At 69.7% G+C, this 230,686-nt stretch carries 200 protein-coding genes, 1 tRNA gene, 1 other RNA gene and 1 riboswitch (1 of these 203 only partly in view); of the genes, 122 read left to right on the top strand and 80 right to left on the bottom strand.

Annotation, left to right across the window (positions count from 1 at the left end; all coding sequences use genetic code 11):
* The first annotated feature begins 155 nt into the window (after nt 1-155).
* Nucleotides 156-656: a TlpA family protein disulfide reductase gene (locus FHW12_RS14030; RefSeq protein WP_182531651.1), complete on the top strand. Its 501-nt coding sequence runs from the start codon at nt 156-158 to the stop codon at nt 654-656.
* A gap of 85 nt (nt 657-741) precedes the next feature.
* On the opposite strand, the gene FHW12_RS14025 is transcribed toward FHW12_RS14030, so the two are convergent.
* Both FHW12_RS14025 and FHW12_RS14020 read right to left on the bottom strand, forming a co-directional pair.
* The gene (locus tag FHW12_RS14025; RefSeq protein WP_182531650.1) at nt 742-1,086 is read right to left on the bottom strand and encodes a cupin domain-containing protein; all 345 of its coding nucleotides are present in this window, start codon (nt 1,084-1,086) and stop codon (nt 742-744) included.
* A complete protein-coding gene (locus FHW12_RS14020; protein ID WP_182531649.1) occupies nt 1,083-1,544 on the bottom strand; it encodes an OsmC family protein in 462 nt (153 codons plus the stop codon). The genes FHW12_RS14025 and FHW12_RS14020 overlap by 4 nt, the downstream gene beginning before the upstream one ends.
* 181 nt (nt 1,545-1,725) lie before the next feature.
* Here FHW12_RS14020 and FHW12_RS14015 point away from each other — a divergent pair, with 181 nt between their 5' ends.
* The 14 genes from FHW12_RS14015 to FHW12_RS13950 all read left to right on the top strand — a co-directional run bounded on the left by FHW12_RS14015 (nt 1,726) and on the right by FHW12_RS13950 (nt 18,333).
* Nucleotides 1,726-1,968 carry a DUF1272 domain-containing protein gene (locus tag FHW12_RS14015; protein WP_182531648.1) on the top strand — a complete coding sequence of 81 codons (243 nt, stop codon included), beginning with the start codon at nt 1,726-1,728 and terminating at the stop codon, nt 1,966-1,968.
* Nucleotides 1,969-2,120: 152 nt separating this feature from the next.
* Nucleotides 2,121-3,293, top strand: a complete 1,173-nt coding sequence (locus FHW12_RS14010) for a phosphoglycerate kinase (protein ID WP_182531647.1) — start codon at nt 2,121-2,123, stop codon at nt 3,291-3,293.
* Nucleotides 3,294-3,372: 79 nt separating this feature from the next.
* On the top strand, nt 3,373-4,764 hold the full coding sequence (locus tag FHW12_RS14005) for a hypothetical protein (protein WP_182531646.1): 1,392 nt from the start codon (nt 3,373-3,375) through the stop codon (nt 4,762-4,764).
* Entirely contained in the window at nt 4,761-5,408 is a 648-nt protein-coding gene (locus FHW12_RS14000) for an HAD hydrolase-like protein (RefSeq protein WP_182531645.1), read from the top strand. Before FHW12_RS14005 ends, FHW12_RS14000 begins: the two co-directional genes overlap by 4 nt.
* Before the next feature lie 98 nt (nt 5,409-5,506).
* Entirely contained in the window at nt 5,507-6,973 is a 1,467-nt protein-coding gene (pyk, locus tag FHW12_RS13995; RefSeq protein WP_182531644.1) for a pyruvate kinase, read from the top strand.
* 95 nt (nt 6,974-7,068) lie between these two features.
* On the top strand, nt 7,069-7,617 hold the full coding sequence (locus tag FHW12_RS13990; RefSeq protein WP_182531643.1) for a hypothetical protein: 549 nt from the start codon (nt 7,069-7,071) through the stop codon (nt 7,615-7,617).
* Between the two features lie 41 nt (nt 7,618-7,658).
* Complete coding sequence (locus FHW12_RS13985) at nt 7,659-8,099, top strand: energy transducer TonB (protein ID WP_182531642.1); 441 nt, start codon at nt 7,659-7,661, stop codon at nt 8,097-8,099.
* Nucleotides 8,100-8,182: 83 nt separating this feature from the next.
* A complete protein-coding gene (locus tag FHW12_RS13980) occupies nt 8,183-11,173 on the top strand; it encodes a WD40 repeat domain-containing serine/threonine protein kinase (protein WP_182531641.1) in 2,991 nt (996 codons plus the stop codon).
* A 16-nt stretch (nt 11,174-11,189) separates the two neighbouring features.
* Nucleotides 11,190-12,221 carry an SMI1/KNR4 family protein gene (locus FHW12_RS13975; protein ID WP_182531640.1) on the top strand — a complete coding sequence of 344 codons (1,032 nt, stop codon included), beginning with the start codon at nt 11,190-11,192 and terminating at the stop codon, nt 12,219-12,221.
* A gap of 154 nt (nt 12,222-12,375) precedes the next feature.
* On the top strand, nt 12,376-13,386 hold the full coding sequence (locus FHW12_RS13970) for a class I fructose-bisphosphate aldolase (RefSeq protein ID WP_182531639.1): 1,011 nt from the start codon (nt 12,376-12,378) through the stop codon (nt 13,384-13,386).
* Between the two features lie 110 nt (nt 13,387-13,496).
* Nucleotides 13,497-14,390, top strand: a complete 894-nt coding sequence (locus FHW12_RS13965) for an alpha/beta hydrolase (RefSeq protein ID WP_310735242.1) — start codon at nt 13,497-13,499, stop codon at nt 14,388-14,390.
* Nucleotides 14,391-14,449: 59 nt separating this feature from the next.
* The gene (locus FHW12_RS13960) at nt 14,450-14,779 is read left to right on the top strand and encodes a DHCW motif cupin fold protein (protein ID WP_182531637.1); all 330 of its coding nucleotides are present in this window, start codon (nt 14,450-14,452) and stop codon (nt 14,777-14,779) included.
* Between the two features lie 8 nt (nt 14,780-14,787).
* Nucleotides 14,788-15,477, top strand: coding sequence for an aspartate/glutamate racemase family protein (locus FHW12_RS13955; RefSeq protein ID WP_182531636.1), 690 nt, complete (start codon nt 14,788-14,790; stop codon nt 15,475-15,477).
* A gap of 123 nt (nt 15,478-15,600) precedes the next feature.
* Nucleotides 15,601-18,333, top strand: a complete 2,733-nt coding sequence (locus tag FHW12_RS13950) for a serine/threonine-protein kinase (RefSeq protein WP_182531635.1) — start codon at nt 15,601-15,603, stop codon at nt 18,331-18,333.
* Nucleotides 18,334-18,393: 60 nt separating this feature from the next.
* Here FHW12_RS13950 and cysK read toward each other — a convergent pair whose 3' ends face one another.
* The gene (cysK, locus tag FHW12_RS13945; RefSeq protein WP_182531634.1) at nt 18,394-19,350 is read right to left on the bottom strand and encodes a cysteine synthase A; all 957 of its coding nucleotides are present in this window, start codon (nt 19,348-19,350) and stop codon (nt 18,394-18,396) included.
* A 65-nt stretch (nt 19,351-19,415) separates the two neighbouring features.
* Entirely contained in the window at nt 19,416-20,876 is a 1,461-nt protein-coding gene (cysG, locus tag FHW12_RS13940; protein ID WP_182531633.1) for a siroheme synthase CysG, read from the bottom strand.
* Between the two features lie 327 nt (nt 20,877-21,203).
* Between cysG and FHW12_RS13935 the strand changes: the two genes are divergently transcribed.
* Both FHW12_RS13935 and FHW12_RS13930 read left to right on the top strand, forming a co-directional pair.
* Nucleotides 21,204-22,193 carry a LysR substrate-binding domain-containing protein gene (locus FHW12_RS13935; protein WP_182531632.1) on the top strand — a complete coding sequence of 330 codons (990 nt, stop codon included), beginning with the start codon at nt 21,204-21,206 and terminating at the stop codon, nt 22,191-22,193.
* Between the two features lie 91 nt (nt 22,194-22,284).
* Nucleotides 22,285-23,226, top strand: coding sequence for a right-handed parallel beta-helix repeat-containing protein (locus tag FHW12_RS13930; protein WP_182531631.1), 942 nt, complete (start codon nt 22,285-22,287; stop codon nt 23,224-23,226).
* Nucleotides 23,227-23,247: 21 nt separating this feature from the next.
* On the opposite strand, the gene FHW12_RS13925 is transcribed toward FHW12_RS13930, so the two are convergent.
* From FHW12_RS13925 to FHW12_RS13900, 6 genes are all read right to left on the bottom strand, one after another.
* On the bottom strand, nt 23,248-23,970 hold the full coding sequence (locus FHW12_RS13925; protein ID WP_182531630.1) for a phosphoadenylyl-sulfate reductase: 723 nt from the start codon (nt 23,968-23,970) through the stop codon (nt 23,248-23,250).
* On the bottom strand, nt 23,967-25,703 hold the full coding sequence (gene cysI / locus FHW12_RS13920) for an assimilatory sulfite reductase (NADPH) hemoprotein subunit (RefSeq protein WP_182531629.1): 1,737 nt from the start codon (nt 25,701-25,703) through the stop codon (nt 23,967-23,969). Before cysI ends, FHW12_RS13925 begins: the two co-directional genes overlap by 4 nt.
* A gap of 188 nt (nt 25,704-25,891) precedes the next feature.
* A complete protein-coding gene (locus tag FHW12_RS13915) occupies nt 25,892-27,718 on the bottom strand; it encodes an assimilatory sulfite reductase (NADPH) flavoprotein subunit (protein ID WP_182531628.1) in 1,827 nt (608 codons plus the stop codon).
* Between the two features lie 129 nt (nt 27,719-27,847).
* Nucleotides 27,848-29,248 (bottom strand): FAD/NAD(P)-binding protein, encoded by a 1,401-nt coding sequence (locus FHW12_RS13910; RefSeq protein ID WP_182531627.1) that lies wholly within the window; start codon nt 29,246-29,248, stop codon nt 27,848-27,850.
* A gap of 17 nt (nt 29,249-29,265) precedes the next feature.
* On the bottom strand, nt 29,266-29,859 hold the full coding sequence (locus FHW12_RS13905; protein ID WP_182531626.1) for a cysteine dioxygenase: 594 nt from the start codon (nt 29,857-29,859) through the stop codon (nt 29,266-29,268).
* Nucleotides 29,860-29,978: 119 nt separating this feature from the next.
* Nucleotides 29,979-30,512: an O-acetyl-ADP-ribose deacetylase gene (locus FHW12_RS13900; protein ID WP_182531625.1), complete on the bottom strand. Its 534-nt coding sequence runs from the start codon at nt 30,510-30,512 to the stop codon at nt 29,979-29,981.
* Nucleotides 30,513-30,778: 266 nt separating this feature from the next.
* On the opposite strand from FHW12_RS13900, the gene FHW12_RS13895 reads away from it, so the two are divergent.
* The 7 genes from FHW12_RS13895 to FHW12_RS13865 all read left to right on the top strand — a co-directional run bounded on the left by FHW12_RS13895 (nt 30,779) and on the right by FHW12_RS13865 (nt 37,133).
* Nucleotides 30,779-31,246 (top strand): MarR family winged helix-turn-helix transcriptional regulator, encoded by a 468-nt coding sequence (locus FHW12_RS13895; protein ID WP_182531624.1) that lies wholly within the window; start codon nt 30,779-30,781, stop codon nt 31,244-31,246.
* Nucleotides 31,243-32,358: an HlyD family secretion protein gene (locus FHW12_RS13890; protein WP_182531623.1), complete on the top strand. Its 1,116-nt coding sequence runs from the start codon at nt 31,243-31,245 to the stop codon at nt 32,356-32,358. Before FHW12_RS13895 ends, FHW12_RS13890 begins: the two co-directional genes overlap by 4 nt.
* Nucleotides 32,359-32,430: 72 nt before the next feature.
* Entirely contained in the window at nt 32,431-32,640 is a 210-nt protein-coding gene (locus FHW12_RS13885; protein ID WP_182531622.1) for a hypothetical protein, read from the top strand.
* A 7-nt stretch (nt 32,641-32,647) separates the two neighbouring features.
* Nucleotides 32,648-34,177 (top strand): MDR family MFS transporter, encoded by a 1,530-nt coding sequence (locus FHW12_RS13880; RefSeq protein ID WP_220484456.1) that lies wholly within the window; start codon nt 32,648-32,650, stop codon nt 34,175-34,177.
* Between the two features lie 93 nt (nt 34,178-34,270).
* Nucleotides 34,271-34,876, top strand: coding sequence for a GNAT family N-acetyltransferase (locus tag FHW12_RS13875; protein ID WP_182531621.1), 606 nt, complete (start codon nt 34,271-34,273; stop codon nt 34,874-34,876).
* Nucleotides 34,877-34,886: 10 nt separating this feature from the next.
* The gene (locus FHW12_RS13870) at nt 34,887-35,867 is read left to right on the top strand and encodes a TrmH family RNA methyltransferase (RefSeq protein ID WP_220484455.1); all 981 of its coding nucleotides are present in this window, start codon (nt 34,887-34,889) and stop codon (nt 35,865-35,867) included.
* 66 nt (nt 35,868-35,933) lie between these two features.
* Complete coding sequence (locus tag FHW12_RS13865) at nt 35,934-37,133, top strand: mannosyltransferase family protein (protein WP_182531620.1); 1,200 nt, start codon at nt 35,934-35,936, stop codon at nt 37,131-37,133.
* A gap of 15 nt (nt 37,134-37,148) precedes the next feature.
* On the opposite strand, the gene FHW12_RS13860 is transcribed toward FHW12_RS13865, so the two are convergent.
* The 5 genes from FHW12_RS13860 to FHW12_RS13840 form a co-directional block, all read right to left on the bottom strand.
* Nucleotides 37,149-38,573, bottom strand: a complete 1,425-nt coding sequence (locus tag FHW12_RS13860; protein ID WP_182531619.1) for a M28 family peptidase — start codon at nt 38,571-38,573, stop codon at nt 37,149-37,151.
* A gap of 129 nt (nt 38,574-38,702) precedes the next feature.
* A complete protein-coding gene (mscL, locus tag FHW12_RS13855; protein WP_182531618.1) occupies nt 38,703-39,098 on the bottom strand; it encodes a large-conductance mechanosensitive channel protein MscL in 396 nt (131 codons plus the stop codon).
* A gap of 128 nt (nt 39,099-39,226) precedes the next feature.
* Nucleotides 39,227-40,468, bottom strand: coding sequence for a hypothetical protein (locus tag FHW12_RS13850; protein ID WP_182531617.1), 1,242 nt, complete (start codon nt 40,466-40,468; stop codon nt 39,227-39,229).
* Nucleotides 40,468-41,154, bottom strand: a complete 687-nt coding sequence (locus FHW12_RS13845) for a fumarylacetoacetate hydrolase family protein (protein WP_182531616.1) — start codon at nt 41,152-41,154, stop codon at nt 40,468-40,470. The genes FHW12_RS13850 and FHW12_RS13845 overlap by 1 nt, the downstream gene beginning before the upstream one ends.
* Nucleotides 41,155-41,179: 25 nt before the next feature.
* Nucleotides 41,180-41,617 carry a DUF3052 family protein gene (locus FHW12_RS13840; protein WP_182531615.1) on the bottom strand — a complete coding sequence of 146 codons (438 nt, stop codon included), beginning with the start codon at nt 41,615-41,617 and terminating at the stop codon, nt 41,180-41,182.
* A 103-nt stretch (nt 41,618-41,720) separates the two neighbouring features.
* On the opposite strand from FHW12_RS13840, the gene FHW12_RS13835 reads away from it, so the two are divergent.
* The 4 genes from FHW12_RS13835 (at nt 41,721) to FHW12_RS13820 (ending at nt 46,304) form a co-directional block, all read left to right on the top strand.
* Nucleotides 41,721-42,956 (top strand): efflux RND transporter periplasmic adaptor subunit, encoded by a 1,236-nt coding sequence (locus FHW12_RS13835; RefSeq protein WP_182531614.1) that lies wholly within the window; start codon nt 41,721-41,723, stop codon nt 42,954-42,956.
* A 149-nt stretch (nt 42,957-43,105) separates the two neighbouring features.
* Nucleotides 43,106-43,795, top strand: a complete 690-nt coding sequence (locus FHW12_RS13830) for an ABC transporter ATP-binding protein (RefSeq protein WP_182531613.1) — start codon at nt 43,106-43,108, stop codon at nt 43,793-43,795.
* Between the two features lie 11 nt (nt 43,796-43,806).
* Nucleotides 43,807-44,967 carry an ABC transporter permease gene (locus FHW12_RS13825; protein ID WP_182531612.1) on the top strand — a complete coding sequence of 387 codons (1,161 nt, stop codon included), beginning with the start codon at nt 43,807-43,809 and terminating at the stop codon, nt 44,965-44,967.
* An 11-nt stretch (nt 44,968-44,978) separates the two neighbouring features.
* On the top strand, nt 44,979-46,304 hold the full coding sequence (locus tag FHW12_RS13820) for an ABC transporter permease (protein WP_182531611.1): 1,326 nt from the start codon (nt 44,979-44,981) through the stop codon (nt 46,302-46,304).
* 209 nt (nt 46,305-46,513) lie between these two features.
* Here FHW12_RS13820 and yedA read toward each other — a convergent pair whose 3' ends face one another.
* Together yedA and FHW12_RS13810 are read right to left on the bottom strand one after the other, a co-directional pair.
* Nucleotides 46,514-47,431, bottom strand: coding sequence for a drug/metabolite exporter YedA (gene yedA / locus FHW12_RS13815; protein WP_182531610.1), 918 nt, complete (start codon nt 47,429-47,431; stop codon nt 46,514-46,516).
* A gap of 201 nt (nt 47,432-47,632) precedes the next feature.
* On the bottom strand, nt 47,633-47,920 hold the full coding sequence (locus FHW12_RS13810; protein ID WP_182531609.1) for a hypothetical protein: 288 nt from the start codon (nt 47,918-47,920) through the stop codon (nt 47,633-47,635).
* A 230-nt stretch (nt 47,921-48,150) separates the two neighbouring features.
* Between FHW12_RS13810 and FHW12_RS13805 the strand changes: the two genes are divergently transcribed.
* Nucleotides 48,151-48,480 carry a Rieske (2Fe-2S) protein gene (locus FHW12_RS13805; RefSeq protein ID WP_182531608.1) on the top strand — a complete coding sequence of 110 codons (330 nt, stop codon included), beginning with the start codon at nt 48,151-48,153 and terminating at the stop codon, nt 48,478-48,480.
* Between the two features lie 4 nt (nt 48,481-48,484).
* Here FHW12_RS13805 and FHW12_RS13800 read toward each other — a convergent pair whose 3' ends face one another.
* The 6 genes from FHW12_RS13800 to FHW12_RS13775 form a co-directional block, all read right to left on the bottom strand.
* The gene (locus FHW12_RS13800) at nt 48,485-48,853 is read right to left on the bottom strand and encodes a carboxypeptidase-like regulatory domain-containing protein (protein WP_182531607.1); all 369 of its coding nucleotides are present in this window, start codon (nt 48,851-48,853) and stop codon (nt 48,485-48,487) included.
* 101 nt (nt 48,854-48,954) lie between these two features.
* Nucleotides 48,955-50,805: an SLC13 family permease gene (locus FHW12_RS13795; protein ID WP_182531606.1), complete on the bottom strand. Its 1,851-nt coding sequence runs from the start codon at nt 50,803-50,805 to the stop codon at nt 48,955-48,957.
* 159 nt (nt 50,806-50,964) lie between these two features.
* The gene (gene trmB / locus FHW12_RS13790) at nt 50,965-51,666 is read right to left on the bottom strand and encodes a tRNA (guanosine(46)-N7)-methyltransferase TrmB (protein WP_182531605.1); all 702 of its coding nucleotides are present in this window, start codon (nt 51,664-51,666) and stop codon (nt 50,965-50,967) included.
* A gap of 5 nt (nt 51,667-51,671) precedes the next feature.
* Nucleotides 51,672-52,475 carry a thiazole synthase gene (locus FHW12_RS13785; RefSeq protein WP_182531604.1) on the bottom strand — a complete coding sequence of 268 codons (804 nt, stop codon included), beginning with the start codon at nt 52,473-52,475 and terminating at the stop codon, nt 51,672-51,674.
* A gap of 87 nt (nt 52,476-52,562) precedes the next feature.
* Nucleotides 52,563-52,763 carry a sulfur carrier protein ThiS gene (gene thiS, locus FHW12_RS13780; protein ID WP_182531603.1) on the bottom strand — a complete coding sequence of 67 codons (201 nt, stop codon included), beginning with the start codon at nt 52,761-52,763 and terminating at the stop codon, nt 52,563-52,565.
* A gap of 93 nt (nt 52,764-52,856) precedes the next feature.
* Nucleotides 52,857-55,211, bottom strand: coding sequence for a DUF6600 domain-containing protein (locus FHW12_RS13775; protein WP_182531602.1), 2,355 nt, complete (start codon nt 55,209-55,211; stop codon nt 52,857-52,859).
* Nucleotides 55,212-55,485: 274 nt separating this feature from the next.
* On the opposite strand from FHW12_RS13775, the gene FHW12_RS13770 reads away from it, so the two are divergent.
* The 10 genes from FHW12_RS13770 (at nt 55,486) to FHW12_RS13725 (ending at nt 64,650) form a co-directional block, all read left to right on the top strand.
* Nucleotides 55,486-55,559, top strand: a tRNA-Gly gene (locus tag FHW12_RS13770).
* Nucleotides 55,560-55,655: 96 nt separating this feature from the next.
* Entirely contained in the window at nt 55,656-56,159 is a 504-nt protein-coding gene (locus FHW12_RS13765; protein WP_310735241.1) for an ATP-dependent zinc protease family protein, read from the top strand.
* Nucleotides 56,156-57,070, top strand: a complete 915-nt coding sequence (gene rimK, locus FHW12_RS13760; protein ID WP_182531601.1) for a 30S ribosomal protein S6--L-glutamate ligase — start codon at nt 56,156-56,158, stop codon at nt 57,068-57,070. Before FHW12_RS13765 ends, rimK begins: the two co-directional genes overlap by 4 nt.
* A gap of 111 nt (nt 57,071-57,181) precedes the next feature.
* Nucleotides 57,182-57,811: a hypothetical protein gene (locus tag FHW12_RS13755; protein ID WP_182531600.1), complete on the top strand. Its 630-nt coding sequence runs from the start codon at nt 57,182-57,184 to the stop codon at nt 57,809-57,811.
* Nucleotides 57,812-57,927: 116 nt separating this feature from the next.
* A complete protein-coding gene (locus FHW12_RS13750) occupies nt 57,928-58,407 on the top strand; it encodes a hypothetical protein (RefSeq protein ID WP_182531599.1) in 480 nt (159 codons plus the stop codon).
* Nucleotides 58,408-58,513: 106 nt separating this feature from the next.
* Nucleotides 58,514-58,909, top strand: a complete 396-nt coding sequence (locus FHW12_RS13745) for a BlaI/MecI/CopY family transcriptional regulator (protein ID WP_182531598.1) — start codon at nt 58,514-58,516, stop codon at nt 58,907-58,909.
* A complete protein-coding gene (locus tag FHW12_RS13740) occupies nt 58,906-60,684 on the top strand; it encodes a M56 family metallopeptidase (protein ID WP_182531597.1) in 1,779 nt (592 codons plus the stop codon). The genes FHW12_RS13745 and FHW12_RS13740 overlap by 4 nt, the downstream gene beginning before the upstream one ends.
* A gap of 423 nt (nt 60,685-61,107) precedes the next feature.
* On the top strand, nt 61,108-61,794 hold the full coding sequence (locus FHW12_RS13735; RefSeq protein WP_182531596.1) for a response regulator transcription factor: 687 nt from the start codon (nt 61,108-61,110) through the stop codon (nt 61,792-61,794).
* Nucleotides 61,778-63,070 carry a sensor histidine kinase gene (locus tag FHW12_RS13730; protein ID WP_182531595.1) on the top strand — a complete coding sequence of 431 codons (1,293 nt, stop codon included), beginning with the start codon at nt 61,778-61,780 and terminating at the stop codon, nt 63,068-63,070. Before FHW12_RS13735 ends, FHW12_RS13730 begins: the two co-directional genes overlap by 17 nt.
* Complete coding sequence (locus tag FHW12_RS13725) at nt 62,998-64,650, top strand: choice-of-anchor Q domain-containing protein (protein WP_182531594.1); 1,653 nt, start codon at nt 62,998-63,000, stop codon at nt 64,648-64,650. The genes FHW12_RS13730 and FHW12_RS13725 overlap by 73 nt, the downstream gene beginning before the upstream one ends.
* A 102-nt stretch (nt 64,651-64,752) precedes the next feature.
* On the opposite strand, the gene FHW12_RS13720 is transcribed toward FHW12_RS13725, so the two are convergent.
* On the bottom strand, nt 64,753-65,670 hold the full coding sequence (locus FHW12_RS13720) for a branched-chain amino acid transaminase (protein WP_182531593.1): 918 nt from the start codon (nt 65,668-65,670) through the stop codon (nt 64,753-64,755).
* A gap of 56 nt (nt 65,671-65,726) precedes the next feature.
* On the bottom strand, nt 65,727-66,224 hold the full coding sequence (locus FHW12_RS13715) for a hypothetical protein (protein ID WP_182531592.1): 498 nt from the start codon (nt 66,222-66,224) through the stop codon (nt 65,727-65,729).
* Nucleotides 66,225-66,586: 362 nt separating this feature from the next.
* Between FHW12_RS13715 and asnB the strand changes: the two genes are divergently transcribed.
* On the top strand, nt 66,587-68,284 hold the full coding sequence (asnB, locus tag FHW12_RS13710) for an asparagine synthase B (protein WP_182531591.1): 1,698 nt from the start codon (nt 66,587-66,589) through the stop codon (nt 68,282-68,284).
* 110 nt (nt 68,285-68,394) lie between these two features.
* Here the strand turns inward: asnB and metF are convergent, their stop codons facing one another.
* Entirely contained in the window at nt 68,395-69,231 is an 837-nt protein-coding gene (metF, locus tag FHW12_RS13705; protein WP_182531590.1) for a methylenetetrahydrofolate reductase [NAD(P)H], read from the bottom strand.
* Nucleotides 69,232-69,422: 191 nt separating this feature from the next.
* On the opposite strand from metF, the gene FHW12_RS13700 reads away from it, so the two are divergent.
* The 3 genes from FHW12_RS13700 (at nt 69,423) to FHW12_RS13690 (ending at nt 73,436) form a co-directional block, all read left to right on the top strand.
* Nucleotides 69,423-71,855, top strand: coding sequence for a zinc-dependent metalloprotease (locus tag FHW12_RS13700; RefSeq protein WP_310735240.1), 2,433 nt, complete (start codon nt 69,423-69,425; stop codon nt 71,853-71,855).
* 8 nt (nt 71,856-71,863) lie between these two features.
* On the top strand, nt 71,864-72,421 hold the full coding sequence (locus FHW12_RS13695; RefSeq protein ID WP_182531588.1) for a DUF3228 family protein: 558 nt from the start codon (nt 71,864-71,866) through the stop codon (nt 72,419-72,421).
* A gap of 100 nt (nt 72,422-72,521) precedes the next feature.
* On the top strand, nt 72,522-73,436 hold the full coding sequence (locus FHW12_RS13690) for an alpha/beta hydrolase (RefSeq protein ID WP_182531756.1): 915 nt from the start codon (nt 72,522-72,524) through the stop codon (nt 73,434-73,436).
* 81 nt (nt 73,437-73,517) lie between these two features.
* Here the strand turns inward: FHW12_RS13690 and ahcY are convergent, their stop codons facing one another.
* The 4 genes from ahcY to FHW12_RS13670 form a co-directional block, all read right to left on the bottom strand.
* Nucleotides 73,518-74,948, bottom strand: a complete 1,431-nt coding sequence (gene ahcY / locus FHW12_RS13685) for an adenosylhomocysteinase (RefSeq protein ID WP_182531587.1) — start codon at nt 74,946-74,948, stop codon at nt 73,518-73,520.
* 67 nt (nt 74,949-75,015) lie between these two features.
* Nucleotides 75,016-75,092: riboswitch (S-adenosyl-L-homocysteine riboswitch) on the bottom strand.
* 76 nt (nt 75,093-75,168) lie between these two features.
* Nucleotides 75,169-75,387, bottom strand: a complete 219-nt coding sequence (locus FHW12_RS13680; RefSeq protein ID WP_182531586.1) for a hypothetical protein — start codon at nt 75,385-75,387, stop codon at nt 75,169-75,171.
* A gap of 342 nt (nt 75,388-75,729) precedes the next feature.
* Nucleotides 75,730-78,666 carry a hypothetical protein gene (locus FHW12_RS13675; protein ID WP_182531585.1) on the bottom strand — a complete coding sequence of 979 codons (2,937 nt, stop codon included), beginning with the start codon at nt 78,664-78,666 and terminating at the stop codon, nt 75,730-75,732.
* Between the two features lie 79 nt (nt 78,667-78,745).
* Nucleotides 78,746-79,783 (bottom strand): hypothetical protein, encoded by a 1,038-nt coding sequence (locus FHW12_RS13670; RefSeq protein WP_182531584.1) that lies wholly within the window; start codon nt 79,781-79,783, stop codon nt 78,746-78,748.
* Nucleotides 79,784-79,951: 168 nt separating this feature from the next.
* Here FHW12_RS13670 and FHW12_RS13665 point away from each other — a divergent pair, with 168 nt between their 5' ends.
* Nucleotides 79,952-81,304 (top strand): TolB family protein, encoded by a 1,353-nt coding sequence (locus FHW12_RS13665; protein WP_182531583.1) that lies wholly within the window; start codon nt 79,952-79,954, stop codon nt 81,302-81,304.
* Nucleotides 81,305-81,346: 42 nt separating this feature from the next.
* Here the strand turns inward: FHW12_RS13665 and FHW12_RS13660 are convergent, their stop codons facing one another.
* The 9 genes from FHW12_RS13660 to pdhA form a co-directional block, all read right to left on the bottom strand.
* Nucleotides 81,347-82,765, bottom strand: coding sequence for a hypothetical protein (locus tag FHW12_RS13660; protein WP_182531582.1), 1,419 nt, complete (start codon nt 82,763-82,765; stop codon nt 81,347-81,349).
* 219 nt (nt 82,766-82,984) lie between these two features.
* Complete coding sequence (metK, locus tag FHW12_RS13655) at nt 82,985-84,184, bottom strand: methionine adenosyltransferase (RefSeq protein WP_182531581.1); 1,200 nt, start codon at nt 84,182-84,184, stop codon at nt 82,985-82,987.
* Between the two features lie 108 nt (nt 84,185-84,292).
* Nucleotides 84,293-84,673 carry a VOC family protein gene (locus FHW12_RS13650; protein WP_182531580.1) on the bottom strand — a complete coding sequence of 127 codons (381 nt, stop codon included), beginning with the start codon at nt 84,671-84,673 and terminating at the stop codon, nt 84,293-84,295.
* 39 nt (nt 84,674-84,712) lie between these two features.
* Nucleotides 84,713-85,180, bottom strand: coding sequence for a cytidine deaminase (locus FHW12_RS13645; protein ID WP_182531579.1), 468 nt, complete (start codon nt 85,178-85,180; stop codon nt 84,713-84,715).
* Between the two features lie 4 nt (nt 85,181-85,184).
* Nucleotides 85,185-86,597 (bottom strand): dihydrolipoamide acetyltransferase family protein, encoded by a 1,413-nt coding sequence (locus FHW12_RS13640; protein ID WP_182531578.1) that lies wholly within the window; start codon nt 86,595-86,597, stop codon nt 85,185-85,187.
* A gap of 35 nt (nt 86,598-86,632) precedes the next feature.
* On the bottom strand, nt 86,633-86,989 hold the full coding sequence (locus FHW12_RS13635) for a DUF1304 domain-containing protein (RefSeq protein ID WP_182531577.1): 357 nt from the start codon (nt 86,987-86,989) through the stop codon (nt 86,633-86,635).
* Between the two features lie 19 nt (nt 86,990-87,008).
* The gene (locus tag FHW12_RS13630) at nt 87,009-87,989 is read right to left on the bottom strand and encodes an alpha-ketoacid dehydrogenase subunit beta (RefSeq protein ID WP_182531576.1); all 981 of its coding nucleotides are present in this window, start codon (nt 87,987-87,989) and stop codon (nt 87,009-87,011) included.
* Entirely contained in the window at nt 87,977-88,657 is a 681-nt protein-coding gene (locus FHW12_RS13625; protein WP_182531575.1) for a hypothetical protein, read from the bottom strand. The genes FHW12_RS13630 and FHW12_RS13625 overlap by 13 nt, the downstream gene beginning before the upstream one ends.
* Complete coding sequence (gene pdhA, locus FHW12_RS13620; RefSeq protein ID WP_182531574.1) at nt 88,650-89,729, bottom strand: pyruvate dehydrogenase (acetyl-transferring) E1 component subunit alpha; 1,080 nt, start codon at nt 89,727-89,729, stop codon at nt 88,650-88,652. The genes FHW12_RS13625 and pdhA overlap by 8 nt, the downstream gene beginning before the upstream one ends.
* Nucleotides 89,730-89,912: 183 nt before the next feature.
* Here pdhA and FHW12_RS13615 point away from each other — a divergent pair, with 183 nt between their 5' ends.
* Nucleotides 89,913-90,770 (top strand): tryptophan 2,3-dioxygenase, encoded by an 858-nt coding sequence (locus FHW12_RS13615; RefSeq protein ID WP_182531573.1) that lies wholly within the window; start codon nt 89,913-89,915, stop codon nt 90,768-90,770.
* Nucleotides 90,771-90,934: 164 nt separating this feature from the next.
* On the top strand, nt 90,935-92,440 hold the full coding sequence (locus FHW12_RS13610; protein WP_182531572.1) for a peptide MFS transporter: 1,506 nt from the start codon (nt 90,935-90,937) through the stop codon (nt 92,438-92,440).
* A gap of 54 nt (nt 92,441-92,494) precedes the next feature.
* Here FHW12_RS13610 and FHW12_RS13605 read toward each other — a convergent pair whose 3' ends face one another.
* On the bottom strand, nt 92,495-92,935 hold the full coding sequence (locus tag FHW12_RS13605) for a MarR family winged helix-turn-helix transcriptional regulator (RefSeq protein ID WP_182531571.1): 441 nt from the start codon (nt 92,933-92,935) through the stop codon (nt 92,495-92,497).
* Between the two features lie 69 nt (nt 92,936-93,004).
* On the opposite strand from FHW12_RS13605, the gene hppD reads away from it, so the two are divergent.
* From hppD to maiA, 5 genes are all read left to right on the top strand, one after another.
* Entirely contained in the window at nt 93,005-94,090 is a 1,086-nt protein-coding gene (hppD, locus tag FHW12_RS13600; RefSeq protein ID WP_182531570.1) for a 4-hydroxyphenylpyruvate dioxygenase, read from the top strand.
* A 168-nt stretch (nt 94,091-94,258) separates the two neighbouring features.
* Nucleotides 94,259-95,557, top strand: a complete 1,299-nt coding sequence (gene hmgA, locus FHW12_RS13595) for a homogentisate 1,2-dioxygenase (RefSeq protein ID WP_182531569.1) — start codon at nt 94,259-94,261, stop codon at nt 95,555-95,557.
* The gene (locus FHW12_RS13590; protein ID WP_182531568.1) at nt 95,554-96,114 is read left to right on the top strand and encodes a hypothetical protein; all 561 of its coding nucleotides are present in this window, start codon (nt 95,554-95,556) and stop codon (nt 96,112-96,114) included. Before hmgA ends, FHW12_RS13590 begins: the two co-directional genes overlap by 4 nt.
* Nucleotides 96,111-97,103, top strand: coding sequence for a fumarylacetoacetate hydrolase family protein (locus tag FHW12_RS13585; RefSeq protein WP_182531567.1), 993 nt, complete (start codon nt 96,111-96,113; stop codon nt 97,101-97,103). The genes FHW12_RS13590 and FHW12_RS13585 overlap by 4 nt, the downstream gene beginning before the upstream one ends.
* Nucleotides 97,104-97,136: 33 nt before the next feature.
* Nucleotides 97,137-97,799: a maleylacetoacetate isomerase gene (gene maiA / locus FHW12_RS13580; RefSeq protein WP_182531566.1), complete on the top strand. Its 663-nt coding sequence runs from the start codon at nt 97,137-97,139 to the stop codon at nt 97,797-97,799.
* Between the two features lie 25 nt (nt 97,800-97,824).
* Here maiA and FHW12_RS13575 read toward each other — a convergent pair whose 3' ends face one another.
* The 6 genes from FHW12_RS13575 to FHW12_RS13550 all read right to left on the bottom strand — a co-directional run bounded on the left by FHW12_RS13575 (nt 97,825) and on the right by FHW12_RS13550 (nt 107,788).
* Nucleotides 97,825-98,253 (bottom strand): CBS domain-containing protein, encoded by a 429-nt coding sequence (locus FHW12_RS13575; RefSeq protein ID WP_182531565.1) that lies wholly within the window; start codon nt 98,251-98,253, stop codon nt 97,825-97,827.
* A gap of 122 nt (nt 98,254-98,375) precedes the next feature.
* Nucleotides 98,376-101,384: a DUF11 domain-containing protein gene (locus FHW12_RS13570; RefSeq protein ID WP_182531564.1), complete on the bottom strand. Its 3,009-nt coding sequence runs from the start codon at nt 101,382-101,384 to the stop codon at nt 98,376-98,378.
* 31 nt (nt 101,385-101,415) lie between these two features.
* The gene (locus FHW12_RS13565) at nt 101,416-102,348 is read right to left on the bottom strand and encodes a glycosyltransferase family 2 protein (protein WP_182531563.1); all 933 of its coding nucleotides are present in this window, start codon (nt 102,346-102,348) and stop codon (nt 101,416-101,418) included.
* Nucleotides 102,349-102,432: 84 nt separating this feature from the next.
* Complete coding sequence (gene mtgA, locus FHW12_RS13560; RefSeq protein ID WP_182531562.1) at nt 102,433-103,152, bottom strand: monofunctional biosynthetic peptidoglycan transglycosylase; 720 nt, start codon at nt 103,150-103,152, stop codon at nt 102,433-102,435.
* A 90-nt stretch (nt 103,153-103,242) separates the two neighbouring features.
* Nucleotides 103,243-106,812 (bottom strand): S8 family serine peptidase, encoded by a 3,570-nt coding sequence (locus tag FHW12_RS13555; protein WP_220484454.1) that lies wholly within the window; start codon nt 106,810-106,812, stop codon nt 103,243-103,245.
* 145 nt (nt 106,813-106,957) lie between these two features.
* Nucleotides 106,958-107,788, bottom strand: a complete 831-nt coding sequence (locus FHW12_RS13550) for a hypothetical protein (protein WP_182531560.1) — start codon at nt 107,786-107,788, stop codon at nt 106,958-106,960.
* A 323-nt stretch (nt 107,789-108,111) separates the two neighbouring features.
* Between FHW12_RS13550 and FHW12_RS13545 the strand changes: the two genes are divergently transcribed.
* From FHW12_RS13545 to FHW12_RS13535, 3 genes are all read left to right on the top strand, one after another.
* Nucleotides 108,112-109,110: a hypothetical protein gene (locus FHW12_RS13545; RefSeq protein ID WP_182531559.1), complete on the top strand. Its 999-nt coding sequence runs from the start codon at nt 108,112-108,114 to the stop codon at nt 109,108-109,110.
* Nucleotides 109,111-109,475: 365 nt separating this feature from the next.
* Nucleotides 109,476-112,433 carry a TonB-dependent receptor plug domain-containing protein gene (locus tag FHW12_RS13540; RefSeq protein ID WP_182531558.1) on the top strand — a complete coding sequence of 986 codons (2,958 nt, stop codon included), beginning with the start codon at nt 109,476-109,478 and terminating at the stop codon, nt 112,431-112,433.
* A gap of 70 nt (nt 112,434-112,503) precedes the next feature.
* Entirely contained in the window at nt 112,504-114,351 is a 1,848-nt protein-coding gene (locus FHW12_RS13535; protein WP_182531557.1) for a tetratricopeptide repeat-containing sulfotransferase family protein, read from the top strand.
* 4 nt (nt 114,352-114,355) lie between these two features.
* On the opposite strand, the gene FHW12_RS13530 is transcribed toward FHW12_RS13535, so the two are convergent.
* Both FHW12_RS13530 and FHW12_RS13525 read right to left on the bottom strand, forming a co-directional pair.
* Nucleotides 114,356-115,951, bottom strand: a complete 1,596-nt coding sequence (locus FHW12_RS13530) for a tetratricopeptide repeat-containing sulfotransferase family protein (RefSeq protein ID WP_182531556.1) — start codon at nt 115,949-115,951, stop codon at nt 114,356-114,358.
* Between the two features lie 114 nt (nt 115,952-116,065).
* Complete coding sequence (locus FHW12_RS13525; RefSeq protein ID WP_182531555.1) at nt 116,066-117,169, bottom strand: PilT/PilU family type 4a pilus ATPase; 1,104 nt, start codon at nt 117,167-117,169, stop codon at nt 116,066-116,068.
* Nucleotides 117,170-117,285: 116 nt separating this feature from the next.
* On the opposite strand from FHW12_RS13525, the gene FHW12_RS13520 reads away from it, so the two are divergent.
* From FHW12_RS13520 to FHW12_RS13495, 6 genes are all read left to right on the top strand, one after another.
* On the top strand, nt 117,286-117,681 hold the full coding sequence (locus tag FHW12_RS13520) for a DUF4398 domain-containing protein (protein WP_182531554.1): 396 nt from the start codon (nt 117,286-117,288) through the stop codon (nt 117,679-117,681).
* The gene (locus FHW12_RS13515; RefSeq protein WP_182531553.1) at nt 117,678-118,352 is read left to right on the top strand and encodes a hypothetical protein; all 675 of its coding nucleotides are present in this window, start codon (nt 117,678-117,680) and stop codon (nt 118,350-118,352) included. Before FHW12_RS13520 ends, FHW12_RS13515 begins: the two co-directional genes overlap by 4 nt.
* A 457-nt stretch (nt 118,353-118,809) precedes the next feature.
* Entirely contained in the window at nt 118,810-119,022 is a 213-nt protein-coding gene (locus FHW12_RS13510; protein ID WP_131992071.1) for a YdcH family protein, read from the top strand.
* A gap of 140 nt (nt 119,023-119,162) precedes the next feature.
* The gene (locus FHW12_RS13505; protein WP_182531552.1) at nt 119,163-120,533 is read left to right on the top strand and encodes a pyridoxal-phosphate dependent enzyme; all 1,371 of its coding nucleotides are present in this window, start codon (nt 119,163-119,165) and stop codon (nt 120,531-120,533) included.
* Between the two features lie 16 nt (nt 120,534-120,549).
* The gene (locus FHW12_RS13500; protein ID WP_182531551.1) at nt 120,550-121,515 is read left to right on the top strand and encodes a DUF4214 domain-containing protein; all 966 of its coding nucleotides are present in this window, start codon (nt 120,550-120,552) and stop codon (nt 121,513-121,515) included.
* A complete protein-coding gene (locus FHW12_RS13495) occupies nt 121,512-122,669 on the top strand; it encodes a trans-sulfuration enzyme family protein (RefSeq protein ID WP_182531550.1) in 1,158 nt (385 codons plus the stop codon). The genes FHW12_RS13500 and FHW12_RS13495 overlap by 4 nt, the downstream gene beginning before the upstream one ends.
* 54 nt (nt 122,670-122,723) lie before the next feature.
* Here FHW12_RS13495 and FHW12_RS13490 read toward each other — a convergent pair whose 3' ends face one another.
* The 9 genes from FHW12_RS13490 to FHW12_RS13450 all read right to left on the bottom strand — a co-directional run bounded on the left by FHW12_RS13490 (nt 122,724) and on the right by FHW12_RS13450 (nt 135,326).
* Nucleotides 122,724-124,760, bottom strand: a complete 2,037-nt coding sequence (locus FHW12_RS13490) for a hypothetical protein (RefSeq protein WP_182531549.1) — start codon at nt 124,758-124,760, stop codon at nt 122,724-122,726.
* A 56-nt stretch (nt 124,761-124,816) separates the two neighbouring features.
* Nucleotides 124,817-126,793: an acetoacetate--CoA ligase gene (locus FHW12_RS13485; RefSeq protein ID WP_259393051.1), complete on the bottom strand. Its 1,977-nt coding sequence runs from the start codon at nt 126,791-126,793 to the stop codon at nt 124,817-124,819.
* Between the two features lie 150 nt (nt 126,794-126,943).
* Nucleotides 126,944-129,460: a GtrA family protein gene (locus FHW12_RS21085; RefSeq protein ID WP_220484453.1), complete on the bottom strand. Its 2,517-nt coding sequence runs from the start codon at nt 129,458-129,460 to the stop codon at nt 126,944-126,946.
* A complete protein-coding gene (locus FHW12_RS13475) occupies nt 129,457-130,401 on the bottom strand; it encodes a WxcM-like domain-containing protein (RefSeq protein ID WP_182531548.1) in 945 nt (314 codons plus the stop codon). The genes FHW12_RS21085 and FHW12_RS13475 overlap by 4 nt, the downstream gene beginning before the upstream one ends.
* Nucleotides 130,398-131,339 (bottom strand): glycosyltransferase family 2 protein, encoded by a 942-nt coding sequence (locus tag FHW12_RS13470; RefSeq protein WP_182531547.1) that lies wholly within the window; start codon nt 131,337-131,339, stop codon nt 130,398-130,400. The genes FHW12_RS13475 and FHW12_RS13470 overlap by 4 nt, the downstream gene beginning before the upstream one ends.
* Nucleotides 131,339-132,454 (bottom strand): DegT/DnrJ/EryC1/StrS family aminotransferase, encoded by a 1,116-nt coding sequence (locus FHW12_RS13465; RefSeq protein ID WP_182531546.1) that lies wholly within the window; start codon nt 132,452-132,454, stop codon nt 131,339-131,341. Before FHW12_RS13465 ends, FHW12_RS13470 begins: the two co-directional genes overlap by 1 nt.
* Nucleotides 132,455-132,626: 172 nt before the next feature.
* The gene (locus FHW12_RS13460) at nt 132,627-132,947 is read right to left on the bottom strand and encodes an H-NS family nucleoid-associated regulatory protein (RefSeq protein ID WP_182531545.1); all 321 of its coding nucleotides are present in this window, start codon (nt 132,945-132,947) and stop codon (nt 132,627-132,629) included.
* Between the two features lie 150 nt (nt 132,948-133,097).
* Nucleotides 133,098-134,795 (bottom strand): proline--tRNA ligase, encoded by a 1,698-nt coding sequence (locus FHW12_RS13455; protein WP_182531544.1) that lies wholly within the window; start codon nt 134,793-134,795, stop codon nt 133,098-133,100.
* 105 nt (nt 134,796-134,900) lie between these two features.
* Nucleotides 134,901-135,326: a DUF4124 domain-containing protein gene (locus FHW12_RS13450; RefSeq protein ID WP_182531543.1), complete on the bottom strand. Its 426-nt coding sequence runs from the start codon at nt 135,324-135,326 to the stop codon at nt 134,901-134,903.
* 148 nt (nt 135,327-135,474) lie between these two features.
* On the opposite strand from FHW12_RS13450, the gene pssA reads away from it, so the two are divergent.
* The 9 genes from pssA to rimI all read left to right on the top strand — a co-directional run bounded on the left by pssA (nt 135,475) and on the right by rimI (nt 142,705).
* Nucleotides 135,475-136,272: a CDP-diacylglycerol--serine O-phosphatidyltransferase gene (pssA, locus tag FHW12_RS13445; RefSeq protein WP_182531542.1), complete on the top strand. Its 798-nt coding sequence runs from the start codon at nt 135,475-135,477 to the stop codon at nt 136,270-136,272.
* On the top strand, nt 136,269-138,017 hold the full coding sequence (locus tag FHW12_RS13440; protein ID WP_182531541.1) for an ATP-binding SpoIIE family protein phosphatase: 1,749 nt from the start codon (nt 136,269-136,271) through the stop codon (nt 138,015-138,017). The genes pssA and FHW12_RS13440 overlap by 4 nt, the downstream gene beginning before the upstream one ends.
* Nucleotides 138,014-138,355: an STAS domain-containing protein gene (locus FHW12_RS13435; RefSeq protein ID WP_182531540.1), complete on the top strand. Its 342-nt coding sequence runs from the start codon at nt 138,014-138,016 to the stop codon at nt 138,353-138,355. Before FHW12_RS13440 ends, FHW12_RS13435 begins: the two co-directional genes overlap by 4 nt.
* A complete protein-coding gene (locus FHW12_RS13430) occupies nt 138,352-139,149 on the top strand; it encodes an MlaE family ABC transporter permease (protein WP_182531539.1) in 798 nt (265 codons plus the stop codon). The genes FHW12_RS13435 and FHW12_RS13430 overlap by 4 nt, the downstream gene beginning before the upstream one ends.
* 1 nt (nt 139,150) lies before the next feature.
* Nucleotides 139,151-139,951 carry an ABC transporter ATP-binding protein gene (locus FHW12_RS13425; protein WP_182531538.1) on the top strand — a complete coding sequence of 267 codons (801 nt, stop codon included), beginning with the start codon at nt 139,151-139,153 and terminating at the stop codon, nt 139,949-139,951.
* A 132-nt stretch (nt 139,952-140,083) separates the two neighbouring features.
* Complete coding sequence (locus FHW12_RS13420; RefSeq protein WP_182531537.1) at nt 140,084-141,010, top strand: MlaD family protein; 927 nt, start codon at nt 140,084-140,086, stop codon at nt 141,008-141,010.
* Nucleotides 141,007-141,630 carry an ABC-type transport auxiliary lipoprotein family protein gene (locus FHW12_RS13415; RefSeq protein ID WP_182531536.1) on the top strand — a complete coding sequence of 208 codons (624 nt, stop codon included), beginning with the start codon at nt 141,007-141,009 and terminating at the stop codon, nt 141,628-141,630. Before FHW12_RS13420 ends, FHW12_RS13415 begins: the two co-directional genes overlap by 4 nt.
* Nucleotides 141,623-142,120 carry a hypothetical protein gene (locus tag FHW12_RS13410; protein WP_182531535.1) on the top strand — a complete coding sequence of 166 codons (498 nt, stop codon included), beginning with the start codon at nt 141,623-141,625 and terminating at the stop codon, nt 142,118-142,120. Before FHW12_RS13415 ends, FHW12_RS13410 begins: the two co-directional genes overlap by 8 nt.
* Nucleotides 142,121-142,270: 150 nt before the next feature.
* Nucleotides 142,271-142,705, top strand: a complete 435-nt coding sequence (rimI, locus tag FHW12_RS13405; RefSeq protein ID WP_220484475.1) for a ribosomal protein S18-alanine N-acetyltransferase — start codon at nt 142,271-142,273, stop codon at nt 142,703-142,705.
* A gap of 97 nt (nt 142,706-142,802) precedes the next feature.
* Here rimI and FHW12_RS13400 read toward each other — a convergent pair whose 3' ends face one another.
* Nucleotides 142,803-145,637 carry a valine--tRNA ligase gene (locus tag FHW12_RS13400; RefSeq protein WP_182531533.1) on the bottom strand — a complete coding sequence of 945 codons (2,835 nt, stop codon included), beginning with the start codon at nt 145,635-145,637 and terminating at the stop codon, nt 142,803-142,805.
* Nucleotides 145,638-145,751: 114 nt separating this feature from the next.
* Between FHW12_RS13400 and upp the strand changes: the two genes are divergently transcribed.
* The gene (gene upp / locus FHW12_RS13395) at nt 145,752-146,387 is read left to right on the top strand and encodes a uracil phosphoribosyltransferase (protein WP_182531532.1); all 636 of its coding nucleotides are present in this window, start codon (nt 145,752-145,754) and stop codon (nt 146,385-146,387) included.
* Nucleotides 146,388-146,595: 208 nt separating this feature from the next.
* Here upp and FHW12_RS13390 read toward each other — a convergent pair whose 3' ends face one another.
* Genes FHW12_RS13390 through FHW12_RS13380 form a run of 3 tightly spaced genes read right to left on the bottom strand, consistent with a single transcriptional unit; the run spans nt 146,596 to nt 148,965 of the window.
* Entirely contained in the window at nt 146,596-147,018 is a 423-nt protein-coding gene (locus FHW12_RS13390; protein WP_182531531.1) for a DNA polymerase III subunit chi, read from the bottom strand.
* A 4-nt stretch (nt 147,019-147,022) separates the two neighbouring features.
* Complete coding sequence (locus FHW12_RS13385; protein WP_182531530.1) at nt 147,023-147,478, bottom strand: hypothetical protein; 456 nt, start codon at nt 147,476-147,478, stop codon at nt 147,023-147,025.
* Entirely contained in the window at nt 147,475-148,965 is a 1,491-nt protein-coding gene (locus FHW12_RS13380) for a leucyl aminopeptidase (protein WP_182531529.1), read from the bottom strand. Before FHW12_RS13380 ends, FHW12_RS13385 begins: the two co-directional genes overlap by 4 nt.
* 146 nt (nt 148,966-149,111) lie before the next feature.
* Here FHW12_RS13380 and lptF point away from each other — a divergent pair, with 146 nt between their 5' ends.
* The 5 genes from lptF (at nt 149,112) to FHW12_RS13355 (ending at nt 154,070) form a co-directional block, all read left to right on the top strand.
* The gene (lptF, locus tag FHW12_RS13375) at nt 149,112-150,263 is read left to right on the top strand and encodes an LPS export ABC transporter permease LptF (protein ID WP_182531528.1); all 1,152 of its coding nucleotides are present in this window, start codon (nt 149,112-149,114) and stop codon (nt 150,261-150,263) included.
* On the top strand, nt 150,260-151,354 hold the full coding sequence (gene lptG, locus FHW12_RS13370) for an LPS export ABC transporter permease LptG (RefSeq protein ID WP_182531527.1): 1,095 nt from the start codon (nt 150,260-150,262) through the stop codon (nt 151,352-151,354). The genes lptF and lptG overlap by 4 nt, the downstream gene beginning before the upstream one ends.
* Before the next feature lie 139 nt (nt 151,355-151,493).
* On the top strand, nt 151,494-152,624 hold the full coding sequence (locus FHW12_RS13365) for a PilT/PilU family type 4a pilus ATPase (RefSeq protein ID WP_182531526.1): 1,131 nt from the start codon (nt 151,494-151,496) through the stop codon (nt 152,622-152,624).
* Nucleotides 152,614-153,429 (top strand): class I SAM-dependent methyltransferase, encoded by an 816-nt coding sequence (locus FHW12_RS13360; RefSeq protein WP_182531525.1) that lies wholly within the window; start codon nt 152,614-152,616, stop codon nt 153,427-153,429. Before FHW12_RS13365 ends, FHW12_RS13360 begins: the two co-directional genes overlap by 11 nt.
* On the top strand, nt 153,423-154,070 hold the full coding sequence (locus FHW12_RS13355) for a hypothetical protein (protein ID WP_182531524.1): 648 nt from the start codon (nt 153,423-153,425) through the stop codon (nt 154,068-154,070). The genes FHW12_RS13360 and FHW12_RS13355 overlap by 7 nt, the downstream gene beginning before the upstream one ends.
* Before the next feature lie 15 nt (nt 154,071-154,085).
* On the opposite strand, the gene FHW12_RS13350 is transcribed toward FHW12_RS13355, so the two are convergent.
* The 6 genes from FHW12_RS13350 to gshB form a co-directional block, all read right to left on the bottom strand.
* Nucleotides 154,086-155,756 (bottom strand): hypothetical protein, encoded by a 1,671-nt coding sequence (locus FHW12_RS13350; RefSeq protein WP_182531523.1) that lies wholly within the window; start codon nt 155,754-155,756, stop codon nt 154,086-154,088.
* An 83-nt stretch (nt 155,757-155,839) separates the two neighbouring features.
* Nucleotides 155,840-156,787 carry an aspartate carbamoyltransferase catalytic subunit gene (locus FHW12_RS13345; RefSeq protein WP_182531522.1) on the bottom strand — a complete coding sequence of 316 codons (948 nt, stop codon included), beginning with the start codon at nt 156,785-156,787 and terminating at the stop codon, nt 155,840-155,842.
* Nucleotides 156,788-156,807: 20 nt separating this feature from the next.
* Complete coding sequence (gene ruvX / locus FHW12_RS13340) at nt 156,808-157,257, bottom strand: Holliday junction resolvase RuvX (protein WP_182531521.1); 450 nt, start codon at nt 157,255-157,257, stop codon at nt 156,808-156,810.
* Complete coding sequence (locus FHW12_RS13335; protein ID WP_182531520.1) at nt 157,241-157,804, bottom strand: YqgE/AlgH family protein; 564 nt, start codon at nt 157,802-157,804, stop codon at nt 157,241-157,243. Before FHW12_RS13335 ends, ruvX begins: the two co-directional genes overlap by 17 nt.
* 149 nt (nt 157,805-157,953) lie before the next feature.
* Complete coding sequence (locus FHW12_RS13330) at nt 157,954-158,814, bottom strand: energy transducer TonB (RefSeq protein ID WP_182531519.1); 861 nt, start codon at nt 158,812-158,814, stop codon at nt 157,954-157,956.
* On the bottom strand, nt 158,814-159,764 hold the full coding sequence (gene gshB / locus FHW12_RS13325; protein ID WP_182531518.1) for a glutathione synthase: 951 nt from the start codon (nt 159,762-159,764) through the stop codon (nt 158,814-158,816). Before gshB ends, FHW12_RS13330 begins: the two co-directional genes overlap by 1 nt.
* 446 nt (nt 159,765-160,210) lie before the next feature.
* Here gshB and FHW12_RS13320 point away from each other — a divergent pair, with 446 nt between their 5' ends.
* From FHW12_RS13320 to FHW12_RS13295, 6 genes are all read left to right on the top strand, one after another.
* Nucleotides 160,211-160,567, top strand: coding sequence for a response regulator (locus tag FHW12_RS13320; protein WP_182531754.1), 357 nt, complete (start codon nt 160,211-160,213; stop codon nt 160,565-160,567).
* 108 nt (nt 160,568-160,675) lie between these two features.
* Nucleotides 160,676-161,224: a chemotaxis protein CheW gene (locus FHW12_RS13315; protein ID WP_182531517.1), complete on the top strand. Its 549-nt coding sequence runs from the start codon at nt 160,676-160,678 to the stop codon at nt 161,222-161,224.
* A gap of 62 nt (nt 161,225-161,286) precedes the next feature.
* On the top strand, nt 161,287-163,323 hold the full coding sequence (locus FHW12_RS13310) for a methyl-accepting chemotaxis protein (RefSeq protein ID WP_182531516.1): 2,037 nt from the start codon (nt 161,287-161,289) through the stop codon (nt 163,321-163,323).
* A 107-nt stretch (nt 163,324-163,430) separates the two neighbouring features.
* Nucleotides 163,431-169,604, top strand: coding sequence for a hybrid sensor histidine kinase/response regulator (locus FHW12_RS13305; RefSeq protein WP_182531515.1), 6,174 nt, complete (start codon nt 163,431-163,433; stop codon nt 169,602-169,604).
* Nucleotides 169,597-171,339 carry a chemotaxis protein CheB gene (locus FHW12_RS21620; RefSeq protein WP_182531514.1) on the top strand — a complete coding sequence of 581 codons (1,743 nt, stop codon included), beginning with the start codon at nt 169,597-169,599 and terminating at the stop codon, nt 171,337-171,339. The genes FHW12_RS13305 and FHW12_RS21620 overlap by 8 nt, the downstream gene beginning before the upstream one ends.
* 116 nt (nt 171,340-171,455) lie before the next feature.
* Complete coding sequence (locus tag FHW12_RS13295) at nt 171,456-171,887, top strand: chemotaxis protein CheW (RefSeq protein WP_310735238.1); 432 nt, start codon at nt 171,456-171,458, stop codon at nt 171,885-171,887.
* 9 nt (nt 171,888-171,896) lie between these two features.
* Here FHW12_RS13295 and FHW12_RS13290 read toward each other — a convergent pair whose 3' ends face one another.
* Entirely contained in the window at nt 171,897-172,331 is a 435-nt protein-coding gene (locus FHW12_RS13290) for an RDD family protein (RefSeq protein ID WP_182531512.1), read from the bottom strand.
* Between the two features lie 80 nt (nt 172,332-172,411).
* On the opposite strand from FHW12_RS13290, the gene xerD reads away from it, so the two are divergent.
* From xerD to FHW12_RS13170, 25 genes are all read left to right on the top strand, one after another.
* Nucleotides 172,412-173,410, top strand: coding sequence for a site-specific tyrosine recombinase XerD (gene xerD, locus FHW12_RS13285; protein WP_182531511.1), 999 nt, complete (start codon nt 172,412-172,414; stop codon nt 173,408-173,410).
* A gap of 186 nt (nt 173,411-173,596) precedes the next feature.
* Nucleotides 173,597-174,340, top strand: coding sequence for a DsbC family protein (locus tag FHW12_RS13280; RefSeq protein ID WP_182531510.1), 744 nt, complete (start codon nt 173,597-173,599; stop codon nt 174,338-174,340).
* Nucleotides 174,341-174,347: 7 nt separating this feature from the next.
* Complete coding sequence (locus FHW12_RS13275) at nt 174,348-175,106, top strand: DsbC family protein (RefSeq protein ID WP_182531509.1); 759 nt, start codon at nt 174,348-174,350, stop codon at nt 175,104-175,106.
* Between the two features lie 138 nt (nt 175,107-175,244).
* Nucleotides 175,245-179,102, top strand: coding sequence for a phosphoribosylformylglycinamidine synthase (purL, locus tag FHW12_RS13270; protein WP_182531508.1), 3,858 nt, complete (start codon nt 175,245-175,247; stop codon nt 179,100-179,102).
* 3 nt (nt 179,103-179,105) lie between these two features.
* Nucleotides 179,106-179,753: an exosortase H-associated membrane protein gene (locus FHW12_RS13265; protein WP_182531507.1), complete on the top strand. Its 648-nt coding sequence runs from the start codon at nt 179,106-179,108 to the stop codon at nt 179,751-179,753.
* 102 nt (nt 179,754-179,855) lie between these two features.
* Nucleotides 179,856-181,598 carry a type II secretion system ATPase GspE gene (gene gspE, locus FHW12_RS13260; protein ID WP_182531506.1) on the top strand — a complete coding sequence of 581 codons (1,743 nt, stop codon included), beginning with the start codon at nt 179,856-179,858 and terminating at the stop codon, nt 181,596-181,598.
* A 115-nt stretch (nt 181,599-181,713) separates the two neighbouring features.
* Nucleotides 181,714-182,931, top strand: a complete 1,218-nt coding sequence (gene gspF / locus FHW12_RS13255) for a type II secretion system inner membrane protein GspF (protein ID WP_182531505.1) — start codon at nt 181,714-181,716, stop codon at nt 182,929-182,931.
* 45 nt (nt 182,932-182,976) lie between these two features.
* Nucleotides 182,977-183,405, top strand: coding sequence for a type II secretion system major pseudopilin GspG (gspG, locus tag FHW12_RS13250; protein ID WP_259393049.1), 429 nt, complete (start codon nt 182,977-182,979; stop codon nt 183,403-183,405).
* Between the two features lie 80 nt (nt 183,406-183,485).
* Nucleotides 183,486-183,947: a GspH/FimT family pseudopilin gene (locus FHW12_RS13245; RefSeq protein WP_182531752.1), complete on the top strand. Its 462-nt coding sequence runs from the start codon at nt 183,486-183,488 to the stop codon at nt 183,945-183,947.
* Between the two features lie 95 nt (nt 183,948-184,042).
* Nucleotides 184,043-184,585: a type IV pilus modification PilV family protein gene (locus FHW12_RS13240; RefSeq protein WP_182531504.1), complete on the top strand. Its 543-nt coding sequence runs from the start codon at nt 184,043-184,045 to the stop codon at nt 184,583-184,585.
* The gene (locus FHW12_RS13235; RefSeq protein WP_182531503.1) at nt 184,582-185,274 is read left to right on the top strand and encodes a prepilin-type N-terminal cleavage/methylation domain-containing protein; all 693 of its coding nucleotides are present in this window, start codon (nt 184,582-184,584) and stop codon (nt 185,272-185,274) included. The genes FHW12_RS13240 and FHW12_RS13235 overlap by 4 nt, the downstream gene beginning before the upstream one ends.
* The gene (locus FHW12_RS13230) at nt 185,271-186,206 is read left to right on the top strand and encodes a general secretion pathway protein GspK (protein WP_182531502.1); all 936 of its coding nucleotides are present in this window, start codon (nt 185,271-185,273) and stop codon (nt 186,204-186,206) included. Before FHW12_RS13235 ends, FHW12_RS13230 begins: the two co-directional genes overlap by 4 nt.
* A gap of 4 nt (nt 186,207-186,210) precedes the next feature.
* The gene (locus tag FHW12_RS21615) at nt 186,211-187,602 is read left to right on the top strand and encodes a PilN domain-containing protein (RefSeq protein ID WP_182531501.1); all 1,392 of its coding nucleotides are present in this window, start codon (nt 186,211-186,213) and stop codon (nt 187,600-187,602) included.
* The gene (gene gspM / locus FHW12_RS13220) at nt 187,599-188,210 is read left to right on the top strand and encodes a type II secretion system protein GspM (RefSeq protein ID WP_182531500.1); all 612 of its coding nucleotides are present in this window, start codon (nt 187,599-187,601) and stop codon (nt 188,208-188,210) included. Before FHW12_RS21615 ends, gspM begins: the two co-directional genes overlap by 4 nt.
* A complete protein-coding gene (locus tag FHW12_RS13215; protein ID WP_182531499.1) occupies nt 188,207-188,950 on the top strand; it encodes a hypothetical protein in 744 nt (247 codons plus the stop codon). Before gspM ends, FHW12_RS13215 begins: the two co-directional genes overlap by 4 nt.
* 13 nt (nt 188,951-188,963) lie before the next feature.
* Nucleotides 188,964-191,318 (top strand): type II secretion system secretin GspD, encoded by a 2,355-nt coding sequence (gspD, locus tag FHW12_RS13210; protein WP_310735237.1) that lies wholly within the window; start codon nt 188,964-188,966, stop codon nt 191,316-191,318.
* Nucleotides 191,308-191,718 carry a hypothetical protein gene (locus tag FHW12_RS13205; protein WP_182531497.1) on the top strand — a complete coding sequence of 137 codons (411 nt, stop codon included), beginning with the start codon at nt 191,308-191,310 and terminating at the stop codon, nt 191,716-191,718. The genes gspD and FHW12_RS13205 overlap by 11 nt, the downstream gene beginning before the upstream one ends.
* 174 nt (nt 191,719-191,892) lie before the next feature.
* A complete protein-coding gene (locus FHW12_RS13200) occupies nt 191,893-193,398 on the top strand; it encodes a hypothetical protein (RefSeq protein ID WP_182531496.1) in 1,506 nt (501 codons plus the stop codon).
* Nucleotides 193,399-193,596: 198 nt separating this feature from the next.
* On the top strand, nt 193,597-195,036 hold the full coding sequence (locus FHW12_RS13195) for a hypothetical protein (RefSeq protein WP_182531495.1): 1,440 nt from the start codon (nt 193,597-193,599) through the stop codon (nt 195,034-195,036).
* A gap of 92 nt (nt 195,037-195,128) precedes the next feature.
* A complete protein-coding gene (locus FHW12_RS13190) occupies nt 195,129-196,091 on the top strand; it encodes a peptidylprolyl isomerase (protein ID WP_182531494.1) in 963 nt (320 codons plus the stop codon).
* A 91-nt stretch (nt 196,092-196,182) separates the two neighbouring features.
* On the top strand, nt 196,183-196,962 hold the full coding sequence (locus tag FHW12_RS13185) for an ABC transporter permease (RefSeq protein WP_182531493.1): 780 nt from the start codon (nt 196,183-196,185) through the stop codon (nt 196,960-196,962).
* Entirely contained in the window at nt 196,959-198,167 is a 1,209-nt protein-coding gene (locus tag FHW12_RS13180) for an ABC transporter ATP-binding protein (RefSeq protein WP_310735236.1), read from the top strand. Before FHW12_RS13185 ends, FHW12_RS13180 begins: the two co-directional genes overlap by 4 nt.
* On the top strand, nt 198,160-199,050 hold the full coding sequence (locus FHW12_RS13175) for a class I SAM-dependent methyltransferase (protein WP_182531491.1): 891 nt from the start codon (nt 198,160-198,162) through the stop codon (nt 199,048-199,050). The genes FHW12_RS13180 and FHW12_RS13175 overlap by 8 nt, the downstream gene beginning before the upstream one ends.
* 3 nt (nt 199,051-199,053) lie before the next feature.
* Nucleotides 199,054-200,919, top strand: coding sequence for a hypothetical protein (locus FHW12_RS21315; RefSeq protein WP_259393046.1), 1,866 nt, complete (start codon nt 199,054-199,056; stop codon nt 200,917-200,919).
* Between the two features lie 7 nt (nt 200,920-200,926).
* Nucleotides 200,927-201,826: a glycosyltransferase family 2 protein gene (locus tag FHW12_RS13170; protein WP_310735235.1), complete on the top strand. Its 900-nt coding sequence runs from the start codon at nt 200,927-200,929 to the stop codon at nt 201,824-201,826.
* A 3-nt stretch (nt 201,827-201,829) separates the two neighbouring features.
* Here FHW12_RS13170 and FHW12_RS13165 read toward each other — a convergent pair whose 3' ends face one another.
* A complete protein-coding gene (locus FHW12_RS13165) occupies nt 201,830-203,776 on the bottom strand; it encodes an OPT family oligopeptide transporter (protein WP_182531489.1) in 1,947 nt (648 codons plus the stop codon).
* A 285-nt stretch (nt 203,777-204,061) separates the two neighbouring features.
* Between FHW12_RS13165 and def the strand changes: the two genes are divergently transcribed.
* Nucleotides 204,062-204,598, top strand: coding sequence for a peptide deformylase (gene def / locus FHW12_RS13160; RefSeq protein ID WP_182531488.1), 537 nt, complete (start codon nt 204,062-204,064; stop codon nt 204,596-204,598).
* 39 nt (nt 204,599-204,637) lie between these two features.
* On the opposite strand, the gene pyrF is transcribed toward def, so the two are convergent.
* Both pyrF and ettA read right to left on the bottom strand, forming a co-directional pair.
* Nucleotides 204,638-205,459: an orotidine-5'-phosphate decarboxylase gene (gene pyrF, locus FHW12_RS13155; RefSeq protein ID WP_182531487.1), complete on the bottom strand. Its 822-nt coding sequence runs from the start codon at nt 205,457-205,459 to the stop codon at nt 204,638-204,640.
* A 144-nt stretch (nt 205,460-205,603) separates the two neighbouring features.
* Nucleotides 205,604-207,265 (bottom strand): energy-dependent translational throttle protein EttA, encoded by a 1,662-nt coding sequence (ettA, locus tag FHW12_RS13150; RefSeq protein ID WP_182531486.1) that lies wholly within the window; start codon nt 207,263-207,265, stop codon nt 205,604-205,606.
* 207 nt (nt 207,266-207,472) lie between these two features.
* On the opposite strand from ettA, the gene glyA reads away from it, so the two are divergent.
* The 10 genes from glyA to FHW12_RS13100 all read left to right on the top strand — a co-directional run bounded on the left by glyA (nt 207,473) and on the right by FHW12_RS13100 (nt 215,324).
* A complete protein-coding gene (gene glyA / locus FHW12_RS13145; RefSeq protein ID WP_182531485.1) occupies nt 207,473-208,729 on the top strand; it encodes a serine hydroxymethyltransferase in 1,257 nt (418 codons plus the stop codon).
* A 10-nt stretch (nt 208,730-208,739) separates the two neighbouring features.
* On the top strand, nt 208,740-209,456 hold the full coding sequence (locus tag FHW12_RS13140) for a CTP synthase C-terminal region-related (seleno)protein (RefSeq protein WP_182531484.1): 717 nt from the start codon (nt 208,740-208,742) through the stop codon (nt 209,454-209,456).
* Complete coding sequence (nrdR, locus tag FHW12_RS13135; RefSeq protein ID WP_182531483.1) at nt 209,456-209,974, top strand: transcriptional regulator NrdR; 519 nt, start codon at nt 209,456-209,458, stop codon at nt 209,972-209,974. Before FHW12_RS13140 ends, nrdR begins: the two co-directional genes overlap by 1 nt.
* A 28-nt stretch (nt 209,975-210,002) precedes the next feature.
* Nucleotides 210,003-211,064: a bifunctional diaminohydroxyphosphoribosylaminopyrimidine deaminase/5-amino-6-(5-phosphoribosylamino)uracil reductase RibD gene (ribD, locus tag FHW12_RS13130; RefSeq protein WP_182531751.1), complete on the top strand. Its 1,062-nt coding sequence runs from the start codon at nt 210,003-210,005 to the stop codon at nt 211,062-211,064.
* 9 nt (nt 211,065-211,073) lie between these two features.
* Nucleotides 211,074-211,679, top strand: coding sequence for a riboflavin synthase (locus tag FHW12_RS13125; RefSeq protein WP_182531482.1), 606 nt, complete (start codon nt 211,074-211,076; stop codon nt 211,677-211,679).
* A 90-nt stretch (nt 211,680-211,769) separates the two neighbouring features.
* Entirely contained in the window at nt 211,770-212,870 is a 1,101-nt protein-coding gene (gene ribB, locus FHW12_RS13120; protein WP_182531481.1) for a 3,4-dihydroxy-2-butanone-4-phosphate synthase, read from the top strand.
* A gap of 56 nt (nt 212,871-212,926) precedes the next feature.
* Nucleotides 212,927-213,385: a 6,7-dimethyl-8-ribityllumazine synthase gene (gene ribH / locus FHW12_RS13115; protein ID WP_182531480.1), complete on the top strand. Its 459-nt coding sequence runs from the start codon at nt 212,927-212,929 to the stop codon at nt 213,383-213,385.
* Nucleotides 213,382-213,840 (top strand): transcription antitermination factor NusB, encoded by a 459-nt coding sequence (gene nusB, locus FHW12_RS13110; protein ID WP_182531479.1) that lies wholly within the window; start codon nt 213,382-213,384, stop codon nt 213,838-213,840. Before ribH ends, nusB begins: the two co-directional genes overlap by 4 nt.
* Before the next feature lie 15 nt (nt 213,841-213,855).
* Complete coding sequence (thiL, locus tag FHW12_RS13105) at nt 213,856-214,836, top strand: thiamine-phosphate kinase (RefSeq protein ID WP_182531478.1); 981 nt, start codon at nt 213,856-213,858, stop codon at nt 214,834-214,836.
* Nucleotides 214,833-215,324, top strand: coding sequence for a phosphatidylglycerophosphatase A family protein (locus FHW12_RS13100; protein ID WP_182531477.1), 492 nt, complete (start codon nt 214,833-214,835; stop codon nt 215,322-215,324). Before thiL ends, FHW12_RS13100 begins: the two co-directional genes overlap by 4 nt.
* A 46-nt stretch (nt 215,325-215,370) precedes the next feature.
* On the opposite strand, the gene FHW12_RS13095 is transcribed toward FHW12_RS13100, so the two are convergent.
* The 5 genes from FHW12_RS13095 to FHW12_RS21080 are packed head-to-tail and all read right to left on the bottom strand — an operon-like array spanning nt 215,371 to nt 221,110.
* Nucleotides 215,371-216,867: a hypothetical protein gene (locus tag FHW12_RS13095; RefSeq protein ID WP_182531476.1), complete on the bottom strand. Its 1,497-nt coding sequence runs from the start codon at nt 216,865-216,867 to the stop codon at nt 215,371-215,373.
* A gap of 57 nt (nt 216,868-216,924) precedes the next feature.
* Nucleotides 216,925-218,289 carry an FAD-linked oxidase C-terminal domain-containing protein gene (locus FHW12_RS13090; protein WP_182531475.1) on the bottom strand — a complete coding sequence of 455 codons (1,365 nt, stop codon included), beginning with the start codon at nt 218,287-218,289 and terminating at the stop codon, nt 216,925-216,927.
* 13 nt (nt 218,290-218,302) lie between these two features.
* Nucleotides 218,303-218,893 carry a BON domain-containing protein gene (locus FHW12_RS13085; protein WP_182531474.1) on the bottom strand — a complete coding sequence of 197 codons (591 nt, stop codon included), beginning with the start codon at nt 218,891-218,893 and terminating at the stop codon, nt 218,303-218,305.
* Nucleotides 218,894-218,903: 10 nt separating this feature from the next.
* Nucleotides 218,904-219,290 (bottom strand): YraN family protein, encoded by a 387-nt coding sequence (locus FHW12_RS13080; protein WP_310735234.1) that lies wholly within the window; start codon nt 219,288-219,290, stop codon nt 218,904-218,906.
* Nucleotides 219,287-221,110: a penicillin-binding protein activator gene (locus tag FHW12_RS21080; protein ID WP_220484450.1), complete on the bottom strand. Its 1,824-nt coding sequence runs from the start codon at nt 221,108-221,110 to the stop codon at nt 219,287-219,289. Before FHW12_RS21080 ends, FHW12_RS13080 begins: the two co-directional genes overlap by 4 nt.
* A 94-nt stretch (nt 221,111-221,204) precedes the next feature.
* Here FHW12_RS21080 and rsmI point away from each other — a divergent pair, with 94 nt between their 5' ends.
* The 3 genes from rsmI to rnpB all read left to right on the top strand — a co-directional run bounded on the left by rsmI (nt 221,205) and on the right by rnpB (nt 223,798).
* Nucleotides 221,205-222,029 (top strand): 16S rRNA (cytidine(1402)-2'-O)-methyltransferase, encoded by an 825-nt coding sequence (gene rsmI, locus FHW12_RS13075; RefSeq protein WP_182531472.1) that lies wholly within the window; start codon nt 221,205-221,207, stop codon nt 222,027-222,029.
* 34 nt (nt 222,030-222,063) lie between these two features.
* Nucleotides 222,064-223,413 (top strand): pyridoxal phosphate-dependent decarboxylase family protein, encoded by a 1,350-nt coding sequence (locus tag FHW12_RS13070; protein WP_182531471.1) that lies wholly within the window; start codon nt 222,064-222,066, stop codon nt 223,411-223,413.
* A gap of 35 nt (nt 223,414-223,448) precedes the next feature.
* Nucleotides 223,449-223,798, top strand: an RNA gene (gene rnpB, locus FHW12_RS13065) — RNase P RNA component class A.
* Between the two features lie 51 nt (nt 223,799-223,849).
* Here rnpB and FHW12_RS13060 read toward each other — a convergent pair.
* The 4 genes from FHW12_RS13060 to FHW12_RS13045 form a co-directional block, all read right to left on the bottom strand.
* Complete coding sequence (locus FHW12_RS13060; protein WP_182531470.1) at nt 223,850-225,565, bottom strand: class I SAM-dependent methyltransferase; 1,716 nt, start codon at nt 225,563-225,565, stop codon at nt 223,850-223,852.
* A 36-nt stretch (nt 225,566-225,601) separates the two neighbouring features.
* A complete protein-coding gene (gene galE / locus FHW12_RS13055) occupies nt 225,602-226,579 on the bottom strand; it encodes a UDP-glucose 4-epimerase GalE (protein ID WP_182531469.1) in 978 nt (325 codons plus the stop codon).
* A gap of 114 nt (nt 226,580-226,693) precedes the next feature.
* Complete coding sequence (locus FHW12_RS13050; protein ID WP_182531468.1) at nt 226,694-228,607, bottom strand: collagen-like triple helix repeat-containing protein; 1,914 nt, start codon at nt 228,605-228,607, stop codon at nt 226,694-226,696.
* Complete coding sequence (locus FHW12_RS13045; RefSeq protein ID WP_182531467.1) at nt 228,604-228,912, bottom strand: hypothetical protein; 309 nt, start codon at nt 228,910-228,912, stop codon at nt 228,604-228,606. Before FHW12_RS13045 ends, FHW12_RS13050 begins: the two co-directional genes overlap by 4 nt.
* A 582-nt stretch (nt 228,913-229,494) precedes the next feature.
* On the opposite strand from FHW12_RS13045, the gene mraZ reads away from it, so the two are divergent.
* Nucleotides 229,495-229,938 (top strand): division/cell wall cluster transcriptional repressor MraZ, encoded by a 444-nt coding sequence (gene mraZ / locus FHW12_RS13040; RefSeq protein WP_182531466.1) that lies wholly within the window; start codon nt 229,495-229,497, stop codon nt 229,936-229,938.
* 13 nt (nt 229,939-229,951) lie between these two features.
* On the top strand, nt 229,952-230,686 hold the 5' portion of the coding sequence (gene rsmH / locus FHW12_RS13035) for a 16S rRNA (cytosine(1402)-N(4))-methyltransferase RsmH (RefSeq protein ID WP_182531465.1). The gene runs 207 nt beyond the window's last position; 735 of the gene's 942 nt are visible here — the first part of the coding sequence; its start codon is at nt 229,952-229,954; the stop codon falls past the right edge of the window.

Here is a 230,686-nt window from a genome sequence, read left to right as displayed (position 1 = left end):
CCGTGTACTCCGTGTCCTCCGTGTTTCAGGCTTTTGCTTTTCCGGAGTCGCGCCTGCGCTTCGGCAGTCGCCACCGCCGACCCGAGTCGCGACCCGCCTGTGCAAGGAATCCGCCGCGGTGCCGGTCTGCAGGGAGACCCGTCACGGAGATCGCCATGCGTGCGCTGCTGTTCTGCCTGTCGCTGTTGTTCGCATCGAGTGCCGTCGCCGCGGATGCCACCCGCGCGTCGCCGTGGGAAGGCAAGGGCGCCGACGGCCGTCCGATCCGCTTCGACCCCGGTCACCTGCAGCGCCCGGCCGTGCTGTTGTTCTGGGCGACCTGGTGCCCGTACTGCAAGGCGCTCATGCCGCACGTGCAGGCGGTCTACGATGCGGCGGGCAAGGCGAAGCTCGACGTCTACGCGATCGACATCAAGGACGACGGCGATCCCGTCGCCGAACTGCGCGAGCGCGGCCAGACGTTCACGCTCGTGCGCGACGGCGATGCGATCGCCGAGCAATACGGCATCAAGGGCACGCCCGGCCTGCTGCTCGTCGATCGCAGCGGCGCGATCGTCTATCGCCGCGTCGGCGGCGACGCGCCCGAAGCGGTCGAGGCCGCGTTGCGCGAGCGGCTCGGGTTGCCGATGGCGCCGCCGGTTTCATCGGTGCCGTGAACACGCTTTCGTAGGCCGGACGACCGCAGGTCGGCCGGCGCCGTTCGCTCTAGCGCGCTCGCCGGCCGCGCGTCGCGCGTCCGGCCTACCGGGTGGCTGTCTCGCCGCCCTCGGGGCCGTAGAACATCACCCACACCACGAGGTCGTCGCTGAAGTCCTCGAAGCGGTGCGCGCGCCCCGCAGGCGCGAACAGCGCGTCGCCGCGCTCGAAGCGCGTGCGTTCGTCGCCGCAGACGAAACTGCCGTCGCCTTCGACGACGACGTACAGCTCGTCCCGCGCATGCGGCTGTTGCGAGTCGTGCCCGCGCGGCGCGTACAGCTCGAGCGACAGCGTGCCGTGGCGGAACACCTCGACGAAGCGCACGCCGCCGGGGCCGGGCAGGCGTGCAAGCGCATCCACGCAAGCGATCGACGCGCCGTGCTCCGTCATGCGGGCGACTCGACGCGGATCGCGGTCTTCACCGAGTTCGCGATGAAGCAGCGTTCGTGCGCGGCCTCGTGCAGGGCATGCACGACGCCCGCGTCCGGCTGCGCGCCCGCGAACGCGATGCGCGGGCGCAGCACGACGTCGGTGATCGCCTGTCGCCCCGGCGCGATGCGCGCCATCGTGCCGACCGCGTCGTCCGCATAGGTGTCGACGACGAGCCCGCGCTCGGCGCTGAGCGAGAGGAACCAGAGCATGTGGCAGCTCGCGATCGCCGCGACGTAGGCCTCCTCGGGATCGACCGCGCCCGCGTCGGACCATGGCGCGGGCACGACGTGCGGCGACGGCGAGGCGGCGACGACGCTGCCGCCGTCGAAGCGCCACTCGTGCCGGCGCGAATAGCGGCCGTCGGCGAAACTCGCGTCGCCGCGTTGCCAGGCGATCGTTGCGGTATGCGTGCTCATGCGGGCTCCGTCGTGGCCGGGAGTGCATGCTAGCGCCGCGCGCGGTGGACGGTGCGGGCCATTCCGCGCGGGGCCGGCAGGGCCACGCCGCAATGGCCCCGTCCGCACGTCGCGCGGCGGCCGTCGCCGCGACGTGGATCGGCGCGCACAATGGCGGTACGTCCGGTCCACGAGGTGCGCCATGCTCGAACTGCGTCCCCACTGCGAATGCTGCGGCAAGGATCTCGCGGCCGATGCCGACGACGCGATGATCTGCTCGTTCGAATGCACGTTCTGCGCGGCGTGCGTCGCGCAGCGGCTCGACCACGCCTGCCCGAACTGCGGCGGCGGCCTCGAGCGACGGCCGCAGCGGCCCGCGGCGATGCTCGCGAAGTACCCTGCCTCGACGGCGCGTCGCGCGCTCGCCTGCGGCACGTCGCACTGAAGCAGGCAACGCGGGCAGGTCGGGCCGTTGCGCGGTCGCGCCCGCGGCGGTAGTGGCCGGCCCGTCCGGGGCACCGCGTGCGCGCATTTGCGCCGGGCGCCATTCGCCGCTGTAATGACCGGTTTCCCCGATCCGAATCCGAGGAGTTCCCGATGTCCGTCGTGCGCATGAGCGATCTCGACCTTGCCGGCAAGCGCGTGCTGATCCGCGAGGATCTCAACGTGCCGATCGACGCGGGGCGCATCACCTCGGAGACGCGCATCCTCGCCGCGCTGCCGACCCTGAAGCTCGCGCTCGACAAAGGCGCCGCGGTGATGGTCATGTCGCACCTCGGCCGGCCGAAGGAGGGGCAGTGGAGCGCCGAGGATTCGCTCGCGCCGGTCGCGCGGCGCCTCGGCGAACTGCTCGGTCGCGACGTGCCGCTGGTGCGCGACTGGCTCGACGGCGTCGACGTCGCCCCCGGCCAGCTCGTGCTGCTCGAGAACTGCCGCATGAACGTCGGCGAAGGCAAGGACGACGAAGCGCTGTCGAAGAAGTACGCCGCGCTCTGCGACGTCTACGTGATGGACGCGTTCGGCACCGCGCATCGCGCGCAGGCGTCGACGCACGGCGCGATCCGCTTCGCCAAGGTCGCCGCCGGCGGCCCGCTGCTGATGGCCGAGCTCGACGCGCTCGCCAAGGCGCTCGAACATCCCGCGCGCCCGCTGCTCGCGATCGTCGCGGGCTCGAAGGTGTCGACCAAGCTCACCCTGCTCGAGACGCTCGTCGGCAAGGTCGACCAGCTCATCGTCGGCGGCGGCATCGCCAACACGTTCATCGCGGCGGCGGGCCATCCGGTCGGCAAGTCGCTGGTCGAGCTCGACCTGCTCGACACGGCGAAGAAGATCATCGCCGCGGCGAAGGCGCGCGGCGCCGACGTGCCGGTGCCGACCGACGTCGTCGTCGCGCCCGAATTCAAGGCCGACGCGCCGGCGACGGTGAAGAAGGTCGAGGACGTCGCCGCCGGCGACATGATCCTCGACATCGGCCCGCAGACGGCCAGGCGCTATGCGGAACTCATCGCGAAGGCCGGCTCGGTGGTCTGGAACGGCCCGGTCGGCGTGTTCGAGTTCGACGCGTTCGGCAAGGGCACCGAGACGCTCGCGCATGCGATCGCCGCGTCGGACGCGTTCTCGATCGCCGGCGGCGGCGACACGCTGGCCGCGATCGAGAAATACGGCGTGGCCGGGCGCGTGTCCTACATCTCGACCGGCGGTGGCGCATTCCTCGAGTTCCTCGAAGGCCAGGAACTGCCCGCGGTGGCGGCGCTGAAGGCGCGCGGCTGACGAGGATGTGCGCGCGGTCGCAAGCGGCGCGCGCGTGGCCTGCTAGGCTGCGCGTCCGCCCGTTCGCGAACCCTACCGAATGAAACGATTCCTCATCGCGGGCGTCGCGCTCGCATGCGCGGCGCCACTCGCCGCGCAGGACCTGCTGCAGGGCACGCTCGAGCTGCGCTGGGGTGACCCCGCGCCGGGTTCGACGCCGCCGAGCCGCTTCGAGGCCGAGCTCGTCGAGCGCGATGGTGCGCGCCACCCGCTCGATACCGCGAGCGCGCTGCGTGCGGCAGGCGATCTCTACGCGCTCGCCGGGCGCGAGGTCGCGCTGGACGCGCAACCGGCGCCGTGGCCGGGCGGCCGCGTGCTCGCCGGCGCGATCGTCGCCGCCGACGCCTCGGTCGAAGCCGCCGCCGCGCCACGCGTGAGCGGCAGCCAGCCGTGGGTCACGCTCGCGTGCAAGTTCAGTGACGTCGCCGCGCAGCCGCACGACCTGCCGTACTTCGGCACGATGCTGTCGAACCAGACCGGCCGCCTCGACCACTACTGGCGCGAAGTGTCGTACGACAAGGTCAACGTCGCCGGCAGCACCGCATACGGGTGGTTCACCTTGCCGCATCCGCGTTCGTACTACGTGCCCGCGAACGGCTCGGCGAACCTCGGCCAGCTGTTCACCGATTGCACCGGCGTCGCCGACGCGACCGTCAACTTCGCCAACTTCGTCGGCGTCAACACGTTCTACAACGACGACCTCGACGGCTACGCCTGGGGCGGCAGCCGCTACGCGACGCTCGATGGCGTCAGCAAGGTCTGGTACGTGACGTGGGAGCCGCCGTGGGGCTACGCGAACGAGGCGCCGCTCGCGCACGAGATGGGGCACGGCTTCGGCCTGCCGCACGCGAACAATTCCGACGGCGACGACGATCCGTACGACAACCCGTGGGACGTCATGAGCGACGCGTGGGACAACGCCGGCGACGACGCGACCTACGGCACGCAGCCCAAGCACATCGGCATCTGGTCGCGCGACCATCTCGGCTGGATCGACGCCGCGCGCAAGCTCACCGTGTCGGCCAACGGAACCTACAACAACATCACGCTCGATCGCGCGAGCCTGCGCGGCTCGACCCACGTGCAGATGATCGTGGTCACCCTGCCGGCGCCGGCCCCGGCGAGCCACTACTACGTGATCGAGGCGCGCAAGCGCAGCGGCTACTACGAGGCGAACCTCGCCGGCGACGCGGTCATCATCCACGAGGTCGACACGACGCGCGACGAACCCGCGTGGAGCGTCGACGCGACCGTGCCGCCCGCGGACACGGCGAACGACGAGGGTTCGATGTTCAAGGTCGGCGAGAGCTGGACCGCGCCCGGCAACGCGTTCACGGTCGGCGTGACGGCGGCGAGCGCCGAAGGCTTCGTGCTCAACCTGCAACGCGGCGCGCTCGTCGACCAGATCTTCAAGAACGGCTTCGACGGATGAGGCTCGCGCTGTTCGATCTCGACGGTACCCTCATCGATTCCGAGGCGGGCATCGTCAACTCGATCGAATACGCGCTCGGCCGCCTCGGCGCGCCGAGCCCGCCGCGCGACATCCTGCGTGGCTGGATCGGGCCGCCGCTGCGCGCGACGTTCCCGCTCGCGCTCGGCGACGATCCCGTCGCGGTCGAACGCGCGGTCGACCATTACCGCGAGCGCTTCAGTGCGGTCGGCTGGCAGGAGCACCGCGTCTACGATGGCGTCGGCGACGCGGTCGACGCGCTCGCCGCGTGCGGCATCCAGCTCGCGGTCGTGACGAGCAAGGTCGACCTGTACGCCGAGAAGATCGTGCGCAGCCTGCCATTCGGCGACCGCTTCGCGCGCGTGTACGCGGCTGCGCCGGGCAGCCGCGACAGCGAGAAGGCGTCGATGATCGCGCGCGCGCTGGCCGACTTCGACGTCGCGCCCGGCGCCGCCGCGATGGTCGGTGACCGCCATTTCGACATCGATGGCGCGAAGGCGAACGCGGTCCGCGCGATCGGCGTCGCCTGGGGCTTCGGCAGCGTCGACGAGTTGCGCGACGCCGGCGCGGACGCGATCGCCGACCAACCCGCGCACCTGCCCGACCTGCTCGCGCATCGCGCCTGAAGGACGCATCGGCTCCATTCATCGATTGCGCGCCGCGATGGACGCCGCTGCGGCGACGCTGCTAGCGTAGCGGGCTCGTCTGGAAGGGAGCGACGCGGATGGCAGAGCAGCTTCGCCGTACCAAGATCATCGCCACGCTCGGGCCGGCGACCGACGCGCCCGGTGCGCTGAAGAAGCTGATCGCCGAAGGCGTCAACGTCGTGCGCCTCAACCTGTCGCACGGCAGCGCGGCCGACCACCGCCAGCGCGCCGACGCGGTACGTGCGGCGGCCGCCGAACTCGGCGTGGAAGTCGGCGTGCTGGCCGACCTGCAGGGACCGAAGATCCGCATCGAGCGCTTTGCCGCGGGCCCGATCGAACTCGCGCCGGGGCAGGCGTTCACGCTCGACTGCCGCGCCGACGCGCCGTCCGGCGACGCGACGCGCGTCGGCGTGAGCTACCACGACCTCTGGCGCGACGTGAAGCCGGCCGACGTGCTGCTGCTCGACGACGGCCTGGTCTCGCTCGAAGTGGTCGAGGTCGGCGACCGCACGATCGGCTGCAGCGTGCTCGTCGGCGGCCGCCTGTCCGACCGCAAGGGCATCAACCGCCTCGGCGGCGGTCTCACGGTCGCCGCGCTGTCGGACAAGGACCGCGCCGACATCCGCCTCGCTGCCGAACTCGGCGCCGATTTCCTCGCGGTCTCGTTCGTGAAGGTCGCCGACGACATCGAGCAGGCACGCCGGCTGCTGCACGAGGCGGGCGGCAGCGCCGCGCTCGTCGCGAAGATCGAGCGCGCCGAGGCGATCGACAACCTCGCCGAGATCGTCGACGCGTCCGACGCGGTGATGGTCGCGCGCGGCGACCTCGGCGTGGAGATCGGCGACGCCGAACTGCCGGGCCTGCAGAAGAAGATCATCCGCGAGGCGCTCACGCGCTCGCGCGTCGTCATCACCGCGACGCAGATGATGCAGTCGATGGTCGAGTCGCCGATCCCGACGCGCGCCGAAGTGCTCGACGTCGCCAACGCGGTCATCGACGGCACCGATGCGGTCATGCTGTCGCAGGAAACCGCGGCCGGCAAGCATCCCGACAAGGCGGTCGCGGCGATGCGCCGCGTCTGCCTCGGCGCGGAACGCCAGTTCGAGCCGACCGAGGATCTCAGCCCCGGCGCGCACCGGCTCGACCGCACCGACCAGGCGATCGCGCTCGGCGCGATGTTCCTCGCCAGCCAGGTGCGCGTGCGCGCGATCATCGCGCTGACCGAGAGTGGCGCGACCGCGCAATGGCTGTCGCGCTACCGCTCGACCGTGCCGATCTACGCGCTGTCGCGCAATGGCGCCGCACGCCGGCGCATGCTGCTCTACCGCGACGTCAACCCGGTCGAGTTCGACGCGCACGGCGTCGGTCCGACGCAGGCGTCGCGCGACGCGATCCAGCACCTCTACCGCCTCGGCCACCTCGCGGTCGGCGATCGCGTGCTCATCACCAACGGCGACCACACGGGGCAGGGTGGCGGCACCAATACGCTCAAACTGCTCATGGTCGGTGCGGACGGCGTCGCCGAAGGACTGAACGACTTGTAAGTTCTCATGGGGCGGAGGTGCGCCGAGCCTGGTCCGTCCCGGCCGGAATCCGATGCCGCCCACCGACGCCGGTTTCCGCGGCATGGAGCATCCCTGTGCGCACATCCTTGTACTCCATCCTTTGCATTGCCATCCGCCTCGGTGCGGTCTTCATGGCGGTGCAGGTGCTCGTCGGCGTACCGACGGCGCTTGGCGAGCTTCTCGCCGCCCAGGTCACCGTCTCGACGAAGGCGGCGATCACCTTCGGCGTCGCCGAACTGGCGTTGGCCGGATTGCTCTGGCTCTATCCGGGGATCCTGGCGCGCATCGCGGCGGCCACGTCGAGCCAGCAGGTGTTCGAGAGTCCGATCACCGCGACCGAACTGCAGCAGCTCGCATTCGCCGTGCTCGGCATCTGCTTCGTCGTGCAGGGGCTGGTCGACCTTGTCGACATCGGCACGTCTCTTTCGATGGGCGTGCTGACCGGCGACGCGCTCGACCGGTACATGCGCCAGTACGGCTGGCCGTGGATCGGCCGCGACGCGATCCGGATCGCGTTCGGCATCGGACTTGCCCTCGGTGCGCGTGGATTGGCCACGGCCTTGTTCCGGTGGCGCGAGTACGGTCTGGTGGCGCCGCAGCGCGACGAAACACCGGGAGGCTGAGATCGTCGTAGACTGTGGGCACGTCCCGCACGGAGCCCGCCATGTTGCGCCGAATGATCGCCGTCCTGGCCATGGCCACCAGTACCGTTGCCGTCGCGCAATCCGACGCGCCGCCACGCGTCGTCGTGCCGGACAAGCTCGCCGGTTACTGGGCGCTCGTCGCGGCGTCGGTCGAAGCCGACGTGCCGATCATGGCGCGCAACATCAGCTCGCCCGGCTGCGCGGCGGTGTCGTTCGTCGTCGAGAAGGACGGTCGAACGAGCACGATCAAGGTGCAGCGCGTGGTGCCCGCGGGCGATCTCGCCAAGGTCGCGACGAGCATGGCGAGCAACATGCGTTTCGAGCCGACCGTGACGAATTCCGGTCGCGACCGCGTGTTCAGCTGGCTCATCTTCCCGTTCAACGCACCGACCGACCCGGCCGCGCGCACCGCGGTCATGCAGCAGTGCCAGATCGACAAGCTCGGCTGGAACGACCGCTGACGGACGCAGCCATCGCGCGCGCATTGACGCGCGCATCGCGCTGCCGACACCATGGGCCCTCGCTGAGGGGGGCGGTCCCGTCGATGGACTTCCGGATCTGCACGGCCTGCGGCCTCGCCATGGGCGCAGGCGCACTCCGTTGCGCACGCTGCGGCGGTGCCGCCGCGCGCGCCGACGGGCGCGCGTTCATCGGTCAGACGTTCGGCAAGTACGCGCTGCTCGGGCTGATCGGCGAGGGTGGCATGGGCGTCGTGCTGCAGGGGCGGCACGTCGCGCTCGGACACGCGGTCGCGGTGAAGCTGCTGCAACCCGGCCTCGGCGACGCCGCGTTCCGCGAACGCTTCCTGCGCGAGGCGCGCCTGCTCGCGGGATTGCGTCATCCGAACATCGTCGACGTGCACGACTTCGACGTGTCGCCCGGCGACGTGCCGTACTACGTGATGGAGCATCTCGAAGGCGAGAGCCTCGCCGCCGAGATCGCGCGCTCGCCGCAAGGGCTGCCGGTCGCGCGCCTGATGACGGTCCTGCGCGGCATCGTCGACGCGCTCGCCCACGCGCACGCGCAGGGCATCGTGCATCGCGACCTCAAGCCCGACAACGTGTTCCTCGCACGAGTCGCGGGGCGCGAGCAGGTCAAGCTGCTGGATTTCGGCATCGCGCGCGTGCTCGAGGACGATGCCTCCGAAGGCGCGCGGCTGACCCAGGCCGGGCACGTGATCGGCACGCCGCAATACTTCGCGCCCGAGCAGTTCTACGGCTATCCGGTGACGCTCGCGACGGACCAGTACGCACTCGCGCTGATCGTCGCCGAGATGCTGCGCGGAAAGCCGTTGCGCAGCGGCCGCAGCTTCAGCGAGATCAGCCTCGAGGGCCTCACGCGCACGCCCGCGACAATGACCGCGGAACTGCCGCGCGACACGTCGCCGCGCATCGCCGCGGCGCTCGCGCGCGCACTCGCGGTCGACCCGGCGCAACGGCACGCCGACGTCGTCGCGTTCCTGCGCGCACTCGAGGACGACGGCCGCGCCGACGTCGCGACGCGGCCCGCGCCGGTGCACGCGCCGCCGGCGACGGTCGAACGCGCGATGCCGCGGCGTCCGCGGGGGCGGTTGATGGCCGGCGCGATCGCCGCGGCCGTGGCCGCGCTGCTCGGTGCGTTCGCACTGTGGCGCCTGCATGCACCGGCGCCGTCCGCGACGGCTGCCGTCGCGGTGCCGCCGGCGACGGCGTGGCTGCGCGAGCGTGAGCGCTACGGCGTGCCGGTCGACGCGCGCAACGTGCTCGCGCGCCGCAACGACGTCGCCGTGCTCGCGTCGGCCGACGGCTGGTACCTGCGCCCGCTGCAGGCCGGCGTCGAAGCGAGCCGTGTCGTGCTGCCGCACGGGCAGCGCCTGCTCGGCGCACTCGAGGAGGGGCGGCTCGCCGTCGCCGCGGGCGACCTGCTGCAGGCGACCGATCCGGTCACGGCGGAAGCGACGCCCCTCGCGCGCCTGCCGAAGGAACTCGCGCCCGACGCGATCGTGCGCGTCGCGCCGGATGCGCGCACGCTCGTCGCCGCCTCGGCCCGCGCACTCGTGCTGTGGCGCCGCGGCGAGGACGATCGCCTGCAGCGCGGCGCGAGCATCGCCGACGCCGCCGATGCACAGGCGATCGCCCTGTCGCGCCGCTGGCTCGCCGTCGTCGACGCGTCCGGTGCGCGCGTGCGCGTGATCCGCAGCGCCGACGGCGCGGTCGTGCTCGACGAGGCGCTCGACCTCGGCGCGGTGCGCGATCTCGCCCTGCTCGACGAGCCGGCGCGCCTCGCGGTCGCGGGACGCGAGCCGGAAGTCGACGTGTTCGCGCTCGATCGCAGCGCGCCGATGCGCTCGCTGCCGGTGCAGCGCGGCGCGCAGTCGCTCGCCTGGCTCGCCGATGCACCGACCCTGCTCGTCGCCGGCGAAGCGGGCATGCGCCTCTGGCGCGACGACGGCTTCGTCGACGCCGCGCCCGTCGGGGCCGCGAGCACGCCGGGTGCGGTGCAGGCCGACGGTGCGGGCGTGCTGCTGCTCGACGGCGTCGCGCATCGCCTGGCGCGACTCGACTACGGCGTGTTGCCGGTCGCGCAACGGTTCGATCTCGGCAAGGCGGAAAGCTGGGCCGTGCACGTCGACACCGCGCGGCACGCGGTGTACGTCGGCTCGAGCGACGGCGTCGTCTACGCGATCGACGGCGGCAAGGTCGTCCCGCACGCCTTGCATGCGGATGGCGTCACCGCGCTCGCGGGCGACGCGGGGCATCTCGCCAGCGCATCGGACGACCGAACGCTCGCGATCTGGAACCTGCCCGCGATGGACGTGCGCTGGCGCTCGCGCGGGCACGACTACCTCGTCAACCAGATCACGCTCGTCGGCCAGGCGCTGTGGTCGAGTTCGTCCGACGGCACGCTCAAGCGCTGGCGCTGGCCCTCGCTCGAAGAGGAGGAAGCCGTCGACCTGCGCGCGCTCGCGGCGACGCCGGACCTGCGCCTGCACGCGTTCTGGATCGCGCGCGACGCACGGCGGGCGCTGGTCGGCACGTGGAACCATCGCCTGCTCGAGCTCGCGCGCGACGACGCCGGCGCCTGGTCCGCGCGGCCGCACGCGATCGAGAGCGCGAGCGGTTACCACCTGCTCGAGCTCGACGCCGCGCGCGTCGTGCTCGTCGAAGGCACCGAGCCGACGCGGCTGTACGCATGGGACCTCGACACGCGGCGCCTGGCGCGCCTTCCCGATTTCGGTCATCGCCTGTGGACGTTGACGCCGGACGGCCGCGGCGGCGCGTTCGCCGCGGGTCGCGGCGTGCTCTGTCGCTACGCGCTCGCGCGCGCCGCGGACGGCGCTGTGCGCGTGCGCGTCGAGGCCGCATTGCGCAGCGACATCGGCGACCTCACCGCGGCGGACTACGACGCGGGCAGCGGCCGGCTCTGGCTCGCCGACGCCGACGGTCACCTGCTCGCGCTCGATGCGCAGCACCTGCCGCTCGTCGTACTCTACGAGGGGGCGCTCGAAGCGGACCCGCCGGATGCGACCGCGCCGGCGACGCCGGCGCGGCGCTGACGAAGGAACGGATTCCATGACGATGCCTGCTCCCGTGCGCCTGCCGAACGCGATCGTGTTCTCCGCCGCGCTGTGCGTCGCGCTTGCGGGCACGCGTGCCGCGGCGGTGCAGGTCGACGTGATGTCGCCATGGCAGCCTGCGCGCATCGACCTCGTCATCGACGTCGACGACAAGCCCGCCTGCAGCCTGCGCCGCGACGCCGCCGGCGACGCGACGCGCGTCGTGCTCTGCCGCTTCGAACTCGCGCCAGGTCCCCACGCGCTGCGCGCGCACGGCGAATACGCGCTCGACGGCGACGACGGCAAGCGCCACGCGCGCAAGGGCGAGCAGGCGATCGCGCTGGTCGATTTCGCGCCGGCCGCGAGCGTGCTGTCGAAAGCGGACCGGCCGTACGGCGAGCGCGTCGCCGCGTTCATCAAGGCGACCCGTGCATTCGCGCGCGAGCACGGCGTCGAGGTCTGGCTCGACGTGGGCAAGCCCGCCGATGCCGCGACGATCGACCGTGCGCGGCAGCGGCTCGGCTTCGACCTGCCCGCGGATCTCGTCTCGCTGCAGCGGACCGTCGGTGCGATCCGCATCGGCGACCATGCGATGACCAGCGCGGCCGACTTGCGCGACGCCTACGGCGCGATCGTCAAGGACTGGGGCACGCCCGAGGCGGCGATGCAGGAGGACTATTCGCCGAAGATGCAGGAATTGCTCAAGGCGAGCACGCTGCTGTTCACCGAGGTCGGCGACGGCCTCGGCGGCCTGCTGTACCGGCCGCCGCCGACCAAGGCCTGCGGCGCGCAGGGCATCTACTACTGGACCTCGCAGGAAGGCGGCGACGAGAACCTCTCGGCGAACGGCGCCTGTCCCGATTTCGCCGCCGCGTTCCGCTGGCTGGTCGAGGCGTTCGTGATCGACGACCTCGCCCGATCGCTCGCCGACGAGCACGCCAGCGTGCTGATCGACACCTCGACCGGCGCCCAGGCGCTCGAACTCGACCTCGCCGATGGCGATGCGTTCGGCATCGGCCTCGCGCGGCACTGGCAGTCGCCATATTGAAGACACCTGCGCGTGAGGCCGCCTGAACGGCCACCGGGGCGGGCGGCACCCGCGGCGGAACTGACCTATAATCCCCGGCCCTGAAAATCATCCCGCGCCCGGTCGAGCCATCCTGCGGCCGCGGCGTCTTTTCGTTTCGTCACGGAGCCGTTTGATGAGTATCGAAGAGCTTGAAAGCATTGCCCAGGCGATGGTGGCACCGGGCAAGGGCATCATCGCGATCGACGAGTCCACCGCCACGATCAAGAAGCGCTTCGACTCGGTCAACGTGCCGAACACCGAAGAGAACCGGCGTGCCTACCGCGAGATGCTGCTGACCGCGCCGCGGCTCGGCGAGCACATCTCCGGCGCAATTCTTTACGACGAGACGATCCGCCAGGCGACCAAGGCCGGCGTACCGTTCACGAAGATCATGCTGGACGCGGGCATCCTGCCCGGCATCAAGGTCGACATCGGCGCCAAGCCGCTCGCGGGCTTCCCGGGCGAACTCGTCACCGAAGGCCTCGACGGCCTGCGCGAGCGCCTCGCCGAGTACGCCAAGCTCGGCGCGAAGTTCGCCAAGTGGCGCGCGGTCATCACGATCGGCGAGGACACCCCGAGCGGTACCTGCATCGAGGCGAACTCGCACGCGCTCGCGCGCTACGCCGCGCTGTGCCAGGAGGCGGGCATCGTGCCGATGGTCGAACCGGAAGTATTGATGGACGGCGACCACGACATCGACGTCTGCTACGAAGTCACCGAAGCGACGCTGCGTTCGCTGTTCGGCGCGCTGTACGAGCAGAACGTGCTGCTCGAAGGCACGATCCTCAAGGCGAGCATGGTCGTGTCCGGCAAGGACTGCGCGGACCAGGCCGACGTCGATTCCGTCGCCGAAGCGACCGTGCGCTGCCTCAAGTCCGCGGTGCCGGCGACCTTGCCGGGCATCGTGTTCCTCTCCGGCGGCCAGACCGACGAACAGGCGACCGCGCACCTCAACGCGATGAACCAGATGGGCCCGCATCCGTGGCCGCTGTCGTTCTCGTACGGCCGCGCGATGCAGACCGCCGCGCTGCAGCTGTGGGGCAAGGACATGCAGGCCAACTTCAAGGCCGCGCAGGACATGGTCGTGCTGCGCGCGAAGCAGAACGGCCTCGCCGCGCTCGGCCAGTGGAAGAAGGTGGCGTGACCCGGCGCGATCCGTCACGGATCGCCCCGGTGCGAATGCGGAAGACGGGCGCTGCGGCGCCCGTTTTTCGTTCGCCATCGTCGTCGCGGACGGCGGCGCATGCGGGCGCGGTGCTCGCGTTCGTGCTCGGCCTCGCTTCGCCGTTCGTCGTCGCCGCGCCGAAGGCCGCCGCGTCGCCGCCCGCGGTCGAACTCGCCGATACCGAAGTGCGCACGATCGCGTCGACCGCGCTAGGTCGACGCTACGACATCCTCGTCGGCCTGCCCGAAGGCTACGCGGCGCAGCCGGGACGTCGCTATCCGGTGCTGTTCGTGACCGACGCGAACTACGCGTTCCCGCTCGTTCGCAGCATCGCCCACATGGTCGGTGACCATGGCCGCGGCCTCGAGGACTTCGTGCTCGTCGGCCTCGGCTACGCCGCCGGCGACACGCCGCAGTACAGCCGCCGACGCGACTACACGCCGCGCGGCGACGCCGACGCACGTTCCGACATGCCCGGCCGCGCGCCACTGCACGGCGAGGCGGAGGCGTACCGGCGCTTCGTCGCGACCGAGGTGTTCCCGCTCGTCGCGGCGAACTATCGCGTCGACATGAAGCGCAAGATCCTCGCCGGCCATTCCTACGGCGGCCTGTTCGCCGCGCACGTGCTGCTGACCGAGCCGACCATGTTCGAACGCTACGTGATCAGCAGCCCTTCGCTGTGGTATGACGATCGCGTCGTGCTGCGACGCGAACGCGAGTACGCCGCGACTCACGACGACCTGCCGGCCGACGTGCTGCTCGAGGTCGGCAGCTACGAGACACTGGATCCGGTCGCGCACGACCCGCGCTACAACCGCAGCAAGGACATGCTGCGCGACCTGCGCCTGTTCGAATCGCGCCTGAGGGCGCATCGCTATCCACACCTGCGCATCGAGACGAAGGTCGTCGCGGGCGAGGGTCACCTGAGCGTGTTCCCGATCGCGATCACCCGCGGCCTGCAGTGGGCGCTGCCTGCGCGCTGAGCCGCGCGGTGCGGTTCGCGCTACGCTGTCGCGTCGCCGCCTTCACGTTGGAGTCCCGCATGCAGATGCCGCCGTTCGCTTTCGACACGACCGACTGGATGCGGCTCGAGCCGACCGAACACGCGGGCGAGAACGGCGCCGCGTTCTGGCGCACGCGCGAGTTCGGCGCGCTGCGCGTGCGTCTCGTCGAGTACACGCCCGGCTATCGCGCCGACCACTGGTGCCGCAAGGGCCACATCCTGTTCTGCGTCGACGGCGAACTGCACACCGAGCTCGCCGACGGCCGCCGCTACACGCTCACCGCGGGCATGAGCTACCAGGTCGGCGACGACGCCGAACCGCATCGCTCGTCGACCGAGGTCGGCGCACGCTTGTTCATCGTCGACTGAGGCCCGCGATGAAGACGATCGGCCTCATCGGCGGCATGAGCTGGGAATCGACGCTCGGCTACTACCGGCTGGTCAACGAAGCGGTGAAGCGCCGCCTCGGCGGCCTGCATTCGGCGCGACTCGTGCTGTACAGCGTCGACTTCCACGACATCGAGCGCCTGCAACAGACGGGCGACTGGGACGCGGCCGGCGTCACGCTCGCCGACGCGGGGCGTGCGCTCGAGCGCGCGGGCGCCGAGGTCCTCGTGCTCTGCACCAACACCATGCACAAGGTCGCGCCTGCGATCGAGGCCGCGGTCGCGATCCCGCTGCTGCACATCGCCGATCCGACCGCGACCGCGATCAAGGCCGCCGGCGTCGCGCGCGTCGGCCTGCTCGGCACGCGCTTCACGATGGAGCAGGCGTTCTACCGCGATCGCCTGCGCGACCGCGGCCTCGACGTGCTCGTGCCGGACGAAACCGCGCGCGAGCGCGTGCATCGCGTGATCTACGACGAACTCTGTCTCGGCGTCGTGCGTGACGACTCGCGCGCCGCGTATCGCGACATCATGCGTGAACTCGTCGCGCGCGGCGCCGAGGCGATCATCCTCGGCTGTACCGAGATCTCGCTGCTGGTCCGCGCCGACGACGCAGCCGTGCCGCTGTTCGACACGACCGCGCTGCACGCCGAAGCCGCGGTCGACGCCGCGCTCGACTGACGGCGTCGGGAACGCCTGGGCCGTGTGCGACGGCCGGGTGATTTTCCCGGCGGCTCGCCTCACGCCGAGGCGCCACCGCTGTGGCACTCTGTCGGCCGCCGCTGGCGACTGGGGAGCGCATCGATGGACAGGCAGGCGTGGGAGCGCGTACGCGCGCTGTTCGAGCGCGCGCTCGAGTGGCCGGCGGACGCGCGCGCGCGTTTCCTCGACGAGGCTTGTGCAGACGACGCCACGCTGCGGCGCGAGGTCGAGGCGATGCTGCGAGCCGACGCCGACGCCGCGGCGACCGGCCTCGCCGCGGCGACGCCGGAGTTCGCCGAGGCACTCGCGGGTACGCGCGAACGCGAAGGCGACGCCTGGATCGGCCGTCGCGTCGGTGTCTGGCGCCTGCTGCGCGAACTCGGTCGCGGCGGCATGGGGACGGTCTACCTCGCCGAACGCGACGACGGCGAATACGTGCAGCAAGCCGCGGTCAAGCTCATGCGCGGTGGCTGGAGCGGCGAAGCGCTGCTGCAACGTTTCCGCGCCGAACGGCAGATCCTCGCGACGCTCGGCCACCCGAACATCGCGCGCCTGCTCGACGGCGGCGTCGACGACGACGGCCGACCCTTCCTCGCGCTCGAATACGTCGACGGCAGCACGCTCGCCGAACATTGCGACGCGCGTCGCCTCGGCATCGGCGAACGCCTCGCATTGTTCCTCGCCGTCTGCGACGCGGTCGCCTACGCGCACCGCAGCCTCGTCGTGCACCGCGACCTCAAGCCGTCGAACATCCTGGTCGACGCGCAAGGCCACGTGAAGCTGCTCGACTTCGGCATCGCACGCCTGCTCGACGCGGGCGACGCCGCGGCGACCGCGACGGCGCTGCGCATGTTCACGCCCGAATACGCCGCGCCCGAGCAGATCCAGGGAAAGCCGGTCACGACCGGCGTCGACGTGCACGCGCTCGGCTTGCTGCTGTACGAGCTGCTGACCGGCCGGCGCCCGTACGACGCGACCGGCTCGTCACCGGCCGCTTACGAGCAGGCGATCCTCACCGCCGAACCGCTGCGGCCGTCGCGCGCGGTAACCCAGGCCGACGCGCGCAGCGCCGCGCTCGCGCACGTGCGCAGCCTGCAACCGGCGAGCCTGCGTGCGCGCCTGCGCGGCGACCTCGACGCGATCGTGCTGAAGGCGCTGCGCAAGGAACCCGAGCAGCGCTACGCGAGCGTCGAAGCGATGGCCGAAGACGTGCGCGCGTACCTCGCGCACGCGCCGGTGAAGGCGCGGCGCGGCAACGTCTCCTACCGTCTCGCGCGCTTCCTGCGCCGGCACGCGCTCGCCGCGGGCCTCGCCGCGGTCGCGCTGTCGTCGCTCGTCGCCGGTCTCGGCACGGCGGTGTGGCAGGCGCGCGTCGCGCGCGAGCAGCGTGACGTCGCGCGCGTCGAGGCGCGCAATTCGGCTGCCGTGGTCGACTTCCTCACCGGCGTGTTCGCCGGCGCCGACCCGGCCAATACGGACGGCCGCGATCCCGCCGCGAGCGAGCTGCTCGCCAACGGCGTCGCCGGCATCGACGCGCAGACCGACCTCGACCCGGCCACGCGCTCGGCCCTGCTCGGCGCGATGGCGCGCGCGCATTCGGGCCTCGGTGACGGCCAGCGCGTGCAGGACCTCATGCAGCGTTCGCTCGCCGAAGCCGAGCGCAGCGGCGATGCGCGCGCGCTCGTCCGCGCACACATGGGCCTCGCCTACGCGTATTCGAACAACAGCCGCTACCAGGACACGCTGGAGCACTACGGCATCGCGCGACGCCTGATCGCCGAACGCGGCATCGACGATCCGCTCATGCTCGCGCACGTCGACGCGTCGACCGGCAACGCGCTCAACAACCTCGATCGCGACCGCGAAGCGTGGGACTATCTCGAGCGTGCCTACGCGGTGCGCCTGCAACGCGAGGGTGCGGTGTCCGAGGACGTCGCGCAGATGCTGCCGGTGTCGGTAGTCGTGCTGAAGGGACTCGGCCGCGGCGCCGACGCGGTGTCGCTCGCCGAAACGAGCTACCGCGCGACGAACGGCGCCGACATTCCGCTTGCGCGCCGCGCGCTGATCGCGCACGCCTACTCGCTCGCGCTCGGCAACGCCAAGCGCTATGCCGAGGCGGAGCAGCTGTGTCGCGAGGCACTCGACCTCGCCGAACGCGTCTACGGCAAAGGCGACCCGCGCACCGTGCCCGCGCAGATCAGCTGGGGCGTGTCGCTGCGCAACCTCGAGCGCTTCGCCGATTCGGCCGCGGTCATGGACCAGGTGCTCGCGATCGAACGCCGCCATCTCGCGCCCGACCATCGGCGCATCGCCGACATCCTCGTCAACGTCGGCGCGAGCCATACGCTCGCCGGCGACGGCAAGGGCGCGGTCGGCTACCTCGAGGAGAGCCTCGCGATCTCGCAGCGTCGCAACGAAATGTCCGGACGCACCGCGGCGCGCGCGACCGCGGCGCTGGCGAGGGCGCTCGAGGAATCGGGCGACGGCGCGCGCGCGCTCGACGTCGCGACGAAGGCACTGGCGTACACCGACGGCGCGAAGGCGCGCCTTTCCGGTGCGCCGGGCGCGGCCGTGCGCGTGCAGTACGCGCGCCTGCTGCAGCGGTTCGGCCGGATGCCGGCTGACTGCGCGCCGGCGCAGGCGGCGCTGTCGGCCGAAGGCGCCGCGCCGGGTGTGCACGTCGAAGCGACGATCCTTGCCGCCACGTGCGCGATGGAAAACGGTCGCGCCGAAGAAGCGGCGCGACTGGCGGCAGCGCTACCGGCCGAAGCCGCCGCGCCGAAGGACCTCAGCGGCTACGCGCGCGATGCGCTGCAGCGGCTGCGCGCTCGTTAGCGCCGGAGATCGCGGCGGCAGGAGTGCACCGCCCTGGGCGCGACCGCGGTGCCGCGTTCTTCAGCCGAGCGAGGCGAGCCAGTCCTCGTCGGATCCTTCGTTGACGCCCTCGAACAGGAACGTCGACAGGTAGCGCTCGCCCGTGTCGGGCAGCATCGCGAGCAGCACGGAGCCCTGCGCGGCGGACTCGGCGACCTTGAGCGCGGCGGCGAGCGTCGCGCCCGAGGAGATGCCGACGAAGATGCCTTCCTCGCTCGCGAGCCGGCGCGCGGTGTCGCGCGCGACGACCTCGTCGACGGGTTCGATCGCGTGCGCGACGGAACGGTCGAGCACTTCGGGCACGAAGTCGGGCGTCCAGCCCTGGATCTTGTGCGGCTTCCATTCGTTGCCGGACAGCAGGGCTGCGCCTGCGGGCTCGCTCACTATGATCTTCACCTCGGGGCGCGCGACGCGCAGCACGTCGCCGACGCCGGTGAGCGTGCCGCCGGTGCCCCAGCCGGTCACGAAATAGTCGAGGCGCCGGCCGGCGAAGTCGCGCAGGATCTCCGCCGCCGTGGTCTGGCGGTGATAGGCCGGGTTGGCCGGGTTCTGGAATTGCCGCGCGAGGAACCAGCCGTGCTTCTTCGCGAGTTCCTCGGCCTTGCGCACCATGCCGCTGCCGCGTTCGGCGGCGGGCGTGAGGATCACTTTCGCGCCGTACGCGCGCATGAGTTTGCGGCGCTCGATCGAGAACGTCTCGGTCATGATCGCGACGAACTTGTAGCCGCGCGCGGCGGCGACCATCGCGAGCGCGACGCCGGTGTTGCCCGACGTCGCCTCGACGATCGTGTCGCCCGGCTTGAGCAGGCCCTTGCGCTCGGCGTCGAGGATGATCGCGATCGCGAGGCGGTCCTTGACCGAGCCGCCGGGATTGAACGCTTCGACCTTCACGTACAGCTCGACGTGCTTGGGCGCGAGGCGGTGCAGCTTGACGACCGGCGTGCGGCCGATGGTGTCGAGGATGCTGTCGTGGATCATGGGGATGAGTCCTCAGGGTTCGGTGCGGTCCGGCTATGAACGCCGAAAGGTCCGCGAGCTTGACATCAGGCCGCGTGCCGCAGCGACAGGTCCGGTACGCCACCGAGCGGTGGTGCGCCGTACCAGTGCAGGCACCCGGCGAGTGCGGCGACCTCGCCGATGATCAGCAGCGCCGGCGTGCATACTCTGTGCGCGTTCGCGAGCTCCGGCAACTGTTCGAGCGTGCCGGTCACGACGCGCTGGGATTCGCGCGAACCGTTCTCGACCAGCGCGAACGGCGTCGCCGCGGCGCGCCCGTGCGCGAGCAGGCGCTCGCGCAGCGTGTCGAGTCCGGCCACGCCCATGTACACCGCGAGCGTCTGTCGTTCCTGCGCGAGCGCGTTCCAGTCGAGCGTGTCGAGCGAATCGCGGCAGTGCGCCGTGACGAAGCGCACCGACTGCGCGTGGTCGCGGTGGGTCAGCGGCACGCCCGCGTACGCGGCGCAGGCGAGCGCGGCGGTGATGCCGGGCACGACCTCGTAGGCAATCCCGCGCGCGCGCAGGAACTCGAGTTCCTCGCCGCCGCGGCCGAACACGAACGGATCGCCACCCTTGAGGCGCACGACGCGACGGCCTGCGCGCGCGTGCTCGAGCAGCAGCGCGTGGATGCGGTCCTGCGCGGTCGAGTGCGCACCGCCGGTCTTGCCGACCTCGACCAGGGTCGCGTCGCGGCGCGCGACCGCGAGCACGCCGGCGCCGACGAGGCGGTCGTGCAGGATCACGTCGGCTTCGTTGAGCGCGCGCAACGCCTTCAAGGTGAGCAGGCCGGGATCGCCGGGGCCTGCACCGACGAGCACGACCGAGCCTGCGGCCGGCGCCGCCGGCGCACGCAACGCGGCGTCGAGCGCGGCTTCGGCGAGCGCAGGCTGGCCCTTGCGCAGCAGGTCGACGACCGCCCCGGCGAACAGCGAGGAATAGAACCGGCGCCGCGCAGCGGGTTCGGGATGGCGAGCGCGGATGCGCGTGCGGAAGCGCGCGGCGAGCGCGGCGAGCGGACCGAGCGCTGCATCGAGCACGGTCTCGAGTCGCTCGCGCAACAGGCGCGCGAGCATCGGCGCGGCACCACCCGAGGAGATCGCGATCTGCAGCGGCGCGCGATCGACCACGGCAGGTACGTGGAAGCTCGACAGCTCCGCGTCGTCGACGACGTTGGTGAACATGCGGCGCCGTTCGGCCGCGGCGGCGACGCGACGGTTGAGCGTGGCGTCGTCCGTCGCGACGACGACGAGCCAGCAACGACCGGCGCTGCTGCCGCCGTCACGGATCCCGCCGTCATCGAGCCATTCGTCGACATACCGGCCCGCGCGGTGGCGGATACGCCCTTCCGCCGCGAGCGCGGCGAGTCCGGCGTCGAGCGCGGGCGCACCGACCGTGACGGCTGCGCCCGCGCGCAGCAGCCCTTCGACTTTGCGTGCGGCGACGGCGCCCCCACCGATGACGAGGACGGCGCGCTGGCGGAGGTCGGCGAACAGCGGATACAGCGGCATGGCGGCGGACGCGGACGGGGCAGGACAGGCTAGCGGCGGCCGGCCGCGGCGCGGAAATGATCGCCGCGCCGGCGCTTATGCCGCGCCGTCATGTCGGTCCGCGCGCCGGGGTGGGCGTGACGCAGGGCACATTTTGGACGGATAGACTTCCAAACAATGCTCCGGTAGGCTGGACAATCCGTGCCCGCGCGCGGCGAACCCGAGTCCCCAGGAGCAGATCATGAAATTCCCGGCGTCCAAAGTCCCGATGTGCAAAGCGATGTGTTGCCCGACCACGATCATCGATTCGACCAACCGCCGACACAGACCGCCCGTGGACTCACCGACATGACGCTGACCCAGCTCCGTTACCTCATCGCCATCGCCGATTCCGGCCTCAACATCACGCTCGCCGCCGAACGCGTCCACGCGACGCAGCCCGGCCTCAGCAAGCAGCTCAAGCAACTCGAGGAAGAGCTCGGCTTCTCCCTCTTCACGCGCCGGGGCAAGAGCCTCGAAGCGATCACCGCCGCCGGCGCGCAGGTGATCGAACGCGCCCGCATCATCCAGTCCGAAGCCGCGAACATCCGCGCGCTCGCCGCCAACCTGCGCAACGAGGCGCAGGGCGAACTGCGCATCGCGACCACCCACACCCAGGCCCGCTACGCGCTGCCGCCGGCGATCGCCGCGCTGCGCCGTCGCTATCCCGAGGTCGGCGTGCACCTGCAGCCGGGCGGCGATGCCGAGATCCTCGAGCTGCTCGAGCGCGGGCAGACCGATCTCGCGGTCGTGTCGACTGCAGGCGCGCCACCGCCGGCAGGCCTCGCGCTGCCGGTCTACCGCTGGGACCGAGTCGTGCTCGTGCCGCGCGCGCACGCGCTCGCCAGGCTCGGTCGCGCGCCTACGCTGGCCGACCTCGCCGAACATCCTCTGGTCAGCTACGAATCCTCGCTCAAGGCCGAATCCTCGCTGCGCCGCGCGTTCGAGCATGCCGGGTTGCCGCTGCGCCTCGCGTTCACCGCGCGCGACGCCGACCTCATCCGCACCTACGTCGGTGCCGGCCTCGGCGTCGGCGTGCTCGCCGAGATGGCGCTCGATCCGGCCGACCGCGACGTCGTCGGCCTCGAGATCGAGGGGCTTCTGCCGACCTGCACGACCTGGATCGTGCTGCGCCGCGACCGCGTGCTGCGCGAGTACGCGCTCGAGTTCATCGCGCGCTTCGCACCGCACCTCGATCGCCGCGACGTGCGTCGCGCATTCGACCATGGCATCGCGGTCGACGAATGGCCGGAGCCGCCGCGCTGGCGCGAGCTCGACCCCGCGCGCCTCGCCGCCTGAGCCGCCGTCCGTGCCGCGATACGTAGCGGCACGGATGGGACGGCCGCGGGCGTGATGCTACGCTCGCGCGGTCTTTCAGGGGGACACCACCATGCATGCCTTCGTCCGCCGCTTCGCGGCGTCGTTTCTCGTTGCAATGTTCGCGGCCGGTGCCGCCCACGCCCAGGCCACCCGTACCTGGGTTTCCGGCGTCGGTGACGACGCCAATCCGTGCAGCCGCACGGCGCCGTGCAAGACCTTCGCGGGCGCGATCAGCAAGACCGCCGCGAAAGGCGTCATCAACGCGCTCGATCCGGCCGGCTACGGCGCGGTGACGATCACCAAGTCGATCACGATCGAAGCCGACGGCGTCGTCGCCAGCATCCTCACGTCGGGCACCAACGGCGTCGTCGTCAACGCCGCGCCTACCGACGTCGTAACGCTGCGCGGCCTCAAGTTCGTCGACGCGAGCGGCTCCGGTTCGGCGTCCGGCGTGCGTTTCCTCGGCGGCGGCACGTTGATCGTCGAGAACGGCGAGATCGACAACTTCCGCGGCAGCGGCATCAGCGTGGCGCCGTCGACGAATCCGGTCAGCGTGGTCGTGCGCGACACGCTCGTGCGCGGCTGCGGCGACGCGGTCGCGGGCGGCGCGGGCATCGCGATCCAGCCCGGCGGCAACGCCAGCGTGAACGCGACGCTCGAGCGCGTGCAGCTCGTCGCCAACAACGCCGACGGCCTGCTCGTCTCCGGCGCGTCCGCGGTCGCGGTGCGCGACAGCGTGGCGAGCGAGAACGGCGGCAACGGCTTCTCCGCGTACGAGGAAGTGCAGCCCGTGTCGCTCGTGCTCGACGGCGTGCTCGCGGCGCACAACGTCGCGAGCGGCGTGTTCGCGTACGGCGCCGGCAGCACGGTGCGCCTGTCCGGCAGCACGACCACCGGCAACGCGATCGGCGTCAAGCCGGCGAAGGGCGGCCGCGTGCTGTCGTTCGGCAACAACCGAAACAGCGGCAACACCAGCGACGGTGCACCGAGTTCGACCCTGCCGCTGCAATGACGCGCAGCGCGCGGCTGCGCCTCACACCTCGAGGTGCAGCCCGCATTCGCGCTTGAGGCCGAAGAAGCGCGTGTCGTCGGCGCTCATGCCCGGCTCCCAGCGGTGCGTCGTGTGCACGTCGCCGATCGACACGTAGCCCTCGTCCCACAGCGGATGGTACGGCAGCTCGTGTCGCGCGAGGTAGCGGCCGACGTCGCGGTCGCTCCAGTCGGCGATCGGATGCGCCTTCCAGCGGCCGTTGCGCAGTTCGACGAAGTTCGTGCCCGCGCGGCTCGCCGACTGCGCGCGGCGCAGGCCGGCGAACCAGGTGCGCGCGCCGAGCTCGTCGAGCGCGCGTTGCATCGGCTCGACCTTGCGCAGGCGGTTGTAGCGCTCGATGCCGTCGAGGCCCTGTTCCCACAGCCGGCCATGGCGCGCTTCCATCCAGGCGATGCCGATTTGCGGGCGGTACACCTTGAGGTTGAGGCCGAGGCGCTGGGTCAGCGTGTCGGCGAAGCGGTAGGTTTCCGCGAACAGGTAGCCGGTGTCGATGAGGATGACCGGCACGTCGCGCCGCCGGCTCGTGACGAGGTGCAGGCTCGCCGCCGCCTGCGCGCCGAAGCTCGACGAGAGCACGTGCGCGCCGGGCAGGGTGTCGAGCATCCAGTCGACGCGAGCGTCGGCGTCCTGCTGCGAGAGCCAGCGGTTGAGGTCGGCCAGCGCGCGCGCGTCCTCGGCGGCGCTGACGATGTCGGGCGGGATCATGCGGTCACCTCGGCAGCGATACGCGTCGCCGGTGCGACGACGCCGGCGCGCAGCAGGAAGTCGCCGAAGCCTTCGCCGTGCGCGCGGTCGCCGGCGTAGCGCGCGAACAGCAGGTCGAGCGCGTCGAGGATCTCGGTTTCGGCGATGTTCTCGCGGAACACGCGGTTGAGACGGCGCCCGGCGAAGTCGGCGCCGAGGCGCAGGTCGTAGCGACCCGGCGCGCGACCGACCAGGGCGATCTCGCCGAGGTACGGCCGCGAACAGCCGTTCGGGCAACCGGAAACGCGCAACAGGATCGGGGCGTCGGCGAGGTCGTGCGCGTCGAGGCGACGCTCGATCTTCGCGAGCAGGTCGGGCAGGTAGCGCTCCGCCTCCGCCATCGCGAGGCCGCAGGTCGGCAGCGCGACGCAGGCGACCGCATGGCGGCGGATCGCGCTGCCGCGACGCCAGCCGTCGAGGCCGTGGCGTGCGACGAGCGCGTCGATCGTCGCGCGCTGCGCCTCATCGACGTTCGCGACGACGAGGTTCTGGTTGCAGGTGAGGCGGAATTCGACCTTCGACTCCGTTCCGGCATGCGCGCGCGCGATCTCGCGCAGCCCGCTCAGCCACGCCTGGCCGTCGCGATCGGCGATGCGACCGGCTTCGACCTGCAGGGTGAGGTGGGAGCGACCGTCGCCGCCTTCGATCCAGCCGTAGCGGTCGCCGTTGTGCTCGAAGCGGAATTCGCGCGCGGGCTCGAGCGCGAAGCCGAGGCGCCGCTCGAGCTCGGCGACGAACGCGCCGAGGCCGTGGTGGTCGATCGTGTACTTGAGGCGCGCATGCTTGCGCTCGCGGCGATTGCCCCAGTCGCGCTGCACGCCGATCACGTGCTCGGCGACGTCGAGCACGCGCTCGGGCGGGACGAAGCCGACCACGTCGCCGAGGCGCGGATAGGTCGAAGGGTCGCCGTGCGTCGCGCCCATGCCACCGCCGATCGCGACGTCGAAGCCGGCGAGCGCGCCGTCCTCGATGATCGCGATGAAGCCGAGGTCCTGCGCGAACACGTCGACGTCGTTCGTCGGTGGCACCGCGATGCCGATCTTGAACTTGCGCGGCAGGTAGGTCGCGCCGTACAGCGGCTCGACCTCGTCGCCGCCGGCGACGCGCGCGAGTTCGTGCGCGCCCTCGGCGCCGAGCGGCGTTTCGTCGAGCCAGATCTCGTGGTAGGCGCGCGTCTTCGGCAGCAGGTGCTCGGACAGGCGCTTCGCCCACGCGTACGCGTCGGCGTGCGCGGACGACTCGACCGGGTTGGCGGAGGCGACCACGGTGCGGTTGACGTCGCCGCATGCGGCGATCGTGTCGACGAGGCTCGCGTTGATCGCGGCGATCGTCGCCTTGAGGTCGCGCTTGATCACGCCGTGCCACTGGAACGTCTGCCGCGTCGTGATGCGCAGGGTCCCGTTCGCATGGTCGCGCGCGATCGCGTCGAACGCGAGCCATTGCGCGGGCGTGACCACCCCGCCGGGCAGGCGCGCACGGATCATGAACGCGTAGGCGGGTTCGAGCTTCTGCAGGCGGCGCTCGTCGCGCAGGTCGCGATCGTCCTGCTGGTAGCTGCCGTGGAACTTCAGCAGCTTGTTGTCGGCTTCGCCGATCGCGCCGGTCACGGGATCGGCGAGGCTCGCGGCGAGCGTGCCGCGCAGGTGGCGGCTGTCGGCCTTGATGCGTTCGAGTTCGGAAAGTGCGGTGGACATGGGATTGGGGACTGCTCTCGTTCAAACGCGCGGCCACGGACGGCCGCTCCGGACTTCAGGGCGGCATCGGTCGACAGGCGCATGGAAGGGCCGTCGAAACAACCGCCATCGCGACTGACGCCGCTCGCGCGAAGCCTCGATCCCGTGGGAGCGGCTTCAGCCGCGATTCCCCCATGCCGAGGCCTTCCCTAGTACACATCACGCGCATAGCGGCCCTCCTCGGCGAGCTGAAGCAGGCGTTCCTCGGCGCGCTCGCGCTCGAGCCCGCCGTGCGCGACGAACGCGTCGAGCAGCGCCGCGTGCACGTCCCTGGCCATGCGCGTCGCGTCGCCGCATACGTACAGGTGCGCGCCGCCGTCGAGCCATGCGTGGAGCTCGCGGCCGTGTTCGCGCAGGCGGTCCTGCACGTAGCTGCGAGCGCCGTCGCGCGACCAGGCGAGGTCGAGGCGATGCAGGCTGCCGTCGCGCAGCGCGTCCTGCCATTCGGTCTGGTAGAGGAATTCGCTGTGGAAATGGCGGTTGCCGAACAGCAGCCAGTTGCGACCGGCGGCGCCGGTCTCGCGGCGCTCCTGCACGAAGCCGCGGAACGGCGCGATGCCGGTACCGGGGCCGATCATGACGACGTCGCGCGAGGCGTCCGCGGGGAGGCGGAAACGCTCGTTCGGTTCGACGTAGACAGGCACGCGCGCGTCGTCGTCCGCCCGCGCGAGGAACTGCGAGGCGGCGCCGACATGGCGCGCACCGAACGCCTCGTAGTCGACCACGCCGACCGTGAGGTGCGCTTCGTCGCCGACCGCCTTGCGGCTCGACGCGATCGAGTAAAGCCGCGGCGCGAGCGGACGCAACGCGGCGACGAACTCCTCGGCATCCCATGCGGCCGGGTACTCGCGCAGCAGGTCGATCGGCTGGCGGCTCGCGAGCAGCGCGGCGAGCGCCTCGCGCCGGTCCGGCGCGAGCAGGCGGTTGAGATCGTCGCTGCGTGCGCGCGCCGCGTGCAGCGCGACGAACGGGCGCGCAAGGCGCGTGAGCTCGCGCTCGCGTGCGAGCCAGTCGCGCAATCCCAGGCTGCGCCCGTCGTGGCGCACGGGTGCGTCGCCATCGAGTCCGGTCGCCTCGAGCACGGCGGCGACCAGCGCGGGCGGATTGATCGGCCACACGCCGAGGGCGTCGCCGGGTTCGTAGGCGAGGCCGGAATCGGCGAGCGACAGTTCGACGTGGCGGACGTCGCGCGCGCCGTCGCGCGCGACGATGCGTTGGTTCGCCAGCAGCGCGGCCGCGAACGGCCGCGCCCGCGTCCATTCGCTGGCGGGGGCAAGGGGAGCCGCCGTGCGCAGCGGCGTGACGGTCGCGCTGCGCGCGGCGACGGGCTTGAGCGCTTCGCGAGCGAGTTCGAGCGTGCGCGCGAGCCATGGCGCGGCAACGGTCTCGATGTCGACGTCGGCCTCGCCCGTGTCGAGCAGGCGCACCGCCCCGAGCTCGGCGAGGCGCGCGTCGACGCGGCGGCCGATCGCGCAGAACTGCGGGTAGCTCGAATCGCCGAGCGCGAGCACGGCGTAGCGCAGGTCGGCGAGCTGCGGCGCACGCTTGCCGGCGAGGAACTCGACCAAGCCGCGCGCGTCGTCGGGCGGATCGCCGTCGCCCTGCGTGCTGATCACGACGACGAGCAGGCGTTCGGCTTTGAGTTCGCGCTGCGGATACGCGCCGGCGCGGACGAGCCGCACCGCGAGGCCGGCGGCCTCGGCGTCGCGCGCGAGCTGCTCGGCGAGCCGCTTCGCGTTGCCGGTCTGGCTGCCGTAGACGATCGTCAGGCGTTCCTGCGCGACGGCTTCGCGCGCGGGCGAAGCGGCGGGCCGCGGCGTCGCGCCACCGTGGTGGCGCGCGAGCGCCGCGGCATAGCCCGACAACCACCAGAGCGCGGGGGCATCGAGGCCTTCGAGCAGGCGCAGCGCCTCGGCGGACTTCTCCTCGGGCAAGGGAACGATCGGCAGCGGCGGCACGGCGGACACGGCATCCATCCATCTGGACGTCCAAACGTCCATGAGCCACGGATGCTAGGCCTCCGCGCGGCGGCGCGGAAAGAACGCATGGTTATGCGCATATGCGCCGGCCGTCCACCGGACGGGGCCGTGCGGCGGCGTATCCGCTCAGCGCACGGTCGCGGCGGCGCCCTGCGCGGCGCGGGCGAGCAGGCCGGCGGCGACCTCGCCGGCGAGCGTGCGGATTTCCGGCATCGCGCCGCACTCCCACAGGCTGCCGCGCAGCAGGGTGCCGAGTGCGTGCAGGTTCGGCCATGGCGTGCCTTCCGCGCGCAGCAGGCGGCCGTCCGCGGCCGCGGCGAGGCCGAGGCCGAGCGCGTCCGCGCGCACGAGGCGTTCGTCGACGAGCTGGCGCACCAGCACGTGCGGCGTCGAGCGCGCGTCGGCCTCGAGACCGGTCGCCTGGATCGCATGGTCGACCGCGAGTGCGTGCGGGCGCGCTTCGCCGCGCGGGTGGAGGCGCACGCGCAGCGGTCCGCGGCCGTCGATCGAGGCGACGCGCGCGGCGAGCACGCGCAGGCGCCCGCCAGCGCGCAACGCCTCGATGCGCGCCGCGGTCTGCGGCGGCACGCGATGGCGCGCGACCTCCCACAGCGGGCGCAGGTGGCGCAGGAAACGCCGGCGCCGGGTTTCGTCGAGCGTCGCCCACAGGCGCGGCGTCTGCGCACGCACCGCATCGAGCACGGCGCGCCAGTCGACCGTCGGGTCGTGCGTGGCGGCACGGAAGCGCCGCAGCCAGCGCCGCGGATCGGCGTCGCCGCCGAGGTCGCGCAGCAGCGCTTCGCGTCCGGCGTAGGGAGCGAGCACGTGGTCGGCGTGCAGCGCCGGCAGGCGGCCGCGGCGCGAGACCGCGGTGAGCAGCGCGCGCGGCCAGCGTGCAGCGGCGCCGAGCAGCGCGTCGACCGCGCTGAGGCCGGTGCCGATCACGAGCACGTGGCCGGGCGTGCGCAGCGGCGTCAGCGGACCCCACGGATCGGTCGCATAGGCGCCGCTCGCGAGGGCGGCCGGCGTGACGCCCGGCAAGGCCGCGGGCGGCAACGCGCCGATCGCGAGCACGATCTCGTCGGCGACGACCGCATCGTGGTCGCGCGCGACGACCTCGAAGCGCCGGTCCGCGCGCGGTCGCAGCGCGACCGCCTCGGTGGCGTGCAGCACGAGGTCGACCTCGCGGCCGCTGGTCGCGCGTAGGCTCGACAAGGTCGCGTCGAGGTAGTCGCCGTAGATCGAGCGCGGCAGGAACTGGCCGTCGCTCGCGGCGATCCCCCGCGCCTGCGCGTAACCGAGGAAGTCGTCGGGCGCGTCGGCGAACAGGCTCATGTTCGCCGCGCGCACGTTGAGCAGGTGCAGCGGGTCGGCGGTGTCGTAGGCGACCCCGCGTCCGGGCGCACGCCGGCCGCCGAACCAGTGCAGCGCGAAGGCGGGCGCGCCGTGCGACGCGGCGTCGCGCAGCAGGCGGGCGACGAGCGCGGAGCCGGCCGCGCCGCCACCGATGACGGCGATGCGTCGCATGGCATTCTCCTCGCGCATCAGGCGCCCAGGTGCGCGTCGACGTGCGCGCGTTGCGGGCGTGCGATGTAGTCGCCGCGCGGGGTGGCGTCGTACGCATGATGGTGGTCGAGCACGCCGCCGTAGACGTGCAGCGACAGCGCGGCATGCGTCGCCGACAGGTTGCGACAGCGGTGCGCGTAGTCGCCGCCGCCGAACACCGCGGCATCGCCGACACCGAGCACGAGGCGACGCTGCGGCACCGGCTGGGCGCGGGCGGGATCGCCGCCGTCGAGGCGGTACTCCTCGACTTCGAGCGCACCGTCGAGCACGAGTTCGATGCCCCACAGCCCCGCGTGATCGTGCAGCGGCGTGCGGTGCGCGCGCGGCCACGAGATCAGCAGCGCGGTCAGCGACGCGTCGTCGTTCGCGGCGACCAGGCGCCGATGGTAGCGGCCGTGCGCGGCGAGCTCGGCGGCGAGAGCGCGCGCGGCGGGCAGGTCGAAACGCAGCGCGCGCGCGGCGAGTTCATCGGCGAGCCGCGCGATCGCCGGCGCCGTCGGCGATCGCGGCGACAGCGCGAGCGTGGTGCGGACGTCGGCGAGCCAGGCGTCGGCGGCGGATCCGGGCTGCATGCGATGGGCTCCTGTCGAGGTGTGCGCATGCAAGCATCGTCGGCGTTAAATGCCGGCTAAACGCGAGGGCGCGAACACATGACGCGTGCGTCTATCGACATGCCTTCGCGTACGGATCGTCAGGCGGGAGCCCGGGCGAGCTCACGCCGGTACGCGTCCGCGATCGCCGCACCGAACGTGCAGAACACGAGTTCACGCGGTCCGCGTCCGTGCGCGAGCCATTCGCGAGCCTCGCGCACGGCGATCGCGGTCGCCGCATCGATCGGATAGCCGTACACGCCGCAACTGATCGCCGGGAATGCGATCGTCGCGACGCCGTGCTGCTGCGCGAGCGCGAGCGTCGCCCGATAGCACGCGGCGAGCAGGTCCGCTTCGCCGTGCGTGCCGCCGCGCCAGACCGGGCCGACGGTGTGGATCACCCAGCGCGCCGGCAAGCGGAAGCCGGGCGTGATGCGCGCTTCGCCGGTCGGGCAGCGCGCGCCGCCGCGCCGCGGAATCGTGCGGCAGGCCTCGAGCAGCTCGGGGCCGGCGGCGCGGTGGATCGCGCCGTCGACGCCGCCGCCGCCGAGCAGGCTGTCGTTCGCTGCGTTGACGATCGCATCGACGGCGAGCGTGGTGATGTCGGCTTCGATGAGGCGGAGGGAAGAGGTCATCGCGGGCGGCGTCGGCGTCGAGTCGTTGCTAGGGTCGCGATCCATCGCTCACCCCGCAACTCCGCCTCGTGCGTCCTGCCTCCGACGCGCGTCACAACGCGCGGGTTGCCGGGGTTGTGCTACGCCGCGCCGGCCGTCGCCGATCGCCGGATCCACGCAACCTATTGTTTCTTTTTCTATTTATCGCGGCACATGCTGCGCTGCAAACAATTTGTACCGCAGGGTATTGAAATTATATTGCCTAGGACATAATATTCGCAGCAACCATGATCAAGACAACCGACAACACGTTCGCCTACCTCCTGCACGACGTCACGCGGCTCATGCGCAAGCATTTCGACCGCCGCGCGACCCGGCTCGAGCTCACCCGCGCGCAGTGGCGCGCGCTCAAGGTGATCCGCCGTCACGAAGGCCTGAGCCAGACCGAGCTCGCCGACTACCTCGACATGGAGCCGATCCCGGTCGGTCGCGTCGTCGACCGCCTCGAGAAGACCGGCTTCGTCGAGCGCCGCGCCGATCCGGCCGACCGCCGGCGCTGGCGCCTGCACCTCACGGCGAAGGCGCACGCGATCGTCGACGAGATGGAAGTGATCGGCGCCGCCCTGCGCGAGGAAGCGCTGCGCGGCGTCAAGCCCACCGATTTCGATGCATTGCTGCGCGTGCTCACGCAGCTCAAGGACAACCTGCTCGCGCTCGACGAGGGCGCGACCAACGACCAGCGAGAACCGTCATGACCGACAAGCAACCGCAGATCGACACCCCGGCCGCGGCGCCGCGCAGGCGCGGCTGGCTGCGCACGACGCTCTGGATCGCCGGGCCCGCGCTCGTGCTCGGCGTCGGCGCCTGGCTGTACCTCACCTCGGGGCGCTACGCCTCGACCGACAACGCCTACGTGCAGGCCGATCGCGTGACGATCGCGCCGCAGGTCGGCGGTCGCGTCGTCGAGGTCGCGGTGCGCGAGAACCAGGTCGTGCACAAGGGCGACCTGCTGTTCCGCATCGATCCCGAGCCGCTCGAAATCGCCGCCGCACGCATGCAGGCGCAGGTCGAGTCGGTGCAGAGCCTGCTCGACGCCGCGCGCAGCGGCTACAACGGCGCGCAGGCCGACGTCCGTTCGGCCGCAGCCGACCTCGACTACAAGAAGCAGCAGTTCGAGCGCATGAAGGAACTGCGCGGTCGCGGGCTGATCGCGCAGCAGGCGCTCGACGACGCGGCCAACAACCTCGCCGCCGCGCGCGCGAAGCAGGATTCGAACAACGCGGCGCTGAGCAAGGCGCGGAACATGCTCGGCGGCCTGCCGAGCACGCCGGACGAGCAGCTCGCCGGCTACAAGCTCGCGCTGGCGCAGCTCGCGCAGGCGAAGCTCGATCTCGATCATGCGACCGTGCGCGCGCCGATGGACGGCACGATCGGCAAGACCACCTTGCAGCCGGGCGACTTCCTCGCGGTCGGCCAGGCCGCGATGCCGCTGGTCGCCAACACGTTGTGGGTCGACGCGAACTTCAAGGAGACCGATCTCACCCACGTCGTCGCCGGCCAGCCGGCGACGATCGAAGTCGACACGTTCCCGGGTCGCAAGTGGCAGGCGCGCGTCGCCTCGATCAGCCCCGCGTCGGGTTCGGAGTTCTCGCTGCTGCCCGCGCAGAACGCGACCGGCAACTGGGTGAAGATCGTGCAGCGCATCCCGGTGCGCCTCGCGCTCGACGGCGCGCAGCAGGACGGCATGATCCTGCGCGCGGGCATGAGCGCGGTGGTCGAGATCGACACCGGCAAGCAGAACTCGGTGATCGGCCGCTGGCAGGGCCGCGAACCGCAGCCGCAAACGAGCGTCGCACAGGCGCCGTGATCCACCGACGGGCCGCGCCAAGACGGCCCGCACCACGACCCCGAACCGAACCGAACCGAACGGATACAGACCATGTTTCGTGAACAGAGCTACGAACCCCTGACCGACGCCATCGCATGGCAGCACGCCGCACCGGCCCCGGCCGCCGCGACCTTCGACATCGAATTCGCCTTCGCCGACCGTACCGGCGAGCTGTCGCCGGTGTATCGCGAGATCGCGCGGCGCATCGCCCGCGAGGCCTACACCTGCCACGCGAGCACGCTCGGCGACGCCCTGCGTTGAGGCAACCGTGAGCACCGCCGTCGCCACCCATCGCGAAGTCCCCAACCGCGGCCTGCTGGTCGCCTCGGTGATGCTCGCGACCCTCATGCAGGCGCTCGACACGACGATCGCCAACGTCGCGCTGCCGAACATGCAGGGCACGTTGTCGGCGACGCAGGACCAGATCTCCTGGGTGCTCACCTCGTACATCGTCGCCGCGGCGATCGCCACACCGGCGACCGGCTGGCTCGCCTCGGTGATGGGGCGTCGCCGCCTGCTGCTGATCGCGATCGCCGGATTCACGTTCGCGTCGGTGCTGTGCGGCATGGCGACGGGCATCGGCGCGATGGTCGCGTTCCGCCTGTTGCAGGGCCTGTTCGGCGCCGCGCTCGTGCCGCTGTCGCAATCGACCTTGCTCGACGTCTATCCGCGCGAGAAGCACGGCGCGGCGATGGCGCTGTGGGGCATGGGCGTGATGGTCGGCCCGATCCTCGGGCCACCGCTCGGCGGCTGGCTCACCGACAGCTACAGCTGGCACTGGGTGTTCCTCATCAACGTGCCGATCGGCGCGCTCGCGCTGTTCGGCGTCGCCGCGAGCCTGCCGACCGACGAGACGCGCCAATCGCGTTTCGACTGGCGCGGCTTCGCGTTCCTCGCGATCGGCATCGGCGCGCTGCAGCTGTTCCTCGATCGCGGCGAACAGCAGGACTGGTTCGGCTCGGTCGAGATCCAGGTCGAGGCTGCGCTCGCCTTCCTCGGCTTCTACCTCTACGCGGTGCACTGGAAGTTCAGCGCCAGGCCCTTCCTCGACCTCGGCCTGTTCGCCGATCGCAACTTCCTCGCCAGCAGCCTGTTCATCTTCGTGCTCGGCGTCGTGCTGTTCGCGACGATGGCGTTGCTGCCGCCGTTCCTGCAGGGCCTCATGAACTACCCGGTGGTGACGACCGGCCTGTTGCTCGCGCCGCGCGGCGTCGGCACGCTGATCGCGATGATGCTGGTCGGCCGCCTGCTCGCGCGCGGCGCCGACGCGCGCGTGCTCGCGGGCATCGGCATGCTGCTCACCGCGTATTCGCTGTGGGCGATGACGCGCTTCAACCTCGACGTGCCGCAGTCGACGATCGTCGTCACCGGCGTCGTGCAGGGCCTCGGCCTCGGCCTCGTGTTCGTGCCGATCTCGACGATCGCGTACTCGACCCTGCCGACGGGTGCGCGCACCGAAGCGGCGGGCATCTTCAGCCTCATGCGCAACATCGGCTCGAGCGTCGGCATCTCGATCGTGATGACCCTATTGTCGCGCAACACCCAGCTCAACCACGCCGAGATCGCCACGCGCCTGACCCCGTTCGGCGACAACGCGGCGCAGCTCGCGGCGACGCTCGGCCACGGCGCTGCGAACCTCGCCGCGCTCAACGGCGAAGTCACGCGCCAGGCGAGCGCGATCGCGTTCCTCGACGACTTCTGGCTCATGATGGTCATGACCGTCGTGTCGATCCCGCTGCTGCTCCTGCTCAAGCCCGTGCGCAGCGCCGCGGCTCCGGCGGTCGTCGCGGATCATTGATCCCGTCGCGCAGCCGGCGAGTGCGACGCTGCGCCGGCCGGCCCGCGGTCTGCCGGGCTGCATGGCGGCGCGCGGTGACGGTACGATCGCCGCATGGCCACCGATCCCGACACGCTGCCGTTGCCCCGCCTCGAATGCGGTGTCGCGCGGCTGCGACCGTGGCGTAGCGACGACCTCGACAGCCTCGTCGCCAACGCGAGCCACGCCGACGTCTCGCGCGGATTGCGCGACCGCTTCCCGTATCCGTACACCGGCGACGACGGTCGCGCCTGGCTCGCGCGCGCGGTCGACGAGTCCGACCGCGCGTGGGCGATCGACCTCGACGGCGCGGCGGTCGGCGGCGTCAGCCTGCATCCGGGTACCGACGTGCATCGGCACTCGGCCGAACTCGGCTACTGGCTCGGCCGGCGCTACTGGGGCCGCGGCCTCATGAGCGCGATCATCGGCGCGTTCGCGCCGCGCGCGATGGGCGCATTCCGGCTGCATCGGCTGTACGCGACCGTCTACGCGAACAATCCGGCCTCGATGCGCGTGCTCGAGAAGGCCGGATTCGAGCGCGAAGGCGTGCACAAGTCGGCCGTGGTCAAGCGCGGCGAACTGCTCGACATCGTCATGTACGCGCGCGTGCGGCGCGAGCTCGATGCGCCGGCAGGCGCGCGCGAATCTGCAACAATGGCGACGCCCGAAACCGGGCGCTGAGCGGACGACGATGGCCAAGGACACACGACCGGATTCCCCCTGGGCGGGCGCGAAGCCGCGCACGGAGCGCCCGTCGCGACGCGAGCGCGAGCGCGAGCGCGAGCGCCAGGCGGAGGCCGGCAAGCGTCCGCCGCCGTCGCCCGCGCGCGACGACCGGCGCGGCGCGCGCAGCGACGCGCCTGCGCGCGGCGGCGGACATCGTCCTGCCGCCGCGGATGCCGCGCCGTCGGTCCCGCGCGAAGCGCCGTCGTCGCGCGAGCAGCGCCTGTACGGGCTCAACGCCTGCCTCGCCGCGTTCGCGCGGCGCCCCGAGGCGCTGCGCAAGGTCTACCTCAGCGAGGCGCGCATCGGTGCGCTCAAGACGGTGCTCGCGTGGTGCGTGCAGCGGCGCATCGGCTATCGCGTGGTCGAGGCCGACGACCTCGATCGCCTGACCGCGTCGCGCCACCACGAAGGCGTCTGCTTCGACCTGCTGCGGCCCGAGCCGATCGCCCTGTCGGCGCTGCTCGATGCTCAGCCGCCCGCGCCGACGGCATCGCTGCTGCTCTGGCTCGACGGCGTCGGCAACCCGCACAACCTCGGCGCGCTGCTGCGCAGCGCGGCGCATTTCGGCGTCGGCGGCGTGATCGTGCCCGCGCGCGCGGGCCTCGACGTGTCCGGTGCCGCCGCGCGTGTCGCCGAAGGCGCCGCGGAGGTCGTGCCGCTCGCTCACGCCGACGACGCGCAGCAGGCGCTGCGCGACCTGCACGCACGCGGCTACGCGCTCGCCGCGACCGTGCCGCGCGACGGCGCGCCGCTGTACGCGACGACGTTGCCGCGGCGCCTCGTGCTCGTGCTCGGCGCGGAAGGCGAGGGCATGAGCGAGCCGATGATCGCCGCGGCCGACCTGCGCCTGACGATCCCGGGCAGCGGCGCGATCGAGAGCCTCAACGTCGCCGCGAGCGTCGCCGTGCTGCTCGGCGAATACTGGCGCCAGTCGCCCCCGGGCTGATCGCCGCCGTCATCGTTCCGCAACACCGGGCTCGCACGCTAGTGCGTTCGAGCACGGAACCTGCCCATGAATGCGCTCGCGATGCCCCTGCCGTACGCGCGCAGCCTCGGCGAAGCCGGCTGGCTGCGTTCGCTGCGCGTTGCGCTGTTCGCGTTCGCGCTGTCGCGCGGCGTGATCTTCGCGGTGTGGCTGCTCGCCACGCAGCTGCAGCTCGGCTATCCGCCCGGCCGCGAGCAGCTGGCGATGCCGAGCGCGCAGGTCGGTGCGCACGAGCTCGCGCACACCCTGCGCGACTTCGCGCTCTACAACGACGGCGGCTGGTACGCGACGATCGTCGAGCACGGCTACGAGGAGCGCGCGTTCGACACCACGCGCCCGGCGAACTGGGCGTTCTTCCCGTTGCATCCGCTGCTCTGGCGCGCGCTCGCCGACGTGATCGGCGACGTGCGCGTAGCGGGCATGCTGCTCGCCAACCTCGCGTTCCTCGCCGCGCTCGTCGTGCTGCACCGGCTCGCGCTCGCGCTCGGGCGCGAGCCGCCCGCGGCCGAACGCGCGGTGCTCGCGCTCGCGTTGTTCCCGGTCAGCTACTTCGGCGCGCTGCCGTGGAGCGAGGCACTGTTCCTGCTCGTCTCGGCCGGCGCGTTCCTCGCCGCGCTGCGCGGGCGCTGGGGCTGGGTCGCCGTGCTGCTCGCGCTGGCGAGCGCGACGCGCCTCGCCGGTCTCTTCCTGCTGCCGGCGCTCGCGCTCTGGATGTGGCCGCGCCGGCGCATGCTGCCACGCGAGGCGTGGCTCGCACTCGCCTGCGCGCCGCTCGGCCTGCTCGCGTTCATGGCCGAACTGCATGCAGCGACCGGCAACGCGCTCGCGTTCAGCGGCATCCAGCACGCGTGGGGACGCCATCCGACCTGGCCGCTGATGCCGTTCGTCGACGTGCTGCAGCAGCCCCGCCTCGCGATCGAGGACTGGAATTTCCGCTACCTCAACCTCGCCGCGGCGCTCGGCGGGATCGCCGCGTGCGTCGCGCTGTGGCGCCGGCGCGAGCCTTCGCTCGCGCTGTTCCTCGCGCTCGGCCTGCTCGCGCCGCTCGCGACCGGCACGCTGATGTCGCTCGCGCGTTACCTGTTCGGCCTGTTCCCGCTCGCGCTCGTGCTCGCCGACGCGACCGCGAACCGCAGCGTCGAGCGCGGCTGGTTCGCGGTGTCGACCGCGTTGCTCGCGCTCATGTCGGCCGCGTTCGCGCTGAAGATGACGTTCGCCGGCGCCTGACGCCGGCGGTGGCCCTCATTCGTGCTCGTTCGCCCACGCGCCCGGCTTCGAGCCGAAGTCGCCGTCCGCCTGCGCGGCGAGATACGCGGTGACCGCGTACGCGGCGACGTTCTGGCGCAGCTGCTGCGGATCGATCTTGTCGAGCGTGTCGTTGGCGGTGTGGTGCCAGTCGAAGTAGCGCGTCGCGTCCTGGTGCAACGACACCGCGGCCATGCCGACCGCGTGGACGGCCGACAGGTCCGATCCGCCGTTGCCGGGTTCCTTCGCGTCGTACTCGATGCCCAGTGGCTGCAGCACCGCGGCGATCTGCGCGATCGCGTCGCGCGCGGCCGGCTTCACGCTCGCGGTGATCTTCCAGATGCGGTCCGCGCCGGCGTCCGATTCGCTGCCGAGAACGGCCTTGCCGATCGTCGCCTTGTGCGTTTCGGCGTAGGACTTGCCGCCGAACAGGCCCGATTCCTCGTTCGCGAACGCGACCACGCGGATGCTGCGCGCGGGGCGCTTGGGCAGGCCCGCGATGACCTTCGCCGCGCCCGTGGCGATCGCGACGCCGGCGGCGTCGTCGATCGCGCCGGTGCCCGGATCCCACGAATCGAGGTGGCCACCCATCACGAAGTACTCGTCGGGCTTCTTCGAGCCGCGCAGCTCGGCGATCACGTTGGCGCCGGTGTACTGGCCTTCGATGCCGCAGTCGAGCGCGAGGCGGATCGTCACCGGCTTGCCGGACGCGAGCATGCGTTCGAGCAGGTCGGCGTCGGGCGCCGACAGCGCGGCCGCGGGGATCGGCGTCGCACCGGTGAAGTTGGTGACGCCGGTGTGCGGCAGGCGATTGCTGTCGGTGCCGGCCGAGCGCAGCAGGAACGCCGCGGCGCCCTTGTGCGAGGCGATCGCGGGGCCGCCGGTGCGCACCGCGGAGCCGATGCCGTAGTCGTGGCCGTCGCGGTAGGCCTGCATGCGCGCGCCGACGAACACGATCTTGCCCTGCAGGGTCGCCGGGTCGGCCGCCTTGAGGGCGTCGAGCGTCGGAAAGCCGACGACCTCGGCTTCGAGGCCGCCGGCGGGCGTCGCGGCGGAGTAGCCGAGCGCGACGAGCGCGAGCGGCTGCGCGTACGGCGCCAGGATCTCGCCGTGCTCGCTGCGACGCACCCACTTCGGATACGTCACGGGCTCGGTCCATACCTTGTCGAAGCCGAGCGCGTGGAACTTCGCGATCGTCCACTCGCGTGCCTTCTCGTCGTTCGGCCCGCCGGCGAGGCGCGCGCCGATCTCGGTGGTGATGCCGGCGACGAAGTCGTACGCGGTGTCGTCCTGCAGCGCCTGGTCGCGCAGGTGCGCGGCCGTTTCGAGGTCCGCCGCGGCGATCGCGGTCGGCTTGTTCGCCGCCAACACGGGCGCGCATGGCAGCAGGAGGGCGAGGGCGAGCGGACGCAGGCGAAGCATGGCGATACTCCGATCGAGGGCAAACCCGGAGTATGCGCCGCCCGCGGTGGAGCGCAGCGGGCCAAACGTCACGGAAACGATGGAACCGCTTGCGCCGGCCGCCCTCGCGGCGACGGCCGGCGCACGCGTTCAGCCTTTCTTGAGCAGGTCGCGGATCTCGGTCAGCAGCACGACTTCCGCGGACGGCGCCGCCGGCGCGGCCTCTTCCTTCTTGATCATGCGGTTCATGATCTTGACGACGAGGAAGATCGCGAGCGCGACGATGACGAACTGGATGATCGTGTTGAGGAACGCACCGTACTGCAGCGCGACCTCGCCTTTGCCGTCGGCGCCGGCGGGGTGGAGGACCCATTTGTAGGCGGAGAAGTCGACGCCGCCGATGAGCATGCCGATCGGCGGCATGATGACTTGGTCGACCAGCGAGGTGACGATCTTGCCGAACGCGGCGCCGATGACCACGCCGACGGCGAGATCCATCACGTTGCCGCGCATTGCGAAGGCCTTGAACTCGGAAAGCATGCCCATTGCGGTTTCCTCCAGGGTCGGACGTCGCGCCGATACGTCGGCGCGCGCACTTTACCTCGATTGCACGGCCGCCTTGGTGGCGCCGCAACAGATGTTTGCCTGCGTCGACGTTGGGTCGCCGTGCCGGATCAGTCGAAGCCGTCGACGAACACGGCGGTCTCGATCGCCGACACGTCGAGGCCGAGCGAACCCTGCGTGCCCGAACCTTCGATGTACCAGTGCACGCCGTCGAGCGCGATGTCGCCGTCGGGCATCGGTTGGGTCGGCAGGCCACGCGCATCGGCGCAGGCGAGTACCTTGCCGAGGTCGATCGAGTAGCGCACGCGCGTGCCCTGCAGCGGCAGGCGCGCGACGTCGATGCCGCAGTACGTGAGCATCGACTCGCCGGCGACGAAGAAGAGCACTTCCGCGCCGGGGTACTGGAAGCTGTCGCGCACCGGCCAGTTCCATTTCGACTCGCCGGGCGGACCGCCCGAATAGTCGAGCGCGCCCGAGCCGTACAGGTCGATGAAGACGAGGCGCGGCACGCCGCCCCAGGTCGCGTACGCATAGAGGCCCGCGTGGACGCCGAGCGAGGACGGCGAGCAGATCGATTGCGTGCCGCTGCGGCAGGCGATCGCGGCGTGGCTGCTGATCGCGGCGTCGAACACGATCGTTCCGCGCGGCGAGCCGCGCCGGTTCACGTAGCCGACCGGACCGCTGTTGCCTCGCCCGTCTTGCGCACCGACGGATAGGAACGGGATGCTGTATTCGTAGCGACCGGTGCGCGCGCAGAAGAAGTCCTTGTCGCCGAGGTCGACCGCGAAGCGCAGGCGCTTGCCCGGCGCGGGCGCGTTCGACAGCACGTCGAGCTTGAACATCGTGCGCGGCTGCGCGCTCGCGCTGGCGACGCGGTGCGACGAGCCGGGCGGACCTTCGTTGCACTGGTCGAAGCTCGGCTCGTCGTTGGCGACCAGCACCCAGTACGCGCTGGCGGGATTGCCGAGCGCGAAATACGGGTTCTGGTCGTAGGCGAGGCAACCGACCCACGAGTCGCCGACGCGCGTGGTCGAGCCGCCGCAGGCCTCGCTGCGCTGTTGTCCGCCGGCCCAGACCGGCGTGCCGTCGGGGCGATCCGGCCACCCTGCGCGCGCCGGGCAGGCGGAGAACGACGCGGCCGAATCCCACAGGCAGCCCTCGGCACCGGGCTGGCCGTAGGCGATCTCGAGCCAGTGGCCCGTCACCCCGACGCCGGCGGGCAGGTCGCTGCGGATGCGCCCGGCGGCGATGTTCGCATCGCGGATCGACTGTGCCTGCGCGGGTATCGCGAGGCCCGCGAGCAGCAGCGCGAGCGCCGACGCGCCGACGCGTGCGCGCGATGGCATGGCCATCACACGATCCGGCCTTCGAGCCGCGCGATGTCGTCGAGCACGGCGACCACGCGATCGCCGCGCCGCAACGCGGCGACACCGGCCGGCGTACCCGTGTAGAGGAGGTCGCCGGGTGCGAGCGTCCACAACCGCGACAACTCGTGGATGATCGCGGCGACGTCGAAGATCATGTCGGCGATGTCGGCCTGCTGGCGCAACTCGCCGTTGACCTCGAGCGAGAGGCGCGCACGGCGCGGATGGCCGACGTCGGCGACGCGATGCAGCGCCGACGCGGGTGCCGACGCGTCGAAGCCCTTCGCCGCGTCCCACGGATGCCCCTTCGCCTTCGCCGCGGCCTGCAGGTCGCGTCGGGTGAGGTCGAGGCCGACGCCGTAGCCGAACACGCAGTCAAGCGCGTGCTCGCGCGGGATGTCGTGGCCGCCGCGCGCGAGCGCGACGATCATCTCGACTTCGTGGTGCAGGTCGGCGGTCGCCGATGGATAGGCGATGTCGCCTCCGTCGGCGACGATTGCGTCGGCCGGTTTCATGAAGAACATCGGCTGCGAGCGTTCGACGCTCGCACCCATTTCCTTCGCGTGCTCGGCGTAGTTGCGCCCGATGCAGTAGATGCGCCGGATCGGGAAGCGCATGTCGTCGCCGGCGACCGGCAGGCTCGGCACGAATGGTGCGGCGATGGCGAAGGTCATGACGGGGTCCGCGGCAGCGATCGCGTCAGGATAGCAGCGCTCGACGCGTGCCGCGCCGCTCGCGCCGTCGCACGAGCTTGAGTCCGGACCAAGTCGCGTCGACCGCGCAGACCTTGACGTCGACGAGGCCGAGCGGCAGCGCGACCTCGCGCACGGTGCCCTCGACCACGTCGCTGGCGACGCTCGAACCCTTCTTCGGCCACGACACCCAGATCGTCCCCTCGTCGGGCAGGCGCGCGTCGAGCGCGGCGAGTTCCGCGGCGAGCCGCGCCCGCGTCGTGACGAATACGTGCGCGAAGTCGAACGCCGCGCGAGCGCCGACGAGGCGCAGCTGTTCCGGCGCGCGGCCGACGAGCGCCGCGTAGTCGGACGGCGCGTCGCGCACGAGCACGCGCAGCTCGGCCGCGAGGCCGAGTTTTTGCCAGACCGGTTTGCCGGAATAGCCGGCCGACGCTGGTGACACCTGTCATCTCCGTCGCGTGACCGCCGCGGCTTGTTCCGCGGCGGTGCAGGCACCAGTCTATGGCAGACTTGAGAGCTGTGCGTCCACGCGGGAGCGGTGTGGCATGGAGAAATCGGAATTGTTGCAACAATTGCGCATCGATCGCAGCGCGCCGCGCGCCGGTCGCGGCGCGGGCGCGTGGATCGGCGCCGTCGCCGGCGTGCTCGTGCTCGGCCTCGCCGTCGGCGGCGGCTGGTGGTTCATGCACGACGCGAAGGCGATCGAGGTCGAGGCGGTGACCGCGAACGCGCCGAGTGCCGCCGGCACCGGCCCGCTCGCGGTACTGCAGGCGACCGGCTACGTCACCGCGCGGCGCCAGGCGACCGTGTCGGCGCAGATCACCGGCACGCTCACCGACGTGCTCATCGAGGAAGGCGAGCGCGTCGAGGCGGGCCAGGTGCTCGCGCACCTGGAGAACACCGCGCAGAAGGCGCAGCTCGCGCAAGCCGAGGCCGGCTATCGCGCGGCGCAGGCGCAGCTCGTGCAACTGGGCACCCAGCTCGCGCAGAGCAGGCGCGACGTCGCGCGTGCGGAGGAACTGGTCGGCCGCAAGCTCGTGTCGAAGCAGGCGGTCGAGCTCGCGCGCACGCAGGTCGATTCGCAGGCGGCGCTGTTCGAGTCGCAGCGGCGCCAGGTCGATGTCGCCAAGGCCGCGGTCGACGGCGCGCAGGTGCAGCTCGACTACTGCACGATCCGCGCGCCGTTCGCCGGCGTGGTGATCGCGAAGGCGGCGCAGCCGGGCGAGATCGTCTCGCCGCTGTCGGCCGGCGGTGGCTTCACGCGCACCGGCGTCGGCACGATCGTCGACATGGATTCGCTCGAGGTCGAGGTCGACGTCAACGAGTCCTACATCAACCGCGTCACCGCGAAGCAGCCGGTCGAGGCGGTCCTCGACGCGTATCCGGAATGGAAGATCCCCGGCCACGTCATCGCGATCATCCCGACCGCCGATCGCGGCAAGGCGACCGTGAAGGTGCGCGTCGCGATGGAACAGAAGGACGAACGCATCGTGCCCGACATGGGCGTGCGCGTGTCGTTCCTCGAAGACACGAACAAGCCGAAGGCCGTCGCGGCGGAGGCGCCGAAGGGTGTGCTCGTGCCGTCCGCGAGCATCGTGCAGCGCGATGGCAGGAGCGTCGTGTTCGCGCTCGACGGCGACCGCGCGCGCATGCGCGCGGTGACGCCGGGCCAGACCTACGCCGACCAGCGCCTCGTCGAAGGCGTCGGCGTCGGCACGCGCATCGTGCGCGAGCCGACGGCCGAACTCGCCGACGGCGCGCGCGTCGCGGTCAGGAAGTAGCGTCGAAGCAGCAGGACGGCGCGCCGTCGCGGCGCGCGACGAGCAGGGGCGGGCACGACCCGCCGGTAGCGCGGGCCGCATGCCGCGATCGTGCGCCGGGCAGCCGGCGCGACCAACACGAACGACTGCAAAAACCGAGGACAACCGTCATGGCAAACCTGGTCGAGATCCGCAACGTCAGCAAGGTGTACGAGCGCGGCAAGCAGAAGGTCGAGGTGCTGCACCACATCGAACTCGACATCGCGAAGGGCGACTTCCTCGCGCTGATGGGGCCGTCCGGTTCCGGCAAGACCACGCTGCTCAACCTGATCGGCGGCCTCGATTCGCCCACCGACGGCAGCATCAGCGTCGGCGGCGAGCGCATCGACCGCCTCGGCGAAGGCGCGCTGGCGAAGTGGCGTTCCGAGCACGTCGGCTTCATCTTCCAGTTCTACAACCTGCTGCCGATGCTGTCGGCGCAGAAGAACGTCGAACTGCCGCTGCTGCTGACCAACCTGTCGGCGGCGCAGCGCAAGAACAACGCGAGCATCGCGCTGCAGCTCGTCGGCCTCGCCGAGCGCGCGAGCCACAAGCCGACGGAGCTGTCGGGTGGCCAGCAGCAGCGCGTCGCAATCGCGCGCGCGATCGTCTCCGACCCCGACCTGCTCGTCTGCGACGAGCCGACCGGCGACCTCGACCGCCAGTCCGCCGAGGACGTGCTCGGCCTGCTGCAGACGCTGAACCGGCAGCACGGCAAGACCATCATCATGGTCACGCACGATCCGAAGGCGGCCGAGTACGCGAGCCACACGCTGCATCTGGACAAGGGCACGCTCGTCGAACAGGCCCAGCACGCCTGACGGAGGCCGCGATGAAATACCTGCACCTGATCTGGGCGGCGCTGTTCCGGCGCAAGACCCGCACGATCCTCACCCTGCTGTCGATCATCATGGCGTTCCTGCTGTTCGGCCTGCTCGACGCGGTGCGCGTCTCGTTCGCCGAGGCGGGCCAGTCGGCGAACGGCGCCGAGCGCCTGCAGACCGGCGCCAAACTGTCGTTCATCCAGCCGTTGCCGAAGAGCCTGCAGCAGCAGATCGCGGCGGTACCCGGCGTCAAGGACGTCGCGCACGCGAACTGGTTCGGCGGTGCCTATCAGGACCCGCACAACCAGATCTTCACGTTCGCGGTCAGCGACAACTACCTCGACGTCTATCCCGAAGTCGAAGTCGATGCGAACGACCGCAAGGCGTTCGACGCGACCGCGGACGGCGTGCTCGTCGGCGACATCCTCATGAAGAAGTACAAGTGGAAGATCGGTGACCGCCTGCCGTTGCAGTCGCAGATCTTCCCGAACAAGGAAGGCAGCAAGAACTGGAGCTTCCAGATCGTCGGCACGATGAAGTCGAAGGACAACAAGGCGTTCCAGAGCCAGATGATCGTGCTGCACTGGAAGACCTTCGACGAGACCACGCCGTACAACCGCGGTGCGGTGGGCTGGTACGTGAGCCGCGTGAGCGACGTCAACCAGTCCGATCGCGTCGCCAAGGCGATCGACGCGCTGTCGGCCAATTCCGACCACGAAACGAAGACGCAGACCGAGCAGGCCGCGACGAAGAACTGGATCAAGCAGATGGCCGACATCGGCCTCATCGTCACCTCGATCATGGGCGCGGTGTTCTTCACGCTCGTGCTGCTGACCGGCAACACGATGATGCAGGCCGTGCGCGAGCGCACGAACGAGCTCGCAGTGCTGAAGACGATCGGCTTCTCCAGCCGGAAGGTGCTCGGCATGGTGCTCGCCGAATCGGTGATGCTGCTCCTGCTCGGCGGGCTCGTCGGGCTCGCGCTCGTCAGCATCATCGGCGCGGCGCTGCCGGCGATGAGCGGCGGCATGATCAACGGCGCGCACGTCGGCGCGAAGAGCTGGGGGCTCGGCATCGCCCTCGCGGTCGCGATCGGCTTCGTCGTCGGCGCGGTGCCGGCGCTCCGCGCGATGCGCCTCAACATCGTCGACGCACTGGCCGGCCGCTGAAGGAGAACCGCATGAAATTCCTGATTGGACTGTTCACCTTCGTCGTCGTCATCGCCGGCGTGATCGCCTTCCTGCTGCTGCCGTGGCAAGGCCTGCTGCTGATCGTCGTCCTGCTCGGGCTGTGGATGCTGCTGACCCGACGCGGTCGCCAGGCCGCCTCGGTCACCGCGATCGGCGTCGGCACGCTGCGCCAGCGACTCGGCTCGTCCGCGGTCATCGTCGTCGGCATCGCCGGCGTCGTCGCCGTGCTCGTGGCGATGCTCGCGATGGCGAACGGCTACCGCGAGACATTGCGCCGCACCGGCGGCGACGACATGGCGATCGTGCTGCGCGGTGCATCCGCGTCCGAGGTCTCGTCGGTGCTCGGCCACGACGCCGCGGTCGTCATCGCGCAGGCGCCGGGCATCGCCAAGGACGAGCAGGGCAAGCCGATCGCTTCGCCCGAACTCGTCGTCGCGGCGAACCTGCCGATGAAAGGCGGCAACCCCGAAGAGGACTTCGGCAGCGTGCAGTTGCGCGGCATCGGCGAGATGGCGTGGAAGCTGCGCACGAACGCGAAGATCATCGCCGGCCGCAAGTTCACCCCGGGCCTGCGCGAACTCGTCGCCGGCAAGGGCGCGCAGCGCCAGTTCGACGGACTCGAGGTCGATCACGAGATCAAGCTCGGCAACCAGACCTGGAAGGTCGTCGGCATCTTCGAGTCGAAGGACGCGATGGAGTCGGAACTGTGGGGCGACGCCGACGTGGTCGGCCCGACCTACCGCCCGAACGGCGCCAACAGCTCGACCTCGGTGTTCGCGCGCCTGACCAGTCCCGAAGCGTTCGAGCCGTTCAAGGCCGCGCTCGTCTCCGACCCGCGCCTGCAGGTCGACGTCGACACGACGGTCAGCTACTTCAGCAAGCAGTCCGAAGGCACGTCGAAGGTGATCACCGTGATCGGCATGGTGGTCGGCGCGATCATGGCGATCGGTGCGGTGTTCGGTGCGCTCAACACGATGTTCGCCGCGGTCGCGACGCGTGCGCGGGAGATCGCGACCCTGCGCGCGATCGGCTTCCGTGGCCTGCCGGTCGTCGTCGCGATCATGCTCGAGACGATGCTGCTCGCGCTCGTCGGAGGCGTGCTCGGAGGCCTCATCGCCTGGCTCGTCTTCAACGGCTACACGGCATCGACACTCGCCGCGGGCACGACCGGCCAGCTCACGTTCGAGTTCAGCGTCGCACCGCCCGTGTTGTGGACCGGCCTCAAGTGGGCGCTCGCGATCGGTTTCATCGGCGGCTTGTATCCGGCGCTGCGGGCGGCGCGATTGCCGGTGACGACCGCGTTGCGGGAACTCTGAGGTTCGAACCGGGCGGTTCGCTCTTCTTCGGAGCGAGTCGCCGGGTGGTTCGCAGTGTCGGTAGCGCGCGTTGCTCGCTTTCCCCTCTCCCGCTTGCGGGAGAGGGGCGGTACGCCGTTCGTCGTTGCCCTTGAACGGCACGGCAAGCTCTTTCGCGACGACCGACTCGCAGTCCTGCGAGCGGATGGAAACGGAGCGAGCGACGAACGCTACGCAGCGCGCTCGCGCGCCAGCGCGATCAATCCCACGCCGCCGAGAATCACCGCCATCGCCACGATGTCGAAGCCGTGCACGGCTTCGCCGCCGAACAATGCGCCGACGAGCACGGCGACCGGCGGGTTCACGTAGGCGTAGCTCGTCGCGAGCGCAGGGCGCACCGTGTTGAGCAGGTAGAGGTAGGCACTGAAGCCGATCAGCGAGCCGGCGATCGCGAGGTAGACGAGGGCGAGGTTCGCCGACAACGGCGGCGAAACCGGCAGGCGTTCGCCGATGAGCAGCGCGAACACGAGCAGCACGGCGCCGCCGGTGAGCATCTGCGCCGCGGTGTTCATCGCCGCAGGCGGCATGTCGCGGCGCTTGCTCCAGACCGAGCCGAACGCCCACGAGCCGGCGGCGACGACGAGCGCGATCGCACCGACCGGCGAACCGGCCATGCTGCCGCCGAGGTTGAGCAGGATCACGCCGGCGAAGCCGACGCCCAAGCCGAGCCATTCGAGCCGGCGCGGCCAATGGCCGTAGAAACCGCCGAACACCGCCGCGAACAGCGGCATGCTCGCGACCGCGACCGCGGCGAGGCCGGAGGCGACGCTCTGTTCCGCGTAGCAGACAAGGCCGTTGCCGAAGCCGAGCAGCATGACGCCGGTCGCCGCCGAATTGAGCCACTGGCGGCGTGTCGGCGCGGCCATGCCGCGCCAGCGCAGGAACGCGTACAGCGCGCCCCCCGCGCAGAGGAAGCGCACGGCCGCCATCAGGAACGGCGGCCAGCTCGCCACCGCGACGCGGATCGCGAGGTAGGTGGATCCCCAGACGAAGTACAGCGACAGCAATGCGATCGGCACGAGCAGGCGCGGACCGAGCAGCGTCGGGGCGGATGCGTCGAGGCGACCGCTGCGGGACAGATCGTTCATGGCGAACAGTCTTCAGGGAGAACGGGTTGCGGCGTGGAACGCTTTCGGGCAACGCGCATGCCGGAGCGCGTGTCCCGCCAGCATCGCGCGGCGCCGCGCGGAGAGGGCTGCGAGGAGCCGATCGGGAGTGTAGGTATACCGCGGGCCCGATGCCGCAGCGAGGCCCGCCGTGTGGCTATTTCATGGAGCCATCGCGGTGCGTCAGGCGCCGCTCGGCGCGCGCTTGCGCGCAGGGCCGTCGTCGACGACGGTGAACTCGCCCTCGATGACGCCTGCCGGTGCCGCGGCGCGCGGGGCGGCTGCGGCCGGTCGCGACGGCGTGCGCACCGCACGCACGAGCGCGAACAAAGCGCCACCGACGACGAGCACCGCGAACGCGAACACGCCGACCGCGACCAGCGCGGCTACGAGCACAACCGCGATCAGTGCGCCAGCCAGGCGCGCGAGAGGGTGGCGGGATTTCACGAGGCGCAGGCCGGCATGGAACATGGGTACGACTCCGTAGGCGAGGATCCGGACGCGTCCCTCCGGGACCCCGTCCGAGCCGCCGCACCGGCACGGCCGGCGCGACGACATCGGGCATCGAACGTTCCATCGCCGTCCCGGCGTGGGCCGCCGGACGCGGGCGGCGGTTCGTATGCCAGAATGCGCGCCCCGCTGGGCACGCAGTCTCCCGAAACATATGGGGTGGCGGCCCGGCACGACAAGTGCTGGATGCCATGGATTCCTCCGCGCCGCTGTGCCGGCTCGAAGACATCGACGACGGCGGCGCGATCGCGGTGCACGTGGACAGCTCGACCGGCGGTTTCGAGCTGATCGTCCTGCGCCAGGGCGCGCGCGCGTTCGCCTACCACAACGAATGCCCGCACGCGGGTCGTCGCCTCGATTACGCGCCCGGACGATTCCTCGTCAGCGACGGTCGCCTCGTCTGCGCCGCGCACGGCGCGACGTTCCGCGTCGTCGACGGCGCCTGCCTCGGCGGGCCGTGCAGCAACGGCCTCGCCGGCCTGCCGGTCGAGGTCGTCGACGGCGCGGTCCGCTTGCGCTGACCCTTCAGTCGGCCTGTACGCGCACGTCCTGGCGCGCGAGCTGGCCCGAGCCGCACGCGAACGTCGGCGTCGTGCCGAGGATCGAGCGGGTCGGGATGCGCGAGCCGGTGACGGTCGTCGGTGCGCTGAGCACGTCGATGCGGTAGCGGCCGATGTCGGCCGGCGCGACCGCGTCGAAGCTGAAGCCGGCCTTCGTGTCGGCGGCGCTGAACGCCGACTGGCGCGTCTCGATGTCGACCAGGCGCAATACGGCCGAACGCAGGGGGCGTCCGTCGGCATCGTAGACCGTGCCGGTCACGCGGCAACCGTCGGCGAGCGCCATGCCGCTCATCGCGGGCGCAGCGAGGAGCACAACCAGAGCGAATCGGTTCATGGCAGCACCTCCAGTGTGGGGCGCGTCCGTGCGGGCGTGATCTCCGAACCGGATCTTACGCCGACTGCGGGTTGCCGGTATTGCGCGAACCGACGCGCGGCTCAGGTGCGGCCGAACCAGAGGTTGACGCTGACGAGCAGGATCACCAGCATGAGCACGGTCAGCGGCACGCCGACGCGCAGGAAGTCGCGCGAGCGGTAGCCACCGGGGCCGCTGACGATCGTGATGACCGGGTTGGCGCTCGGCAGGATGAACGCGTTCGAGGTCGACACCGCGACGACGAGTGCGTACAGCGCCGGGTTGCCGCCGGACGCGAGCGCGACGTTGATCGCCATCGGCACCATCATCACCGTCGCACCGACGTTCGACACGACCTGCGCGACGAGCAGGGTGAGCACGGCGATGACCGCCTGCAGGCCCCACTGCGGCCATTCCCCGAGGTACTTCAGCACTTCCTGGGCGATCCACGCCGCGGCGCCGGTCGAATCCATCGCGGCGCCGAGCGGGATCAGGCAGGCGAGCGTGAAGATCGTCTTCCAGTTGATCGCGCCGTACGCCTCGTCCATGTCGAGCACGCCGGTCAACAGCATGCCGACCGCGCCGACCAGCATCGCCACCGACAGGCGAAGGTCGGTGAACAGGCCGAGCCCCATCGCGATCGCGAAGAACATCGCCGCGTGCCAGATCTTGCTCGGCCGGTGCTCTTCCTTCGGGTAGTCCGTGACGACGACGAAGTCGCGCGACTCGGCCGTCTGCGCGAGGTCGCGCCAGAAGCTGTGCAGCACGAGCGTGTCGCCCGGGCGCAGGGCGACCTGGCGCACGTCCTCGCGGAACACCTGCTCGCCGCGGTTCACCGCGAGCACGGAGATCGCGTAGGTCTTGCGCAGGCGCAGTTCGCCGACGGTCTTCTTGATCCAGGTCGAGTTGGGCGGGATCACGACTTCGGAAATGCCCGCGCGCGCGGGATTGAACAGGTCGGCGAAATTGCGAAGGCGCGACTGCACATGGCACAGCTGCACGTTGGCGAAATCGTTGACCGCCTCGCGCTTGCCGAGCACGCCGAGCACGCTGCCGACCCAGATCATCTGGTCCGCCGGCGGCGCGAGGCGCGCCTCGCTGCCGGTCTTCAGCGCGAGGATGAGCGGCGCGCCGCGCAACTGCTCGACCTCGGCGACGCTCATGCCGACCAGCGGGCTGTCGGTCGTCACGGTGAGTTCGAACACCTCGCCGTCGATGCCGTAGGTCTCGGCGAAGTAGGTCTCGGTGCGTCCCGGCGTGACCTTCTGGCGTTCCTCGTCGCCGGGCAGCAGGCGGCGCGTGAACAGCGCGAAGTAGGCGAGGCCGCCGAGCAGCAGCGGCACGCCGACCGGCGCGATCGCGAACAAGGTGAAGGTCTGGATCGTCTGCGCGCCCGGCGGCAGGTTGCGGTTCGCGCTCACGATGAGGTCGTTGAGCAGGATCAGCGGCGAATTGGAGATCATCGTCGTGTTCGTGCCGCACAGGATCATGCACGCCATCGGCAGCAGCAGCCGCTTCAGCGGCAGGCCGGTGCGCGCGCTGACGCGGCTGACCACGGGCAGGAACAGCGCCGAGAGCGCCTGGCTCTGGATCACCGACGACATCGCGCCGACCATCGCGTTGACGAGCAACGACACGCGCGATTCGACGCCGCCGGCGAGGCGCAGGATGAACGACGCCGCCTTGTTCAGCACGCCGGTGCGGTCGAGCCCCGCACCCATGATCATGACGGCGATCAGCGAGATGACCGCGTTGCCGGCGAAGCCGTCGAACAGCTGGTCGACCGGCAGCAGGCGCGTGATGCCGATCACCACGATCACCAGCAGCGCGACGAGGTCGGCGCGGATCCACTCGAGCACCAGCATGAGCACCGTGAACGCGAGTAGCGCGAACACGAGCGCCATGTTGGTGGTGAGGGTCAGGCCGGCATCCATTCGGGGCTGCAAATCACTCGTTGTCCGAGGGACCGCGCATCCTGCCGCGGTTCGTGCACGAACGGCCGCGGATTCGCCGCGCCACGCTCGCCGTCACGACCGCTCGCGCGTCCACGCCGTCGGCGGCACCCGCCGTTGTCCGTTGCCGCTCAATCACGCTCAGGTTCGTTCATGGACGAAATCCCATACGCCATGGCCGAGCCGCAGGCCGCGGCGTTCGAAATGCGTCTCGATGCGCCACGGCGGGCGGACGGCCGGATCGGCATGGCCCGCGTCGACGCGCCAGTCCGGCGCGGCCGCGAGCACGTCCCGCATGTGCTCGGCATAGTCGGCCCAGTCGGTCGCCAAATGCAAGCGACCGCCGGGCGCCACGCGGCCCGCGAGCAGCGCGAGGAAATCCGGCTGCACCAGGCGCCGCTTGTGGTGGCGCTTCTTGTGCCAGGGATCGGGGAAGTAGATGCGCACTTCAGCGAGAGAGCCGGGCGCGATCTCGTGCTCGAGCACCTCGACCGCATCGTGGTTGTACAGGCGCACGTTGTCGACACCGGCATCGGCGAGTGCGTTCATGAGCCGGCCGACGCCGGGGCGGTGCACTTCGACGCCGATGAAATCGCGCGCGGGTTCGGCCTGCGCGGAATAAAGCAGCTGTTCGCCGTTGCCGAAGCCGATCTCGAGCACGCGCGCGGTGCGGCGGCCGAACGTCGCGTCGAGATCGCGTGGCGCGTGGCCGCGCGCGACGTCGAAGTCGATGCCGTAACGTGCCCAGTGCTCGTCGAACGCGCGCTGCTGCGCCGGCGTGAAGCGCCCCTGGCGCAGCACGAAACTGCGGATGCGGCGCTCGCGGACGGCCGATTCATCCATGTGGACTAGATCACGCCTTCGATCGGGCTCGACGCGGACGCGAAGCGCTTGCGTGGAATGCGCCCCGCGCGGAACGCGGCGCGACCCGCTTCGACCGCGAGTTTCATCGCATGCGCCATGAGCACGGGATCCTTCGCGCCGGCGATCGCGGTGTTCATGAGCACGCCGTCGCAGCCAAGCTCCATCGCGATCGCCGCGTCGGACGCGGTGCCGACGCCGGCGTCGACGATGATCGGTACCTTCGCGTTGTCGACGATCTCGAGCAGGTTCCAGCGGTTCTGCACGCCGAGGCCGGAGCCGATCGGTGCCGCGAGCGGCATCACCGCGACGCAGCCGATCTCTTCGAGGCGACGCGCGAGGATCGGATCGTCGCTCGTGTAGACCATCACGTCGAAGCCGTCGCGCACGAGCGTCTCGGCCGCCGCGAGCGTCTGCACGACGTCGGGGAACAGCGTCTTCTGGTCGCCGAGCACCTCGAGCTTGACCAGCGTGTGGCCGTCGAGGAGTTCGCGCGCGAGGCGACAGGTGCGCACGGCTTCGTCGGCGCTGTAGCACCCCGCGGTGTTCGGCAGGATCGTGTAGCGGTCCGGCGGCAGCACGTCGAGCAGGTTCGGCGCGTCGCGGTCTTGGCCGATGTTGGTGCGGCGGATCGCGACCGTGACGATCTCGGCGCCGGCGGCGTCGGTCGCGCGGCGCGTCTCGTCGAGATCCTTGAACTTGCCGGTGCCGGTCAGCAGGCGCGAGCGGTACGGCTTGCCCGCGATGACGAGCGTGTCGGTGGCGAGGGGCGATGCGGCGAGGGCGGTCATGGCGGCAGGATCGGCAGGGTCGAACGCGCCATTTTCGCCGATTCGGAGCACGCATGCGCGCCGGCCGGCGAACGGAGCGGCACGGGTTCAGCCGCCGCCGATCGCATGCACGATCTCGATGCGGTCGCCGTCCGCGAGCCGGTGTTCGCCATGGCGGCTGCGCGGAACGATCTCGCGGTTCACCTCGACCGCGATGCGTCGTTCGGCGTAGCCGGAGGACGCGAGCAGTTCGGCGAGCGTGCAGGTGCCGGCGACCTCGCGTGTTTCGCCGTTGAGAAGGACGTTCATGCGCCGATTGTATCGGCATGTCGAGGCGCCGCGCATGCGCGAAAAAAGACGCCGCGCACGGGGCGCGGCGTCTCGTCGTGCTTCATGACGCGATCAACGGCGACGGTCGTCGTCGTCCTTCTTGTCGTTCTGGCGTCGCTCCGCCGGCTGAGAGCGCTGCTGCGGCTGCGGGGCCTGGCGTTGCGGTGCCTCGCGCACTTCGCGCTGCGGCGGGGCCTGGCGCTGCGGAGCTTCGCGCACCTCGCGCTGCGGCGGGGCCTGGCGCATCTGCGGGGCCTCGCGCACCTCGCGTTGCGGCGGCGCCTGGCGCATCTGCGGGGCCTCGCGCACCTCGCGCTGCGGCGGCGCCTGGCGCATCTGCGGGGCCTCGCGCGATTCGCGCTGCGGCGGGGCCTGGCGCACCTGCGGGGCTTCGCGCGTTTCGCGCTGCGGCGGGGCCTGGCGCACCTGCGGGGCTTCGCGCGTTTCGCGCTGCGGCGGGGCCTGGCGCACCTGCGGCGCCTCGCGCGTTTCGCGCTGCGGCGGGGCCTGGCGCACCTGCGGCGCCTCGCGCGTTTCGCGCTGCGGCGGGGCCTGGCGCACCTGCGGCGCTTCGCGCGTTTCGCGTTGCGGCAGGGACTGGCGTTGCGGCTGCTCCGCATTGCCACGGTTCTGCATCGCTGGCGTGCTGCGCTCGCCACGCGGGGCGAAGCGCGACGACGGCAGGCCGCGTTCCTGCTGCGGCGCACGTGCGTTTTCACCGCGCGGTGCGAGGCTCGGCGTGTTGCCCGGCGCATTCACCGGCCCGCGCGCGTTCACTGGGCCCGACCGCTCGGACGCAGGCTGGCGCGCCGTGGCGGCGCCACGCGTCGGCAGCGGCTGCGGCGGATTCGCACCGCGACCCTGGCCGACGACCTGCACGCGGCTGGGGGCGGCGGCTTCGGCCGGACGGCGCGCGGCGAGCTGGCGTTGCTCGTCGCGGGCGAGCGGCTGCGCGTTGTTGCGCTGGATCGCCTGCACGCGCGCCGCGGTGGCGACCGGCTGCGGTGGCGGCGCGGTGCGCGCGATCACGCGGCGGTCGATCGCGGCCGCCTGCGGCGTCGCACGCGCGCGCTGCGCGTTCGCGGCGACGAAGCTCGCCTGGGTCGGCGCGATCGTGAGACGGCTGGCGACCTGGGCATTGCGCAGCTGCGCCGGGTTGACCTGCACGCGCGCCTCGTTGACCGCGCGCGCGCCGACGAACGTCTCGCGCGACACCGCGGTCACCGCCTGCACGTTGTTGCGGTAGGCGTATTCCGCATTCACGATCGGCCGGCCAGTGGAATAGTTGTTGTACACGTTCGTGATGTAGGTGTTGTTGATCACGGTCGTGTTGCGCACGTTGACGTTGTTGAAATAGCCGCGCGAAGCGCGGTACCACGGAACGTAGACGTCGCGCGGGCCGAGCGGGAACCAGCCGATCGGGCCACCGCCGCCGATGGAGATGTTCGCGCCCCAGCCGCCGCCACCCACGAAGGCGACCAGCGCCGGCGCGTAAACGGCGCGCACGTGGCGCGGACCCGGGCACCAGCCCCAGCGGTCGCGCGCGTAGACCCAGCGGCCGTAGTGGAACGGCGCGAAGCCCCACGACGCATTGTCGACCCAGGTCCAGCCCCACGGATCGACCCACGACCAGTGGCCGTCGCGGTACGGCGCCCAGCCGACCGACACCGAGGTCGGGTACCAGATGCTGCCGTACTCGCGGTCGTCGCTCCAAGAACCGGCGTCGTCGAGGTCGGCGTAGCCGATCATGTCGTCGGCGACGTAGCGGCTCGAAACCGAGCGCTGGTAGCGCTGGTTGCGCGACGCGACCCAGTTGTCGAAATCGTCGGCGCGCGGCAGGTCGAGCACTTCGTAGTCGCGCAATGCGGAGTCGTTGAAGCGGTACGAGTTGCCGGCGCGCACGCTGTAGCTCGCATTGTTCTCGCCGTACACGTCGCCGCCGCCGTCGAACACGGTGATCATCGTCGAGTCGCCCTGCGGGGCGATGTCGATGCGGTATTCGCCCGGTTCACTGACGACGAACGCGAGCGTCGGCGTGTCGACCTCGTAGCTCTGGCCACGGTCGAGGCGGCGCACGCGCAGGTTCAGCACGCCTTCCGTGAGTTCGACCTGGGCGATCTCGTCGTCGAGGTTGAGCAGGTTGAACGTCGTGCGCTCGTCCACGCGCATGACGGCGGCGCCGATCTCGAACTCGGCGCGCGAGTCGCGATCGGTGTAGATCTTGTCGCCGGTGCCGAGCGGGCGGTTCAGCGACGCCTCGACCCAGCGATCGTCGCCGGCCGGCTGGAAGCTCACTTCACCGCGCAGAAACCCGACGCGCGCGACACGCTCGGGCGGGTCCGCCAGCGCCGCGCTCGCAAACGCGCCGAGCACGGTTGCCAGTGCGGCGGCGCACCACGCACGTGGAAAGAAACGCTTCGTGTACATCGATGATCTCCATGGTGCCTACGCCGACCCCGGTCGCGGTGGGACCTTCTTCCCCCAGTACATCGGCCGCCCGAGGTCGACAGGCTGGGCACAGTATCAGCGTAACGACGCTGAATGCCGACTTTCCGCACGCCATGCATACGTTTTCATGACGCGCGTCACTGAGCGCCGATTCAGCTGTCGCGTCGCGGGCGGTGCTTCGCGCGCGGCTTGTCGGCGCGCGACGCCGCCGCTACGCTTCGCCGACGCCGGGGCGCTCGCCGCGCCGGCATCCGCGGGTGTAGCTCAATGGTAGAGCTGTAGCTTCCCAAGCTACTGACGAGGGTTCGATTCCCTTCACCCGCTCCATCCGATCGCGAGTGGCGCCGTGGCTGCGCCGTCACGCAGGTTCCATCGCCGCGATCCGGCTGCCGCCGGCATCGACGTGCGCCGTCCGAGGTCCACGTGCCCCGCAAAGACGCCTCGCCCATCGCCGCGTCGCCGGCCGCCGACCGCATCAGCCTCGGCTGGCGCGAGTGGGTCGGCGTGCCCGGGCTCGGCATCGGTTCGATCAAGGCCAAGCTCGACAGCGGCGCGCGTTCGTCGTCGCTGCACGTCGAGGCGATCGAGACGTTCCATGAGGGCGGCGTGCTGCAGGTGCGCTTCCGCGTGCGCCTGCGGCGCAAGCTGGAGCGCTACGCGCTGTGCACCGCCCCGGTGCTCGACCGGCGCCGGGTCACCGATTCGGGCGGCCATCGCAGCGAGCGCTGGTTCATCGCGACCGAACTCGAGCTCGCCGGCCGCCGTTTCGCCACGGAAATGAACCTGACAGATCGCGGCGCGATGCTGTTCCCGCTGCTGCTCGGGCGTTCGACGATCGCCGGGCGGTTTCGCATCGATCCGGCCCTTTCCTATACCTGCCCGCGCCCGGCGCGGGCCCCGACCGGTCACTCGCCGATCCGCGCATGAAGATCGCCATCCTGTCGCGCAACGCGCGCCTGTATTCCACCCTCCGCCTGGTCGAGGCGGCGCGCGCCCGCGGCCACAGCGTGCGCGTGCTCGATCCGCTGCGCTGCTACATGCGCATCGCCGCCGGCGGCTTCGAGATCCACTGCAAGGGACGCGCGCTGCGCGGCTTCGACGCGGTGATTCCGCGCATCGGCGCGTCGATCACGTTCTACGGCACCGCGGTCGTGCGCCAGTTCGAGATGATGGGCGTGTACACGCCCAATTCCTCCGACGCGATCCTGCGCGCGCGCGACAAGCTGCGCTCGCTGCAGCTGCTCGCGCGCGAAGGCATCGAACTTCCGGTGACCGTGTTCGGCGACAACCCCGACGACACGCGCGACCTGCTGACGATGCTCGGCGAGCCGCCGCACGTGATCAAGCTCAACGAAGGCGCGCAAGGGCAGGGCGTGATGCTCGCCGAGAAGCGCGGCGCCGCGCTCGGCATGATCGAGGCGTTCCGCAGCCTGTACGCGAACTTCCTCGTGCAGGAGTTCATCCGCGAGGCGGACGGCGCCGACCTGCGCTGTTTCGTGGTCGGCAACGAAGTGGTCGCGGCGATGCGCCGCCAGGCGCCCGAGGGCGACTTCCGCGCGAACATCCATCGCGGCGGCAGCGCGAGCGCGGTGACGCTGTCGGCCGCCGAACGCGAAACCGCGGTGCGCGCGGCCCGCGTCATGGGGCTCGGCGTGGCCGGCGTCGACCTGTTGCGCTCGGCACGCGGTCCGCTCGTGCTCGAAGTGAACTCCTCGCCCGGCCTCGAAGGCATCGAAGGCGCGAGCGGGGTGGACGTCGCGGGGGCGGTCGTCGGCTACCTGGAGCGGTCGTGCGCGCCGGCGGCGGGGGCGCCCCGGCGTTCAGCACGAAAAAAATAGTACGAGGCCAATCGTTGACACGGGCGCGGGACATTCCTAGGATAGCTCCGCGCTCCCCCGCCGACCGGCGCCGCGAGCGTTCCGCGTCATGAAACTAGGGGAGCAGCCCAGATGAAAGCGATGGCCACGCTGTTGTACGCAGGCATGCTCGCATGCTGCGCAGCCACGATCCATGCGAAAGAATCGAGTTATCACCAGAACGTCAACGCGAACAGCGCGGACACCTTCCAGCAGCTCGTCACATGGGTCCACGACGAAATGAAGACGGGCGGGCGCTATGCGTCGCTGACGCCGACCGATCGCACCGTCGTCGACATGAAGTTCGCGCAGATGCAGGACCTGTTCGACAAGAACGGTTCGCTCGACCGCATGCGCGCGGAGGACAAGGTCGAGCTGTACAACACGCAGGAAGAGATCAATGCGCTGCTGGCGACGCACGACAGCGCCATCGCCGAGCGCGGATCGGCCGAAACCGCCGGCGCGATGCCCGCCGCGGCGCGCATCGGCCGCGAGAACGATCGCGTGATCTGCGAACGCCGCACCAAGCTCGGCTCGCACATCATGGAAACGTACTGCCATACCTACGCGCAGGCGAAGGATGCCCGTCGCGACACCCAGCGCCAGATGGACACCTGGGCCCATTCGCAATGCGCCGGCAGTACGCCGGAGCGGGGCGAGGGCGGGTGCGGCCTGCCGCACATGCGCACGGCGGCGCAAATGCTCAACGCCGGCGGGCGCTAGCCCGCCGCCGACGCCCGCGCGCCACGGCGCGCGGGCCGTGATTCCATCGGCGTCGTGTCCGCACGTCGGACCGCCGTCGCACCACCCAGCCGTTCCGATTCGGAGATCCAGTTGTGATGAAGCCCGTTCTTTCGTTCGCCTTCGCCGTCGCCTTCCTCGTGTCGCTGCCGCTCGCGGCCAAGGAAAAGGTCGATCCCGCCGTCAACGCCAGCAGCAAGGATGCGTTCGAGACGGTTTCCACCTGGGTACGCAAGCAGATGGACGCGGGCGGCCGCTACTCCTACGTGACCCCGGACGAGCGCAGCAAGGTGAACACGCGCCTCGACGAGATGGAGCGCATGTTCGGCGACAAGACCGAGGTGTCGCAGATGAGCGATGCCGACAAGACGGCGATGTTCAACAAGCAGGAAGAGGTCAACGCGATCCTCGCCAAGCGCGACAACGAGCGCCTGATCTGCAAGAACGAGAAGCCGATCGGCTCGAACATCCCGGTCAAGACCTGCCAGACCGCGGGCGAACTCGAGGCGCGCCGCCGCAACGATTCGCAGTACCTGCAGCGCAACCAGAACACGCCGCAGCTGCGTTCGGGCGGTTGATCCGCCTGCCCGCCCGCCCCGGTCCCGGCCGGGGGCGGGCGGTCTGGCATTCGAACCGGGATCGTGTAGTCTTCTCGTACGAAGGGACTGCGACTAGGTGAGCACCGTGTCCAAGACCGAAAACCTGCCGAAGCCCACCGAGGCCGAACTCGGCATCCTCAACGTGCTGTGGGAGCGCGGACCGAGCACGGTGCGCGACGTCCACGAAACGCTCTATCGCGACGAAGGCGCCGGCTACACGACGGCGCTGAAGCTGCTGCAGATCATGCACGGCAAGGGCCTGGTGCTGCGCGACGATTCCGAACGCGCGCACGTGTTCCGGCCCGCGATCAGCAAGGAGCGCACGCAGAAGCGCTTCGTCGTCGACATGGTGCAGCGCGTGTTCGACGGTTCGCCGTCGCAGCTCGTGCTGCAGGCGCTCGGCGGCAGGCCGAAGGCGACGCGCGAAGAGCTCGACGAGATCCGCGCGCTGCTCGACAAACTCGAAGGCACGCAGGCATGAACGCCGGACTGCCGTGGATTCATGCGCTGGGTTGGACCCTGCTGCATTTTCTCTGGCAGGGACTGGTGATCGGCGCAGGTTACGCCGCCGCGCGCGCGCTGCTGCCGAAATCCCATTGCAACGCGCGCTACGCGACCGGCCTCGTCGCGCTCGCGCTGCTCGCGTTGTGGCCGCTCGCCACGCTCTTCGCGTTGCGCCCGCAAGGCGCGGTCGAGGTCGCGTTCGGCGCGCCCGCGGTGGCCGCCGGTGGCGCGGCGGTGATCGCACAGGCCGAGGTGTTCGATCTCGCCGCGAGCATCGATCGCGTGCTGCCGTGGCTCGTGCTGGTGTGGCTGGTCGGCGTGTTCGGTGTCGCCGGCCGGGCGCTGCAGCAGTGGCGCCGCTTCTCGCGCATCGCGCGCCGCTGGGCCGAGTCGAGCCCCGAGCTCGACGCGATGCTCGTCGCGCTGACGCGCCGCTTCGGCTTCATGCGTCGCGTGCGCGTGCTGGTGTCCGAGCGCATCGATACGCCGATGCTGCTCGGCTGGCTGCGCCCGGTGGTACTGCTGCCGACGGCGGTTGCGCTCGGTTTTCCACGCCAGCAAGTGGAACTGATTCTCGCTCACGAACTCGGTCACCTGCGCCGTTACGACCATCTGGTCAATCTCGCCCAGGCGGTGCTCGAGACGCTGCTGTTCTACCACCCGGTCGTGCACTGGATCTCGCGCGAGGTGCGCAACGAGCGCGAGCTGTGTTGCGACGCGCTCGTGCTGCGCCTCGTGCGCGGCGAACCGCGCGAGTACGCGCGCACGCTCGCCGCGCTGGAGGAATTGCGCCAGACCGCGGCACCGGTCGTGCTCGCGGCGAGCGGCGGCCAGCTGATCGAGCGCGTGCGCCGCATCGTCGGCCTGCCCGCCCCGCGCGCCGCCACGCATGCGCGCCATCCGGGGCGCTGGCTGCTGATCGGTGCGGCATTCATCGGTGCGCTCCTCGTCGCGCAGCGGATCGAGCGCGCGAACCGCGTGTTCAGCCCGCAGGCGTTGTCGATCGACTGGATCCGCTCGGCCGACGTGCGCACGCTGCCGTTCGCGGCGTTGTCGTTGCCGTACGAGCGGCCGCACCTGCGGCTCGCTCCCGTGACCCCGCCGGAATCCGAACCGGTCGCGACGACCGCGCCGTCGGTCCCGGCAGCCGTGGCGGGCGCCGCCGCTGCCGACAGCGTGTTGCGCGAGACCGTACCCGCACCCGCGGTCGCGACGACCGTTGCGCCGAAACAGGAGCCGCTCGCGAGCGTGCCCGCACCGGCGACCCCTGCCGTCGAACGCGGCGCGCCGGCGTCGGCGATCATGCCGGCGGTCGCGAAACCATCGACGGATCTGGCGGCTGCACCGGTCGAACCCGTTGCGGCGCCTGCGGCGGCCAAGCCGCCGGTCGCGACCTACGTCGTCGCGCCGAGCTTCCCGAACTACTATTCGTCGCAGACCGGCCGCGTCGAGGCGACGTTCGCGATCTCGGCGGACGGCACGGTCAAGGACATCGAGTTCCGCGGCAGCAAGGACGGCGCGTTCGAGCGCGCCGCCGAGCGCGCGCTGCGCCAGTGGCGTTTCGATCCGGCGACGTTGCCGGATCACCCGATGCGCTACACGCAGGCCTTCGTCTTCGCGCCGAAGGGCCGCGGCAACGCGCACGAGGAGTGCGTGCAGTCGACCGGCTCGCTGATCTGCCGCGATCCTGCCGACGGTCGCCCGGCGCAGGTGTCGAACGTCAACGCGTGGCCACCGAAGTCCGGCGGTTAACGCAAGCCTCAGAGGGCTTTAACGATCGTTTAATCAATGCCTGCCTATAGTCGATGCCACTGTAGTTCTGCTCGACACTCCTAAGTCAGGTCTGGTGACTGGCAGAGTACGGTAATCGGGGCAGTAGCTTTTTTGGCCCAAGCGAGGTGTGTTCCCCCAATGACACCTCCTTGGGCCATTTTCTTTTGGGTGTAACCGTGCGATTCGTCCGGGATCGCAGGACCCTGGAAACCGGCACCGGATTGAAGTCACGGCCTTCGTTGGAATCCAGAAGCGGCCATCCATGGCCGCACTCTCCAACAACAGCACGCTCCGCCCGCGCGGCGCCCGCTGGGCTTTCCCGGAGTCGCCCCAATTCCCACGGAACTTACTCCGCGCCGTTGTGCTCCGCATCGGCGGGTTCAGGCGTTAAAGTAGACACCCATGCGTATTCTGGTTATCGAAGACAACAGCGACATCGCAGCGAACATCGGTGATTTCCTCGCCGACAAGGGCCACGTGGTCGACTTCGCCGGCGACGGCGTGACCGGCCTGCACCTCGCGGTCGTCAACGACTTCGACGTGATCGTGCTCGACCTCGGCCTGCCCGGGATGGACGGCCTCGAGGTGTGCCGCAAGCTGCGCCAGGAAGCGAAGCGGCAGACGCCGGTGCTCATGCTCACCGCGCGCGACTCGCTCGACAACAAGCTCACCGGATTCGAATCCGGCGCCGACGACTACATGGTCAAGCCGTTCGCGCTGCAGGAGCTCGCCGCGCGCCTGGAGGTGCTCGGTCGTCGCGGCAAGGGCGGCAAGAGCCGCGTGCTGCAGCTCGCCGACCTCACCTACAACCTCGACACGTTGACGATCAACCGCGCCGGCAAACAGATCACGCTCAACCCGATCGGCCTGAAGCTGCTGCAGTCGCTGATGGAGGCGGCGCCGTCGGTGGTCACGCGCCAGGAACTCGAGACGCGCGTGTGGGGCGAGGAACTGCCCGACAGCGATTCGCTGCGCGTACACATCCACGGGCTGCGTGCCCAGATCGACAAGCCGTTCGACAAGGCGCTGATCCAGACCCGCCACGGCATCGGCTACCGCATGGTCGATCCGGATGCGCTACCGGCGTAGGCTCCGCTCACGCATCATCATTTCATTCGCGCTGTTCGGGCTCGGCCTGACCGCGCTGTTCGCCGCCGCGACGGTGTACATGCGCACGCGCCTGGAAGACCAGCTCGTGAACACGACGCTCGAGCGCGAGCTGCGCCATTTCGTCGACTTCAAGCGCGAAAACCTTTCGCCCGACGCGCAGTTCCCGATGTCGCTGATCCAGCTGCAGATCGTGCGCCCCGGGCGCACGGCGACGGTGCCGCTCGCCTGGCAGAGCTTCGAAGCCGGCGTCTACGACATCGAGGACATCGGTCGCGAGGGCAAGACGCGACCGTACAAGCTCGCGGTGTACAAGGACGCCGACTTCTGGGCCTACCTGCGCTTCGACGTCAGCACGCAGAAGCTCGGCGAGCGCCAGCTGCTGACCGTGCTCGCGGCCTCGGTGCTCGCGTTCGCCGTGCTCTCGCTGCTGATCGGCTTCTGGCTCTCGGCACGCGTGATGAGCCCGGTCATCGAACTCGCCCACCGCGTGCGCGCGATGAGCCGCTCGGGTCGTCCGGAACTGCTCAAGGGGCATTTCGCCGACGACGAAGTCGGCCAGCTCGCCGCCGCGCTCGACGACTATTCGACGCGCCTGACCGAGATGGTCGAGCGCGACCGCGAGTTCAACGCGGACGTCAGCCATGAATTGCGCACGCCGCTCGCGGTCATCGCGAGCACGACCGAGCTGCTGCAAGGTTCGCCCGACCTCACCGACAAGCTGCGCGAACGCCTGCGGCGCATCGAGCGCGCGGTGCGCCAGTCGAGCGAACTCATCGACGCGCTGCTGCTGCTGTCGCGCCGCGAACGGCAGGCGCCGACCGACGGCGAAACGACCGACGTCGCGCGCGTCGTCGAGCAGGTCGTCGACGCGCAACGTCCGCACGTCGCGAACAAGCCGGTCGAGGTGCGCGTCGAGATCGAGCAGCCGCTCGCCGCGGTGGCGCCGTCGTCGGTCGTCGCGGTCGCGCTGAGCAACCTCATCGGCAATGCGTTCAAGTACACGCAGGCGGGCGAGGTCATCGTCACGGTCGGCCACGGCCGCGTCACGGTCGAGGACACCGGCCCCGGCATCAAGCCCGAGGACGCCGACAAGCTGTTCGAGCGCGGCGTGCGCGGCACGACCGTCGGCAAGGGCGGCGGCCTCGGTCTCGCGATCGTGCGGCGCCTGTGCGAACTGTACGGTTGGCGGGTTTCGCTCGCGCCACGCCCGCAGGGCGGTGCGACGGCCACGCTCGAGTTCAACTCCCCGCGTTAGGCTTTGCGGCGCTCTTTCGCGTATCAGGCAGGACTGCGCGGTATCGGCCGCGGAGCATTCCGCCGACACGACGCCGGGAGAGCGCCATGTTCGATTCGATCCCATCGCCGTGCGCGCCGGTGCGCCGCACCCCGCTCGCGGCCTGCCTTGCGGCGATCCTTTGCCTGACCGCGTCGGCGACCGCTGCGGCGGCGACGACCTGGACGGTCGACACCTGCGACGATGCCGATACCGGCAGCGGCACCACCGGCAGCCTGCGCCATGCAGCCGCGAACGCGGCCAGCGGCGACACCATCGACATGTCGGCGCTGGCGTGCAGCACGATCTCGCTGACCACTGGCGGTGGTGGAACCATCGTGCTTCCACAGGCCGACATCACCCTGATCGGTCCGGGCAAGGATGCTCTGACCATCGAGAATGGCAGCGATCGCGTCTTTCGGCACGACGGCCTCGGCGGCACGCTGGCCGTGAAGAACCTCACCGTGGCCAACGGGTATCTGCATCCGTCCGCTGGAATCTCGGCCGATGGCGGCTGCATCCGTTCGAACGGAAAGGTCTACCTGAGCCACGCCGCCGTTCGCTCGTGCCGCGCGAGCGCGGTCGGCGCGGCGGCGCGCGGCGGCGGCATCTACGCCTTGAGCGATATCTTTGCGAAGTACAGCGACATCACGGGCAATGTCGCGACCCACACGGGCGGTGGGCTGGGCGGTGGCGGCGGGATCTACACGGCGGGCCTGGCCGGCCCGATCGGGCCCAACGATCCCAACAGCCAGGTCATCCTCGCCAGCAGCACGCTCAGCGGCAATTCGGCGTCGACCGGCATGGGCGGCGGCCTGCGCGCGTTCCACAGCGTGTCGGTCATCGCATCGACGATTTCCGGCAACACCGCGGTCTTCGGCGGCGGCGTGTACATGCAGGACAACCTCAGCAGCGCGTCCGACACCTTCACCCTGTTGAACAGCACCGTGTCCGGCAATCTCGGCACCCTGCGCGTCGGCGGCGTCCAGACGAATGCCGGAACCATCCACGTCTACAACGCCACCGTCGCCTTCAACACGGCAGGGTCGGCGACCGGCTCGGGCTCGCGCCACTACGCACCGGGTCTGACCATCTCCGACTCCGGCGCCGACGGCACGACGACGTTCAAGGCGGTGACCCTGCAAAGCTCGATATTCTCGAACAACACCTACAGCAACCCGATGGCGACGGCCGACGACATCGGCGTGGCCAAGTTCACCTCGGGCAGCGTCAACTCCACCCCGACCAACGGCTCGAACAACCTCGCGTTCGCGACGACGATCATCGGCCTGCCGAACACGCTGACGAGAGGCGTGTGCCCGCAGCTCCAACCCTTGCGCGACAACGGCGGTCCCACGCAGACGCATGCCTTGTTCGCAGGCAGCCCCGCCATCGACGCGGGCAATACCCTCGCTGCGGGGATCGGCATCTTCGACCAGCGCGGGCAGGCGCGCGTGTCGGGCGCCGCGGCCGACATCGGCGCGTACGAAGTGCAACAGGGCGATTTCGTCTTCAGCGATGGATTCGAGCTCGAGCTGCCACCGACGTGCCCGGGCGGATAGCCATCCGCACGCGTCGCCGTTTCGGGGAAGCCCGGAATCCGTTCCGGTCTCCGGCAAGCGGAGGCCGGAGGAATCCCGGCCTTCGCTGCGACGGCGATGCGATCAAACCGGTTCCAGCCAGCCCCACTGATCCTTGGTCTTGCCGCTGAACAGGCCGAAGAACAGTTCCTGCATGCGCTGGGTCACCGGCCCCGGCTTGCCGGCACCGACGGGCTTGCCGTCGACCGAGCGGATCGGCGTGATCTCGGCGGCGGTGCCGCACATGAACAGCTCGTCGCAGAGGTAGAGGTATTCGCGCGGGATGTCGCGCTCGACCACCTCGATGCCGTTCGCGCGCGCGAGCGTGATGAGCGTGTTGCGCGTGATGCCGTTGAGCAGCGCGGCGCTCACCGGCGTCGTGTGCAGCGCGCCGTCGAAGACGAGGAACAGGTTCTCGCCGGCGCCTTCGCTGAGCAGGCCGGTCGAGGCGAGCGCGATGCCTTCACCGAAGCCGAGCCGGCGCGCCTCGCGCGCGACGAGCTGGCCCGAGAGGTAGTTGCCGCCGGCTTTCGCGCCCGCGGGAATCGTGTTCGGTGCGAAGCGCTGCCAGCTCGACACGCAGGCGTCGATGCCCTGTTCGAGCACGCCGGCGCCGAGGTAGGGGCCCATCTGCCAGGCGGCGACGGCCACGTCCGTCGGCGTCTCCGCGGAGAGTCCGAACCCACCGAGGCCGCGATATGCGACCGGACGCAGGTACGCCTTGGACAGGCCGTTCGCCTTGATCACGGCGCGGCAGGCCGCGTTGATCTCGTCGAGCGTGTACGGGATCTGGATGTCGTAGATCTTCGCCGAATTGAACAGGCGCTTGTTGTGCTCGGTCAGGCGGAAGATCACCGCGCCGTTCGGCGTGTCGTAGCTGCGGATACCCTCGAACACCGACGAGCCGTAGTGCAGGGCGTGCGCCATCACGTGCACGGTGGCTTCGGCCCACGGCTTGATGCGTCCGTTGTGCCAGATCTGATCGGGGTAGGTCTGCGCCATGGCGTCCGGTTCCACGCTGGAAACGCGCATGATACCAGCGCCGCGTACGTGTCCCCTTACCAGCTCAGCCACCAGCAGCCGGCCTCGGCCTCGATGCCGAAGGCATGCTCGCGCACGCCGCCGGTCGTGTTGCTGCCGGTGCGCACGAGCAGGCCGTCGCCCTGTTCGAGCGAGAGCAGCGGTTCGCGCACGAGTTCGCGCAATTCGCGTAGGCGCTCGTTCGCCGCGGCGCCGCCGACACCGCGCCAACGCACCATGCCGGCGATCGTGTTTGCGTCATGGCGTGCGATCGCACCCGCGAGGCGCTCGCGCAGGTCCTGCGGCGACGCGGGGCACGCATCGGCCGGCGGCGGCGCGCTGGGATCGGCGAGCGCGCCGGCGCTGACGCCGGCCTGCTCGTTCGCGCGGCACGAGAATCCGGAGAACACGACCTCCCCGTGCAGGCCGACGCAGCGGTGCACGCGCTGGCCCTCGTCGCCGTCCTGCGCGAACGCGGCCGCCGTGATGAACGCGACAGCGAGCGGGCCGATGAACCGTGGGCGCAGGCGAACCATGCCGGCAGGCTATCACCCGTTCGTGAACCGGCGCACGCTGCGCCCCCTTGCGGCTGCGTCCGCGGCATGCTGTAGTGCGGCCATGTCGATCCGCGCCGCCCGTCTCCAGCACGTCTGCCCCGCGCCCTGCGCGTGCGCCGTGCCGTGCACCGTCGCGCTGAATAATAACGCCCGCTCGCACAGGAGGGCCGGCGTGTAGGTACGTTTGCAACACCACCGACACGATACGAAGGCCCGCCCAGTGCGGGCCTTCGTCGTTTCAGGGCCGCCGATCCGTGAGGTTCGCAGCTGCCACGAAGCGCGGGCACGGAGGCCCGCTCATTCGACCACCGCGAGCAGGGACGATCGCAAGGAGATCCGTCATGTGTTCGATTCTCGGCATGTTCGACCTGCAACCCGGCGACGACCTCGCCGGCCTGCGCGCGCGCGCGCTCGAACTCTCGCAGCGGCAACGCCATCGCGGCCCGGACTGGAGCGGCGTCTACGTCGATACCGGCGTCATCCTCGTGCATGAGCGGCTCGCGATCGTCGATCCGGCGAGCGGTGCGCAGCCGCTGCGCTCGCGCGACGACACGCTGGCGCTCGCGGTCAACGGCGAGATCTACAACCACCGCGAGCTGCGCGCGGAGCATGCGTACGACTATACGAGTGGCTCCGACTGCGAAGTGATCAACGCATTGCACCGCGCCGCCGGCGCGCAATCGCCGGCGAGTTGGCTCGGGCGGCTCAACGGCATCTTCGCGTTCGCGTTGTGGGACGCGGCGGCGCAGCGCTACGTCATCGCACGCGATCCGCTCGGCGTCTGCCCGCTGTACTGGGGCCATGACGCGGAAGGGCGCCTGTGCGTGGCGTCGGAAATGAAGGCGCTGGTCGGCCTGTGCGCCGACATCGCCGCGTTCCCGCCCGGGCACGTCTACGACAGCGCCGACGGCACGCTGCGCCGCTGGTACGACAAGCCGTGGCGCGAGCATGCGCACACGAGCGGCCGTCGCGTCGAGCCGGCCGCGTTGCGCGACGCGTTCGAACAGGCGGTGCATCGCCAGCTCATGACCGACGTGCCGTACGGCGTGCTGCTCTCCGGCGGGCTCGATTCCTCGCTCGTCGCCGCCTGCGCGGCGCGCTACGCGCGTGCGCGCATCGAGGACGGCGATCGCAGCGAGGCATGGTGGCCGCGCCTGCATTCGTTCGCGATCGGCCTCGACGGCTCGCCCGACCTCGTCGCGGCGAAGATCGCCGCCGACGCGCTCGGCACGGTCCACCACGGCTTCGTCTATTCGTTCTGGGAAGGGCTCGATGCGTTGCCCGAGGTGATTCGCCACATCGAGAGCTACGACGTCACGACCGTGCGTGCGTCGACGCCGATGTACCTGCTCGCGCGGCGCATCAAGGCGATGGGCGTGAAGATGGTGCTGTCGGGCGAGGGTTCCGACGAGATCTTCGGCGGCTACCTCTACTTCCACAAGGCGCCTTCGGCGCAGGCGTTCCACGAGGAAACCGTGCGCAAGCTCGATGCGCTGCACAGCTACGACTGCCTGCGCGCGAACAAGGCGATGATGGCGTGGGGAGTCGAGGCGCGCGTGCCGTTCCTCGACCTCGAATTCCTCGATGTCGCGATGGCGATGGACGCGCGCGAGAAGATGGCCGGCTCGAACGCCGACGGCAGCCGCCGCATCGAGAAAGCGGTGCTGCGTGAAGCCTTCGCGGGCGCGCTGCCGGAGGCGATCCTCTGGCGGCAGAAGGAACAGTTCAGCGACGGCGTCGGCTACGGCTGGATCGACGGCCTCAAGGCGCACGCGGAACAGGCGGTGGGCGATCGCGAGTTCGCTGCGGCCGCTTCGCGATGGCCGCTCAACACGCCGGCGACGAAGGAGGCATACCTGTACCGGCGCATCTTCGAGCGCTGGTTCCCGGGCGAGGCGTGCGCGGCGACCGTGCCCGGCGGCAAGTCGATCGCGTGTTCGTCGCCGGCCGCGCTCGCCTGGGACCCTGCGTTCGCGAAGGCGGCCGATCCGTCGGGTCGTTCCGTCGCGGGCGTGCACGAGGCGGCCGTGATCGCCTGAGTGCGCCGTCGACGCGACGCCGGCCCGTGCGAACGGGCGCGGCGGCAGCTCGGCCGCGACGACGCGACGCTGGCCAGCGCGAAGCGCGCGGTCGAGGCCGCGCCGCTTCGCTAGCGACGGTGCATGCGCTCGATCACCGCGAGCGTCGCGCGTGCGCGGTTGAGCGTGTAGAAGTGCAGGCCGGGCGCGCCGCCGGCGACGAGGCGGTCGCACAGCTCCGCGACGACGTCGGCGGCGAATTCGCGGATCGAGTCGACGTCGTCGCCGTACGCGTGCAGGCGCTTGCTCAGCCAGCGCGGGATTTCGGCTCCGCAGAGGTCGGAGAAGCGCTTGAGCTGCGTGAAGTTCGCGATCGGCATGATGCCGGGCACGATCGGAATCGCGATGCCGCCGCGGCGTGCCGCGTCGATGAAGCGGAAATACGCGTCCGGGTTGTAGAAGTACTGCGTGATCGCGCCGTTGGCGCCGGCATCGACCTTGGCCTTGAAATGGCGCAGGTCCGCGTGCGCGTCGTCCGACTGCGGGTGCACTTCCGGGTAGCACGCGACCTCGATGTGGAAGCGGCCGTCGCGCTCCTTGCGGATGAACTCGACGAGGTCGCTCGCGTAGCGGAAGTCGCCGTAGCTCGCCATGCCCGACGGCAGGTCGCCGCGCAGCGCGACGATGCGCCGGCAACCCATCTCGGCGTAGCGATCGAGCAGGGTGCGGATCTCCGCGCGCGTGCCGCCCATGCACGAGAGGTGCGGCGCGGCGTCGAGTGCGTGTTCCTCGCGCAGATGGCGGATCGTTTCCGGCGTGTAGCTCAGGGTCGAACCGCCCGCGCCGAACGTGCAGCTTACGTACTCCGGCGCGATCGCCTTGAGCTTGGGCAGTGCGGCCTCGAGCGTCGCGCGCTGCTCGTCGGTCTTGGGCGGGAAGAACTCGAAGGAAATCGGTACGGAGGCCATGGGCTCGAGGGGGCGACGGCGGATACGTAACTATATCTCTTTGTCCGGATGGAGAGATAGATGGCTGGACGAGGTGCCGCCTGCCGGTCCGTGATCTCCGGCCTACGCGCGCTGCGTGCGGCAGCGGGCAGAATGGGGGCTTTCGCGGCGGGGGATCGACGATGCGGCCGAGCGTGCGGATGGCGGGTGGGGTGTTGGCGGGGCTGTTCGTCGTCGCGGTGCAAGCCGCGCCGGCGCCACCGGACAAGGCCGGGGGCGCGATCGCCGATTTCGCGGCCGCGACGCGCGGGCTGGTATCGGTGCCGGGCTTCTTCGACGTCTATCGCGACGAGGCGAAGGGACGCGTGCTGCTCGGCGTGCGCGCGTTCGGCCAGCCGTTCCTCATGACTAGTTCGCTGCCGTGGGCGCTCGGTTCGAACGACGTCGGGCTCGATCGCGGGCAGAGCAGCGAGTCGCACCTGGTCGAATGGCGGCGCGTCGGTGCGCGCGTGCTGCTGGTCGAGGACAACACGAAGTTCCGCGCGGCGTCGAACAACGCCGATGAAGTGCTCAGCGTGCGCCAGGCGTTCGCCGAATCGGTGCTCTGGGCCGGCGACATCGTCGCCGAGCGCAAGGGCGCCGATGCGGAGGTGCTCGTCGACGTGAGCGCGCTGCTCGTGTCGGATCGCCACGGCATCGCCGAGCGGCTCGAGCAGGCGAAGCAAGGCAAGTACGAAGTCGACGAAAAGCGCAGCGCGCCGTCGCTCGCCGACGCGAAGAGTTTCCCGGACAACACCGAACTCGAAGGCCTGCTCACGTTGCGTGGCCCCGCCGAGGGCGCGTTCGTCAAGGACGTCGCGATGGATCCGCGCAGCCTCACGCTGCGCCAGCACCTGAGCTTCGTGCGCCTGCCGGCGCCGGGCTACGTGCCGCGCGCGTACCATCCCGCGTCGGGCGGGCTCAGCGTCGGCTGGTACGACTACGCGCAGCCGCTCGCCTCGTCGCTCGATCGGCGTGTGCAGCCACGCTTCCGGCTCGAGAAGACCGATCCCGCCGCGGCGACGAGTGCGGTGAAGAAGCCGATCGTGTTCTACCTCGACCGCGGCACGCCCGAGCCGGTGCGCTCGGCGCTGCTCGAAGGCGCGAGCTGGTGGAAGAGCGCGTTCGAGAAGGCCGGCTTCAAGGATGCCTACCGGGTCGAGCTGCTGCCCGAAGGCGTCGATCCGATGGACGTGCGCTACAGCCTCATCACCTGGGCGCATCGACACACGCGCGGCTGGTCGTACGGGCAGCCGATCGTCGATCCGCGCACCGGCGAGATCATCCGCGGCAACGTCACGCTCGGTTCGCAGCGCGTGCGCCAGGACATCCTCATCGCGGAAAGCCTGCTCGCGCCTTACGACAAGAAGGACGCGCCGGAACTGAAGGCCGAGGCGGAACGCATGGCGCTCGCGCGCCTGCGCCAGCTCGCCGCGCACGAGGTCGGCCATGCGCTCGGCTTCGCGCACAACTTCGCGGCGAGCCGTGGCGGCAACGGCTCCGTGATGGATTATCCGCATCCGCTGCTGAAGCTCGGTGCCGACGGCGCGCTCTCGCTCGACGGCGCCTACGGCATCGGTGTCGGTGCGTGGGACGACTTCATCGTCGCGCATGCGTACGCGCAGTTCGCCGCGGGCAGCGAGGACGCCGCGCTCGCGAAACTGCGCGCCGACATCGCCAAGGCAGGCTTCCGCTACGTGAGCGACCAGGACGCGCGCAGCCCCGGCGACGCGGAGCCGGACGGCCTGCTGTGGGATTCCGGCGCGGACACGCTGCAGACGTTCGACGCACTGCTCGCCGCGCGCCGCAACGCGCTCGCGCACTTCTCGATCGGCGTGCTTCCGCCCGAGCGCCAGGTCGGAGAACTCGAGGCACGCCTCGTGCCGGTGTACCTGCTGCATCGCTACCAGACCGAGGCCGTCGCGCGCCTGCTCGCGGGTGCGAGCTACGCGTATGCGCAAGCCGGCGACCGCGCTGCCGGCACGACGCCGGTGCCGGCGGCGACGCAGCGCGCCGCGCTCGCGCGCCTCGTCGGCAACCTCGGTGCGAGCGAGCTCGCGTTGCCCGCGAACGTGCTCGACCTGGTCACGCCGCCCGGCAACGAGTACGCGCGCAATCGCGAGTACTTCGCGACGAAGGCCGGGCCGGTGTTCGACCCGCTCGCCGCGGTCGAGGCCGCGGCGGCGCAGACGACGCTGTTCCTGTTCGCGCCCGAACGCCTCAACCGCCTCGCCTGGCAGCACGCGCGCGACGCGCAGCAGCCGGGCGTCGCCGACGTGCTCGCGGCGGCGTTCCGCGGCAGCTGGCAGCGGGACCCGCGCGGCGGCGAAGCGCCGGCCGCGGCGGCGGTGCAGGATGCCGCGAACTGGGTCGTACTCGATGCGTTGCTGCATGTGCTCGACGACGGTGGCCTGCATGCGCAGGTCGACGCCGAGGTGCGCACGTCGCTGCAGCAATGGCAGGGCTGGCTCGGCAAGCAAGGTGGCGGCGACGCGGCCGGAGCGAGTCGTGCGCTCGCCGCCGAGACGATCCGCAAATATCTGGCCGACCCGAAGTCGGTGAAGCTGCGACCGCTGCCGGCGATTCCGCCGGGCGCGCCGATCTGAGGCGCACCGTGTCGATCGTCCTCACGCCGTTCGCACGCACGCGCCTGTTCCCGCGCCAGCCGCGCGGCAACACGATCCTCGACTGCACGCCGGACGCGTTCGAGCGGCGCCTCAACGACGAAGCGCCGCATCGCGTGCTCGACGGCTACGCGCCGTTCTGCAAGCTGCACGTGCACCGCAACTGGACCTCGACGCGTTGCCTCACTGTGCCGGTCACCGACGCGAACCGCGATCGCCTGCGCTCCGCCTACGAGGCGCGCTCCAGCGAGGAACTGCCCGTGCTCGTGCGCTGGTTCGAAGGGGTCGAGCCGCCCGTCGCGAACTGGCTCGTCGTGATCCTCTACGACCGCGCGCAGCTCGCGAAGGAAGGCGCGCCGATCGAGGCCGACTGGGGCGTCGTCGGCTGCCTCTACACATTGGAGCCCGAGGAAATCCCGATGGCGCCGATCACGATGATGCGCAACGCACTCGGCGTCGAGGAGGGCGGCTCGGGCGTGCCGATCGACCGCGAGGCCTACCGGCGCAGCGTCGAGTTCTGGGAACGCAACGCGAACTGGCGGCCGTAGGATCTCCGCTCGTGCTCCAATCGCGCTTCGTGTACGGCGCACTACGGAGGCCGTCTTGATCCGCACGCTCGCGTTGCTCGGTGTCGTCACGGGCGCAGCCATGACGGATGCATCGATCGTGCATGCGGCGCAATGGCAGCCGCCGTCGGGCATCGAGCAGATCGCGTTGTGGCCCGACACAGCAGCGATCGCGCGGCCCGAGGTGAGGGGCGAGGAACGTGCCGTCGAGCAGGCATCGCTCGTCGCCGGCCAGCCATGGACCGCGGTCGAGGATGTCGTGCGACCGACGTTGTCGGTGTTCCCCGCTAAAGGCGCCAACACCGGCGTTGCGATCGTCGTGTTCCCGGGCGGCGGCTACAACGTGCTCGCGATCGACCTCGAAGGCACCGAAGTCTGCGACGGGTTCACCCCGCTCGGCATCACCTGCGCGGTGCTGAAGTACCGCGTGCCAGGCTCGGGCGAGCATTGGGACAAGCACTGCAACTGTCGCCGCAAGCCGCGCGAGCCGATGGCGCTGCAGGATGCGCAACGCGCGATCAGCGTGCTGCGTTCGCGTGCGGGCGAGTGGGGCATCGATCCGCACAAGGTCGGCGTGATCGGGTTCTCTGCCGGCGGCCACCTGTCGGCGGCGGTGAGCAACGAGCCGACGCGTCGCTACGTGCCGGTCGATGGGGCGGATGCGCAGCGCGTCCGCCCGGATTTCTCGCTCGTGCTCTATCCGGGCCACCTATGGGACGGCCGGCATCTGGAACAGGTCACGAACCTCGCGCCGGTCGGCGCAGCGACACCGCCGACCTTCATCCTGCAGGCGCAGGACGACCCCGTCGACGACGTGCACGAATCGATCGTCTACTACCTCGCGCTGTTGAAGGCGCAGGCGCCGGTGGAATTGCACCTGTACGCGCACGGCGGCCATGCGTTCGGCATGCGCCCGACCGCGCAGCCGATCACGCACTGGCCCGCGCTGGTGGAAACATGGCTGCGCGCGATCGGCATGCTGCCACCGGCACGGTGACGCGCGCCGGCGCGGCGACACAAAAGAAAACGGGCGCCGCGAGGCGCCCGTCTTCGTTTCGCGGCCGTTGAGCGCCGGCGATCAGTAGCGGTAGTGGTCCGGCTTGTACGGACCTTCGATCGCGACGCCGAGGTAGGCGGCCTGGTCGGCGGTGAGCGTGGTCAGCTTCACGCCGATCTTCTCGAGGTGCAGGCGCGCGACTTCCTCGTCGAGCTTCTTCGGCAGGATGTAGACCTTCGCCTCGTAGGCGTCCTTGTTCGCCCACAGGTCGATCTGCGCGAGCGTCTGGTTCGAGAACGAGTTCGACATCACGAAGCTCGGGTGGCCGGTCGCGCAACCGAGGTTGACGAGGCGACCTTCGGCGAGCAGGAAGATCGCGTTGCCGCCCTTGAACGTGTACTTGTCGACCTGCGGCTTGATGTTGAGGCGGGTCGCGCCCGACGCGTTGAGGCGGTCGACCTGGATCTCGTTGTCGAAGTGGCCGATGTTGCAGACGATCGCCTGGTCCTTCATCGCCTGCATGTGCTCGAGCGTGAGCACGTCCTTGTTGCCGGTGGTCGTGACGTAGATGTCGCCGCGGCCGAGCGTCGACTCGACCGTGTTGACCTCGAAGCCTTCCATCGCGGCCTGCAGCGCGTTGATCGGATCGATTTCGGTGACGACGACGCGCGCGCCGTACGCGCGCAGGCTGTGCGCCGAACCCTTGCCGACGTCGCCGTAGCCGCACACGACAGCCACCTTGCCCGCGAGCATGACGTCCATCGCGCGCTTGAGGCCGTCGGCGAGCGACTCGCGGCAGCCGTACAGGTTGTCGAACTTCGACTTGGTGACCGAGTCGTTGACGTTGATCGCCGGCACGAGCAGCTTGCCGGCTTCGGCGAGCTGGTAGAGGCGATGCACGCCGGTGGTGGTCTCTTCGGAGACACCCTTCCAGTCGGCGACGACCTTCGTCCAGTAGCCGGGGCGCTCCTTCGCGACGCGCTTCAGCAGGTTCTTGATGACCTGCTCTTCGTGGCTGCCGGAAGCGCTGTTGACCCAGCTCTCATCGCCCTTTTCCAGCTCGTAGCCCTTGTGGATGAGCAGGGTCACGTCGCCGCCGTCGTCGACGACGAGCTGCGGGCCCTTGCCGCCGGGAAACGAGAGCGCGTCGAGCGTGCAGTCCCAATACTCTTCGAGCGTCTCGCCCTTCCACGCGAACACCGGCGTGCCCGACGCGGCGATCGCGGCGGCGGCGTGGTCCTGCGTCGAGAAGATGTTGCACGAGGCCCAGCGCACGTCGGCGCCGAGGTCCTTGAGCGTCTCGATCAGCACCGCGGTCTGGATCGTCATGTGCAGCGAGCCGGTCACGCGCACGCCGGCGAGCGGCTGGGCGGCGGCGTACTTCTTGCGGATCGACATCAAGCCGGGCATCTCCTGCTCGGCGATGTCGATTTCCTTGCGGCCCCATTCGGCGAGGGCGAGGTCGCGCACCTTGTAGTCGTGTGCGGACGGGTTCTTGGCGACAGCGTTCATGGTCAATCTCCGGGTTTTTTCGCGGGGTCGCGCATGACGCGCTGCCCGCGAAGGATTCGCATGCGGCGAACCCGGGGCGCCCTTGCAATGGGATGCATGCCCGCCGAGCGTCGCGGGAAACCCGCTGCAGCGCCCCTCGGCGGAAGGCAGGGGCGGGATTATATCGCTTGTTCCGGATAAAGAGATACTTGGCCCGGCCGGGCCGCAGGCGCGCCTGCGCCTACTCGATGTCGTGGCCGTAGAAGAAGATCACGTCGGGGTCGGCCACCTGGCCGATGCGCGCGAGCCCGCTGCGGCTGCCCGCGCCGACCTTCGCGTACTCGCCGCCGAGGTAGAGCCGCTTGCGCACGCCGTCCTCGTGCAGTGCGAGCACGCGCGCGTCGGGGTTAGGCAGCCAGCCGGTGTCGCGAGCGCCGGCACCGCTCGTCGACACGCGCATGAGGTTCGCGTAGGCCTGCGGCGCGCTGCCGAAGAAGTTGCCGCGCGTCGGCGAGTTGCGCGTGCGCGAGCGGCACGGCGCACGTCGCGAGCAGCGCCGACAACGCGGCGTGCGGGAGGATTCGGAACATCGCGAGGTCCTGTGCGGGGGAGTCGATTCCCGAACACGGACGGGCGTGGCGATTGCGATCGCAGGCGCGGCATGGACTGCGCCGAAGCGCGGGTCGAGCGCGACGAAGCGTGCGCGCGACGGACTTGCGTCGCGCCAGGAAGAATCGCCGCCCGAAAAGAAACGGGCCGCGCGAGGCGGCCCGTTTCTTCGAAGCAGGTCAGGCGATGCCGGTTACTGGCACGCTTCGACCTTCACGTTGTCGATCGCGAGGCCATTCGGCGCTCCGGCGGCGGTGTTCGAGTCGGACACCATGCGGAAGCGCAGGTTGACCGACTGACCGGCGAAGCTGTCGAGGTCGACGATCGCGTGCGACGGTGCGGCCGTGCCGGCCGGACCCGGATAGCACCAGCCCTGACGGCCCGCGAGCGGAGCACCGGCCGAGGCGACGCCATTGTACGGGTCGGTGAACATGCGGCTCGCATCGAGATAGTCGAACGTCGTGCCGTTCGTGCTCGCCTCGAGCGAGGAGCTGTCCCAGCAGCCGCCCGGCGGATCCTGTTCCGACTTGTGGTACGCGTCGTACGACAGGATGATCGCCTGCGCACCGGCCGGCAGCACGATCGACGGCGACGTCAACGTGCGGTCGCTGCTCACGGTGTTGTCCGGCACCTTCCAGACCGGCGTGGTGAAGCCGGTGCCGGCCGGAGCCGCGCCCTGCGTCCAGCCCGTGCCGCCGGTGCCGGCCGCGGTCCAGCCGCCGGCGCCCGCGTCGAAGTTCTCCTGGTACACCGTCGTGGACGTCGTGCCGCCCGGGCAGGTGCCCGGCGTGCCGGTGGTGAACGAGAACGTCGCCGACGGCGCGCTCGGGCCGCAGTAGTTGCTCGGCGTGACGCGCCAGTAGTACGTCGTGGTGCTGTTGAGCGTCGTGTCGACGGTCCAAGTCGTACCCGTCACGGTCGCGCTGGCGACGATGTTCGAGAACGCCGAGTCGGTCGCGACTTCGACGAGGTACTCGAGTGCGTCGCTCGGCACCACGACCGGCGGCGGCGCGACGCCGTCGAGGCCGTCGGCGAAGATGCGGTCGGTCGAATCGATCGTGCCCCAGCTGAGCAGCGGACGCACCTTCACGCCGCTGGCGGTGTCGGTCGGCAGGATCAGCGTGACCGGCGTCGGCGCATTCGCCGAGACACCGAGTTCGAGCGCGATGCTGCGCGTCAGCGAGCCGCTCGTGGCATCGACGCCGAACACGTATTCGCCGGACGGCAGGGTCGAACCGCCGACGAGGGTCAGCGTGCTCGAGCCCGGCGCGGTCACCGGATTGGCCGAGAACTGCGCGGTCGCGCCCGCGGGCAGGCCGTTGCCGGCGAGCGTGACGGCGCTGTTGAAGCCATTGAGCACGCCGACGCGCAGGCCGTAGGTCGGATCGCCCGTGGTCGTCGCCTCGCACATCTCGACGCGCTTGGGCGTCTCGGCGACGAGCGCGTAGTTCGGGTCGCCGCAGTTGTCGAACTTGAACGAGCACACGCGCGTGTGCCAGCTCGCGCCTGCGGTGAGCGGGTAGTACTCGGTCGTGAAATAGAACGTGCACTGGTCGACCGGGTCGACGGTCATCGCCGAGTAGTCGCCCCAGCGGTTGCTCGTGCTCGTCTGCGAACCGTTGGCGATCGTGTCGGTGCAGTTCGTCTCGTCACGCAGCGTGCCGGCCGGATCGTCGAGCGTGCGACCGCTGATCTCGATCTGCGGATGGATCGCCGAACTCGACTTCGAGAAACCGACGCCGATGTTGCCGCTGCCATCGATGGAGATGCCGCCCATCCAGCGCGTGTTGCTGTCCGGCGCGTACACGCCCTCGTCGACGATGTGGCGATCGAGCGGCGTCGGCGTCGGCGGATTGGCGCCGTGGTCGTCGAGGTCGAAATGCACCCAGTTGATGCCGCCCTGCTGCACGTTGCCCTGCACGACGTGATTGACGACGAGCGAGATGCGCGTCGGCGCGTCGGCGGGGAAGGCGCGCGCGTTGGCGCGATACATGATGTGCGTGCCGAACGGATCGAGGCCGGCACCGCTGCCCTGCTGCGGCACTTCGTCGAAGAACGGCACGAACGGCGCGCCCTGGACGCGCGTCGGCGTCGACGAGATGGTCGAGCTGGCCGGGGTCGTCCAGTTGAGGCAGAGGTCCCAGAACAGGTACTCGCTCGAGACCGAGTCGAAGTGCACGAAGCTCGGGCACGCGTTGGTCGGCGCGTTGAGCGACCCGGTGAGGTTGACCGGCTCGACGCCGTACGCGTCGAAGCCCGGGAAGCGCACCATCGCCGCGGTCGGGTCGCCGGCGAGCATCTTGTCGCGCTCGAGCGCGATCAGCGACGCGCCCTGGAACGCGTTCGACGCGTTGAACTCGTGCGTCGTCAGTACGTACGCGTCCTGGCCCGCGCCGTCGGTCCAGATGCCCATGTGCGGGTAGTCGCCGAAGTTCGGCCAGTTGAACTCGTAGCGGGCGTACGTGCCGAACGGATCGGATGTGGTCGACACCGCGACGCACTGCGCGAACGGCGAGCTCGTCACGAACTGGCTCATGACCCAGCGCTGCGCGCGCGGATCCCAGATCGCGAGCGGATCGCCCGAGTTGGTCGTTTCGCATTTGCCGCCGAAGCCGGTGAAGAACGAGTTGCCCGGGCGCGGGGTCAGCGTATTCGGATCCGGCACGCCGGTGACCTTGTCGAAGGCCTGCCACGACGAGTTGACCCACTGGATGAAGTGCGTGTCGCTGACGTCGCCGTTGGTGTCGGGCGGAAGGCAACCGCAGCCCGAGGTGGTCGAGCTGATCGCCTCGAACGTGAGGTCGATCGTCGGCGCGGGCACGCCGCTGCCGCGCGTCTGCATGCGCGAATAGTCGGGCACGAACGAACTCGTGCGCGCGGTCGGCTTGAGCAGGACGTTCGGGACTTCGAACGGCTCCTGCTCGGTGCCCATCGGCGAGGCCGGCGGCATCGTGCGCAGGATGTCGCGCAACGGTGCGGAAATGTCCGCGCGCGCAGCGTGCATGACGGTCGGAAGGATTTCCGGTGCGCTGGCGGTCGGCTTGGTCACCGTCACCGGTGCGGCCGACGCGCCGAAGGCGGCGCAGACGGCCGCGCCCAGCGCGGCAGGCAGGAAACGCGATAGAACCATGGGTGCAACTCCCCGAAAGACTTGGCGGCGCTTGCTTCTCCGCTGCGGCAGGCGGCCGACACCTGCCCCGGAATGACGATCAGTCGGCTCCGCCTTTCCGCGCCTTCAACTTCGCATCCATCACGTCGAGGCGGCGCAGATGATCGTTCAGAAATTTGCGTGTCTGCTCCGGCAGGCCCGGCTCGGCCAGCGCGTCGCGGATTGCATCGCGTTCGGCCGGGGCGGACAACTTGCGCAGCATCAGACAGGCTCGCTCCACCACGGGCGGACTCGGGCTTCGCACCCAACGCGAGAGCGCATCGGCGGCGACCGGAACGGCGTGTTGATCGAGCTCCTCGAGGGCCAGCAGGATGAGTTCCGCGGACTCCGAGGATTCCCGAGAATATCCGCCTGAAGGCGTAGTTGTCACTACGTCCATCGCGACCGATCGCCACCAGTCGCCGAGTTCGCCGGGGCGTGACGCGGCTGACTGCAGCAGCGAGGCGCGAACATGCGGCGGCGTATGTTGGTCGCGCGCGACTTTCTCGACGCGCGCGCGCGCGCGTTCGTCCTCGAAGCGCTCGCTGATTTCGGGTTCGAGCGCGATCTCGCCCGCCGCGAGGTATTGCAGCGACGCGTCCTGGCTCTCGAGGCCTCGCAGGAGCAGGTCGAAGAAGCGCCTCGACTCGCGGCCGTGTTCGCTGCGCCCGGCCTTGAGGATCGAGCGTGCGAGCGGCGTGTCGTCGAACAGGGCAGGGTCGAGGCCGATGCTGGACAGCAGCGTGGCGCCGCGCGGATCGGCGACCGTGCGCAGCGGGTCGCGGGCGTCGGCGCGCGCGAGCGAGTAGCCGAAGATGTAGCGCTGGCCGGACTTGACGCGCGCGAGCGCGGCGGCGGATGCGCGCACGTCGACCTGTTCGGGCGGGCGACCCTTGCCGAGCACGTCCTTGCGCTCGAAGACGAGGCGGCCGCCGCGTTCGTCGACTTCGATCACCTTGCCGGCGACGAGCAGGTTGCCGGGTGCGTAGAGGAGTTCGACCGGAGGCTCGACGCGCCCGGCGTGCACGATCGGCAGGGCAGCGGCGAGGGCGAGCAGGAGGGTGGCGCACAGTGCGCGCGGACGATGGCTGGGCGGCATGATGGATCGTGCTCGGTACGGGGAAGTAGGGCTGCGCGCCGAAATCAGGCGGACCCGAGAGGCTACCGGACTCTCCCCGGTGCGTGAAGGCGCGTCCGCGCGCCGGTTCGGGGATCGGCCGCGGAACCGCGTACTGGATTGCGTACCACCAATCCGGGAGTTCCGAACATGAATGCCTCATCGCCGCTGCGCATGTCCGCCTGCGCGCTCATCGCGTGGGGGATGGCCATGGTGGCCTGTCCCGCACGCGCCGACTTCATCTATGCCCGCCTCGTGCCGGGAGCCGGCGTCGAGGCCAACGGCGCGTCCACGAGCGTCGACGTCTCCTCGGACGGTCGGACCGTGGTGTTCGCCAGTGACGCGAACAACTGGGTCGGTGATACCTACAACGGCACGCGTGCGGTCGCCGTCGACCTCGACACGGGCGTGGTCGAAGCGGTGTCCGCGCTCGGCGGCAGCGTGTTCCGCGGCATTTCGCCGGTCGTGTCCGGCGACGGGCGCTACGTCGCCTTCCTCACCATCAATCCTTCGTACGGGCCGAACTGGCAGGTGCTGCGCAAGGATCGCCAGACCGGCGCGCTGGAGTTGGCCAGCGCCACGGCCACCGGCCAGCCCGCCAGCAGCGGCACCGAGGACAACACGGTCTCGATCTCGGCCGATGGTCGCTACGTCGCGTTCCAGGCCGTTGCAGCCATGACCGGCATCGCGGGCCGTCCGGACGGCAGTTCCGCTCCCGCCGGCAGCTCCGGGGAAATCTACGTCAAGGACATGGCGACCGGGCAGGTGAAGATGGCGTCGGTGCTGGCCAACGGCAGCGCGTCGGGCAGCAACTGCTCGCTGCAGCCGCACGCGCTGTCGGCGAGCGGACGTTACCTCGCGATGCTCTGCAGCGACGCGATGGTGGCCGGTGCGACGAGCGGGCAAGCCTACGTGCGCGACCTGCAGTCGAACACGACCGAACTGATCAGCCGTAGCGCTGCAGCCGCGAGCGGATCGAGCGCGTTCGCGTATCGCCCGGCGATCTCGCCGGGCGGTCGTTTCGTCAGCTTCCAGAACCGCAGCTACGGTGGGCTCGGTTACGCCGATGGCGCGAGCGAGACGAGCAACAGCGGCGTCTACCTGCGCGACCGCCAGACCGGCGTCACGACGGCGATCCCGCGGCCTCCCGTCCTTCCCGCCGGTTCCTACGACAGCTGTGCCGTGTCGGCTGTTTCCGACGTCGGCAGCGTAGTGTTCCATTGCAACTACGCGTGGGTCGGGCCGGGTTCGTATCCGCAGGTGTTCCTGTTCGTGCCGGGCGCGGGTTCGCCGGAGATGATCAGCGGGACGACGGGCGGCCAGCCCGGCAACAGCGCGGCCGGCTACTCGATCGGCGTGAACGCCTCGGGTCTGTCGATGGCGTGGGAGTCGAGCGCGAGCAACATCGATCCCGACGACGGCAACGGCGTGTCGGATATTTTCGTGCTCGTCGACGAGTCGGTGCTGTCGGACGTGATCTTCGCGTACGGCTTCGAGAACTGACGTCCGCGGCGGCCGGGCACGTCGGTGCCCGGCCGCCGCGGTTCATTCGAAGCCGTCGGCGAACAACAGGTCGTTGCTCATCGCGAACGTCGTCTGGATGCGCCCGTTGATGCCGGTGAACGACGTGCCGGCCGCGATGATGCGACCGGGCAGCACGAGTGCGCTACCGGCCAGCGTGCCGTGGTCGCCGTTGGTCGCCACCATGGCCAGGTGCTGCACGGCTCCGCCGTCGCCGAAGGCGGGGTCGAGGCTGAAGTCGCGGCGCAGTCGCATCACGGTCGTCGCGTAGAAATCGCCCGCGTATCCGGTGGCGAGGATCACGTACTTGCCGTCGCCCTGGCGCACGATCGCGTCGGCCATGTCCGAATTCGAACTGGGCTGCGGCGGATTGGCGCCGGCGAAGTCGAGCGCGTACGAGCGCACGCCGTGCGCGCCGATGCTGGTGTCGAGCTGGCCGTCGGCGCGCCAGCGCAACAGGAAGATGTCGTTGCTCGAGATCGGGTCGTTGGAAAGCAGCGAGCCGACCTGGATCACCGAGCCGTCGCGTTCGAGCAGCGAGCGGCTGACCCACGGCGACCGCGCGAGGCCGAGCGGCGCCTTCAGGTTCACCTTGGAGATGCCCGGCGACACGTTGCCGAACGACGGATCGAACGCACCCTGGGCGAGCAGGCGCACGACGAACTGCTTCTTGTCGGAAACGGCCTGGTCGCTCTCGCTGATCTGCCCGGTGGCGACGATGCGGCCGTCGTCCATGCGGTGCAGCCCGCCGAGGCCGCTGACCGGCGACACCTGCCATTCGAAGCCGATGTCGAGCTTGCCGCCCGTGCCGAACTCCGCCACGGGCTCGCCGGCGGCGGTGTAGCGCGCCAGCGCGAGATGATCGCCGCCGACGGCGTCGGCGACACCGGCGACGACGAAGCCGTCGTCCTCGGTGACGACGATCTTCTGCGCATGATCCTCGTTGCTTGCGCCGAGGTCGAACGCGATGCTCACGACGCCGGTGCCGCCGAAGCTGAAGTCGAGGTCGCCGTTGTCGAGGAAGCGGTAGACCTTGAAGTCGGTGCAATTCTGCGTCGCGACGAGGATGCGACCCTGGCTGTCGAGGGCGGCGTCGCCGATGTGGAAGTCGTCGCACGGGCCGACGACACTGCGCAGGCCGAGATCGCCGAAATCGGTGTCCGGATAGCCGTTCGCGCCGATCCGGTACAGGCTGATGCGGTAGACGCTGGAGGGGCCGCGCATGCGGCCGACCAGCCACATCTTGCCGTCCGGTCGCGGCAGCAGCGCATCGGCGGTGTCCAGCGTGAACGTCGGGCTGCCGTTCGGGTTGGCGTAGAAGCCGAAGCCGGGGAACTCGGCGTCGGTGCCGTAGTTGGGTTCGAGGTCGCCGTCGGCGGCGACCGCGGGGGTCGCCGCGACGAGGGCGGACAGGGTCGCGAGGAGGAGAACGAGGACGCGCATGCAGGTCGCTCCGCAGGGGGATGACTGCACGTACGTGAAACCGGTCACGCAGGGATCATCGCGGCGTCCGACTCCTTCGCCCGTCGGGATTCTCGGCATCGGCGGCGCCGCGACCGTGTGGCAGCACGGCGTATCGGCGCTCAAAAAAACCACGGGCCGCTCGCGCGGCCCGTCGCTCGTGCCCGTCCATGCCTTTCCCCGCGGGGAAAGGCCGGCGGCTCACTTGATGCCCGCAGCCTTGCGCAGCTCGGCCGCCTTGTCGGTCTTTTCCCACGAGAACGCGGTGAACTTGGTGCCGTTCGCGTGCTTGACCTCGTACGGCGTGCGGCCGAAGTGGCCGTAGCTCGCGGTCGCCTGGTACATCGGATGCACGAGGTCGAGCATCTTGATGATCCCGTACGGACGCAGGTCGAAGTGGTTGCGGATGAGCTTCTCGATCTTCTCGTCCGGAATCCTGCCGGTGCCGAACGTCGTCACCGAGATCGAGGTCGGGTGGGCGACGCCGATCGCGTACGAAACCTGCACCTCGCAGCGGTCGGCGATACCGGCCGCGACGATGTTCTTGGCGACGTAGCGCGCCGCGTACGCGGCCGAGCGGTCGACCTTCGACGGATCCTTGCCCGAGAACGCGCCGCCACCATGGCGCGCCCAGCCGCCGTAGGTGTCGACGATGATCTTGCGGCCGGTCAGACCGCAGTCGCCCACCGGACCGCCGATGACGAACTTGCCGGTCGGATTGATGTGGAACTTGGTGCCCTTGTGGATCCACTTCTTCGGCAGCACCGGGTCGATGATGTGCGTGCGCACCGCTTCGACGAGGTCCTTCTGCTTGACCGACGGGTCGTGCTGCGTCGACAGCACGACGGCGTCGATCGCGACGGCCTTGCCGTTCTCGTAGCGCAGCGTGACCTGCGACTTCGCGTCCGGGCGCAGCCACGGCAGCGGCGAATTCTTCTTCTTGCGCACCTTCGCCTGCTGTTCGACGAGGCGGTGCGAGAGATGGATCGCGGCCGGCATGAAGCTGTCGGTCTCGTTGGTCGCGTAGCCGAACATCAGGCCCTGGTCGCCCGCGCCCTGGTCTTCCGGGTTCTTGCGGTCGACGCCCTGGTTGATGTCGGGCGACTGCTTGCCGATGAGGTTCAGCACGCCGCAGGTGGCGCCGTCGAAGCCGACGTCGCTCGAGTCGTAGCCGATGTCGAGGATGACCTTGCGCGTGAGCGCTTCGAGGTCGATCCACGCGCTGGTCGTGATCTCGCCGGCGACGATCGCGACGCCGGTCTTGACCATCGTCTCGCAGGCGACGCGCGCGCGCTGATCCTGCGCGAGGATCGCGTCGAGGACGGCGTCGGAGATCTGGTCGGCGACCTTGTCCGGATGGCCTTCGGAGACCGATTCGGAAGTGAACAGGTAGTTGCTCATCGCGGCAAATATCCCTCTATACGGATGCATGGATAAAACAAGGGCGCGCATCATACATGGCGCAGGTTGCGATTGCAGTATGCGCGCTGAATGACCGGTGTCACATCGTTATGCCCATGCGTTGAGGCGGGTCCCGAACGCCTCGCGCTGGCGCTGGACGACGCAGAAACGGTGCCCGGTCGGAGCCTCCATGACCCACCAGCGCTCGCGGAACGCGATCCGGCGGGCGCCGAGGGCCTCAAGCCGGGTCGCCTCGGCCTCGAGGTCGTCGGTTTCGATGTCGAGGTGGACGCGCGAGGGGTGGTCGACCTTCTGCAGCAGGATCAGCGGCTCGTCCGCGGCGGTCGCGAGCTCGGCGTACTTGCCGTCGCCGTCCTGGTCGGCGCTGGCGATCGGCTTGCCGAGCGCGCGGCTCCAGAACTCGGCCGCGGCCGCGAGATCGTCGACTTCGCAGTCGATCACGATATTGCTGAGGCGGCTGTGGTGCATGGGAGGACTCCAGGGCTCGTGGCCGAGCAGGGGCGGGCGTCAACGCCAGGGATTGCGCGCGGCGCGCGCCTGCGCGTCGAGCGCGAATGCTTCCGGCAGCAGCTCGTCGGTGCCGCATTCGCGCACGGCGTCGCTGCGACGCGTCAGCAGGAACACGCGCAGGCGCCGTTCGACGTCGCATTCGTGCAGCCATTGGCGGCAGGCGCCGCACGGCGCGACCGGTTCGTCCGTGTCGGCGATCACCGCGATCGCGAGCGGATGGCCGCGTCCCTGCGCGACCGCTGCGAACACGGCATTGCGTTCGGCGCAGATGGTGAGGCCATAGACGTCCGATTCGACGTTGCAGCCGGGCACGAAACGATCACCGCGACCGTCGTCGAACAGCAGCGCCGCGCCGACGCGGAACTGCGAGTGCGGTGCGTGTGCGCGGGACATCGCCGCTTCCGCGGCCGCGACCAGGCCCGGATAGGCCTGCTCGACCGCCACGCGCGTCGTGTTCGCGTTCATGCGGTCAATGCGCGAGCGCGAGGTCGTCGAGCATCGCCTTGAGGAACCGCGCCGCCTCGCCGCCGGTCGCGGCGCGGTGGTCGAAGGTGAGCGACAGCGGGATCACGCGATGCGATTCGAAGCCGCCCATGACCGGCGTCATCTGGTGGCGGCCCTTGCCGGCGGCGACGATCGCGACGCACGGCGGCACCACCACCGGCGTCGCGTAGCGGCCGGCGAACACGCCGAAGTTCGACAGCGAAATCGTGTAGCCGGACAGTTCCGACGGCGGAATGCTGCGATCTTCCACCTGCGCGCGCAGGCGGTTCACCGCCGCTCGCACGCCGGCCGCATCGAGCATGTCGGCGTTGCGCAGCGCCGGCACGAACAGGCCGTCGTCGGTGTCGACCGCGATGCCGATGTCGACGTGCGGATGCAGGGTGCGCGCGAGGTTGTCGCCGTCGAACCATGCGTTGAGCGCGGGCACCGCCTTCGCCGCGCGCACGATCGCGCGCACGAGGCGCCCGGTGATGTCGTTGCCGGGCAGCCAGGCGTGGATGTCGGCGTCGTCGCTGAGCGTGGTCGGCACGACCGCGGCGTGTGCGGCCGCCATCACGCGCGCCATGTTGCGGCGCACGCCCTTGAGCTGTTCGGGCTGGCCGGTCGCGGCGACCGTCGGCGGCGTCGTGCGCATCGGCTTGCCGGCGGCGGACAGCGTCGTGCGTTGCGCTGCCGCGGTTGCGACGGGAGCGGGCGACGCGCCTGACGCGGCGCGCGTGGGTGCGGCTGCGGCAGCCGGCGCGGCGCCGATCCTCGCAGTGCCCGCCGCGGCCGCGGACTTCACGTCCTGCAGCGTGACCACGCCGCCGGCGCCGCTCGGCGACACGCGCGCGAGGTCGACGCCGAGCTTCTTCGCGAGCGCGCGCACCGCGGGCACGGCCTTCACGCCGCCGACGCTCGTCGCCTGTTCGGCGTGCACGCGATCACTCGACTGCATCGCGCCGACCACGGTGCCTTCGTCGGCGCGCGGCGCCTTGCCGCCGCTCGCGATCTCGCCGCCCTCGTCGGACGCGACCACGCCCTGGTGGTCCGGCGCCTCGGCGCCGGCGCCCTTCGCGGGCGCGGCTGCGGCCGCCTTCGGCGGCCCGTGATGGTGTCCGGTCGACTCGGCTTCCGCGCGTTGCGGCATCTTCGGGTCGAGTTCGAATTCGGCGAGCGCGGCGCCGGTCGCGATCACGTCGCCGCTGTCGCCGTGCACCTTGACGAGCTTGCCCGAGAACGGCGAGGGCACCTCGACCACCGCCTTCGCGGTTTCCATCGACACCATCGGTTCGTCGAGCCGCACCGTGCCGCCGACCTTCACGAGCCATTCGACGATCGTCGCGTCCGGCAGGCCTTCGCCGAGGTCGGGGAGGTAGAAGGTTTTGATGTCGGCCATGGGGAATCCGTCCTTGCGCGACGCGCGCGGCGCCATCAGTGGAAATGCAGCAGCACGAGCGCGGCGATCGCCGGCAACGCCTGCACGTAGAGGATCTTGCGGCTGACCGTCCACGCGCCGTACAGGCCCGCGACGATCACGCAGGAAAGGAAGAACTGCTTGACGTGGAAGCCCTCCGCGCCTTCGGCGAGGCCCCAGACGAGGCCGGCGGCGAGGAAGCCGTTGTAGAGCCCCTGGTTCGCCGCGAGCGTCTTCGACGCCTGGGCGAACTCGGCCGTCGTCGCGAACACGCGCCGGCCGGTCGGCGTGGTCCAGAGGAACATCTCGAGCACGAGGAAGTACAAGTGCAGCACGGCGACGAGGCCGACGAGGACGTTCGCGATCGTGGTCATCGGAGAGCTCCGGTTCGTTTCAGCTCGCGGCGAGCGTGCGCTTCACCGCAGCGACGATGCGCTCGACGCTCGGCAGGTACTTCATCTCGAGGCGGTACAGCGGGATGTGCGTGTCGTAACCGGTCACGCGTTCGACCGGCGCGACGAGGTCGTACATCGCGTGCTCGGCGAGGCGCGCGGCGATCTCGGCGCCGAAGCCCGCGGTGCGCGGGGCCTCGTGCACGATCACGCAACGGCCGGTCTTCCTCACCGATTCGTGGATCGTGTCGAAGTCGAGCGGCTTGAGCGTGGCGACGTCGATGACTTCGGCGCTGATGCCTTCGCCAGCGAGCGCGTCGGCGGCTTCGAGCGTCTCCTTCACCTGTGCGCCCCAGGTCACGAGGGTGACGTCGCTGCCGTCGCGCAGGACGAAGCAGACGTCGAGCGGCAGTGCCTCGCCGTCGTCGGTGACCTCTTCCTTGTACTGGCGGTAGATGCGCTTGGGTTCGAGGAAGATCACCGGGTCCGGATCGCGGATAGCAGCGAGCAGCAGGCCGTAGGCGCGGCCCGGCGACGACGGCAGCACCACGCGCAGGCCGGGGATATTGGTGAACAGGTGTTCGTTCGCTTCCGAATGGTGCTCGGGCGCGCGGATGCCGCCACCCCACGGCGCGCGGAACACCGCCGGGCAGCTCATGCGTCCGCGCGTGCGCGTGCGCAGGCGCGCCGCGTGGCAGGCGATGTGCTCCATCATCGGGTAGATGAAGCCCTCGAACTGCGCTTCGGCGACCGGTTTCATGCCCTGCGCGGCGAGGCCGACGGTGAGGCCGGCGATGGTCAGTTCGTCGAGCGGCGTGTCGATCACGCGCTCGGCGCCGAACTTCTCCTGCAGGCCGACCGTCGCGCGGAACACGCCGCCGTTGACGCCGACGTCCTCGCCGAGCACGACCACGCTCGGGTCGTTCTTCATCTCGTGGGCGAGCGCCTGGGTGACGGCTTCGATGAGGGTTATCTGTGGCATGTATAGCCTTCCGTTACCGGGGTGTCCTGCCAGTTTTCGCGCAGGCTGAAACTGAAATCGTCGAAGCACCAGGCGGAGGTCGCCTGCGCGCTGCCGAGGTCGAACTGGATCCAGCGATACGCGACGTCCGGATGCGCCACGATGGCGCGTTCGATGGCCGCGTCGATGCGGTCGCATGCGGCGCAGTCGTGCAGGCGGTATTGCACGAGCAGGACGCCGTGCGGCGGTGCGCGGAACACGAAGTCACCACCGAGCAGCTCCTGCTGGTCGCAGGTGCTGAACCAGGGGATCGAATAGTAGCTGCCGTCCGAGACCTCGCCCCAGAACGCATGCTGGGCGGCCTGCTCGAGGAGCGGCTCGCGGATCGCCTCGTCGACGTGCGCGAGGTCCATCGCGTAGCGACCTGCATCGTCGTACGCGTAGAGCATCGGCAACGACGAAAGGACGCGCGCATGCCGGAACGGTGTTCCTCCAGTGGCCGCGATCCGCAATGGCGCAGGCGCGCTGACGCCCGGTCCGTGGGTTGCCGCCGGCGAGGCGGTGGCGTTCGGGTTGACGAGTTCGCCGGGGATGCCGCTGCATTGGGCGGAACGGACGTCGGAGCGGCCCGCGCAACCGCCCAACGCGAGCGCCAGAGCGATCGCCGCGGCGCACCCGCCTTCACGCATGGCGCGTGTCCTCGCGCAGGACCGCCTCGCGCTGCGCGGCGAGATCGGACGGCAGCTCGGCCCAGGTGTAGTCGAACATCGCCGCGGTCGGCTGCGACTTGGTCTCCAGGTACGCGTTGACCTCGATGTCGACCTTGGCCGCGCACTCGGCCTTCCAGTCCTCGTCTTCCTTCTCGGTCCACGCGTTGAGCGACATGAGGTAAGCCTTCATGCGCTTGAGCGGCTCGCGCTGCCACGCCGCCTTCACTTCGTCGTCGGGGCGGTAGCGGCGCGCGTCGTCCGCGGTCGTGTGGTCGGACAGACGATAGGTGACCGCCTCGATCACCATGCCGCCGTGGCCGTGCCGCGCGCGCTTGATCGCGTGGTCCATCGCCGCGCGCATCGCGACGAGGTCGTTGCCGTCGACCTGCAGGCATTCGAGGCCGGCGGCAATGCCCTTCTGCGCGAGCGTCTTCGCGCCGGTCTGCATCGTGCGCGGCACCGAGATCGCCCACTGGTTGTTGACGATGACCGCGACGAGCGGCAGCTGCATCGCGCCGGCGACGTTGATCGCGCCGTAGAAGTCGCCCTTCGACGAGCCGCCGTCGCCGACCACGGTGACCGCGACGCGTGGTTCCTTGCGCACCTTGAACGCGAGCGCCGAACCGGCCGCGTGCAGGCACTGCGTGGCGATCGGGACGCACCAGGCGAAGTCGTGCGCGGGACCGGAGAAATTGCTGCCGCGTTCGTCGCCGCCCCAGTACAGCAGCACCTCGCGCGGCTTCACGCCGCGATGGAACTGCGCGCCGTACTCGCGGTACATCGGCGCGAACACGTCGTCTTCCTGCATCGCGCTGCCGATCGCCACGTGCGCGGCCTCGTGGCCGAGGCAGGACGCGTAGGTGCCGAGCTTGCCGGTACGCTGCAGCGCGACCGCCTTGCCGTCGAACACGCGCACGAACAGCATCTGCTTGTACAGGTCGACCAGCTGGCGAATGTCGCGCGCGATCGCGGGCAGGTCGTCGCGGACGAGCTTGCCGTCGGCGTCGAGGTATTGCAGGAATTCGATCTCGAAGGTGGCGGCGATGGACAAGACAGCCTCCGTTGCGGTGTCGCACGGCGCACGTGCGCTCGGAATACGGTGCCGGATGGGCCGGCGCGCGGCCGCGGCGATGGGAGCGGAACAGTAAGCAACAGGCCGGCGCGACCGCAAGGCCCGGCGCAACATCGTCGACGCCGGGTTACACTGGCCAGCTCTCACGCTCATGACGTCGCGATGAACGAACCGCACAACCTGCGCCCGCTCGAGCAGGGTATCGAACTCGACCTGCGCGACCGCACGACGTACGGCGGCTACCTGCAGCTGCCGGTGCTGCTGTCGGCGCAGAGGCCGCTCAGCGACCCGCCGCACCACGACGAGATGCTGTTCATCGTGCAGCACCAGGTCGCCGAGCTGTGGATGAAGCTGATGATCCACGAGCTGCGCGCGGCGATCGCGCGCCTGCGCGCGGACGACGTCGACACCACGCTGAAGGTGCTCGCGCGCGTGAAGCAGGTGCAGCAGCAGCTGTTCGCGCAGTGGGGCGTGCTGGAGACGCTGACGCCGTCGGAGTACCTCGAGTTCCGCCACGTGCTCGGGCCGGCCTCCGGCTTCCAGTCGCAGCAGTACCGCACGATCGAGTTCCTGCTCGGCAACAAGAACGCAGGCATGCTCAAGGTGTTCGACCACGATCCGGCGGCCCAGTCCGAACTGCGCCGCGCGCTGGTCGAGCCGAGCCTGTACGACGAAGTGCTGCGCTTCCTCGCGCGGCGTGGCCACGCGGTGCCGGCGGCGTGCCTCGAGCGCGATTTCAGCCGGCCGCACGAGCGCACGCCGGAACTCGTGCCGGTGTTCAAGCGCATCTACGAGCGAGCGCGCGACTTCTGGCCCGAGTACCACCTCTGCGAGCAGCTCGTCGACATCGAGGAAAGCTTCCAGCTGTGGCGCTTCCGCCACATGAAGACGGTCGAACGCATCATCGGCTTCCGCCGTGGCACGGGCGGGTCGTCCGGCGTCGCCTTCCTCAAGAAGGCGCTCGACCTCACGTTCTTCCCCGAACTCGTCGACGTGCGCACCGAGATCGGCACTCCCTGAGGCACGCCGCGCGGCCGCGCGAGCGTCGGGCCGGGCCCGTGGACGCCGCGATGCCGCCGGCCGGCTGCTAGCACGCTCGCTCCGGCGAATCCCGCTGCGCTGCGGTTTGACGCGGCGGGCGCCAGCGGTTACACGTTCGCGATACGTCACTTCGAGGGGAATCCATGTCCACCGCCAGCCCCGGCGCGCCCGCCGCGCCCCCGAGCTTCCCGCAGCGCCTCGGCCATCCGGCGCCGCTGTGGATGCTGTTCATGACCGAATACTGGGAGCGCTTCGCCTTCTACGGCATGCGCTGGGCTCTGACGCTGTACATCGTCGCGCAGTTCTACGGCGGTTCCGGCACGGGCGAGGCGCCCGCGAACGACGTCTACGGCGCCTATCTCGCGCTGATCTACGCGGCCTCACTGTTCGGCGGCTACGTCGCCGACCAGCTGATCGGCTACCAGCGCTCGATTCTCATCGGCGCGGTGATCATGGCCTCGGGCCTGTTCGTGATCATGATCCCGAACCAGGAGATCTTCCTGTTCGGCCTCGCGCTCGTGATCGTCGGCAACGGTCTGTTCAAGCCGAACATCTCGACCATGGTCGGCCAGCTCTACAGCCAGGAAGACCGCCGCCGCGACGCCGGTTTCACGATCTTCTACATGGGCATCAACCTCGGCGGATTCCTCTCGCCGCTGGTGACCGGCTGGCTCGCGAGCGTCATCACCGACACGCCGCTGCAGCAGAACTACAAGGTCGTGTTCCTCGCCTCCGGCGTCGGCATGATCCTCAGTTTCCTCTGGTTCTGGTTCGGCCGGCGCCAGCTTCACGGCATCGGCCGCCCGCCGGCCGAGGTGCCGCAGGCGCGCGGCATCGGCATCGTGCTCGGCTGCGCGGCGATCGGCGTGCCGCTGGTCTACTTCCTGCTCTCCAAGCTCGGCGCGACCGCGCTGATCGTGATCCTCGGCGTGCTGTTCATCGGCCTTGCCGTCATGCTGCTCGTCGAAGGCATCCGCGAGGGTGCGGTCGCGCGCGACAAGGTCGTCGCGATGCTGATCATCTTCGTGTTCAACGCGCTGTTCTGGATGTTCTTCGAGCAGGCCGGCAGTTCATTCAACTTCCTCGCGCAGAACATCGTCGACCGCATGTTCGGCAGCTGGGAATTCCCGGTCGCCTGGTTCCAGTCGGTCAATTCGCTCGCGATCATCGGCCTCGCGCCGATCATCGCCGCCATCTGGATCTGGATGGGCAAGCGCAACGTCGAGCCGTCGATCCCGCGCAAGTTCGGCCTCGGCCTCGTCGGCAACGGCCTCGCGTTCCTGCTGCTCATGTACGCGTTGACCTACCTCGTCGACGCGCACAGCAAGATCCCGTTCTGGACCCTGTTCATGGTCTACGTGATCCAGTCGGTCGGCGAACTCTGCCTGTCGCCGGTCGGCCTGTCGATGGTGACCAAGCTCGCACCGCCGCGCTACGTCGGCTTCGCGATGGGCGGCTGGTTCCTCTCGATCGCCAACGGCAACAACATGTCCGGCGTTTTCGCCGCGTGGGTCAGCGGTGAGACCGGCATGACCACGGGCTCCGCGCTGAGCGGCTACACGCTCGGCTTCTGGGCGCTCGCCGGCGCCGGCGTCGTGTTGTTCCTGATCGCGCCGCTGATCCAGAAACTCATGCACGGCGTGCGCTGAGGCGCCACCGTTTCGCGGCGACGCCGCTCGCGTCGCCATCCGCGCGCCGGTCGTTCAGACCGGCGCGAGCTTGTCGAGGATCGCCAGCAGCGCGCGCTGCTCGTCGGCGCTCAGCTGGGCGAGCATCGTGCGTTCGTGCGTGCGCGCGAGCGGCGCGACCGCGTCGTGCACCTTCCAGCCCGCTGCGCTCAGGCGCAGCACCGAGCGCCGCTTGTCGCCGTCGTGCGCGCGCCGCGACACGCGCTTGGCCGCGACCAGCCGGGTCAACGCGCGGCTGACCGCGACCTTGTCCATCTCCGTGCGCGCGGCGACTTCACTCGCCGACAGGCCGTGGCCGTCGTAGCGCGCGAGCACGGCCATCACGCGCCATTCCGTCATCGAAAGGTCGAAGCGGTCCTGATACTCGCGCGCGATCGCCTGGCTGACCCGGTTCGACAGGATCGACAGGCGGTACGGCAGGAAGCGCTCGAGCTCGAGCGGAGCGTGATCGACCATGTGGCGGTGCCGCTTGAATTAAGTTTCAGATGAAACTATCGTAGCACGCTTCTGGTACCGGAGACCGCGATGAACGCCCAACCCAACCTCGGCATGCAGGTCACGACGTTCGACAACCCGATGGGTATCGACGGCTTCGAGTTCGTCGAGTTCGCCGCACCGGCCGGTCGCGCCGACGAGCTGCACTCGCTGTTCAAGCGCATGGGTTTCAGCGCGGTGCTGAAGCACCGTTCGCGCGCGATCACCGTGTATCGGCAGAACGGCGTCAACTTCCTCGTCAACGAGGATCCCGACTCGTTCGCCGCCGACTTCGCCGCGCAACACGGGCCGTGCGCGTGCGGCTTCGCGATCCGCTTCACCAAGCCGGTCGCCGAGATCGAACAGGCGGTGATCGCCAACGGCGGCGAACGCATCGCGCACAAGGCGGCGTCGCGCGCGATCGACGTGCCCGTGGTCAAGGGCATCGGCGACTGCATGCTCTACCTCGTGCCGCGCACGGGCGACGCCTACGCCAGCGACTTCGTCGCGATCGAAGGCGTCGCGCAGGACCCGGTCGGGTTCGGTCTCACCTTCATCGACCACCTCACGCACAACCTCTACTTCGGCAACATGCAGAAGTGGTCGGACTACTACGAGCGCCTGTTCAACTTCCGCGAGATCCGCTACTTCGACATCAAGGGCGTGAAGACCGGCCTCGTGTCGAAGGCGATGACCGCGCCGGACGGCATCGTGCGCATCCCGCTGAACGAATCGAGCGATCCGAAGTCGCAGATCAACGAATACCTCGACGCCTATCACGGCGAAGGCATCCAGCACATCGCCTGCTTCACCGACGACATCTATTCGACGGTCGAGCGCATGCGCGCGGCCGGCGTCGAATTCCTCGACACGCCGACCACGTATTTCGACGTCATCGACATCCGCATCCCCAACCACGGCGAGGACGTGCCACGCCTGGCGAAGAACAAGATCCTCATCGACGCCGACCCGGAGACCAAGCAGCGCAAGCTGCTGCAGATCTTCACGCAGAACGCGATCGGCCCGATCTTCTTCGAGATCATCCAGCGCAAGGGCAACGAGGGCTTCGGCGAAGGCAACTTCCAGGCGCTGTTCGAGTCGATCGAGCGCGACCAGATGAAGCGCGGCGTGCTGTAACGCTCGGCGGGGTCGCCACGAGTCCGCGCGGCATGCCCCGCGAAAACGGACGTCCATCGTCGCTTGCCGGGGCGGAGAATGGATTCCCGCTTGCGCGGGAATGACGATGGCGTGAAGCAGGGGGCGCGGCGACTTTCCGGGTGGAATCGAAATTTCGGAGCCTGAATCATGACGATCGCAAGCAACGGCTACCAATCCGGTTTCGGCAACGAGTTCGCGAGCGAAGCGGTCGCCGGCACCTTGCCGGTCGGGCGCAATTCGCCGCAGCGCGTCGCGCACGGCCTGTACGCCGAACAGCTGTCGGGCACCGCGTTCACCGCGCCGCGCCACGCGAACCGGCGCAGCTGGCTCTATCGTATCCGGCCCGCGGCGATGCACGGCACGTTCGCGCCGTTCGAGCAGCCGGCATTCCACAATGACTTCGGCAGCGGTGCGGTCACGCCGGACCAGTTGCGCTGGAGCCCGTTGCCGCTGCCGCAGCAGCCGGTCGACTTCGTCGAGGGCCTGTACACGATGGCGGGCAACGGTTCGCCCGCCGCGCAGCACGGCATCGGCATCCACCTGTACGCGGCCAGCCGCGACATGCAGGGACGCTGGTTCTACGACGCCGACGGCGAACTGCTGATCGTGCCGCAGCAGGGAGGGCTGCACGTCGAGACCGAGTTCGGCGTGCTCGACGTCGTGCCGCACGAGATCCTCGTGGTCCCGCGCGGCGTGCGCTTCCGCGTCGCATTGCCGGACGGTGCCGCGCGCGGCTACGTCTGCGAGAACTTCGCTGCGCTGCTCAAGCTCCCCGACCTCGGCCCGATCGGCAGCAACGGCCTCGCCAACCCGCGCGATTTCCTCGCGCCGCAGGCCGCCTACGAGGACCTCGAAGGCGATTTCGAACTCGTCGCGAAGTTCCAGGGCCATCTCTGGCGCGCGCCGATCGGTCATTCGCCGATCGACGTAGTCGGCTGGCACGGCAACTACGCGCCTTACAAGTACGACCTGCGCCGCCACAACACGATCGGTTCGATCAGCTACGACCATCCGGATCCGTCGATCTTCCTCGTGCTGCATTCTCCGGGCGAGCATGAAGGCGTCAGCAACATGGACTTCGTGATCTTCCCGCCGCGCATCCTCGCCGCGCAGGACACGTTCCGTCCGCCCTGGTTCCACCGCAACGTCGCGAGCGAGTTCATGGGATTGATCCACGGCGCTTACGACGCGAAGGCGGAAGGGTTCGCGCCGGGCGGCTGCTCGCTGCACAACAGCTTCACCGGCCACGGCCCGGACGCGGCGACGTTCGAGAAGGCGAGTGCGGCCGACACGTCCCGGCCCGACTACGTCAAGGACACGATGGCCTTCATGTTCGAGGCGCGCGCGGTGATCCGGCCGACCGCGCAGGCGCTCGCCGCCGCGCACCGGCAGCGCGACTACCAGGCGTGCTGGAGCGGCCTGCAGAAGCATTTCGCGGCGCGATGAGCGGGCCGGATCGTCGCGCGTCGATCTGGACGCGCGAGCTGACCCCTTCGTGCCGCAGACACGGCGACATCGAGCCGATCGATGCCACCGAGCACCGGCGCCGCCCGGTCCGCCTGTTGCCATGGCTCGTCGCCGCGTTGCTTGTGTTGTGGGGCTGGGGCGCGTGGCTGCGCTCCGAGCGCGCGGCCATCGACGCGCTCGCGCACACCGATCACCTCGACGCCGTGTGCCGCGGCGCCATGCTCGTCAGCGTCGGTGCCGGCACGGCGGTGCTGTTCGCCGTCGCGACCTGCGTGTGGGCGATGCTGGTGGCGCTGCGCGCGGGGCGCTGGCCGCCCGCCGACGCGCGCGTCTGGCAGCGCACGCGCGTGATCGGCGGCGGGTGCCTGCGCCTGCGCTGCGGCCTCGTGCTGCTGCTCGCGCCCGCATCGGCGCTGTTCCACGTGCATACCGGCGCCCGGCTCGTCGGCTGGGCGTGGAATACTTACGCCGACGCGCGCGCGGGCGACGCGTCCGGCGCCGCAGTCCCCGTCAAACCAGAACGGACAGAACCATGAAACTCGGATCCCTCAAGGAAGGCGGCCGCGACGGCACGCTCGTCGTCGTCAGTCGCGACCTGTCGCGCGCGGTACGCGCGAGCGCGATCGCAGCGACGCTGCAGGCGGCACTCGACGACTGGTCGAACGCGGCGCCGCGTCTGAACGCACTCGCCGCGGAACTCGACGCCGGCACGGCCTCGGGCGCGTTCGCGCTCGACACGGCCGCGCTCGCCGCGCCGTTGCCGCGCGCGTACGAGTTCGTCGACGGTTCGGCCTACCTGCCGCACGTCGAACGCGTGCGCCGTGCGCGCGGCGCCGACGTGCCGGAGAGCTTCTACGTCGATCCGCTCATGTACCAGGCGACGAGCGCCGGCTTCTACGGCCCGCGCGACCCGATCCTCGCCTCGAGCGAGGACTGGGGCATCGACCTAGAAGCCGAGGTCGTCGTCGTCACCGACGACGTGCCGATGGGGGCGTCGTCCGCGACCGCGGCCTCGCACATCCAGCTCGTCGGACTCGTCAACGACGTTTCGCTGCGCGGGCTGATCCCGGCCGAACTCGCCAAAGGCTTCGGCTTCCTGCAGTCCAAGCCGCGCTCGACGCTGTCGCCGGTGCTGGTGACGCCGGACGAACTCGGCGATGCCTGGCGCGGCGAGAAGCTGCACCTGCCGATGCGCACGTGGATCAATGGCGCCTGGTTCGGCGAAGCCGAAACCGGCGTCGACATGCAGTTCAGCTTCGCCGACCTCGTCGCGCACGCGGCGAAGACGCGCCCGCTCGGCGCGGGCACGATCGTCGGCTCGGGCACGATCGCCAACGAGGACACCGGCAAGGGCGCGTCCTGCCTCGCCGAGCAGCGCACGGTGGAGACCCTGCGCGACGGCAAGCCGAGCACGCCGTTCCTCAAGTTCGGTGATACGGTACGCATCGAGATCACCGACGGTGCGGGTCGCAGCATCTTCGGCGCGATCGAGCAGACGGTCACGCGGCAGGCGCCGCGCGGCTGACGCACGGGCGGTCGGCTGCAGGGGAGGGTGGACATGTCGAACCACACGGATCTCACGCTGTACGACTACTGGCGTTCGAGCGCGTGCTACCGCGTGCGCATCGCGCTGAACCTCAAGGGGCTCGCGTACGCGATCAAGCCGGTGCACCTGCTCGACAACGGCGGCGAACAGCATGCGCCGGCGCACCGCGAGCTCAATCCGCTGGAAGCCGTGCCCGTACTCGTCGACGGCCAACGCGTGATCCGCCAGTCGATGGCGATCATCGAGTACCTCGACGACGTGAACCAGGACCGCCCGCTGCTGCCGACGCTGCCGCGCGACCGCGCCCACGTGCGCGGCCTCGCGCAGGTGATCGCGTGCGACGTGCATCCGCTCAACAACCTGCGCGTGATGCAGTACCTCGAGCGCGAACTCGGCGTCGACGCGGGCGCGCGCGAGCGCTGGACGCGGCACTGGATCGAACTTGGCTTCCGCGCCTTCGAGGCGATCCTGGTCGGCGACGTCGCCACCGGCGAGTTCTGTCACGGCGACACACCGGGCCTCGCCGACGCCTGCCTCGTTCCGCAGGTCTACAACGCGAAGCGATTCGGCGTCGACCTCGCGCCGTTCCCGACGATCGCCGCGATCAACGAGCGCTGCATGGCGCTGCCGGAATTCGATGCGGCGCGGCCGGAGAGCCAGCCGGGCGCAACCTAGCGCGCGGCGAGCGTGCCGGGCGTCGTCAGCCCGCGATGTAGCGCTGCAACTGCTCGATCTGCTCGCCCTGTTCGCTGATCACGGCCTTGACGAGGTCGCCGATCGAGACGACGCCGACGACTTTCGCGCCTTCGACGACGGGCAGGTGGCGCACGCGGCTGTCGGTGCACAGGCGCATGCAGGTGTCGACCGTGTCGGTCGGGTTCACCGTGATCACCGGCGACGTCATGATGTCGCGCACGGGCGTGTCACTCGACGAGCGGCCCTTGAGGATCACCTTGCGAGCGTAGTCGCGCTCGGAAACGATGCCGACGAGTTCGTCGCCGCGCATGACGAGCAGCGCGCCGACGTAGCGGTCCGCCATCGTGCGGATCGCGACGAGCACCGGTTCGTCGGGGCCGACCGTGAAGATACGGTCGCCCTTGTCCGCGAGGAGATGCTTGACCTGGAGCATGTGCGCCTCCGCTCGAGCGCGGCGCGGCCGCCGCGGTGCAAGTCTAGCGCTCGCGCGCGACGGCTGCTCGCCGCCGCGCAGCACGTGCCGGCATCGACCGATGCCGGCACGTGGACGCTGCGTCAGCCGCAGTCGAACCCGTCGGCGAACGGCGACAGCTCGAGCGGAGCGTTCGCACTCGCGCTGTTGTTCGTCGACGACGGATCGCCCGTCGCGGAGTTCGCCGTCGCGTTGAACGACACCGGATCCGGCGCGACGTAGTTGCGCGGCACGCAGACGTCGGTCGTCACCGTGCGCGTCTGGCCGACCGGGAGGGTCGGGAACGCGCACGGATAACCGGTCGTGCAGTCGCCGCTGTTGTGGTGGAACGAGATGCCGGCCGGCATCGTGCTGTCGAGCTGCACGTTGGCGGCGTCGTCCGGACCGTTGTTGGTCACGCTCACCGTGTAACGCTGCTGCAGGCCGGGCTCCACCACCGCGGGCGGCGTGATCGTGACCGCGAGGTCGGCACCCCCGCCGGTGGTCGGTAGCGGCCACGCCCAGGCGCCGCGCGAACGCGTGAACGCGGCGAGCGTGGTGAAGCCGCGATCGATCGACAGGCTCCACACCATCACGTGCGGCAGGCCTTCGAAGCGTTGCCACACCGGCGTCGCCGCGCTGATGTCGTCGGTATAGTAAAGACCCCAGTCCATGCCGACGAACACCTGGTTCGCGTTGTGCGGATTGGCGATCACGGCGTTGGCCGGGATGTCCGGCAGGTTGCCGCTCTTGTCCACCCAGGTGAAGCTCGCGCATTGCGCGGTACAGGTCACGCGGAACACGTGGCCGGGCGTCGCCGCGGTGTTCGCCGCGAAGCCGCCGACCGCGGCGTAGCCGACGAGCGGGTTGTGCGGGTCGGTGGCGACGTCGAGGATCGGCCGGTTCGGCAGCACGGTGTTGCCGCCGGTGACGTTGACCGCGGTCGCCGCGCCTGCGGCGCCGAGGCCGAACACGTACTGCACGTTGCCGTCGTTGGTGCCGGCCATCGCGACGGTCGGATCGCTGACCGAGTAGTGGATCTGGTTGATGTAGGAGCGGTTGTCCGAACCGACGATGAGGTTGTTCTTGGTCAGGTCGCCGGTCTTCGCGCTCCACGAACTCGTCGGCAGACCGCCGCTCTGCGATTCCCACACGCGCTGCGTGCCGAGGATGATGTGCTTGCAGCCCGCCGCCGTCGTGCACGCGCTGCCGGGCGCGTCGAGCACGCCGTAGCGGTAGAGGTCGAACGGCGTGAAGAAGCTCGCTCGGTCGCTGCCCCAGGCGCCCGAGATGGACTGCTGGTTGCCGAACGGTCCGCTCGTGCTGACGTAGAGGTCGGCGTAGTAGACCGACGTGTACCAGTACTGGCCGAGCACCGGCTCGATGCGCGAGACGATGCCGTCGCCACCGTTGGTCGATTGCCACGCGGCGGCGGCCGGCGTGCCGGAGAACATGACCGAGGCACTGCCGTTGTCCTGGAAGCCCGCGGTGGCGCCCGCGTTCGCCGAGTTGGCGAAGTCCGCGGTGATGTCGCCGTGGTAGATCTCGATCGTCGGCAGTTGCTTGTTGAGGTCGGTCCAGTTCGCGTTGAATGCAGTGGTCGCGGTCAGCGCGTTGTCGACGTAGTAGATGCCGCCGTCGTTGCCGTTGAGCACGTGGTTGGCGTCGCTGCCGACGATCGCGGTCGCATGGTTGTCCGGGTGCACCGGGCCGCCGCTGTACGCCTGCGTGAGGTTCACGTACGACGTGCCGCCGTTGCTCGAGCGGAACAGGTCGACCGAATTGACGAACAGCACGTTCGGATCGGTCGGCGACACCTTGAGGCCGGCGTCGTACCACATCTGCGTGCCCGCGCCGCTCGGCGTGCCGACCTGGGTCCAGGCGTCACCGCCGTTGGTGGTCTTCCACACGCCGAGGATGCCGTTGCCGGTCACGTTGGAGAACATCGCGTAGAGCGTGAGCGGGTCGCTCGGCGCGGCCGCGAGTTCGAGGCGGCCCCGGCTCGTGTTCGGCGTGCCGTTGCCGACGCCGGCCGGAAAGCCGTTCGCGAGCAGGGTCCAGTCGCCGACCGCGGGGCATCCGCTCGCGGGCATGACCGCGCGGTAGACGCCGTTCGCACCGTTCTTGTTGAGGTTCGGCTGCACCGGGGTCGCGTTGCCGCGCGTGCCGACGCCCGCATAGAGGTAGGTCGTGCCGCTGCGGTTCACCGCGAGCAGGCCGGTCGTGTCCTGGCGCTGCTCGCCGGCGCCGCTGGTGAACGCGTTCGTGTAGCACGGACCGGTCCAGTTCGCGCCCGCGTCGTTCGAGACGAACAGGCCGGTCTTGGTGCCGACCACGACGTTGTCGGAGTCGTTCGGGTCGACCACGACCTTGCCGATCGCCTGGTACTGCGGGAAGCTGCCTGCGGACGGCCCGTACATCGGATTGAACACGTTCGCGCCGAGCAGCTGCCAGGTCTCGCCGCGATCGGTGCTCTTCAGCACGCCGGCGGCGCCGAACGACATCGAGCCGTAGCGCAGATCGCCGGTGCCCGCGTAGAGCACGTCGTGGTTGGCGGGGTCCATCGTGATGTCGCCGATCGCCATGCTCGCGATCTCGGGGAAATCGGTCTTGACGGTCCAGGTCGTGTCGGCCGTGCAGCAGTTGGTCGTCTTCCAGACGCCGCCGCCGTCCGAACCGAGCCATGCGACCGACGCGTTGTCCGGGTCGCTGACGATCACGTTGGTGCGGCCGGCGGCGCGGTCGGCGCCGAAACCCTCGCCGGTGAGCGGCTGCGGGCCGAGCAGGGTGAACGCGTTCGGATCGAGTGCGAGGGCCTTGTCGGCCGACGGGCGATAGGTCTTCTTGCCGGCCGGTACGCCGGATGCGACCGCCTTGTCCTGGCGCGCCGAATCGAGCAGCCAGGCTGGCTCGAAGCGCAGGTGCTGCGCATCGCCGCCGTAGCCGACGCGGATCGCCCAGTAGTCGCCTTCGCTCGGCGAGCGGCCCTCGTCGCGTTCCTCCGACTCCCCGTGGAAGAACATCGGGCCGTGGCGTCCGGCCAGTTGGACGTAGCCGACATACAGGCTCACCGCGGCGGCGCCGGCGGTTAGCCACGCGTACCCTTTCCTCATCGATCTCTCTCCCCGCAGGCTGATCGGGACGTCAGCCAACCGACGGATGATACTCGTCTATGAGGTACAGGGGACGTTGCTTCGATTCGACGTATAGACGTCCGAGGTATTCGCCGATCACGCCGAGCGCCATCAGCTGCACGCCGCCGAGGAACAGCACGACGACCATCAGCGAGGGGTAGCCGCGCACCGGGTCGCCGAACAGCAGCGCCTTGCCGAGTACCCACAGGGCGAAGCCGAACGCGACCAGCGCGGCGATCAGGCCGACGTAGGTGGCGAGTTTGAGCGGCGCACCGGAGAACGAGGTGATGCCGTCGATCGCGAAGTTCCAGAGCTTCCAGTAGTTCCACTTCGTTTCTCCCGCGTGGCGCGGGTCGCGGTGGTAGACGACCGAGAGCTGGCGAAAGCCGACCCAGGTGAACAGGCCCTTCATGAAGCGCTGCCGCTCGCGCACCTTGCCGAGCGCGTCGAGCGCGCGGCGCGAGAGCAGGCGGAAGTCGCCCGTGTCGCGCGGGATCGGCGTGGACGACAGCCGCTCCATCACGCGGTAGAAGCCCGAGGCGGTCATCTTCTTGAAGCCGGTCTCGCCGGCGCGCGACGCGCGCGTGCCGTAGACGACGTCGTAGCCGTCGCGCCAGTGCTGCACGAACGTCGGGATGAGTTCGGGCGGATCCTGCAGGTCGGCGTCGATGACGACCGCGGCGTCGGCGTCGACGTGATCGAGGCCGGCGGTCAGCGCGAGTTCCTTGCCGAAGTTGCGCGACAGCTTGAGCGTCGACACGCGCGGATCCGCCTCGCGCAGCGCGCACATCACCGCGTAGGTGTCGTCGCGACTGCCGTCGTCGACGTAGAGCACTTCCGTTTCGAGGTCGAGGCGGTCGAGCACCGCGGCCACTCGCGCGTGGAAATCGCGCAGGCCTTCGCTCTCGTTGTAGGCGGGCACGACGACGGTGAGCTTGGGCATGGCGGTAACCGGTGCGGAAGGAACGGAACGGCCGCATGCTAGCGGAGTCGGCCGATCGCGGGGATGACAGCGCGGCGGGGCGCCTCAATGCGGCAGGTAGGCGGCACCGCCGAGCTGGTTCGCCTGGCGCTGGATCCACGCCGCGCGACGCAGCACGTACGGGCTGGGCCGGTCGACGCGGAAGCGCGCCGGGTTCGGCAGCACGGCGGCGAGCAGCGCGGACTGGCGTGCGTCGAGGCGTTCCGGCGTGGTGTGGAAGAACTGTTCGCTCGCTGCCGCGGCGCCGTAGATGCCGTGGCCGAACTCGGCGATGTTGAGGTAGACCTCGAGGATGCGCCGCTTCGGCCAGAGCGTCTCCAGCAGCACGGTGAAGTAGGCCTCCAAGCCCTTGCGCACGAAGCTGCGCCCGCTCCACAGGAACAGGTTCTTCGCGACCTGCTGGCTGATCGTGCTCGCGCCTCGCAGGCGTTCGCCGTCGTCGGCTTCCTCGATCGCGCGCTGGATCGCCTCGAAGTCGAAACCGTGATGGAGCGGGAAGCGCTGGTCTTCGGCGGCGACGAGCGCGATCGGCAGCGCAGGCGACACGCGCTGCCACGGCGTCCAGCGATGGCGCAGTACGAAATCGTGATCGCCCGAGACCTTCGCACCGAGCCAGTCCGCGGCCATCACCGCCGACAGCGGCGGCGGCACGAAGCGCAGCAGCAGCACGAGCAGCACGCTGCCGACGAACCAGGCCGCGGCGGCGAGCAACAGCCAGCGGGCGAGGCGTCGCGACCAGCGGCGGCGGGAAGGAACAGCGGGCACGAGCGACTCCCTGAAACGACACCGGCGCGGAAGTCCGCGCCGGTGTCCTACAGCTTAGCCCGCTCTCGCGGTCGGTGGTACGTGCTCAGGTCACGGCGTGCACATGTAGCTGCCTGCGCCCGGTGCGCCGCTGATCTGCACCTGGTCGATGAAGAAGCCGCTGAAGCCGGAGGCCGGATCCGACGAGAAGCGCCAGCGGATCTTCACGTTCTGGCCCGCGTAGCTGGCGAGACTCGTGGTGAACGGCTTGAACACCGCGGTCGCGGTGCCATTGCCCGGGTCCGCATTCGAGCCCGCGGTGGTGACGCCGTTGAACGCACCATGGCTCGCGATGTAGCCGCATGCATTGACCGGCGGATTGGTGGTCTGCGCGAAGCTGCTCGGGTAGCCGCCGGTCGGGGGCAGGTCGACCCAGGTGGTGCCACCGTCGGTCGAGATCTCCTGCACCACGCCGTCCCACTGGAACTCGAGGTCGTACTTCGCCTGGAAGCTCAGCGTCGCGCCGGCGGTGATCGCCAGCGACGGCGTCATGATGCTCGCGCAGGTGTTGTCGAGGTACGGCGGGGCGTCGCTGCCGTTGTGGTAGCTGTAGCTGCCGGCGGAAGCAGCGACGTTCGTGACCTGCCACGGCGCCTCGAGCGTGAGGTAGCTGTGCGTGTCGACGTCGTCGAGGTAGCTGCCCGGATCCGGACCGTCGACGCCGCTCGGCGTCGCATTGGCAGGCGCAGACGTCGCCGACGCGTTGCCCGCACCGTCGACCGCGTGCACGCGGTAGTAGTACGGCGTGCCGTTGGTCACCGTGGTGTCGGAGAACGCCGCTGCCGCGAGCGCGCTGGCGACCGTCGTCGGCGCGGTGAAGTACGGGCTGGTGTCGCGCTCGACCGTGTACGTCACCGTGTTCGCGGCCGGGCAGTTCGAAGCGCCCGCCGCCCACGACAGGTTCACGCTGCAGCTCGCGTTCGACGCGTCGCTCGCGAGCGAGTGGACGTCGAAGTCGGGTTGCAGCGTGCAGTCGTCCAGCGAGACGACGTCGACGCACTGCGACGCATCGCCTTCGATGTCGTTCTGCACGCCGCGCAACTTGTACGCGTAGCTGTAGCCGCCCTGGCTGGTGTCGTCGTTGAGCGGCAGGGTCGTGCCGTTGGCGACGAGATGGAAGTCGCCCGTCGCGGCGGTCGCGCAGGTGCCGTCGGCCCGATACAGCTGCCAGCTCTGCGCGCTGCCGGACGCGGTCGCGTTGACGCTGATGCCGCCGCTGCCGTTGCCGCCGATCGTCGGCGCGGTCGGCGCCGCGAGCGGCGCCGGATCAGGCAGTGCGAACTTGCCGGAAACGGCGAGGCCGTAGCCCTGGCGATCGCTGCCGGCGCGGCCGTTGCCGGGGATCGACGTGCCCTTCACACGGATCGTGTAGCTGCCCGCGGTCGGCGCGGTCAGGCGCACCTGCTCGACCGTGTCCTTCGCGTCGGCGGTGCCGCCCGGCGTCGAAACGTTGCCGGCGAAGTGGTTGCCGAGGTAGGTGCCGCCCGGGCCGACGACTTCGAGGTCGAGGTTGTTGACGAGGGTCGACGCGGCGCCGACCGAGGCATCCGGATCGAACCATGCGAGCGTCACGCGCAGCTCGACGCCGGCGCCGACGTTGGCGATCGTGTACTCGTTGACGTCGCCGGTCTCGAGGCCCGATGCGTTCGTGCGCTCGAACACGCGCAGTCGGCGGCTGTCGTCGCCATTCGGCATCGTGTCCTTGAACCACAGGTTCGAATCGAGCCACGGACGGCCCCAGCCCGTGCCCGTGTTCGGGAACGTGTTCGGGCTCGTCGTCAGCACGGTGCCGTTGAGCAGCACGGCCTTCATCATGGCGCCGGTCGGGTTGTACGCGTCGAGGCCGCTCTCGGTGAACGGCGACGCGCCGTCGAAGCCGTCGGCGAACACGAGGTCGGCGGGAATGCCCGAGCCGGTCGTGCCGCGCGGATAGAAACCGTCGGCGAAGTACTCGCGCAGCAACACCGCGTTGCCGGCGATCGTCGGCGTCGCCATCGACGTGCCCGAGTTGGACGCGGTCAGCGGCGCGGTGACCGTCGTGTTCACGCCGCTGGTCGCGTTCTTCGCCGAGATCGTGCTCGTGCCCGGCGCGGCGACGTCGGGCTTCTGGCGGCCGTCGGCGGTCGGGCCGGCGTTGGAGAAGCCCGCCTTGGTGAGGCTGCCCGCATGGCCGAGCGCGGCCACCGTGACCGCGTTCTTCGAATTGCCCGGCGAGCCGACCGCCATCGCACCGGCCTGGTCGTTACCGGCGGCGATCACGACGAGCAGGCCTTCGTCCCTGCGCGTCGCGCGATCGGTGTTGGCGTCTTCGGTCGTGTACTGGCCCGAGCTCGACGAGCCCCAGCTGTTGCTGTGGATGCGCGCGCCGCCCGTGTAGGCCTGTTCGAGCGTGCCTTCGAAGTCCTGCGTGATGACCGCGGTGGCCTGGTTCGGGCCGATGTCCTGGAACAGCAGTTGCGCGTTCGGCGCCATGCCGTCGGCGAGGTCGTGGTTCGGTGCGTACGGCGTCGACGGCATGTACGTCGTCGCGCCGAACGTGCCCGCCGCGTCGCCGACGACGGTGCCGGTCGTGTGGGTGCCGTGGCCGGACACGTAGTCGTAGTCGGTCGGGCCGCCCGGCTGCGTCCAGTAGGCGATGATCTTGTTGTCCGGGTGCAGCGTGCCGATGGCCGGCAGCACCGGCGGCGGGTTCTCGGCGAACGTGACTTCCGTGTGCGGCCCGTTGCCTTTGTCGAGCGTGGCGAACCAGGCCGCGTTCGGCGTCGTGCCCGAATCGGCCACGGCGACGATCTGGCCGCCGCCCGTAATGCCATGGTCGAACAGCGGCGTCGGTCCGCAGATCGGACCGCTGCCGGCGCAGGTGCCGGTCAGGTTGCCCTGGATTGCGCCGATGGCGCCCGCGTTGGTGGTGTGCGGAGCGATCCACGGCGACACGAACGCGACGCCGTCGATGCCGGTCGCGACGTCGACGAGGCGGTTCAGCGATGCCGCGTCGACCTTCGCGCGCACGTACGGCAGCGCTTGCGCGCGCGTGCTGCGCAAGGTGATCTCGACGCCGGGCACCTGCTTGACGAGCTGGCCTTCGATGGCGGCCGACGAGACGCCGTCGAAGGCCTGGATCATGAGTTCGTAGCGGCCGTCGTTCTGCAACGCGGCCGAGGTCGCGCGCGCCGCGGTCCACAGGGCCGGATCGAGCTTCATCGCTGGCGCGACCGTGCCCGCCCAGCGCACCGACGCGTCCTGCGCGAGGTCGCCGAGGCGCACGCCGTTGAGACGTACGTAGTACGCGTTGTTCGGCACGTAGCCGAGGATCTCGACGCCGCGCGCGACGAGCGCCTTGCGCGCGGCCTTCAGCTGCTCCGGCTTGAGCTGCACGATCGCGTAGTTCGAATCGGTCGCCGCGGCGGCGCCGACCTCGCGCAGGTCGAGCGTCTGTCGCGCCGGGTCGAACACGCCGGCGCGCAAGAGGATCAGGTCCGGATTGCCGCGCGCGGCGTCGATCGCGTCGAGCGACGGTTGGCCGGCGATGACGGTGTTCGCGGCGACCGCGTGCGGCGCGATCGCGCCGAGCGCGATCGTCAGTGCCGCAGCGAGTGCTGTACGTGCAGGCAAGGGTGTCATGTGCGTGTCTCTCGACGAGGAGGAGGGTAGGGGTGTGCAGCCCGAGGCAGGCATGCAACCGCCCGAATATGCCGCCCGCCGTCCCGACGCGAAACTGCCAAAGGGCCCAGATGACCTCCCGCTGCAGGCGTAGTGAGCGTCGTCGCTAGCGGTTCGACAGGCTGAGATCGACGAGCAGCTTCCAGGCACCGTTGCGCCAGCGCCACGCACGCATGTAGCTGCCGCAGTCGATGCAATCGGCGTCGCCGCCGAGCGTGTAGGCGAAGTCGCCGCTCGCGGCGAGATCGAGCGCGCGTCGCGCGCCGCGACCGAGCCCGCTCGCGTCCTTGCGCACGAGCTCAAGCGCAGCGGCGCCATCGGCCGGCGGCTGGCCGTCGCGCATCGCGTGCAAGGCGGGGTCGGCGATCGTGTCGAACGCGTGCGCGGGATCCGTGCCGAGCGCCGCGCGCAGCGCGTCGTCGGCCTTCTCGAGGGCCGCGTGGCGTTGCTGCCGCTGCGCTGCGTCGAGCGGCGTCGCCGCCCCGGGAGGGTCGGTCAGCGCGGCGACGCCCGGCGCTGCGGGTGCGGGCGCCGGGTGGCCGATGCCGCCGTCCGCCTGCACGCGCCAGATGCCGTCCGTACCGCGCTTCCAGAACGTGAGGAAATGGCCGTGCGCGTACTGCGCGGCGCCTGCCGCGTGCGCGGCCCATGGGCCGGTCGAGACGGCGAGCTCGCCGCTCGCGGCGACGCCGACCTGCTTCGGGCTCCATTCCAGCAGGCGTCCATCGTCGGGATCGCGCGCGAGCGCCGGCAGCGCGGGCACCGGCGTCGGCCGGAACAGCCATGCCTCCGCATCGAAGTGGGCGAGAAACGCGAGGCGAGTGCCGAAGCGGTGCGCATCGAGCGCGAAACCGCGCTCCGCCGCGGCGACGGCGGCGAGATCCGGCGGAAGGGCGGCCGCGCCGAGCGTGCCGGCGACGAGGAGGGATGCGAGCATGAGGCGAGGATCCTTGACGATGGGGTGCGTATTGCAGCAGCGCATCGGTGCGTCGGCGCGCCGTGGTCCGGCGAGCCGGCTCGCCGTGCCCACGACTCGGCGAAAACCGCGACGATCGTGCCCGCGACGGCGTCCGAAGAGGTGGCGACAGGGTCGCGGCGTGTGACGGGTTCGACGGTTGCCGCCGGCCCGAGTGCTGTTAGTTTTTCGTGAATCGCGGTATCATGCGAGCGTATCCGAATGCGCGCCGGAGGAACTCCGTCCGCGTCCGCCAGTCAGATTCCGCCGAACGTTCGCCACCTGCCACGCATGACCTGCCACGCATGAAGCTCCGCCTCGCCACGCTGCTGCTGTCGCTGCTCCCGCTCGCGGGAACGGCGCAGTCGTTGCCGTCCCTGGCGGTGCAGGCGCAGCCGACGCCGCTGGTGGAACAGCTGCTCGCGATCGATCCTTCGGGCAAGCCGCTCGACGGCGCTTCGGTGCTGCCGATCTGGTCGCGTGCGAACGGTGAGTTGCTCGCGGTCGTCACGCTGCCGCACGACTGGGTGGGTTCGCCGGTCGATGCGACGCCGGCGTATCGCGGTCCCTCCGCGTGGGCGCTGGCCGGTCGCAGCGGTACCGCGAACGGACTCGTCTGGAGCCTCGCCGACGGCGTGCGCATCGACGCGATGCTCGGTCAGTACCTGCCTTCCGCGACGCCGATGCTTTGCGCGACGCCGTTCTGCAGCAGCACCAATGCTTCGTGGTCGCGCGGCACGTTGAGCGGCGCGCTCGGCATGGGCTGGTCCAGTGCCGACGGCGGTCTCGATCTTTCCTACGGCCTGTCTTGGTTGCAGGCGCCGACGAGCGGCCCGAGCCTCGGTGGCTTCGCGGTCGCGTCGTTGCCGACGCTCGCACTGCCGGACGCGCCGCTGTATTCGCTCGGCAACGAGGCATCGATCTATGCGCGCGGGCGCTGGCGCTTCGAGCAGGGCGCGGCGCTCGACATCGCCGCAAGTTACGGTCATGGCCGGCTCTCGGCCGTCGACGGCCTCGCCGGTCCGCTCGCGTCGGCGATCGACCTCGATCAGCTTTCGCTGAGCCTCGGCCTCGATGCGGGTTCGCTGCGCGGCGCAATCGTCGGTCACGTCCTCAGCAGTGACGACCCCGCGCTTGCGGGCAAGCGCTGGACCACGCTCGATCTCGGCGTGTCGTGGCGTACGCCATGGAGCGGCGAGCTCAGCGTCGGTGCGCAGAATCTCTGGTCCGCGCCGCTCAATTCGCCGCGCGACAACGACAGCCAGGCGCGCACGCCTTACATCCAGTACCGTCAGGATCTCTGACGCGTCCCCTCCGCGCGGTGCGTCTGCACCCCGTTGCGAATTCCGCCCTTCCGATGATGCCGATCCTGCGACCGCAGGTGGCGGGCCGTGCGTTTTCCGTGTGCCCGCAATTGCGCGGCCATGCATGTCGCGCGCGTCGGCGCAAGTGTCCCCACACTGCGCTGCGGCATTTTTCCACCGCTATAACTCAATGATTATCAAGAGTTTTTAGCGGATGTTAAGGCTGCGCTCAGGGATTCCCATAGCGTAAGAATGTTGTTAGTATCGCCCACTGCCGAGGGTTTTGGTGGACCGTTTTGGTCGTTCCCAGGGATGGGAGAGCACATGTCCCGAGCTGTGACACAACTCTGACGTTGGAGAGTGTAATGAATCATACGAGCAACGAGCTTTTCAAAGCCGTGCGCTATGCGTTGTACGCAGGCACCACGGCGGTGGTCGGTTTGTCGGCCGCGCCTGTGCTTGCGCAGGATGACACCAGCAGCCAGAAGCTGGAAACCATCACGGTGACGGGTTCGAACATCCGTCGCGTCGATATCGAAACGTCCAACCCGGTCGTCACCATCGATCGCGCCGCGATCGAGAAGACCGGCAAGCTGACCCTGGGCGACCTCGTCCAGCAGCTCCCGGCCGTCACTGGCCCGAACACCAACCCGCAGGTCAACAACTCCGGCGGTACCGGCTTCTCAAGCATCGGCCTGCGTGGCCTCGGCTCGCCGCGTACGCTGGTGCTGATCAACGGCCACCGTTACCTGTCGGGCGATCCGAACGCGATCCCGGCGAACATGATCGAGCGCATCGAAGTCCTGACCGACGGTGCCTCGTCGGTGTACGGCTCGGACGCGATCGCGGGCGTCGTCAACTTCATCCTGCGCAGCGATTACCAGGGTGCGGAGTTCTCGGCCGACTACGGCATCTCCGACCATGACGACGGCACGTCGAAGGGTTACTCCTTCACGTTCGGCCAGAGCTCCGACAAGGGCTCGATCATGGCCGGCGTCAACTACAAGAAGATCGACGGCGTCCTGTCGGGCCACCGCGAGTTCTCGAAGAACTCGGTGTCGCGCCTCGGCTCGACCAGCAGCCCGATCAGCACGTTCGTCGGCGGTTCGACCTCGTCGCCGTACGGCCACATCAAGATCCCGTCGGGCTTCGCCGACCTGTTCCCCGGCTGCGGCTCCGGTTACATCGCGCGCAACCCGGGCGCTTCGGGCGACAACCCGGCCAACATCGGCTCGGACTACCACTGCTATCGCAACAATTCGACGGCTGCGGGCCCGAGCGACAAGTACAACTACGCGACGGTCAACCTCGTGATGACCCCGCAGGAACGTACCGGCCTGTTCCTCAACGGCAACTACAAGCTGACCGACAACGTCGAGGTCTACCTCAACGTGCTGCACAACAAGACCTCGGCGGCGTTCCAGCTCGCCCCGGCCGTGTTCGGCACGCCGTACGGCGCCGTCGTCTCCGCGGACAACTACTACAACCCGTTCGGCATCGACTTCGGTCCGGGCGCCGGCAGCTTCAATGCGCGTCTCGAGTCGCTCGGCAACCGCAGCGCGTCCTCGGGCACGGCGAACGACCAGCTGTCGACCGGCTTCAAGGGTTCGTTCTCGGTCTGGAATGACCAGCAGTGGAACTGGGAACTCGGCTTCGACTACGGTCACGTGCACCAGTCGACGACGACCTACGGCCTGCCGAATCTCGGCGTGCTGAACCCGGGCATGGGTCCGTCGTACGACGACAACGGCGTCATCCGTTGCGGCACGCCGGGCAACCCGATTGACGGCTGCATTCCGTTCAATCCGTTCAACCTGCAGGATCCGAACACGATCGCCGCCCTCCAGGCTGCGGCGTCGCCGGGCGTGAGCAACCTGTTCTCGAAGGAGACGGTCAAGCGCCTCGACCTCAACGGTGGTCTGTTCGAACTGCCGGCCGGCACGGTCCAGCTCGCGGTCGGTTACAACTACCGCACCGAGTACATCCACTCCAACGTCGACACCGGCCTCATCGTCGACTTCAACGGCAACTGTACCCTCGGCAGCCAGTGCGGTTCCGCGCTGCAGGGTGGTTACAACGTGAAGGAAGCGTACGCCGAGCTGTTCGTGCCGATCGTCAAGGATCTGCCGTTCCTGCACGCGTTGAACTTCACCGTGGGCGACCGCTGGTCGAAGTACAACACGTTCGGCAGCACGAACAACACGAAGTTCGCGCTCGAGTGGCGCCCGATCGAAGACCTGCTGCTGCGCGGCACGGTGTCGAAGGTGTTCCGCGCGCCGACGATCGGCGACATCTTCGGCGGCGCCGCGAGCGACGCTCCGAAGATCTCGCGTGACCCGTGCGATGGCTACACCGGCGGCGGCAACCCGGCGTGCGTCAACGTTCCGACCGACGGCAGCTTCGTCAACGAGAACGTGCGCCAGGCGCTGCAGCTCAACGCGATCGCGTCGGGCGCGGCGTTCGCCGGCTTCCCGATCGGCCCGGAGAAGGGCAAGTCGTTCGACTTCGGTATCGTGTATGACCCGCATTGGCTGGAAGGCCTGTCGGTCAGCGCCGACATCTGGCGCGTCTACCTGAACGAGAACATCACCGGCATCGGTGCGCAGCAGGTCATCGACCTCTGCTCGGCCGGCCAGCTGGCGTTCTGCCCGCTGATCCGTCGTTACGCGTCGGGCGAGAGCCAGGGCCAGATCCAGACCCTGATCGAGCCGACCGGCAACCTCGGCCGCGTGGACGTGGGCGGCGTGGACTTCGCGCTGAACTACCGTCTGCCGGAGTTCTCGTTCGGCCGCTTCAACGTCGGCCTGAACGCGACCTACCTGAAGAACTACGACCTGCAGACCGCACCGGGTCTCGAGGGCAACACGACCTATCATTTCGCGGGTCACTTCGAGAACTACGGTTCGGCACAGGCGGCGGCGTGCCCGGGCGCGAGCGGCGGCGTTTGCCTCTTCCCGCGTTGGCGCGCGCAGAGCTCGGTCGGCTGGCAGATGGGTCCGTTCGACGCGTCGTGGGCGATGCGCTACATCCATCGCTTCCGCATGGGTTCGGCCTCGCCGTCGCAGGACAGCCATCCGTACGGCACGGGTAACCCGTCGCTGGACGGCCTGTACACCGACTTCGGCTCGACCGTCTATCACGACATCCAGTTCGGCTACAACCTCGAATCGCTCAACACGCGCTTCGACGTGGGCGTGAACAATGTCGGCGACAAGCAGCCGCCGTTCCTGTACGCGAACAACACGCTGAACGCGAACACGGACCCGAGCGACTTCGACCTGATGGGCCGCTACTACTGGGGTCGCGTGACGGTCAAGTTCTAAGATCGAGTCACGTTGTAAGCTACACGGCCGCGCGGGTTTCCCGCGCGGCCTTTTTTTTTCGACGAAGACGATGAATTCCGACCTGATTCCGATTGCCGCGGCGGTCCGCGTCGCCGACTGGCGCGAAGCCGAGCGCCTCGTGCGTGTGCGCCTGCAGGCCGATGCGACGCGCGAGGACCTGCTGACGATGCTCGCGGTCAGCCTGCAGATGCAGGGCCGTGCGACCGATGCGATCGAAGCCTACGAACGCTTGACGCAATTGTTCCCCGGGCGCAGCGAGCATTGGGGCAACTACGCGACCGCCTTGCGCGAGGCGGGCCGCCTCGACGCTGCCGCAACGATCTACGAGCGCGTGCTGCACGATGCGCCGACGGACGCCGGGCAGCTCGTCAACTACGCGCTGCTCAAATTGCAGCAGCGCGACTACGCCGGCGCGCGCGACGTCGCGTTGCGCGCGTACGCGCTGGAGCCCGATTCGCCGCGCGTGCGCATCCACGCCGCGCGCGCCTGCCAGGCCTGTCGCGAGTACGAGGACGCCGAAGACCTGCTCAAGCCGTGGCGCCAGTGGCTGCCGCTCGAGGACGACGGTCTGCAGCAGGAACTCGGCGACCTGCAGCTCGCGCTCGGTGACGGCGACTCCGCGCAGGTCCTGCTCGAGGACCTCGTGCGTCGCGTCCCCGGCAACATCCACGCGATCGTGCATCTCGCTTCGGCCTACGAGCGCCTCAACCGGCTGCCCGAAGCGGAGTCGCTGCTGTCGCGACTCGCGGGTCGCCTGGACGGCGCGTCCGGCGAGGTGCGCATGGAACTCGCGCACGTGCTCGCGAAGGTCGCGCAGCGCAAGGGCGACCTCGCCGAGGCGCAGGCGATCCTCGAGGATGCCGGGCTGCGTGGCGAAGGCGACTATGCGCACTATTACCTGCTCGCCGAGGTCCGCGCCAAGCGCAACGACGTCGCCGGAACGATGCAGGCGCTGCAGTCGGCGCACGCGCTGCACGTCGAAGACCTCAAGCACGTGATCCCGAAGCGCTTCGAGCCCGGCGCGTCACCGCTGCCGCTCGCCGATGTCCGCGTCGACGCGGACGCCTATCGCCGCTGGCCGGCGCTCACCGCGCCGGAAGCGCAGCATTCGCCGGTGTTCATCGTCGGCTTCCCGCGCTCGGGCACGACCCTGCTCGAGCAGATGCTCGACGCACATCCGCGGCTGCAGTCGATGGACGAGAATCCGTTCTTCAACAAGCTGTCGGACCAGCTCGCCGAGCAGGACATCTTCGTGCCGCAGGACATGGCGCGGCTCGGCCAGCGCGACTGCGACGAGCTGCGCAAGCGCTACCTCGGCATGGTCTGCGACACGATCCCGCGGCGCTGGGACACGCAGATCGTCGACAAGAATCCGCTCAACATGCTGTGGCTGCCGCTGATCCATCGGCTGTTCCCGCGCGCGAAATTCATTCTCGCGCTGCGCCATCCCTGCGACGTGATCCTCAGCTGCTACATGCAGAACTTCCGCTCCAGCGTGCTCGCTGCCGCTTGCTCGGACCTGCAGCGCCTGGCGACGTCGTACGTCGCGTCGATGCAGTCGTGGTTGCACCATGCGGCATTGTTCGGCCCCGACGTGCTCGCCGTGCGCAACGAGGACATCGTCGCCGACGTCGAAGGGCAGGCCGCGCGGATCGCGCAATTCCTCGATCTCGGCGACGCGGCACCCCTGCTCGGTTTCCACGAGCACGCGCGGCGCAAGGGTTTCATCGGCACGCCGAGCTACACGCAGGTGATCCAGCCCGTGAACAGCCGCGGCATGAACCGCTGGCTGCGCTATCGCGAGTACATCGAGCCCGTGCTGCCGATCCTCGAGCCGATGCTGCGGCACTGGGGCTACTCGACCGACGACGCGGCCGACACCGTCGCGTCGCGCTGACGCGTCAGGTCGACGACAGCACGGCGAGCTCCCGCCGCAGCGGATCGAGCAGCGCACCGTAGCGCGCGCCGCGCGCGGTGTCGCGGCGCAGCGGCTCGCGCACCTGCATCGCGCTCGGCGAGCGCACGTCGCGCTCGGTGCGGTGGAATTCGAGGCAGGCCTGTTCGAACGGCAAGCCGAGGAAGTCGAGCAGGGAGTGGATGTGCTGTTCCGGCCGTGCGACGAGATCCTCGTACACGCTCTCGTGCACGTGCGCGGGGTGGCGCGCGAGGCCGTCGCACACGGCGCGGTCGAACGCGCGCCAGAATGCGGCGAGATCGCCGAACGTGCGCGTGTATTCGTTGTTGTAGAGGAATTGGCGATAGCACGAGAAGCACGTCTCGAGCGGATCGCGGCGCACCGCGACGATGCGCGCGCCGGGCAGCATGCGGCGGATCGCGTCGATGTAGTACCAGTTGTTCGGCAGCTTGTCGGTGAACAGCGCGCGCCGCCGGCGCCAGTGCGCCGTGCGATCGAGATAGCGCTGGCCGAGCCGGCGCCAGTCGTCCGCCTGCATCGCACCGACCCACTGCGGATACGCCTGCTGCCGACGGCGCGACTCCTCAGCGACCAGCAGCGGCAGGTCGGCGAGTTCGCCGGCGCCTTCGATCGCGGAGTGCGAGGCGAGGATCTGTTCGATCAAGGTCGAGCCGGACCGCGGCAGGCTGACGATGAAGATCGCCTCGTGCCCGAACGCGCGGTCGCCGGGCACCCTCGCCGCTGGCGCCGCATGGGCATCGCGGATCGACGCCATGAACGCGTCGAAGCCGGCCGCATCCCAGCGCCGGCGCCGCCGCGCGACCGCATTCGCCTGTTCCAGCGCGGCGAGCGAAGCAGCGTAGTCGCCGCGTTCGTCGAAGGCCCTGGCGAGGGCGAATCCGGTCGCGACGACGTCGTCGTCGCCAGCTCGCGCATCACGCAGCGCGGACTGCATGCGCGCGATGTCGTCGGCTTCGAAGCGCGTCGTCCTGATGTCGGCGAGCCCCCACCACGCGATGCCCGTGCACGGGCGCTCGGCGAGGATGCGCCGGTACTCCGCCGCGGCTTGTGCGGGCTGGTTCGCGACGCGCAGCATGTCCGCGAGCAGCGCGCGCGCCTGCACGTGCGACGGCGCGAGCTCGACCGCGCGCCGCAGCGCGACGACGGCTTCGTCGTGGCGCACGCAGCGCGTGAGCAGCACGCCGAGATTGAACCACGCGAGCGCGAGGCCGGGCTGCAGTTCGCAGCAGCGTCGCAGGGCCGCGATCGCGCCGTCGTAGTCGCCGGCCTCGGCGAGCACGGTGCCGAGCGTGTTGTGGTACAGCGCGTCCCCCGCGCGTTGCGCGACCGCCTGCCGGATCGCACGGATCGCCGCCTCGTGGTCGCCGCGCTGGCTGCGAATGCCCGCCCACAGGCGCAACACCTCCGGCTGATGCGGGAACGCGGCGATCGCCGCGCCGACCTGCGCTTCCGCCTCGTCGACGCGGCCGGCCTCGAGCGCATTCGCGGTCGCGACGACCTGTTGCACCGCGAGCGGCGTCAGGCCCTGCAGGCGGGGCGGGAGGGGTGGCGACGTGGGCATGGTGCGGTCGGTGTTCCGCCGCCGAGTCTAGCAGGGCGTGCCGGATCGCTCGTCGGTCTGCGCCGGAGCGGTACGCGTGCGCCTTCCCCGCTGCGCGGAGAAGGCGCCGTGGCGTCAGTAGTTCGACATGTCGAAGTTTTCGGCCATCGGCGCGTCGCCGCCTTCGGCGAGGCGCACCTTGAGCGCGAGGCCGTCGCGCGAGTCGGCGTGGTTGAGCGCTTCCTCGAGCTCGATCTTGCCTTCCTTGTAGAGCGCGTACAGCGACTGGTCGAAGGTCTGCATGCCTTCCTGCAGGCTGCGGTCCATCGCCTCCTTGACCTCGTGCACCTGGCCGCGGCGCAGCAGGTCGCGGATGTGCGGCGTGTTGAGCAGCACTTCGACCGCGGGCAGGCGGTGGCCGTCCTTGCCCATGACGAGGCGCTGGCTGATCACCGCGCGCAGGTTCAGCGCGACGTTCATGAGGATGTTCTTGTGCGCCGATTCGGGGAAGAAGTTCAGGATGCGCTCGATCGTCTGGTCGGCGTTGTTCGAGTGCAGCGTCGCGAGGCAGAGATGGCCGGTTTCGGAGAACGTGATCGCCGCCTCCATCGTCGTCGCGTCGCGGATCTCGCCAATGAGGATCACGTCGGGCGCCTCGCGCATCGCGTTCTTCAGCGCTTCGTGGAAGCTGTGCGTGTCGAGGCCGACCTCGCGCTGGTTCACCACCGACTTCTTGTGCCGGTACAGGTACTCGATCGGATCCTCGATCGTGAGGATGTGACCCGAGGTGTTCGCGTTGCGGTGGTCGATCATCGAGGCGAGCGTGGTCGACTTGCCCGAACCGGTCGCGCCGACCAGCAGGATCAGGCCGCGCGGCTCCATGATGATGCTCTTGAACAGCTGCGGCAGGCGCAGTTGCTCGATCGACGGGATCTCGCTCTTGATCGCGCGGATCACCATGCCGACTTCGCCGCGCTGCTTGAACACGTTGACGCGAAAACGGCCGGCGTCCTTCACCGCGATCGCCATGTTGAGCTCGAGCGCCTTCTCGAACTGCGGCACCTGGCCCTCGTCCATGAGAGAGTAGGCGATCTTCTTGACCATGCCGTTCGGCAGGCCCGTGTTGCCGAGCGGATAGAGCTTGCCCTCGACCTTGATGTTCACCGGAGCGCCGGTGGTCAGGAACATGTCCGACGCACCCTTCTCGGTCATCAGTTTCAGGAAATAGCCGATATCCATCGCCGTTCTCGCTCTCGTTCGTTCGTCTCGTTCGCCGGTTCATCGGACCAGCATTGCCAAACCGGGCGTCGCCTTCCCAAAATACGCACTCTCTTCTGCAGGCGAGCGGCGAAGTTATGACACCAGCACGCGAAAAAATCCATGCGTGGATCGTGATTCTCGCGACCGCGCTGGCTGCAGGGTGCAGCCCGACCAAGCCGCCGCTCGACGAACTGGACGCGGCCTCGCGTGCGCTCGCCACCGCGCGGCAGGCGGAGGCGCCCCAGCTTGCGGCCGCCGAGTACCGCGCGGCCGGCCGGCACTTCGACCAGGCCCAGGCTGCCCAGCGCGAGGAGGACTACGATGCGGCCGCGCAGTTCGCCGCCGAATCGCTCGCCGACAGCGAGCTCGCCCTGGCCAAGGCCAAGCTCGCGAAGGCGCGCGGAGACGTCGAGCACCTGACGCGCGAGAACGAGGGCCTGCAAGGCGACCTCGACAGCCACCCCGCCGCCCTGCAGCAGGAGCAGCCATGAACCTCGTCCGTCCCGTCCGCTGCGCGATCGCCTTCGCACTCGCACTGGGTGCCGTGAACGCCGTCGCCGCGCGCGACGACGACTACCAGCGGCTGCTCGACCGCTTCAACACGCTCGCGACCGACCCCGTGCTCGGCACGCGGGCGTCCGTCGCGATGGATCGCGCCCGCCTCGCACTCGCACACCTCAAGGAAGCGCGGCGCGGCGAGCGCGAGCATTGGATCTACATGACCGAGCGGCGCATCGACAGCGCGCGCGCGAGCGCCGAGGCCGAGTCGCTCGACGAGCAGCGCACGGCGCTGCAGCGCGAGAACGATCGCCTCCAGCTGGCGATCGCCCGGCGCGACGCGGAGCAGGCGCGCGCGGAACTCGAGCGCCAGCGCCTGCAGGCGCAGATCCGCGCCGAGGAAGCGGAAAGCGCGCGGCGCGACGCCGAAGCGGCGCGTGCCGAAGGCGCGCAGGCGACGCAGGCGGCGGAATCCGCGCGCGCCGAAGCGGAGCAGGCCAAGCGCATGGCTGCCGCGCAGGCGAAAGCGGCCGCACTGGCGAAGAAGGAAGCGCAGCTCGAGGCGGCGCTCTCGGGCGACAAGGCCAAGGCGGAAAACCCGGCGAAGGACAAGCCCAAGGCGAAGCCGAAAGCCAAGCCGTCGGCGCCCGCGAAGTCGGACTGACAGCGGCGCGACGATATTGCCGTCGCATCCTGTTGATTTGGCGCAACTCGCTGTTTGCGTTAAAAATTTATCAAGCGCGTCGGCGCCTTGGCGGACGCGCGATCGCGCGTTTTTCCGGTTGCCAAGGCAGGGGCATCGGAGTAGCGTCTAGCTCCCAAGTGGCCCGTTTTTTCCTGGACCCCACTTGGGCCAGAGCCCATGACAGCAGCGATCGCGACAGAGGAAAGCACTCCCTCGGTTCTCCGAGGCGCGGGTCGTGCGTACGGACGTTTCCTGGCAGTGGCGTCCGCAGCAAGGCCCGACGATATCCGCTCCGCCCTCGATGCACCGTCCAAGGTAACGGCGGCTCTTTCCGAGCCATTTCGCAACCCCGCGGTAACTCGTCCCGCTCCGCAGCGGCACGGCCGAAAGGCCGTGCCGCCGCGTGCGTGTTCCTTGCACTAGAGGAGGTTGGCTGATGTTCGAGCAGAACCAGAAAGAAGTCGAAGCGCTGATGCAGAGCAACGCCGAGTTCCGCAGCCTGTACCAGCGCCACAAGGAACTGGACAGCAAGGTGCGTGATGCGGAGCTGGGCGTCCTGCCGATGGACGACGTCACCCTGCACAACATGAAGAAAGAGAAGCTGCACGCGAAGGACAAGCTCACCTCCATGTGGGCCGCGGCGCACTGACCGGATGCCGTTGCCGACGCCGCCGCAGAGGCGGTGACGTCGGCGACATCCCCGCCCTCGGGTATCATTCCGCGATCACCTCCGGCCGGAGGTGACGACCGTCGACGGGCTGCGCCCGCGACGCCTCACGCGGAGCCCGCATGACGATCCACCAGAGCGTACTCGAGCTGATCGGCCGCACCCCGATGGTCAAGGCGCAGCGCCTCGATACCGGCGCCTGCGAACTCTTCCTCAAGCTCGAGAGCGCGAACCCGGGCGGTTCGATCAAGGACCGCATCGGCTTGTCGATGATCGAAGGCGCCGAGAAGGCCGGCAAGCTCAAGCCGGGTGCGACGCTCGTCGAAGGCACCGCCGGCAACACCGGCCTTGGGCTTGCCCTCGTCGCGCAGGCGAAAGGCTATCGCCTCGTGCTCGTCGTGCCGGACAAGATGAGCCGCGAGAAGATCTTCAATCTCAAGGCGATGGGCGCGGAAGTCGTGCTCACGCGCTCCGACGTCGCCAAGGGGCACCCCGAGTACTACCAGGATCTCGCCGAGCGCATCGCGCGCGAGACGCCGGGTGCGTACTTCATCAACCAGTTCGGCAATCCCGACAACCCGCTCGCGCACGAGCGCAGCACCGGCCCCGAGATCTTCGAACAGCTCGACGGCAAAGTCGACGCGATCGTGTTCGGCTGCGGCTCGTCCGGCACGATGACCGGCCTGTCGCGCTATTTCGCGAAGGTATCGCCGCGAACCGAATTCATCCTTGCCGACCCGGTCGGTTCGATTCTCGCGCAGTACATCAACGAGGGAACGCTGTCGACGAAGTCGGCGAGCTGGATGGTCGAGGGGATCGGCGAGGACTTCCTGCCGTCGATCAGCGATTTTTCGCGCGTGAAGAAGGCTTACGCGATCGGCGACAAGGAGAGCTTCCTCGCCGCGCGCGAACTGCTCGCGAAGGAGGGCGTGTTCGGCGGCTCCTCGACCGGCACCTTGCTCGCCGCCGCGTTGCGCTATTGTCGCGAGCAGAAGGAACCGAAGCGCGTCGTCACGCTCGTCTGCGACACCGGCAACAAGTACCTGTCGAAGATGTACAACGACTACTGGATGCTCGACAACGGCTTCCTCGAGCGCCAGCCGACCGGCGACCTGCGCGACCTCATCCTGCGTCCGTACGCGCAACACGATACCGTCGTGGTCGGTCCGAACGAGCTGCTGGTGACCGCGTACAACCGCATGAAGCTGTACGACGTGTCGCAGCTGCCGGTCATGGACGGCGACCGCATCGTCGGCATCCTCGACGAGTCGGACCTGCTGCTGCACGTGCACGCGGACGAGAAGAAGTTCCGCGACACCGTTTCGACCGCGATGGTCGAGAAACTGCAGGTGCTCGACGTGAAGTCGCCGATCGAGGCGTTGATGCCGGTATTCGACGCCGGGCACGTCGCGATCGTGATGGACGGGGCGAAGTTCCTCGGCCTGATCACGCGCATCGACCTGTTGAACTACCTCAGACGGAGGGCGGGATAGCCATGGACCACAGCGGATGCGGAGCGGCTGGGGCGGCGGCAAGATGAAGGCCTTGCGGCAGGTCGCGGGAAGGATCCGTTCGGCCATCATCACCCGCACCGGCGCGGGGGATATCGGGCCCGAAGAGTTCGTGCGCCTCGCGTACCTGGTCGTCCTGCGGCGTCCGGCGGACGCGACCGGCATCGACGGTTGGCGACGCCAGATCGAGCGTGGGAACTTCAGCACGCAACGCGTGCTCGATTCGCTGCTCGGTTCCGAGGAGTATCTCGCCAACTGCGGCGCGGATATCTTCCGCCGCCTGCACATGGCGCGCCAGCGCTGGATTCGTTCAGTCGATGCCTTCGATTCCATCCTCGATATCGGCGGGAGCAGCGCCGGTCGACGCGAGGGTGCACTGATCGAACTCGGGTATCCCCACCGCCCCTCGCGGCTGGACATTCTCGACCTTCCGCCGGAACGACAGTTCTGGGGTACGCCGACGTTCGATCAGACCGAGCCCTTCGATTTCGATTGGGGGCGCGTCACCTATTTCCACGGAAGCGCCGAGGGCGTCGCGAACGTGCCGGCGCTGCAGTCGCGCCGATACCAGTGCATCTTCATGGGCCAGGCGATCGAGCACATCCTCCCGGAGAAGCTGCCCGAACTGCTCGCGTGGATCCGTGCCCATCTCCTGCCGGGCGGGCGATTCGTCATGGACACGCCCAACCGCGCGATTACGAAGATCCATTCGCCGGACGCCTACATCAACGAGGACCACAAACTCGAATACACGCCCGACCAGTTGGAGGAGGTCCTCGCCGTCTCGGGTTTTTCGGTCACCCGGAAGACGGGGCTGGTGCACCTGCCCGAGATGGCCCGCACGGGCGTGTTCGACGCGCGCTGGTTCACCGAAGCAACGCTCGTCCATGACGATGCCGACGCATCGTACCTGTTCGCCTTCGAAGCGGTACCGAACCCGCAACACACGGATATCCATCAATGAAGAAGAACGATCTGCAGCTCGGTACGCGAGCCATCCATGCCGGCCAGTCACCCGATCCGTGGACCGGCGCGATCATGACGCCGATCTACGCGACGTCGACCTACGTGCAGAAGAGCCCGGGCGTGCACCAGGGTTACGAGTATTCGCGCACGCAGAACCCGACGCGCATGGCCTACGAACGCTGTGTCGCCGACCTCGAAGGCGGCCGCCAGGGCTACGCGTTCGCGTCCGGCCTCGCCGCCGCCGGCACCGTGCTCGAGCTGCTCGACTCGGGCAGCCACGTGATCGCGATGGACGACCTCTACGGCGGCAGCTATCGGCTGTTCGAGCGCGTGCGCCGGCGCAGCGCGGGACTCGACTTCACCTTCATCGACCTCAACGACGCGGCGGCGCTGAAGGCGGCGCTCAAGCCGAACACGCGCATGATCTGGGCGGAAACGCCGACCAACCCGATGCTCAAGCTCGTCGATCTCGCCAAGGTCGGTGCGTTCGCGAAGAAGCACGGCCTGATCTTCGTGGTCGACAACACGTTCTGCTCGCCGATGCTGCAGCGTCCGATCGAACACGGCGCCGACATCGTCGTGCACTCGGCGACGAAGTACCTCAACGGCCATTCCGACATCGTCGGCGGCATCGCGGTGGTCGGCGGCAGCGCGCACCTCGCCGAGGAAATGGCGTTCCTGCACAATTCCGTCGGTTCCATCGCCGGCCCGTTCGACGCGTTCCTCGCGATGCGCGGCCTGAAGACGCTGCATCTGCGCATGCGCGCGCACTGCGATGGTGCGCTGACGCTCGCGCAATGGCTCGAGAAGCATCCGGCGGTCGAGCGCGTGATCTACCCCGGGCTCAAGTCGCACCCGCAGCACGCACTCGCGAAGAAGCAGATGGACGGCTTCGGCGGCATCGTCTCGGTCGAGGTGAAAGGCGGCCTGCGCAAGGCGCGCAAGGTGCTCGAGCGTTGCGAGCTGTTCGCGCTGGCTGAATCGCTCGGTGGCGTCGAAAGCCTGATCGAGCATCCGGCGATCATGACGCATGCGTCGATCCCGCCGGCGAACCGCAAGCGGCTCGGCATCAGCGACGGCTTGATCCGCCTGTCGGTCGGCGTCGAGGATGTCGCTGACCTTCGTTTGGAACTGGAGCGGGCGCTCGCGTAAGCGGATCGGGCAAGGACGTCATTGCGGCGGGTGTGATCGTCCGGCCGACCGTGCCTACGGTCCTGCAGCGACTTCGATCGTCGTATCGACGCCGCCGTCGAACCATGCGACGAGTTCCTGCACGACGCCCACATGGATCGCATAGCGGCCGGGCTGATCGAACGGCCCGAGCTGCAGCGACGCCTCGATGCCCTGCGCAGGGGCGATCGGACGAGGCAGGGAGGCACGGAAATTCATCTGACCGTTCGTGCTTTCGACGTAGGCGCCGACAAGTATTGGGTTCGCGCTGACGCGGGGATCGACGGTGGCCAGGGTGAGGCTGCTCCCGTTCACCACGCGAATGCGCACGTCGAGCGTCGCGCCGGCCTCGACACGGAGCGCGGGTTGCTCGAGTGTCACCTTCGCGGAGCGGTCGGCCGGTGCCAGCGGGGCGAGCGCGGCGATCGACAGCAGTGCGTGGTCGCTGGCGAACGCCTCGACCTCGGGGCCGTCGGTGACGTACAGCGCAAGAGGAGCGCTATGCGGTAGCGGCGAGGGGCGTTCGACCGCTACGAAACGCATGTCCGCCGGCGCGGGCGCGTCCAGCCGCTGGATGACGCCGCGCACGCAGCCGTTCGTGACGTTGGCGATTTGCGGAAACAGGCGCCAGCCGAGATCGGTCCTCTGCCAGCCGTCCAGGGCTGGATCGAGGTCCAGGCACAGGCCGTCGCTCGTGCCGTCGGCGAACGCGCGTGCGACGCCGACGACCTGACGGTCGCCGGTGAAATAGCGGCCGCCGGGATACGTCGTCGTGGATGAAAAGGTCGCGAAGGCAGCAAGATTCAGCACGACGAATGCCGCCCGCGCGCGATTCGCGCTGCCGCGCCATGCCAGCGCGATGATCGAGGACGCGCCTGCGAAGCACGCGAGGATAGCCATCCAGGCCGACGACTTGGGCAGCAACTGTTGCGAGAGATGCAACAGCGGTGAATTGATCTGGTTCCAGTTCGCCTTCGCAGCCGGCGGAAGATGTTCGTACGCGAGTGCGGTGATCCCCACACCGACGACCGCGGTCGCGAAGACCCAGAGCAGGTCGCGGCCGCGCGCGGCTTCATCCTGCAGTCGAACCAGCCCGGCCGCAATCAGTGGCACCAGCGCCGGCAACGCGTAGCGACCGTACGCCAGCTGGTCTGCACGCTCCGGCGGCACGAAGAAGGCCGCTGTCGAGAACAGGCCCGCACCCATGGCGACGACGGCGGCCATGAGCACCACGCTGGGCGACGACCATCGATCCGCACGCAGCTCGGCCGCGACGCAGCGCAGGGCGATCACGAACAATCCGAGAGAGGCGACGACCGCTTCGGTCGTGCAGCCGACGAAGTTCGACAGCAGCCATGGCCACGCCGACGGCGAGGCGAGACGTTCGAGCAAGGCCATCGGCGAATAGCCGCCGTGCATGTTGTGCAACGTCCCGGCGATTCGCTCCAGCGGGCCATGCAGCATCGACACCGCGAACATCATGACCCACGCGAGCACCATTGCGGGCCGGATTCGACGCAACCGCACGGCTGCCAGCGAAAGCGCGGCGAGCACCGCCGTCGCCGTGACGAGTCCGCGCGGATGCACGAGGAAAAGGGCCCCGGCGATCGCGCCGAACGTGACGCCAGCCGCCATCCGCGGTTGGCGCAACAGCGAGGCGGCCATCGCCAGCAGCCACGCATGGAGGCATATGAGCGCATTGTCGGACATCGTGTACTGGCTGAGCACCAGCACCGGCGCGTAGCATGTAGCGGCCAATGCTGCGCGCGCTCGCACGCCGGTTTCGAGGCTTGGCCAGAGGCTACTTGTCAGCCGGAACAGCGCGAGCGGAACCGTTGCGATCATCAGCGCGTTGATCAGCAGTGCCCCGTGGTAGATCGCGTCGGGGTCCCGCGAGAACGCGAAGGCCGGCAGCAACAGGACGCTGTATCCGGAGTAGTAGTCGACCGTCGGCAGGATCGACCGGCCGGCGATCATCGCCGCGCTCAGCAGGTACGAGCCTTCGTCCGCCTGGACTTGCGGACCGTTCAGAAACCAGCTTGCGCCTGCCAGCATCCCGAACAGGCCCAACATCCACCAGAGCAGAGGCGTACTCCCACGCGCGCCTCCTGTTGCGGCCGCCATGGCGATCAGTACTGGAGTTCCGCGAGTGCGCGGAAACACTCGAGCGCCTGCGGATTCGCCAACGCGTCGGTGTTCTTCACCGGCCGGCCGTGGATGACCTCGCGCACCGCGATCTCGGTGATCTTGCCGGAGATCGTGCGCGGGATGTCGGCGACCTGCAGGATCTTCGCCGGCACGTGGCGTGGCGTGGTGTTCGCGCGGATCTGCCGCGCGATGCGCTCGCGCAACGCGTCGTCGAGCACGATGTCCTCGCGCAGGCGCACGAACAGGATCACGCGCTCGTCGTCGCCCCAGTGCTGGCCGACCGCGACCGACTCGAGCACTTCCGGCACCTGCTCGACCTGGCGGTAGATCTCCGCGGTGCCGATGCGCACGCCGCCCGGGTTGAGCGTCGCGTCGGAACGGCCGTAGATGATCACGCCGTCATGTTCGGTCAGCAGCGCGTGGTCGCCGTGGCACCACGCGCCTGGCACGCGCGCGAAATACGCGTTGCGGTACTTCTCGCCGTCCGGGTCGTTCCAGAAGAACACCGGCATCGACGGGAACGGCGCGGTGCACGCGAGCTCGCCCTTCTCGCCGCGCACGGGCTTGCCGTCGTCGTCGAGGATCTCGACCTTCATGCCGAGGCCGCGGCACTGCAGTTCACCGCGGTATACCGGCAGCACCGGGCAGCCGAGCGCGAAGCAGGAAATGATGTCGGTGCCGCCGGAAATCGACGCGAGCAGCACGCGATCCTTGATGTCGCGGTAGACGTAGTCGTAACTCTCCGGCGCGAGCGGCGAACCGGTCGAGAGGATCGTCTTGAGCTGCAGCAGCTTGTGCGTCTCGCGCGGCTTGACGCCGGCCTTCTCCGTCGCGCTGAGCCACTTCGCGCTCGTGCCGAACACGCTGATGCCGACCTCGTCGGCGAGGTCCCACAGCGCGTTGCCGTCCGGATGCGACGGCGATCCGTCGTAGACGACGAGCGTGGCGCCGACCGCGAGGCCGGACACGAACCAGTTCCACATCATCCAGCCGCAGGTCGTGTAGTAGAACAGCCGATCCTCGCGCTTGAGGTCGGTGTGCAGCACGAGCTCCTTGAGGTGCTGCAGCAAGGTGCCGCCGACGCCGTGCACGATGCACTTCGGCACACCGGTCGTGCCCGACGAGTACATCACGTACAGCGGGTGGTCGAACGGCACCGGCACGAACTCGAGCGGGTGCTCGCCGTCGCCGCAGAAGTCCGCCAGCGAGACCGCGTTGCACAATCCTTCGAGGTCGAGCGGATCGCCGCTGTAGGGCACGACCACGAGGTGTTCGATGCTCGGCATCTCGTCGAGCACGCCGCGGATCTTCTCGAGGCAGTCGAAACGCTTGCCGCCGTAGCCGTACTTGTCGGCCGTGAACAGCACCTTCGGCGCGATCTGGCCGAAGCGGTCGACCACGCCGCGGATGCCGAAGTCGGGCGAGCACGACGACCAGGTCGCGCCGAGCGACGTCGTCGCGAGCATCGCGACGATCGTCTCGGGAATGTTCGGCATGAAGCCGGCGACGCGGTCGCCGACGCCGACGCCTGCTCGCTTGAGCGCGTGCGCGACGCGCGCGACTTCACCGTGCAGCTCGGCGTAGCTGAGCTCGCGCCGATGGCCCCACTCGTTGCGGAACACGATCGCGGCGCGGTCATCCTTGTAGCGCAGAAGGTTCTGCGCGAAGTTCAACGTGACGTTCGGGAACCAGCGAGCGCCGGGCATGCGCTCGCGGTCGACCAGCACGGGCTCGTGCTCGCCGTGCGCGCGGATGCCGCAGAACTCCCACACGAGCGACCAGAACCGTTCCGGGTTGCGCACCGAGAAATCGTGCAGCGGCGCGTAGCGGCGGATGTCGTCGTTGCCGGTGCTTTCGCGCACGAAGCGCATGAAGCGGCTGATGTTCGCGCGTTCGATGCGCTCGGAGCTCGGCTCCCACACCGGCTTGTCCATCGATGGCGTCGGGTCGTTGGTCATGCGTGCCTGCGGAGGTCGGGTTTGCGACCGCCTGAACGGTGGTCGCTGCACGTGCGCGCGACACGGCTTGCCGGGCACGACGAACATCGCGATTATCCGGCAACGGCGCGGTCCGCGCCAACCACGCCACCGCACCGCCGGCGGCGGCGATCAGAACCGCCCGGACACGCCCCAGGAAAGAGCGCTGATGCGGATCGACGGAGCCGCTGCCGTGTCCGGTGCGGTCGGCGCCACCGGTGCCTCGCTGCGGAGCGACAGTCGCGACACGCCCGCCCGCGCGTCGATCGCGGTGGAGATCTCCAGGTCCTCACCCGCGCGCAGTGCATGCACGGAGATCACCCGATCGTCGTACGACACGATCAGCTTGCGCGACGTCGTGCTGGCCAGGTGGAAGCGCAGGGCGATGGGCAGTTCCGACGGAACGGGATTGGCGACGACCAGATCGGCATCGCCCGCGGTGCTGGACACTTCGACGTTGCCCGCCTTCGACCAGCCCGACCATCCGCGCCCGAGTTCGACCGCGACATGCGGAACCATGTCCGGCCGCGCTTCCGCCACGCGATAGACGGCGCGCCCGAGCTCCGCGTCTTCGACGATCGGCGCGCCGAATTGCGCGCGCAGGTCACGCTCGATCGCCGCTCCGCCGTCCTTGTAACCGCGGCGGTCGACGTAGACGGCGGCGAATCCGGCGCGCGCGAGCGCGTCGCTGAACTCCTTTCCGCTGAGCGCGGCGACCTGCTGGTTCCACACGTCGGCGGGCCGGCCGTGCATGTCGCCGAAACTCCATTTCAGGCCGTTCGTGAACAGGTACGGTTCGAGCAGGTTGTAGCTGCCGACAGGGTGCGGGCTCTCCGGGAAGAAGGTGTACGGCAGTTCGAACACGCGGGCGCCGTCCGGCAGCGCCGCGCGAATCCGCGCGTAGAGCGCCCTGCGCGGCGCGATCGCCCCTGCGTTCTGGTGCGAGAGTCCCTTGGCCGGAACCTGGTCGAAGCAGGCGATGGCGACGACGAGGATCGTGGAGGCGACCTCCACCGGCAGGCGCGCCCGACCACGCGCCCATGCACCGACGGCGACGAAGAACGCGTACAGGGCGAAGAACCCGATGAAGACGCTGATGCGGTTGAGCCCGCGGAGTTCGGGAAGAAGCAGGCGGCCGACGATTGCGCCGAAGCCGCCGATGGTTGCGTAGAGGACACCGGCGACGCAGAGCGCGCCGGCGGCCCACAACCCGGCATACTTGCGAGCGTCGCCGAAGAACAGCGCGCCGAGGGCAGCGAGGAATCCGAGGGCGCCGATGAGCCCGAGCGCCGCGGTCGAATTCTCGTTGACGTTCGGTGCCGACTGCCGGTACACGGCCATGAATGCGTCGAGCGCGCCGACTCGATGGCCCGGCGTCGGGTAGAGCAACTGCGTGATGCGCAAGCCGTAGATCTCCGACTCCTGCGGCAAGCGTGCGGCCACCGCGGCGTTGGCGCCTTCCGAAGCGTGGTAGATCGCGTTCGGCAGGAGCGCGAGCGCGATCACCGCGACGATCGCTGTCGCGAAGACGGCGCCGACGCGCAAGGGTTGCCACTGGCGCGTCCTTGCGGCGCCGAGCGCGGCAGCGAACACGACGAACAACAGTCCGAACCAGGCGTAGTACACGCCCATTCCCGCAGCGGTGGCGATCGTGAGCACGGGAAGCCAGCCGATCCGTACCGCCCCCGGCACGTGCGCTGCCTGGTACGTCGCCAACCGCAGCGCGTAGTAGCCGAACACCGGGATCGCCGCGTACGAAGCGAGGAAGACGTGGCCGAATCGGAGGAAGTGGTACGGCAGCAACGCGAATGCGATCGCCCCGGCGATCGCCGGCAACCGGCCGATGCCGAGGCGGCGCAATGCCCAGCATGCGGTGAACGCGGCCACCGCGAACGACAGCAGGTAGAACAGGTTGAACGCGACGAACGGATCCTTGCTGAACAGGCCGATCAGCCGGATGAACGCATGGTGCGTGGGTTCGGGGATCGGGTAGTCGTACATCGTCGCGCCGAACGGTGCGCCGACGTCGGGGTTGCGCGTGTAGGAGCCGTGTTCGAGGATCGACTTGAAGATGTATTGCGCCGACGTCGCGTCGCCGCCCGTGCCGATCGGCGTGTGCAGGTCCAGCGGCCACGAAAGGAAGACGCACGCGCCGACCGCCAGTGCGAACAGCGCGGCGACGGTATCGTCGACCCAGGTGGGAACACGTGATGGTACGGTCGGATCCACGGTCGGCATGACGGCATCGGTCCTGCGGAAGAAATGCGGAGTGGTGACGATCCAGCGCGAGGCGACGTAGGTCAGCGGCAGCGTGAGCACGACCACCAGCAACGGCGCCACCTTCGCCGGCAGGCCTAAATGCTGGACCAGCACGACCATCAGCAGCGAGCCCGCGGCGAGCTGGATCGCGTAGACGAGCGGGAACGCGAGCGCGCGCGCGAGGCTCGGGCGCTGGCGGAACACGAACAGCGTGTTCGCCAAGTACGACCAGGCGACGCCGACCGCGTAGGCGATCCAGTACGCGGCGAGATAGGGCAGGAACGCGAGCAGGACCAGATAGACGGCGTAGGACACGAGCGTCGTGCTCGCGCCACCGAGCAGGAATCGGCCGATCGGTCCCGCGACGACCCGCCGCAGTGCGCGCATCATCGCGGCGCCGCGCGTGCGCCCGCCTCGGCGAGGTAGAGGTCGTAGTCGCGGATGTACTCGTTCGCGTCGTAGTAGTGCGAAGCGAACACGAGCAGCACGGCGTCGTCGGAATAGCGGTACTGCGTGCCCCAGGTCATCGGTGGGATGTGGATGCCGACGTCGGGCCGGTCGAGCAGCACCTCCGCGCGGCGCCGGCCGTCGTCGACGAGCACCGACACCGATCCGCTCACACAGACGAGGAACTGGTGGCACTCGCGGTGCGCGTGTTCGCCACGCACCTCGCGCCCGGGCACGTCGAAGACGAGGAAATAGCGCTTCGGCGCGAACGGCACCGTGCGCTCGAACTCGCCGACGCTGAGGCTGCCGCGCATGTCCGCGACGCGCGGCAGGCGGTGCACGGCGACGTCGCCGACGCCGAGGCGGCGGGTGCCGGTTGCCGCGGGCACGGCGTCGACGGCTGCGGCGGCGTCGGTCTTGGCGTTGACGTAGCCGACGATGCGGGCCGGGTTGCCGACGACGATCGCATTCGGCGGCACGGAACGCGTCACCACCGCGCCGGCGCCGACCATCGCATTGCGGCCGATCGTGACGCCGGGCAGCAGCGTCGCATTCGCGCCGATCGACACGTGGTCCTCGAGCACCGTCTGCGCGAAGCGCTCGGGATAGGCCTTGCTGCGCGGGAAGCGATCGTTCGTGAACGTCGCGTTCGGCCCGATGAAGACGTCGTTGCCCACGCGCACGCCGTCCCACAGCTGCACGCCGCACTTGATCGTCACGCGGTCGCCGACGACGACGTCGTTCTCGACGAACACGTGGTCGCAGATGTTGCAGTCCTCGCCGATCGTCGCGCCCGGCAGCACGTGCGCGAAGGCCCACACCCGCGTGCGTGCCCCGACCTTGGACGATTCGCAGAGCCCTTGCGGATGCACGAAATGGTTCATGGCGGTGGCGTTCCCGTGAATTCCTGCGCGCGCTGCACGATCGCCAGCGGCCGCTGCTTCGTGTTCTCGTACGCGCGCCACACATAGGCGCCGATGAGGCCGAGGCCGAACGTGTTGAGTCCGCCGAAGAACAGCAGCGTGAGCATCGTCATCGCGTAGCCGGGCAACGTGATGTAGCCGAGCAGGCGGGCGACCGCGACCACGCCGCCGAGCAGCAGCGAGGTGCCGAGACCGAGTCCACCGACGAGGATGAGCAGGCGCACCGGCAGGTCGGAGAACGCGAACACGCTGTCCATGAGGTATTTGAGCTTGCGCGAGAACGACCAGCCGCTGCGGCCGTGGCGGCGCTCGAGCCGCTCGTACGGCAGCACCGCGCGGCGCATGCCGAGCCAGAACAATTGCCCGACCAGCGATGTGTTGGCCTCGCCCATCGCGAGCAGCTCGGTGCGGAACGCACGGTTGCAGGCGAACACGTCGACGCCGCCGGGCGGGATCTGCGGCAGCACGAGGCGGCGGTACAACCACCAGAACGTCGTCGAGGCGAGGCGCGAGAAGAACGGGTCCGCGCGCGCGACGCGCGTGCCGACGACGACGTCGGCCTCGTCGCGCGCGAGCACGTCGTAGAAGCGCTCGATCAGCTCGATCGGCTCCTGCAGGTCCGCGGCCATCACGGCGACGTCGTCGCCGCGTGCCGCGGCGAGGCCGGTGCGGATCGCCGCGAACGCACCGAAGTTGCGCGAATGGGCGAGCAGCTGGGAGCGGAACGGCATCCGCGGCAGCGCGTCGCGCAGCAGCGCGTTGCTGCGGTCGGGGCTGCCGTCGACGACGAAGACGGCTTCGAGTGGCTGCGGCAGTCGTCGCGCGAGCCCGGCGATCGCCTCGAGCAGTTCGCCGATCGACGCTTCGTTCCCGTACACCGGGACGACGAGCGAATGCATCAGCCTTCCCATCGGTTGCAGGCGTCGATGACGAAGTCGACTTCATCGTCGTCGAGTTCGGCGAAGCACGGCAGCGAGAGCGACGCGCGCGCGAGGCGTTCCGCCACGGGCAGCGAAAGCTCCGCGTGGCGGCCGCCGAACAAGGGCTGGCGATGGTCGGGGATCGGGTAGTGGACGTCGACGCCGACACCGCAGCGCGCGAGGTGCGCGCGCAGCTCGTCGCGGCGCTCGCTGCGCACCACGTACAGGTGCGCGACCTGGTCCGGACCGGGTGGTGGCGGCACTTCGATCGCCGGGTGGCGGATGCCGCGGCCGTAGCGCGCGGCGATGTCGCGCCGGCGCGCATTCCAGCGGTCGACGAGTGGCAACTTCAGGCGCAGCAGCGCCGCCTGCATCTCGTCGAGGCGGCTGTTGCGCCCGTGCGCGACGCCGACGTTGTACTTCTCCTTCCAACCGTACTGGCGCAGCTGGCGCACGCGCACGGCGAGCGCGTCGTCGCCGGTCGTGACCGCGCCGCCGTCGCCGAGCGCGCCGAGGTTCTTGGTCGGGTAGAAGCTGAAGCAGGCGAGCGTGCCGAACGAGCCCGCGCGTCGTCCGCCATGCGTCGCGCCGTGCGCCTGGGCGCAGTCCTCGACCACGGCGAGGCCGCGAGCGCGCGCGAGCGGCAGGATCGCGTCCATGTCGGCGAGCGCGCCGTACAGGTGCGTCGCGACGACCGCGCGCGTGCGCGGCGTCAACGCGGCCGCGAGCGCGCGCGGATCGATCGTCGCGCGCTGCGGATCGACGTCGACGAACAGCGGCACGAGGCCGTTGGCGAGGATCGCGAGCGTCGCGTACATCGCCGCGTTCGGCGCCACCGCGACCTCCGCCCCGGGCGGCAGCTCGAGGCTCGCGATCGCCAGTTCGAGCGCGTCCGAGCCGTTGGCGACACCGATCGCGTGGCGCGTGCCGCAGTACGCGGCGAACTCGCGCTCGAACGCGTCGACCTCGGCGCCGAGCACGTACCAGCCGCTGGCGACGACGCGTGTGGCCGCATCGCTCATGCGTGCGCCGAGTTCGCCGCCGTTCTGGCGGTCGAGTGCATTGAACGGGATCTTCCGCGTGGCGGTGGGCATGGGCGCGTCGACAGGGGTAGGAGCGGCGCCACAGGGGTCGTGCACCGGTGAATTCGGGAAATCTTGCCAGACGCATGCCGCAGCCCGCTACCACGGGAGCGCGCGGCAGCCGATCGCGCAGACGAAAACGCCGGCGCAGGGCCGGCGTCGCGACGGAACTTCGGGGCGGCGTTCAGCCGATCAGGAGGTCTTTCTCCTTCTTGCCGGCCGACAGTGCCGCACTGAACCAGCGCGGCCGCTTGCCGCGACCGGTCCAGGTTTCGCCGGTCGCCGGATCGCGGTACTTCGGCTTCACCTTGCGCACGACCGCGGCGCGCTTGCCGCGCGCGCCGAGCACGTCGTCGATGCCGAGGCCTTCCGCCTCGACCAGTGCATGGATCTTGTCGCGCAGCCGCGCCGCCTTCTCGCGCACGAGCTCGCGCTGGCGCGCCTGCGCGCGCGCAATGAGGTCCGACAGCTGGGAGTGGTTCATCGACTTGAGGTCAATCGCCATGTTCTCGCCCTTCGATACGCGGCTGCCCTGCAGCCGGCGTCGACAAACCGGTGATGCTAGCAAAACGCGCGTGCGCGCCCGTGCCGGCCGCGCCGATCTGTGATCGATTCCGCAGTTTGCGCCGCAGCGGATCGCGCCTGCGGCGATGCCTCAGGCGAACAGCCGCGCCAGCTCGTCGCGCGACAGCGAGCGGTTCTCGCTCTCGCCGCGACGGCGGTATTCGAACGTGCCTGCGGCGAGGCCGCGCTCGCTGACCACGATGCGATGCGGAACGCCGATAAGCTCGATGTCGGCGAACATCGGGCCGGGGCGCAGGCCGCGATCGTCGAGCAGCACGTCGACGCCGCGCGCGGCCAGCTCGTCGTAGAGCTTCTCCGCTTCCTCGCGCACCTGCGCGTTCTGCGCCGCGCCGATCGGGCAGACCGCGACGCGCCACGGCGCCATCGGTTCCGGCCAGATGATGCCGGCATCGTCGTGGTTCTGCTCGATCGCCGCGGCGACGATGCGGCTGACGCCGATACCGTAGCAGCCCATCTGCATTACCTGCGCCTTGCCGGCGTCGTCGAGCACGGTCGCGCCGAGCGCCTGCGCGTACTTGTCGCCGAGCTGGAACACGTGGCCGACCTCGATGCCGCGCGCGATCTTCAGCGTGCCCTGGCCGTCGGGCGAAGGATCGCCCTCGACGACCTTGCGGATGTCGGCGACGCGCGTGATGCGCGCGTCGCGCTCCCAGTTCGCGCCGCGGTAGTGCGTACCGTCCTGGTTGCCACCGCAGACGAAATCGGCGAGTGCAGCGGCGCTGCGGTCGACGATGACCGGGATCGAATCCGGCAGGCCGGCCGGACCGATGAAACCGGGTTTGGTGCCGGTCGCGCGCACGATCTCCGCTTCGTCGGCGAGCATCGACTCGCCGGGCAGTTCGGCGAGCTTGGCCGCCTTGACCTCGTTGACCTCGTGGTCGCCGCGCACGCACAGCGCGACCAGGCCGTCGTTACCACGCACGAGGATCGTCTTCACGCACTGCGACGGCTTCACGCCGAGGAACGCGGTGACTTCGTCGATCGTCTTCTGCGTCGGCGTCGCGACGCGCTCGAGTGCCTGCATCGCCGCTGCGCGCGGCGCGCCGGGCGCGACGGCCTCGGCCATCTCGATGTTGGCGGCGTAGTCGGAGCCGGTCGAAAATGCGATCGCATCCTCGCCCGAATCGGCGAGCACCTGGAACTCGTGGCTCGCGTTGCCGCCGATCGCGCCGGTGTCGGCCTGCACCGCGCGGAACTTCAGGCCCAGCCGCGTGAAGATGCGGCCGTAGGTGTCGTACATGTTGCGGTATTCGTTCGCGAGGCAGTCCTGCGTAAGGTGGAACGAATACGCGTCCTTCATGAGGAACTCGCGCGCCCGCATGACGCCGAAGCGTGGCCGGATCTCGTCACGGAACTTGGTCTGGATCTGGTAGAAGTTCACCGGCAGCTGCTTGTAGCTGCGCAGTTCGTTGCGCGCATAGTCGGTGATGACTTCCTCGTGGGTCGGGCCGTAGCAGTACGAGGCGTCCTTGCGATCCTTGATCTTCAGCAGTTGCCCACCGAACTTCTCCCAGCGCCCGGTTTCCTCCCACAGCTCCTTCGGCTGGATCGACGGCATCAGCAGCTCGAGTGCGCCGGCTCGATTCATCTCCTCGCGCACGACGCCCTCGACCTTCGACAGCACGCGCAGGCCGAGCGGCGACCACGTGTAGATGCCGGCGGCGAGCTTGCGGATCATGCCGGTGCGCAGCATCAGCCGGTGGCTGGCGATCTCCGCGTCGGCGGGGACTTCCTTGACGGTCGCGAGGTGGAAACGGGACAGGCGCATGACGTTCCGGAGGGTGAGACGGAACGTTCGATTCTAGCAGCGCCGCCACGGCGCGGGCAGCGCGCGGAAGGTGCGGTGGCGAGCCGGCCCCGGCCCGGCGCCCCGTCAGTGCGAGCAGAACAGCTTGATCTGCCCGTTCGCGCGGTCGATGTCCTGCTGGCGGCTCTTGGCCGCGTCGAGGTCGGTCGGGTAGCCCTGCGCGTCGACCGGGATCTTGCGACCTTCGGCGACGCCGAGGTTCTGCCGCGCGATCGCGCAGTTGCGCTTGATGTCCTCGGGGGCGTAGCCGGCTGCGGCGGCGAGCGCGGGGCCGCCGTTCTTGTCGGCGGCCGGCTTCTCCTGCTGATCCTCGGCGGGCTCGTTCGAGGTCACGCCGCCCTTCATCTTGACCTTCTGCGCCTTGACCGAAGCCGGCGGCGGCGAGTCGGAGAAGTGCTTGGTGCCGTTGGCGTCGGTCCACGAATACATCTCGCCGGCGGCCACGGGCAGGCTGGCGGCGAGGAGGGCGAGCAGGAGCCAATTGCACTTCATGGGGCGACCTTTGTCTTCGACGCGCCGTCAGGAGCGGCACTTGGGCGACTGGATAGCACCACTTCGGCCACGATACAAGCAAGAACGCCCGGATTTGCGGATCACGGTACACTCGCGACCACACATCCACCATTGCCGCTGATCGACCATGGAAGCTCCCTCGACCGGCGCGCGCAAACCGCCGCGCGGTATCTACCTGCTGCCGAACCTGTTCACGACCGGCGCGATGTTCGCGGGTTTCTACGCGATCATCGCCGGCATCGGCGGCCGCTACACGGAGGCGGCCGTCGCCGTGTTCGTGGCCGGCATCCTCGACGGCCTCGACGGGCGCGTGGCGCGCCTGACCGGTACGCAGAGCGATTTCGGGGTGCAGTACGACTCGCTGTCCGACCTCGTCAGCTTCGGGCTCGCCCCCGCGCTCGTGCTCTATACGTGGTCGCTGTCGGCGCTGAAGACCTACGGTTCGGGTTGGGGCAAGCTCGGTTGGGCGGCCGCGTTCATCTACGCGGCCTGCGCCGCGCTGCGCCTCGCGCGCTTCAATACCCAGGTCGGCGTCGCCGACAAGCGCTATTTCCAGGGCCTCGCGAGCCCCGCCGCGGCCGGCCTGTGCATGTCGTTCGTCTGGGCGATCGAGTCGGGCGGGCTCGGCCTCAAGGCGAGCGAGATGGACTTCGTGACACCGGTCGTCGCCATCGTCGCCGGCCTGCTCATGGTCAGCCGGGTGCGCTATTTCAGCTTCAAGGCCTGGCCGAAGTCGGACCGCGTGCCGTTCATCTGGATCCCCGCGGCGATGCTGATCCTCGTCGCGCTCGCGGTCGATCCGCCGCGCGTGCTGTTCGGCATCGCCGTGCTGTACGTGATGTCCGGGCCGGTGATGACGCTCTGGGGCCTGCGCCGCAAGCGCAGCGAGCGCGCTTCGCGCGGTTCCGGGAAGGGCGAGGGATGAAGGCGCTGCGCGCCCGCTCCGCCGGCGCGCGCACCGCGGGCCACGCGCGCGCGGCGCAGCGCCCCGCGACCGATCCGCGCGCGGGCGAGGCGGGCACGCTCGCCTTCCTCGCCGAGCTGTCGCAAGCCCTCGCGGTTTCGCTCGACCTGCGCCAGACGCTGTCGGAGACGGTCACGCGCGTGGTCGACTTCATGCAGGTCGAGGCCGCTTCGCTGTTCCTGCTCGACCCGGCCACGCTCGTGCTCGACTGCCGCATCTGCATCGGCCCGGTCGACATCACCGGCGTGCGGCTCGCGGTCGGCCAGGGCATCGTCGGCAGCGCGGTCGCCGAGAACGCGACCCAGCTCGTCGTCGACGCCGCGGACGACCCGCGCGTCTGGCGCGCCGCCGACGACAGCACCGGCTTCGTCACGCACAGCCTCGTCTGCGCGCCGCTGCGCACCGCGGCGGGCCCGATCGGCGTGCTCGAGATCGTCAACCGGCGCGACGGCACGCCGTTTTCGGCGGCCGACGCCGAGCTGCTCGAACTCGTCGCCGCGCCGGCCGCGCTCGCGATCAACAGCGCGCGCATGGCCGCGAGCCTGCTCGAGCAGCAGCGCCTCAAGCGCGAGTTCGACCTTGCGCGCCGGCTGCAGAAATCGCTGTTGCCGCACCGCCGTCGCGACGGCTTCCCGGTGATCGGCGTGAATCGTCCCGCGCACGAGATCTCCGGCGACTTCTACGACCACTTCGAACTCGCCGACGGTCGCATCGGTTTCGTCGTCGGCGACATCTCGGGCAAGGGCCTCGACGCGGCGCTGCTGATGGTGCGCGCGGCGAGCCTGCTGCGCTGGGCCGGCAAGGACGGCATCGAGCCGGCCGCCTGGCTCTCGCGTGCGAACGACGAACTGTGCGAGACGACCCAGGACGGTCGCTTCGTCTGCGCGCTGGTGGGCTACTGCGACCGCGCGGCGACGCGCGTGCGCTTCGCCGGCGCGGGCTTCCCGCCGGTGATCGTGCAGCGCGGCGACGCGTTCGACGAATACCCATCGGGCGGCCCGCCGCTCGGCATCCTGCCCGGCGTCGCGTTCGAGCAGCGCGAACTCGCGCTCGCCGGCGGCACCTTCTACGCGTTCTCCGACGGCGCGACGGACGTGCGCGACGCGCAGGGCCGGCCGATCGGCAACGCCGGCGTGCGCGCGCTGATCGCGCGCCATGCGAAGGAGTCGCTCGAGCCGCGCCTGCGCAGCCTGCTCGCCGACCTCAAGCAGCTGCGCCTCGTCGACGACACCACCCTGCTGCTGGTCGAGGCGCCGCGCGCCGAGCAGCCCGAACGGCTGGTCGACCTGCGCGTGCCCGCGCGCGCCGAATCGCTGCGCGAACTGCGCGGCGCGGTGCGCGCGGCGCTCGATGCGCTCGGCGTCGAGCCGCGACTGCGCGACAAGCTCGTGCTCGCGGTCGACGAAGCATGCGCGAACATCATCCGGCACGGCTACGGCCAGTCCTGCGACGGCGACATCGAGCTGTGCCTCGCGCGCAACGGCACGACGCTCGCGTTCGAACTGCGCGACACCGCGCCGTGCGCGGATCCGGCCGCGCTGCGGCCCAAGCCGCTCGGCGAGATGCGCTGCGGCGGCTTCGGCATCGCGCTGATCGACGAGGTCATGGACGACTGGCGCGTCGAGCCGCTCGCGGGCCGCCGCGGCAATCGCCTGGTCATGCACAAACGCATCGAAGACATCGCCGGGGAGGCGAACGAGGCATGAGCGTGTCACCGAATGGGGTCGCCGCCGAACGCGGCGACGGTTACGTGCTGGTCCGCCTCAGCGGCGAGGTCGACCTGTCCTGGTCGCAGGAAGTGCGCCGCGCGGTGCTCGATGCGCTCGCTGCGGGCACGCCGGTCGGCGTCGAATTGTCCGCGGTCAGCTACATCGACTCGTCCGGCATCGCCGCGCTCGTCGAGGGCTTCCAGCAGGCGCGGCAGAACGGCGGCCGCTTCGCGCTCGTCGCGGTCAGCGACGCGGTGCGCGCGGTGCTCGAACTCGCACGGCTCGACCGCGTGTTCCTGCTCGTGCCGAGCGCGGAAGCGCTGCTCGCCGCGTGAACGCGCTCGCGCGCCCGCTCGGCGACCTCGGCCGCGCCACGCTCGGCGCGTTCGCCGGTGTCGGCTACGCGGCGATGTTGCTGCTCGAAGCGTGCTACTACGTGTTCGCGGGTTGGCGCATCGGCCAGCCGGTGCGCATCGCCGCGGTCGCGCGGCAGATGCGCGAGATCGGCGCGAACGCGCTGCCGATCGTCGCGCTGCTGGGGTTCACGGTCGGGCTCATGCTCGGCATCCAGTTCATCGCCTCGCTGTCGGAGTTCGGTGCGCAGTCGCAGGTCGTCGTCGCGGTCGCGAAGTCGGTCACGCGCGAGTTCGGCGCGCTGATCACCGCGATCCTCGTCGCGGGTCGCTCCGGCTCCGCGCTCGCCGCGCGCATCGGCTCGATGTCGGTGTCGCAGGAGGTCGACGCGCTCGCGGTGATCGGCATCGAACCCGTGCGCTACCTCGTCGCGCCCGCGCTCGTCGCGATGCTCGTGATGCTGCCCGCGCTCACGATCTTCGCCAACGCGGTCGCGATCTTCGGTGCCGCGCTGTACAGCGCACCCGCGCTCAACGTGACGCCGACTGCATACCTGCTGCAGACGATGTCGTTGCTGTCGACCGGCGACCTTTGGCAGGGTCTGTCGAAGAGCGTCGTGTTCGCCGTGCTGATCACCCTGATCGGCGTGAGCACCGGCTTCTCCGTGAGCGGCGGCGCCGAGGGCGTCGGCCGCGCGACGACGCGCTCGGTCGTGCTGTCGATCTGCTGGATCATCGTGGTCGACATGGTGTTCTCGTTCTTCCTGAACCGATGACATGAACGCTCCCGTGCCACTCATCGAAGTCGAGCAGCTCGAGGCCTGGTACGGCCGCCGGCGCGTGCTGCACGGAGTCGACTTCGCGGTCAACGCGGGCGAGATCCGCGTGATCATGGGGGGTTCCGGCTCGGGCAAGAGCACCCTGCTGCGCCACCTGCTCGGCCTGCAACGGCCGGTGTCCGGGCGCGTGAAGCTGTTCGGCGTCGACCTCCGCGAGGCGAGCGAACGCGCACTGCTCGACGTGCGCAAGCGCATCGGCGTGTCGTTCCAGGGCGGCGCATTGCTGACTTCGCTCACCGTCGGCGAGAACGTCGCGCTGCCGCTGCGCGAACACACGACGCTCGACGAGTCGACGATCCGCATCATGAGCCGGCTCAAGCTCGAGGTGGTCAACCTCGGCGGTTTCCAGGACCTCATGCCGAGCCAGCTCTCGGGCGGCATGGTCAAGCGCGCGGCGCTCGCGCGCGCGATCGTGATGGATCCGCGCCTGCTGTTCTTCGACGAGCCGTCGGCCGGGCTCGATCCGGTCGTGTCGGCCGAGCTCGACGAGCTGATCCTGCGCCTGCGCGACGCGCTGCGCATGACGATCGTCGTCGTCACGCACGAACTCGAGAGCGCGTTCAAGATCGCCGACACGATCACCGTGCTCGACCAGGGCAACATCCTCACCACCGGCACGGTCGCGGCGGTGCGCGCGAGCGACAACGAGCGCATCCAGGACCTGTTGAACCGGCGCCCGCGCGAAGTGCAGGTCGATGCCGACGCGTACCTCAAGCGGCTGACCGAGGAGGAAGCTTAGAATGCGCGGGTTGCCCGTGGGAGCGGCGGAAGCCGCGATGCTTCGGCCGCGGAATGCCGACGAGGAGCATTGCGGCTTCCGCCGCTCCCACAGGAAAGCTGCGATGCAGGGATGGGTGAAGGGGCGCCATCGATGAAACGCGACACCATCAACTACACCCTGGTCGGCGCGGTCGTCGTCGGCGCGATCGCGCTGCTGCTCGTCGCGCTCGCGCTGATCACCGGCAAGGGCGTCGCGAGCACCGACTACCTCGTGCGCTACCGCAACGTGACCGGCCTGCGCTACGGCGCGCCGGTGTTCTACGAGGGCTACCGCATCGGCCAGGTCGGCGCGGTCACGCCCGAGCGCACTGCCGACGGCACGCGCTACAAGGTGGTGCTGTCGATCCGCCGCGACTGGCCGATCCCGGTCGACAGCCCGGCGCGGTTGCAGTCGAGCGGACTGCTCGCCGACGTCTCGATCGGCATCCGCGAAGGCGCGAGCCACGACACGCTCGCGCCCGGCGGCGAACTCAAGGGCATCGAGGGCGCCGACATCTTCGCCGCGGTGAACGAGCTCGCCGGCCAGGTCAGCGAGCTCACGCGCACGCAGATCTCGCCGCTGATCGCCACGTTGTCGCAGCGCGTCGACTCGATCACCGGCACGATCGACAAGACCACGCCGGTGATCCTCGAGCAGACGCGCGCGCTGCTCGAACGCGCGAACCACGCGTCCGATGCGCTCAACGACTTGCTCAAGCCGGAGAACCGCGCCGCGGTCGGCGCGATCCTCGGCGAGGTGAGGAACCTCGGCGCGGAGCTGCGCAAGACGCGCGCGACGCTCGACCAGGCGCTCGGCGACCTCGCCGGCATCGCCAAGGACAACCGGCCCGACGTGCGCAGTTCGGTACAGGACCTCGCGAGCGTGCTCGGCGCGCTGTCGGCGCGCATGGACGTGATCACGCACCACCTCGAATCGTCGAGCCGCAACCTCGACGAGTTCAGCCGCGAGATCCGCAGCCATCCGAACCGCCTGATCCTCGCGCCGAAGGCCGACAACCTGCAGGAAGAGCCGCAATGAGGACATCGAACCTGGTCCGTCCGGCGCTCCTGCTCGTCGCGCTCGCGCTCGCCGGCTGCGGCGCGCCGACGGTGCCCGATTTCACGTATTTCCGCCTGCCGCGCGCGCAACCGCTCGAAGCGGCGCCGGCGCCGGTGTTCCACGAGCCGCTCGTCGTCGACGCATTCGGCGCCGACGGCCTGTACGCGGACCAGGCGCTCATCTACGCGGTCGACCCGGGCGCACAACAGCTGCGCCAGTACCACTACCAGCTCTGGACCGACCCGCCGACGCGCATCCTGCAGCGGCGCCTGATCGCGCAGCTGCGCGAATCGAAGATCGCGGGACAGGTCACCGACGAACTGCCCGCGAGCGACCCGGCGATCCGCATCAGCGGCATCATCCTGCGCTTCGACCGCGTGCCGAGCGGCGCCGGTGGCTGGAGCGCGGTGGTCGCGCTCAAGCTGCGCGCGGACGGCCGCGACGGCCGGCCGATCGTCGACGACTACTACCGCGCGGAAGAGGTGGCCGCGGGCAACGACATCAAGTCGACCGTCGATGCCTACGGCGCCGCGCTCGACCGCATCTACGCGCAGTTCCACGCCGACCTGCGCCAGCGCGGAGGCCCGCGGCATGGATGACCGCGACCTGCACCGGCTCGCCGAGATCGGCATCGACGTGTACCTGCCGCGTGGGGCATCGCCCGCGCCGCGGGCGAACCTCGTGCATGAGCCGGCCGCCGTCGCGCCTGTGCCGGCGACCGCGCCGGGCGGCGGCGTGCTGCTGCTCGCCGACGCTTCGAACCCGCGTGGCGCTGCCCTGCTCGCCGGGGTCGTGCGCGCGCTCGCGTTCGCCCACGTCGACTGCGCGCAGGCGGGCAACGCCGACGAGGCGACGCTCGCCACCGCGCGCGCACTCGTCGCGTTCGGCGACGCGCAGGCGCGTGCCGCGGGCGCCGCGCTGAGCGCGCAGCGGCAGCGCGAGATCGGCTGGGTCGTCACGGCCGAACCGGCCGTGCTCGCCGGCGATGCGCGGGCCAAGCGCGCGCTGTGGAGCGAGCTCAAGCGCGTCGTGCGGCCGCTGCGCCCGGCGCCGCGGCAGGCGGGACGCGCTGCGGGCGACGAACGGTAGGCGTACGCCGCCCGGCGTGCCGCCGGCCGACGATCGCGGCCACCATTCGTGGCAAGATGCGACCGGCTTCCGGTGGTTCCGGAAGGTAGCGATGGCGCCGGACCGATCGTGGTCGCGATCCTCAAGCAGGCACAACCCGAGTTCCGCCGCATGCAGGCCGACGACCTCGACCGGGTCGCCGAGATCGAGGCGCTCGCCTACGAATTCCCGTGGAGCCGCGCGATCTTCGCGGACTGCCTGCGCGCCGCCTACGAGTGCGTCGTGCTCGTCGATGCGCACGCGATCGTCGGTTACGGCGTGCTGTCGAGCGGCGCGAACGAAGCGCACGTGCTCAACGTGTGCGTGCTGCCCGGCCTGCACGGCCGCGGCCACGGCCGGCGCATCGTCAGGCGCCTGCTCGACATCGCGCGCTGGCAGCGTGCCGAGCGCGTCTACCTCGAGGTACGGCCGTCGAATCCGCGCGCGATCGCGCTGTACGAATCGATCGGCTTCAACGAATTCGGCCGGCGGCCGAACTACTACCCGGCGAAGAAGGGGCGCGAGGACGCGCTCGTGATGGCGATCGAGCTGCTGCCGCCCGAGTGAGGAACGCCGGCGCGTCGTGCCGTGCGGACGATCGCTCGCCGCGTGGTCTGCAGACAAGCGTGCGCGACTCCGTGACGGAGTCGCGCACGTCACGGGCTCAACCGCGCAGGCGCTCGAGCTGCTCGCGCAACGCCGCGACCGTCGACGTGAAATCGGCGAGGCGCTGCTTCTCCTGCTCGACCACGGTCGCCGGTGTCTTCTCGCCGAAGTTGCCGAGCTTGGTGCTCGATTTCGCGATCTCGCCGTCGAGGCGCGCGATTTCCTTCTCGAGGCGCGCACGTTCGGCACCGAGGTCGATCAGTCCGACGAGCGGGATCAGCAGCTTCATCTCGCCGACGATCGCCGCCGCCGCAGCCGGCTCGGCTCCACCCGCATCGAGCCAACGCTGCGACTCGGCACGCGCGAGGAAGCCGATCTGCGCGCCGAATTTCGCCGTGCGCGCGCGATCGGCCGCGCCGCCGCCGGTGTAGAGCAGCGGGATCTCCTTGCGCGGCGCGATGTTCATCTCGCTGCGGATGCGCCGCACTTGGGTGAGCACCGCCTTGAGCCATTCGATTTCGGCCGTCGCCGCGTCGTCGGCTGCGAAATCGTCGGCACGCGGATAGAGGAGCGTCGAAATGCTCGTCGACGCGCCGTACGCCGCGTGCTTCAGGCCGGACGCGGCGAGCGCGGGGGCAACCTCGTGGAACAGCTCTTCGGTGATGAAGGGCATGATCGGGTGCAGCGCGCGCAGCACCGCGTCGAGCACGACGAGCAGGGTGCGGCGCGTCGACGCCGCAGCGGCCGCGTCGCCCCCGTTGAGCGCGGGCTTGGCGAGTTCGAGGAACCAGTCGCAGTAGTCGTTCCAGACGAACTCGTACAGCGCCTGCGCGAGCAGGTCGAAGCGATAGGTCGTGAAATGTGCTGCGACCTCGGCCAGCGTCGCGCGCAGGCGCGTGAGGATCCAGCGCTCCGCTTCGGTCGCAGGCGCGGCCGACGCGGCAGGCTGCGCGCCGTCGCCGACGTTCATGAGCACGAAGCGCACCGCGTTCCACAGCTTGTTGCAGAAGTTGCGGTAGCCGTCGGCGCGCTTGAGGTCGAAGTTGATCGTACGGCCGTAGCTCGCGAGCGCGGCGAAGGTGAAGCGCAGCGCATCGGCGCCTACCGTGGGGATGCCGTCGGGGTAGTCCTTGCGGATGCGCTTCTCGACCTTCTCGCGCACCTGCGGGATCAGCAGCGATGCGGTCGACTTCTTCACCAGCGACTCGAGGTCGATGCCGTCGATGAGGTCGAGCGGGTCGATCGTGTTGCCCTTCGACTTCGACATCTTCTGGCCTTCCGCATCACGCACGATCGCGTTGATGTAGACCTCGCGGAACGGCACCTTGCCGGTGAAGTACTGGGTCGCCATGACCATGCGCGCGACCCAGAAGAAGATGATGTCGAAACCGGTGACGAGCACGTTGCTCGGCACGAACGCCTGGAACTGCTCCCACTCGGCCGCGCGCGCGGGCGTCTCGCCCGGCCAGCCGAGCGTCGAGAACGGCCACAGCGCGGACGAGAACCAGGTGTCGAGCACGTCCTCGTCGCGGCGCAGGGCGCCGACCGGCTCGGTCGCCGCGTGCGCGAGCGCATCGGCTTCGTCCTCGCCGACGAAGATGTTGCCGGCCTCGTCGTACCACGCGGGAATCTGGTGGCCCCACCAGAGCTGGCGGCTCACGCACCAGTCCTGGATGTTCTCGAGCCACAGGTTGTAGGTCGTCGCCCAGTTGTCCGGCACGAAGCGGATCTCGCCGTCGCGCACCGCAGCGAGCGCGGGTTCGATGATCGCCTTGCGTCCGCCCGGGCGTCCGTCGGGCAGCGCGTCGCGCGTGAGGTCGAGGAACCACTGGTCGGTCAGCATCGGCTCGATCACCGCGTCGGAGCGCTGGCTGACCGGAACCTGCAGCTTGTGCTTCTTCGTCTCGACCAGCAATCCGGCCGCTTCGAGGTCGGCGAGCACCGCCTTGCGCGCGGCGAAGCGGTCCATGCCGCGGTATTTCTCCGGCGCGTTGTCGTTGATCTTCGCGTCGAGCGTGAGCACGACGAGGGGGCTAAGGCCGTGGCGCGCGCCGATCTGCCAGTCGTTGAAGTCGTGCGCGGGCGTGATCTTCACGCAGCCGGTGCCGAACTCGCGGTCGACGTACTCGTCGGCGATGACCGGGATCTCGCGGCCGGTCAGCGGCAGCTTCAGCGCCTTGCCGATCAGCGCCTGGTAGCGCTCGTCTTCGGGATGCACCGCGACGGCGACGTCGCCGAGCATCGTCTCGGGGCGCGTCGTCGCGACGACGAGGCCTTCGCCGCCGTCGCTCGCGGGATAGCGGATCGACCACAGCGAGCCGTCCTTCTCCTCGTTGTTGACCTCGAGGTCGGACACCGCGGTCATCAGCACCGGGTCCCAGTTGACGAGTCGGCGGCCGCGATAGACCAGGCCGTCGCGATACCACTGCACGAACACGCGGCGCACCGCCGCGGACAGTCCTTCGTCCATCGTGAAGCGTTCGCGCGACCAGTCGACCGAAGCGCCGAGGCGGCGCATCTGGTTCGTGATGGTCGACCCCGACTGTTCCTTCCACGCCCACACGCGCTGGACGAACGCCTCGCGACCGAGGTCGTGGCGCGACGTGCCTTCCGCGGCGAGCTGGTTCTCGACGATCTTCTGGGTCGCGATGCCGGCATGGTCGGTGCCGCCTTGCCAGAGCGTGCGGTAGCCGCCCATGCGGTGATAGCGGATCAGTGCGTCCATGATCGTCTGCTGGAACGCGTGGCCCATGTGCAGGGTGCCGGTCACGTTCGGCGGCGGCAGCTGGATGCAGTAAGGCTCACCGCTCCCGGCGGGCGCGAACAGGCCGTTCGCCTCCCACAGCGCGTACCACTTCGATTCGATCTGGCCGGGTTCGAAACTGTTTTCCATGCGTGCAGCGGGCCGTCGTGCGGCCCTCTCCGGAGGGGGTCGGCCATTCTAGCAGGGGGCGGCGCGGCGGCCGGGTCTCGCGGTATCGTGGAGGAAACGAACGGAGGGAAGGCGATGACGGCAGGCGTGCAGGTGATCGGGCATCCGCTGGTGCAGCACAAGCTGACCCTGCTCAGGAGGAAGCAGACGAGCACGATCGAGTTCCGCCGCCTGCTCGGCGAACTCGCCGCGCTGATGGCCTACGAGGTCACGCGCGACCTGCCGCTGCGCGAGGTCGCGATCGAGACGCCGGTCGCGGCGGCGACCGGGCGCGAGATCGACGGCAAGAAGGTCGTGCTGGTGGCGATCCTGCGCGCCGGCATCGGCCTGCTCGACGGCATGCTCGACGTCGTCCCCGGTGCGCGCGTCGGCCATGTCGGCCTCTATCGCGACGAGCAGACGCTGCACCCGGTCGAGTACTACTTCCGCATGCCTCGCGATCTCGAGGAGCGCGACGTGATCGTCGTCGATCCGATGCTGGCGACCGGCAACTCCGCGGTCGCCGCGCTCGACCGCGTCAAGGCGCAGCGGCCGCGCTCGCTGCGCTTCGTCAGCCTCGTCAGCTGCCCGGAAGGCATCGCCAACCTGCGCGCGCGCCACCCTGACGTGCCGGTCTTCACCGCGGCGATCGACGAACGCCTCAACGAGCACGGTTACATCGTGCCGGGCCTCGGTGACGCGGGCGACCGCTATTTCGGCACGCGCCCGTAGAGCAGAGCGGGAGACTGAAACACGAAGGACACGAAGGACAAGCCCAAGATTGAAACACGGAGCACACGGAGCACACGGAGAAAACAAGAACCGAGTTCGCTTTTTCTCCTCCGTGTGCTCCGTGTGCTCCGTGTTTCAATCTTCGAATCCCTTGCTCTTCCTTCGTGTCCTTCGTGTCCTTCGTGGTCTTTCCGCTCTTTTTGGGTGACTACATGTCGTGCTTGGCGACGTCGAAGCCCGCGGCCTTGTAGGTCTTCCAGCGTTCGCGCGAGCCCGCGCGTTCGGCCTCGTCGGCGGGCACGACTTCGAGCACGCGTTCGAACAGGCCCGGCGCGCAGACGTCGCGCAGGTTGATCACGAGCGGGCGGTCGGCGGCGTCGACGCCGGGCGGCACGATCAACACCGCGGTGATCGCGTCGTCGTCGTCGCCGGCGATCTGGTGCGGGATGAACGCGTTCTCGTCGAACGCCCACAGCAGCTCGTCGAGCGCTTCGGCCTGGTCGTGCGAGCGCACGAGGACCAGGGTCGGCTGCTCGCCCGCGAACGCCTTCTTCGCGAGTTCGCACACGAGCAAGAGCGGCTCGGCGCGGAAGCGCGGCTTGTCGATGAGGTAGAAGTCGGCGCGCGGCATGGCGTCAGACGCCCCGGCCCGCCGCCGACGGCGGATCGGCGACGAACGAAAGGGCGAGCACCATGCCGGCCAGCATCGCGAACACGCTGCCGCACAGCACGCCGAAATACGCGAGCACGGCGCCGCCGCGATGACCCGGCGCGCGCGTCTTGTAGAGATAGTACGGCACGAAGATCGAGGTGAAGAACACCACGCCGAGGTTCAGCCACCACGGCCTGCGGATGCCGAGCTGGCGCGAATCCATCTCGAGCCAGGTGAAGCACAGCAGCAGTACGGCGAGCTGGTAGGCGATGTTGAGACCGCTGCCACGGATCGTCTGCACGGCGTCCTGCATCGCGGCCGGATTCGCGAACAGTTCGACGTGCTGCGCGGCGAGCAGGCCGCCGATCACGAGGCTGACGCCGAACACCGCGGCGACCACCTGCGTCTTGCGCTTCTGCAGCAGGTCCGGCTCGGTCATTTCGCGCTGCGATCGATGAGGTACTGCACGAGCAGCGGCACCGGGCGCCCGGTCGCGAGGCCCTTGCGGCCTTCGTCCCAGGCGGTGCCGGCGATGTCGAGGTGGGCCCAGCGGCGGCCGTTGGTGAAGCGCGCGAGGAAGCAGCCCGCGGTGATCGCGCCGGCGTTCTTGCCGCCGATGTTGGCGACGTCGGCGAAGCCGGACTCGAGCTGGCCCTGGTAGTCGTCCCACAGCGGCAGGCGCCAGGCGCGGTCGTGGGTGAGCGTGCCGGCGACGAGCAGCTGGTCGGCGAGTTCGTCGTCCTTGGTCATGAGGCCGGACGCGTGCTTGCCGAGCGCGATCACGCACGCGCCGGTGAGCGTCGCCGCGTCGATGATGACCTCCGGATCGAACTTCTGCGCGTAGGTGAGCGCGTCGCAGAGGATCAGGCGGCCTTCGGCGTCGGTGTTGAGCACCTCGATCGTGAGGCCCGACATGCTGGTCAGGATGTCGCTGGGCCTGTACGCGTTGCCGTCGGGCATGTTCTCGACCGCGGGCACGATGCAGACGAGGTTCAGCGGCAGCTTCAGCTCGACCGCGGCGAGGAACGCGCCGAGCACGCCGGCCGCGCCGCACATGTCGAACTTCATCTCCTCCATGCCTGCGCCGGGCTTGAGCGAGATGCCGCCGGTGTCGAACGTGATGCCCTTGCCGACGAGCGCGTACGGGCGGCTCTGGTCGCCCTTGCCCTGCCAGCGCAGCACGACGAGCTTGGGCGGGTTGGCCGAACCCTGCGCGACGCCGAGCAGCGAACCCATGCCGAGCTTGGCCATGTCCTCGCGCTCGAGCACCTCGAGCGTGACGCCCGCGTGCGCGTCGGCGATCTGCTTCGCCTGAGCGGCGACGTAGGACGGGTTGCAGATGTTGGGCGGCAGGTTGCCGAGTTCCTTGGCGAAGCGCACGCCGGCGGCGATCGCGCCGGCTTCGGCCAGCGCGCGCGCGGCCGAGACCGGAGCCGCGAACTCGACCGCCTGCAGCTGCGGCGTCTTCGCCGCTTCCTTCGGCTTGAACGTCGCGGTGTAGCGGTACGCCTGCGCGTCGGCCGCGAGCGCGGCCGTGCGCAGCTTCCAAGCGTCGTCGCGGCCGGGTACGCCGAGTTCGGCCAAGGTGGAATAGGCGGACGCGACCGGCAGTGCCTTCAGCGCTCGGGCAGCGTCGTTGACCGCGCGATGGTAGGCCGCGGCGTCGAATTTCTTCTGGTCGCCGAGGCCGACCACGAGCACGCGCTCGGCGGCGACGCCCGGCAGGCCGAACAGCACGATCGAAGTGCCGGCCTTGCCGCTCGCGTCGCCGCTCTCGACGAGGCGGCGGATCGCGCCGCCGGACGTGGCATCGACGCGCTGCGCGGCGGCGCCGAGCACGCGCTCTTCGTGGATGCCGACGACGAGGCACGGGGTCGCGGCGCTTTCCGGTGCGTCGCTGCGGATGCTGAACTTCAGGGTGGTCATCGGTGTTTCGCCAGATGTGGATGTTCCGGGTGCGCGCGCGGTTACACTGTGCGCCCTTCGTCGGACTAGGGCCGGACCGGCCGGACCGCGTGACGATGCAGCCGCGGCGCCCCGGCGACCGGCCTGCGCCGCCATTGCCAGCGCGCATGAAGCTTTCCATTCTAAGGCAAAACAACCCGCTTGCCCTGCGCATCGTCGATCGCTACCTGCTGCGCGAACTCGCCGTGGGTTTCCTCGCCGCGACCGCGATCCTGCTGCTGGTCATGGTCGGTGGCGCGGTCGCCGACCTGCTCGCGAAGATCGCCAAGGGGCGCATCCCGGCCGAGCTGCTGTTCACCCTGATCGGGCTGCGCACGATCGGCACGCTGACGATCCTCATGCCGCTGGCGGTGCTGCTCGGCGTGCTCAGCGCCTACGGGCGGCTCTGGCGCGACAGCGAGATGGCCGTACTGCAGTCGTCCGGTCTCGATTCGACCGGTCTGCTGCGGCCACTCATGCTGTTCGTGCTGCCCACCATGCTCGTGCTCGCAGCGATCTCGTTCTGGCTCGCGCCCGCGTCGGAGCGCCTGTCGCAGCGCCTGCTCACCGAGGCGAGCCGCTCGCTGATCGTCGCCGGCCTCGAGCCAGGCCGCTTCGTCGAGCTGCCCGGACGCGACGGCGTCATCTACGTCGGCGAGATGTCGGCCGACGGCACGCAGTTCAAGCGCATGTTCATCGAGAGCGAACGGCCCGACAACGAAGCCGGCAAGACGCGCATCGACGTGATCACCGCGACGCACGGCTTCCTCTACCACGATGCCGACGGCGAGGGGCGCTACATCGCGCTGCAGGACGGCTTCCGCGTCGAAGGCAAGCTCGGCGAGGACGACTTCCGCCTCATGCGCTTCGTGCGCAACGACATCAAGTTGCCCGACAGCGCCGGCGACGACGACGAGGCCGCGCAGAAGCGCGCGGCGCCGACCGCGGTGCTGCTGCGCGGCGGCGACGACCCGGTCATGATGTCCGAGCTGCACTGGCGCCTCGCCGCGCCGCTGTCGGTGCTCGTGCTCGGCCTGCTCGCGCTGCCGCTGTCGCGCACGAGCCCGCGTGAACCGCGTTACGCGCGCATGCTGCTCGCGCTGCTCGCCTGGCTCGTCTACTACAACGGCCTGCTGCTCGGCCGCGCGTGGATCGGCCAGGGCAAGCTCGCCGCGGGCTTCGGCCTGTGGTGGGTGTACGTGCCGGCGCTGGCGATCGCGGCCTGGCTGATCTGGAGCGGCGAGCGCCTGAAGGCGCCGCGCAGGGTGCGCCGCGCATGATCCGCCGCCCCCTGTTCAAGCGCGTCGACTGGCTCGTCGCCGCCGCGGTGCTGAGCGCGGTCGTGGTCGCCTGGGCGGTCATCGTCGGGCTCGACGCGTTTCGCATCTTCATCGGCGAACTCAACGACGTCGGCCAGGGCGGATACACGCTCGCGCGCGCGGTCGCCTACGTGCTGCTGACGGTGCCGCGGCGCTGCTACGAGATGTTCGGCTACGCCGCGCTGATCGGCGGCCTGCTCGGCCTCGGCGGGCTCGCCGGCACCGGCGAGCTGACCGCGTTGCGCGCGGCCGGCCTGTCCAAGCTGCGCATCTGCGCGTCGGTCGTGCTCGGCCTGGGCCTGCTCACGCTCGGCGTGGTCGTGCTCGGCGAGACACTCGGCCCGTACGGCGAACGCAAGGCGCAGGCGCTGCAGCTCGCCGCGAAGTCGAAGGACGTCGCGCTCGCCAAGGGCGTGCTGTGGGCGCGCGACGGCGAGACGGTGATCGGCGCCCGCCACGGTCGTACGCATGGCGCCAAGGGCGAGGTCGACCTCGACGGCGTGCGCGTGTTCGAGTTCGACGCGGACGGCCGCCTGCGCGCGCTGTCGATGGCCGGGCACGCGATCCACGTCGAGGGCCAGTGGACCTTGCACGACGTGCGCCGCACCGAGTTCGGCGAAGGCTCGGCGGCGAGCACGAAGCAGGACTCCAAGGCGTGGGATTCGCAGCTCGATCCCGGCCTGCTCGCGAGCAGCATCGTCAAGGCGCAGTACATGACACTGCGCGACCTCGGCCAGAACATCGCTGCGCTCGACCGCAACCGGCAGGACGCGTCGACGTTCCGCGAGGCGTACTGGGCGCGCGTGTTCTATCCGCTGAACGTGCTCGTGCTGGTGTTCTGCGCGGTCCCGTTCGCGTTCGGCGCGCTGCGCAGCGGCGGCCTGTCCAAGCGCCTGTTCATCGGCATCGTGCTCGCGCTCGGCTTCTACCTGCTGCAGCGCGCGATCGTCAGCGTCGGCTCGGTGTACGGCTTCCACCCCGCGGTGGCGAACCTGGTGCCGCCGCTGATCCTCGTCGCGCTCGCGGTCGCCTACTTCCGCCGGCATGCCTGAGCGCACCCGGCGGCCCGCCGCGGCGGGCCGGCAAATGGCGCCGAACAAGGCCAAAATGTGCGCCGATCGCCGCGGCGGCCGGCCCGGCGCGGTGTAAGATGAAGCGACGCCGGTCGGAAATCCGGCTCGGGGAATGGCCATGAGCAGCAGCGTCGATTTCACCTCGTATCTGAAGTTGATGACGCACAAGAAGGCGTCGGACCTGTTCATCACGGCCGGCGTCGCGCCGTCGATGAAGGTCAACGGCCGCATCACGCCGATCACGCAGAACGCGCTCACGCCGCAGCAATCTCGCGACATGGTCCTCAACGTGATGACGCCGTCGCAGCGCGAGGAGTTCGAGAAGACGCACGAGTGCCAGTTCGCGATCTCGGTCACCGGCGTCGGCCGCTTCCGCGTGTCGTGCTTCTACCAGCGCAACTGCGTCGGCATGGTGCTGCGTCGCATCGAGACGAAGATCCCGACGGTGGAGGAGCTCAGCCTGCCGCCGGTGATCAAGTCGCTGGCGATGACCAAGCGCGGCATCATCATCTTCGTCGGCGCGACCGGCACCGGCAAGTCGACCTCGCTCGCGGCGATGATCGGCTATCGCAACCAGAACTCGACCGGCCACATCATCACGATCGAGGACCCGATCGAATACGTGCACAAGCACGAAGGCTGCATCGTCACGCAGCGCGAACTCGGCATCGACACCGACAGCTGGGAGAACGCGCTGAAGAACACGCTGCGCCAGGCGCCCGACGTCATCATGATCGGCGAGGTGCGCACGCGCGAGACGATGGAACACGCGATCAACTTCTCCGAGACGGGCCACCTCTGCCTGTGCACGCTGCACGCGAACAACGCCAACCAGGCGATGGACCGCATAATCCATTTCTTCGCCGCGGACCGCCGCGAGCAGCTGTTCATGGACCTGTCGCTCAACCTCAAGGGCGTGGTCGCCCAGCAGCTGATCCCGACGCCGGACGGCAAGGCGCGCCGCGTCGCGATGGAGGTCATGCTCGGCACGCCGCTCGTGCAGGACTACATCCGCCAGGGCGAGATCCACAAGCTCAAGGACGTGATGAAGGAATCGACCAACCTCGGCATGCAGACCTTCGACCAGAGCCTGTTCACGCTGTACCAGGCCGGCGAGATCAGCTACGAGGACGCATTGCGCCATGCCGACTCGGCGAACGAAGTGCGCCTGCGCATCAAGCTCGCCCAGGGCGGCGACGCGCACACGCTGAGCCAGGGTCTCGATGGTGTCGAACTCGTTGAAACCTGACGCGTCCGACGCAAGCCCCCGTCCGCCGAACACGCCCGAACTCGATCGCCTGCGCCGCGTCTGGGAGACGCTCGGGCGCGACGATCCGTTGTGGGCGGTGCTGTCGCAGGCCGACAAGCGCGGCCGGCGTTGGGATCCGCACGAATTCCTCGCGACCGGAAACCTCGAAGTCGGCGCCTCGCTCGCGGCAGTGTCCGTCCGCGGCTACCCGCGCGGCAGGCGGCTCGCGTTGGATTTCGGCTGCGGCGCCGGGCGCCTCACGCGTGCGCTCGCCGCGCATTTCGAACACGCCGTCGGCATCGACGTGTCCTCGAGCATGATCGAGACTGCGCGCCGGCTCAACGCCGATCTCGGCAACGCGGAGTTCCGCTGCAACGCTTCGCCGCGCATCGAGGGCATCGCCGACGCGAGCGTCGATTTCGTGTTCTCGCACATCACGCTGCAGCACATCCCCGCCGAACTCGCGACGGCCTACATCGACGAGTTCTACCGCGTCCTCGCCCCGGGTGGCGTCGCCGCGTTCCAGTTCGTCGTGGGCGCGGACCGGAGCTGGCGCGGCAAGGTGTTCGAACACGTGCCTACCGGGGCGCTGAACCTGATGCGTCGCATCGTGTGGCGTCGCAATGCGGTCTTCGAAATGCACGCGTTGTCCGAACCGGCGCTCGCGCGAAGCCTCGTGGCGAAGCCGCACCTGAGGTTGCTCGACTCGAGCGACGATGCGGCTGCCGGCAAGGGCTGGATCGGGCGCCGATGGGTCGTCGCCAACGAAGCCGAGCGCGGTGGCGAGGGCGATGGCGCATGCTGATCTCCGTGCACGTACCGAAGACCGCAGGCACGGCGTTCCGCACCCGACTGGAACGCCATTTCGGCGATCGCCTGTTGCTCGACTACGCCGACCGTCCGCTCGCGCCGGGCCACCTCTGGCGCCGCTTCGCGAATCCGGCGCCATCGGTGGCGCGACTCGCCGGTTTCGCCTGCGTGCACGGTCATTTCATCGCCGACAAGTACGATCACCTCGGCGCGCGCGCGCGCCTCGTCAGCTGGCTGCGCGATCCCGTGCAGCGCGTCGCCAGCCACTATCACTACTGGAAACGCGTGCCGGATCCGCGCAATCCGGATTGCCGCCGGCTCGTGCAGGAGCGGCTCGACCTCGAGGCGTTCGCCGCGCTGCCGCGCATGCGCAACGTCGCGTCACGCTTCTTCGGCCGATATCGCCCCGCAGATTTCTTCTTCCTCGGCATCGTCGAGGAGATGGCCGAGTCGCAACGGCGCCTGCGGCAGCTCGTCGGCATCGAATGGGACGATGCGACGGACAATCGAAACGACGACGCGACCGGCGGATACGCCTTGCCGGCGACGGCGCGGGCGCGCATCGCCGCCCTCAATGCGAACGACTGCCGCCTCTACGACGAGGCGCGCGCGCTGTTCGAGCGCGGCGCGCCTTGACCGGGCACGGCTCGCTCAGTGCGCGCCGAACGTGACGCTCTCGCTGAAGTCGACGCCTTCGGGCACGAGCGCCATGCGCGCATCGATGTGGTCGAACCACTGCGCGTACAGCGCGTAGAGCTTGCGCTGCGTGTCGAGCTGCTTGCGCGACTCCGGCGGGAGCGATGCGCTGAAGCGGTCCATCGCGTCGGCGAACTTCGCGTACATCTCGCCGCGAAGGCGCATCGTGAAAAGCGTGCCGTCCGCGGCCGCGGGCGCGGCGATCGCGGCGGCGAGCCGCTGCGCTTCGTCCTTGCCGAAGGACACGCCGATCGCACTGGTCGTCATCGCGACGTCGAGGTCGAGCTTGCCGGCGAGTTGCGGCGGTAGCGCGGCCGACGGGATCGCGACCGGTTTGCCGTCCGGTGCGATCGCGATGCCCGCGAGCGCCGGCGACGTCATCTGCGCGAGGCTGGCGAGGAGCGCCGGGTTGGAGCTGCCGAGGAGGAAGGTTCCGGCGACGTCGGGCATGCTCGCCTCGCCCGCGGGCCATGCGAAGCGGCTGAGCGTGACGCGTGCGCCGCTGAGGTCGCCGAACGGCGGCGGGATCGTCTGCGCGAGCTTCGCCTTCGCCTCCGCCATGCTTTGGTTGATCGAGGCGAGTTCGGCGCAGCGGAACGGTGCCTTGGTGACCGCGTCGGCTTGCGCGACGAGGAAGTCGCGCGCCTTGAGCACGGGGGCCGCGAGCGCGAAATCGAGCAGGGCGTCGTCCGGCGTGCTGCCCGGCAGCGGCGCGGCGAGCGCCGACAGCGACTTCGCGAGCACGGGATCGAGTTCGATGCGCGCATGCATCGTCATGCGCTTGTCGTCGAGATCGCGGTAGCCGATCGCGAGGCGCGGTGCCTTCGCCGCGAGCGCGTCGATCTCGTCGCGGCAGGTCGCATCGGGCGCCTTGGCCGGATCGCCGGCGGCCGCCTTCGCGGCGATCATCGCGACGAGGCGGCGCGTGTCGACCCAGCCGCTGCCGTACGGCAGGTAGCCGCGCGCCTTGTTGAAGTCGGCCAGCGCGCTCGCGTCGAGAACCTGCGCCGGCCGGTCGATGCCGAGCAACTTGCGTTCGAGCGCTTCGTCGGCGCCGCCGGCGGCGAACGCGACGACGAGGTGCTTGCCTTCGATCGCGACGAGGCCACGCGCCTCGTCGTTGCCGAACGTGCGTACGTCCTGCTCGCCGATGCGCGTCGTGCCGAGCGCCGTGCCCGACTTCTGTTCGATCCGCGCGATCATCGCGCGGAACGCGTCCGGATCGGCGAGTTCGAGGCGCATCACCGGCAGCAGGTCGACGCCGTAGAACGCCGCGTGCGCCTTCGGGTCGAAGCCGATCTCGCGCCACTGCTCGGGCGTGCTGCGCCCGCGCATTTCGTCGAGCACCGCCTTCAGCACCTTCGGCGCGGCGCTGTCCGCGTCCGTCTTGCCGACCTGGGCGAGCATCTCGTCCATCATGTCGGTGAACAGCGGCCACGCGCCCTGCATCTGTTCGCGCCAGTGCGCGATCGCGCTGTCGGGCGCGGGTTCGATGTTCGCGAACAGGTAGGGCGTGTCGGCCGGGACGAACGCGAGCGGCGTGGTGGTGTCGGCCTTCTTGCCGCAGCCGGCGACCGCGACGAGGGTGGCGGCCAGGGCGAGGTGGCGCAGGATCCGTGTGCGCATGGACATGTCTTCCCCAGGGAGTGGGAAGGCAGTCTAGCAGGGCGCACCGGCGCCCCGTCGCCGCGGCGCGCGGTGGCGTGTCGTCAACGCGCGGCGAGCAGTTCCGCCAGCACGGCCATGCGCGCGTAGATGCCGTTCGCGACCTGTTCGAGGATCACCGACTGCGCACCGTCGGCGACGTCCGCCGCGATCTCGATGCCACGGTTCATCGGCCCCGGATGCATGACGATCGCGTCGCGCTTCGCCCGCGCCAGGCGCGTGCGATCGAGGCCGTAGCGCGCGAAGTACGCGTGCTCGTCGAGGCCGGGCAGGCCCTCGATGCGCTCCTTCTGGATGCGCAGCATGACGACCACGTCGACGCCGTCGAGGGCCGCGTCCAGATCGCCGGACAGGGTGCAGCCGGGAAATTCGCCGGCGTCCGGCAGCAGCGCGGCGGGGCCGCACAGGCGGATTTCCGCGGCGCCGAGCGCGTGCAGCCCGTGCACGTCGGAGCGCGCGACGCGCGAGTGGCGGATGTCGCCGCAGATCGCCACGCGCAGGCCCTCGACGCGCTTCTTGTGGTCGCGGATCGTCAGCAGGTCGAGCAGGCCCTGGGTCGGGTGCGCGCGGTTGCCGTCGCCCGCATTGAGGATCGCCGCGCGACGCGCGTGCGCGGCGAGCCGCGCCGGCGTACCGTTCTCCTTGTGGCGCACGATGAACGCATCGGTGCCCATCGCCTCGATCGTCGCGAGCGTGTCCTCCAGGGTTTCGCCCTTGCTGGTCGAGGAGCTGGCGATGTCGAAGTTCACGACCGTCGCACCGAGGCGGCGCGCGGCGAGCTCGAAGCTCGTGCGCGTGCGCGTCGACGCCTCGAAGAACAGGTTGACGACGGTGCGCCCGGCGAGCAGCGGCAACGACGTCGAGCCGGCACGGAACTGCTCGCGCAACGACGTGGCGCGGTCGAGCAGGCCTTCGATGCGCGCGCGGCCGAGGCCGTCGAGCGTGATCAGGTGGCGCAGGCGGCCGTCGGCGTCGATGGACGGATCGGACATCGTCGTGTCTTCCTCTCGGGTCAGTTCGCCGGCCAGCCCGCGCTTTCGTGCGCGCCGGCCAGCCAGTGTTCCAGGATGATCTGCGCGGCGAGCGCGTCGATCGCCGCCGCGTCCTTGCGCCGTGCCGCGCCGCTCGCGCGCTGCGCCGCGAAGCGGCGGGCCGCCTCGCGCGAGGTGTTGCGTTCGTCGACGAGGTGCACGGGTTTCGCGTAGCGCCGGTGCAGCGCCTCGGCGAACGCGCGCGCGCGTCGGCTCATCGGTTGTTCGCCGCCGTCCAGCGCGAGCGGCAGGCCGACCACGAGGTGATCGGGCCGCCAGTCGGCGACGAGCGTGTCGAGGCGCGTCCAGTCGTCGGCGACCAGTGCGACGAGCGGGCGCGCACTCGCCGAGATCGAGTTGCCGACCGCGATGCCGATCAGGCGCGTGCCGACGTCGAACGCGAGTGCGGTGCCCTCAGGCGTGGCCGGCATAGCTCGCGAGCTGGAACAGGTTCACGCCGACGAGGCCGGCAGCGGCTTCCCAGCGGTCCTCGAGCGGCGTCTCGAACAGCACGTGCTCGGTCGCGGGCGCGGTGAGCCAGTGGTTCTCGCACAGCTCCTGCTCGAGCTGGCCCGGGCTCCAGCCCGAATAGCCGAGCGTGACGACCGCGTGGCGTGGACCCTTGCCCGCAGCCATCGCGACGAGGATGTCGCGCGACGTGGTCACCGCGATCTGCTCGGAGATGCGGAACGAGGATTCCCAGTCGCCGCCGGGCGAATGCAGCACGAAGCCGCGCTCCGGCTGCACCGGCCCGCCGATCAGCACCGGTGCATCGACGACGTCGGCGAACTCCGAATGCATGTTCATCTGCGCGAGCACGTCGCCGAGGCGGTACTCCGACAGGCGGTTGATCATGAGCCCCATCGCGCCGTCCTCGCCGTGCTGGCACAGGAACGCGACGCCGCGCGCGAAGTTCGGATCGCGCAAGGTCGGCATCGCGATGAGCAGCTGGTTGGTGAGTGGCGTGCTGTCGGCCATGGCGCGATTGTACGCGAGCCGCGCGGGCGGGCCTAAGGACGCGCTGAACGGGAATCGCGCGCGATCGCCGTCGAATCGGCGCATCCGCACCGGCTCGGATCCGCACTCCGCGTGCGCTGCACCACCCGGACGGGCGCTCCGGGCCTCGCTCAGCGGTTGCGCAGGATGTCGCCGGGGAGGAACTGCCAGGTGCGGCTGATGTACAGCTCGTCGACCTGTTCCTTGCTCTCGGGCAGCGCCGGGAACGGTTCGGCGAGGCGCACGATGCGGATCGCCGCGTCGTCGAGCACCTTGTGCCCGCTCGACTGGATCACGTCGATGCTCTTCACCTTGCCCTTGCGATCGAGGCCGACCGTGAGCACGAGCTGACCGTGCAGCTGGCGCCGCCGCGCCTCGTCGGGATAGTTGAGGTTGCCGATGCGCTCGATCCGCGCGACCCACGCGCGCATGTACGCGGCGTACTCGTACTCCTGCGTGTTCGCCGAGATGTACTTGCGCTTGGGCCGCTTCGCGTACTGCTCGGATTCGTGCTGGATCTCCTGCGCGAGGCGTGCCATCTCGACCTTGCGCTGATCGGTTTCGCGTTCGTCGCGATCCGGCTCGGGGTCGGCCTCGGGCGTGCGACGATCGGTCGTGATGCGATAGGTCGAGGCGCGCTGGGTGAGCATCTCGGTCGGGCTCGGCGGCGTCGGCCGCGGCGCGCCGTCGTCGAGCGGGATGGGTGCCACCCCCGGCGTCGCCTTCGGCACCGGGCTCGACAGCGGCTGCGCGGGTCGATGCGGCTTGTCGGCGTCGCCGCCACCGCTGTTGCTCGCCTGCGCGATGAAGTCGGCCTTGTCCGGCTTCTCGCTGTTGGCCGACTGCACGAGGATGACGTCGAGCGACGGCATGCGCGGCGGCGCCTTTTCGAACTCGAACGTGATGCCGAGCGCGAGCACCGCGTGCGCGACCGCGGAGAACAGCAGGGTGACGCCGAGGCGATCGGCGCTGCTGGCGGTCGGGTCGCTCATCAGGCGGGTGCGCCAGCTTCGAGCCGGTCGAACAGCAGCCCGGCAATGTTGAGGCCGAACTGCGCGTCGAGCTCGCGCGCGCAGGTCGGCGAGGTCACGTTGATCTCGGTGAGCCAGTCGCCGATGACGTCGAGGCCGACGAAGCGCATGCGACGCCGGCGCAGCTCGGGGCCGACCTGCGCGGCGATCCAGCGGTCGCGCTCGGACAGCGGCACGCCGACGCCCTTGCCGCCCGCAGCGAGGTTGCCGCGGAAATCGTCGCCCTGCGGTATTCGCGCGAGCGCGTAAGGCACCGGCTCGCCGTCGATCATGAGGATGCGCTTGTCGCCCGCACTGATCTCCGGGATGAACTTCTGCGCGATCGCGAAGCCGCGGCCGTTGCCGGTCAGCGTTTCGAGGATCACGTTGAGGTTCGGGTCGCCGTGGCGCGAGCGGAAGATGCTGCGCCCGCCCATGCCGTCGAGCGGCTTGAGCACGACCTCGCCGTGCTCGGCGGCGAAGCGCTTGAGTTCGGCGGCGTCGCGCGCGATCGCGGTCGGCGGGCAGCACTGCGGGAACTGCAGCGAAAACAGCTTCTCGTTGGCGTCGCGCAGGCCGCGCGGGTCGTTCACGACCTCGACGCCGCCCTGCTGGGCGAGCTCGAGCACCATCGTGTCGTAGATGAACTGGGCGTCGACCGGCGGGTCCTTGCGCGCGAACGCGTAGTCGATGCCGGCGAGCGGCCGCCAGGCCGGGGCGCCGACGGTGAACCAGTCGTGCGGGTCGTCGCGCACGGCCAGCGGCGCGAGCCGCGCCCAGGCCGCGCCGTCGCGCACCGCGAGGTCGCCCTGGGTCATGTAGTGGAGGGAATGGCCGCGGCGCTGCGCTTCGAGCAGCAACGCCAGGGTGGTGTCCTTCTTCGGGTTGATCGTGCCGATCGGATCCATCAGCACGGCTAGGTTACGGGTCATGCAGTCTTCCGGGACGCGCGTGGGTGGAGCATAGCGGGGCAGCCTCGGGGCCGGCTGCGAACCATGCCACGAGGGGTCGGGAGCGTCACATTGCGCCGATTTTTGCTGTGCACAACGGCGGCGCAAGCGCGAAACCCGTCGCAACCGCAGGGCGGGTCGCATACTACACTCGGAACGCTTGCGCAGCGCCTCGGCGGAGACGCGAACTTTCGTCAGTTCGTGGACTTACGCCAACAACTTGACAGCTTCGCTAGCTATGTTGGATAAGGGGTACGGTCGCGTGATGCGCCAGGTCCGGCGTGTCGTATTCCGTCATTTCAGGCATGCGGTTTGCATGCCATGGCGACGCGTCCGATTTTACGGCGATGGCCGCGGACATAGATGTCGAGTGGCGAGGGGGTTAGGTGGACGACACAAAAGAGGGCGGCCTGAACGGCGTCAAGGTCATGGTCATCGACGATTCGAAGACCATCCGCCGCACTGCCGAGACCTTGCTGCGCAAGGAAGGATGCGAAGTCGTCACCGCGACCGACGGTTTCGAGGCGCTCGCGAAGATCTCAGACCAGCAGCCGCAAATCATCTTCGTTGACATCATGATGCCGCGGCTGGACGGCTACCAGACGTGCGCGCTGATCAAGAACAACCAGATGTTCAAGAACACGCCGGTGATCATGCTGTCGTCCAAGGACGGCCTGTTCGACAAGGCACGCGGGCGCATCGTCGGCTCGGAGCAGTACCTGACCAAGCCGTTCACCCGCGAAGAACTGCTCGGCGCGATCCGTCGCCACGTCGACGGGACGTGAACGGGCGCCATTCGGAAGGGGAAGAGATGGCAGCGATGCGTACCACCGCAAGTGTCGCGACCGCGGCGACCCGCCGTGCGGGCGCGCGCGCGATGAGGGATCGCTGACATGGCCTCGCAGAATTTTTCCGCCACGCCTTACGAGGTGCTCGCCGAATACGAGCGCCGCAGCCTCGCGCACGCGGCCGGCGCGCCGGAGCAAGTCGACGCGCCGGGCCTGTGGCGCGGCATCGGCTTCCGCATCGGCGACCGGCACTTCGTGAGCAGCATCGCCGAGGTCAACGAAATCCTGACGCCGCCGGTAGTCACGCTCGTGCCCGGCGCGAAGAGCTGGCTGCTCGGCGTCGCCAACGTGCGCGGCAATCTCGTGCCGGTGGTCGACCTGCGCGACTTCGTCGGCGGAGGGCGCAGCCCGAACACCGAGACGACGCGCGTGCTCGTCGTGCGCCAGCACGGCGGCAGCGTCGGCCTGCTCGTCGACGAGGTTCAGGGCCAGCGCAGCTTCTCCGAGGAGCAGCTGACCGCGGCCGTCGGCGAGGCCGACGAGCGCTACAACAACTACGTTGGCGAGAATGTCCAGCTGGGCGACGTGCAGTGGGGCCTGTTCAGCATGGCGGCCCTCGTGCGCAGCGCGCATTTCCAGCAGGCCGCGGCATGAAATGTCCCGCATCGGCGACCCGCCGTGGTCGGCGATGAGAGAAGAACGATAGGGGGTGAAGTGTGAGTACTACGTCGGGTGCAGTCGGACTCGAGCGCGGCGGTCGCGCCAACACGGTGCTGTTCGTCGTGCTGGGCGTCCTGTTCATCATCGCGATCGCGAATTTCGTCCTGTTGTACTTCCAGAACGTGCAGGATCGAAAAGCAGTCGCCTACACGACGCAGATCCAGGTGTCCTCGCAGCAGCTCGCCAAGTACGCGGCGGAAGCGGCGGGCGGCAATGAACTCGCCTTCCAGGAGCTCAAGAGCACGAGCGAGAACATCAACGCCTACGTCGAAGCGCTGAACCAGGGCGACAAGACCGGCATGAAGGGCTATTCCGTCCGCATGCCGAAGGAGATCGAGGCGCTGACCTCGGCCTGGAGGCAGCTGCAGGCCGACGCCAAGAAGATCATCGACAACCAGGCTGTCGTCCTCACCGCGAACACCAACGCGAAGGACTTCATCGACAAGGTTTCCGCGCTCAACTCGCGCATGAGCGAGGTCGTCAACATCCTGACCGACCGCAACGCCAGCGCCTCGCAGGTCTACATCGCCTCGCGCCAGATGCAGCTCGCCGATCGCATGAGCAACCGCGTCACGCGCATCCTCGTCGGCGGTGCCGACACCCAGTTGTCCGCCGACGGCCTCGGCCGCGACTCGCGCCTGTACCAGACCGTCGTCACCGGCCTGCTCGAGGGCGCGCCCGAACTCAACATCAAGCCGCTCGACAACGCCGCCGCGAAGCAGATCGTCGGTGACGTCGCGCAGCAATGGACCGCGGTCACCGAGCCGGTCAAGACCATCGTCGACTCCGCGCCGAACCTGCAGGCGGTCAAGGACGCGTCGGACAAATCGTTCACGGACAGCCAGGACGTGCTGCTGCGCGCGGTCACCGCGGCGCAGACGATCGACGCGATGTCGTCGACGAAGAACCTGACGAACTTCCGCAACCCGCTGTGGGGCGCGCTCGCCGCCGCCATCGCGATGCTGCTGCTGCTGTTCCTCGGTTACAACCTGATCCGCGACCAGCGCCGCCGCCTGCAGCAGACCAATGAACTGAACCAGCGAAACCAGGACGCGATTCTGCGCCTGCTCGACGAGATGGGATCGCTCGCCGAGGGTGACCTGACCGTAAAGGCGACCGTCACCGAGGACATCACGGGCGCGATCGCCGACTCGGTCAACTTCGCGGTGGAGGCGCTGCGCAGCCTCGTCACGACGATCAACGAGACCGCCGTGCAGGTGTCCGCCGCGGCGCAGGAAACGCAGGCGACCGCGATGCAGCTGGCCGACGCCGCGCAGCACCAGGCGCGCCAGATCAGTTCCGCGTCGGTCGCGATCAACGACATGGCGACGTCGATCGACAACGTGTCGAAGAACTCCGCCGAAAGCGCGGACGTCGCGCAGCGCTCGGTGCAGATCGCCGCGAACGGCGCGCAGGTCGTGCGCCAGACGATCCAGGGCATGGACTCGATCCGCGACCAGATCCAGGAGACATCGAAGCGAATCAAGCGCCTCGGCGAATCGTCGCAGGAGATCGGCGCGATCGTCGAACTGATCAACGATCTTGCCGAACAGACCAACATCCTCGCCTTGAACGCAGCCATCCAGGCCGCTTCGGCCGGTGAAGCGGGCCGCGGCTTCGCGGTCGTCGCCGACGAAGTGCAGCGACTGGCCGAGCGCGCGTCGGGCGCGACGAAGCGAATCGAAACGCTGGTGCAGACGATTCAGTCCGACACCAACGAGGCGGTCAGCTCGATGGAACAGACGACCTCCGAAGTGGTGTCCGGCGCGCGCCTCGCCGAGGACGCGGGCCACGCGCTCGGCGAGATCGAGAACGTGTCGAACAACCTCGCGGCGCTGATTCAGGGCATCTCGACCTCGGCGCGACAGCAGTCGGCCGCGGCAACCAACATCTCAGCGACGATGAACGTGATTCAGGAGATCACCTCGCAAACCTCGGTCGGCGCCAGCCAGACCGCGGAGTCGATCGGCAACCTCGCGCAGCTCGCTTCTGACCTGCGTCGATCGGTCGCCGACTTCAAACTGCCGGGATGAGTCGAGACGAATGAAGCGACCCCTGATCCTCCTCCATCCGTCCCAGGCGGGCGCCTCCGTGGCGCCGCGCACGGCGAGCGCCGGTCGTCGCAGTCGAGGCTAGTGGCATGAAACTGTACGACGATGGCGAATTCACCGCCCTGAACTGGGTCAAGCCGGCACTCGATGCGACGCTCGCGCAGGCGCGAGAGGCGCTCGAAACCTACGTCGAGGAGCCCGACAACCTCGCGCTCATGCGCGCGTGTTCCGAACACCTGCACCAGGTGCAGGGCACGCTGCGCATGGTCGAGCTGTACGGCGCGGCGATGGTGGTCGAGAACATGGAGCGCCTCGCCGAAGCGCTCGTCGCCGACACGATCAAGCAGCGCGACGAGGGCTATTCCGTGCTCATGCGCGGCATGGTCCAGTTGCCGGACTACCTCGAGCGTCTGCAGAGCGGCCACAAGGACATCCCGATCGTCCTGTTGCCGCTGCTGAACGACCTGCGCGCGGTGCGCGGCGAGAACCTGCTGAGCGAATCGGCGCTGTTCTCGCCCGACCTCGGCCTGCCGCTGCCGGACGCTGCCGCGGGCACAGACCAGCCGACCGCGCCGGCCGAGCTGCGTACGCAGGCACTGCGCCTGCGCCTCGCGTTCCAGGCCGCGCTGCTGAAGTGGTTCCGCGATTCCGCCAATGGCGAACACCTGCGCCGTCTCATCGACGTGCTCGATCGCCTGCGCGCGATCTCGCACGGCGTGGAGCCGCGTCGCCTGTGGTGGATCGCCGCCGGCGTGGTCGAGGCCGTTGAGAACCGCGGACTCGAGCCGAGCGTCGCGGTCAAGCTGCTGTTCGGTCGCGTCGATCGCGAGATCCACCGTTTCGCCGAAGGTGGCGAGACGACGTTCGCGGCGAAGCCGCCGCGCGAGCTGATCAAGAACCTGCTGTACTACATCGCGCACTCCGGTTCCAACGGGGTGGCACCGGGCACGCGCTGCGTCGAGATCCGCCGCACCTACCGCCTCGACACGCTGCTGCCGACGCAGAGCGAACTGCAGCACGCGCAGGGCTCGATGACGGGCCGCAACAAGAACCTGCTCGGCACGGTGTCGGCGGCGATCAAGGACGACCTCGTGCGCGTCAAGGAAGCGCTCGACATCTTCCTGCGCGGGCACAACACCGACGCGTCCGAACTCGCCGCGCAGGCGGAAGTGCTCAACCGCGTCGGCGACACGCTCGGCATGCTCGGCCTCGGCGTGCCGCGCCGCGTCGTCGGCGAACAGCGCGAAATCATCGAGGAGATGTCGCAGCATCGCCGCCCGGTCGACGAAGGCGCATTGCTCGACGTCGCCGGCGCATTGCTCTACGTCGAAGCTTCGCTCGACGACCACATCGAACGCCTCGGCGACGGCGGCGACAGCGAAGCGCCGAGTGGTGGCGAACTCGAGCTGCCGAAGGCGGAAGTGCGCCGCATCCTCGACGCGCTCATGCGCGAGGCCGCGGTGAACATCCAGCAGGCCAAGCAGGACATCATCGCGTTCATCGAGTCGCCGTGGGATCACCAGCGCGTGCAGCAGATCCCGCGCCTGCTGGAAGAGATCGCCGGTGCGTTGCGCATGCTCGGGCTCGCCAACGCGGCCGAACTCATGACCGCGGTCGTGCGCTTCGTCGAGGTCGAGCTGATCGCGCACAAGCGCGTGCCGACCGCCGAGCAGATGGACAAGCTCGCCGACGCGCTTGCCGCGATCGAGTACTACCTCGAGGCGACACGCGAACAGCGTCGCAACCGCGACAAGATCCTCGACGTCGCGCGCGAGAGTCTCGAAGCGCTCGGCTATTGGCCGCTGCCGCCCGCGGAGCTGCGCGAGAAGCCGCTGCCCACGCCGGCCCCTGCGGAACCGGCGCACAGCGCCGCGGCCGCGCCGCCGCCGGCGGCCGCGACGGTCGCGCGTGATTTCGGCGTGATCGACCATCCTGCGGCGAACGCGACGCCGACGGTCGACGTGCTGCCCGGCCGCGACCTCAACGACCTCGTCGTCGGCGAAGCACGCCACGCCGAACCCGAGCCGCACGACCTCTCCGGCCTTCGCCTGGCCCAGACCGACGCCATCGACAGCGCGTCGGCGGACGGTGACGGCCACTGGATCGAGGTCGAGGAAGAGATCGAGGAGGAAGTCGCCGCGGGCGAACAGTCGCTCGCCGGTTTCGAAGGCGCAGCCGCCGAGGAAATCGACGACGACATCCGCGAGGTGTTCCTCGAGGAAGTCGACGAGGAGATCACCAACCTCAGGAACCAGATGCCGGTGTGGAAGCGCGACACCGGCAACATGGAAGAACTGAAGCCGATCCGTCGCTCGTTCCACACGCTCAAGGGTTCCGGTCGTCTCGTCGGTGCGCTCACGCTCGGCGAGTTCAGCTGGAAAGTCGAGAACATGCTCAATCGCGTGCTCGATCGCACGATCCTGCCGGGTGACGCGGCCGTCTCGCTGGTCGAGCACGCGATCGGCACCCTGCCGGCACTGCTGGCCGCGTTGCGTGGGGAAGCGGGCGCGAGCGCGAACGTCGCAGGCATCATGGACACGGCCGATCGCGTTGCCGCCGGCGAAGACGCGCGCGTGCCGATGGCCATGGCCGGCACGCACATCGTGCGGCGCACGGTGCGCCGCCGGATTCCCGCGCCGGTGCGCGAACAGCCGTCGCTGCGCGCCGACGTGCGCGCGACCGCGTCGCTCGCGGGCGAAGTCGCGGGCGCGGCCGCGCCGGCACCCGCGCCCGCGGCGGAAGTCGTCGCCGGGCCGCTGCCGAACATCGATCCGGTGCTGTTCGACATCCTGCAGAGCGAAGTCGCCGCGCACCTCGCCGTGGTCGACGAGTACGTCGCGCATTGCGAGCCGGAAGCGGTCCGCGCCAGCGAGTCGCTGCTGCGCGCCGTGCACACGCTCAACGGTGCGATAGCGATGGTCGACATTCCGTCCATCGGCAACGTGCTCGCGCCGCTGGAAACCTACATCAAGCGCCTGCGCGCCGCCGATCGCCCGCCGTTGCGGGTCGGCGTCGCCGCGATGCGCGATACCGCCGCGCTCACGCGCGACGTGATGCATCGCCTCGAAACGGGCGATGCGCAACTGCCCGATTCCGGTGCGCTCGCGGCGCGCATGGTCGCGCTGCGTGATTCGTTGCCGGAGCCCGAGGCGTCGCTGACCTGGTACAGCGACGTCGCCGAGACGCCGGCCGGCATCGCCGCCGAGCCGCCGCCGGCTGACGTCGATGTGCCGCCGGAGCCGTTCGCCGAAGCAGCGACGCTGTCGCCTGCATCGAGCGGCGAGGAAATCACCGTCGACGACTGGTTGCGCGACGCCCACGAGGCGATCGCGATGGCCGACTCCGAACTGCCGCCGCAGGCACAGATCCCGGACGATCTCGCCGCCGCGCTGGCCGAATTCGAGAAGCTGCCGACGCTGCAGGCGAGGGCGCAGGAAGAAACGCCGGTCACCGCCCACGACGCGTCGATCGAGGCGATGTTCGCCGACCTGCCGATCGAGGAAATCTCGCTCGAAGAGCCCGCGATCGACGTTCCGCCGATCGTCGGTGCACCGGAAATCGCCAACGTTCCGTTCCCGGACGCGGGTGAGCTGCAGATCGAAGAGGTCGAGCTCGACTCCGGCGACGACCCGCTCGCCGACTTCGGCGGCTTCGACGACGCCGCGCCGACGGCGATGCCCGAGGTGCCGGTCGACGAGCCCGAGGCGGTCGGTTCGATCTTCCTCGATGAACCCGAAGTCGCCGCGCCGGCTCCGGTCGCCCCGGCCGCGCCGGCGACAGCCGCTCCGCACGCGCCCCTCGGCGGTCGCGAAGCACCGCCGCTCGCCGAAGATCCGCAGCCGGAAGGCGCGCTCGAGGCCGCGGACGCCGACGACGACCTGCTCGACATCTTCGTGACCGAGAGCGAGGACATCCTCGACCACGCCGATTCGGTGGTCGCGAGCCTGCGCGAATCGCCGCACGAACGTGCCCACATCGTCTCGCTGCAGCGCGACCTGCATACCCTCAAGGGCGGTGCGCGCATGGCCGGCCTGGCGCCGATCGGCGACCTCAGCCACGCGATGGAGTCGCTCGTCGACGCGGTCAGCGACGGCCGCCTCGCGGTCGATCGCGCCGCGGTCGAGTCGCTCGAGCGCGGCTTCGACCGCCTGCACGTACTCGTGCAGCGCGTCGCGCAGCGCAAGGCGCTGGCGATGCCGCTGCATGCGATCGCGCGCTTCGAGGCGCTCGTCGCCGGCGAGGACCTGCGTGGCGGCACGGCACCCGCCGCAGCCGCATCGCAAGCACACGCCGAACCTGCTGCCGGTTCGTCGGCGACGGCCGGGGCTGCTGCACTGCAGGCGTCACGCCCCGCGCCCGCGCCGCGCCACCTGACCGCGATGGACCAGGAGGAGGTCGAGCGTGCGCCGCAGGAAATGATCCGCGTGCGTTCGGAACTGCTCGACTCGCTGGTGAACTTCGCCGGCGAAGTGTCGATCTACCGCTCGCGCCTCGAGCAGCAGATCTCGAACTTCCGCTTCAACCTCGTCGAATTCGAGCAGACCGTCAACCGACTGCGCGAGCAGCTGCGCAAGCTCGAGATCGAAACCGAGGCGCAGATCATCGCGCGCTACCAGCGCGAGCAGCACGATTCGACCAGCACGTTCGATCCGCTCGAACTCGACCGCTTCTCGCAGCTGCAGCAGCTGTCGCGCGCACTCGGCGAGTCGGTATCCGACCTCGTGTCGATCCAGGGTATCCTCGACGACCAGACGCGCCAGTCCGAGACGCTGCTGTTGCAGCAGTCGCGCGTGAGTTCGGAACTGCAGGAAGGTCTCATGCGCACGCGCATGGTGCCGTTCGATTCGCTCGTGCCGAACCTGCGCCGCACGCTGCGTCAGGCCGCGCAGGAAATCGGCAAGCGCGCCCAGCTCAAGGTCGACGGCGCGCACGGCGAAATGGACCGCAACCTGCTCGAGCGCATGAAGGCGCCGTTCGAGCACATGCTGCGCAACGCGCTCGCGCACGGCATCGAGAAACCGGACGAGCGCACCGGCGTCGGCAAGCCCGCGGAAGGCACGGTCAACATCGCGGTCAGCCGCGAGGCGACCGAAGTCGTGCTGCGCATCACCGACGACGGACGCGGCATGGACCGCGAGGCGATCCGCCGCAAGGCGATCGAGCGCGGCCTGCTCAAGCCCGACGTGCAGCTGTCCGATCGCGACCTGTACGGCTTCATCCTCGAAACCGGCTTCTCGACCGCCGAGCAGGTGACGCAGCTCGCCGGTCGCGGCGTCGGCATGGACGTCGTCAACAACGAGATCAAGCAACTCGGCGGTTCGCTCACGATCGATTCCAAGCACGGCCAGGGCACGCAGTTCACGATCCGCCTGCCGTTCACCCTCGCGGTGACCCAGGCGATCCTGGTCAAGCTCGGCGAGAGCAACTACGCGATCCCGATGTCGTCGGTGCAAGGCGTCGCGCGCATCGCGCACGACGACCTCGAGCGCCGCATCGCCGACGGCAACCCGAAGCACAACTACGCCGGCGAGGAATTCAACATCTACGAGCTGTCGCAGCTGCTCGGCCTGCCGCGCCCGCGCACGACCAGCGACGAGACGCAGATCCCGTTACTGATGACCCGCACCGGCGACCAGCGCGCCGCGGTACGCATCGACGGCGTGGTCGGTTCGCGCGAAATCGTCGTCAAGTCGGTCGGCCCGCAGGTCAGCTCGGTGCCGGGCATCTTCGGCGCGACGATCATGGGGGACGGCTCGGTCGTGATGATTCTCGACCTCGCCCCGCTCGTGCGCCGCCTCGCCGCGCTGCGCGCGCGCATCGACGCGGGCGCGATCGAAGCGCCGGCGTTCATGACGCCGGAGCCCGAGCAGGCGGTCGACGTGCGCGCCAAGCCGCTCGTCATGGTCGTCGACGATTCGATCACGATGCGCAAGGTCACCACCCGCGTGCTCGAGCGCGCGGACTTCGAGGTGCTCACCGCGAAGGACGGCCTCGACGCGCTCGAGAAGCTGCAGGAAACGGTGCCAGACATCATGCTGCTCGATATCGAGATGCCGCGCATGGACGGCTACGAACTCGCGACCTACATGCGCAACGACTCGCGTCTGCGCAAGGTTCCGATCATCATGATCACCTCGCGCACCGGCGAGAAGCATCGCCAGCGCGCGTTGGAAATCGGCGTCGAGCGCTATCTCGGCAAGCCGTACCAGGAAGACGACCTGTTGCGTCAGGTCCAGGAAGTGTTGAGGCGCGAACGTGTCTAGTTCATCCGTCGCGGTGGCGCTGCTGTACGAATCGAGCACGCGTACCGACCACCTGCGCGAAACGCTGACCGCGCTCGGCGCGCCGATCGTGTACGAGGCGGCCGCGGCCGCGCTCGATCGCGAGGCGCTCGCGCGTTCGCAGGCGAACGTGGTGATCGTCAACCTCGAGGACGAGGACAGCGCCGACCTCGATGGCGTCTACGAGCTGCTCGACGACGCGCGCTACAAGGTCGTGTTCAACGACAGCGGCGTGTCGAGCGAACTGTCCGGCTGGGACCAGGCGCGCTGGATGCGCCATCTCGCGGCGAAAGTGCTCGGCGAAGGCGACCTCGATCCGCCGCGCCCGGCGGGTGCGCAGGCCGTGCCGTTGCGTGCGCGCAGTGAACCGGCCATCGCGTCCGCGGTCGAAGCGCCCGCCACGCCGCCGATGGCTACCGAGCCCGTCCACGCACGGCCCGCGGCGCCGATCGAGCCGCCGGCCGAGCACGCGGCAGCGGATGCGCTCGCGTCGGTCGCGGCACCGGCGTTCGACCCGACCGAATTCATCGACCTGCTGCGTACGGACGACGTGCCGACGCCGGCGCTCGCCGAGAAGACGTTGCCGTCGATCGACTTCGACGCGCCGGCGGAGGAGAACATCGAGCTCTCCGGCATCGACGACCTGCTCGCGGATTTCGACGTGAGCGCGCCGGAGCCGCTCGAGGAAGCGCGTCTCGACGAGGAGTTCGTCGTCGAGCTGCAGCCCGAGGACATTCCGGTCGCCGTCGGCATCCGACCGAGCGAAACGCCGGAACCCGCATTCGACGAGGCGTCCGCCGCGGACTTCGGCCTCGACTTCGATCTCGGCGAGGCGGAGAGCCAGGCGGCAGCGTCCACGCCGACCGAGACCAAGCCGCTTTCCAGCGCGTCGGCGATGTGGTCGCTCGAGGATTTCGACGAAGGCGACAAGCCGGAGCCGACTCCGACCGGCCGCGCGACCTTCGGCATCGAAAAGATGAGCGCGGCGGAGTACCTCACGCCCGAAGGTGGCGACGAGGCGGCTCAGCCGCCGATTCCATCGATGTCGGAACTCGCGCTGGAACTGATTCCGCTCGAGGAGGCGGTGCAGCCGACCGCCGAGCGGCCCGACCACGAGAACTGGCTCGACCCCGACCAGGTGAAGGCGAAGATCCAGCGCGTCTGGGTGCTCGGCGCTTCGGTCGGCGGCCCCGAATCCGTGCGCGAATTCCTCGCCGAGATCCCGCGCGACTATCCCGCGCTGTTCCTGCTCGCGCAGCACCTCGGTGACGAGTTCGTCGACATGATGGCGAAGCAGCTCGCGCGCGTGACGCAGCTGACCGTGCGCACGCCCTCGCATGGCGAGCGCGTCGCGCACGGCGACATCGTCATCGTGCCGAACGCGCATCGCCTGCAGGTGGACCCGATGGGCGTGGTCGTGCTCGAGAAGCCGACCAGCGAGCCGGCGTACAAGCCGTCGATCGACCGCGTGCTCGAGGACGTCGCCAACCGCTACGGCGCGGCCGCGGGCGCGATCGTCTTCTCGGGCATGTCGGACGACGCGGTTTCCGGTTGCGTGCACCTCGCGGGCAGGGGCGGCACGATCTATGCGCAGTCGCCGGAGAGCTGCGTGGTGAGCACGATGGTCGAAGGCGTCAGCGAAACCGGCGTGGTGAGTTTCTTCGGCACGCCGAAGGAGCTGGCCGAGAAAGTGCTGGCGGACAAGGACAAGGCATGAGAATGCGCGTCGCACCGTCGTGCGCCGGCACAGCAGTCGTACGTTCGCCGCGTCGCCGCGGCGTCCGCGCAAGGGGATGAGAGATGGCCGAGCTACCGCGTGAAATCCGAGGCGTCATGGTCCCGATCACCGAGGGCCGCGTGCTGCTGCCGAACGCGACCGTCGCCGAAGTGATCAGCTACACGCGACCGGAGTCGATCCCGAACGCACCGGCGTGGCTGCTCGGTCGCCTGCCGTGGCGCGGCTGGCGCCTGCCGCTGTTCTCGTTCCCGATGCTGACCGGCCAGCTCGCCGACGAGAGCCGCACCAATGCGCGCGTCGCCGTGCTCAAGGCCCTCGGCGGCAGCGCGGGCATGCCGTTCCTCGCCCTGCTGGCGCAGGGCTTCCCGCGCCTGACGACGATCACGCAGGAGCTGCTGATCCCGACCAGCGACGAGCATCCGCATGCACCCGGCGTGCGCGCCGAGGTGCTCGTGCGCGACGATCGCGCGATCATCCCCGATCTCGACGCGATCGAAGGCATGGTCGCGCGCGCTCTCGCCGCGTAGGCGATCGCGTCAGCCGGCGAGCCGCACGAGCATGCTGCGGCTGGCGAGGTCGTGCCAGCCGCGCCGCTCGCGGTCGAGCAGGCACCATGCGAAGCCGAGTCCGCACGCGAGCAGCGACGGCAGCGCGAGCGCGAAGCGCAGCAGTGCGCGTGGCCATGGCAGTGTAGAACCGTCGGCCGACACCACGCGCAGGCGCCACGCGCGCATGCCGATGGTCTGGCCGCCGCGCGACCACGACAGCACGAAATACGCCGCGGTCACCGCGAGCAGCGCCGCACGCAGCGCATTGAGGTAGAGCGGCGACAGATGGGCGACGTCGACATCGCCGTGCACGGCGAGCATCGCCACCCCGGCCGTGAGCATCCACAGCCCGATCAGCGGAAACAAGTCGTACGCGGCGGCGGCGAGGCGCAGCCACAAGGAGGCGGGAGTCGCGGAGGGCATCGTCGGCGCGGATGGAGTGACGGCGGCTAGCGTCGCGGTTTAGGCTCGGCGACGCAAGCAACGCAGGACCCACGCACCGGATGACCCGTCCCCCGAAGCCGCGTCCCGCGCGGCGCACCAGCGAGGCTCCCGCGCGCCGTCGTGGTCGGCCGCCGGCACCGCGCGCGGCCGACGCGGACACCGTACTCATCGAGTTCTTCCTCGAGCGCGCCTGGTCCGAACTCGGCCTCGCCGCCAACACGCTGGCGAGCTACCGGCGCGACCTCGAGGGCTATTCGCGCTGGCTCGCCGCGCGCGGCCGAGAGCTGGCGAGCGCCGACCGCGAGCAGTTGCAGCGCTATCTCGGCGAACGCTCGCGCTCCGGCGGCGTGGCCGGCAGCGGCTACAAGGCACGCTCGAACGCGCGCCTGCTGTCCGCGTTGCGACACTTCCATCGCCTGCTCGTGCGCGAGGGGCGCCTCGGCGCGGATCCGACCCTGCTCGTCGATCCGCCCAAGCTGCCACGCAGCCTGCCGAAGGCGCTGTCGGAAGTGGACATCGAGAACCTGCTGCGCGCGCCGGGCGAAGGTCCGCTCGGCCTGCGCGACCGCGCGATGATCGAGCTCATGTACGCGACCGGCCTGCGCGTGAGCGAGCTCGTCGGCATCACCGCGGCGCAGGTCAACCTGCGCCAGGGCGTGCTGCGCGTACTCGGCAAGGGCGGCAAGGAGCGCTTGGTGCCGCTCGGCGACGAGGCCGCGCACTGGTTGCAGCGTTACGTCGCGGATGCACGTCCGATGCTGCTGAAGGGGGCACGCAGCGACGCGCTGTTCGTCAGCAACCGCCGCACGGCGATGACGCGCCAGATGTTCTGGACGCTGGTCAAGAAGCACGCGCTCGCCGCGGGCATCGCGCCCGCCCGCATCTCGCCGCACGTGCTGCGCCATTCGTTCGCGACCCACTTGCTCAATCATGGCGCGGACCTGCGCGCGCTGCAGCTGATGCTCGGCCACAGTTCGCTGTCGACCACGCAGATCTACACGCTGGTGGCGAAAGAAGGGCTCAAGCGGCTGCACGCGCGCCACCACCCGCGTGGCTGAAGGTCGCGGCTGAACGGCGTGGCGCGATCGGCTTCACTTTCGCCGGCCGGGGACGCGTGCCACAATCCCGCGTTGGTCCGGGAACCTTGGCCGCGATGCCGTGGTCGACGGTCGGACAGGGCGCGATGCAAGTTTCGTCCGCCGAAGCCGGTCCCGGCTCCACCCGAACTCTCGCGCGAGGTATCCATGCGTTTTCCGCTACTTGCATCCGGCTTGCTGCTGGCCGCCCAGGCATTCGCCGCGACACCTGCCGAGGACACGGTGCGCCAGGCGCTGGGGCAGATCGCCCCCAACGTGAAGATCGAGGCGGCGCAGGAATCGGCGGTGCCGGGCTTCTACGAGGCGATCGCCGGCGGCGAATTCGTCTACGTGAGCAAGGACGGCCGCTACCTCCTCAACGGCAGCGCGTTCGACATCGCGTCCAAGCGCGACCTCACGCAGATCTCGCGCGGCAAGGTGCGCAAGGCCGCGCTCGACCGGATCGGCCCGGACAAGCGCATCGTGTTCGCGCCGCAGGCGCCGATGGCCTCAAAGCACACCGTCACCGTATTCACCGACGTCGACTGCCCGTTCTGCCGCCGGTTCCACGAGCAGATCGCGCAGTACAACGCGAAAGGCATCACCGTCGATTACCTGTTCTTCCCGCTGTCGATCCATCCGGGCGCGGACAAGAAGGCCGAAGCGGTGTGGTGTTCGAAGGATCGCCCGAGCGCCTTTACCAAGGCGATGGCCGGCCAGGATCCCGGCAAGGCGACGTGCGCGAACCCGGTCGCCGAACTCACCGACCTCGCCCAGGCGCTCGGCATCGGCGGCACGCCGACGATGCTCGCGGCCGACGGCACGATGATCCCGGGCCAGATCGCGATGTCGCCCGATCGCCTCGCCGCCGAACTCGATCGCCTGGCGCAGGCCAGCGCCGCGAAGAACTGAGGACGCCATGATGACCCATCGCCACATCGCCGCTGCGCTCGTCATCGCGCTGCCGCTGCTCTTCGCGTCCGCCGCCCAGGCCGCGGAATCGCCGGCCGATGCCGCCGCCCGCAAGGCGCTCGCCGAACTCGTGCCGCAGGCGAAGGTCGACGCGGTCGAGCAGGCGCCGCTGCCGGGCTTCCGCCAGGTCATCGTCGGCGGCCAGATGGTCTACCTCAGCGACGACGGCAAGTACCTCCTGCAGGGCGCGCTGTACGACACGAAGAGCAAGCGCGACCTCACCGCATCGCGCCTCGCGGTCGACACCAAGCGCAAGGTCGACGCCGTGCCGGCGGACAAGCGCATCGTGTTCGCGCCGTCAGGCAAGCCGAAGTACAAGGTCACGGTGTTCACCGACATCGACTGCGGCTACTGCCGCAAGCTGCATTCGCAGGTCGCCGAGTACAACCAGCGCGGCATCGAGCTCGACTACCTGTTCTTCCCGCGCAGCGGCCTCAACACCCCGTCGTACGACAAGGCCGTGTCGGTGTGGTGCGCGAAGGACCGCAAGGGCGCGTTCACCGCGGCGAAGAGCGGTGCGAATCCGGCGCCGCTCAAGTGCGACAACCCGGTCGCCGAGCAGTTCACCCTCGGCACCCAGGTCGGCGTCAACGCGACGCCCGCGATCTTCGCGCCGGACGGCACCCATATCGGCGGTTACCTGCCGCCGGACGAGATGCTCTCGCGCCTGCAGTCGCTCGCCACGCCGGCGCTCGCCGACAACTGAGCCGTGGGCGCGCCAGCGCCCGCGGGGGATCGTAATGACGACGCCCGGCCCTGGCCGGGCGTCGCCGTTCAGGGGCCGCCTACATCGGCCCAAGGCCGCATCGGCTACAATGAGCGGCTCCCCATCGCCGCCTGCGCCATGATCGCCCTCGACGGCCTGCCCGCGCTTTCCCCGTTCCGCATCGACCGCCTCAACGCCGATCTCGCCCGCCAGGTAGCCGGCGCGCGCGTACGCGCGACGCGGCACGTCTACTTCGTCGCCGCCGAGCCGGACGCCGGGCTCGACCTGCCGACCCTGTGCGAGGTCATCGAGGCGGACGCGCAGCCTGCGCGCGCGGCGTCGCTGTGGGTCGTGCCGCGCCTCGGCACGCGCTCGCCGTGGTCGAGCAAGGCGACCGACATCCTCGTCGGTTGCGGCTTCCCGGTCCGGCGCATCGAGCGCGGTCTCGCGTTCGACCTCGACGGCGCGCCCGCGCGCGGCAGCGAAGCCTGGGAGCGCCTCGCGCGCGTCCTGCACGACCCGATGACGCAATCGGTCGTCGACACGCTCGACGATGCCGCGCATGCGTTCGATGCGGGTGCCGCGCAGCCGCTCGCGCGCGTCGTGCTCGGCGCCGACGCACAGGCCGCGCTGGAGGCTGCCAATGCGCGCCTCGGCCTCGCCCTCGCCGCCGACGAGATCGCCTATCTCGGCGAGCGCTATCGCGAACTCGGCCGCGACCCGTCCGATGCGGAACTCATGATGTTCGCGCAGGCGAACTCCGAGCACTGCCGCCACAAGGTGTTCAATGCGTCGTTCACGCTCGACGGCCTCGCGCAGGCGAAGTCGCTGTTCGCGATGATCAAGAACACGCACCAGCAGTCGCCCGCCCACACGCTGTCGGCCTACCACGACAACGCGGCGGTGATCGAAGGCAATCCCGCGCGCCGCTTCTTCGCCGATCCCGCCGACGGCGTGTTCCGCGCGCACGCGGAAGACGTGCCGTACGCGATCAAGGTCGAGACCCACAACCATCCGACCGCGATCTCGCCGTATCCCGGCGCGTCGACCGGTTCGGGCGGCGAGATCCGCGACGAAGGCGCGACCGGGCGCGGCGGCAAGCCGAAGGCCGGCCTGGTCGGCTTCAGCGTCTCGGACCTGCGCATCCCCGGCCTCGCGCGGCCGTGGGAACGCGAGCGACCGCTGCCGCCGCGCTTCGCGAGCGCATTCGAGATCATGCGCGACGGCCCGCTCGGCGGCGCCGCGTTCAACAACGAATTCGGCCGGCCGTGCCTCGGCGGCTACTTCCGCGCGTTCGAGCAGGACGGCGGCACCCCGGGCCTGCGCCGCGGCTACGACAAACCGATCATGATCGCCGGCGGCCTCGCCAACCTGCGCGCGCCGCACGTCGACAAGCGCACCTTGCAGGACGGCGACGCGGTGATCGTGCTCGGCGGGCCGGCGATGCTGATCGGCCTCGGCGGCGGTGCGGCCTCGTCAGTCGCCGCCGGGTCGAGCTCCGAGCAGCTCGACTTCGCCTCGGTGCAGCGCGACAACCCGGAGATGCAGCGGCGCTGCCAGGAAGTCATCGACGCGTGCTGGGCGCGCGGCGACGCGAATCCGATCGTCTCGATCCACGACGTCGGCGCGGGCGGCCTGTCGAACGCGATCCCGGAAATCCTCAACGACTCGGGCGTCGGCGGGCGCATCGAACTGCGCGACATCCCGAGCGACGATCCGCAGCTGTCGCCGATGCAGATCTGGTGCAACGAATCGCAGGAGCGCTACGTGCTCGGCGTGCGCCCGGCCGATCTCGCCGCGTTCGAGGCGATCTGTGCGCGCGAACGCTGCCCGTTCGCGGTGGTCGGCCGCGCGACCGCGGAACGCCGCCTGTGCATGAGCGACCGCCTGCTCGGCGGCGAGCCGATCGACCTGCCGCTCGACGTGCTGTTCGGCAAGCCGCCGCGCATGCAGCGCGACGCGCGCCGTCGCGTACCACGCATCGACGTCGTGCCCGACGTCGAGGGCATCTCGCTCGCCGACGCCGTCGCGCGCGTGCTGCGCCTGCCCGCGGTCGGCAGCAAGTCATTCCTCGTCACGATCGGCGACCGCACCGTCGGCGGGCTCTGCTCGCGCGACCCTATGGTCGGTCCGTGGCAGGTGCCGGTCGCCGACTGCGCGGTCACGCTCGCCGATTTCGACGGCTACGCCGGCGAGGCGATGGCGATGGGCGAGCGCACGCCGCTCGCGCTGCTCGACGCGGCCGCGAGTGCGCGCATGGCGGTCGGCGAGGCGTTGACGAACCTCGCCGCGGCCGACGTCAGGCTCGACGAAGTACGCCTGTCGGCGAACTGGATGGCCGCCGTCGGCCACGACGGCGAAGATGCCGCGTTGTACGACGCGGTGCACGCGGTCGGCGAGGAACTGTGTCCCGCGCTCGGCGTGTCGATCCCGGTCGGCAAGGATTCGCTGTCGATGCAGACGCGCTGGCAGGACGGCACGAGCCAGCAGACCACGGTGTCGCCGGTGTCGCTGATCGTGAGCGCGTTCGCGCGCACGCGCGACGTGCGCCAGGCGCTCACGCCGCAGCTGCGCCTCGATGCGGGCGAGACCGAGCTGTGGCTGCTCGACCTCGGCGCCGGGCTCAACCGCCTCGGCGGCAGCAGCCTGCTGCAGGCCTTCAATCGTGGCGGCGGCGCGCCGCCCGACCTCGACGACGCGCAGCGCTTCAAGGCGTTCTTCGCGGCGCTCCAGCAGGCCAACCACGACGGCCTGCTGCTCGCCTATCACGATCGCAGCGACGGCGGCGCGATCGTCGCGCTGCTCGAGATGGCGTTCGCCGGACGCTGCGGCCTCGACCTGCGCCTCGACGGCTGGGGCGACAGCGTGGTCGCCGCGCTGTTCAGCGAGGAGCTCGGCGCGCTCGTGCAGATCCGCAGCGCGGATCGCGACGCGTTCCGTACGATCCTCGCCGCGCACGGCGTCGCCGCGCTCGCCCACCATGTCGGTGCGCCGAGCGCGAAGCCGCGCGTGCGCCTCGAACTCGAAGGTGAAACGCTCGCCAAGTTCGAGTGGCGCGAACTCATGCGCGCGTGGTCGGAGACGAGCCACGCGATGCAGCGCCTGCGCGACAACCCGGCCAGCGCCGACGCCGAACTCGAATGGCGCATCGACGAATGCGATCCCGGCATCACGCCGAAGCTGGGCTTCGACCCGGCCGAGGACGTCGCCGCACCGTACATCGCGCGGGGCGCCCGCCCGCGCGTGGCGATCCTGCGCGAGCAAGGCGTCAACGGCCAGGTCGAGATGGCCGCCGCGTTCACGCGCGCGGGCTTCGACGCCGTCGACGTGCACATGAGCGACCTCGCGAGCGGGCGGCGCGCGCTCGCCGACTTCCGCGGCTTCGCCGCGTGCGGCGGCTTCAGCTACGGCGACGTGCTCGGCGCGGGCCGCGGCTGGGCCGCGTCGATCCTCTACAACGCGCGCCTGCGCGACGCGTTCGCGGCGTTCTTCGCCGATCCCTCGAAGTTCGCGCTCGGCGTCTGCAACGGCTGCCAGATGCTCGCCAACCTCAAGGCGATCATCCCCGGCGCGACGCACTGGCCGCGGTTCGTGCGCAACGCGAGCGAGCAGTACGAAGCGCGCCTGGTCACGCTCGAAGTGCTCGACTCGCCGTCGATCTTCTTCGCCGGCATGGCGGGTTCGCGCATACCGGTGGCGGTCGCGCACGGCGAAGGCCATACGCGCTACGACGATCCCGCCGACGTCGCGCGCGCACTCGCGGCCGCGCGCTTCGTCGACAACCACGGCAAGGCGACCGAGCGTTTCCCGCTCAACTCCAACGGCTCGGCCGGCGGCAATACCGGTTTCACCGCGGCGGATGGGCGCGCGACGATCCTCATGCCGCACCCGGAACGCGTCGTGCGCAGCGTTCAGCTGTCGTGGCGGCCGCGCGAGTGGGGCGAGGATTCGCCGTGGATGCGCATGTTCCGCAACGCGCGCGTCTGGGCCGGCTGAACCGTGGCGCTTTCGCCGATCCGCGAGTTCGGCCTGAAAGCGGTGCTGTGGTTGCCGCTCGCGTTCGTGGCCTGGTTCTGGGCGGCGCCGCTGTGGGTGTGGCCGGCGATGCTGATCGCCAAGCAGGTGCTGCTCGGCCATTGGGGCGCGTTGTTCGAGAGCGTGCGCCTCGGCGGTGAACTGCTCGACGCGAGCGGCCGCGTGGTCGAGCGCGCGGGTTACCTGGTCAGCCTCGGCACGCGCGTGACGGTGAGCGTGCAGGGCGGCATGGGCGTGCTCGAGCCGACGCTGAACCCGATGGTGTACGCCTGGTCGCTGCCGTTGTTCGGTGGACTGGCGATGGCGACGCCACTGTCGACGGGCCGGCGTGCGCTGCAGTTCGCGTTCGCCCTCGCCGTGATCTGGCTCGGCCAGGCGTTCGGCATCGTCGCCGAGAGCCTCAAGACGCTCGCCTTCGACGCCGGCCCGAGCGGTGCGGCTGCGATCGCACAGGCCGGGCTAGACGCGAACGCGATCGCGCTGGCCTACCAGTTCGCCACGCTCGTGCTGCCGGCGATCGTGCCGGTCGCGCTGTGGATCGGCTTGAACCGTGCCTTCATCGAGACGCTCGTCGGGCGGGGCGGGGAACCCCGGGACCGTGGCAGGGTCTGAGTAGGCACGAGGGCGATGGCCCCGCATCCCCCGGCTGGTCCCGACGAGGGCGCCGGATATGGAACAATGCCGCCCCCGTCCGACTTTCGCGTTCAGGAAACCATGGCCGCCGTCGCACCGATAGAACATGCCGTCGCCACGGCGACCGAGGCCAGCCTCGACGAGCGCATCTGCCAGTTCCTGGTGGCGCGCGGCCGCCTCAAGGAAACCGATCTCGCGCGCGGCCGACGCCTGCACGAAGAGGATCCCGCCGCCGGCAGCCTCGTGTCGCTGCTGACGCGGCTCGGCCTCGTGTCCGAGCGCGAGATGGCGGACGCGGTGTCCGAGCTGCTCAAGCTGCCGCTGCTCTCGGCGAAGGAATTCCCCGAAGCGCCGCCGGCGAACGTGCAGGCTTCGGTGCGCTTCCTCAAGCACCACCATGTCTGCCCGATCGCGGAAACCGAAAGCGACGTGACCCTGCTCGTCGCCGATCCGGCCGACGCGTTCCCGCTGCAGGCGCTCAAGCTCGCCACCGGTCGCGAGGTCAAGCTCAACATCGGCCTGCGCAGCGAGATCGACGACCTCATCGAGCGCTACTACGGTTCCGGCCGCTCGGCGATGGGCACGATCGTCGAGAACCTCACCGACGAGAACAATCGCAGCGAAGACGACATCGAACACCTGCGCGACCTCGCTTCGGAAGCGCCGGTCATCCGCCTCGTCAACCTGATCATCCAGCGCGCGGTCGAACAGCGCGCGTCGGACATCCACGTCGAACCGTTCGAGAACCGCCTCAAGGTGCGCTATCGCATCGACGGCGTGCTGCACGAAGTCGAGTCGCCGCCGGCGGCGTCGACCGCGGCGGTGATCTCGCGCATCAAGATCATGGCGAAGCTCAACATCGCCGAGCGTCGCCTGCCGCAGGACGGCCGCATCATGATCCGCGTGCAGGGCAAGGAACTCGACCTGCGCGTGTCGACCGTGCCGACCGCGCACGGCGAATCGGTGGTCATGCGTATCCTCGACCGCGAGGCGGTCGTGTTCGATTTCCACACGCTCGGCTTCACCGACCAGTTCCTGCAGAAGTTCCTCAACGTGCTGGAACTGCCGCACGGCATCATGCTGGTGACCGGCCCGACCGGCTCGGGCAAGACGACCACGCTGTACACGGCGCTGTCCAAGCTCAACACGCCCGACGTCAAGATCATCACGGTCGAGGACCCGGTCGAGTACCAGATCGAAGGCATCAACCAGATCCAGGCCAAGCCGCAGATCGGCCTCGACTTCTCGCACGCGCTGCGTTCGATCGTGCGCCAGGATCCGGACATCATCATGATCGGCGAAATGCGCGACCTCGAGACCGCGCGCATCGCGATCCAGTCCGCGCTGACCGGCCACCTCGTGCTGTCGACCCTGCACACCAACAACGCCGCCGGCGGCATCACGCGCATGCTCGACATGGGCGTGGAGGACTACCTGCTCACGTCCACGGTCAACGGCATCCTCGCGCAGCGACTCGTGCGGCGGCTCGACCTGCCGAACGCGCAGCCGTACGAGGCGATGCCCGAGGTGATCCGCGAATACGAACTCGAGCGCTTCACCGACGACCGCCCGATCCGCCTGTACAAGCCCGGTGCGTCGGTGACCAATCCGACCGGCTACTTCGGCCGCACGACGATCATGGAATTCCTCGTCATGAGCGATTCGATCCGTCGCCAGATCATGCAGCACGCGGGCATGGGCGACATCGAGCAGCAGGCGCGCAGCGAAGGCATGCGCACGATGTTCGAGGACGGCCTGGTGAAGTCGCTGCACGGCCAGACGACGATCGAGGAAGTGCTGCGCGTGACGTCGTCGGAAAACTGATGAGGCCGGGACTGGATATCCGCGGTCCGGGATTCGCGCAGGCGGCGCCCGCGAATCCGGCGACCCGTTTCTCGCTTTTCCGACTCCCCAATCTCCAATCCCGAATCCCGGCTCAATGACCCTCTATTACTACAAGGCCGTCACGTCGTCCGGCGAAACGCTCGAGGGGCAGTTCGACCTCGGTACGCGCGACGAGGTGATCGGCAAGCTGCAGGATGCGGGCAACATCCCGCTCGAGGTGCGCGAAGCCGACAGCGGCGACTCGGCGAGCCTGTTCGCCGCGCTGTTCAAGCGCGCGACCTTGCGCGAAGCGCAGGTCGTGCAGTTCACGCAGCAGCTCGCGACCCTGCTCGGTGCCGGCCAGCCGCTCGATCGCGCGCTGCAGATCCTGCTCGACCTGCCCGAGAGCGAGAAGGCCAAGCGCATGCTCGAGCGCGTGCGCGACCAGGTGCGCGGCGGCACGCCGCTGTCGGACGCGCTCGAGGCCGAGCACGGCAGCTTCTCGCGCCTGTACGTGAACATGGTGCGCGCGGGCGAGGCGGGCGGGTCGCTGCACGACACGCTCGCGCGCCTGGCCGACTACCTCGAGCGCAGCGCCAACCTCAAGAGCAGCGTGATCAACGCGATGATCTATCCGGCGTTCCTCGTCGGCATGGTGCTGGTGTCGCTGATGGTGCTGCTCGTGTACGTCGTGCCGCAGTTCGCGCCGATGTTCGAGGACATGAACATCGAGATGCCGTTGATCACCCGCGTCGTGCTCGGCGTCGGCTCCGCGCTGCAGAGCTTCTGGTGGCTGATCCTCGTCGCGATCGTGCTCGCCGTCGGCTGGCTGCGCCGGCAGATGGCCGACCCGCCCGCGCGCCTGAAGATCGATGAACGCCTCCTGCGCATGCGCGTCGTCGGCGACATCGTGCGCAAGGTCGAGACCGCGCGCGTCGCGCGCACGCTCGGCACCCTGCTCAAGAACGGCGTGCCGCTGCTCGCGGGCCTGTCGGTCGCGCGCAACGTGATGACCAACACCGCGCTCGCGGAATCGGTCGGCGCGGCCGCCGAGGACGTCAAGACCGGCGGCGGGCTCGGCTACGCGCTCGCCCAATCGAAGCGCTTCCCGAAACTGGCGCTGCAGATGATCAGCGTCGGCGAGGAGTCGGGCGAGCTCGACACCATGCTGATGAAGGTCGCCGACACGTTCGACGTCGAAGTGAAGAACACGCTCGACCGCCTGCTCGCGGCGCTCGTGCCGGCGACGACGATCGTCATGACGGTCATCGTCGCGCTGATCATGCTCGCGATCGTCATGCCGATCATGAACATTGCCGGCGCGGTGCGCTGATACCGCGAATCGTCAACGCGAATCCACTGGAGGGTTACACGGACCATGAACATGCAATCGCACCGCAAGACCATTTCGCGTTCGCGCGGCTTCAGCCTGATCGAGATGCTCGCGGTCATCGTGCTGATCGGCATCGTCGCCGGCATCGTCGTCAACCAGGTCGGCAAGAACGTCGACAAGGGCAAATGGGGCGCGGGCAAGGCCGCCGTCGGCAAGCTCTCCGGCTCGGTGGATTCGTACGCGCTCGACAACGGTGCTCCGCCGTCTCGCCTCGAGGATCTCGTGACCAAGCCGGGCAACGCGCAGAACTGGCAGGGGCCGTACGCGAAGGCGTCGGACCTCAAGGACCCGTTCGGCCACACGTATCAGTACAAGGCGCCCGGTGAACACGGCGACTTCGACATCGTGTTCCTCGGCAAGGACGGCACCGCCGGCGGCGACGGCGCCAACGCGGACTACGGCAACTGGCAGTGAGGAGCCGGGATTCGAGGTTCGGGATTCGGGATTCGGCGGAGCGGTCCGTTCCGTCGCGCCCGTGCGTTCCCGAATCCTCGATCCTCGCTGTCCGATCCCGTCGATCCCGCGGTTTCACCCTCATCGAGCTGATGGCGGTGATCCTGCTGCTCGCGATCGCGCTGACGATCGTCTCCGTCGGTTTCTCCAAGAGCCTGGAGGCGGCGAAGGTGCGCGCGGCGAGCCGCGACCTCGTCGCGGCGCTGCGTTACACGCGCGGCCAGGCGATCGTGAAGGGCAAGTCGCAGGCGCTCGTGCTCAACCTCGAAGACAACTCCTACGTCGCGCCGGGCAAGGGATCGAAGAAGCTGCCGAAGGACATGACCCTGCAGTTGACCACGGCCGACATCGAGCAGACCGGCGCGCACAGCGGCGGCATCCGCTTCTTCCCCGACGGCAGCTCGACCGGCGGCCACATCTCGGTCCTGCTCGGCCAGCGCGAATGGCGCATCAACGTCGCGTGGCTGACCGGCGAGATCGCACTCGACGAGAAGCCCGAATGAAGCGCGATGCGGACATCGGCGCGAACTCGGGCGTGGCCTCGCTGTCCATCTGAACCATGACCCACGCACGCCGACAACCTGCCGACCGCGCCCGCATGCGCGGCTTCAGCCTGATCGAGATGATCGCGGCGTTCCTCGTGTTCGCGATCGCGATCGGCGTGCTGATGTCCGTGCTCGCCGCTGCGATCCGCAACACGCGCATGTCGTCCGACTACACCATGGCCGCGTTGTGGGCGCAGTCGAAACTCGACGTCGTCGGAGTCGGCGAGCCGATCGAGGAAGGACACAGCAGTGGCCGCTTCGACGACGTCTACAGCTGGTCGCTCGACATCAAGCAGGTGGATCCGACCGCGGTCGAGCCGCAGCCGCAGCAGCCGGCGCCCGCGCGGAACGCGCAAGGCCAGGCTCGCGGCCAGGCGCCGGCGACGATATCCGCGTCGCAGGCAGGCAACGGCGGAGCGATCGACATGTCGCCGTTCGACATCTACCAGGTCGATCTCGTCGTGTCGTGGGGCGGCCAGGCCGGAGCGCAGCCGCGCACCGCGCATTTCGGAACGCTGCGCGCGGTCAATCCCGACCCGAATCGTCCGCAGGGTGCGTCCGGCGGCATGTCGATGCGCACCGGGGGCCGGCAGTGAAGCGCACGTCGGCCGGTGGCTTCACGCTGCTCGAGGTGATGCTCGCGATCATGCTGCTCGCGCTGCTGCTCGCCGGCAGCTACGGTTCGATCCGTACCGCGGTGCACGCGATGCATTCGGGCGAGAACGCGATCGATCGCACCAATCGCCTGCGCGTCGCGCAGGAGTTCATCCGCCACCAGATCAGCCGCATCATGCCGCTGCCGTTCGCGCGCGACGAGAGCACGAATTCGAACCTGATCTTCGAGGGCCGACGCGACTTCATCCGCTTCGTCGCACCGATGCCGGGCTATCTGTCGAAGGGCGGTCCCTACGTGCAGACGCTCGCGTTCAAGGGCGGTCGCAGCGGACGGCAACTGATGTTCAGCGACGACATGCTCAACGGTTTCGACCTGGAGGCGAAATCCGACAACGAACCTTCGCTGCTGCTCGACCAGATCGACGAAGGCCGCTTCGAATTCCGCACGCTCGACGAGAACGGTGAACTCACCGACTGGTCCGACGATTGGGAAGACCCGGGCATGACGCCGGTGATGGTCCGCATCGTCGTGCGCATGCGGCCGGAGGCGCGCGTCGAATTCCCGGTGATGGAAATTCCGTTGATGCTGGACGCCGGATCCGCCCGACGGCAGCAGCCGTTCCAGGCGACCGGAGTCCGCAGCCCGCTCAAGCCGGGGCGATCGCAATGAACGCGCAGGGCATCCACCCAGGCCGTCGCCCGCGTGCGTCGCAGCGTGGCATCGCGTTCCTGCTCGTGTTGTGGGTGGTCGCGATGCTGTCGATCCTGCTGGGCAGCTTCGCGCTCGTCGCGCGCACGGAGAACCTGCAGGCGCGCCATCTGTTCGATTCGACGCAGGCGCGCTACGCCGCCGAAGCGGGGCTCAATCTCGCCGTCTACGAACTGCGCAAGAACGATCCGCTGCAGCGCTGGGTCGGCGACGGCCGGCCGTACACGTTCGGTTACGGCGACGCCGAGATCGAGGTCCGCATCAACGACGATTCGGGCAAGCTCGATCTCAACTCGATCGCCAACGGCGACGCGCAGATGCTCGTGCGCCTGTTCACGTCGCACGGCGTGCCGCAGGATCGCGCCGAAGCGCTCGCCGACGCGGTCGCGGACTGGGTCGATCCCGACGACGAGACGCGCCCGAATGGCGCCGAGATCGCGCAGTACAAGGCGGCGGGCCTGTCCTACGGTCCGCGCAACGCGCCGTTCGACACGATCTCCGAATTGCAGCAGGTGCTCGGCATGAATTACGAGCTGTACACCAAGCTCGAGCCGGCGCTGACCATCTATTCGGGGCGCTCCGCACCCGACGTCGGCTTCGCCAACTACGACGCGATCCTCGCGCAGGACGGCATGACCCCGGAATGCGCCCAGCAGATCGTCGACGCGCAGCAGACGATGCAGCCCGGCGACACGGGGTCGCCGCAGACCATCTGCGGCGTGACCCTGTCGGGCGTAGCGGGCGGCGGAGGCCTCACGTATAGTGTCAAATCCCGTGCGAAGCTGCCCAATGGCGCGAGCACGACCCTGGATGCGACCATCCGCATGGGCGGAATCAATCCGGCCGGCCGGCCTTACGTGATTCTGCGCTGGCGTGATGGGGAAACTTCCTGAAACCGTGAACCCGACACTCGACAGACAACTGGCGCGTCTGCGGACACGCCTTGCCAAGACGCCGCTGCCGGGGTTTTTCGCCTGGTGGGGGCGCGAACTGCTCGCGTGCCTGCCGGCGCGCTGGCGCGCCGTGCTGTCCGAACGATCCGAGTCGGTGCTGCTCGGCCTCGAAGGCGACGAACTCGTCGTCTGGCGCGAGAAGGGCGGCGCATCGACCGAATACGCACGCATCCGCCGCGACCTGCCGGCCGAGGCGCAGGACGCCGAGTTCCGCCGCTTGCGCGACGCGATCGAGGATCCGCAGGTGCGCACGGTGTTCTGCATCCCCGCCTCGCGCGTGCTCACGCGCGTGCTGAGCCTGCCCGCGGCGGCGACGGACAACCTGCGCCAGGTGCTCTCGTTCGAAATGGACCGGCAGACGCCGTTCAAGGCGGACCAGGTCTACTTCGACAGCCGCGTGCTCGGCCACGACGCGAGCGGGCGCAACGCGCGGGTCGAACTCGTGCTGATCCCGCGCGCGCAGCTCGACCAGGAACTCGGCGGGCTGCCGCCCGCGGCGGCCGAACTGGATGCGGTCGACAGCTGGAGCGCCGCGCCGGGCGCCGGCCGCCGGCAGACGAACCTGTTGCCGCCGGAGAAACGCACGCGTCGCCGCGACATGCGCCTGCCGCTCAACCTCGGCCTCGCCGCATTCGCGCTCGTGTTGCTCGTCGTGAACATGGACGAATCGCTGGCGAATCGAGCGGCCGCGCTGGAGACGATGAAGGCCGAAGTGGACAAGGCCGGCAACGAGGCCAAGCAGGTCGCCGCGCTGCGCAAGACGCTCGCCGATTCGATCGGCGGGGCGAACTTCCTCACCGACAAGAAGCGCAAGGGGCCGCTCACCGTCGCGCTGCTCGACGACCTCACGCGGCGATTGCCGGAAGACACCTACCTCGAGCGCTTGCAGATCGAGAACAAGCAGGTGCAATTGCAGGGACAGGCGACCGAAGCGGCCAAGCTGATCGCATTGCTCGGTGCATCGCCGTGCCTGGGCAATCCGGGATTCCAGGGCCAGGTGCAGCCGGATGCGCGCACGGGCAAGGAGCGCTTCCAGATCAACGCGGACCTCAAGGAATGCAGTCCGCAGAACGACGCCAAGCCGCCTCCGCCGACGGGCGCGGCGAAGGCGATGAAGGATGCCGCGGCGGTGGCTGGCGACAAGCACGAGCCGCGTACCGCTCCCGCCGATGCGAAGGCGAAACCCGCCGCGCCGCACGCGGAACCGAAGAAGTCGCTCGCGCCTCCCGCATCGCGCAAGGACGTGCCTGCGGCCGGCGCCGCGAACGCGGTCAAGCCGGGGGGCGAGCCGGCGGGCAAGCAGGCCGCCGCAGGCGACGCGGAGAAGAAGAAGTGACGCCGAGTCGATTCCAGCCGAAGGACGGGCGCTTCCTCGCCGTCGTGCTGCTCCTCATCGTGCTGATGCTGGTCTACCTGATCGGCATCCACTGGTGGTTCGTCGCACCGCACCTGCAGTATTCGAGCGACATGCAGGATCTGCGCGACCAGCAACTGCGCTTCCGCCAGATGGTCGCCGAGAAGCCGGAGATCGAAAAGCGCCTCTCCGAGGTGCGTGCGTACGAGCAGGGCAACCAGGCGTTCCTTTCGGAGACCGACGCCAACGCGGCATCGGCGGCGTTGATCCAGCGCCTGAAGGCGGCGATGAGCGAGCACGCGAAGGACGAGAGTCGCTGCCAGAACGTGAGTACGCAGAGCTACAACGGCGGCGAAGAAGAGCTGTACAAGCGCGTCACGGTGCAGGCGCGCCTGAAGTGCGATCTCGAGCCGCTCGCCGCGATCCTGTACGACCTCGAGAACGGCAAGCCGTACCTGTTCATCGACCAGGTGATGATCTACAAGCAGCAGACCTACACGCCCCCGGGCGCGAAGGTCGCGCCAGTCCCGCTCGACGTGCGCTTCAACGTCAACGGTTACCTGCGCCAGCCGGGCAAGGCGGCCAAATGAACGTCCGCACCGCGCGCCTGATGACGAACGCGCTCGCCGGCATCTGCGCCGTGCTCGTGCTGATCGCGATCCTGCAGTACGCGGGCTTCGGTCGCGGCTATTCGTGGTCGCCCGACGCCGAGTCCAGCGAGGAACACGCGCCGCTCGCGGGCATCGACAAGCGCACGCTGCAGATGCCGCCTGCGTCCGCATTCGCCGCGGTCGAGCAGCATCCGCTGTTCAACGAGGACCGCCAGCCGACGCCGGTCGACGCGAAGGCCGGCTCGGACGCCGTGGAGGTCGTGAACCCGCTCAACATCGCCTTGACCGGCGTGATCCTCGACGATGCGAACCACGTGCGCGTGGCGATGTTCCTGGACAAGACGCGGAACCAATCGGTCGCGCTGAAGGTCGGAATGCCGCTCGAGGGCGACCAGGCGAGCTGGACCCTCGTCGAGGTGAGGCCGCGTGGCGCCGTATTCAGGAGCGCCGCGAACGAGACGACGGAAGTCGAACTCGAAACGGCGCTGGCGCCGACGCAGGGCGGCGCGCCGCGCGCCGCCACCGCGGCTGCCGGCAAGCCGCCGGCGAACCGCCCGGGCGGTGGCCCGCCGCCGCGCAATGCGGGCGCGGCAAGACCGGACGCGAAGGGCGACGCGAGCCAGGACCTGGCGCGACGCATCGAAGAACGGCGCAAGCAGATGCGCGAAGATGCGGAACGCCTGCGCAACGGCAGCAAACCCGCGCAACAGAACAAGTGATGGAGTGAGCCACGTGCGATTCCGACTGACCATCCTCCTGCTGAGCCTCGGCCTCGCGCTGCTGGGCGGTTGTGCGACGCCCGGGCCGAAAGACGCCCGGCGCGCGGACGGCGACATCCTCACCGCCGACACGATCCTCAAGCCGGCCACGCCATTGCCGACCGACGACGGCGTCAGCGGCATCGCGATCTCGCCCGAGGCGCGGTCCGATCGCCCGCCACCGAAACCGGAGATCGAGGTCGGCACCGCGCAGTTCTACAAGAAGCAGCCCGGACCTTCGACCGGTTCCAGCGGCGAAGGGCAGGTCACGTTCAACTTCGAGAACCAGCCGATCCAGGCGGTCGTGAAGGCGATCCTCGGCGACATGCTGCAGGAGAACTACACGATCGCTCCGAACGTCGGCGGCAACGTCACCTACTCGACCTCGAAGCCGATCCGTCGCGAAGACGCGATGGCCGTGCTCGAGATGCTGCTGTCGTGGACCGGCAACGCGATGGTGCGCGAAGGCGGGCGTTACACCGTGCTGCAGGCCAAGGATGCGATCGCAGGCAAGCTCACGCCGCGCGTGAGCGCGACGCAGCAGCCGGGCTACGCGTTGCGCATCTTCCCGCTGAAGTACGTGTCGCCGAGCGAGATGGCGAAGCTGCTCAAGCCGTACGCGAAACCGGATGCCTTCGTCAGCGTCGATCCCAATCGCAGCCTGCTCGTGCTCGCGGGCAATCCCGCCGAGCTCGACAACTACCAGCGCACGATCGACACGTTCGACATCGACTGGATGAAGGGCATGTCGATCGGCGTGTTCGCGATGCAGCACGTCGAAGTCGCCAAGCTCATGCCCGACCTCGACACGTTGTTCGGCGCGAAGGGCGAGTCGCCGCTCGCGGGCATGTTCCGCTTCATGCCGATCGAGCAGACCAACTCGATGGTCGTGATCACCCCGCAACCCGAATACCTCAAGCAGGCGGAAGAGTGGCTGTACCGCCTGGATCGCGGCGGTGCTGAGAATTCGACGCAGCTGTACATCTACAACGTCAAGAACCTCAAGGCCGTCGACATCGCCGATTACCTCAGCCAGATCTTCCTCGGCACGGCGGGCACGTCGCACAGCAGCAGTTCGTCCGGCCGCGTCGGGCAGGGCCTGCGACCGATCACGCTCGGCGGACTCGGCGGCTCCGGCGGCGGTTCGATGAACTACCAGAATTCGCTGCGGCCGCAGGCGAAGGAAGAAAAGGCGGCGCCGGTGTCGTCGTCGCCGGCGGCAGCCGCAGGCGCGGGCGGCAAGAAGGAAACCGACATCCGCATTTCGGCGATCGAGGAAAACAACCAGCTGATGATCATGGCGCAGCCGGTCGAGTGGGAGCAGATCCAGGCCGCGATCCGCAAGCTCGACGTGCAGCCGCTGCAGGTGCAGATCGAAGCGCGCATCCTCGAGGTCAGCCTCACCGGCGGTCTTTCGTACGGCGTGCAGTGGTATCTCGCGGGCCTGATCGGCACCGCCGACGGTTCGGCGCAGGGCAACGGCAACTACACGTATCCGGGATTCACCGGCAATTCGCACGATCGTCACCGCACATCGCTCGGTGCGACCGGCAACACCGGGCCGACGAACAATGGCGGCTTCTTCTATTCGTTCCTCAACAAGAATTTCGAAGTCGCGATCAACGCGCTCGAGAAGGAAGGACAGGCGAAGACCTTGTCGGCACCGTCGCTGGTCGTGTTGAACAACCAGGAAGCACAGATCAACGTCGGCAGCCAGCTGCCGGTGACGCAGACGTCGGTGATCGGCCTCAACGGCGTCGGCAGCACCACCGGCACCGGCTACAGCAGCGTGCAGTACCTCAACACCGGCGTGCAGCTGTCGGTGACGCCGCGCGTGAATCCGGGTGGTCTCGTCTACATCGACGTGCAGCAGGAAGTCAGCAATCCCCCGGCCGGATACAGTTCCACGTCCGGCACGAATCCGGCGATCGAGCAGCGCCAGCTGCAGACGCAGATCGCCGTGCAGAGCGGCCAGACCATCATGCTCGGCGGCCTGATCCGCGACATCGACAATACTTCCGATACGCACGTGCCGCTGCTCGGGCGCATTCCCGTGATCGGCAATCTCTTCGGCAACACGAGCCACGACAAGCAGCGCACGGAGCTGATCGTGTTGATCACGCCGCGCGTCATCGCGAGCAGCGACGATGCACGCCAGGTCACCGAGGACTACAGTCGCCAGTTCGAATCGCTGCGGCCGTTGCGCACGAGCAATGCGCAAGCCGCGCCGGCGCGGGAGCCCGCGCCGGAACCCGCCAGGACTTATCCCGCGCAGGATGCGGCCACGCCGCGCGATGACGCCAACAAGGAGCCGTCCCGTGATCATTGACAAACTGCCGAAATTCGCCGTGCTCGCCGCGTGCACGCTCGTCGCGCTCGCCGGCTGCACCGACAAGGCGAATCCGGACAACGTCGATCGCCGCTCGGTCGAGCGCTGGAATCACCTCATCGCGCACGAAGCCGAGAAGGCCTACGATTACCTCACGCCGGGTTTTCGCGAGACGCAGACGCGAGAGGTCTACGCGACGTCGATGAACAACCGGCCGATGCAGTGGAAGGGCGCGACGTTCAAACGCAAGGAGTGTGAGGAAGACCGCTGTACGGTTTACCTGGACGTGGCATACGCACTGAAGATGCCCGGCGGAGTGGCTGGCACGGTGGCCTCGACGAGCACGCTCACAGAAACCTGGATCCGCGTCGACGGCGAGTGGTTTTTCCTTCCCAAGTAGTTGAATTCGCGGCCATATTGAGGCGTTTGGAAGAGGGATTGCACGACCCTTTCCTTTGTCTTAACATGGCCGCGCTGTTGCCTGACCCTGCCCATGCCCTATGGGGCACGTGGCTATCGGAGCGGGGTTGGCGGTAAAGCAAAAAGCCCTGTGGTCAAATTTAGGAGTGTTGCGATGAAGAGAAACAGCTTGACGACTGCCGTCGTCGCCGGTATCGCCGGCGTCGCTGGCTTCGCGGGCCTGGCGAACGCCGTCGACCTTAATCCCGATGGCGTCGGTCAGGTTCTTATCTATCCGTACTTCACGGTCAACAAGGGCCAGGACACGCTGCTCTCGGTCGTGAACACGGCCGACGTTGGCAAGGCAGTGAAGGTGCGCTTCCTCGAAGGCTACAACAGCCGCGAAGTGCTCGACTTCAACCTGTTCCTGTCGCCGCACGACGTGTGGACGGCTGCCGTGACGCAGGTTTCGGACGACGGTGGCGCCCAGCTCATCACGTCGGACCACAGCTGCACGGACACGATCACGAATCCGCAGCCGTTCCTGCCGTACGCCTATGACGGTTCGCTCGCTCCGGCGCAGCCGGCCGACAACGGCCCGCAGGACATCACGCGTACGCGTGAAGGCTACGTCGAAATCATCACGATGGGCGACATCATTCCGGGCAGCGACCTGGACGTCGTGACGACGCACGTGCAGAACGGCACGCCGGACGCGGGTACGCCGGATTGCGGCGCGCCGGTCGGCAACGACACGGCCACGGCCGCCGACCTGCAGACCCCGACCAGCGGTCTGTTCGGCTCGGGCGCGGTCGCCAACGTCAGCGTCGGCACGTACTTCGCGTACAACGCCGATGCGATCGAAGGCTTCTACGACAACCCGACCGGCAACCTGTACACGCCGGCTGGCTCGCTGCTGCCGTCGCTGCAGTCCGCGAGCAACGCGGCTGTCCCGGGTGGTGCGCAGGCGTTCCTGTTCCTGAACAACGGCCAGCTGCTGACCGCGAACTATGCTCGCGGCCTCGACGCGGTGAGCGCGGTGTTCATGGCCGACGCCGTGTACAACGAGTACTTCGTCGACGACGTGAACTTCGGTGCGGCTTCCGACTGGGTGCTCACGTTCCCGACCAAGCGCTTCTACGTCGACAAGTACGTCTATCCGTTCGCGATCACGGCTCCGTTCGTCGAGCCGTTCGACAACACGGCCGACGGCGAGTCGCGCGTGAACCTCGCGATCGTCACGTATGACCGCGAAGAGCTGAACTCGGTCGTGAACGTGCCGCGCTGCCCGTCGCCGGTCAATCCGGTGACCTGCTTCTCGCAGTCGCCGTTCCTCGGTCACGAAGTCAACGTCCTGTCGTTCCTCGGCCCGTCGACGGCGACGCCGTCGGAGTCGACGGTGCTCGGCTCGAACCTGTTCAAGACGGTCAACGCGGTCGGTCTCGACGGTTGGGCGAGCCTGGACCTGTTCAGCGGCGACGGCGGCCACGTTCTTGCCGGCGGTACGCTGGCGGGCGGCGGTGCGGTCAACCTGAACGGTCTGCCGGTCACCGGCTTCTACGCTCAGAACGTGATCAACACCAACGCGAATCCGGGTCTCCTGGCGAACTACAGCGGCGTGTGGCGTCATCGCGCGCACCGCTCGTGCTCGGCCAACGGTGCGGATCCGGCCTGCTCGTAATTCGCAGGTTGTTGGATCGATGTACGGAAGGGGCCCGAAAGGGCCCCTTCTTTTTTTCCGGGGATCGACTTTTACAAGTGGATTGCGACGTGAGCCGCAGCTTCGGAAGAAGGATTAACATGTTGTTTATGGCTACATCATCACCCGGCAGGTAGAATGTAGACGCCGTCCTCTCGTCGTCATCCAGGTCACATGCCCGTGAAATCCCTGCGTTTGCTGCCGCCCGCAGCCGGTGTCCTCCTCTTCGCATGCGTGTCGTCCACGCACGCGCAGACCACGATCAACCTCAACACCGCCAGCGGCAATTGCGTCGCCGTCACCGACTCCGCCGGCTTGAGCACGGATACGACACCGGGCAGCGTGAGCCTGCGCGCCACGGGCGTCACGCTCACGGCCGGTCAGCCGGGCGCGTGCAATCCGGTGGGCGGTTCGTCCTCGATGTTCCAGGCGAACGTGCAGACGTCCGGCAGCCAGACGCCGGGTACGCCGTTCACCCCCGCCGTCGGCGCGCCGTTCTACGTGATCTGGTCGGCTTCGACCGATGCGACGGCATGCACGTACGGCGGCAATTTCAGCAGCGGCATCACGGGCTGGAACCTCGGTTCGCGCGCGTGCACGGACGGGACGTCCTGCTCGGCCACGCACGCGGTGCAGGTCACGCCGACGGCCGCGGGCAATTACAGCTTCAGCGTCACCTGCACGAACGCGAGCGGCTATGCCGCGACGTCGGGTGTGAACGTGCCGCAGCCGTCTACCCCGGGGCCGACGCCCAATCCCGTCCCGCTGACGGCGCCGACCACGGCGACCGCCGGCGTCACCTTCGCGGTGACCTGGCCGCAGATGCAGAATGCCGCGCGCTGCGTCGGCACGGGCACCCTCGCTGGCGTGGCGACGACGTCGCTTGGCGACTGGAATACCGTCACCACGGTCAGCAACACCGCGGCCAATTCGCGCAACGTGGTCGTGCCGTCTACCGCGACCGGAACGCTCAAGCTGACATTGACGTGCTGGAATTCGGACAATTCCGCTTCGGCGACCGGTACCACGGGCGACATCACGGTCACCCCGCCGACCGCCGGGAACTGTCCGGCGACGATCTCGGCGGCTGACGGCGCGCGCACGCTGCTCGTCACGAGCGACGTGCGCTATGGCACGCAGAGCGGCACGCGTCCCGGCGTGAGTGTCACGGAATGGGACAACATCTGGGGGCATGGCACCGGCAGCCCCGGCGAAAGCATCACGCCGTGGCCGGGCGTATCCGGTTCCGCGCCGACGATCCTCGCGTTCAAGCGCGACAGCTATGTCGGCATCCACTTCAAGACGCCGGTGTCGCCGCCGCAGGGAACCGCCGGCACGTGGTTCAATCCGACGTCCAACCCGGGGCCGAACCTGACCATGGCGATCAGCACCGAGTGCGGCGACTTCAGCGCGCATCTGCCCTCGCCGGGGTGCCTCGTGCCGAACGTTCCGTCCGCCGACGCGCAGATGGTGTACTGGTGGTTCGGAACGACATTCCCGAACACGACCTGCAACCTGCAGCCGAACACGAACTACTACGTCAACATCATGCAGACGGACAAGGCGTCGACGCTTGAGTGCAGCGGCAACGTCTGCCCGGCGGCAGCCTGGCGCCAGTAGTCCATGCGCAAAAACGCCGGCGTCGACGACGCCGGCCATCCACGAGCGCGGCACTTCGGTGCCGCGCTTCATTTTCAGACGGGAACACACCGATGCCGAATCCATTGCGGTCGATGCTCATGGCCGCCTTGTTCCTCAGCAGCCTTTCCTGCCTTGCCGCCGGACGGCCGGACGACGTCGTCGCGACGCAGGGCGACGCCACCATCACCATGGCGGATGTCGACGCGTTCGTCAGCCGCATCCCCGAAGGCAAGCGTCCGGGCTTCTTCAGCAGTCCGCAGCGCATCGAAACGATGCTGACCGGACTGCTGCTGCAGCGCCAGCTCGCCAACGAGGCGCGCAAGCTCGGCATCGACAAGGATCCGGCGCTGGCGAAGGACGGCAAGGCACCCGACGAAGAGGCGCTGTCCACTGCACGCATCGAGCACTTCAAGACCGAACTGGCGCTGCCGGACTTCAGCAAGCTCGCACAGGAAGAGTACATCGCGCGCAAGGAGACGTACGGCGTGCCGGCCGACCTCACGGTGCAGAACGTGCTCATCAAGATCAAGGATCGCGGTGACGGCAAGACACCGATGGATCGCACCGAGCAGATCGCAGCCGCGAAGGCGATCGCCGACAAGGTCGCCGCCGATGCGACAGCGCATCCCGATCAGTTCGATGCCCTCATCGACACCTATTCGGAAGATCCGGACAAGGCCACGGGCAAGGGACGCGTCGAGGATGCCGGCAGCGCGACCAAGTACGCGAAGGAGTTCGCGGCGGCTTCGCGTGCACTGAAGAACGTCGGCGACGTCTCGCCGGTGACGCGTACGACCTACGGTTTCCACGTGATCAAGCTGCTCGATCGCAAGCCGGCACAGCAGCACGCCTTCGCCGAGGTGAAGGACGAGATCGTCGCGCGCCTGCGCACGGAGTACGTCGACAAGCAGGTGCGACTGCATACCGACACCTTGCGCAACCTGCCGATCGATGCCAATGAACAGGCGGTCGCTTCGCTGCGCTCGCGCTACGGAGCCCCCGCGGAACCACCGCCGGCGGCCGCCAAGCACTGACCCGCGCACGGGGCCGCGCGCGGTCGTGGTCCCGACCGCACGTACCGGCCCGTCGCCGGATACCATGGCCACCGGCCAACCAGGCTTCCGCATGAACGCCATGCCCCCGGCGACGCTGACACTGCGCTTCCTGCAGCGCGAGTTCCGCGAGCGCTTCACCGGCAGCCTGTCGGGGAGCGCCTGGGCCCTGCTGCAGCCGTTGATCCAGCTCGGCGTCTATTCGTTCGTGTTCGTGCACGTGTTCAAGGCGCGAATTCCGGGTGCCGACGCGCCCGGCTACGTTCCCTTCCTCGTCACTGCGCTGTGGCCGTGGAACGCGTTCTCCGAAGCGATACTGCGCTCGACGAGTGTGATCCAGAACAACGCGGCGCTCATCGGCAAGGTCGCCCTGCCGCGCGAAATCCTCGTCCTCGCCAGCGTCTGCACGAGCTTCGCCGTGCACATCGCGGGCTTCGTCGCGATCCTGCTGGTCCTGCGCGTCGGCACCGGCGACATCGCGATCCGCGGGTTGCCGATCGCATTGCTGCTGTACGTGCCATTGTTCGCGCTCGCGCTCGGTATCTCGCTCGCCTGCGCGGCGGTGCAGGTGTTCGTGCGCGACCTCGCGCAACTGCTGGGCCAGCTGCTGCCGTTGATGATGTTCGGCGCCCCGGTCTTCTACGATCGTGCGCTGCTTCCACCGGCCGTGCAGCCATGGCTGTCGCTCAATCCGTTCACGTTCTACGCGGACGCATTCCGCGTGGCGCTGTTGCACCACGGCAGCGTCGAATGGCAGTCCGTCGCCGTCGCCGTGGTCGTCGCCGCATTGGTACTCGCCGCGGGCATCGTCGTGTTCCGTCGCCTCGACGCGCATTTCGAAGATTTCCTGTGAGCGAGCTCCTCGTCGAAGCGCGTGGCCTCGGCAAGGCCTACCCGAAGGTGCATCGCAGCAGCGATCGCCTGCGTGCGCTCGGCCGCCTGCTGTTCAGCGGCGGCGACGCGGACCGGATCAGCGTGCTGCGCGACGTCGATCTCGACGTGCGACGCGGTGAATCGCTCGGGCTGATCGGCGCCAACGGCGCCGGCAAGTCGACCCTGCTCAAGCTCATCACGGGCGTGCTGACGCCGAGCACGGGATCGGTGCGCGTGCGTGGCCAGGTCGGCGCGCTGCTCGAGCTCGGCGCCGGCTTCCATCCCGAGTACAGCGGGCGCGACAACATCGCGATGGCCGCCGCATTGCACGGGCTCGACGGCGCCGAGTTGCGCCGGCGCCTGCCCGAAATCATCGCCTTCGCCGACATCGGCCACTACATCGACGAGCCAGTCAAGCACTATTCGTCGGGCATGGTCGTACGCCTCGGCTTCGCGGTGATCGCGTCGCTCAAGCCCGACCTGCTCGTGACGGACGAGGTGCTCGCGGTCGGCGACGAGTCGTTCCAGAAGAAGTGCGTGCGCTGGATGCAGGACTACCTCGACGATGGCGGCACGCTCATCCTCGTTTCGCACAGCATGTACCACATCCAGAAGCTGTGCCGGCACGCATGCTGGCTGCGTGACGGCGAAGTCGCGATGGCCGGCGACGTGTTCGACGTCACGCAGGCGTACCTCGCCTGGCACGAGCGCAAATCCGCGCCGCAGGAGGCGCAGCCGGCCGTGGATCGGCACAACGTCGAGTTCAGCGTGCTCGGCATGAGCCTCGACGGCCGCTCCGGCGAACAGCCCCTGCTGCTGGATTTCGGTGCGCCGTTGCGCGTGGACTGCCGCATCCGCTCGCGCGACGACCGCGTGCCGAGCGTCGCGATCGGTGTGACCCGCGCCGACGGCACGCCCGTATACGGCGTCAGCACGGACATGGACGGCCGCACCCCGCAGCGCGTCGGCACGGGCGAATACGCCTGCAGCCTCGCGTTCGACGCGTTGCCGCTGCTGCCCGGCAGTTATACCGTACGCGTCCACCCGCTCGATCCGGAAGGCGTGCGCGTCTTCGACACGATGGAGCGCACGCTCACGGTGCGTGGTGCGACGCGCGAGTTCGGCCTCGTGCGCCTCGCGCACCGGTGGGGCGCGCCGCTTGCCGGAGATGCCGCGCATGAGTGACGACTCCCCCCTGCCGTTCACCGGGGAACGCTTCACGCCCGAGTGCGTGCGCGAGATCTGGTACGAACATTGGCACCGTTATGCGTTCGCGCGGCGCCTCGCCGCCGGGCGGCGCGTGCTCGACGCCGCCTGCGGCGAGGGCTACGGTTCGGCGCTGCTCGCCTCGGTCGCCGCGGACGTCGTCGGCGTCGACGTCGACGCGGCGTCCGTCGCGCATGCGCGCGCGCGCTACGGTACGCGCCCGCGGCTGCGCTACGAGCAGGCCGACGCGACCGCGCTGCCGTTCGCCGACCGCACGTTCGACCTCGTCGTCTCGTTCGAGACGCTCGAGCACCTGGCCGCGCAGGAAGCGTTGCTCGAAGGCTTCGCGCGCGTGCTCGCCGACGACGGCCTGCTGCTGATTTCCTCGCCCGACAAGCGCACCTACAGCGACCAGGCCGGCTTCCGCAACGAGTTCCACGTGCGCGAGCTGTATCGCGAGGAGCTGCTCGCGTTGCTGCGGCCGCATTTCCCGCACGTACGCCTGTACGGCCAGAAGCTGCTGTTTCAGTCGGCGCTGTGGGCGCTCGACGACGTCGCGCCGGCGAGTTGCGAAACGCTCACGGCGGACGGGCGAGCCGAGCAGGTCGCGCCCGGGCTTGCCTATGCGCCGCTGTACTTCATCGCCCTGTGCGGCCGACGCGACCTGCCCGCGGACCTCCCCGCACTGTCGCTGTTCGGCGATGCCGGCGAATCCGTCTACGCGCATTACAATCACGAAATCCGCAAGAACATCGGTGCCGGTGGGCGCATCGCCGAACTCGAGGCCGAAGTCGAGCGATTGCGTGCACGGTCCGAGCCCGCGCCGACGCGCGACTGGCGCTGGTGGCGACGAAAGCGATAGGTCATGAGCGAATTCAACTACCAGATCAGTTACGGCGCGCAGCCCGCCAAGGTTCCCGCGCAACCGCGCATCGATCCCGCGGCGCCGTTGTACGCGTCCGAGGACGGCGTGGTCGCGTCGCTGTCGAACAGCGAGTGCATCTTCCAGGTCAAACGCAGCGGCGAGACGCACGTGATGACCTTCCACGTGCTGCAGGCGCTCGATCAGGCGCGCGAGTTCCGCACGCTCGACGAGCACGTTGCACGCATCCTCACGACCATTCCCGGCCTGACCGCGCAGCGCGACGACGTCATGCGCGTGCTCGACAGCCTGGTAAAGCGCTGCCTGCTCGTCGCCGACCGCGATTTCCTCGAGCGCACCACGACTGCCCCGGAGCGCGAGCCCGCGCCGCTGCGCGCGGTGTTCATCCGCGCCTGCGACCGTCCCGAGCAGGTCGCGCACCTGCTCGCATCACTCGCCGACTACGAGCGGCGATACCGCGGGAACCGGCACTACGTGCTCGTCGACGACTCGTCCTCGCGCGACGCTGCTAACCGGCACCGCGACCTGCTGCGCGAGTTCGCGCGCGCGACCGGCTGCAAGCTCACCTACATCGGTTCGGCCGAACGCGAGCGCCTGGTCGAGAAGTTCGCACGCGCGGTGCCGCACGCCGCGGCGATCCTGCCCGGCCTGCTCGTCGGCAACGGCGAACGCAGCCGCTTCGGCGGTGGCCGCGGCTGGAATCTCGCGCTGCTGCTCTCGGCGGGCGCGCGCGCCGTGCTGCTCGACGACGACCACCGCCTGCCGCTGCGCCGGCTCGAGGACGCCCGCGAAGGCCTCGACCCGAACCCGGCCGCCGCCGCCACGACGCGCTTCTTCCGCAACATCGAGAACGCGCTCGGCGCGGGCGAGGAAGTCGACGAAGACCCGTTCGAGCTGCACCTCGCCGCAGTCGGCCGTCCGCTTGCCGCGGTGGCCCGCCAGTCCCGCTACGCGATCGAAGCCGCCGCGCTGCGCGGGCTCACCCTGAGCCGGCTCGACCACCTGCGCGGCGACGCGCCGGTGCTGGCGACGCATCACGGCGCCTACGGCAGCTCGCGCTCGGAAGCCGGCCAGTGGCTCTACCAGTTGTCGGCGGAGGACCGTGCGGAGTTCACGCGCGACCGCGACAGCTACCTGCGCAATGTCGAAATGGGCAGCATCTGGTACGGCTTCCGCCAGGCGCGTGCGAGCGGCGTCGCGAACTTCACGCCGTTCGCGCTCGACAACAGCGCACTGCTGCCGTGCACGAACCCGCATGGCCGCGGCGAGGACGCGCTCTTCTCGCGCGTGACCGAGCTGTGCCATGGCGGCGCGCTCATGCTCGAGCTGCCGGTCGCCGTCGGTCACGTGCAGGAGGCGCAACGCAAGCGCTCGCCGACCACGCTCGCCGCGCACACGCCGCGCTTCAACTATTTCGTCGCCGATTTCATCCGCACGCGCCTGCCCGAATTCAGCGCCGACGACCCGGCGCAGCGGCTCGGGTTGCTCGCGGCGCACCTGCGCGACGTCGCCGGCGCGAGCGAGCAGGGGCGAGCGCGCCAGCTGCAGGAATACCTCGCCTATTCGCGCGCGGACCTCATCGAACGGCTGCAGGGCCAGTACGACGGTGCGCCCGATGCACCGATCTACTGGCAGGCCGACGTCCGTTCGATCATCGAGGCGAACGGTCGCGCGCTGATCGCGCCGTCCGCGCCGCGCCTGGGCGACTGGCCCGACGGCATCGATGCCGCCGGCTGCGCGCAGCGCCTGCGCGCGGACATGGACGAACTCGCCGGGTTCTACGAGGCGTGGCCCGCGTTGTGGAACTGCGCGCGCGACCAGGGCGAACGCCTGCTCGGTGCGGTCTGAATCCACCGTGGCGGCGAACGACAGCGGACTCACGAGTTTCGTCGTCGTCGCCGCCGACAGCGGGTCGCTGCTCGGCGACTGCGTCGATTCCGTGCTCGCGGTCGCCGATGCGCTGGAACTCGTGCTCGTCGACAACGCATCGGGCGACGGCAGCATCGAGCGCGTGCTCGATGCGCATGCGCAGGACGCACGCCTGCGGCTGCTGCGCAATCCGGCCAACCTCGGCTTCGGCCCCGCCTGCAACCGCGGCGCGGCGATCGCACGCGGCGACGTGCTCGTGTTCCTCAACCCCGACTGCATCGCGCCGCGTGACCTCGCCGTGCGCCTGCGCACGACACTCGCATCCGATCCGCGCCTCGGCGTGCTCGGCGTGCAGGTGACCGATCCCGACGGCACGCCTGCACGCGGCAATCGCCGCCGGGAGCCCACCCTGCGCCGCGCACTCGCGACGCTCAGCGGGCTCGCGCGCCTCGAATCACGCTGGCCCGCGCTGCAGGGTGTCGAGATGCCGCCGGCGCCGGAGGGCGACCTGGAAACGGTCGAGGCCGTTTCCGGCGCTTGCCTCGTGCTGCCGCGCATCGCGTTCGAGCGGGTCGGTGGCTTCGACGAGGGCTACTTCCTGCACGCCGAGGACCTCGACCTGTGCCGGCGCGTGCGCGACGCGGGATTTCGCGTCGCGATCGATGCGCGCGTGCGCGTCGCGCATGCGCAGGGCGGGTCGAGCCGCTCGCGGCCGCTGTTCGTCGCGCGCCACAAGCATCGTGGCCTGTGGCGCTACTTCACGAAGTTCGACCCGGCGGCGCGCAATCCGCTGTTGCGCGTGCTCGTACGCGTGGGAATCTGGGCGCATTTCGTGCTGCAGGTGCCCCTGCTCGCGCTGCGCGGCTTGCGCCGCGCAGCGCGCTGACGATCAGGCGGACTTCTTAGCGGCGCTGCGGAAGAGCAGCCAGCCGACGATCGCGAGCACGACGAGGCCCACGTACTTGCCGAAATGCAGGTTCTCCGGCAAGGCGAGGACGTCGGCGCGTTGCGACACGACGATCGGGATCGCGATCAGGATGCCGGTCAGCGCCTCGCCGGTGATGAGGCCGGCGGAGAACAGCGTGCCCGGGCGATGCACGCGGTCGCGCTCGGCCTCGTCGTGCGGGTGCACGCCGTGCGCGCGTTCGACGAACCACGAGACCAGGCCGCCGAGGAAGATAGGCACCATGAGTTCGATCGGCAGGTAGATGCCGATCGCGGCACCGAGTACGGGCACGCGGAAATGCGAGCCGCGGCGCTTGAGCCATTCGTCGAGCGCAATGATCGCGGCGCCGATGAGCGCGCCGATGCCGATCATGTCCCACGGCAGGTGGCCGCCGAAGAGGCCTTCGGCGACCGACTTCATGAGCATCGCCTGCGGCGCTTCGAGCGAATTCGGATGGTCGGGCGTCTTCGGGCCGATGCCGTACGCGGCCGACAGCAGGTTGAGCACGGGCGCCATCACGAGCGCGCAGGAAAAGGCGCCGATCATGAGCATGAGCTGCTGCTTCCAGGGTGTCGCGCCGACGAGGTAGCCCGCCTTGAGGTCCTGCAGGTTGTCGCCGCCGACCGCCGCCGCGCAGCAGACCACCGCGCCGATCATGATCGCGGCGACCGGGCCGATCTTCGAATCGTGGCCGAGCAGCAGCATCAGCACGACCGAGGCGAACAGGATCGTCGCGATCGTGATGCCGGAAACCGGGTTGTTCGACGAGCCGACCAGGCCCGCGAGGTAGCCCGACACGGACACGAACAGGAATCCGGCGACGATCATGATGATCGTCATCGGCACGCTGACCGTCCACATGCCGACGATCGCCTGGTACAGCGCGAGCAGCGGCAGGGTGAACGCGACGAGCGCAATGAGCATCCATTTCATCGGCAGGTCGCGCTCGGTCTCCGCGACGACCGCGCCGCCGGCGCCCTTGCGTGCGGCAGCGATGCCGCTCCTGATGCCCGAGACGAGCGACTTGCGCAGCGAGAACAGCGTCCAGACGCCGCCGATGAGCATCGCGCCGACGCCGAGGTAGCGCACCTGCGCCGAGCGGATCAGCGCCGCCGCGTCGGCCGCGCTCGCACCGGCGAGCTGCGCGGCGAGCGCGGGATCATGGTTCATGAAGAATGCGTGGTAGAGCGGGATCGCGATGTTGTAGGACAGGATGCTGCCCGACACCACGACGATGCTCACGTTGAGGCCGATGATGTAGCCGACGCCGAGCAGCGCGGGCGACAGGTTCGTGCCCATGTAGCCGAGGAACTTGCCGAAGAAGCCGGACCAGGTCGCATTGTCCGGGATCAGGCGCATGCCGCTCTCCGCGGCGAGCTTGACGACCGCGCCGATCGCGCCCGCCACCGCGAGGATCTTCACGCCGGGGCCGGGATTCTCGCCCGCGCGCAGCACTTCCGCGGCCGCCTTGCCTTCGGGGAACGCGAGCGGTTCCTCGATGATCATCGAGCGGCGCAGCGGCACCGAGAACAGCACGCCGAGCAGGCCGCCGAGGCCGGCGATCGCGAGCACCCAGGAATACTTGAAATCCTGCCAGGCACCGAGCATGACCAATGCCGGGATCGTGAAGATCACGCCCGCCGCGATCGACGAGCCGGCCGAGGCGCCGGTCTGCACGATGTTGTTCTCGAGGATCGTGCCGCCACCGAGCAGGCGCAGCACCGCCATCGAGACGACTGCGGCCGGGATCGCCGTGGCGATCGTCAGGCCGGCGAACAGGCCGAGGTAGGCGTTCGCCGCGGCGAGGATCACCGCGAGGACGACGGAAAGGATCACCGCGCGTACGGTGAGCTGCGCGACGGGCTGGGCCGCGGCGGGTTGGGAACTCATTCGATACCCCTTCGGATCGGCGACGGCCAGCGGTCGCGACCCTTAATCAAAACACACCACGCGGCGGCCGTCACGCCGGGGACCGGCCGGGCCGGAGCGGAGCCGAAAGCAAAGCCTGAAACACGAAGGAAAAGCCTTGTAAAGATCGGACACGGAGCACGCGGAGAAAGGCTCTCTGCTCGATTTGCTTTCTCCGTCCGTCTTTCAGGCTCGTCCTTCTTGCTCCCTTCGCGTCCTTCGTGCACTTCGTGTTTCAATCGGGCTCGGGCGCCGTGGAGGTGGCAGGTGATCCGGGAAATCCTCAGGATGGGCGATCCGCGCCTGCTGCGCGTCGCGCCGCCGGTGCCGCCGGCGATGGTCGGTGGCACCGAGCTCGATGCGCTGATCGGCGACATGTTCGACACGATGCTCGACGCCGGCGGTGTCGGTCTCGCGGCGCCGCAGATCGGTGTCGACTTGCAGCTGGTCATCTTCGGCTTCGAGCGCAGCGAACGCTATCCGGACGCGCCGGCGGTGCCGCGCACGATCCTGCTCAATCCGACCATCACGCCGCTCTCGGACGAGCAGGAGGACGGTTGGGAAGGGTGCTTGTCCGTACCGGGTCTGCGCGGTGCGGTGCCGCGCTGGACGCGCATCCGCTACACCGGCATCGATCCCGCGGGCGCGGCGATCGATCGCGTCGCCGACGGGTTCCATGCGCGGGTCGTGCAGCACGAGTGCGACCACCTGATCGGACGCCTGTATCCGTCGCGGATCGCGGACTTCACGAAATTCGGCTACACCGAGGTGCTTTTCCCCGGCCTAGACGCCGCCGACGACTGAGCGTCGCGGCTCGACGGCGGCACGCCCACGCGTGCCGCCCTAGACGCCCCGGCGATGGCGATTGATGTCGTCGCGCAGCGCGAGCGTCGCCGCACGCGCGGCATCGGCGAAATCGTCGCCGCGGCTCGCATACAGGATCGCACGGGAGGAACTCACGAGCAGGCCCGTGCCGTCGGTCGTGCAGCCGTTCGTGACGACCGCTTCGACGTCGCCGCCCTGTGCGCCGACGCCGGGCACCAGGAACGGCACGTCACCGACGATCGCGCGTACCTCGCGCAGCTGCTGCGGCCAGGTCGCGCCGACCACGAGCAGGCAGTTGCCGTGCGCATTCCATTCCCGCGCGACTTTCGCCGCGACATGCTGGTAGAGCGGGCGGCCGTTGACGACGAGGTCCTGCAGGTCGCCTGCGCCCGCGTTCGAGGTGCGGCAGAGGATCACCACGCCCTTGTCGGCGCGATCGAGGAACGGCTGCAGCGAATCCCGGCCAAGGTACGGGTTCACGGTGACCGCGTCGGCGCCGTAGCGGTCGAACGCTTCGATCGCGTAGTTCTGCGCGGTCGAACCGATGTCGCCGCGTTTCGCGTCGAGGATGACCGGTACGCCCGGGTGCGTCGCGTGGATGTACGCGACCAGCCGCTGCAGCGCGTCCTCGGCGCCGAGCGCGGCGAAGTGCGCGATCTGCGGCTTGAACGCGCAGGCGAAGTCGGCCGTCGCGTCGACGATCGCGCGGCAGAACGCGAATACCGCGTCGGCGTCGCCGGCGAAGCGCGCCGGGAACTTCGCCGGCTCCGGATCGAGCCCGACGCACACGAGCGAGTCGTTGCGGCGCCAGGCCGCCTGCAGCGATTGCATGAACGTCACGGCATCCCTCCTTCGGTCGTTTGCATGGATCGCGAGGCGAGACTGAAACACGAAGGACGCGCAAGACACGAAGGAAAGACGTTCTCTCGCTCTTCCTTCGCGTCCTTCACGGTCAGGCCTTCCGGCGCGGACGCCGCGTCGCGATCAGGCCAGCTTCTTGTAGCGCAGGCGGTGCGGCTGCGCGGCCTCGTCGCCGAGGCGACGCTTCTTGTCTTCCTCGTATTCGCGGTAGTTGCCCTGGAAGAACTCGACGTGCGAGTCGCCTTCGAACGCGAGGATGTGGGTCGCGATGCGGTCGAGGAACCAGCGATCGTGCGAGATCACGAACGCGTTGCCAGGGAACTCGAGCAGGGCGTCCTCGAGTGCGCGCAGGGTTTCGATGTCGAGGTCGTTCGACGGTTCGTCGAGCAGCAGCACGTTGCCGCCCTGCAGCAGGGTCTTGGCGAGGTGCAGGCGGCCGCGTTCACCGCCGGACAGCGAGCCGACGAGCTTCTGCTGGTCCGGACCCTTGAAGTTGAAGCGGCCGATGTAGGCGCGCGACTGGATCTCGATGCCGTTGATGTTCAGGATGTCGGCACCGCCGGACACTTCCTGAAACACGTTGTGGTTGCCCTCGAGCTTCTCGCGGCTCTGGTCGACGTAGGCGATGTTGACGGTCGGGCCCTTGGCGATCTCGCCCTTGTCCGGCGCTTCCTGGCCCGTGATCATCTTGAACAGAGTCGACTTGCCGGCGCCGTTCGGGCCGATGATGCCGACGATCGAGCCGGCCGGCACGACGAAGCTGAGGTCGTCGATGAGCAGGCGGTCACCGAACGACTTCGACACGCCCTTGAACTCGATCACCGAGTTGCCGAGACGCTCGCCGGGCGGGATGAAGATCTCGTTGGTCTCGTTGCGCTTCTGGTAGTCGACCGACTGCAGCTCCTCGATGCGCGCGAGGCGCGCCTTGCCCTTGCTGCGGCCGCCCTTGGCGTTCTGGCGCGCCCACTCGAGTTCGCGCTGGATCGCCTTCTGGCGCGCCTTCTCCTGGCTTTCTTCCTGCTTGAGGCGCTCGTCCTTCTGCTCGAGCCACGAGGAGTAGTTGCCCTTCCACGGGATGCCGCGGCCGCGGTCGAGCTCGAGGATCCACTCGGCCGCGTTGTCGAGGAAGTAGCGGTCGTGGGTGACCGCGACGACCGTGCCCGGGAAATCGGCGAGGAAGTGCTCGAGCCACTCGACCGATTCGGCGTCGAGGTGGTTGGTCGGTTCGTCGAGCAGGAGCATGTCCGGCTTGGACAGCAGCAGGCGGCACAGCGCGACGCGGCGCTTCTCGCCGCCGGACAGCTTGCCGACGACCGCGTCCCACGGCGGCAGGCGCAGCGCGTCGGCGGCGACTTCGAGCTGGCGCTCGAGCGCATGCGCGTCGGACGCGGCGAGGATGTTCTCGAGGCGCTGCTGCTCGGCCGCGAGCTTGTCGAAATCGGCGCCTTCCTCGCCGTAGGCGGCGTAGACCTCCTCCAGCCGCTTCTGCGCGTCGAGCACCTCGGACACGCCTTCCTCGACCGCTTCGCGCACGGTCTTGGCGGGGTCGATCTGCGGTTCCTGCGCGAGGTAGCCGACCTTGATGCCCGGCTGCGGGCGCGCTTCGCCCTGGTAGTCGGTGTCGACGCCGGCCATGATCTTCAGCACGGTCGACTTGCCGGCACCGTTCAGGCCGAGCAGCCCGATCTTCGCGCCCGGGAAGAACGACAGCGAAATGTCCTTGATGATCTGGCGCTTGGGCGGGACGATCTTGCTGACGCCGATCATCGTGTAGATGTATTGCATGCCTGGACTCCGGGCGTGGAGGCACCGGGGCCGCGAGGGCGCTCCGGGCGTGAAATCTGCGGGATAGCCGCGCATTATCGCCGATCGACGGGGTGCTCGTCATGCCTCCCGTTCGGACGGCCAAATCGCGTCGCCGGCGAAACCGGCCGCGGCGCGCATAAACCGGTAAAATGAACGGTTCCCCCGTCCTGCCCAGGTGACGCGCCGATGTTTTCCAAGGATGCCCGTATCGAAGGTTTCGACCCCGAACTCGCCCAGGCGATCACTGCCGAGCGCCGGCGCCAGGAGGACCACGTCGAGCTGATCGCCTCGGAGAACTACGCGAGCCCGCGCGTGCTCGAGGCGCAGGGTTCGGTGCTGACCAACAAGTACGCCGAAGGCTATCCCGGCAAGCGCTACTACGGCGGTTGCGAGTACGTCGACATCGCCGAGTCGCTCGCGATCGAGCGCGTCAAGCAGCTGTTCGACGCCGACTACGCGAACGTGCAGCCGCACTCGGGTTCGCAGGCGAACCAGGCGGTCTATTTCGCGCTGCTGAGCCCGGGCGACACGATCCTCGGCATGAGCCTCGCCCACGGTGGCCACCTCACGCACGGTGCGAAGGTCAACCTCAGCGGCAAGATCTTCAACGCGGTGCAGTACGGCATCGATCCGGCGACAGGCCGCGTCGACTACGACGAGGTCGAAAGGCTCGCGCTCGAGCACAAGCCGAAGATGGTCGTCGCCGGTTTCTCGGCCTATTCGCAAGTGCTCGACTGGGCGCGCTTCCGCGCGATCGCCGACAAGGTCGGCGCGGTCTTGTTCGTCGACATGGCGCACATCGCCGGCCTCGTCGCCGCGGGCGTGTACCCGAGCCCGCTGCCGCACGCTCACGTCGTCACCTCGACCACGCACAAGACGCTGCGCGGCCCACGCGGCGGCATCATCGTCGCGAAGAACGCCTCCGACGACCTCGTCAAGAAGCTGCAGAGCGTCGTCTTCCCAGGCATCCAGGGCGGTCCGCTCATGCACGTGATCGCGGCCAAGGCGGTCGCGTTCAAGGAAGCGCTCGAGCCCGGATTCAAGGACTACCAGCGCCAGGTCGTCAAGAACGCGCAGGCGATGGCGAATGCGTTCATCGCGCGCGGCTACCGGATCGTCTCGGGCGGCACCGAGAACCACCTCATGCTGATCGACCTGATCGGCCGCGACGTGACCGGCAAGGACGCCGAGGCCGCGCTCGGCGAAGCGCACATCACGGTCAACAAGAACGCGGTGCCGAACGATCCGCGTTCGCCGTTCGTGACCTCGGGCCTGCGCGTCGGCACGCCCGCGGTGACCACGCGCGGTTACAAGGAACAGGACTGCGTCGACCTCGCCAACTGGATCTGCGACGTGCTCGACGCGCCCGGCGACGCCGGCGTGATCGCGCGCGTGCGCGCGCAGGTCACCGCGCAGTGCCGCACGTACCCGGTGTACGGCTGAGGACCGGACGATGCGACCGCTGCGCATCGGCCTGATCGGTGATCGCGACGACGCGGTCGTCGCGCACCGCGCGATCCCGCGTGCGCTCGCGCTCGCGGGCGAGGCCGCCGCGCAGGCGCTCGAGGTCGAGTGGGTCGGCACGGAGACGATCGACGCTGCGGCGCGCCTCGCCGCGTTCGATGCGCTCTGGTGCGTGCCGGCGAGCCCGTATCGCGACATGGACGGCGCGCTCCGCGCGATCCGCCACGCCCGCGAGGCGCAACGGCCGTTCCTCGGCACCTGCGGCGGCTTCCAGCACGCGGTCGTCGAGTACGCGCGCAACGTGCTCGGCTGGGCCGATGCCGACCACGCGGAGACCGCGCCGGACGCCGCCCGCGCGGTCGTCGTGCCGCTCAGCTGCGCGCTCGTCGAGGTGCGCGACACGGTGCACCTCGTCGCCGGCTCGCGCAGCGCGCGCGCCTACGGCGTAGCGCGCATCGAAGAGGGCTACCACTGCCGCTACGGCCTCGGCGCGGCCTTCCGCGCGGCGATCGGGGGCAGCCCATTGCGCATCGCCGCGGTCGACGACGCAGGCGACGTGCGGGCGCTCGAACTCGACGGCCACCCGTTCTTCGTCGCCACCCTGTTCCAGCATGAACGCGCCGCGCTCGACGGGCGCTGCCCGCCGCTCGTGCGCGCATTCGTCGACGCGGCCGTCGAGCACGCGCGCATCGACAGGGCCGCCTGATGCACTGCCCGTTCTGCCAGCACGAGAACACCCGCGTGATCGACTCGCGCGTCTCCGACGACGGCAGCACGATCCGCCGCCGGCGCGAATGCGAGGCCTGCGGCGAGCGCTTCAACACGTTCGAGACAGCCGAAATCAAGCTGCCCAACGTCGTCAAGGGCGACGGCCGGCGCGAGGCGTTCGACGAGCACAAGCTGCGCACCGGCTTCATGCGCGCATTGCAGAAGCGCCCGGTCGGCAGCGAACAGGTCGATGCCGCCGTGCGCGCGGTGGTCGAGAGCCTGCGTCGCAGCGGCGAGCGCGAAGTGCCGTCGATGCGCGTCGGCGAGCTCGTCATGCGCGAGCTGAAGACGCTCGACCACGTCGCCTACGTGCGCTTCGCCTCGGTCTATCGCAGCTTCGAGGACGTGCAGGCGTTCCGCGAGGAGATCGAGAAGCTCGAGCGCGACCTGCCGTCGCTCGAGGGACTGCAACTGTCGCTGCTCGGCGACGCGAAGCCGGGCAAGGCCAAGAGCTGACGTGTTCTCGCCGCACGACCATGCGCTGATGGCGCACGCGCTGCGCCTCGCCGCGCACGGCCTCGAGACGACCCAGCCGAACCCGCGCGTCGGCTGCGTGATCGCGCGCGACGGCGAGGTGGTCGGTGAGGGCTGGCACCGGCGCGCCGGCGAAGCGCATGCGGAAGTGCATGCGCTGCAGGCCGCGGGCGTCGCCGCGCGCGGCGCGACCACCTATGTCACGCTCGAACCCTGCGGCCTGCATGGCCGCACGCCGCCGTGCGCGGACGCGTTGATCGCCGCGGGCGTCGCGCGCGTCGTGATCGCCACCGACGACGTCGCGCAGTGCGCCGGTGGCGCGCTCGAGCGCCTGCGCGCGGCCGGAATCGTCGTCGAGACCGGCCTCATGCGCGAGGCGGCGCGCGAACTCAACCGTGGATTCTTCGCGCGTGTCGAGCGCGGCCGTCCTTGGCTGCGATTGAAGCTCGCGACGAGCCTCGATGGCCGCACTGCGCTCGCGAGCGGCGAATCGAAATGGATCACCGGCGAGGCCGCGCGCGCCGACGTGCAACGCTGGCGCGCGCGCAGCTCGGCCCTGCTGACCGGCAGCGGTACCGTACGCGCCGACGATCCGCACCTCACGGTGCGCCTCGCCGACGCGCCCGCACAGGCCGTCGCACCGCTGCGCGTCGTGCTCGATTCCGCATTGCGCACGCCGCGCGGCGCGCACGTGCTCGACGGCAGCGCGCCGACCCTGCTGTTGCACGCGGCCGCCGCGCGCCCGTCGGACGATCGCTTCGACGCGGTCGAGCTCGTCGCGCTCGGACGCGACGCGCGCGGTCTCGACCTGGCGGCCGTGCTCGCACTGCTCGCTGCGCGCGGCATGAACGAAGTGCAGGTCGAAGCCGGGCCGATGCTGTGCGGTGCGCTGTTCAGCGCAGGCCTCGTCGACGAGTTGCTGCTGTACGTCGCGCCGGTGCTGCTCGGCGGTGATGCGCGCGCGCTGCTCGCGCTGCCGCCGCTCGCGCGCATGGCGGATCGCACACGCTTGCGCGTGCACGAGCAGCGCGTGGTCGGCGACGACATCCGCCTGCTGCTGCGACCGGACTAGGAGCGCACGATGTTCACCGGAATCATCCAGGCGGTCGGCACCGTCGTCTCGCTCGACGCGCGCGGCGGCGATGCGCGGCTCGTCGTCGACGCGCGCGCGCTCGACCTCGCCGACGTCGCGATCGGCGACAGCATCGCGGTGGCGGGCGTCTGCCTCACCGTCGTCGCGATCGACGGCGCGCGCTGGGCCGCGGACGTGTCGGCCGAAACGCTCGCGCGTACGACGCTCGGCACCCTCGTCGCGGGCGTGGGCGTCAACCTCGAGAAGGCGCTGCGCCTCGCCGATCGCCTCGGTGGCCATCTCGTCTCCGGCCATGTCGACGGCGTCGGTGCCGTGCTCGGCATCGACGACGACGGCGCGTCGCAGCGCTGGCGGTTCCGCGTGCCGCGTGCGCTCGCGCGCTACATCGCGGTCAAGGGTTCGATCTGCGTCGACGGCACGAGCCTCACGGTGAACGAGGTCGGCGACGCCGACTTCGGCGTGACGCTGATTCCGCACACGCTCGCCGTGACGACATTCGGCGCGCGCCGCGTCGGCGATGCCGTGAACATCGAGGTCGACCTCATGGCGCGATACGCCGAAAGGCTCGCCGGCGCGGGAGCCGATCCGGGTTGAAATCGGGCGCGGTCGGTGACGCGTTCGCCTCGCACGATCGAAACGGATGCCCGCTCGAGGGCATGAAGAGCAACGAACCAGGCCACCACCATGTCCTTCGCCACCATCCCCGAAATGCTCGCCGACATCCGCGCGGGCCGCATGGTCGTCGTCGTCGACGACGAGGACCGCGAGAACGAGGGCGACCTCATCATGGCCGCCGAGAAGGTGCGGCCCGAGGACGTCAACTTCATGGCGCGCGAGGGCAGGGGGCTCATCTGCCTGTCGATGACGCGTGCGCGCTGCCGCCAGCTCGGCCTGAAACCGATGGTCGAGACGAACACGTCGCCGCACCACACGAACTTCACCGTCTCGATCGAAGCGGCCGAAGGCGTCACGACCGGCATCTCGGCCTACGACCGCGCACACACGATCCGTACCGCGGTACGCGCCGATGCCGGGCCGCAGGACATCGTGCAGCCGGGCCACATCTTCCCGCTCGCGGCTGCGCCGGGCGGCGTGCTCGCACGCGCCGGGCACACCGAAGCGGCGAGCGACCTCGCCGCGCTCGCCGGGCTCGAGCCGGCCGGCGTGCTGGTCGAGGTGCTCAGCGAGGACGGCACGATGGCACGCCGTGCCGAACTCGAGGCATTCGCGGCCAAGCACGGCTTGCGCATCGGCACGATCGCCGACCTCATCCGCTACCGCCTCGAAACCGAGAAGACCGTCGAGCGCGTGCACGAGGCGATGGTCGACACCGAGTTCGGCCGCTTCCGCCTCGTCGCCTGGCGCGACGTGCTCGCGCGCGAGCTGCATTTCGCGCTCGTGCGCGGCGTCGTCGACGACGGTGCGCCCGTGCTCACGCGCGTGCACGTGCGCAACACGCTGTCGGACGTGCTGCACCTCGAGCGCGACGATCTCGGCCTGACCGTGACTGCGGCGTTGCGGCGCATCGCCGCCGAGGAGCGCGGCGTCGTCGTCGTGCTCGCCGGCGAGGATCGCGGCGAGGCGCTGCTCGACCGACTGCGCGGCGACGCGCCGGCCGATGCCGGCACGCCGGCGCAGTGGCGCCGGCTCGGCCTCGGCGCGCAGATCCTCGCCGACCTCGGCGTGCGGCGCCTGCGCGTGCTCGGCACGCCGCGCAAGCTCGTCGGGCTCGGCGGCTTCGGCCTCGAAGTGGTCGGCCACGAGGACGCCGTCCGCGGCGCCTGAGGGCGCCCGGCCGCGCGAGCCTATACACTTGACCACCCGCCACGAACGCCGTCCCGATGCCGACCTACGCCGGTGAACTCCGCCCCACGGCGCGCTACGCGATCGTCGCCAGCCGCTGGAACCCGCGCATCGTCGAGGCGCTGGTCGACGGTGCACGGCGCACCTTGCGCGACCACGGCGTCGACGACGGCGCGATCGACCTCGTGCGCGTGCCCGGTGCGTGGGAAATCCCGCAGGCCGCGGCCAGGCTCGCCGGTGGCGGCCGCGTCGCGGCGATCCTCGCGCTCGGCTGCGTCGTGCGTGGCGACACCCGGCACTACGAACACGTCGCGGACGGCTGCGCCGACGGCCTCATGCGCGTCGCGCTCGAACACCGCGTGCCGGTGCTGAACGGCGTGCTCGCGGTCGAGCGGCATGCCGACGCGGAAGCGCGCGCCGGCGGCGCGCACGGCAACAAGGGCGAGGAAATCGCGCTCGCCGCATTGGAAATGGCCGATCTGTGGAGACAGCTGTGACGAATACCCCGCATCCCGCCGGCATCGATCCGGCCGCGCGTTCGCGCGCCCGCCGGCGCGCGCTGCAGGCGATCTACGCCTGGCAGATGAGCGGCAACCGCATCGACGGCGTGATCGACCAGTTCCGCAACGAGCAGGACATGCAGATCGCCGATCTCGAGTACTTCGAGGAACTGGTGCGCGGTGTCGTGCGCTCCTACATGGAACTCGACGCGGCGATCACGCCGTTCCTCGACCGCGAGATCGCGCGCGTCGACCCGATCGAGCGCGCGGTGCTGCGCATCGCCGCGTACGAGCTGCAGGAACGCATCGACGTACCGTACCGCGTGGTCATCAACGAGGCCGTGGAGACCACCAAGCGTTTTGGTGCCGAGCACGGCCACACCTACGTCAACGGCGTGCTCGACAAGCTCGCCGCGACGTGCCGCCCGGCCGAGTACGGCGCGCGCAAGTAACCTGCCGGAGGGCGCGTGGAGTTCGATCTCGTCGAGCTGATCCGCACGCGCTGCACGGTCGCCCGTGCCGACGTCCGCCTCGGCATCGGCGACGACGCGGCGCTGCTCGCGGTGCCCGCGGGGCAGGATCTGGCGGTGAGCACGGACACGCTCGTCGCTGGCGTGCATTTCCCGCCCGTGACCGCCGCGCGCGACCTCGGCTGGAAGGCGCTCGCGGTCAACCTGTCCGACCTCGCCGCGATGGGCGCGACACCGGCGTGGTCGCTGCTCGCGCTGACCCTGCCCGAGGCCACGCGCGAATTCGTGGCCGATTTCATCGACGGCTACGCCGAACTCGCCGCGCAGCACGGCGTCGCGCTCGTCGGCGGCGACACCACGCGCGGCCCGCTCGCGATCGGCGTGACCGTGCACGGTTTCGTCGCGCCGGGGCGTGCGTTGCGCCGCGACGGTGCCCAGGCAGGCGATCTCGTGTTCGTGACCGGCACGCTCGGCGATGCCGCGGCCGGGCTGCGCTGCCTCGATCGCCGCGACGCGCGGGCGCAGGCGCTGTTCAATGCGCCGCCGGACACGCGCGAGACGCTCGTCGCACGCCTCAACCGCCCGACGCCGCGCATTGCCGCGGGCGCTGCGCTGCGCGACGTCGCGAGCGCGTGCATCGACGTCTCCGACGGCCTGCTCGCGGATCTCGGCCATATCGCCGAACGCAGCGGCGTCGGCATCGAGATCGACGCGGACGCGCTGCCGGCGTCGTCGGCGTTGCTGGCCTTGTTCGAGCGTGAAGAACGCCTCGTGCTGCAGGCGACCGGCGGCGACGACTATGAACTCGCGTTCTGCGTGCCGGCCGCGCGCGCGGGCGACGTGCAGCGCGACCTCGCGCGCATCGGCTGCGGCGCGACGCGCATCGGCCGCGTCGTCGCCGGCGAGCGCGTGCGCCTGTTCGACGGCGACGGCAGCGAGCTCGTGCCCGAACGTTCCGGCTGGGACCACTTCGCGTGAGGCTCGACGCCGCGCAGCGGCGCGCGCTGCTCGCCCACCCGGGCGGATGGATCGCGTGCGGCTTCGGTTCGGGGCTCAGTCCCCGGGCGCCGGGCACGGCCGGATCGGCGGCGGCCCTGCTGCCGTGGCTCGCATTGCGCGAACTCGACGCGCCGTACTACGTGCTGGTCGTCGCGATCGCGTTCGCGATCGGCGCGTGGGCGTCGAACGTCGCGATCGACCGCCTGCGCATCGCCGACCCCGGAGCGGTCGTCTGCGACGAATTCGTCGGCCAGTGGATCGCCTTGCTGCCGCTCGTGCTCGCGCCGCGCGGATGGCCGTGGGTCGCCGTCGCATTCGGCCTGTTCCGCCTGTTCGACGTCTGGAAACCGTGGCCGGTATCGTGGGCCGATCGCCGCATCCACGGCGGCGTCGGCGTGATGCTCGACGACGTGATCGCCGGAGCGTACGCGGCGCTCGTGCTCGCGCTCGTGCTGCACGTGGCCTGAGCCGCGTCCGCCGAGGCCTCGGCGGCGCGGCAGGCGGGCGACGGGATTACTGGCAGGGATCGGCTGCGTCGGCGTCCGATGTGCAGTGCGCGAGCGAGCGGTGGCGGAACGTGCCGCCATAGTTCGCGAGCCGACCGGGCGCGGCCTGGGTATTGATGACGTTGTACGCCATGAAGCCCGTGACCGGCAGGCCGGTCAGTTGCACGTGCACGCCATCGCTCGTCGTGCCGGCTCTCAGGTGATGCTGGCCTTGATCGCCGTTCGCGAGATCGAGCGCGAGGGAGCCGGTGTCCGCGTGCGTCCAGAACGAATCCCATTGGGTGGTCAACATCGGCAGCACCCTGCGCTGCGATCCGAACACGCCGCTGGCCGGCGTGTTCGCGAACGCGAGCACGCTGACCTGGTAGCCGAGTCCGGGGAAGACGACGTGGCTCGGGCACAACGGCGGCGATCCGCAATTGCCGGACGCCGGCCACGCCGACGCGCCCTCGCGATCGAACAGGGCTTCGGTCGAGGCCGACACGCGCGATTCGCCGTTGGCGGTGGCGCCGAACGGCTCGGCGAACGGATTCACGTCGGCGCCGGGATGGCGTGCCTTGTCGACGTAGAACTGGCGCGTCGGGAACGTCATGACCCAATCGGTGTTCGCGCCGAGTGCGTTGCCGATGACGAACTCGTTGTAGATCGAGTCGGCCATGAAGACGGCGCTGACCGCGTCGATCGCGTTCTCGTAGTCGAGCGCGAACGCGTCGCCGGACGATGTCGACACGTTGGCGATCGCGCCGTTCGGGAACCGCGAGGCGGACGAACGCGCGCTCGACAGGTCGGGTGCCGCCGCGGTTCCGGTCCACAGCAGGGAATGCGTGAAGCCGACGAGCGCGTCGGCGGTGTAGGTGTAGAACGTGCCTTCGCCGACGTTGGCGATCGCGCCGCTTCCCGCCAGCCCGCCGGTCGGCGCGACGAGGTCGGCGGCGATCTGCGCCGGCAGGCTGCACGAGCGTGTGCCTTCGCCGGTACTGCCCGCGGGCGTGATCGCGACCGCCGTCGCGCTGCCCGGCACGACGTCGCCGAGCGCGATGACTTCGAGCATGCCCTCGCGCGTGCGCGCCGGCGTGGTCGGCCCGGTGTCCTCGCGCGACGGCGCGGGCGCGCTCGCGTCGAACGACGTCGTCGTGAACGGCGCCGGATAGGCCAGTGACTGCACGCAGCTCGAGTCGCTCGACAGCAGGCGCGCGCCGCTGCCGGCGCTGCCGTCGATCGTCGACACCGCGGCGCTCCAGGCGTCGTGCGGGGACAGGAACAGGTTGAAGGCGAGCGTCTCGCGACCGTTGTAGGCCTCACGGAACGTGACGTGCACGGCCTTGCCGACGTCGGCCGTGTTGACGATCGTGAGCAGCGTGTCCTGGCCGCTGTTGACCGTGTAGTACGGATAGACGAGGACCTGCCCCAATCCGTGTTGATCGAGCATGACGGCATGTGCCGTCGAGACATCGCAGGCGAGGCAGGCCGCGGCGAGACCGCGGTGGATCCAGGTCGTGGGCATGGAGTACTCCTCAGGGGGAAGGTGCAGCTGCGAAGAATGCAGCCGTTGCCGCGTTGTCTACAACAGCTTGCCGGGATTGAGGATGCCGTCGGGGTCGAACTGCGCCTTGACCGCGCGCATCAGCGCGAGTGCATGCGCGTCGAGGGCGCGCGGCATGAACTCGCGCTTGGCGAGGCCGATGCCGTGTTCGCCCGACAGGGTTCCGTCGAGGCGGATGACCACGTCGAACAGTTCGTCGAGCGCGTGCGTCGCGCGTGCCTGTTCGGCTTCGTCGCGCGGCAGCAGGTTCACGTGCAGGTTGCCGTTGCCGGCGTGGCCGAAGCAGACGATCGGCAACGCGTGCTTCGCGGCGATCGCGCGCGTCGCCGCGACGAGCTCGGGCACGCGGCTCACGGGCACGACCACGTCTTCGTTGATCTTGTTCGGCGACAGCGTGCGCAATGCGGGCGAGAGCGCCTTGCGCGCGGCCCACAATGCGGCGACTTCGGCCTCGCCCTCGGCGACCGCGAGATCCTCGAGTCCTTCGCCGCGCGCGGCGCGCGCGATCGCATCGACCGCGGCGGGCAGCGTGTCCGCCTCGCCGTCGACTTCGATCACGAGCATCGCGCCGGCGAGCGGGATCGCATCGCCGCCGTGGCCGCGCGCGAGGCGCAGGCATTCGTCGTCGAGGAACTCGAGCGCGCAGGGCGCGACCGGCTGCGCCATGATCCGCGCGACCGCCTTCGCGGCCGCGCCGACGTCGACGTAGGTCGCGCGCAGGGTGCGTTTCGCCGAGGCCAGCGGCGCCAGTTTGAGCGTCGCCTCGGTGACGAGCGCGAGCGTTCCCTCCGAGCCGACCAGCAGGCGCACGAGGTCGTAGCCGGTCGAGCCCTTCGTGGTCGGCGTGCCGCACCGGAACGCCATGCCGTTGCCGGCGACCGCGCGCAGCGCGAGCACGTTGTCACGCGTCGCGCCGTATTTCACCGCGCGTGGCCCGCCCGCGTTGCAGGCGATGTTGCCGCCGACCGAGCAGAACGGCGCCGAGGTCGGGTCGGGCGCCCAGAACAGCCGGTGCGGCGCGAGTGCCACCTGCAGGTCGCCGTTGATCACGCCCGGCTCGACCACCGCGATGCGATCGTCGGCGTCGATGCGCAGCACGCGGTTCATGCGCTCGAAACTCGCGACGATGCCGCCGGCGGTCGGCACGCTCGCGCCGGTCGTGTTGGTGCCGCGCCCGCGCGCGACGAGCGGCTGGCGATGCTCGCGGCCGATGCGCACGAGCTCGACCACCTGCTCGTGCGAGGTCGGGAACACGACCGCGTCCGGCGTCGCCTGGCGCCGCGAATTGTCGTAGCCGTAGACGAGGCACTCGGCCGGATCGGTGCTCAGCGCATCCGCCGCGAAGACGCGTTGCAGTTCGGCGAGGGCGGCGGCGGGGAGCACGGTGGCAGGGCGGTCAGTCGACGTACTCGAACACCTTGACGACCTTCTCGACGCCGTTCACCTCGCGCGCGATGCCGGTCACCGCCTCGTCCTCCTCGCGCGTGACCTTGCCCATGAGGTAGACGACGCGGTGCGCGGTGGTCACGTTCACGCGGGTGGGGTCGAAGCCGTCGAGGCTCGTGAGGTCGAGCAGCGCGGTCTTCACGTGCAGCGAGATCGTGTTGTCGCGGCGGCGCGACCAGAACCCCTCGGGTTCCTGCACGGCGATCTCGTTGACGACGCGCTGCGTACCTTCGAAGCCGCTGACGAGCCGCTCGGCGCGTGCCTTGAGTTCCGCGCTGCGCGTTTCGCCGGCGAGCAGGATCACGCCGTTGTAGACGACGATACGCACGTTGTTGCGCAGCGCGAGTTCCTTGTCCTTGTTGAACGCGTCGTGCACGCCGAGCGACAGGCGCTTGTCGTCGACGTAGGTGCCGACGTCGCGGCGGTCGTGCGCCGCGCTCGCGCCAACCGCGGCGCCGCCGACGACGGCGGCGACGCAGCCACCGAACAGCGGCAGTGCGCAAAGCAGCAGGAGGTGGGCGTGGATGCGGCGACGGTGCATGCGGGAATCCTCAGGAAGCTTCGAAAGCGTTGCGCAACCAGTGCAGCTGCGCGCCCGGTGCATCGCCGGCGATCGCGACGACGTCGAAGCGGCAGGCGGCGTCGGCGAACGCGGGATGCTGCGCGAGGAACATCGCCGCGGCGCGCTGCAGGCGCGCGCGCTTGCTCGCGCCGATCGAATCAGCACCGTCACCGTAGCGGCTCGCGCCGCCGCCGCGGCGATAGCGCACTTCGACGAAGACGAGCGTCGCGGCATCGCGCATGACGAGGTCGATCTCGCCGTAGCGGCAGCTGTAGTTGCGCGCGACCAGCGCGAGCCCCGCGCGCTGCAGGTGCGTGCAGGCGAAGTCCTCGTAGCGCGCGCCCGCCTCGCGTCGCGTGGCGGTGCGCGCGTTCACTGCTGCAGCGGCGCGCTGTCGAGCGCGCCGTCGACGGGCAGCGCGACGCCGTTCTGGAATCGCGCCCAGCCAACCAGGCGATGGATGCGGCCGAAATTGTCCGCGGTGAGTTCGCCGGTCGCGCCGTTGAGGTACGAATCCGGGTGCGCGAGCAGCCAGTCCATGTACGGCAGCAGCGCGTATGCATCCATGCCGAACGCGAACAGGCGCCCACCGAGCCCGTTCGCGGTGTCGATGCGCGTCGCGACGTGGTTGCGGTCGGGGCGCCCCGGGATGTTGCCGAACAGCCATGGCGCGTCGCAGAACTCGATGCCGTCGAGGTCGCGATCGAGCGCGGCGTTGCCGTCGCCCGCGTAGACGTGCGACGTCGCGAACACCGGCAGGTTCACGCCGGCGACCTTGAGCTGCGGCAGCAGCAGGCGCGCCTGCTGCGGCCGCGTGCTGACGAACACACCAGCGTCCGCGCCGCTGCCGAGGCTGCCGGTCGCCTGCTGGATCTGCGTCGCGTAGTTGACGTCCTTGTCCGGAATGCGCGTTTCGCCCGTGATCACGCCGCCGGCGGCCTCGAACTGCGCGCGGAACGCGCGCGCCGCGCGTTCGGCCCAGTCCGCGTTGGCGGCGAGGATCGCCGCGCGCGTGATGCCGCGCGCGACCATGCGTTCGGCGACCTGCGCGCCTTCACCGTCGGGCAGTAGGCCGAACTCGGCGCTGCCCGGCGGCGGGACTTCGCCGGTGTCGGGATGGTTGAGCGCGAGCACGCGCGCGCGCAGCGATTGGTGGAACAGCTCGCCGACCGATTCGCGCTGCAGCGGCCCGACCACGTGGTCGGCGCCGTCGGCGACGGCGCGGTCGTACGCGGCGATCGCGTCCGCCGGCGTCTTGCCGGAATCGTAGATGCGCAATTCGGGACGGCGTTCGCGCGCGTCGGCGAAGTACGCGGTGAGGAAACCGTCGCGGATCGACTGCGACACCGTGGCGAACTGCGCGCTCAGCGGCAGCAGCAGCGCGACGCGATGCAGCGAGTTGTAGCCTTCGCTTTCGAGCGAGCCGTTGCCGCCCGGCTGCATCGTGCCGACCGGGCGGCTTGGCTTTGGCAGCGCGCGCGCGAGCGGCTGGCCCTTGCCGCGCAGCGCCTGTTCGACCCACGGGCGTAGCGGATCGTCGACGCGCAGGCCTTCGACGCCGGTACGCAAGGCGTTGACGTCGAGGCCGGCGAGTGCTTCGACGAGCTGGCGGCGATTCTGTTCGCGATCGCCGCCCTGGAGATCGCGGTCGAGCACCGCGCGCGAGCGCGCCGAGGCAAAGCGGTCGCCGCGCGCGAGGTCCGCGCGCGCGCGCAATTCCAGCGCGCGGATGCGCACGCTTTCGGACGGGTTGTCGCCGAGGCCCGCGAGCAGCGCATCGGCCCGGCCGACGTCGCCGTGCTTGATCGCGATCTCCGCGTCGAGCAGGTCGAGCCGCTGCGGTTCGTCGCCGTGCAGGCGGCGCCGCTTGATGTCGCCGAGTGCGCGCGCGGCGCCGTCGAGATCGCCGCGGTCGCGCAGCACTTCGGCCGCGCGCAGGCGGTAGTGCGCGGCCGCGTCGCCGCGCGCGCCGTCCGCGAGGGCGAGGAATTCGCTCGCTGCCTGGTCGAGCTGGCCGTCGGCGTAGAGCTGTTCGGCGTGATCGGCTTGCGCACCGGTCGCGGCCGGGCCGGCACCGCTGACGCGGTCCGACAGGTCGCCCATCGTCGCGCAGGCGCCGAGCGCGGCGCACAGCAGGGCGAGTGGCATGAGCCGGGCGCGGCGCGCGATCACGGTTCCTTCGAATCGGCGAAGCATGGGTTGCGTCCCTCCGGGGCTGCGCGATGCGCTACGCTGGAATGATAGCCGATCGCGCGGACGGGCCCGCCGCGACGGCGCGGGACAGGACGCGATGGAACGGAAACGAGGCAAGCTGTGGATCGTCGCGACGCCGATCGGCAACCTCGACGACCTGTCGCCGCGCGCGCGCGACGTGCTGCGCGCGGTCGCACTCGTCGCCGCGGAGGACACGCGCCACAGCGCGCCGCTGCTCGCCCACGCGGGCAGTCGCGCGCGCACGTTCGCGCTGCACGAACACAATGAACGCGATCAGGCCGAGCGCGTCGTCGAGCGCCTGCTCGGCGGCGACGACGTCGCGCTCGTCTCCGACGCGGGCACGCCGCTCGTCAGCGATCCCGGTTATCGGCTCGTGCGCGCTGCGCGCGAAGCCGGCTGCGAGGTCTCGCCGGTGCCGGGCCCGTGCGCGGCGATCGCGGCGCTGTCGGTCGCCGGACTCGCGAGCGACCGCTTCGTGTTCGAAGGGTTCCTGCCGGCAAAGGCGGCCGCGCGGCGCGAACGGCTCGCCGAACTCGTTGCCGAACCGCGCACCCTGCTCTTCTACGAGTCGAGCCATCGCATCGTCGAGGCGCTCGCCGACTTCGTCGCGGTGTTCGGCGGCGCGCGTGCCGCGGTGCTCGCGCGCGAGCTGACCAAGCTGTTCGAGACGGTGATCGCCGCGCCGCTCGCCGACGTCGAGGCGCGCGTGCTCGCCGATGCGAACCAGCAGCGTGGCGAGTTCGTGCTCGTCGTGGCGGGCGCCGAAGGTGCCGCCGCCGATGCGGTCCTCGCCGAGGGGCGAAGGGTGTTCACACTGCTGCGCGAGGAGCTGCCGCCCGCGCGTGCGGCCAAGCTCGCCGCGGCGATCACCGGCGCGCCGCGCAAGGCGCTGTACGAGTAGAGTGGCGCCTTCGCTGCGGAATGCGGAGGTCGCCGTGCAACCCCTGCTGCAGGACGCCGCCGAGCGTGCGGGCGCGTACCTCGATGGCCTCGCCAAGCGTCGCGTCGCGTTCGACCCGGCGGCCGAGGGTGCGCTCGACGCTTTCGACACGCCGTTGCCCGACACGCCGGTCGACGCGCACACGGTCCTCGACCAACTCGACCGATTCGGTTCGCCCGCGACGACCGCGATGGCGGGGCCGCGCTTCTTCGGCTTCGTGATCGGTGGTGCATTGCCGGTCGCGCTCGCGGCGAACTGGCTCGCGACCGCCTGGGACCAGAACTCGGCGCTGTACCGGGTGACGCCTGCGACGTCGCGGCTGGAACAGGTCGCGCTGCGCTGGCTGGTCGACCTGTTCGGGCTGCCGCACGGCACCGGTGGCGCGTTCGTGACCGGCGCGACCGTCGCCAACTTCGTCGCACTCGCCGCCGCGCGACATCGCGTGCTCGCGCAGGCGGGCTGGAACGTCGAGGCGGACGGCCTGTTCGACGCGCCACCGATCGACGTCGTGATCGGCGACGAGGCGCATCCGAGCCTGGTCAAGTCGCTCGGCCTGCTCGGTCTCGGCCGCAACCGCGTGCGGCGTGTGCCGGTCGACGGCGAGGGACGCCTGCGCGTCGACGCGCTGCCGCGGATCGCCGCGCCGGCGATCGTCTGCACGCAGGTCGGCAACGTCAACACCGGTGCCTGCGACGCCGTCGCCGACGTGCGCGAGCGCATCGGCGCAGGCGCGTGGCTGCACGTCGACGGCGCGTTCGGTCTGTGGGCGCGCGCGGGTTCGCGCGTGCGCGAACAGGTGCGCGGCATCGAGCTCGCCGATTCGTGGGCGACCGACGCGCACAAGTGGCTGAACGTGCCGTACGACAGCGGGCTCGCGTTCGTGCGCGATCCCGTCGCACTCAGCGCGGCGATGGCGATCACCGCCGACTACCTGCCGACCGAGAGCGCGTGGCGCAATCCGGCCGACTACACGCCGGAGCTGTCGCGGCGCGCGCGCGGGGTCGACGTCTGGGCCGCGCTGCGCGGGCTCGGGCGCAGCGGCGTCGACGAACTCGTCGAGCGCAATTGCCGCCAGGCGCGCCGTTTCGCCGAGGCGCTCGCCGCGCACGGCTTCGAGGTGCTGAACGAGGTCGCGCTGAACCAGGTGCTGGTCGCGTTCGGCGATGCCGGGCGCACGCGCCGCGTCGTCGACGCGGTGCAGGCCGAGGGCACTTGCTGGTGCGGCGGGACGGTCTGGCAGGGCCGCAGCGCGATGCGCATCAGCGTGTCGTCGTGGGCGACCACCGACGCCGACGTCGAGCTCAGCATCGAGGCGATCGCGCGCGTCGCGGCGGCGACGCGTTGACGGCCGTCGCCGGGGCAGCCTGCTAGACTACGCGTGGAGTCGGCCAGGCAGCCGCGAGGCCGCGAGGCTTCGAGGAAAGTCCGGGCTCCATAGGGCAAGGTGCCAGGTAACGCCTGGGCGGCGCGAGCCGACGGATAGTGCAACAGAGAGCAGACCGCCGATGGCCTCGCGAGAGGATCAGGCAAGGGTGAAACGGTGCGGTAAGAGCGCACCGCGAGTCCGGCAACGGACCGGCACGGCAAACCCCACCTGGAGCAAGACCGAATAGGGGGACCATGACGTGGCCCGCGTCGTCCCCGGGTTGGTTGCTCGAGCCGTGCGGCGACGCACGGCCTAGAGGAATGGCTGTCCACGACAGAACCCGGCTTATCGGCCGACTTCACTCCTTCGCGTCATCCGCGCACGGGCCACCGTGCGCGGATGCACGCGCGGGCGGTCACGGCGCGGCGTCGGCGCGCACGCGGTAGAAGCGCTGGCGCGTGCCGAACAACGGTTCGATGCGGTCGGCGTAGACGCGTTCGAACGCGTCGATCGCCACCTTCGGACTCGCGGTCGGGTCGCCCGGATCGCTCGTCGAAGTCCACAGGTAGTCGTCGAAGCCGATGATGCCGCCGGGCTTGAGCAGGCGCATCGCGAGCACCGCGTCCTCGAGCACGTGGCGCGCGAGATGGCTGCCGTCGATGTAGATGAGGTCAAACGATGCATGCGCCATCGCCGGCAGCAGGTCGAAGCTGTAGCCCTGCAGCAGCTTGATGCGCTCCTGGTGGCCGCCGATGCGCGCGTTGCGCAGGAACGTGTCGCGCGTCGACGCGTCGACTTCCGGCGTGGTCGGGTCGGCGTGGTACGGATCGATCGCGACGACCTGCGACTGCGGATGGGTGAAGATCGCGTCGAGCATCATGTTCGCCGACACGCCGTCGAAGGCACCGATCTCGAGCACGCGCACGGGCGCATCGGTGGCGAGGTGTTCGCGCCACGCCTCGAACTGGTCGACGTACCAACCCCAGCGTTTGAGGCCGTCGTACTTGTCGTACGGTTGTCGCGTCGCGGCCGTGGCATCCGGCAACGACGGCGCAGCAGGCCGGCTTTCGCAATAGGCGAGGTTCTGCGCGATGCGCGCGCGCTCGCCCGCGGGCACGAGCGCGAGCAGTTCGTGATTGAGCGCCGCGGCCGCCGAGCGTCGGCCGAGCCAGTACAGCGCGACCGCGTCGAGGTCCTTGAGGCGCCACGCATAGACGTCCGTCTCGACGAACAGCGCTTCCCGCGGCGCGGCGATCGCGCGTCCCGCACCGGCGACGAGGTGCACGAGCCGATGCTGGCCCTTGCGCTGGTAGTGCAGCGCGAGCGCGTGCAGCGGTTCGGCACGCTCCGGAAAGCGCTGCCACGTGTCGAGCAGGCGCGCCGCCGCCTCGTCGTCGCGCTCGAGGCGCTGCAGGCACAGACCGGTGCGATAGGACGAATAGAAAACCTCTTCGGCCCATCCCGCCATCGCCTCGCGGCGCGCGTACCACGCCATCGCGGTCGTGAAGTCGCCGAGGTCGTAATGCGAGTTGGCGAGGTAGAACACGTAGCGCGCATTGTCGGGTTCGGCGCGCAGCGCCTCGCCGAGCAGCGCGATGTCGCGCTCGTATTTCCCCGTGCGGTTCGCCCCCGACGCGTGGTCGAGGAACGCGACGCCGTCGAGCAGCGGGCGCGGGCGGTCGCCGACGTCGAGGTATTCGTGCGTGACGCCGCGGTAACGCGCGGGCACGTCGCGCCGGAGCACGCGTACGTTCGGATACTCGAAGCCGTCCACGCTGCGCTGCGCAATCGAGTAGACGGGGCCGTCGAGGCGGTCGCGGAAATCGCGGCGCGTGACCTCGAGGTCCATGTCGGCGTCGCAGAACAGCAGGTAGTCGAAATCGAGGCCGCTGCGCAATGCGAGATCGAGCGCGTCGTTGCGCGCCTGTTCGAACGTGTGGAACACGCCCTCGGCGACGACGCCGGGGATGCCGAGTCGCGCGAAATGGGCGCGGATGCGCGCGATCGTGTCGTCGGTCGAGCCGGTGTCGAGGATCGCGTAGACGTCGACGTGGGGCCCCGCCGCCGCGAGGCAGCGCTCGATGATCGCCGCCTCGTTCTTCACGATCATGTTGAGGCAGAGCCGCGCCATGCATCTCTCCGTCGCCGACGTCGCGGCGGAACCGTATCAGTACGCGGGAGCGCGATGCCAGCGCCAGGCGGTCTCGACGATCGCTTCGAGCGACGGCGTCGCGGGGTGCCAGCCGAGCACCGCGCGTGCGCGGTCGGGGCAGGCGACGAGCCGGGCGGGATCACCCGCGCGCCGCGCCGCGACGCGTGCCTGCACGTGCTTGCCGGTCACGGCATGCACGGCGGCGACGACCTCGCGCACCGAGTAGCCGTTGCCGTTGCCGAGGTTGAAGGCGTGGAAGCCGGGATGGGAATCGAGATGTTCGAGCGCGGCGAGGTGTGCCGCGCACAGGTCGTCGACATGCACGTAGTCGCGGATGCAGGTGCCGTCGGGTGTCGCATGGTCGTCGCCGTAGATTTCGATCGGCCCGCGCTCGCCCGCGACGTGGCGCAGCAGGCGCGGGATCAGGTGCGTTTCCGGATCGTGCGACTCGCCGATCGCCGCCGACGGATCGGCACCGGCGGCGTTGAAGTAGCGCAACGCGACCGCGTCAATGCCGTACGCAGGCGCGGCATCGCGCAGCAGCTGCTCGACCATCGCCTTGCCGCGGCCGTACGGACTGATCGGGTCGATCGGATGTCGTTCGTCGATGAAGGACTGCCGTGGTTCGCCGAAGATCGCCGCGCTCGAGGAGAACACGAGGCGTCGCATGCCGGCGTCGCGCATCGCCTGCAGCAGGTTCAGGCTGCCGCCGAAGTTGATCGCGTAGTACTTGAGCGGATCGGCGACGGACTCGCCGACGGCGATCGCGCCCGCGAAATGGATCACCGCATCGCAGCGCGCGTCGCGCAATGCCTGGGACAGCGCCGGTGCATCGAGCAGCGAGCACTGCCGCAGGGGGCCCCAGCGCACCGCGTCGCGATGGCCGCCGGACAGATCGTCGATGACGACGACGTCGTGTCCGTGCGCGGCGAGCCGCCTGCACATGTGCGATCCGATGTAGCCGGCGCCGCCGGTGACCGCTACCCGCGTCATGTCCTTCCGATCCGTTCCGCGATGCCGTGCGCGGTCGTTGTACGCGGTCGCGGCACGGGATGGAAGAAAAAAAGGCGGCGGACCACGACGGATCCGCCGCCACGCTCTCGCAGTTCAGAACGGCTGGACGATGATGCTCCGGTCGGAGAAATCGCATTCGTTATTGTTGACGTTGGTGCGGTACACGGCCGTGAACGTCGTCGCCACGTTGTTGAGCCCGGTCACGAGGTAGGTCGCGCTGCCGTGCCAGATGCGGTCGCGCGCAGCCGACAGCGAACGCGTGTCGCTCGCGGCGACCACGGTCGCACCCGCGCCGGACGTGGCGAAGCCCATGAAGCAGCTCGCGCCGTTGTCGACGTTGGTGATGCCGGCCGTAAGCGTGACGAGCACCTTGCCCGTGAGCGGCGTGACGGCGACCGCCGGGCCGGCCGTCGCGAGCGCGCCGTAGGCCGTGCTGTTGGTGAGCTGGTTGGTCGCGACCGTCGCGACGGCCGGCGTCGAACCGGCCGGGCCCGTGTCGCCGGCGGGACCGGTCGGACCCGCAGGCCCGACCGGTCCGGTATCGCCGCTGGGTCCGGCAACGCCGGCCGGGCCCGCGGGGCCGGTCGCGCCCGTCGGTCCGGGTGGGCCGCTTGGGCCGGTCGAGCCTTGCTGGCCGGCGGCGCCCGTGGCTCCCACGGCACCGGTCGGACCTTGCGGACCGGTTGCGCCCGTGGCGCCGTTGGTTCCCGCCGTACCGGGGGCTCCGGTCGGGCCCTGCGCACCGGTTGGGCCGGCCGGGCCCGTCGCGCCTACGGCACCGGTGGCTCCGTCGCTTCCTGCAGGGCCCGGCGATCCAACCGGACCTTGCGGACCCGTGGCGCCGGTCGCTCCCGCCGGCCCCTGGACGCCCGCCGGCCCGGTGGCGCCCTGTGCGCCGGTCGGGCCTGCAGGACCGTCTGCGCCCACGGGACCGGTCGCTCCCGTTGGACCGGTGGCGCCCTGGGCGCCCGTGGGGCCTTGTGCGCCGGTCGCACCGATCGGCCCCTGCGCGCCACTCGCGCCCGTGGCTCCGTCTGCACCTGGTGCGCCGGTGGCACCTGTTGCGCCCGTCGGTCCGGCCGGACCTTGCGCACCGGTGGCACCTTGCGCACCGGTCGCGCCCGTGAGGCCGACCGCGCCTTGCGCGCCAGTCGCTCCCGTCGGTCCTGTCGTGCCCTGTGCACCGGTCGACCCCGTGAGACCGATCGGACCTTGCGCGCCCGTCGCACCCGTAGCGCCGGCCGGACCCTGCGCACCGGTCGCCCCCGTTGCGCCGGTCGGGCCAGTCGGTCCCTGCGGACCGGTGGTGCCCGTCGCGCCGATGGGCCCCTGCGTGCCCGTGGCGCCTGTCGCGCCCGCGGGTCCTTGGGCGCCCGTAGCGCCGGCCGGGCCTTGCGCGCCCGTGGCACCGGTTGAGCCAGCCGGGCCCTGGGCTCCGGTCGGGCCGATGGCGCCTGCGGCTCCGGTGGGGCCGGTCGCACCTGTCGCGCCCGCGCTGCCTGTCGCACCGGCGGCGCCGGTCGGTCCCGTGTTGCCGGTGGCGCCCGCGGGCCCGGTCGGTCCCGCCACACCCGCGGGTCCGGTCGGGCCGGTGGGACCCGTCGGCCCGACGGCACCCGGCGGCGTGTTCAAGGCGTACTGCGCGACCGGCGTGCTGGACACGGGCTGGCGCGGCAGGGTCGTGCCGTCGATCTTGACCTGGATCCAGCGCTGCGTGCCGTCGAATGCACCGGCCCACGCGAGATTGATGCTGAAGCGGCCGTCGACGACCGGCCATCCGGTTTCGACGATCGCCGAGCCGAATGCATTGCCGCCGGTCTGCGCATCCCACAGCGAAAACTCGAGGTCGTAGTTGCCGTTCGCCGGCACACCGTTTTGCTCGAGATAACCCTGGTAGACGAAGTCGTACGACTGCGCGGCTTGCGGCGCTGCACTCGCGACGTTGGCGTGGAAGGTCGCCGTGCCGAGGCCGAGCGCGATGGCGATGACCAGAGAGTTCGGTTTCATGGGCTGCAGTCCTCGAATCCGTCGCGGAAGATGCTGTTGCGTGGTGTCGCCGGCCCTGCTCCCCAGAAGCCGGAGAACAGCCGGAATGCGCCCGCGGACGCCGGTGCGGCGCTTGCTTCGCCGGCGGTGGCCGACAGCGCGTAGCACGGCGTCATGACTTCGGACACGCCGGTTCCCGCCGTCGTCGCCTGGCGCAGTACGAACTGGCCGAATGCATTGCCCGCGCACAGTGCGAATGCGCCGGCCGCGAACACGGTTCGCCACGCGCCGCGCAGACGCGGGCGCGAGTCATCGGATCGCTTCATCACGGGATGTCCTGCACGGGGATGGGTGCGCGAGTCGGCGCGATGTGCACGTGTGGAGAAGGCGGAGCATGGGGAAAGTGCGGCAGGCGGCCCGGACGGCGGTGCCGCGCCGAGGCGCAGGGGTCCGCGGCATTCGCACGCCCGCAGCGTCGCAGCCTGATCCCCGGACATGTCGCCCCTTGACCGGCCGTCGACCGATCGCGTCCGGCTACGCTGCCACTGCGGCAACGCCCCTGGGCCGGACGAAGGCAACATACACCGGAAGTCTATTATTGTCGCTTCAATATCCGCGTGGCGGTAGATATATTACCAGGGGGGCTGTAGGTGCATCAGTCCCGCGCTGCGTCGTCGAAGGACGCCACGGACTGGCAGGCGCCAACCATCGCATTCGGCACGGATGATCAGTACATCAATGGGTTGCCCGCGACACTTCAGAATCGATATCAATACTGCTGCGTTCGGGTTAGCTCGATGTGCGTCAAATCCTTGCCTGAACAGGATTTTTTTCCTGAATTTCCTTGACAGTCCACGCCTCGCCGCCTAATGTGGGTTCAGGTGGTTTTTTGTGGCGGGAAGTGGGTCATGTTTCAGGGTGAAACGGCTGTCACGCTGGACGACAAGGGTCGGGTAGCCATACCCGCCGCCCATCGCGATCTCGTCGCCAAATCCGGCAACCGGCTCGTCGTGACCTACAACCCGTTCGAACACGGCTGCCTGTGGATCTTCCCGCAGCAGGAATGGGAGCGCGTCCGCGACGAAGTGAACGCGTTGCCGTCGGTGAAGGCCGTCCACCGCAACCTGCAGATGAAACTCGTCGGCGCGGCGGCGCACGTCGAACCGGATGCGAACGGTCGCATCTCGCTGCCGGGCAGCCAGCGCGGCGCGAGCGGCATCGAGAAGCGCGCGGTGCTGCTCGGCATGGGCAACAAGTTCGAGCTGTGGAGCGAACAGGCGCACCTCGCAAAGATCCGCGAAACGATCGGCGAGGAGCAGATCACGGAGGACATGCTCGAGCTGAAGCTGTGAGCGGGGTTCATCGATGAGCGCGTCGCAGCTCCGGCACGTGCCGGTGATGCTGGCGGAGGTCCTGGAAGGCCTCCGCGTGACGGAGAAGGGACGCTGGCTGGACGGGACGTTCGGGCGCGGTGGGCATGCGCGCGAAGTCCTGAAGCGGTTGGGGCCGGAAGGACGCCTGTTGCTGATGGATCGCGATCCGGAGGCGATCGCGGCCGCCCAGGCGGAGTTCGCGCAGGATCCGCGCGTCGCGATCCGTCACGCGAACTTCGCCGAGATGGCCGCGTGGCCGGAAGCGGCGGCGGGCCTGGACGGCGTGCTGCTCGACCTCGGCGTGTCGTCGCCGCAGCTCGACGACCCGGCGCGCGGCTTCAGCTTCCAGAGTGAAGGACCACTCGACATGCGCATGGACCCGACGCAGGGGACGAGCGCGGCGCAGTGGCTGGCGACGGCGGACGAGAAGGAGATCGCCGATGTGCTGTGGCGTCATGGTGAGGAAAGGATGAGTCGACGCATCGCGCGAGCGATCGTGGAACGCGAACGCGAGCGGCCGCTGGCGACGACGCGTGATCTCGCCGAGCTCGTCGCGAAGACGATCGGCCACCGCGAGCGCAACAAGCATCCGGCGACGCGCACGTTCCAGGCATTGCGCATCCACGTCAACGACGAATTCGGCGCGCTCGAACGCGGGCTCGACGCCGCGTTGCGCTGCCTCAAGCCCGGCGGTCGGCTCGCGGTGATCAGTTTCCATTCGCTCGAG

Source organism: Dokdonella fugitiva, from assembly GCF_014138265.1.
Classification (GTDB): domain Bacteria; phylum Pseudomonadota; class Gammaproteobacteria; order Xanthomonadales; family Rhodanobacteraceae; genus Dokdonella_A; species Dokdonella_A fugitiva_A.
Note: the sequence above shows the minus strand (reverse complement) of the source record. Positions and strands in the feature narration are given on the sequence as shown.

Coding starts and splice junctions, on each gene's coding strand:
- FHW12_RS14030 (WP_182531651.1), top strand. CDS start 156: ATGCGTGCGCTGCTGTTCTGCCTGTCGCTGTTGTTCGCATCGAGTGCC.
- FHW12_RS14025 (WP_182531650.1), bottom strand. CDS start 1,086: ATGACGGAGCACGGCGCGTCGATCGCTTGCGTGGATGCGCTTGCACGC.
- FHW12_RS14020 (WP_182531649.1), bottom strand. CDS start 1,544: ATGAGCACGCATACCGCAACGATCGCCTGGCAACGCGGCGACGCGAGT.
- FHW12_RS14015 (WP_182531648.1), top strand. CDS start 1,726: ATGCTCGAACTGCGTCCCCACTGCGAATGCTGCGGCAAGGATCTCGCG.
- FHW12_RS14010 (WP_182531647.1), top strand. CDS start 2,121: ATGTCCGTCGTGCGCATGAGCGATCTCGACCTTGCCGGCAAGCGCGTG.
- FHW12_RS14005 (WP_182531646.1), top strand. CDS start 3,373: ATGAAACGATTCCTCATCGCGGGCGTCGCGCTCGCATGCGCGGCGCCA.
- FHW12_RS14000 (WP_182531645.1), top strand. CDS start 4,761: ATGAGGCTCGCGCTGTTCGATCTCGACGGTACCCTCATCGATTCCGAG.
- pyk (WP_182531644.1), top strand. CDS start 5,507: ATGGCAGAGCAGCTTCGCCGTACCAAGATCATCGCCACGCTCGGGCCG.
- FHW12_RS13985 (WP_182531642.1), top strand. CDS start 7,659: ATGTTGCGCCGAATGATCGCCGTCCTGGCCATGGCCACCAGTACCGTT.
- FHW12_RS13980 (WP_182531641.1), top strand. CDS start 8,183: ATGGACTTCCGGATCTGCACGGCCTGCGGCCTCGCCATGGGCGCAGGC.
- FHW12_RS13975 (WP_182531640.1), top strand. CDS start 11,190: ATGACGATGCCTGCTCCCGTGCGCCTGCCGAACGCGATCGTGTTCTCC.
- FHW12_RS13970 (WP_182531639.1), top strand. CDS start 12,376: ATGAGTATCGAAGAGCTTGAAAGCATTGCCCAGGCGATGGTGGCACCG.
- FHW12_RS13960 (WP_182531637.1), top strand. CDS start 14,450: ATGCAGATGCCGCCGTTCGCTTTCGACACGACCGACTGGATGCGGCTC.
- FHW12_RS13955 (WP_182531636.1), top strand. CDS start 14,788: ATGAAGACGATCGGCCTCATCGGCGGCATGAGCTGGGAATCGACGCTC.
- FHW12_RS13950 (WP_182531635.1), top strand. CDS start 15,601: ATGGACAGGCAGGCGTGGGAGCGCGTACGCGCGCTGTTCGAGCGCGCG.
- cysK (WP_182531634.1), bottom strand. CDS start 19,350: ATGATCCACGACAGCATCCTCGACACCATCGGCCGCACGCCGGTCGTC.
- cysG (WP_182531633.1), bottom strand. CDS start 20,876: ATGCCGCTGTATCCGCTGTTCGCCGACCTCCGCCAGCGCGCCGTCCTC.
- FHW12_RS13935 (WP_182531632.1), top strand. CDS start 21,204: ATGACGCTGACCCAGCTCCGTTACCTCATCGCCATCGCCGATTCCGGC.
- FHW12_RS13930 (WP_182531631.1), top strand. CDS start 22,285: ATGCATGCCTTCGTCCGCCGCTTCGCGGCGTCGTTTCTCGTTGCAATG.
- FHW12_RS13925 (WP_182531630.1), bottom strand. CDS start 23,970: ATGATCCCGCCCGACATCGTCAGCGCCGCCGAGGACGCGCGCGCGCTG.
- cysI (WP_182531629.1), bottom strand. CDS start 25,703: ATGTCCACCGCACTTTCCGAACTCGAACGCATCAAGGCCGACAGCCGC.
- FHW12_RS13915 (WP_182531628.1), bottom strand. CDS start 27,718: ATGGATGCCGTGTCCGCCGTGCCGCCGCTGCCGATCGTTCCCTTGCCC.
- FHW12_RS13910 (WP_182531627.1), bottom strand. CDS start 29,248: ATGCGACGCATCGCCGTCATCGGTGGCGGCGCGGCCGGCTCCGCGCTC.
- FHW12_RS13905 (WP_182531626.1), bottom strand. CDS start 29,859: ATGCAGCCCGGATCCGCCGCCGACGCCTGGCTCGCCGACGTCCGCACC.
- FHW12_RS13900 (WP_182531625.1), bottom strand. CDS start 30,512: ATGACCTCTTCCCTCCGCCTCATCGAAGCCGACATCACCACGCTCGCC.
- FHW12_RS13895 (WP_182531624.1), top strand. CDS start 30,779: ATGATCAAGACAACCGACAACACGTTCGCCTACCTCCTGCACGACGTC.
- FHW12_RS13890 (WP_182531623.1), top strand. CDS start 31,243: ATGACCGACAAGCAACCGCAGATCGACACCCCGGCCGCGGCGCCGCGC.
- FHW12_RS13885 (WP_182531622.1), top strand. CDS start 32,431: ATGTTTCGTGAACAGAGCTACGAACCCCTGACCGACGCCATCGCATGG.
- FHW12_RS13875 (WP_182531621.1), top strand. CDS start 34,271: ATGGCCACCGATCCCGACACGCTGCCGTTGCCCCGCCTCGAATGCGGT.
- FHW12_RS13870 (WP_220484455.1), top strand. CDS start 34,887: ATGGCCAAGGACACACGACCGGATTCCCCCTGGGCGGGCGCGAAGCCG.
- FHW12_RS13865 (WP_182531620.1), top strand. CDS start 35,934: ATGAATGCGCTCGCGATGCCCCTGCCGTACGCGCGCAGCCTCGGCGAA.
- FHW12_RS13860 (WP_182531619.1), bottom strand. CDS start 38,573: ATGCTTCGCCTGCGTCCGCTCGCCCTCGCCCTCCTGCTGCCATGCGCG.
- mscL (WP_182531618.1), bottom strand. CDS start 39,098: ATGGGCATGCTTTCCGAGTTCAAGGCCTTCGCAATGCGCGGCAACGTG.
- FHW12_RS13850 (WP_182531617.1), bottom strand. CDS start 40,468: ATGGCCATGCCATCGCGCGCACGCGTCGGCGCGTCGGCGCTCGCGCTG.
- FHW12_RS13845 (WP_182531616.1), bottom strand. CDS start 41,154: ATGACCTTCGCCATCGCCGCACCATTCGTGCCGAGCCTGCCGGTCGCC.
- FHW12_RS13835 (WP_182531614.1), top strand. CDS start 41,721: ATGGAGAAATCGGAATTGTTGCAACAATTGCGCATCGATCGCAGCGCG.
- FHW12_RS13830 (WP_182531613.1), top strand. CDS start 43,106: ATGGCAAACCTGGTCGAGATCCGCAACGTCAGCAAGGTGTACGAGCGC.
- FHW12_RS13825 (WP_182531612.1), top strand. CDS start 43,807: ATGAAATACCTGCACCTGATCTGGGCGGCGCTGTTCCGGCGCAAGACC.
- FHW12_RS13820 (WP_182531611.1), top strand. CDS start 44,979: ATGAAATTCCTGATTGGACTGTTCACCTTCGTCGTCGTCATCGCCGGC.
- yedA (WP_182531610.1), bottom strand. CDS start 47,431: ATGAACGATCTGTCCCGCAGCGGTCGCCTCGACGCATCCGCCCCGACG.
- FHW12_RS13810 (WP_182531609.1), bottom strand. CDS start 47,920: ATGTTCCATGCCGGCCTGCGCCTCGTGAAATCCCGCCACCCTCTCGCG.
- FHW12_RS13805 (WP_182531608.1), top strand. CDS start 48,151: ATGGATTCCTCCGCGCCGCTGTGCCGGCTCGAAGACATCGACGACGGC.
- FHW12_RS13800 (WP_182531607.1), bottom strand. CDS start 48,853: ATGAACCGATTCGCTCTGGTTGTGCTCCTCGCTGCGCCCGCGATGAGC.
- FHW12_RS13795 (WP_182531606.1), bottom strand. CDS start 50,805: ATGGATGCCGGCCTGACCCTCACCACCAACATGGCGCTCGTGTTCGCG.
- trmB (WP_182531605.1), bottom strand. CDS start 51,666: ATGGATGAATCGGCCGTCCGCGAGCGCCGCATCCGCAGTTTCGTGCTG.
- FHW12_RS13785 (WP_182531604.1), bottom strand. CDS start 52,475: ATGACCGCCCTCGCCGCATCGCCCCTCGCCACCGACACGCTCGTCATC.
- thiS (WP_182531603.1), bottom strand. CDS start 52,763: ATGAACGTCCTTCTCAACGGCGAAACACGCGAGGTCGCCGGCACCTGC.
- FHW12_RS13775 (WP_182531602.1), bottom strand. CDS start 55,211: ATGTACACGAAGCGTTTCTTTCCACGTGCGTGGTGCGCCGCCGCACTG.
- rimK (WP_182531601.1), top strand. CDS start 56,156: ATGAAGATCGCCATCCTGTCGCGCAACGCGCGCCTGTATTCCACCCTC.
- FHW12_RS13755 (WP_182531600.1), top strand. CDS start 57,182: ATGAAAGCGATGGCCACGCTGTTGTACGCAGGCATGCTCGCATGCTGC.
- FHW12_RS13750 (WP_182531599.1), top strand. CDS start 57,928: ATGAAGCCCGTTCTTTCGTTCGCCTTCGCCGTCGCCTTCCTCGTGTCG.
- FHW12_RS13740 (WP_182531597.1), top strand. CDS start 58,906: ATGAACGCCGGACTGCCGTGGATTCATGCGCTGGGTTGGACCCTGCTG.
- FHW12_RS13735 (WP_182531596.1), top strand. CDS start 61,108: ATGCGTATTCTGGTTATCGAAGACAACAGCGACATCGCAGCGAACATC.
- FHW12_RS13730 (WP_182531595.1), top strand. CDS start 61,778: ATGCGCTACCGGCGTAGGCTCCGCTCACGCATCATCATTTCATTCGCG.
- FHW12_RS13720 (WP_182531593.1), bottom strand. CDS start 65,670: ATGGCGCAGACCTACCCCGATCAGATCTGGCACAACGGACGCATCAAG.
- FHW12_RS13715 (WP_182531592.1), bottom strand. CDS start 66,224: ATGGTTCGCCTGCGCCCACGGTTCATCGGCCCGCTCGCTGTCGCGTTC.
- asnB (WP_182531591.1), top strand. CDS start 66,587: ATGTGTTCGATTCTCGGCATGTTCGACCTGCAACCCGGCGACGACCTC.
- metF (WP_182531590.1), bottom strand. CDS start 69,231: ATGGCCTCCGTACCGATTTCCTTCGAGTTCTTCCCGCCCAAGACCGAC.
- FHW12_RS13690 (WP_182531756.1), top strand. CDS start 72,522: ATGACGGATGCATCGATCGTGCATGCGGCGCAATGGCAGCCGCCGTCG.
- ahcY (WP_182531587.1), bottom strand. CDS start 74,948: ATGAACGCTGTCGCCAAGAACCCGTCCGCACACGACTACAAGGTGCGC.
- FHW12_RS13680 (WP_182531586.1), bottom strand. CDS start 75,387: ATGCGCGTGTCGACGAGCGGTGCCGGCGCTCGCGACACCGGCTGGCTG.
- FHW12_RS13675 (WP_182531585.1), bottom strand. CDS start 78,666: ATGGTTCTATCGCGTTTCCTGCCTGCCGCGCTGGGCGCGGCCGTCTGC.
- FHW12_RS13670 (WP_182531584.1), bottom strand. CDS start 79,783: ATGCCGCCCAGCCATCGTCCGCGCGCACTGTGCGCCACCCTCCTGCTC.
- FHW12_RS13665 (WP_182531583.1), top strand. CDS start 79,952: ATGAATGCCTCATCGCCGCTGCGCATGTCCGCCTGCGCGCTCATCGCG.
- FHW12_RS13660 (WP_182531582.1), bottom strand. CDS start 82,765: ATGCGCGTCCTCGTTCTCCTCCTCGCGACCCTGTCCGCCCTCGTCGCG.
- metK (WP_182531581.1), bottom strand. CDS start 84,184: ATGAGCAACTACCTGTTCACTTCCGAATCGGTCTCCGAAGGCCATCCG.
- FHW12_RS13650 (WP_182531580.1), bottom strand. CDS start 84,673: ATGCACCACAGCCGCCTCAGCAATATCGTGATCGACTGCGAAGTCGAC.
- FHW12_RS13645 (WP_182531579.1), bottom strand. CDS start 85,180: ATGAACGCGAACACGACGCGCGTGGCGGTCGAGCAGGCCTATCCGGGC.
- FHW12_RS13640 (WP_182531578.1), bottom strand. CDS start 86,597: ATGGCCGACATCAAAACCTTCTACCTCCCCGACCTCGGCGAAGGCCTG.
- FHW12_RS13635 (WP_182531577.1), bottom strand. CDS start 86,989: ATGACCACGATCGCGAACGTCCTCGTCGGCCTCGTCGCCGTGCTGCAC.
- FHW12_RS13630 (WP_182531576.1), bottom strand. CDS start 87,989: ATGCCACAGATAACCCTCATCGAAGCCGTCACCCAGGCGCTCGCCCAC.
- FHW12_RS13625 (WP_182531575.1), bottom strand. CDS start 88,657: ATGCGTGAAGGCGGGTGCGCCGCGGCGATCGCTCTGGCGCTCGCGTTG.
- FHW12_RS13615 (WP_182531573.1), top strand. CDS start 89,913: ATGAACGAACCGCACAACCTGCGCCCGCTCGAGCAGGGTATCGAACTC.
- FHW12_RS13610 (WP_182531572.1), top strand. CDS start 90,935: ATGTCCACCGCCAGCCCCGGCGCGCCCGCCGCGCCCCCGAGCTTCCCG.
- FHW12_RS13605 (WP_182531571.1), bottom strand. CDS start 92,935: ATGGTCGATCACGCTCCGCTCGAGCTCGAGCGCTTCCTGCCGTACCGC.
- hppD (WP_182531570.1), top strand. CDS start 93,005: ATGAACGCCCAACCCAACCTCGGCATGCAGGTCACGACGTTCGACAAC.
- hmgA (WP_182531569.1), top strand. CDS start 94,259: ATGACGATCGCAAGCAACGGCTACCAATCCGGTTTCGGCAACGAGTTC.
- FHW12_RS13590 (WP_182531568.1), top strand. CDS start 95,554: ATGAGCGGGCCGGATCGTCGCGCGTCGATCTGGACGCGCGAGCTGACC.
- FHW12_RS13585 (WP_182531567.1), top strand. CDS start 96,111: ATGAAACTCGGATCCCTCAAGGAAGGCGGCCGCGACGGCACGCTCGTC.
- maiA (WP_182531566.1), top strand. CDS start 97,137: ATGTCGAACCACACGGATCTCACGCTGTACGACTACTGGCGTTCGAGC.
- FHW12_RS13575 (WP_182531565.1), bottom strand. CDS start 98,253: ATGCTCCAGGTCAAGCATCTCCTCGCGGACAAGGGCGACCGTATCTTC.
- FHW12_RS13570 (WP_182531564.1), bottom strand. CDS start 101,384: ATGAGGAAAGGGTACGCGTGGCTAACCGCCGGCGCCGCCGCGGTGAGC.
- FHW12_RS13565 (WP_182531563.1), bottom strand. CDS start 102,348: ATGCCCAAGCTCACCGTCGTCGTGCCCGCCTACAACGAGAGCGAAGGC.
- FHW12_RS13555 (WP_220484454.1), bottom strand. CDS start 106,812: ATGACACCCTTGCCTGCACGTACAGCACTCGCTGCGGCACTGACGATC.
- FHW12_RS13550 (WP_182531560.1), bottom strand. CDS start 107,788: ATGCTCGCATCCCTCCTCGTCGCCGGCACGCTCGGCGCGGCCGCCCTT.
- FHW12_RS13545 (WP_182531559.1), top strand. CDS start 108,112: ATGAAGCTCCGCCTCGCCACGCTGCTGCTGTCGCTGCTCCCGCTCGCG.
- FHW12_RS13540 (WP_182531558.1), top strand. CDS start 109,476: ATGAATCATACGAGCAACGAGCTTTTCAAAGCCGTGCGCTATGCGTTG.
- FHW12_RS13535 (WP_182531557.1), top strand. CDS start 112,504: ATGAATTCCGACCTGATTCCGATTGCCGCGGCGGTCCGCGTCGCCGAC.
- FHW12_RS13530 (WP_182531556.1), bottom strand. CDS start 115,951: ATGCCCACGTCGCCACCCCTCCCGCCCCGCCTGCAGGGCCTGACGCCG.
- FHW12_RS13525 (WP_182531555.1), bottom strand. CDS start 117,169: ATGGATATCGGCTATTTCCTGAAACTGATGACCGAGAAGGGTGCGTCG.
- FHW12_RS13520 (WP_182531554.1), top strand. CDS start 117,286: ATGACACCAGCACGCGAAAAAATCCATGCGTGGATCGTGATTCTCGCG.
- FHW12_RS13515 (WP_182531553.1), top strand. CDS start 117,678: ATGAACCTCGTCCGTCCCGTCCGCTGCGCGATCGCCTTCGCACTCGCA.
- FHW12_RS13510 (WP_131992071.1), top strand. CDS start 118,810: ATGTTCGAGCAGAACCAGAAAGAAGTCGAAGCGCTGATGCAGAGCAAC.
- FHW12_RS13505 (WP_182531552.1), top strand. CDS start 119,163: ATGACGATCCACCAGAGCGTACTCGAGCTGATCGGCCGCACCCCGATG.
- FHW12_RS13500 (WP_182531551.1), top strand. CDS start 120,550: ATGCGGAGCGGCTGGGGCGGCGGCAAGATGAAGGCCTTGCGGCAGGTC.
- FHW12_RS13495 (WP_182531550.1), top strand. CDS start 121,512: ATGAAGAAGAACGATCTGCAGCTCGGTACGCGAGCCATCCATGCCGGC.
- FHW12_RS13490 (WP_182531549.1), bottom strand. CDS start 124,760: ATGTTGGGCCTGTTCGGGATGCTGGCAGGCGCAAGCTGGTTTCTGAAC.
- FHW12_RS13485 (WP_259393051.1), bottom strand. CDS start 126,793: ATGACCAACGACCCGACGCCATCGATGGACAAGCCGGTGTGGGAGCCG.
- FHW12_RS21085 (WP_220484453.1), bottom strand. CDS start 129,460: ATGATGCGCGCACTGCGGCGGGTCGTCGCGGGACCGATCGGCCGATTC.
- FHW12_RS13475 (WP_182531548.1), bottom strand. CDS start 130,401: ATGAACCATTTCGTGCATCCGCAAGGGCTCTGCGAATCGTCCAAGGTC.
- FHW12_RS13470 (WP_182531547.1), bottom strand. CDS start 131,339: ATGCATTCGCTCGTCGTCCCGGTGTACGGGAACGAAGCGTCGATCGGC.
- FHW12_RS13465 (WP_182531546.1), bottom strand. CDS start 132,454: ATGCCCACCGCCACGCGGAAGATCCCGTTCAATGCACTCGACCGCCAG.
- FHW12_RS13460 (WP_182531545.1), bottom strand. CDS start 132,947: ATGGCGATTGACCTCAAGTCGATGAACCACTCCCAGCTGTCGGACCTC.
- FHW12_RS13455 (WP_182531544.1), bottom strand. CDS start 134,795: ATGCGCCTGTCCCGTTTCCACCTCGCGACCGTCAAGGAAGTCCCCGCC.
- FHW12_RS13450 (WP_182531543.1), bottom strand. CDS start 135,326: ATGAAGTGCAATTGGCTCCTGCTCGCCCTCCTCGCCGCCAGCCTGCCC.
- pssA (WP_182531542.1), top strand. CDS start 135,475: ATGGAAGCTCCCTCGACCGGCGCGCGCAAACCGCCGCGCGGTATCTAC.
- FHW12_RS13440 (WP_182531541.1), top strand. CDS start 136,269: ATGAAGGCGCTGCGCGCCCGCTCCGCCGGCGCGCGCACCGCGGGCCAC.
- FHW12_RS13435 (WP_182531540.1), top strand. CDS start 138,014: ATGAGCGTGTCACCGAATGGGGTCGCCGCCGAACGCGGCGACGGTTAC.
- FHW12_RS13425 (WP_182531538.1), top strand. CDS start 139,151: ATGAACGCTCCCGTGCCACTCATCGAAGTCGAGCAGCTCGAGGCCTGG.
- FHW12_RS13420 (WP_182531537.1), top strand. CDS start 140,084: ATGAAACGCGACACCATCAACTACACCCTGGTCGGCGCGGTCGTCGTC.
- FHW12_RS13415 (WP_182531536.1), top strand. CDS start 141,007: ATGAGGACATCGAACCTGGTCCGTCCGGCGCTCCTGCTCGTCGCGCTC.
- FHW12_RS13410 (WP_182531535.1), top strand. CDS start 141,623: ATGGATGACCGCGACCTGCACCGGCTCGCCGAGATCGGCATCGACGTG.
- rimI (WP_220484475.1), top strand. CDS start 142,271: ATGCAGGCCGACGACCTCGACCGGGTCGCCGAGATCGAGGCGCTCGCC.
- FHW12_RS13400 (WP_182531533.1), bottom strand. CDS start 145,637: ATGGAAAACAGTTTCGAACCCGGCCAGATCGAATCGAAGTGGTACGCG.
- upp (WP_182531532.1), top strand. CDS start 145,752: ATGACGGCAGGCGTGCAGGTGATCGGGCATCCGCTGGTGCAGCACAAG.
- FHW12_RS13390 (WP_182531531.1), bottom strand. CDS start 147,018: ATGCCGCGCGCCGACTTCTACCTCATCGACAAGCCGCGCTTCCGCGCC.
- FHW12_RS13385 (WP_182531530.1), bottom strand. CDS start 147,478: ATGACCGAGCCGGACCTGCTGCAGAAGCGCAAGACGCAGGTGGTCGCC.
- FHW12_RS13380 (WP_182531529.1), bottom strand. CDS start 148,965: ATGACCACCCTGAAGTTCAGCATCCGCAGCGACGCACCGGAAAGCGCC.
- lptF (WP_182531528.1), top strand. CDS start 149,112: ATGAAGCTTTCCATTCTAAGGCAAAACAACCCGCTTGCCCTGCGCATC.
- lptG (WP_182531527.1), top strand. CDS start 150,260: ATGATCCGCCGCCCCCTGTTCAAGCGCGTCGACTGGCTCGTCGCCGCC.
- FHW12_RS13365 (WP_182531526.1), top strand. CDS start 151,494: ATGAGCAGCAGCGTCGATTTCACCTCGTATCTGAAGTTGATGACGCAC.
- FHW12_RS13355 (WP_182531524.1), top strand. CDS start 153,423: ATGCTGATCTCCGTGCACGTACCGAAGACCGCAGGCACGGCGTTCCGC.
- FHW12_RS13350 (WP_182531523.1), bottom strand. CDS start 155,756: ATGCGCACACGGATCCTGCGCCACCTCGCCCTGGCCGCCACCCTCGTC.
- FHW12_RS13345 (WP_182531522.1), bottom strand. CDS start 156,787: ATGTCCGATCCGTCCATCGACGCCGACGGCCGCCTGCGCCACCTGATC.
- ruvX (WP_182531521.1), bottom strand. CDS start 157,257: ATGCCGGCCACGCCTGAGGGCACCGCACTCGCGTTCGACGTCGGCACG.
- FHW12_RS13335 (WP_182531520.1), bottom strand. CDS start 157,804: ATGGCCGACAGCACGCCACTCACCAACCAGCTGCTCATCGCGATGCCG.
- FHW12_RS13330 (WP_182531519.1), bottom strand. CDS start 158,814: ATGAGCGACCCGACCGCCAGCAGCGCCGATCGCCTCGGCGTCACCCTG.
- gshB (WP_182531518.1), bottom strand. CDS start 159,764: ATGACCCGTAACCTAGCCGTGCTGATGGATCCGATCGGCACGATCAAC.
- FHW12_RS13320 (WP_182531754.1), top strand. CDS start 160,211: ATGGTCATCGACGATTCGAAGACCATCCGCCGCACTGCCGAGACCTTG.
- FHW12_RS13315 (WP_182531517.1), top strand. CDS start 160,676: ATGGCCTCGCAGAATTTTTCCGCCACGCCTTACGAGGTGCTCGCCGAA.
- FHW12_RS13305 (WP_182531515.1), top strand. CDS start 163,431: ATGAAACTGTACGACGATGGCGAATTCACCGCCCTGAACTGGGTCAAG.
- FHW12_RS13295 (WP_310735238.1), top strand. CDS start 171,456: ATGGTCCCGATCACCGAGGGCCGCGTGCTGCTGCCGAACGCGACCGTC.
- FHW12_RS13290 (WP_182531512.1), bottom strand. CDS start 172,331: ATGCCCTCCGCGACTCCCGCCTCCTTGTGGCTGCGCCTCGCCGCCGCC.
- xerD (WP_182531511.1), top strand. CDS start 172,412: ATGACCCGTCCCCCGAAGCCGCGTCCCGCGCGGCGCACCAGCGAGGCT.
- FHW12_RS13280 (WP_182531510.1), top strand. CDS start 173,597: ATGCGTTTTCCGCTACTTGCATCCGGCTTGCTGCTGGCCGCCCAGGCA.
- FHW12_RS13275 (WP_182531509.1), top strand. CDS start 174,348: ATGATGACCCATCGCCACATCGCCGCTGCGCTCGTCATCGCGCTGCCG.
- purL (WP_182531508.1), top strand. CDS start 175,245: ATGATCGCCCTCGACGGCCTGCCCGCGCTTTCCCCGTTCCGCATCGAC.
- gspE (WP_182531506.1), top strand. CDS start 179,856: ATGGCCGCCGTCGCACCGATAGAACATGCCGTCGCCACGGCGACCGAG.
- gspF (WP_182531505.1), top strand. CDS start 181,714: ATGACCCTCTATTACTACAAGGCCGTCACGTCGTCCGGCGAAACGCTC.
- gspG (WP_259393049.1), top strand. CDS start 182,977: ATGAACATGCAATCGCACCGCAAGACCATTTCGCGTTCGCGCGGCTTC.
- FHW12_RS13240 (WP_182531504.1), top strand. CDS start 184,043: ATGCGCGGCTTCAGCCTGATCGAGATGATCGCGGCGTTCCTCGTGTTC.
- FHW12_RS13230 (WP_182531502.1), top strand. CDS start 185,271: ATGAACGCGCAGGGCATCCACCCAGGCCGTCGCCCGCGTGCGTCGCAG.
- FHW12_RS13215 (WP_182531499.1), top strand. CDS start 188,207: ATGAACGTCCGCACCGCGCGCCTGATGACGAACGCGCTCGCCGGCATC.
- FHW12_RS13200 (WP_182531496.1), top strand. CDS start 191,893: ATGAAGAGAAACAGCTTGACGACTGCCGTCGTCGCCGGTATCGCCGGC.
- FHW12_RS13190 (WP_182531494.1), top strand. CDS start 195,129: ATGCCGAATCCATTGCGGTCGATGCTCATGGCCGCCTTGTTCCTCAGC.
- FHW12_RS13185 (WP_182531493.1), top strand. CDS start 196,183: ATGAACGCCATGCCCCCGGCGACGCTGACACTGCGCTTCCTGCAGCGC.
- FHW12_RS13175 (WP_182531491.1), top strand. CDS start 198,160: ATGAGTGACGACTCCCCCCTGCCGTTCACCGGGGAACGCTTCACGCCC.
- FHW12_RS21315 (WP_259393046.1), top strand. CDS start 199,054: ATGAGCGAATTCAACTACCAGATCAGTTACGGCGCGCAGCCCGCCAAG.
- FHW12_RS13165 (WP_182531489.1), bottom strand. CDS start 203,776: ATGAGTTCCCAACCCGCCGCGGCCCAGCCCGTCGCGCAGCTCACCGTA.
- ettA (WP_182531486.1), bottom strand. CDS start 207,265: ATGCAATACATCTACACGATGATCGGCGTCAGCAAGATCGTCCCGCCC.
- glyA (WP_182531485.1), top strand. CDS start 207,473: ATGTTTTCCAAGGATGCCCGTATCGAAGGTTTCGACCCCGAACTCGCC.
- FHW12_RS13140 (WP_182531484.1), top strand. CDS start 208,740: ATGCGACCGCTGCGCATCGGCCTGATCGGTGATCGCGACGACGCGGTC.
- nrdR (WP_182531483.1), top strand. CDS start 209,456: ATGCACTGCCCGTTCTGCCAGCACGAGAACACCCGCGTGATCGACTCG.
- ribD (WP_182531751.1), top strand. CDS start 210,003: ATGGCGCACGCGCTGCGCCTCGCCGCGCACGGCCTCGAGACGACCCAG.
- FHW12_RS13125 (WP_182531482.1), top strand. CDS start 211,074: ATGTTCACCGGAATCATCCAGGCGGTCGGCACCGTCGTCTCGCTCGAC.
- ribB (WP_182531481.1), top strand. CDS start 211,770: ATGTCCTTCGCCACCATCCCCGAAATGCTCGCCGACATCCGCGCGGGC.
- ribH (WP_182531480.1), top strand. CDS start 212,927: ATGCCGACCTACGCCGGTGAACTCCGCCCCACGGCGCGCTACGCGATC.
- FHW12_RS13095 (WP_182531476.1), bottom strand. CDS start 216,867: ATGCCCACGACCTGGATCCACCGCGGTCTCGCCGCGGCCTGCCTCGCC.
- FHW12_RS13085 (WP_182531474.1), bottom strand. CDS start 218,893: ATGCACCGTCGCCGCATCCACGCCCACCTCCTGCTGCTTTGCGCACTG.
- FHW12_RS21080 (WP_220484450.1), bottom strand. CDS start 221,110: ATGCTTCGCCGATTCGAAGGAACCGTGATCGCGCGCCGCGCCCGGCTC.
- rsmI (WP_182531472.1), top strand. CDS start 221,205: ATGGAACGGAAACGAGGCAAGCTGTGGATCGTCGCGACGCCGATCGGC.
- FHW12_RS13060 (WP_182531470.1), bottom strand. CDS start 225,565: ATGGCGCGGCTCTGCCTCAACATGATCGTGAAGAACGAGGCGGCGATC.
- galE (WP_182531469.1), bottom strand. CDS start 226,579: ATGACGCGGGTAGCGGTCACCGGCGGCGCCGGCTACATCGGATCGCAC.
- FHW12_RS13050 (WP_182531468.1), bottom strand. CDS start 228,607: ATGAAACCGAACTCTCTGGTCATCGCCATCGCGCTCGGCCTCGGCACG.
- FHW12_RS13045 (WP_182531467.1), bottom strand. CDS start 228,912: ATGAAGCGATCCGATGACTCGCGCCCGCGTCTGCGCGGCGCGTGGCGA.
- mraZ (WP_182531466.1), top strand. CDS start 229,495: ATGTTTCAGGGTGAAACGGCTGTCACGCTGGACGACAAGGGTCGGGTA.